This is a genomic window from Microbulbifer maximicatervae (SeqCode) (assembly GCF_052467505.1).
Genome location: NZ_CP174313.1, coordinates 1,132,664 through 1,363,349, shown reverse-complemented (window position 1 = coordinate 1,363,349; position 230,686 = coordinate 1,132,664). Strand labels below are relative to the sequence as shown.

Sequence of the window (230,686 nt, the reverse complement as noted above, 5' to 3'; positions counted from 1 at the left end):
GCAGGGGGTTGCCCAGGCTTACCAGTAACCATGGATTGCTTACTTTGCGCTTGCCCATAATTCAAATGTAGCTGTAGGAAGTGAGTGGAGCAGGAAATGCAAGGGTCGTAATTCCTTATCGCCCGTTCACATAGCCCCTGTAATTTATCCTCAGGAAAGTGCATAAAGCTCGGCAACATTAAGCGGAGGTCATCTTCGATGGTCTTCTGGTTTTGGGAGGTGGGAGCGACAATTTTTGCTGTCGTAATCTTGCCTTTCTCATCAATATCGTAGCGATGATATAGAAGCCCACGGGGTGCTTCGGTGGCTGCACAGCCGCTTGCGGTTCTCGGCTCGGTCTTTAAATGAGGCTCGGCTGGGGGTTGGTATCTATCAATAATATGCAGGGCTTCTTCAAAGGCATGTAGTACCTCCAGGCTCCTAACGAGGATGCTTTGGAAGGGATTTAAACAGGGGGCGGTAAAGTTGATCTCCTCCGCTAATTGCAATGCTCGAGGCGACAGCTTGTCGCGATTAAGGTTGTAGCGTGCGATGGGGCCCACCAGATAGGCACCCCGCTCCCGTAAAGTACAGTGCAGCGCGGTGCTGTGAGCGACGTGCTCTTCTTCAAAGTGGTTCTCATAGTCTTGGGCGCTAATATTGAGTCCCGCACTGGAGGTGATCCTGCCCTCGTTCATTGGGTATTCTGACGGGTGGGTTAGAGCGACAAATTCGTAGTGATTATCCCTTCGCCATTCGTAGCTGGGGAAAGGCAAAGCTGCGGACCAGCGCACCAGTTGCTCGGTGAGATCCCGGGCCATTTCCAGCTGCGTTACCAAGGCTGTGAGTTCACGAGCCTCCGGAGCCTTGTAGAAACCCCCTACCCTCACATTAATCGGGTGTACTTCCCTGCCACCAATAAGGCGAACGAGGGCATTGCCCGCCTTTTTAATCTCCAGCGCGTTCTTAACAATCTCTGGATGATCCTTAGCCATTGCGACTGCATTGGGGTAGCCGAGGAAATCTGGTGCATGGAGCATGCTGATATGCAGCATATGGCTCTCGATCCATTCACCGCAGTAAAGCAATCGACGAAGCATACGCAAAGCGCCGCCGGGCTTTAGGTTCAGGGCATTCTCCATGGCATGCACAGCACTCATCTGGTAGGCCACCGGGCAGATCCCACATATGCGTGCGGTGATATCTGGGGATTCCAAGTAATCGCGCCCTCTGAGAAGGGCTTCGAAGAACCTGGGGGGCTCAAAAATCTTGAGCTGTACATTTTGTACGCCGCTATCGTCGTAGTCGATTTGGAGGGCTCCCTCCCCTTCGACCCGAGCGAGATAATCTACCTTAATCGTTTTGCTGCGATCCGCCATAAAGCTCACCTGGGGGCAGATTTATCACCAATGTTTGGGGGGATTAACGCTCCCATCTTCTTGCCTATCTTCACTTTGTACTTTAAAAGAAGACGCTAGTGGATTGAAATTCCTAAGGTTTTCAACAATTAAAGTATTTTCTACATTTAGTTTTTCATCCCACCAGTGGCAAAGTGATTCGGTGTTGGGATTTTCCTTGGGACCGTAGCAAGCGTAGCAACCGCGGTTGTAACTGGGGCAAATAGCGCCACATCCCGCGTGTGTAACAGGCCCCATACAGGGGGTGCCATGGGCAACCCAGATGCAAACATTGCCGCGCAATTTACAGTCAATACACACCGAGTGATTGGCAACCTGGGGTGCTCGCCGGTGCAGGAATGCACTGATTACTTCGAGCAGTTGATGCTTGTTGATCGGACACCCCTGCAACTCAAAGTCCACTGCTACCCTCCCTGATATTGGTGTGGATTCCTTGAGAGTGGCGATATATTCCGGGTGGGCATAGACCACATCGGTGAACTCCTGCACATCGGCAAAGTTGCGAAGTGCCTGAATCCCACCAGCTGTTGCACAGGCGCCAATACTGATTAGAAAGCGGGACTGACGTCTGACCTCTAGGATTCTCTCTTCATCTGCTGGCGTGGTAATGGAGCCTTCAACGAGAGAAATATCAAAAGGACCCTCTTTCACCTCACTGGAAGCCTCCAGGAAATAGGCGATATCTACCTGGGCTGCCAAAGAGAGAAGCTCATCCTCGCAATCCAATAGGCTCAATTGGCAACCATCACAGGAGGTGAACTTCCAGACGGCAAGCTTGGGGGTAGGATTACTACTCGCTATAGGCTGTTGATTTGAAACCATGAGCGAATATCCCGGTAGCAAAAGACAGGGCCATCTTTACAAACAAAGTTAGGTCCCCACTGGCAGTGGCCGCAGGTTCCAATGGCACACTTCATGTTGCGCTCCATGGATAGATAGATATTGGATTCAGTCACACCTTTATGGAGAAGAACCTGTATGCAAAAGCGCATCATGATCTCGGGTCCACACACAAACACTAAAGCATCATTGCACTCCAAATGAGTGACACGCAAAGGGTCGGTAATCACACCAATATGCCCGTTCCAGTCTGTGCTGGCGTGGTCCACAGATGTCACCAGTTCAAATGAGCTGCGCCAGTGACCAAGCTCTGGCTGGTAAAGCATTTCTTCGGGGCGACGCGCCCCATAGAAAACTTGTAGGCTCCTGGCCGGCAAGTGCCCGTTAAGAAAGCTGTAGATCAGGGGCCGCAAAGGCGCTAGCCCGAGTCCGCCGGTGATGATCACTAGGGGGCGATTTTCCGCCAAGTGAGTTGGCCACCCCTGCCCGAATGGTCCCCGGATGCCCAGTTGCGCTCCAACTTCCAGTTTGCAAAGCGCTTGGGTAGCAAGTCCCTGACCTTTAATCGTATGGGTAAGTGGGTCAGCGGATGGCGTACTGGGGCCACTTAAGGAGATAGCAGCCTCCCCGGCACCAAAGGCATAAAGCATATTGAATTGCCCGGGCTGAATGGCTGATGAGCCCCCAGCCTCTCGAATCAGGGTTAGAGTGACAGTGCCAGGAAACTCTTCACGCCGATGGGTAACACGCCATAGTTCAGGGATCACAGCGAGGGATTCCCTGTGACGGATGTGGCCCGTAAAGGTCCAACAACTGTATTCGTGCTGCCTGCAGTCGTTCTGTAGCAACTTTGGTAAACCGTTTCATCAATTCGAAACCGAGTCTCGGTTCTTTTTCGCACTTATCTCGGAGGCACTGCCCGCCGAGTTTAAGGCTGCGAACTGAGGTCAGGGCCCGGGCATCGAAGGCACTCAAGTAGGGAGGATACAGCCAGGACCAGCCGAATATATCTCCACCATGCAGTGTCATCAGGCAAAGGGGCCCATAGTTGGGGACAAAGGTTTCTACGGCGACACGTCCAGATCGAATTAAGAAGAAATGGCTAGCCGGAGTGTTTTCCCTGGCAAGGTATTCGCCTTCTTTATAGTGACTATTGCTTGTACACCCGGAGAGGAATGCCAGGTCCTTGTCTGCCAGCCCGGTAAAGAAAGGGTGCTCCTTGAGTAAGGTGGTGACAACTTTCATTTTTGTTCCTGGGCGCGAATATTCTGTATCTCTTCCGTGATATCGATGCCTACTGGACACCAGGTAATACAACGTCCACAGCCGACACAGCCAGAGCTGTCAAATTGGTCATACCAAGTGGCCAGTTTGTGAGTCATCCACTGCCGATAGCGGCTGCGGGTATCCGCTCTTACCGGGCCGCCAGACAAATAGCTCAACTCAGCCGTAAAGCAGGAATCCCAACGCTCCCAGCGCTGTGCTTCATTTCCGGTTAAATCTGTTGTGTCCTCAACGGTTGAGCAGAAGCACGTGGGGCAAGCCATAGTGCAATTGGCGCAGGAGAGGCAGCGCTCCGCGACTTTATCCCAGTTTGGGTTGTCATAATTGCGATAAAGCAGTGTCTTCAGGTCAGAGCTGTCAAAGCTGCGGCGACCGTTACTCACTTGATTTTCGGCTTGCTGAACGGCAGCTTGCCCCTCTTGTTTCTCCGCTTCTGATGCGTCAACAGTGGGTAATTGCTTTAACACTCTGTCGCCTTGAGGGCTTCCGCTGCGTATGAGGAAGAAGTGGGCATCGGAGGTCAGAACTTCGGTGATTACCAGATCACTGGGCAGTCGCACCTGTGGACCTGTGTTCATTGAGGTACAGAAGCAGGTATTTGCTGCTGTTGTGCACTCTACAGCGATAGTGAACAGCTGCGCTCGACGTGCCTTATAGCTGCTGTTGGCGTAATCCCCCTGTGCGAGGACACGGTCCTGGATAGCAATGGCGTGTAGCTCGCAACTGCGAACACCGAGAAACGCTAACTTAACCGGAGGCTCTTCAATTTCCAGAATCTGAACATCCTCTCCAGAGCGGTTAGCGCTCCAGAGCTGGCGTTGGGGCAGCTGAAGAAATTGCTTCCAGGAGTGGGGTCCAACGGCGTAGCCAAAATAAGCCTTGTCATTGCGGTGCTCCACCCGGTATTGCCCCGCCTCTTGCTGATCCGCCCATCCTTGGGGCAGATCTGTGGGAGTTTCAATCTCACCATAGGTAATAGCCCCGTTATGTAGTATCGGGCCAAAGAGCTGGTATCCTTCACTGCGAATTGCCTGAATCAAACAATCCAGGTCATTCGCTGCCAGTTTAAGTATTTCCACGAATAGCCGAGAGCCGGCTCCGAAAGAGCAGTAGTTGGTGACCTACTGATTTTTAGGTCTGTACCGGCGAATTGCACTAAGACAAAAGTGCCAAAATGCTAGGAATAAAGTTTAGAGAAAAGCTATAGCCCTGACTACTTATTGAGGTGGGGTACATCCTTTAGGCAAAGTATTTCATAACCTTCTGATACTTATATACAACATACCATCTAAGCAAGATGATTGGCGCAGTACTTGCCATCACAAGGGCTACACCTGCCCCGAGTTTGTTTAAGTTGATGGCGAGTAAAGAAAATTCAAAAATATCGATAAGCACAATAACTGGAATAAAAAAGATCCAAAGTTGTTCGAATCCTATTCTTTTGGCAAACGCTAATCCAAACAGTACGACGTAGAAAAGGGAGGAAACAATCAAGCTGATTACCAGCCACCAAAAGGGGATGCCTGTGGTGCCATCGGTCAAAACCGTATATTGGGAATACAGCTCCAGTGGTAGAAGGATAAAAAAGACAATTTTCCAGCCTACACTAGGGCTATAGACGGGGGGGCGATTGTCGAGTTCGCTCTCAGGTGCTTGATAAGGATTTTGCACGCTCTGCCCTTTAATTGGCCTTTGAAATTTAAAACTGTCGGCCACTTCAATCCTATGGATTAGTGCACTTATAAGCAATTCTTGTCGGCTATTACTGCAGCCAGAATGTAGAAGTAGTTTGCCGTTTATCGCTTGGCCATTGGCATTCGATTGACATCATGACTTCACCTTGTTTGAACTGCAAGAAAGCAGGTTATATTGTCACACGTATGCGATGAGCTGCCTCACATTATCGACAAACACTTGAGTCAAGTATTGACTTTGAAGCTGCAGACAATATCCTCGCTGTTCAAATTTTGATAGTCACAGAGCCTAGCTAGTAAGTAATGATCATCTCAATTTAGCTCAGGGAATGGCGAGAGGTAACTTTCGGGTTGGCAATTAGTGCCTATCCGGAATAGTGGTAAATAATAAGGACGTTTCGAGATGCAGGATATGTATCAGACACCAGATAGCCCCCTTACAGACTCTATTCCACACTACAAACCCAGTGCTGGTTGGAAGGTACTCCTTTTTATTCTTGCCCCGCTGGAAGTCTATTCCCAATATCTTGGTTTCACCGCCGATGAGTGGGACCTCCCTATTTGGTGGATGATTTTTAGCCTGCTAGTTTATATTGTATTTTTTGTTGCTTTGTTTGGATTGGCTTTCTCGAAAAGGATTGCCTTCTCAAATGCTTGGCGTATCTATTTGCCCATTTTAATCTGCACTGATGTATTTGAATTTTTCTCCGTCATCCATGAGTTCAATATGTCGGTACTGGAAATCCAAATCATTACTATGATTTGGATTTCAGTGATATTTTTTACTTGGTACGCGGTGTATCGATACCAAAAGGTGATGCGATATTTTAAATAATATCTACGCTAGCCTTAACCACTTTCAGTAGGTGTTTTATTGGAAGGTATTGCCAACATTACCTGTGCCAGTTTGCGTGGTTAATGCGATTTCACCACTGCCAACCTGAGAGATTGTTTGAATATTAGAAACGCCATTTTGTGTCGCAAGAATGCTGCTACTAATACCGCTATGTTGATTAATCTGGGAAGAATTAGAATCGCCAAACTGATTTAGTATCAATGAGCTGGTGAGCAAAGACCCGTCCTGCCCCTGATCTATTTGTGCAGTATTGGCTGAGCCATCCTGGATTACTAGAGTGGTACAGGAAATAAGTTCAATAGCGGCAATATTTTCGTTCCCTTGATCAAGATTTACCGTATTAGAAGAGCCGGTTTGCATTACCTCACCGCTGCTTGAGGTAATATTCTCCTGATCTACATTTGCAATGTTATTGTCACCAATCTGGGTGACTATCCCAGTAGCAGCTGAAACATCAGTTTCCTGTTCAATTCTTCCAGTATTCGAATCACCTATCTGCGTTATTATTGCAGTGCTCGTCGTCGTGACTTCATCCTGCTCGATATCTAAAAAGTTGGAAGAGCCAGTCTGGCTGGCCATGGCAAAGGTAAAGGTTACATCTCTATCCTGATCTATATTGGCGAAGTTGGAGTCACCAACTTGGGTGAACACGGCGCTAGTGCTATCCACCCTTATACGCTGATCTAAAACCAATGTGTTAGACATTCCTTGTTGAGATGCAACAAGTGTGGTGGAAGTAACATCTTCCTGTTGCCGGACTTGGATGTCGTTTAAGTCTCCAGCCTGAGTGCCCGTGAAGGCGCTGAATTGAGCATCGTCCTGCAACAAGGTCGCTGTATTATCACTCCCATTCTGGGACAGGGAGGACGTAGTAAGCTGCGTTGCATTCTGTTGCACTGCTGAGGCCTGATTCAAATTTCCCGTCTGCACCAATTCAATAGTGCTTTCAGAAGTGCCCGTAGTTTGGGTTGCATCCGAGTCATTGAAATCGCCGATTTGGGTCTGAACAATCAAGTTGTTATGCACAGTACCATCGGACTGATCAGAAGTTGCACTATTGCCAGTACCTTCCTGGAATACCAGGGTGACATTATTATCAGCTAGAGCAGATACGCTGGCGGCAAATAGCGCGACAGCAGTCACAGAATTTGTCACTTTCATAGAGGTAATCCCTTATTGGTTAAATCTTATGGGGCGACTGCTTATAAGCCTCGACTGCAAGCCTGGATGAGCATCAAGGGAGTTGCCATAGGAAAAAATGGCTGAATAACTAAGAAGAAAGCTTGGGATTGTTGTTTGTTCACCGGGCTAACTTGCTGTATAACCATACAGCTCCAGAGTAACCTCTGCCTCATTGTTTGCATATCACGTCATAAGGATCTGGTATGCGGTATCGACGATAGATAGATCGAAAACTAGCGCTTGTGCCATGACCCAACCGATAGAATTGCCAACTGGCTACTACCTGGACAACTTTAAAGCGTTAATTGAATTTGTTAGCCAACGTTATTCCTGGCTTATCACCACATCTGAGCAAAATTTTTTTAAAACCTTCCAAGAGTTGGATATTTATAGCCAGCGGCTCTATGTGCGTTTGCTGTCCCGTAAAGGAGTACCTTCCTCTAGAGGATCGCTTTTCCGCCTGGAGAAGCTTAGCTATGGAGAGATAGAAAGTATTGAAAGTGCTGCAGCTGTTTTGCATCGCGCTGGACTGCTTTGTTTTAATCCGGTGTTAACGGCACAAGAATATCTACCACTATTTACCAAAGTTGAATTGCTTGCGGCAGGACCCTCGGGTATATCCAAGTCTCTTAGCCGGCCTTCCCTCGAGCAACTATTGCTTGAAGACTCCAGTTCGAGTGACTGGTTTGTGAAGTTGCTTTCTCAACACAGGGTACTAGCCGTCCAGGGTGCCGAACATTTCCAGACTTTCAAACTGTGCTACTTTGGTAACTTGAACCAGGACCTTACCGACTATGTATTGCGGGATCTTGGGCTTTATCGGTATGAATCCTATCCACTGGATAAGCAAAATCTCCCCTTTCAAAGCCGCTCGCAAATTGATCAGTATCTGCTTTACTACCAATGCTTGGAGCTGTTAGAAGAGCCATTACTGGAAGATGCGGAAGCCATATTGGCCTTATCTGCTCAACTGCCAGAAGGTATCGATGGTGACTCAACCCTGGCTCGTCGGCTGGACAGAATACGTCTTAAGTTGGCACGGCAGCTTGAGCGGCTCAATGCTCTTGAGCAGGCCGATGCACTATATCAACTTTGTGAAACCCCTCCCGCCCGTGAGCGCCGCGCACGCATTGCCGTAAAGCAAGGGTACGACACTCTAGCATTGGAAATATGCGAGGAAATAATAGCCTTCCCTATGGACCAGGCAGAAAGAGAGTTTGCTCTTAGCTTTGGTTACCGCACAGCCAAACGAAGTGGAGGCCTCAACAATTGGCAGGCACCTCATAAAATCCAAGCCCCCACTGAAGTGATAAATTTGGCGCAGGGGGAAAGCTGTGTTGAGCTACTGGTGGCAGAGCATCTTGAAGGTTCTAGCGGTGGTGAGTGTTTTTATGTAGAGAACACCCTATTCACCGGTGTGTTGGGCCTCTATATTTGGGACATACTGTTTGCACCTGTGCCTGGTGCTTTTTTCAATCCCTTCCAGGTAGCCCCAGCTGATTTTCGCACCGCGGATTTTTACTATTCCCGTCAAGCGCTATTCACCCAGCGATTGGCTGAAATAGAGCATGAGTCCTTGAAGTCCCGTGTCCTCGCTACCTTTGCTGATAAACAAGGTATTGCCAACCCTTTGGTTGCTTGGGAGGCTTTGTCTACAGAGCTACTTGAGAAGGCGCTGGATAGAATCCCCCCAACTCATTGGCGTTCAATTTTTACTCGCATGCTCAGTGATATCACACAGAATAGAAATGGGCTGCCAGACCTCATTTGCTTTACTCCCTGCGGTCACTATGAACTCGTGGAAGTTAAAGGTCCTGGGGATCGCTTACAAAAAAACCAACAACGCTGGCTGGCGTTTTTTGCTGAAGAGGCGATCCCTCATCGGGTAATTCATGTGGAATGGCACTAGCTTTGGATAGTTTTGAGTCGGCTGAGACTTTGAATCTTTCTGTGGGAGAGCTAGTCGCTTTTTCCTGCCGCAGCGGAGATTTGATTCGGGAGCCAACTTCAGGGCCCTCTGCCCAGGAAGGGATTCGGGCTCATCAGAAGCTACAAAATCAGCGGCCCAAAGGCGCTGAGGCAGAATACAAGCTCAAGACCCAAATAGACTGGATGGAACAGCAGGTTACTTTGAGCGGCCGGGTTGACATTTTTCACCCGAAAAGTGATTTGCATAAACCGGCTCAGCTGGATGAAATTAAGACCACTTATTTACCCCCATCGAAGTTGCCCGAAGCCACCAAGGAATTGCATTGGGCCCAGCTAAAAATTTACGGCTATTGCCACTTGGTAAATGAAGACGCTACAGGTGGTACAGATACAGTTGCCCTGCAAGTTGTCTGGTATAACCTCAAGGAACGCAAAGCCTATCCAGAATGCATAGAGTACCGCTTTAGTGAGTTAGAGGCCTTTACTCTTGAGGCTCTCACAAAATATTTGTGTTGGCGCAGGGCTTGGCAGGAACATCGGCAACGGCTTATTGATACGGCGAAACAGCTCGCTTTCCCTTTTCCACAATACCGCCCCGGCCAGCGCCAACTGGCAGTGGAAGCCTACCGGTGTTTCCGGGACGGTGGCGAGCTGGTGGCCGAAGCTCCAACGGGAACCGGTAAGACAATCAGCACCCTATTCCCAGCCATAAAGGCAATTGGCGAGGAAAAACTGGATCAGCTGGTTTACCTGACCGCAAAGAATTCCGGTCGGCAAATGGTGCGGGAAACCATTGAGGCACTTCAGGAGAGTGGTTTGCAGTTATCTTTACTTGAAATTCAAGCAAGGGAAAAAACCTGTGCCTGTAACCTGGGGCTTTGTACTCGTGATGATGACGGCATCTGTCCGAGAACAAGAGGGTTTTATGATCGACTTCCAGTTGCAATGGATGCCCTGCTCGGCCGGCCCCAGTTAACTCCCAAAGAAATTGCTGATGTGGCGGATCAGCAGCAAATCTGCCCCTTTGAACTCTCCCTTCAAATATTGCCTTGGGTAGACTTGGTGGTATGTGATTTCAATTATGTATTTGACCCTTTGGTACGCCTGACCAGTTTTCAGAACCAGCGCAATCGCCGCGCACTGTTAATCGATGAAGCTCACAATTTAATCGACCGCGCCCAGGAAATGTACAGTGCAAAGTTATCCCGCCGTGATAGTCGCCGCGCAGCTAATGCTTGCAAAGGGCACTCTCCGACACTGCGGAGAAGTATCCAGTCTCTGGTTCGGGCAATTGAAAATTGGATCAAGCGATTGCGAGAAGTTGGTGTAGCTCAAAGCCGCAGTACTTTTGAAGGGGGTGAAGTTTGGGTCACTGCAGCAACAGGTGAAGCAGAGCATCCAGAATCGGTTTCTCGATCCGTGCAAAAAGTGCTCTCCACAGTCAGCCAACTTATAGAAAGCTCTCAGTCGCCCCCGGAAGAAATAGCGGAGTGGTTAAGGTCTGTCTATCGTTACGCAGTTATTGAGCAGGAGCTTTGCGGTCAGCATAAAGTCGTCACACGGGTGATTGACCGGGATGCTCCCTGGCAGGAGCAGGAAATTAAGCTACTTTGTTTAAATGCTGCACAGTTTTTACAGCGATCCTATCAGCAAAACCAAGCCGCTTTACTCTTCTCTGCGACTTTGCGCCCAGCCAGCTATATATTTAGTCAACTGGGTGTAGAGCATGAGTCGCCCTACTTAAGACTGCCCTCGCCTTTTCAGCCGCAGCAACAGGGTGTCTTCCTGTGTCCATATATAGATACGCGCTACCAAGCCCGCGACCGCTCAATAGAGAACCTCGTCGACATTATTTCCCGTACCTTTTACAGCCGCGCAGGAAATTACCTGGTATTTTTTCCCTCTTATCGTTACCTGGAGCAAGTTGCTGAGAGTTTTAAGGCGAGATTCCCGGAAGTGTCCTTGTTACAACAGCTGCCGGGACAGGGAGAGACAGAGCGCGCTGAGTTTTTGTCTGGATTCAACGAAGGTAACAAGAGCCTTGGGTTTGCCATTATGGGGGGTATCTTTGGTGAAGGCATCGACTACGTTGGGGAGAGGTTGGTTGGCACTATTATCGTGGGTACCGGGCTCCCGCAAGTTAATGTTGAGCGGGAGCTACAGCGCGATGCTGCAGAAACCACTGGCATCCATGGATTTGACATTGCCTACCGCTATCCAGGGATGACTCGCGTACTGCAAACCGCCGGTCGGGTTATACGTTCCGAATCTGATAAAGGTGTGATCATTCTGGTAGATAGCCGCTTTTCAGAACCTTTTTATTGGCAGCTTTTCCCCGAGCACTGGCAACCGGTGATTTGTCGCAATACCGATCAGTTAACGGGCAAGTTGGAACAGTTCTGGAGCTTGAGCTAATCCAGGTTTTTAGGATTTGTACTCCCTCAGCCCAAATTTTCCCAGCACCCAAGCGATAAGTGTGCCGCTCAATATCCCCGCCGTATTAGCCGCGAAATCCAACCACTCACCCGTTCGATTCACGTAAGGTTGAAGTAACTCTATGCCACCGCTCCACAGCACAAAAAATAATCCTATTAGCCACCAGTAACTAGGCCTGCGTAGGGCGACGGGGAACATCAGTGCACTATAGGCAATTAAGTGATTGGTTTTGTCGGTGCCGGGTATATTGGGTACTTCGGGAAGCGGAAACAGGGATAGGCTTGTAATAGTGCACAAAAATACCACTGTTAGCAGAATCCAATAGTTGTAGACGAGCCTTAAGGGAAGTTGAATTATCATTAGTTCCTACAAATTAAGGTTACATTGTTAGCCTAGTGGCACTGCATCTGCATCCAAACATCTGAGAACTTCAACTGCGCAAGGTCTTCACTGTGTATAGAGAAATACAATCTTCCTGCATCTCCCCACATAAAGCCACCAAGACTATTGAGTTCCAATAGCAACTGCCAATCTTCAGCTTTGCCTTTACCCATAACCCTTGCCGCATCTTCAGTAATACCATCGTACTGTACTGGATTGGGGTAACCAGAAATTTGGAGTAATTTTGATCCTGTAAGGTTTTCCTTCAGGGTGCAATATGCATCAAGCAAGTAATCATCTTCTTCAAATATCTTTAACTCCTCATAAGGATACTCGCCTAAATCTGGAAGGGAAAAAGAGCGCTTGAACGATATTTTACTTTCAGGATAAATCGAAGGTAGTCTCTTTGGCTTTAACAGTCCCCCAAAGCGCTTTTTATGGATACAGGGGGCTTGGTGATTCGAGAGTGCTACATCAGCTGGGATATAGATTATCCGTATAAAATCTTTCTTACCTCGCACATCCGCCCAAACTCCATCACAGTAAAAAAAGAGCAAGTAGCCAGCCGATGGCAGGATAGGTGAATTGACTTCTGCGCAATTGAGCTGAAGGAGAAACTCCAAAGGTAAACCTCGATAGAATGGCCACTCAAAGTCAGCAGGGACATCAGGGTGCCCCCCAATCTTAGATGAGCCCTGCTCAATAATATCAGAAGACAATTCAGCGGTAGTACATTCAACACACAGCGACTCTATTTCATTCAAAAAAGCTTCAAGACCGACCGCTTTAAGTTCTTTCAATAACAACGCTATATACATCCTTCAATATTCGCTCTGGCACGCTTTTCATATCTCTTATAGAAGAAATCAGTGTGATAAAGCCTCTCTTGAGACAAAAATTCCTTTAATAGTTCCCTACGTTTCTTTTTGTAAATCAATATCGGTACCAGCCGATATTCTTTACGGACTTGTTTTTCATAAGCTTCGAAAGCGCTTGTGCTGGCTCCCAGGATCGTTAGGTCAATGTCGATTATTAGCTTTTCATCAATACTAACTGGCATGTAATTGTGGCAGGTTGCCATAATCAATTGGTACACCCTATCCACCCCTGCGGGACAATACCCGGAATCGATCAGGAACTTTTTTGCCCATAGAGCACTGTTTTCTTCATTCTTAGAGGAAAATGGCTTGTAAATCGCATCGTGAAACCAGATAGCGAGCTCGACCTCATGGGGGTGCTCGGCAAGCTCTGCAACTTTATCAAAGTGCCTCAGCATCGCATCAATGTGATGCCCCGTATGATAATACCTGTGATTCTCTGCATACGAAGAAACTAGCTTTTCGAAGCACTGAAGGGATTCAGGAAGATTGAGTGCCCCCATTAGGTTGAGCCATCTATTTTGGTTCATTGGCTAACCCTCGGAGCGTCATCTTTCCGTAAACCCGTAGCTTGTAAAATGTTTTTCCCTGCCAATACCAAATAAAGCCATGCCTTTCTCCATCGATTTCCCAATAATACGATATGAATATGCCAGCCTTTTTCCCGTCGGGCACTATAACCACTGTAAAGGAGAGTATAGGCTTCTGGGTCACCGACTATTGATTCGGCAATGCTTCTTGCATGCTCAATGCCAAGTGAAACCATCTCACTAACCTCCTCCTTACTTGGTTCTCCCTGGGATTTTGGAAAAACCAAGAGGTGGTAATTCGGTATTAAGTCTCTGCGAACCCTGATCAACCGGCAATTGTTCCCAGAGGCTAAAGTAATATTCGCGTTGTCGTCCGATGAATTGCCAAATACCCGCTGCTTCATGAATCCTCAGATACTTATTTACTCTTTTGTACCAGAGTACAAAATGAGAAGCTGGTAAAGATGCTATTTGCGCCTATTCCGCATAGTAAGTATCGGGAGACCACTCTGACAAGCCGCTGGCCACTTCATTTGGGAGACAAGCTAGCTTTGGTAGGCAAACTTTAAAGGCAGTTAGCCAACGTTGCGGTTAACTCCTGAGTTTTGAGGAAAGCTCGTTTAATCGAATCCCGGTGCCTTTCATCAGCAAATTCCTGGTACTCCGCATTGATTTCATGAAACTCCTCAACCCCCAAATAGTGGCTTAAGGTTTGGATATGTGGCCCCAGGTGATTCATTTGCTCACGGATTCCTCCTTGTCCAAATCCGAATTCCCCGGCAGAGGTGATTAGCACCAGCTTTTTGCCAGACATAATAGGCTCTAAGGGGAAGTCACCACGGTCTAAATCAAAGGTGAACGTCTTGTTGATACGAACAACTTGATCGAACCAGGCCTTAAGTGCAGCAGGCATGCCGTAGTTATACATCGAAGAGGACATAACAATGATATCCGCCTGGGATAGCTCATCAATCAAGGTGTCAGAAAGCGCGACCAAGGACTGCTGCTCCTTGGTGCGATCCGCTTCAGGCGTAAAAACCGAGGCAATCCAATCTTGATTAATAAAGCCTGGTGGGTTTAAACCGACATCTCTATGGATAACTTTATCTTTAGGCCTCTTTACTAGCCAGCTGCTTATAAAACTTGCGGCAACTGCTTTGGAGATTGAGGTATGCCTGGGGATATTCGTACTGTCTTGTGGTGCTGCTAAGCCGCTCCACTTCTGGGCACTAGCGTCAATATGTAATAGTGTTTTCATAGTCTGGAACCTTTACTCAACCGCCTGAAGGTTCATCTATGGTGATGCTGGGGAGTATCCTTGACAAACGAGTTATTTCTTCTTATAGATGAGGAAAACTCATCTATAAGAGATTCTGATCGGTGTACCCAATCCTGCCCTCCCTCAACGCCCTCAAAGTATTCGATGCCGCCGCCAGACTGGGCAGTTTCAAGAGAGCTGCGGAAGAACTCTTTATAACGCCGACAGCCGTATCACATCAGATAAAGGGTTTGGAGGAATCCCTGGGTACAACATTATTCGAGCGCAAAACCCGTGCCGTGCAGTTGACCATTGAAGGGCAGATGCTCGCTCAAACTACCTCTCAAATTTTTCAGCAGCTCACTGAAACGGTGAGTGAAATAACGTGTTCAAAGAAAACACTGACCGTTAGTACGACTTCAAGCTTTGCTGCTATGTGGCTTGTGCCCCATCTGGAGAATTTTTATCAGAAATTTCCAGATATCATTGTTTCAGTAGTGACCGGGGAAGAAGTGAGTGATATCGAGCGAGATAGACGCATCGACGTCGCTATTCGGTACGGGAAATATGATGAAAGTACAAAAAATGCTCTCCACTTGGTCACCGAAACAATCGGTGTCTACGCTGCACCAAGCTACCTGACTCAGATTAGGGATATTTCTGAAGCTCAACTTCTGGAAACAAAATGGGTCAACTCATCACTTCCACCGCTGAACTGGCAAACTCTCCTCAAAAGAAAACTTGATGGCATTCGCGTGCGGCAGTTTGACCAGGAGCATCATGTAATCCAGGCCGCCTTGGCTGGCCAGGGTATTGCGCTAGTAAGTTCGCTTCTTGTTCAAAATCCTTTGCGCAATCAATGGCTGGTTCCTTTTAGAGGAGGCTCCAAGCTTTCAGGGATTGAGGGATTTACCTATTCCGCATTAATACCTGGCCGCCATTCAAGAAATGGAAATGTGTTGGCTTTCGTAACCTGGCTGAAGGAAGCACTTCGCGATTCTCCCTATAGTTAGGTACATCCGACTGGCACTGAACTCGTCTTCGGACTTGCCGAGAGTAGGTATGTACCTAATCTAAGTCCATACCAAGAGCACAACATATTGTGTCCATCTATTAACCAATGCGCCATATATAGTGACCTGGATCAATTGGTGTTCCTGTCTCTTCGATATGCTCTCCCCACAAATTGTGAGGAAGTCCGATGACCAGTACCGCTATACCCGACAGCGAAGCCGCACCAGCTTCAGAACAGATTTCGCAGGTAAGTTCAGATCAACTGTTGGTGCGTAAGCGAGATGGCAGGACACTGGCTTTTGATGCTCGCAGAATCACCTTGGCTCTTCTCAGTGCTGGCCAGGCAACGGAATCTTTTGATCAACAGGAAGCGGAACAACTTACCGAATCTGTCCTTAAAGTGATCAAGCACCGCTTTGATAGTGGCGAGCCCATTGATATTGAAGAGATTCAGAATATTGCTGAACAGGTATTGATCAATAACGATTACATTGATACTGCCCGCGCCTATATCGCTTATCGGGGGCGGCATGCGCAAATGCGCACTGATCGGCAAACACTGGTGGATGTCGGTGCTTCTATTGAAGAGTATTTAGAGCAAGCGGATTGGCGAGTTGCAGCCAATGCGAACCAGGGATATTCCCTAGGGGGGTTGATCCTGAACAGTGCAGGTAAAATGATTGCCAACTATTGGTTAAATCATGTTTATTCCCCTGAGATCGGCGCAGCACATCGGGATGGCGATTTACACATCCACGACCTGGATATGTTGGCTGGATATTGTGCAGGTTGGTCGCTGCGCACCCTATTACATGAAGGGTTGAATGGTGTTCCGGGAAAAGTCGAATCGGCACCGCCGGCCCACTTGACCAGCGCGGTCGGACAGATTGTTAACTTTCTTGGAACACTTCAAAACGAATGGGCCGGCGCGCAAGCATTTAGCTCTTTCGATACCTATCTTGCACCTTTTGTGCGCAAGGACCAGCTTGACTACGCGACCGTACGCCAGTGCATTCAGGAGCTGATCTTTAACCTGAATGTGCCATCCCGCTGGGGTACCCAGACTCCCTTTACTAATCTCACTTTCGATTGGGTTTGCCCCCAGGATTTGCGCGAGCAGGTGCCTGTGATTGCCGGTCAGGAAATGCCCTTCACCTATGGCGACCTGCAAGAAGAAATGGATCTAATCAACCGCGCCTATATCGAAGTCATGAGCGAGGGGGATGCACGCGGTAGGGTATTCACCTTCCCTATTCCCACATACAACATCAGTGAGGATTTCCCTTGGGAGAGCGAAAATGCTGAGCGGCTGTTTGCCATGACCGCTCGCTACGGTCTGCCCTATTTCCAAAACTTTATAAATTCAGACCTGAGCCCAAACATGGTCCGTTCCATGTGCTGTCGCTTACAGCTTGATCTACGCGAACTGTTAAAGCGCGGCAACGGCCTCTTTGGCTCCGCCGAACAGACAGGTTCACTCGGCGTAGTAACTATCAACTGTGCCCGCCTTGGATATCTCTATAAAGGAAACTGGCAGCTTCTGCTCTCCCAGCTGGACAAACTGCTGATACTTGCCCGCGATTCCCTTGAAGTGAAACGGAAAGTCATCCAACGGCATATGGATGCAGGTCTGTTTCCCTACACTCGCCGCTACCTGGGGACTCTGCGCAACCACTTCTCCACGATCGGGGTGAACGGCATCAATGAAATGCTGAGAAACTTTAGTGGCGACAACGAAAGTGTGGTTACGGAAGATGGGAAAGAACTGGCCGAGCAATTACTCGACCATATCCGTATGCGCATGACTGAATTCCAGGAACAAACCGGGCATCTCTACAATCTGGAGGCAACTCCGGCAGAGGGCACTACTTATCGGTTTGCCCGCGAAGATCGCAAACGTTACCCGGATATTATGCAGGCAGGTAGTAGTGAAGCGCCCTACTACACCAATTCATCCCAGCTACCAGTGGGCTTTACCGATGATCCCTTCGAGGCCCTGGCCCGACAGGAATCCCTCCAATCCCGTTACACCGGTGGCACTGTGCTTCATCTTTATTTGGGCGAACAGTTGCCTGATGCCGATAGTTGCCGCCGCTTGCTGCGGTGTGCTCTGGAAAACTACCGCCTGCCCTATATCACCGTGACCCCGAGCTTTTCAATTTGCCCGGTCCATGGATATCTGAGTGGCGAACACGAATTCTGCCCTCGCTGCGACGAAGCTCTCCTGGCCCGAGAGCAATCCTGTTGTAGCGACTAAACCATACTTTCAAGGAGAAAGACCATGAGCCAACAAGACACTTTATTGAGAGAAGAAGATCGCACCCGCTGCGAGGTATGGAGCCGGGTAATGGGGTACCACCGCCCAGTTTCATTTTGGAATCCGGGAAAACAATCCGAGCACCGGGAGCGCCAATTCTTTGTGGCGGACAACAGCAGGAATGCACTAAAAACTTATGAGTAATAAGTTACGTGTCGGTGGATTCACGTCGTTTACGGCAATCGACTTCCCCGGCGAGTTGGCAGCGGTGGTTTTTTGCCAGGGATGCCCCTGGCGCTGCCGCTACTGCCATAACGGTGATCTACTACCTGCGCGAGCACCCAGTGCCTATGACTGGGATCAGATCCTCACATTTTTAGACAGTCGCCGGGGCTTGCTGGACGCCGTTGTGTTTTCTGGTGGAGAACCCACCGCCCAGAGTGCGCTGGAGCCGGCGATTGCCCAAGTCAGGGATTTGGGATTCAAGGTCGGGCTGCATACTGCGGGAATCTACCCCCGCAGGCTCGAACGCCTGATCCAAAGTCTTGATTGGGTGGGGTTGGATATCAAAGCAATGCCGGAAAACTACCCTTCCATTACGGGTGTTGATGGCAGTGGTGCGGCTCCTTGGCAATGTGCGGAGCTTCTCGCTCAGTCCAAGATACCTCTGCAAGTGCGCCTTACCAGGCATCCGAGCCTCACAACTGATGCTGAACTGAATCAAATACAGGAGAAACTTTGTGGTATTGGCATTGAAAAGTTGGAGATCCAGCGCTGCAATAGTGAGCAAGCGATTGATCAGACGTTGAGGTTCTTAACGTGAATGATAAAACCTAGTTTAGCTGTGCTAATGCGTCAGGAATCGGGGTTTCGCCCCCAATGAATTCAAAAACCGCACCGACCGTTTTGGGTTCATCCAGCGCAGTGGTAATTACCTCTGCAACATCGGCTCGGCTGATCTCTATGTCTGGCCCAGCAAATAAATCGCTTATGCTGATTAACCCCGTTCCCAAGGTGTCAGTTAGGGCACCAGGTCTCAATATCGTGTAATCAAGGCCACTTTCTTTTACATATTCATCCGCTATATGTTTGGCTTTTAGATAGGGTTGGAGCTTTTCAGGCCCCTGCTCTGGTCGCCCGGCAAAAATGGAACTCAATAGAATAAAGCGCGAGATACCCGCGCTTTTCGTTGCATCACAAAGATGGATAGCACCATCCCGATCGACAGACTCCAATGCTTTCCCCTTGGAGCCCGCAACAAATATGACTGCATCTTGCCCCTTTACCGCATTGTTCAGGGACTCCTTCTTTGTCAGATCTCCAAGAATGGGGCGCGCACCTGTACTAAGCAAATTATCTTGTTGGGACTCTTTGCGGACCATAGCGGTTACCTCGTGCCCTTTGTCGACAAGTTTACCCACAAGGATTTGACCGATTGCACCGTTAGCACCCGCCACAAGTACTTTCATTGCTGTGCCCACGTCTATATTGCGCTACTTAGAAGTACCGTATCAGTTTTTGATTGACAAACTCTTTAATACCTAGCTCTCCCAGCTCCCGGCCATAGCCGGATTTCTTCACTCCTCCCATAGGCATACTGGCGTAGCTTGAAGCGGCATGGTTCACGAAGGCAGTACCACATTCCAACTGTTCCGCGACACGGCGCCCCCTTTCATGATCCTGGGTATAGACAGAACCACCCAGGCCAAAGGGGCTGTCATTAGCCAGCTTAACTGCTGCCTCCTCATCGGGAACCACCCAAACACAAGCGATGGGGCCGAATAACTCCTCTACTGCTGCCGGGGAACCAGCAGGTATTTCAGTTAATATACCCGGCTCAATAAATGCGCCATTGCGCTTACCTCCCACTAGCAATTGAGCGCCAGCCTTAACGGACTTGCTGACTTGATCCTCCAGTTGCTCAGCAGCCTTTTCAGTACATAGCGGACCGTAATCTGTGCTTTCTACAAGAGGGTCACCGGGTTTCAGCGCTTGGAACAGCTTGGTAGCGCGGTCTAGGAATTCTTCAGCAATGGGCTCCGTTAGAATGATTCTCTTCGCAGCCAAACATATCTGCCCGCAATTGCCCAGCTTTCCCTCCGCAAATCGCTGTATCGTTAAATCCATATCCGCATCTTCGAGCACGATAAATGGATCAACGCCACCCAGCTCCATAACAGTTTTCTTTACATTGCGGCCAGCTTGCTCTGCGACCATTGCCCCGGCGGAATTGCTACCAGTAAAGGAGATTCCTTTGACCCTATCGTCATCAATAATGGGGGCAGCCCCACCGGAAGTGATCGGTAGATTGGTATAGACCCCTTCCGGTACCCCTGCGTCAAACAACAGCTGTGCGAAGGCTTCGGCACACTGGGGAACATTAGAGGCATGTTTAGTAAGTACAACATTGCCGGCGATCAAGTTGGCGGCGGTAAAGCGAGCCGGTTGGTAAAAGGGAAAGTTCCATGGTTGGATGCCGTAGACCACTCCTAAGGGCTGGAAGACTAAAGTGCCCTCCCCTTCGCGGGTGGAAAGCTGCTGTGGAGCTAGGATTTTCTCGCCCTCTTCGGCGTAGTAGTCAAAAATTTCAGCACAAAGTGCCAATTCACCTTGACCATCACTGAGCTTCTTACCCATCTCTAACGCCATCAGGCGGGCAAGTTCTTCGGAACGCTCCTCAAATAGGTTGCTTGCACGTTTTAGTATCTCTGCTCGATCACTAAAACTTCGGTTTCTCCAGCTTACAAAGGCTTTGTCTGCGCGACCGATCGCCTTGTCGAGATCCTCTTGTGACATTTCGTGATAAGTCTTCAGAGTTTTACCGTTCAAGGGGTTGACGGAAATCAGTGGACGTTTTGACTTTGTCATGAATAGACTTCCAACGGTTGCTTTAGGAACCGCTAAAGAACTATTTGGAATAGTAACAGTGCGGCATCTGCGAGTGTTTGCAAAAGTGTAGTTGCTGAGGTTTGGCATACCACTGCTTGATGGATCAGCTAAAGTCTCATCATTCTTTCTTATAGACAGCTGATAGGCAGTAATCTTTGGTGAATAGCACTTAAAGCTAATGGAACACCATTGAGAGATTTAGGTATTTTACGAATACCACCGTGGCATAAAGATCAACTGCGGAGCTTTTAGAACATACCGACTGCATAAAATCGAATCAGCTCAAACAAGCTGCATGATATTCATCGTTAAGTCACTAGCCCTTCTGAAACAAGCTTTAATTCACAAACTATAATCGCAGGGCTTAGTAGCTCTTACTTCCTTATCAGTGCTTGATTGCAGGTCTATGAACGTTTTCTGCTTATTAACGCCTTTGTAACGGGACCGTAAGAGCGACAGCAGCCGCTTCAAGGATCACAGTGTGGCCAAATAATCGGTTAATCTGCTATGGATAACAACGCCCTGTATAAAAAGAAACAGCTACTACCTGAAGAAGCAGTTAATTTAATCCCAGACGATAGCGTTATTTCTATCGGCATGCGCACCGCTAGCCCACCAGCCCTACTTTCAGCACTAGAGAAGCATATTCGAAATGGATTTATTACACATTTAAAAGTCTATTATATGCGTTGTGGGAAGGTCGCGACGGAAACTATTTTTCAAGAAGATCTAATGGACCGGGTAAGGCCTTACTCTTCAATGCTAACTAAAGACGAAGTTAAATTAGCAAATGCTGGTTTTTCAAAAGGGGAAAAATATATTAACTATGTCCCTATATCTTTTAGTCGATACCCTCAAATAATCAGAGAGCAAGTTAAAATAGATGCTTTCCTGGTAACTGTGGCGCCGATGGATAAGCATGGTTATTTCAATTTTGGTACTAATGGTGATTATGCTATTGAGTTGTCGCGCCACGCAAATCGATTAATTGTGGAAGTGAATGAAAATATGCCACGTACAGCGGGGGCCACCTTGTTGCACATTAGTGAAGTGGATGCCATTGTTGAAAACACTATGGAATTAGCGGAGGAATCTCCAAAAGAGATTACCGATTTAGATAGAAAAATTGGTGACTACATTGTTCCGTTAATACCTGATGGCGCAACTATCCAAATGGGTATTGGTGCTATTCCGAATGCAGTTTGTGAACAACTAACTAAAAAGAAAGATCTGGGCATTCATACCGAGGTGATAACACCAGGTATGATTAAGCTTATTAAGTCTGGAGCAGTAACTAATGCCCGAAAAACAATTAACCCTCATGTGAGCGTATTCACTTTTGCAGCTGGGAACAAAGAACTATTTGACTTTATAGATGGCAATCCATCTATGTTCTGCCTGCCAGTGTCATATGTGAATGAACCCCAAATAATAGCCCAGATCGATAATATGATTTCAGTTAACTCATTTATTGAGATTGATTTCAGTGGACAGGTTAATGCGGAATTCATTGGACATCAATTCTCGGGTGTTGGCGGGCAACTGGATTTCGTGAGGGGAGTTTACTACTCAAAAAATGGGAAGACTATTCTGGCCAGTAGCTCAACGGCACAGCGTGGTAAAACCTCCAGGATAGTTCCACGTTTGAAATCTATAACCACAGACTCTCGGTTAGACATCGATTACGTGGTAACCGAGTACGGATCTTGCAGACTGATGGGGAAATCAACCACAGAGCGGACCCTTGCCTTGATTGAAATCGCACACCCTAAATTCCGTAAGAGCTTATTGGAGCAGGCCAAAGAGCAAAACTTTATTTGAGCGATAAAATGATCAATTTAAAGCTTTTCCCCGCATTGTTATTCACCCCAGGAAACCAACCGGAACGCTTTGCTAAGGCGTCTGAAGTTGGGGCAAATGGAATAATTGTTGATCTTGAAGATAGCGTACCAGTGGAGGACAAAGGTAGAGCCAGGGATATCGCGATCGATTTTTATTCAAGGCCAAGCTCGAATGGTGTTATAAGTGCAATTCGGATAAATAGTTTGTCAACGATCAATGGAATAAAAGATTTGGCCGAAATTATTGATAAAAAGCCACTTATAGATGTGGTGCTTTATCCGAAAACAGAATCTCAACATGATATCAACCTTATCAGTGAGCTCTTGAGCGAAGCCTATAAGGATATTTCGATTATAGCTTTAATTGAAACCGCTCAAGGAACATCCAATTTATATGATATCGTTAACTGTAGTTCTGAAAAGTTGCAAGGTTTGATGTTTGGGGCCGCTGATTATGCAGCCGATCTGAATTGTGAATGCACCCCACAAGCACTCATTTGGGCGCGTATGAAAATGGTCGAAGCTGCCGCGCTCAAACAGATAGCTTGCTATGACTCTCCCTATTTTGACTTTAAGGATGAAAGTGGACTAGTCAATGAGCTTAATGAGGTTCGATCGCTCGGATTTAGCGGTAAAGCTGCTATTCACCCTAAACAGATCAAAACTATCAAGATATCTTTTAGACCCACACTAGACCAGTATAAGGAAGCAAAGGAAATCGTTCGTATCTACAATGAATCCTCAGGTAAAGCCTGTCAATATGAAGGCCGAATGATAGATATCCCGATCTACTCTAAGGCCCAGCAAATAATCTCAAACTTTAATAATCTTAGCTAAAAGCTACTCCAGCGAAAATCTACAAGTGCTCTGGGCATATCCAGGCGAACTTAGAGCCACTCAATCAAGGAGGCAATATTGATGGAATTTAACCCCTATAAACAGATTGACAACAATCGATATCGCGAAGATTTTGGCTTCTACTTCGAGGACTTTGTAGAAGGTATCATTATCGAGCACCGTCCAGGTAGGACATTGACGCGAACAGACAATACCTGGATGACCCTGTTAACTATGAATACGGCGCAAATCCATTTTGATGCCCATTACGCAGAGAGCACTGAATGGAACCTTCCATTAGTAGATAGTACTCTGACATTGGCTATTGTCACGGGTATGACTGTAAATACTATTAGCAAGAAAGTTGTTGCCAATCTTGAGTGGGACAAAGTTAAACTGCTCAAACCTGTTTTTGAAGGTGACACGGTTTATGCAGAAAGTGAGGTCATTTCTAAGCGTGAGTCCAAGTCTAGACCAACACAGGGTATTGTTAGCGTAGAAACCCGTGGTATTAATCAGCGAGGAGATACTTTTATGAGCTTTCAGCGAACAGTACTGGTTTATAAGAAAGGCCACGCTCCTAATTATGAGATCAAAAAATAACCTAACAGAAGGGCTATCTCATTGGTATATATGCACTTCTTTAAGATGATGTCCGATTAGACTCACTTCAATGAAAATGAAGGTATTGATGTTGTAAAAGTAAGATTACAAAAAGTTGCAATATAAAATAACGGTTGTGCTAGATAGTTTTTACCTCCGTATATTTTTCGATTCTTGCCTCCGCAGCAAGAAGTGGATTCAACTTTGCAATGATGGTTTTTAAGTGATCTGTATTCCAATGCTTCATTTCAGCTTCAGAAGACTCCCAAACTTCTAGTGTAGTGAAAACATTGCCTTCATCCAGTGAGGGTAAAATTTTATAGGATAAACAGCCAGACTCTTGTTCTGACTTACACGCCAGCTCGATTAAAAGTGCTGATGCCTGAGAAGTATATTGTGGGCGGACTGTGACTTTTGCCATAACGATTGAATTAGTCATATGATCTCAGTACATAACGATTTTTATTGTGAAATTAAGGAGCCTCTGAATAACTCTGCGGTCTTGAAGGCTGCAGATGTTAGGCGCAGCTCGCCGTGAATGGCCGTAGCCCTTTGCAAGAGCTGCAACGCAGCAGCTGTGGCCTTCAAGGCCCGCCCTTCGGGGCTTGCAGAGCGATGCACACTCCGCGTTGCGACTTCTTGAAAGGTCTAGACATTCCTGCTAAGCCGTGCCTTGATTGTGAGCCAGAGGTAGAGGTATCACGGAGTTATTCAGAGGCTCCTTAAGACGTGCGCTTTACTACCAACAGTACGCCAATAACCATCATGGCGAGACCGATAAGGCGCTTGGTATCCAAACTGGTTTGCTGCGCACCCAGTAACCCAAAATGGTCGATAACGCTAATGGCGAGCAGTTGCCCCAGAAGAACGAAAGATACTGCATTACCCACGCCATACCTTGGCGACACCCAAGTCACACTCAATATATAGAAAGCTACTAGAATCCCACCCAAGTAAAAGTACCAGGCAATATCTTTGCTAAAAACAGCACTGGGTAACCCCTCCGTTTTCAAGAGATAGGCCGCGGAGATTACAAGTCCAACGAGAAATAGCAGTGTAGTTGCCAGGGCTGAACTACCAAGCTTAATACCGAGACCACTATTTAGCGTTGCCATTACCGGTATACCAATGCCTGCAATAAGCATTAGAGACGGGTAGATAACTGCATTTTGCACTACGGGACACCTCTACTTAGAATCACGAGCCGACCCCAGAGGGGCCGGCCAGGCCATGTATTAGCTGGCAAGCTGTTTGGCGATAGCAACACCAACACCGTGCGCACTTGCCGGGTTTTGGCCACTAATCACTCGCCCATCTTCAATAACAAACTCCTGCCAAGGTTGTACTTTGTTGTAGCGGGCAGCGCCCCTCGCCAAAGATTCTTCCAGTAAAAATGGGATGTCATTAATGGTGCCGAAGTCAATTTCCTCCTCACGAGTGAAGCCGGTGACAGACTTGCTAGCCAAAAGCTTTTCGCCATTGCTCAGGGTGATAGGCAGGAAACCAGCGGGGCCGTGGCACACTGCGGCCAATGTGCCACCCTCTTCGTAGATCTCGGCACTTAGCTTTGCGAAGTCATCGTTAGTTGCCAGGTCAGAAAGCAGACCAAATCCGCCGGGGTAGAATACTGCATCATAGTCTGCAGTATTCAGCTGGCTCATAGGGATGGTGTTATTGATACGGTTTTGGAAATCTGAATCATTGAGCACTTTCTGGTTGATGTCGTCACCCTCGATGTCTGTGCCATAGAGTGGTGCTTTTCCCCCTTTGATTGAGGCGATGTCATAGTCGAGTCCACTCTCCATAAATACGTGAATCGCGTGAGTCAACTCAGGTGAGTAGGTGCCATTTGCCTGGTCAGTTTCACCAAGAGTGGCGTGGTTGGTCACTGGAATAAGTACTTTCTTCATGTTTCTTTCCTCTGTTGGTCAGCATTCAGTGGGGAGGGATTGTAGATTGTCCCTCTTCTGCTGATAATGCGTAAAATCTGTTAAATACCTTTGCAGAATGGCAATAATCGAGATTGAGAAACATGGAAAATTTTGACGGCATAGTCGAGTTTGTAGCGGTGGCAGAAAGCCAAGGTTTCTCAGCGGCTGCCAAGCAACTTGGCTGCAGTACTAGCCATGTGAGTAGGCAGGTCTCCCGCCTGGAGGAGCGCTTGGGCTCATCCCTTTTGGCCCGCTCAACACGTCAGGTAAGTCTGACCCAGGCCGGGACCGCCTATTACCAGCGCTGTAAAGAGTTAGTGATTGGCCTTCAACAGGCGAATGAGCAGGTTAGCCAGCAACAGTTTCAGCTCAATGGAACACTAAGAGTTAGCGGTGCTGGTATCTTTGCTGAGCAATATGTTGCCCCTGCCCTGATGGAGTTTGGCTTGAAACACCCGGGGTTGAAAATCGACATGGACTTCAATAGCAGGATGGTCAATTTTGTCGAGGATGGGATTGATTTTGCCATACGCTATGGTCGCCTTGAGGATTCCGGCTTAGTTGCTCGTAAACTGGCCGACCGCCAAATGATGGCCGTCGCAAGCCCGAGTTACCTGAAAGAGAATGGTATTCCCAATCACCCCGATCAACTAAAAACGCAGAGTTGCTTGGTGGCTAACAATGATGAATGGGTTTTTGACCTGAATGGAGAACCTGTAAGCGTAAAGGTTAGTGGGCGCTGGAGAACAAATAATGCCCATGCGATCGTGAAAGCTTGCGAGCAAGGCCTGGGTATTGCTTATATGCCCAAAAGCAGTTTCAGTGGTTCAATTCAAGAGGGCTTACTGGAGCCTATCTTGGAATCTTTTTGTGGGAGCGGAGCCAGTAGCTGGATCGTGTATCAGAATCGTCGCTTTTTACCCATGCGAGCGCGAATGGCGATTGACTACTTGGTTGATTACTTTTCTGACTGGGTGGAATAGAAAGCGGTTGGATTCATTGACAGGAATAGAAGCACTCCCCATTTCTTGCAAGCCTTCAATCTGGAAGATTAATATCCACCCTCCTCCAATCGACTGGCATTGATTATGGTCCTGACCAGGGCATTTTATCGCAGTGGTCACACTGCAACCCAGCAACGACAACCCGTTTCGTTTGTGGATGTCAGGAAGCGATTCGGCTTTCGTTCGATTGCTGTTGGCCGATGGGTCACTCGCGAGGAGCGCGATCGGGCCGCAGGGCTTTTTTATGATGCTCTTGTTGATCTAATGACCATTCTTCAAGGACCGGAAGCGTTGGTATCCCTCCGAGGTACATTGTCTTTTCAATATGGAATCGGCGGGCGCCCGGGGATGGCTGCCTTTTATGACCCTACTGCCCGGAGCTTTTCTCTTGCCAAGAACGCAGGGCCTGGCTCTATTGCCCATGAATGGTTTCATGCATTTGATCATTACTTGGCCCAAAAAGCGTTCAGTGATACGTCCTGTACCATGTATGCCTCAGAGGCCTGGTTGCGGAATGCAACTCCAGTACCCCACCCGCTCAATGACTTACTTTTTGCGTGCTTTAAAACTGTGATGCTGGATGAGAGTGGTAATAACCCCAGTGACTTGGTGACTGCTTCCGTCAGTGCCGATAAAGCTAATGGTTCTGTCTACTACAGTGAGCCTGTAGAGATGAGTGCTCGGGCTTTCGAAGCATTTATTCAGGATGCCAGTATCAATAATAATTTTTTGGTTGCTGGCTCAAAGGCTAGTCAAGAGGCAAAGTTGGGACTGTATCCACAGGGGCAGCAACGCAAAAGAATTAACCAGGCTTTCACAGCCTATTTTTCCTATTTAGGACGAAACCTTCAGGCTTCCACGGGTGGAGACAATGACGTCAACCCTTAGAAATACCTTTCTTCTGGGCACAGCCCTTCTCGCTGGTGTAGTCGCTTGGGTATGGGCTGAGCTTTCAAAAAGCTATGAATTGATTGCAATAGCCAGCGATCCCGTGCTGTCAGCGGAGCGTGGATTCATTGATGCGGAAGATGATTTCATTCATAAACGGGCTAAGTTCGTGGATGTTTATTCTCCAGGGGTTGGCCATGTAACGCCCGGGATACTAGAAGAAGACTTGCAAGGTAAGTATGCTGAGTTCAGACCTCAGGAAACATTTTTCTTATGTGGAACCGGCTTCCATATTGAAGATTACGCTCTGGATAGCGAGCAGCACAAACACAATAAATTTTACGCTCAAGCATACAATGCCAAGTTACTACAGCTGATTACCCATTCAGCTTCAGAGTGATCATTGACCGGCTCCTGATCAATTCAACTAACCATATTTAGCCATTGCCCATTGTGGTAATTTGCTCTGCATCATTTTGCAAACAGCCAGTGTCTTCATGAGCCAAAAATTGCCCTCACAATTTAATATCCTAATCGTCGAAGATGATCGAGGCCTAAACGACCAACTTAGTGAGATGATCCAAGATGCAGGGTATCAGGTGAATACCTGCTTTGGTGGGCATACCGCGCTTTTGAAAGCTACAAAGCACCAACCACAGTTAATTCTGCTCGACTTAATGCTGCCAGAAATGGACGGGATTTCCCTACTCAAGATTTTACGCAAAACCAGTCAGGTTCCAGTGATTATCCTCACCGCGAAGGGGGCAGAAGAAGAAAGAATCACTGGCCTGCGCCACGGGGCAGATGATTATGTGGCTAAACCGTTTAATCAGACTGAACTCTTGTTGCGCATTGAGGCGTTATTGCGCCGCAGTCAGCCGGCGCAGACGGAGAACGTCGACCATGCCGAGATCGACAATCTACTGCTCGATTTGAATACCCAGCAAGTTTTTGCAGGCGACTCTCCAATTGAATTCACAGCGATTCAATTCAAATTGCTGTGGGAGCTAGCGATACACCGCGGTGAAGTATTGAGCAAGGCATATCTTTCCCAGCAGGTCCTCAACCGCACTTTGGGTGCCTACGATCGCAGTTTGGATATGCACTTGAGCCGGGTCAGACGCAAACTAACGAGTGTAGGCTGGCGTGGGGACCGCTTACAAACGGTGCATGGCAAGGGATACTGTTTGAAATGAACCGGAAACTTCTTTGGAAACTCTGCTTACTGACTACTGCCGGTATCGTTGCCCTCTTCTATCTGATCAACTCCCTAACTATCCGCACCGAGGAACAGATGAGCCTGCTAGAAACTTCTCACCGGGAGGAGTTAAAGCAGTGGGGCAAAGATGCGGAGATGTACTTTCTCACTGGCAACAAAGCTGAATTGGAGCAATGGTTGTATATGCTCCAGAAACGAGAGAATACCTGGGCCACTGTTACTCAGTATGAGGTAACCCACATTGCAGGAGAGAGAGGGAATGAGCATCGCTACATCGGATATAACTTAGGCCGCGATGTAGATTGGAAAGTCCACCTCTATTTTGCAGACAATCCGGTAATGGAGATCCCATTTGAAACAGAGAGAACCAGCTTGCTGATACTGCTTCCGGATAGGATGCGCCCTGGTAGCTACTGGCAAACTACCCGACTGGCACTGCAAATACTGTTACCCATGGGCATTCTAGCTTTCATTTCCCTGATGCTATACCGCCACATTATGAACCCCCTACGGAAGTTGGAGCAGGCAACAAGGGAATTCAGTCGAGGAAATTTTGATGTTCGTGTCCATCGCCAGTTAGGCAATCGCAACGATGAGATCTCTGAACTTGCCAAAACTTTCGATCAGATGGCCACCCGAATTGGCGAGCAAATCGTCAACCAGCGCCAGTTGATTGCTGACCTTTCCCACGAACTACGAACGCCCCTAACCCGCTTGGACATTGCCATCGAAGGTGCAGGTAACCGTTATTCAAGTGATCGAAATATCCAAAGGATTCAGCGGGAATCCTCTCATATCCGACATTTGGTTGAGGACACCCTCACTCTCGCCTGGCTAGATAATGAGCAACCCGCTATGGGCAACGAAGACCTGGACTTGGTAGACCTTATCGACGTTATTGTTGAGGATGCTCGTTTTGAATTCCCCAACCGCACTATCTGCACCCACTTGCCGGACTCGGCGGAAATAAGACAATCCAACCATCAAGCTGTTGGTCAGGCCCTGGAGAATATTCTACGCAATGCGATGCGTTATACCCCGAAGGGGCAAGCTGTTCATGTTCTTCTGGAGCAGACCGCAGAAAATAAAGTCATTATTGATATCGAAGACTCGGGACCCGGAGTTCCAGAGGATCTGTTGGGTAGTATCTTTAAGCCCTTTTTCAGGGCGGATCAATCACGCACCTCAAAATCAAAAAATTTTGGGCTTGGTTTAGCTTTAGCACGACGCCAACTGAAGAGTGTTGGTGCAACTGTGGAAGCCTCCAATCGTCCCGCAGGGGGCTTGTGCATGAGAGTGACTCTTCCCTCTCAATTTTCTGGATGCTTAGAGCCAGCTTAGGCTAAAGCGGACATCAAATGTAACAAATGCAACACCGCTGTACTTTGCGAGTCGCAATAGGAATAATTCGCATTTGCAAATAAGTAACTCTGTGAAGGACAGCCAAATGGCCTGCAACATTTCTCATAGCAAACACGCGTTACTCCCCTTGATGGTATCCAGCGTCCTGGCTTCTGGCATTAGTCAGGCACAGGAAGTAAAAGAGCGAGAGACTACCACTGAACCCCCTTTGGAAACCGTGGTCGTTGTCGGCGTCGCTACAGATACCGAGATTACACCTGAAGAACTCGACATCCAGCAGGCAAATGATCTCAGCGATATATTTCGCCAGATACCCTCCGTATCTGTTGGTGGGTCACTGGGTATTGCGCAAAAAGTCTATGTCCGCGGTATGGAAGACACACTTCTTAATGTGACTGTTGATGGTGCTCCACAAACAAGCACCCTCTTCCATCATATTGGTCGGGTATCAATAGAACCGGAGCTATTGCAGAAAGTTGAAGTGCAAGCTGGTGCTGGTGAAGCTACCAGTGGGGCCGGTGCCATTGGCGGTGCTATCCGCTTTAAGACCAAAGATGCGGATGATCTACTAGATGACGGTGAGCAGTTTGGCGCAATAGTGAAAGGCGCTTTCTTTAGTAATGATGGTGAGAAAGCCAGTGCTTCGGTATATGGAAAGATTACTGACAATTGGGGGCTGCTCGGGGCATTTGTGACCGTTGATCGCGATAATATGGAAGATGGCGACGGTGACATTATCCACGGCTCAGCTTCCGATCAAGATCTCGCCTTTATAAAGTTGAGTGGCGATTTGTCTGAAAATCAAAAACTGAGTATCAGCTTTGAACAGCGGGAAGAATCAGGCGAGTTCAGTAGACATCCCAACTGGCCCGCCCTGCAAGGCGAAACTCTTTACCCGATGGAAGCCGAACGCCAGACCTTTGTCATAAACCACCAATTTGCCCCCAGTGCACTGGTCAATTTAGAAACAACGGTTTATCACACCACATCAGAAGTTTGGCGGGAGCTATGGGACTACGTTGCTTCCGTGGAATCCATCGGTTTTGATTTACGTAATACCAGCAGTGTTGGTCAACATACCATCACCTATGGCATTGAGGCCCGTGAGGATGAAGTGGAGGGAGTGGAGGGAGGCCTCAACTCCTGGCTTGAAGAGGGACATGTTCGCGGAGCCTATATCCAGGATCATTGGCAGGCTACAGACGCGCTATTGCTGAGTTTTGGACTGCGTTACGATGAATACAAGCTGGAGCAAGTGACTCATGATGATGAGACAGATAGTAAGGGGTTCAGCCCCATTATTGGAATGAGTTATTCGCTTACCGATGCACTCACCTTTACTGCGGGTCATGCAACAGCGATGCGCGGCAAGGAAGTTGGAGATGGGTTTACTCTGTGGTCGGCAACTCTTGATCCTGACCTGGATGCTGAGACGGTCGACAATACCGAGCTGGGACTAGAATACAGCCTGGACGGCCTTCAACTAAGAGCCGCTGTCTACCGCAGCACTATCGATGACGTTATTTTTGATCAGGTCGGGCGTCCCGTTTATTATGAAAATATTGGTGAGTTGGAAACTGAAGGGTTTGAACTCAGCGCCTCATATGTTTGGGATCAGTTAACCATCAGCGCCGCATTCAGCCACAATGATTCGGAATTGAATGGAGAGACTGTAGAGGGGTATGAGCATAACGGTTTAGCAAATGCTCGCGGCGATACATGGAACCTGACCACCAGCTATGCTATTACACCGAAATTAGAGTTGGGCTGGAATTTTACTCTGGTACAAGACCTAAATGATATTGAAGTTTTACACCGCTCAGTAGAGGTCGACGACGATGTCGACAGTATCCAAGAGGTTGACAAGCCCGGCTACCAAGTACACGATCTTTACTTGCACTGGGAACCACTGGCAGATGACAGTCTGAATGTGAATTTAGCGGCTCAAAACCTGTTTAATGAACACTATCGGGATCACTCCAGCGTAGCAGATTATACAGATATTACCGGGTTTGGTAGCGTAGCCGGAATTTATGAGGCGGGCCGGGACATCCGTCTGTCAGTAGACTACCGCTTCTAATTTCCTTAATTTGTTTATTTACTATCAGGGCGCAATGCAGTTGCATTGCGCCCTTTGTTGCCTATGAAATCCAGATACCGTTTACTGTGGATCAAGCTCCACACCTACTTTTCCTGCTTTTTTCTACCCATTGCCATTTTGTATATCGCCACGGGTGTGCTCTATCTATTTGATATAGAGGGGGGCGTCGATGAACAATTAGAGTACACAGTCTCTCTACCCAAGGGCCTGCCCAGCAATGAGCAAGAGACTCTGGATACAATCTCTCCGATTGTTCAGCCCACGGAAGTATCATTGCCAGCAGATTTTTATTTGGAAGATGAGTGGATTGGCTGGTATGGCTATAAACGCCAAGTCTATTTGGAGCCTAGCCAGGATAAGCAATCAGCGATACTTCATGTAAAAGAACACGATCTATGGCATCAATTCCTGCTGATACATAAAGGTCATGCCGGTCCCCTCTTCTGGTTCTCATCCATTATGCTTGGTGCGAGCCTGCTATTTAGCTTGATTAGTGGATTAGTGGTTGCCTTTGCGGTACCAAAATTCAGGAAAACTTCTATACAATTTACTTCTCTCGGGCTTATTGCCCTGGTAGTTGCCTTTTTTATTGGCGGCTAAAATTTCACCGTTTGAGGGAGTGTTAGCTAGGGAGCCTCTGAGTAACTATGTAGTATCTCTATAGCTTTTAAACGTCCGCGACAAGCAACTTTAAGAGTGGGTTCACGGAATTACTCAGAGCCTCCTAGATCCAGTTTAAAAATTTTAAGCCAGTTGAAGAATCTTATCCTCCAACTGATGTTTAAATTGATAAAGATGGATGCCATCCAGAAAGCAGTGATTAACTTCAATATACATCGAGGTGACAAGGCGGCCCTCCTGGCGATGGTATTTACCCCAGAAAATAAACGGTATTCCTGGATCACAATCTTCTTTCTGTACAGGCTTTACCTGTAGACCAGAGAAGTCACCCCAGGGGTAGCAGCTGATATTCAAGATATCATGGCGGCTGATGAAATTTTCTACGGGTAGGTACTCAGATTGCGCCTGTGAAAGTTCCCTTGCCTTGTGGACGAACTCTGTCAGATTCGTTTCCATTCTTGCCATAACGAGTTTGAATAACTCATTATCCCCTAAATCAGAAAATAAAGGGTGCAGCATGTCGTGCTCAATGGGCTGGCCATTGACGATACGATGCCTGAAACCCGCTATTTCATTTCCCACCTGAGTGACAAGAAAAATAAGGCTGTAATAAAAAGGGAGTGTATTCTTTTTACAGAAAGATACCAGATTTGTCACATCGACCGGCTGGGTTAAGCCTATCCGAGTTGACCCTGCACTGCTCATAAAAAATTCAAAGTGGGCCTTTCTATTCCAGCGTTCGATATCTATAGGAGTCATGGACATATGAATATCGAGCCTTCAATGGATATTCATAGTTTAGGGTAGATTATAAGCAGCATCGGTGTTGCTAGTAGCTTTTATCTAGTTGGGACAACTGGAATATATTTAGAGGCATTAGCTACCATGCTGTAATCGCCATATCAAAATGCTCTTCCCTTCCGGCTAATACCATTTTTAGCCGCGCTAGCATATTCCTCTTTCGCCCCTGCTTGGGGCACTAAAATAAGCCCTAACAACAGACTTGTCACCTCATAAACAGCGATCATCTGTGCATAATTTGCAAAAGTGATGTTCCTGCTTATAAGTTTTAAGAAGGATACAGCTCCCTATAATAACTTCCAGCTGTTACAGCGAAATATCATCTAGATAACCAGGATTATTAACTATGACTACCAAGTACGAAAATGCCGTTTTGGATGATCAAGCATTGATCGAGGGACTTAAGGAACCTCTGAATAATTCCAAGCCAATATTGGTAATATTCACCTACCCATCAAGACTACGATGAATTATGCACCAAGTCACCTTTGCCGAAGCAGAATATAAGCTAAAGCGCCGTATAACTCGCCGAGAGAAGTTTCTTTCTCAAATGGAAGCCCTCATCCCATGGCAGCGACTAGAAGCTCAGATCACTCCTTGCTATCCACAAGGCAAACGTGGCCGACAGCCATATCCATTGAGTGTCATGCTCCGTATTCATTGCATGCAGCTATTTTATAATCTCAGTGATCCCGCTATGGAGGATGCACTGTATGAAATTGAATCCATGCGTAGTTTTGCTGGATTGACTTTGAGCGGCCCAATTCCCGATGAAACAACGATTCTTAACTTTCGCCACTTACTGGAGCTCAATCAGCTAGGTGCAGCTCTTTTTGATGAAATCAACAAGCATCTTGCTGAGAATGGCATGGTACTGCGTGAAGGTACGATTGTAGATGCCACTATTATCTCTGCGCCAACTTCAACCAAGAATAAAAAGAAAAAACGTGATCCAGAAATGCATCAAACAAAGAAAGGCAATCAGTGGCATTTTGGAATGAAAATGCATATCGGGGTTGATGATGTGCTCGGAGTAATACATAGCATAGATACAACAGCAGCGAATTCGCATGATGTCACAACTACAGAGCGAGTTCTCCACGGGGAGGAGAAAAGAATCTGGGGAGACTCTGGGTACATTGGTGCGGAGAAACGTGAAGAGTTGAAAGAGCGGGAGGCGGATTGGTATATAGCAATGAAGCCGAGCAAGCTAAAAACTCTTCCAGGGCGTGATGCACTTCGTAAAGCGGAAAAGATCAAGGCGCAGATAAGAGCGAAGGTCGAGCACCCCTTCCGCTACATCAAACGGGTATTTGGTTATGACAAGGTCCGCTATCGGGGACTGGTAAAAAATACTGAGAGGCTGTGCTTACTGGCAGGCTTTACCAACTTAATAATAGGGAGAAAATACTTGGCTGCCTAGGGGTGGTTCGCCTGAAATCCACCTATTGAGGGTTTCAGATGAAAAATTAGTGGACTATTACGCGCAAATTACGCGTTTGTGCGTAATAAAGTGAATTTTTCAAGCAGCTCAGCTTAATTCTGGAAAAATGCTTCGTTGATCAGAGGGTCCTTAAGTCTATTAACCCGGTATGGGGAGATCTAGCTGTACGAGTCGCAGGCGAGGTATGGGGAAAGCCGCTTCTGGATCAGAAAACCAAAGCACTAATCACTATCGCTATTGACCAAATGGCGCTCAATGTAAATGGTGAAGGTAACCCGTTTGGAGCCCATGTTGATATGGCACTCAAACAAGGGGCAACGTATGAAGAGATTGAGGAATTGATTGTTTTTGCCTCAATGTATACGGGCTTCAATAAAGGGGCTACCACCATGGGCGCACTGAATAAGCTTCGCCATGACTGGGGAGATATCTAATGGCTATCCCCGGACTTAAAAAAGCAGATCATATAGGATTCACCGTCCCCGATATTGATTTGGCCGTTGAGTTCTTTAGTACACACTTTGGTTTTGAGTTGGCTTATACGTTTGGGCCATTTGCTTCAGACGATGCTTGGATGACGGATCACCTTAATGTAAGTCCTCGTGCAGAGATCAAGAAAATTGCTGTTATGAATGCTAACAGCATAAATCTGGAAATATTCGAGTATGACGACAACATAGATCGAAATAAGGTGGCACCAAACAATGCTGATGTTGGGGGGCATCATTTAGCATTCTATGTTGAAGATATTGATGCTGCGGTTGAATATCTCAAGAAGCAGAATATTGAGGTACTCGGCGCTCCTACGGTAATGACTGAAGGGCCAACTGAAGGAGAGACCTGGGTATATTTCATGGCTCCTTGGGGCATGCAACTTGAACTTGTTTCATACCCTAATGGAAAAGCCTATGAGCATTTGACTAACGTACGCTTATTTGACCCTCGATGAATATTCTCGCCACTATTTTGGTTGTTATTGCAGGTATGGGGCTCTCCGTCGAGGCGGGACTGTTAGGGCCCCTAGGTATGCAGGTTGGTCACTTGTGGGCCACTTTAAGCATATTTGGTGTTGGGACAGCCCTACTTTGGCTCATCAGTCTATTTGTCCCCAGTGCAAAATATATAAGCTGGCGAGAGGTTCCAAAGTGGCAGCTTTCAGGTGGCTTGTTAGGGCCTGTTTACGTTGTTGTTCTAACTTTAGCCACTCCTATACTTGGAGTAGCTATGACCATGATCGGGATTCTTGTGGGGCAAACAGCCAAAAGCTTCCTAATTGACTCCCTGGGGTGGTTTGGGGTGCGTAAACAGCCCATTAATCTCCTAAGAATATGTGGGGCAACATTTTTATGCCTTGCATTATATTTTACCTACTTGGGAGCCAAATGATGATTGGGTTGATGTTACTCGCAGTACTATCCGGCGTAGCGTTGAGCACCCAGGCGGCAATTAATGGAAAATTTGGAGAAAATGTAGGAGTTGTCCAAAGCGCCCTTTTTACCTTTGGTATCGGTGCTGTAGTGATGGGCTTACTCGCGTTTTTCTTTGGAAAACACAGCGGCCCATCAATTCTTTCCGTACCTAAGTGGCAACTAACCGGTGCACTTTTTGGTATCTTCTACATGATAGTCGTAGTTGCTGTTGTTCCCAGAATTGGTGTGGCATCAACAACAATTGCAACGATTTTTTTGAGCAGATGAGCATGAGTTTGATTATTGATACCCAGGGATGGTTTACGAATCCGTCTATCCCGTTAAGTTCCTGGCGAATTGCCGCAATGGTTTGCGTAGTTCTAGCGTTGATCTGTAATTACCTTGCTAATCGGAGAGCTCCAGTTCGCAGTAATGAGGCACTGCAGCCCGCTATCCAAAGTTAGCTGAATATACAGGAGTAAAGCACTACTCAGAGGGGCCATAACATCACTCAACAGTTACCCACTATCGACCGCTAGCTAATGAATTACGATATATCAATATTAGAGTTAAAACTGTTCTTAATGACGGCCCAATTGGGTAACTACTCTGAGGTTTCCAGGCAGCAGGGAATGACACCGTCCTCTGTATCGCGAAAAATGGCCCAGCTAGAGGGGAAAGTGGGAACCAAACTACTGCACCGTCATACCAGGGCAATATCACTGACGGATGAAGGTACGGCCTTTGCAAAGTACTGTAGCGATATCGTTCGTCAGTATGAGTTAGTTTGCGGGCAAATTGAGCAAAGAGCCAACACACCACGGGGAGTTGTTAAAATCAGCGCTCCCGTTGCTTTTGGGCGGCTTCATATTGCTCCTTATATTCCAGATTTGTTAGAGCTTTATCCGCTACTTAGGATCGAAATGCAGCAGACAGATAGCTTTATTGACCCTGCTAAGGAGGGTGTTGACTTACTTATCAGAATTGGAGCGCTCCAAGATTCAGGCTTGAAAATGAATCGCTTTGGCAATCATAACTTTGTATTGGCAGCCAGCCCGGAATATCTGAGGGTAAATGGGGTTCCGGAAACCCCAGAGCAGTTAATTGCTCACAACTGTTTGGTATTTAAGGGAACCAATGGGCTACAGCGCTGGTTTATCGGTAAAGATGGTTTGACACCCTATGAAGTTAAGGGATCACTTTACAGCAATAATGCAGAAACGCTGGTTTCCAGTGCTATAGGGGGAGCTGGGGTTGTTATGTTTCCAACCTGGTTAATCAATGAAGAGATTCGGCTGGGCAAGCTGGTTCCTATTTTGACTGACTACCGCGCATCTTCATCGGCAGAAAACCAGACTATCAATGCACTCTATTTACCTACGGATAACCTGGCTCCCAAAGTACGTGTTGTTATTGATTTCCTTAAGGAGAAATACGGTAGTCCCTGCTATTGGGATACTAAATAGAAAAGCCTTCTTGCTATGACTCGGTGGGTATCGTGTACATTGTACTGCAAACAGGTTTTGGTTACAGGCCGGGGCTCTTGCCTCGGCCTGTAACTTCTGCTTGGTATTGATCAGCCGGCTAGTCTAAATAATCTACACTCATCAAATATCGTAAGAAAAGTTAAAATTTATAACTCACCATTAATGACGTGCGTCTAGAGCTATCAGTTTCCACGATTGGGCTATTACTAATCTCATCGCCATACCAGGTTTGATATACGCCCCCCATAAGAATAAGGTTTGGGCTAATGTTGTATCCAACTTGTACGCCTAACCGGGTAATAATATCTGCATCTGCTTCATACGCTACCCTATCTTGAGTTACTTCATCTAGGTCCACGCCATAGTAATAATCCAGCGCACTATCACTTTGCCAGCTAATAGTGAAATCGGGTTTTATTATCCACTTTTGATGCTTGTAAGGCAGGCTATATCCAGCCGATAGACTGTATCCGTCGTGGGTATTACTGATATCTTGTGAGATGCCAACTTTCCAAAGGCCTACAGGGCTTTTATAGTTCATTGATAAGTTGGCAAGAATCGCCAGGTCAAGCTCTTCCATATCGCTGAGCTTATCACTGTCCCCTCTGTCTCTATCGCCCGCCAGGTCACCGCCAATGCCAAACTTCACTCGAAGTTTTTCATCGTGGTACAGGTCAGCCCCCAACTCAAAACCCTGAAAGTAAAAGCGCTTGTAGCGGGCTGAGATCAATGGAAATATGTTGTTTTGGTCCTCACCATCAACGTAGATTGACTCAACGCTAAAGGTTCCAATACCTACAGAAAGTGCTGTCTCATCCTGCTTTGGCGGCTTCTGGGTAACTTCATCTGCAAAAGCCAGGCTGGATAATGCCGAACCCACCAGCGCGGTGCACATACTCAAAGTTAATGGCAGAGAACTCTTATGGTTTTGATCTCGCAAACTAGACATATTGAATCCCAATTTGAACTGGTTGAAGTTCCGTCATTTCTGGGGTGGATTCTATACCGGTAAAGGTAAACGTCAGGTAAATAAACTCATGCCCAGGCCAGGTTAACGGTTAAGTATTGTTCATTTTTGTTGTAAGAAAAGATCCATTGCTGCTGATCGGCCACTTGCTTCAGGATATGAAGGCCTAAACCAAATCCCTGCCCTTCTCCCCTGTCAAAATGCACCTGCTGCTCCGGCAGTATGGGATTCTGAACCCGGATTCCATTTGCATCAAAATCAATATCGATACTTCCCTCAAGGGTATGCTCAAAGGCATTTCTGAGCAGATTGGTTATGGCGATATCCAATAGTACTTGTACTTGCTTCAAATTGATCGAACTATCCGAATTGAGATGAACTTGTACATCTCGCTGACCCAAGAGGTATTTGAGCTGCTCAACTCGTGTTTGAATCATATTACTGAAATCAAATTCTGTTGATTCCAGATTTACCTTGCTTTGAGATAGCAGCAGAAGCGCTTGTGTTAACTGGGTCATCTGCTCATAAGAGCGCTCAATTTGCTCCAATTGAGTATCGATTGGCTTACCTTTATTCTGCCTTACCTTCACCACATGCAAGGCGCTACCAATGGTTGCCAGAGGAGTTCTCAGTTCATGGCTTGCATTCTGTAGAAATTGTTTTTCCTGCTCTTGTTGATTCCATACCTGCTGTAGCGACTCTTGCAGTACTCGTCCTACACGACCAAATTCATCCTTTCTTTGCTTTAAAGATTCCGGGATCGGTGTAAATTTGTGTCGGCTGCTCTGCGCAAATTGTTCCAGGTCTTTTAGTGGCGATATCACTTGTCTTGCAAGAATAAGAGGCACGCTTAATGCTAATGTCAGGCTTAGTAAGACACCGATAAGAACTTCTATTTCTACCTTTTTATATTTGCTGGGTATTGCCGCTTCTTCTATTTCCAGCACGTAGTAAGTTGTCTTAAGGGCGCTTTCAGCATAGGGCATAATTGCTAAATAGTAGCGATCATCAATTAAGTCTTTACTAAAGTGCACCCTTTTTTCTTCGCTAGCGGCTTCCTCTAACACGCGCTTTGCCGTATCTGGCAGTGAATTGTACTCATCATATGTTTGTAACTGGGCAAAAAAAGGGTCATCAATAACCCCTCCAGCCTCAATAATACGTTTTTCAGCTACTGATATCAGTGTCGCACCCAAGGCGTGCTTAACCATTTTGACTTTGGATTTCTCAACGACAACTGTACTGCACGCCACAATTGCGATAAGAATCCAAATATAATGAAAGAAAAATTTTCTGCGAATGGAGCGATCAAAGACTTTCATCACGCTTCCCCAGGATAACGCCCTTCCCTCTGATCGTGTGCAGTAGTGGAAAACTGAAGCCCTTATCAATTCCCTGCCGTAATCGATACAGGTGCACTTTGATTACGTCGGACTCGGGGGAAAGAAACTGCCATAAATGCTGTTCAATTTTTTCTTTAGTAACCAGCTTTGGACTCTGTTGCATCAAAAATACGAGCAATTCCCAACAGATTGGAGGCAGATTTATAGATTTTCCCTGCCTGGTGACTTCATGGGTCTCTAAATTTACTTCCAGGTCCTCAACTTTATACCGGGTTTGGGTAACGCGTCGTTTTATTGATAGAGACCGAATCCGCGCGACCAGCTCAAGCATTTCGAAGGGTTTAACCAGGTAGTCATCCCCTCCAGATTGGAAACCGGTGATTTTATCGTCCAATTGGTCCAGCGCGGTCAGCATCAATATTGGTGTCGAGCTTCCTGCATTGCGCAACTTAGAACTCACTTCGAAACCGCTTCTACCCGGCATCATGACATCAAGTACGATTACATCGAAGTCATGCTTTAAGGCCAGCTCAGTGGCCATTATTCCATTGTCAGCGAAGTCACATCGAATATTGTACTCTTCGAGGCTCTCAATAATATTGGACGCCAGTGCGTGATTGTCTTCAGCTAAGAGTACCAATATTGGCGTTTTGCAGTCAGGCCCCATTGATCTAGTCACTCAAAAGTTCTCGATAGACCTGGAATAATAAAAGCCGCTGGGTAAACGGAAAGTAAATAAGTGTAAGATTGCCCACTTACTGATCACCTATGGGAAGCTTGCCTGTGATGGCTACTGCCATATCTAAAAATGTCGGGGCCATCGCGCTTGACAAGAAATGACCCTATCAAATCTTCAGAGGCTCTTGCAAAAAGTTGCCCTCTGGCGACCCTTATTGGTACTACACCCTTCATTTGGATTGAGTTGATCCAGGTAGATCTTTCGTCGAGTTAAGAAAGCTGGGAGGAATTCGAAAATGCGTGATAGACCTAAAAAGCTCGGCTGTCACTACAAAGAGAGAGAGGTTGTACCAAGGGGGATACCTCCCCAGCACTTACTGGCTGGGGAAGTGGACGGTCTCGCCCCTTATTGGGGGCGAAGCCTAAAGTTTACAGGCAGACAATGTTTTCTGCTTGTGGGCCTTTAGCGCCCTGAGTCACGGTAAACTCTACCTTCTGGCCTTCGGCCAAGGTTTTAAAACCGCCACCGGAAATTGCGCTGAAGTGAGCAAAAACGTCGGGACCGGATTCCTGGGCGATGAAGCCAAAACCTTTCCCTTCGTCAAACCACTTAACGGTACCAGTAACTGTATTAGACATAATAGATATCCTTGATTGAACAATTGCGCTCCAATTGAATGGAGTTGTGCGGGCAAAAAGTATTATTTTAAACGAGACCGAACGAAGGATTATGACTAAAACTACGAGGTAAACTGCAATAAAAAATGGCTTTTAAACCGGCGGACGAATAGTAGCACTAGCCTGTCACCTATGTCCACTTTTGCCTAAATCTACTCCCGACATTGGTACTCAGACTGCCGTCCACTGCCGCATAAAGGCGCGATGAACTGGAGGCACTGAGGCGATACAGTGGGCCGATAGCCACAATGCCGATTTTGCCAGAGGATTGCTCGAGGAGATCAGCTTTCTCGCCAGCTCTGTTTTCTTAACCACAGACTCTCCGGCCTCATGCCGGGAGGTGGAGTAGCTATCGACCGCACTGTTAGCGATAGCAGATGCTGCGGCTATGGCGTCGGCCATACCCAGATTCATCCCCTTCCCTCCCACTGGAGAGTGGCAATGGGCTGCGTCACCAGCCAATAACACCCGGTGCTTTCGGTAAGTTTCTGCCTGTCGGATGGAGATTTTAAAGGCCGCTGTCCTTCGGATGTTGGAGATTTCTATCGGCAGCCTGAGGGTTGCCAGGGCATCATCGGTTGATGATGCGATGCGGGCGCGGCGCTGTTCGATAGGGAGCACCAAGGTGAACTCACCTTCCCCGCCGTACAAGTCCAGGGCAATCTCTTCCGGATCGAAGTTTCCTCTCAAATCCACATCCGCAATTGACCACTTATTGGGCAGATCAATACCAGGGTACTGTATTTTCAGCTGTTGTCGCACGGCGGACTGTATACCGTCTGCGGCAATCGCCCAGTCAAAAGAGGCGCTGGTATTGTCTGAGAAATTAACGGCCGCCTTGTCTGGGGTGGTTGTGATGTTTGTGACTGAGACCCCGTACTCAACTTCGACGCCCCTCTCGGCAAGAGTGTCCCTGAGGATTCCCTCGGTCCGGTTTTGCGGCAGCCCGAGAGGTACCCTATCGCGAAACTCATTTCCGCTGTTGTCGATATAAACCAGGGTTCTCTCATCGCGCAATATATGCATTTTCCTTAGAGGCATAGCCTCAGCAAGAAAGGGATCTGCAGCACCCAGCTCCCGAAGGGCATCAATGGTGGCCGGCATAATGCCAACAGCGCGGGAGAGTTCAGAGGGGCTGTCTTTGCGCTCAACAATACGGCACTTCAGCCCCAAGGAAGTGAGGGCGACTGCAGCAGTCAATCCGGTCGGACCGGCACCAATTACCAGGATGTCCATCGATACAACTTGTAGCCTGAAAGCTCAACCGGTCGACACAGAATGCCTCGATCGCTACAGGGAGCTTGCTGCTGCAAGCTTAGACAAATTTCTACTGCTGTAGAGGGGCGTAATGGCCACTAAATGCGTGCACAGCCCCTCTTCTCCGGTGTCGCTACTTAAGTACTTTTATCTCTGTCGGAGGAGTCGGGGATGTCACTGTAGCCCAGTGCCGTTGCGGGCTTATCCATTGAGGCACCCTGGCGATCTAGTACACCAATATCCAGTACTGGGGAAGCATCGATATGTTGAGCATCCATCATTTGGGCAACGCGCTGTAGTGAAGCAATTATCATGCTTTGCTCCCAGTCTTTTAGATCGCCAAACTGACGAGCAAACTGGTCCTGAAGCGGGATGGGGGCATCGCGCAAAGTCTCCGCGGCCTCCTCAGTAAGGTAAGCATGCACTTTGCGCTTATCCGCCTGGGAGCGCTGGCGATAAACCAAGCCTCTCTTCTCCAGGCGGTCAAGAATATTGGTCACGGTTGCCTGGCTCAGGCTGACCTCGTTGGCCAGTTCGCCGATCGTCACTTCACCCTTATTGCGAATAGCTTGTAGCAACAACACCTGCGGGGCGGTTAAGCCAGTGGTTTTAGCCAGGTGTTTGGAGTGCAGGTCCGTGGCTCTTATTACCCGCCGCAGGGCCACTAGCACTTGTTCGATACTGTTCAAAGTTACCTCTCAATCATGGAGTCAGGGTGATTGCCGGAATTATATCGCCGTACCCCTCAATCACTAAGCGCTTATAACCCGACTGCGAAACATCACCCCCACAAGAGCCTCAGGCTCCATCACAAAACTGTCCATTTTATGGTCAGGCGATCTTTCAGCCGGCATGTCCAATAGAAAATTTCATCGACCTCAAAATATTATTTTTACCTGCCTATAGGCTGTATATCCCACATATCTAGGCATTTCTAGGTCAAATATTGTGACTTGATTCGCCTCAAGCATCCTGGACTTTGAATTTAATTTGTGTACGATATTTAGCGTTCAAAGCATTTTTACTAGTAATCCGGCATCAAAATGCCTCTAAGAAGCTATATTTACGCCATTTGCTCAACACTTGCGCAGGTAAATATTTAGAGGTGAAAAAATATTTAGTCGGTTGGGAAGGTTTTTTGTCTAGCTCAGAAAATATTTTGTTGCGCAGTCCATTGATTGAAGATGGGATGGCCACTTACCGATTGATCAAACGTTGCCCTCCCCTGGATACAAACTCCAGCTACTGCAACCTCCTCCACTGCAGCCATTTCGCCAACACCTCAGTCGCCGCAGAGGTTGATGGAGAGCTGCTGGGCTTTATTTCCGGGTATATCATCCCCGACCGTACAGACACCCTCTTTGTCTGGCAGGTGGCCGTCGACGAGAAAGCCCGGGGGCTTGGACTGGCCTCCCGGATGATAAGTCACATCCTTGAGCGCCCTCACTGTGGTTCGGTCAGATTTATCGAGACCACGATTACAGAACACAACCTGCCGTCTTGGGCGCTCTTCCACAGTGTCGCCGATAAATTATCGGTCGATCTTCACTCCTCGCCCTGGATGGACTCTCAAGCCCACTTTGATGGGCTGCACGACTCCGAAACCCTTGTCCGCATCGGGCCTTTCGCCCTCGAAGAAACACCATAAAAGAGAAAATCATGAAGATCTTTGATGAGATTGAATCAGAAGTGCAAAGCTATGCCCGCTCCTTTCCGCGAGTCTTCAATCGCGCAAAAGGCGAGCTGATGTGGGATGAGGAGGGAAATCAGTATCTGGATTTCCTGGCGGGTGCCGGCACGCTCAACTACGGGCACAACAACCCGCTGTTCAAGCAGGCACTGCAAGATTACATCGAGGCCGATGGAATTACTCACGGCCTCGACATGCACACCAGGGCCAAGGGTGAATTCCTACAGGCACTGAATGAGAAAATTCTCAAGCCGCGGAATATGGAGTACGTGGTGCAGTTTACCGGTCCGACAGGGACGAATGCGGTAGAGGCTGCGATGAAAATTGCCCGCAATGTAACCGGGCAGCAGAACATCGTCACCTTTACCAACGGTTTCCATGGCGTAAGCCTTGGCTCGCTGGCCGCCACCGGCAACTCGCATCACAGGGATGCTGCCGGTGTCAGCCTCAATGGTACGCACCGCATGCCCTTTGACGACTACCTGGGCAAAAATATCGATACCACAGAATACCTCGATAAAGTCCTCTCAGATTCCAGCAGCGGTATTAATTCTCCCGCAGCAGTGATTGTTGAGACAGTTCAAGGGGAAGGCGGTATCAATGCGGCCAGTATCGAGTGGCTAAGAAACCTTCAGTCCGTCTGCAAAAAACACGGCTTACTTTTTATTGTCGATGATATCCAGGCTGGCTGCGGCCGCACGGGCAACTTTTTCAGCTTTGAAGAGGCCGGTATCGAACCCGATATCATTACGCTATCCAAATCCCTCAGCGGCTATGGGCTGCCATTTGCGCTGGTGCTAATGAAGCCAGAACTGGACCAGTGGAAGCCCGGTGAGCACAACGGCACTTTCCGTGGCAACAATCTGGCTTTTGTAACTGCGAAAGCCGCTATCGATCATTACTGGTCTGACGAAAACTTCTCACGGGAGATTAAACGCAAGGGCAAATACATTTCCGAGCGTTTGAATGAAATTGTCAGCCGATATGGTGAGGGTAACTTCACCACCAAAGGCCGGGGGATGTTTCAGGGTATCGACTGCATCAGCGGCGAACTTGCAGGAAAAATCACCAAACTGGCATTCAAGCAGGGGCTGATTATTGAAACCAGCGGAGCCGATGACCAGATCGTTAAGCTCCTTTGCCCACTGATTATCACCGATCAAAACCTTAAAAGAGGGATCGACATTATTGAATCCGCTATCCGGGAAGTTTGTGCCGGAGAGCGGGATATGCCTGAGGAAAGAGTCTTTTTTGAAGCCTGCTAGACTTTAAGGGCCTCTGAAAAGGTTCACGCAAAAGATCCAACTGTGCAGGCTGCAAACTAAGAATATTGCTGACCAGCCAGACTCGAACACACACGAAACAGCGAAATACCAATGATTGTCAGAAGTTTACAGGAAGCTAAAAAATCCGGCCGCCGGGTTGTTTCACCGGATAGCAACTGGGAGAGCACCCGACTCCTGCTTAAAGATGATGAAATGGGTTTTTCTTTCCATATCACCACTATTTATGCCGATGCTGACTTCCAAATGCACTATCAAAACCATTTGGAAGCGGTTTACTGCATTTCCGGCAGAGGTGAGGTAGAAACTCTTGAGAATGGCAAGAAGCACCTTATCGAACCTGGAACTATCTATATTCTCGATAAGCATGACCGGCACATTTTAAGAGCCTTCGAAGAAATGACTATGGCCTGTGTATTTAACCCCCCTTTGAATGGCAAGGAAGTACACAATGCTGAGGGAGCCTACGAACTTGAGGCTGACAAGATTGATGAATAATTAGTCAGTCATAGGGCAGTATCCATGAAGTACCTTCCAGATAGCTCAAGTGTTACCAGGGAAGATTGCTACCCCTCCCGAAAACCGGGCCTCCTGGGTGGTACCAGGGTGCGCAAAGATCCAATTGTGTATGGGGACTGCCAGTCCCTCTCCCCACTGGCACCATCGCAACTCAAGCGCTATGCAGAACAGGGCTTTGTTGTACTGGAGAATATGTTTTCCCAGGCGGAGATTAACCTTTTTACGCAAGAGCTGGCGGAGATTAAACAGCGCAGACACACTGACAAGTCGGAAGAAATTATCACCGAGCCTGAAAGTAACGAAGTGCGCTCAGTCTTTCGTATCCACAAAAGCAGCCAAATTTTTAACCGGCTTTCCAGGGATCAGCGGCTATCAAGTATTGCGAAATGTATTTTGGGTGATGAGGTTTATATCCATCAGTCTCGCGCGAACTACAAACCTGGTTTTCGCGGGAAAGATTTTTATTGGCACTCCGACTTTGAAACCTGGCATGTCGAGGACGGCATGCCCCGTATGCGGGCACTCAGCATCTCCATTACCTTAACAGAGAATCATCATTTTAATGGCCCATTGATGCTGATTCCCAAGTCCCACCACCATTACATTGCTTGCGATGGGGAAACACCAAAACGGAACTACCTCAGCTCACTGAAAAAGCAAGAACTTGGTATTCCCTCAGATAGCCATTTGAGGTCCCTGGTATCCAATGGCGGAATATCAGCTGTTACAGGCAAGCCCGGCAGCATTGTTGTGTTTGACTGTAACTTAATGCATGGCTCCAGCAGCAATATCAGCCCCGACCCGAGGTCTAATTTGTTTTTTGTTTTTAATGCCCTGAGCAACAAGGTGGAGGCTCCGTTTTGCGGCTTGCCTCCCAGGCCGGAATACATCTGTGCGAGGAAATCAATTTCTACTATCTGAAGCAAATCTCAATTCAAAGCACTCACCCAGTTTTTAAGAGAAAGAAGGACCAGTAAGAGACGATGCATACGATAGAAAAGATTGGCGGCACCTCTATGACGGACTACGAAGCGGTCCGGGATAATATTATCAAAGGTGACTCCAAGGGGATCTACAATCGTGTTTTTGTAGTCTCTGCCTACGGCGGTATTACTGACTTGCTTCTAGAGCACAAGAAAAGTGGTCAACCAGGTATCTATGCCCTCTTCTCCAGCAGCATTGAGGATGATAGCTGGCTGGTTAAGTTTGATGAGCTTCGGGCAGCACTGCGGCAAATCAACGAGCGTCTTTTCGGACATGGCGATCTTCTCGCGGAAGCGAACCTGTTTTTGGATGAAAGGCTGGAGAGCGCGAAAAAATGCCTGAGAGACCTGCAAAGCCTCTGTCAGCACGGCCACTTCTCCCTCGACGCCCACTTGGGCACGGTAAGGGAGATGTTAGCCAGCCTCGGCGAGGCCCACAGCGCATGGAACACTTCGAAACTGTTGCAGCGGGATGGTGTAAATGCCTGCTTTGTCGATCTGACTGGCTGGCGCACCAACAAGCACATTCCCCTGGATGAGCGTATCCGGGATGCCTTTGCCACCATCGACTTAAGCAAACAGCTGCCTATTGTTACCGGCTATGCCCACAGCGATAAGGGCCTGCTGATCTCGTTTGATCGGGGCTATAGCGAGATGACTTTCAGTCGTCTCGCCGTCCTCACCGGGGCAAAGGAGGCGGTGATTCACAAAGAGTTTCACCTGAGCAGTGCAGACCCCCGCCTGGTGGGAGAGGGAAATGCAGTACCCATTGGCCGCACCAACTACGATGTGGCCGACCAATTGGCCAACCTGGGGATGGAAGCGATTCACCCCAAAGCCGCCAAGGGGCTGCGCCAACAAAATATCCCTCTCAGGGTGAAAAATACCTTCGAGCCCGAACACGCCGGCACCCTGATTACTGGTGACTACATCAGCGACTCTCCACGAGTGGAAATTATTGCAGGCTGTAAAGGGGTTTACGCCCTGGAGTTGTTTGACCAGGATATGGCGGGCAGCATCCACGATTATGATCGCGAAGTGCTACTGGTGATCAAGCGCTTCAAAGCCCATATTATTTCCAAAAACACTAATGCCAATACCCTTACCCATTTCCTCTCCACCAACTTGAAAACAATCAAGCGGATTCAGGCTGCATTGGAAGAGCATTTTCCCGAAGCCGAACTGAACCAGCGCAAAGTCGCCATAGTTTCAGCCATCGGTAGCGATATGCAAATCCCCGGCGTGCTGGCCAAAGCGGTGCAGTCGATGTCCAAAAGCAATATCCGCGTGCTCGCCATGCACCAGTCCCTGCGTCATGTGGATATGCAGTTCATCGTTAACGAGCCAGACTATGACGCAGCCGTTCGGACACTACACGAGGCACTGGTAGAAATTTACAATCACGGGACGGCGATATGCCTCGCATCCTGAGCCTTTGTGCCCTGCTCTTTTTATTTACTTCCGCCACCTCTATTTCCCAGGAAGCGGAAGAAAAGAAAAAAGACAGTGCGCAAAGCGAGGTCGACACCCTTGAGAAGCCCTTATACACACCCTTCGTCGAGCGCTATATGCTCGACGAAATTAAGCAGCTGCGAATCGATCAGGCTAATGCCAAGCAGGAATTGATTCAGCAAATTGTCGATCGTGAACACAACTCTGTCGATCGAGCCGTAGCCTACGCAACCGATACGGTTACCTACTTTTTCTACTTGATAGCCGCCGCCACTTCAATTTTGGTTTTAGTTGGCTGGCGGTCATTCCAGGACATTAAAGAGCGGGTACACTCTCTGGCCGATGAGGAGATCTCAAAGCTGGTCCAGGAATACGAAAAGCGCTTGGAAGTTATAGAGAAGCAGCTTCAACAGAAAACACAACATATTGAAGAAAACCGCGAGGAAATCGAGCTAACCCAGGAAGTACAGTCCCTGTGGCTGCGCGCTCAACAGGAATCCTCAGTGGCCAATAAAATTGCCATTTACGACGAGATTTTGCGCCTCCGCCACGAGGATGTAGAAGCCCTTACCTATAAAGCTGATGCAGTGCTGGAGATCAATGAACCCCAGTGGGCCGCCAATCTTTGTCACCAGGCCCTGGGTATTGACCCAGATAACAGCCATGCCTTCTACCAACTGGCTTGCGCCCATACTGCCATGGGTCAATTTGATGAAGCGCTGCGTTATCTGGCGGAAGCCATTAAAAGGCGGGAAAGCTACCGCGATGAAATCCTGGTTGATAGTGCCTTACAGCCTCTAGCGGAAAGTGAAGTATTTGAGGAACTCGACCAGGTTATTGCCAATACTCCCTCACCGCAAAGCGGTGGCAAGGGGAGCTAGAAATATTCGGATAACCTCTGAAGACCAACCCATAAAATAATACGGGATAAAAATAATAGGATTGCCGATGATCTATTCATTTCTTGGTTTTTTACTTTTGTTCACTCTGGTCGGCCTCTCTTCTGCGATGTTCAGCCGTCAAACCAAAGCCGACTATTACCTTGCCAGCAGTGGTGTCTCCCCCTGGCTGGTGGGGTTGTCTGCCGTGGCAACGAACAATAGCGGCTATATGTTTATCGGGGTTATCGGCTATACCTACACCACTGGGTTGGCCTCCATCTGGTTGATGGTGGGGTGGATTGCCGGTGATTTTCTGGCTTCCCTCTATGTACACAAGCGATTGAGGACCGCTACCAGTTCAAGTGGTGAAGTCAGCTACGCAGGTGTTCTCAGTAACTGGTACGGACAGAAGTACTCAGCCCTGCAGCGCCTGATCGGCATCATTTCCCTGCTGTTTTTACTAACTTATGCCTCTGCCCAAATGGTTGCCGGCAGCAAAGCCCTGCACGTACTGCTGGATTGGCCTCTCTGGTCCGGTGCTGTAGTTGGAGCTGTGCTTGTATGCCTCTACTGTTTAGCTGGCGGCATCCGCGCGTCCATTTGGACTGATGCGGCCCAATCCATCGTTATGATGGGGGCTATGGCAGCACTTCTAGCCGTCGCCCTTGCCAACTTGGGTGGCATCACCAGTGCGGCGATACAAATGCAGGCTATTGAAGGTTTTACCCATTGGTTTCCCGAGGGGCTCGCCTTTGCGGGCTGGGGCGGGGTGATACTCTTTGTGATCAGTTGGGGGTTTGCTGGATTGTCTGTGATTGGACAACCCCACGTTATGGTTCGATTTATGACCCTGAAGGATTCCAGCAAGATGAACCGGGCAAGGGCCTGGTACTATCTGTGGTTCATCCTTTTCTATTGTATGGCCACCGGGGTCGGCCTGCTATCCAGAGTGTTTATTGCTGACACAGGGAGCTTTGATGCGGAGCTTGCTCTTCCCACCATGGCTATGGATTTGTTGCCCCCTGTTTTTGTTGGGCTGATCCTGGCTGGTATCTTTGCCGCAACCATGTCCACCGCAGACTCCCTGCTTCTCAGCTGCTCCGCAGCCATTACCCACGATATTCTTCCGCACAAGATTGAAAAAACCTGGTTTCTAAAGCTTGTCACAGTTGCGATAACCGGCGGCGCATTGCTGTTGGCGCTCGCCAACAGCCAAAGTGTGTTCAGCCTGGTTATTTTCGCTTGGTCGGGACTTGCCAGCGCATTTGGCCCTCTACTCCTGGTATTGTGTTTTGGGGGTAAGCCATCCCAGGCAACCGCTATCGCAGCAGTGATTATCGGCTTTACAGCAGCGATTACCTGGCGGCTACTGGGGTATCACGGCGTGATCTATGAGGGATTGCCGGGTATTGCAGCTGGGTTAGCAGTGCTATATCTGGCCAGCCTGAACCGCCAAACCTCCACTTTACGCGAGGCAAACAGTTAAATTCACTCAACGTAATTCTGGGGAGGTAGAGCCTCCCCACCTGCCAGACCTTCACCAGCTAGAGCCTCCTCCCCCAAAAGCGACAAATCCCATCTCCTGCCGCCCGAAGCCCCCGCCTTTCGGGCACCTGACTTGACCCCGAGACAGCCGGGTTGAGCAAAATTCATACAGTGCTTTTTATAGAGTTCAAATGAGATTTTTGGCCCAACCCAGCCCACTTTTAACCCTTGAAAATACGGATTAACTCTGTAGTCGCTGAAAAATAAATCCTCCTACGAATCCGCCAGCTTTGTTGCATTGAGTGCTAACAATTAGAGTTCAAATTAAAAATATGTTACATTTTGTGTCATATCGCTCGATCAACGACTATCGAGCCCGGGCTGGAATCTGACGATTAGGGACAAATGTCTTCGTCAGACCGGCCCTTTTTTATGATGACTGGACCTTCTCGATCGGCCCATTGCGCCCTTCAAGTCCATCGCCAACGAACAACCGACTGACCCTCTGTTAAAGCAGTATGGAGAGACAGATGTCACTGGACAAACAACGGAATTTTGTAGACGGCCGCTACCTGTCGAATGAGAGCGGCGAGTGCTTTGATGTATATAACCCGGCGACCAACGAAATCAGCTATCAGGTTGAGGTTGCCGACGAAAAGGTACTGGCAGAAACCATCGAGAGCGCCAAGCGCGGTTTTGCCCAGTGGTCAGCGATGATGCCGGTAGAACGCAACCGCATCCTGCAGAAAGCAGTAGCACTGTTGCGCGAGCGCAACGACGAACTGGCAGCTATCGAAGTGACTGATACCGGCAAGCCCTGGCAGGAAGCCAGTGTTGTCGACGTGGTGACTGGGGCCGACTCCATCGAATTCTTTGCCGGCCTGGCTGCAGGCATTGAAGGCAATCAGCAGCAAGTCGGTGAGGACTTCTACTACACCCGCCGCGAGCCCCTGGGCATCTGCGCCGGAATCGGTGCCTGGAACTACCCCTTACAAATCGCTTGCTGGAAAGCCGCCCCGGCCCTAGCCTGCGGTAACGCCATGATCTTCAAGCCTTCCGAAGAAACCCCCAAAGGTGCTTTGAAGTTGGCTGAAATCTTTATTGAAGCGGGCATGCCCCCGGGTGTTTTCAACGTAATCCAAGGTGATGGCGCCGTGGGTGCCTGGCTGACTAACCACCCGGATATCGCCAAGGTTTCCTTTACCGGCGAAGTGGGTACCGGCAAGAAAGTGATGGCCGCAGCGGCTTCCAACCTGAAAGAAGTTACCATGGAGCTGGGTGGCAAGTCCCCGCTGGTGATCTTTGATGATGCCGACCTGGAGCAAGCCGTTTCTGCTGCCATGCTGGGCAACTTCTACACCCAGGGCGAAATCTGCACCAACGGTACCCGGGTATTTGTACACCGCAGCATCCACGATCAGTTCCTCGCTCGTCTGAAAGAGCGTGTTGAGCAAAATATTATTGCCGGTGATCCGATGAATCCGGACACCAACTTCGGCGCCCTGATTTCTGCCAAGCACCAGCAACTGGTGATGGACTACATCAGCAAGGGTAAAGAGGAAGGCGCGACCCTGTTCTGCGGCGGTCACACCCTTTCACCAGAAAATTCACCTAACGGTTACTTCGTTGCTCCCACCGTATTCACCGACTGTCATGACGATATGACCATCTGCCGCGAAGAGATCTTCGGCCCGGTAATGTCGGTACTGGTCTTTGATGATGAAGACGAAGTGATCCGCCGCGCTAACGATACCCGATTGGGCTTGGCCGCCGGCGTATTTACCCGTGATATCACTCGCGCCCACCGTGTGATCCACCAGATGCAAGCGGGTATCTGCTGGATCAATGCCTACGGCGCTTCCCCGGCAGAAATGCCGGTGGGCGGATACAAGTTATCCGGAATCGGACGCGAAAATGGACTTGCGACCCTGAACCACTACACCCAGCTAAAAGCGGTGTATGTGGGCCTGGCACCACTGGAAAGCCCATTTTAAGCGGTACCCTGTATGAGTGAGTTTGACTACATCATTGTCGGCGCCGGCTCTGCCGGTTGCGTTTTGGCCAACCGCCTGTCTGACCAGGAAGATAAAAAAGTCCTCCTGGTAGAGACAGGAGGTAGCGATCGCAGCATCTTTATCCAGATGCCCACCGCGCTGTCCATCCCCATGAATACTGAGAAGTACGCCTGGCAGTTTACGACTGAACCGGAGCCCCACTTGGATAACCGCAGTATGCACTGCCCCAGGGGCAAGGTACTCGGTGGTTCCTCCTCGATTAACGGGATGGTTTACGTGCGCGGGCACGCTAAAGACTTTGATGAGTGGGCACAGCACGGCGCCGAAGGCTGGGATTACGCCCACTGCCTGCCCTACTTTAAACGCTCTGAGACCTGGGCTTTCGGCGGTGACGATTACCGTGGTGACGAAGGCCCACTGGGGGTCAATAACGGCAATGAAATGGCCAACCCCCTTTATGGAGCCTTTATCGAAGCTGGCAAAGAAGCTGGCTACGACTACACCGCAGATTACAATGGTGAGCAGCAAGAGGGCTTTGGCCCCATGCATATGACGGTAAAAGATGGCAAGCGTTGGTCTACCGCCAACGCTTACCTAAAACCGGCAATGCAGCGCCCCAATTTGACGGTATTGACCCACGCCACTGTGCATAAGGTGATTCTGGAAGGTAAACGGGCAGTCGGAATCAAACTTGAACGCAAGGGAAAGATCCTGGAATTCAAGGCGCGGCAGGAAGTCATCCTCAGCGCAGGTCCCATCGGCTCCCCTCACCTTCTTCAGCTCTCCGGAATCGGAGATCCCGACACACTGGCAGAAGCCGGTATCGAACTCCATCACGAACTCCCCGGCGTCGGCCAAAACTTGCAGGACCACCTGGAGTTCTATTTCCAGTTCCGCTGCAACCAACCGATTTCCCTGAATGGCAAGCTCGATCCGTGGAATAAATTCCTGATCGGCGCTCGTTGGATACTGAAGAAGGATGGTCTCGGAGCCACCAACCATTTCGAGTCCTGCGGTTTTATTCGCTCCAAAGAAAATGTGGAGTGGCCGGACCTGCAATATCACTTCCTGCCAGCAGCCATGCGCTATGACGGCCGCGAAGCTTTCGACGGCCACGGCTTCCAGGTGCATATCGGGCACAACAAGCCCAAGAGTCGCGGCAGGGTCAAAGTGGTGAGCAGTGATCCCAAGCAATCCCCTTCAATCCTGTTCAACTATTTGCAGGAGAAAGAGGACATCGAGGGTTTCCGTGCTTGTGTGCGACTGACTCGCGAGATTATCAATCAGCCAGCTTTCGACGAATACCGAGGCGATGAAATCCAGCCCGGCACCGGTATCCAGACTAATGAACAAATTGACGCTTTCGTACGGGAATCCGTCGAGAGTGCTTACCACCCATCCTGCTCCTGCAAGATGGGCACTGATGCAATGGCAGTGGTAGACCCGGAAACCCGTGTACACGGATTGCAGGGCTTGAGAGTTGTAGATTCCTCCATCTTTCCGACCATTCCCAACGGCAACCTGAATGCGCCCACCATTATGGTGGCGGAGCGGGCTGCTGACCTGATTTTAGGGCGCCCTGTATTGGCGCCCTCCGAGGCACCGGTAGCAACCAAGGCTACCAGCACTCAGCGACCTGGCCGCCCTGCGCGCTCAGTGAGCTGAATTTACGTCGGCGCTCTGGCAGAGATTTGACTGCCCCCTTCAAATGCGACGGGGATACTCAAATCTCGCACAGCAATGCCCTCTGGGGGCGCCGGCATACCAATAACTAGCTGGAGACTCAGCATGACAGCTTGGCTTTCTGCGGGATTATTGTTTACCTTCACGGCAATAATTTTCTCGCTGATTAAATGGGGAAATGTGAAGATGGTCGGGGTGACCCCGGTTAAAACCTTCACTTTTATAGCGATCCTTTTCACCTCCGGCCTCGATGTAGGCCTTATCATGTTCCCCCTCACCGAGTTCGGTGGCTACGCAGACCTAACCGCAAACCCAGAATACGGCTTCACCAACGCACTCGCGATTGAGTTTGGTTTTTGGGCCTTCCTGATCTGGGGCTTCTACTTCCTCACCTGTTTTTACTTCTGCATTATCGAACCCAAAGTTAAATTCTTTGAGATAGGCCTGGTAAAACTAATCAACAATGTAGTGATTATCGGAACCTGTGCCTTTACCGCCTACTTGCTGCTCAGCAACCTGCCCTGGTACCTGCCGCAAGTTGGCGATGGTGAAACTATTGTTGGCACCTTCTACCTGATCGTCTTTGCAGTGATCGCCGCTGCGGTCTACTCATCCACCAGCCTGCGCTATGTACGCTTCCTCAGTCTGGCGACTACCTGGATGTTTATTGGCCTGATCGCGGTAATGTGGGTAGGCGCCTTTACCGGCGAGAACGGCAGCGTTGGAGACTTTGCTTCCACCTTTGCATTGCTCGGCGGTTACTTCGGCAATATCCACCAGTTCGTGCTGCCGTTAAATGACTACCACGAGTTCTACCTATTCTGGTGGTTTGCCTGGAGCATTATGATTGGCCAGTTTACCTCCCGCTTTGTGGGCGGCCTGCGCACTTACCAAGTACTGGCGGCGATGCTGATATTCCCATCCATCCCCATCGCGCTCTGGTTCACCGTGCTCTACTACTACTCCAGCCAAGGCCTGGATACCAGTGGCTTCTACAACCTGGCCATGGTGATTGTGGGTGTTACCTTCGTGATCAACTCGCTGGATTCCCTGATTCGCCTGTACACCGACAATCTGGGTATGACTGTTGCGCGTCTGGGCAAGTGGAAATACTTCGTGCTGAACCTGGTTGCGATGAGCCTGCTCACCCTGTTGTTCAAGCTCAACTTCCTGCAAATCCAGTGGATCGGCGCTCTGGTAATTGGCATTTTCTTCTGCTGCCTGGGTTACATCCTGGTGAAACGCTTCAGGGCGGTAGCAGCTATCGACTCCTCGCCTAAAGAAAACAAGATCGACTTTAGCAAGATCGAACTGGCGAGCTAACTGTTGAAATCCCCCGCCTGGTTTGGCGGGGGCTACAAAATATAAATAAGTGGTAATTGAACAATGAAATCAACTTTGAAACTTTCTGCACTGACCTGCGCTTCCCTGCTGGTGCTTGCCCAACAATCCCAAGCGGAGCTGTCCTCTACTGTTAACCTGACTACTGACTACACCTTTAACGGTGTCAGCCAGACTCAAAACGACCCAGCGCTGCAAGCCAGTCTGGACTACGGTTTTGATAGCGGCTGGTATATCGGCACCTGGGCTTCCAACGTAGACTTCGGTGATGATGACGATACCAACCTGGAGTGGGATTTTTACGCAGGTAAGTTCATGCAGCTTACCGATAAAGTAAGCTTGGACACTGGACTCGCTTATTACACCTATCACGGCGATGATGATCTCTCTGATGACTACGCCTATCCGGAAGCTTATGCCAAGCTTGGCTACAGCTCTGCTCTAGGCGAATCAGAAGTCAATGGCTGGTATAGCTGGGATTACTTTGGCACGGGCGGTGGTCATTACATTATGATGCTGGCGCACACCTTTGAGTTTGCAGAAGGTCACAACGTTCGCTTCAGTGTTGACCGCTCTACCAGCGTCAATAAAGACAAATGGACCTGGGATGGTAAAAAATCTTACAACCACTACCGAGTGGAGTATATGACTTCCCTGGAAGGTTTTGATTTCAATGTTGCCGCCGAGAATACCAATCTCGACGTGGGCACTGCTGACGAGCGAATTGTCTTCTCTGTTGCCCGCACTTTTAGCCTTTAAACTATGAGTGCAGCCGGGGCCTAAAATAGCCCCGGCATATCTTACTAACCCGCGCTCAGGGTGTTTCTTCTTTGCCTCCCTGACTAATCTTTTTTGCAGATTTCATCACAACTTGCCCTGATTCAGTATTCCCACCCCAGGCACCTTCCTCAGCTACCCCCTCCAAAACAATTTCCTTTTCAAGGATAACTGGGTGCAAATTCAAGTCATGCCGTGCAACTTTAACCATTGAGATACACAGCAAGAGGGCAATTAGCAGCAAGGGGACTCCGGCGATAATGCTTGCCGCCTGCAACGCTTCCAGTCCGCCAATAAGCAACAAAGCAATAGGCATTACTGCCAGCGCGAAGGCCCAGAAAATTCGATTCCACCGAAGCGGCTCGCCATGGACCTCTTTCTGCACAACGGCGGCAAGAATATGAGATATGGAGTCAAAAGTAATGATCGTAAAAACCAGTGCGATCAGCGTATAGAGCAGCACAACTAACTGGCTCGCCGGCAACTTATCTAAAACGGCAAAGATCACGGTATTGGCTCCCTGCTGATTCAGTATTTGCACCAAGTCCAGCTCGCCCGAAAAATGCAAGTAAACGCCGTAGTTGCCTAGCACCATAAAAAACAAGAAGCAGCCAAAAGTTCCAAAAAATAGTGCCCCAAGAATCATCGCCTTGATAGTCCGCCCTCCGGAGATACGCGCAATAAATAAGCCAATACTCGGAGAAAAAACCAACCACCAAGCCCAATAGAAGACGGTCCAGTCCTGGGGGAAGCGAGTATTGGGGAACTGTTTAAAATGAGAGAAGGACTCAGTCCAAGTGGCCATTTGCAAGAAGTTATGCAGCGCTCTACCCAGGGAATCCAACCCACTATTGAGCATAAATAGTGTTGGTCCCGCGATAAACACGAAGAGCAGCAAGACAAGTGAGAGAAAAATTGTAAAGTTTGATAGGACACTAAGGCCGCGCTTTACGCCGACAAGAGCACAGTAACCAAACAATAGCGCACAAAATATCAGTGCCCCAACCTGAAATCCCACCCCAGTAGGAACCCCAAATAGCTTATGCAATCCCAAAGTAATCAGCGGCGCCGCAATACCAAGCCGTGTAGCCGCGCCCCCTAACATGCCAAATACCAGGGAAGTATCGATAAGCTTACCAATGGGCCCGCCCACGCTACGATCACCCAATACTGGCGCGAGCGCTTGGCTTAACTTTAGAACCTTGCGTTTACGCACATAGTAGTAATAGGCAATTGGCAGTGCGGGGATCAGATAGATAGACCAAGCCAGCGGTCCCCAGTGAAAGATACCGTAGGAAACTGCCCATCGCGCAGCTTCAGCTGAGCTTGCTTGAACCTGGAACGGCGGCTGTTGGTAATAGTAGATCCATTCAACCATCGACCAATACAAAATAGAGGCGCCAATACCGGAAGAAAACAACATGGCAGCCCAGGATAGAGTTGAGAATTCGGGGCCCTCTTTCCCCCCTCCCAACTTTATCCTGCCAATATCACTGAAGGCGATATACAGCACAAATAACATCGCACCTAGGCCTAGCAGGAGATAAAAGACCCCCAACTTCTCTGTCACCAGATCTTTAGCTGCCAATAACCATAAAGAACCCGCCTCGGGAAAGAGGATCAAGGGCACTGTCGCCACTAGAAGCAATGCAAAAGAGCCCCAAAAGGTGGGCTTGTCTATGAGGTCCTTTGTTCCCTTATTCAACAAGGGTTCCTTCTGAAAAGATGTTCCTACAAAACGGGAAGGAGTTGGGAGCTAAATCAATTACAGTCTGGCTATTTTTTGACCAGTCGGAACAAAGTTGCTGAAACTAAAGACGCCAATCTTTAAGGCAAGCACTGCACTGCCATTTACCAACCGCTGGCATGACGTGATTAGCATCCTTTTGAGTGCTGATTTAACAGGCCAAATGCAATTCAAGTGTGAACAGGATGTGCATACTCAAATACTATTTGAAACGGGGCTTTCCCAAAGGAATACCGAGAAGCGATATGTATAAGAAGGCTATCGCCGCCATTGCGGGCCTGGCGCTATTTGCATGCACCAAGGACCAGGATAGGAATATCGATGTTAATGATTTTGAAGCTGAACCAAAGATAGGGATTTACGACATTTCCCAAGAAGACTGTGAGCTGATGAAGCTCCGGCAGGTTCTTCGGAACAACTCCCCTATTGGCTGTGAAAGGCTGAAAAGAGTCGTCTTCAACTATACGCCTCTCTTGGATCCCCCTGCTCAGGATAATGTTGGCATCGAAGCTGATCTATACCGCAGAGGCGCTGTTGTTGTACTTGATATCGTTGCCGAGAACGTCCTGTCTCTATTTGGCGAGATCTACCGATCTCGCTTTCCAATACAGTCAGCCATTCCTGTCGAATATTTTACTCTGCAAGAGCGAATGGCAGATGATCGAAACAACACGCTGGCCTTTGATTCTCGGCCTATTACTGGCGGAAGCAGATGGTCTGAGCACGCTTATGGTGTCGCTATTGATATTAACCCCCTACAAAACCCCTACCTGTATATTGATAAACACACCCGGGCCAAAGTAATCCCTAAGGATGCAACAGAGGGATATTTAAACCGGGCAAAGTTTCGCCCGGGAAAGCCAACCCGCATGGGGATGTCTGAAGATGTAACCACTATCTTTGCCAGGCATGGCTTCGCTGTCTGGGGTGGAGACTGGAATGTCCCGATTGATTATATGCACTTCCAGGTTGGCTCCCGTCAGTTCATTAACCGCCTTGTAACTTTGCCAAAGGAGAGTGCAAAACAACTATTTAACCGATATACCCAGCAATTGAATCGCTGTTTTGAGGAGAGCAACTCGATAAAAAACGCTGCTCGCCTCAGAAAACATTGTGTCGATAAAGTGGTATCAGATTTTGATGGAGAGCAGGAGTGAAGGCTTCGGCCTCCTCCTGCTGCCCAACTATTAAAGTCGAGATGGATGGCTTCCAGGATCGCCCTCTATATGGGGTTTGTCATCGTGGGATACGCCGTGTTCCGATTGGGTTGGAACGTCCCAGTTGCCCTCTTCCGTCCAGGGATCATCCTCTGGGAACTCTTCAATATAGATTTCCTTCTCTTCGTAGCTCGGCTGGTAGCGCAAGTCATAGTGAGCAGCTTTCACAATCGATATGCACAGCAACAATGCGACAACCAAAAGCGGCACTCCACCAATCACGCTGGCAGTTTGCAGTGTGTCCAGGCCGCCCAAAAACAGGAGTGTTATCGGCATCAGCGAAAGCGTAAATGCCCAAAACAGGCGATTCCATCGCGCTGGCTCTTCATCGACCTCTTTTTGCACAACGGCAGCAAGAATGTATGAGATGGAATCGAATGTAGTCGCAGTAAAGATCAGGGCGAGCACCGTATATACCAGAATCACCAGTTTACTGCCGGGAAGTGTCTCGAGTGTGGCAAAAATTGCGGCAGTTGCTCCCTGCTCATTTAGCATCCCCACCACATCTAGCTCACCGGAAAACTGTAAGTAGACGCCGTAATTCCCCAGCACCATAAAGAACAGGAAACAGCCTAAGGTGCCATAAAAAATGGAGCCAACCACCATGGTCTTGATGGTTCTCCCCCGCGAGATGCGCGCAATAAACAAGCCGACACTGGGAGCAAAAACCAACCACCACGCCCAATAGAAGATGGTCCAGTCTTGGGGGAAATGGGTATCCGGGAACTGCTCAAACTCTGCAAATGGCTCAGTCCAGGCGGCCATATGGAAGATGTTATCCAAGACACGACCCAGGGCATCCAAGCCGGTGTTCAACATAAATAAGGTGGGGCCAACCAGGAAAACAAACAGAAGCAGCACAATAGACAACCACATGTTCAGGTTGGAAAGTGCGCGGATACCTTTCTTAAGCCCAACAAAAGCGCTATAGCCGAAGATTGCCGTGCATATCATCAGCACTACAACCTGGGTTCCCAGCCCGGTGGGCACGCCCAAGAGTTCATGAGCCCCCTGAGTAATCAGCGGCGCGGCTATCCCCAGGGTCGTAGCGCCACCGCCCAACATGCCAAAGATAAAAAGCACGTCGATCAACTTACCAATCCCACCTTGGGCACGCTGCTCCCCCAAAACGGGCATCAGTGCCTCGCTAATTTTCAGCACGCTGTGATTTCTAACGTAGTAGAAGTAGGCTATTGGCAGAGCGGGAATCAGGTAGATGGACCACGCCAGCGGGCCCCAGTGAAAAATACCGTAGGCAACAGCCCAGCGCGCAGCTTCGGGTGTGCCTCCTTCAACCTGGAAAGGTGGGGTTTGGTAATAGTAGATCCACTCGACCATAGACCAATAGAGAATCGATGCGCCGATGCCGGCACAAAACAGCATTGACGCCCAGGATATGGTGGAGAACTCAGGGTTTTCTTCAGGTGTTCCCAGCTTGATCTGGCCGATATCACTAAACACGATATAGACCATAAAAAGAATTGCCCCGACACCCAGTGCCAGATAGAAAACCCCCAGCTTGTCAGTGACGAAACCTTTAGCGGCTAAAACCCAGGCGGCACCAACTTCGGGGAACAGCACCAGTGGAATTGTCACTGCCAACAACAGCGCCAGCGAACCAAAAAACGTGGGTTTGTCGATGATTTCTCTGAAATGATTGGACAACACTTGCCTCCCAAATGCCTTATGAACCGCGGCAAATAAAAGCAAGGGGGACTTTATATAAGGAACTTTATTATGCGGTGTTAGTGAGTAGGACTTATATAAGGATAGGTAGATCAACTACAGCTAAATTTGCTCTTACTTATCTTTAATAGTACCAGCTAGTCAAAGTATTTCAATTTGACAGTTGTCGCATCTGTTTAGATGCGACAATCAATTGAACTGGGGCTATCAACTGACGACGACCCCAACCTGCCGGGTTCTGAACTACTACTTACCCAAAGATTTTTCCAGTTGAGCAAACTGTCCTTGTAGCATTGCCTTCTCCTGTAGAAGGATACGATTCTCGTCTGACAAGGTCTCTATCCGGTCTTTTGTAGCACCCAGTTCAGCATCCAGCCTTTCCAAAGATACTTGCTGAAGCTGAATCTCCTTAGCTTGCCCTACACCGCTGCTCTGGAGGCGGGTAACCTCATCCTGTAATCGTGTAATTTCAGAAGATTGGAGCTCAGCGCTTGCCGCCTGCTCTTCAGCCTGCCGCTTGTAGTTTGCCGCTTCGGCTTGAGCGGCGCCTATATTTTCACGCAACTCCCGCTTTTCCCGGTTGAGTTCAGTGATTAATGCCTGCCCCTGCTTATACAGAAGGCCCTGCTCAGAAAGCTTCTGTTCCGCCAGCCCGAGCTGCTCCGCCAGTGAAGCCACCTGCCCCTTAAGTTGCTCACTGGAAGATCGAAACTGATCTCGCTCATGCTGCCGGTCAGTAGCCGTTCGCTGCTGGAAGTGCTCAAAGTGCTCGCGCACATCGCGATTCTCCTGCTTCATCTCTTCAATTGAGGCCCTCTGCTCCTCAACTCGAACCGAGGCCTGCTCCAATTGAAACTCACTTTTTTCCAGCTCTGATTGTGCTTCACCCAGGGTAACTTTGAGGCGGCGCTTCTCACTTTCGGAAACTGAAAGCTTCTGCTCCAGCTCGCGAATCAAAGCGGCTTGTTTGCTACTGGTCTCTTGAGCTTCGTTTAGTCTCTCTGTTATCTCCAGCTCTTTCGCTTCAAATTCCTTCTGAACCTGCTCCACCCTTTGGTCCGCATCGCCCTGGATACGCTGATGAAGCCCTTTCAGCGCCTCCACCAAATCTTTAGGCAAGCCGCTGACATCAGTGCTGCTGGAACTCTCGCTTTTCCACCGCTTTAGAAGCGGCGCAATTGTACTTTTACTCCCAGTCCCCAGGTGAGCGCGCACTCTATCAACTGTCGGCTCCTCGCCCCGGGCCTTAATCGCCTTTGCTGCTTCAAAAATGTCCAGATAGGTGACCCCTGTGCGCGCCATTAATCTTTCCTCAGATTATTTTGTACCAAATTACGTATTACGTAATAATACATAATATCCAAAAATAAACCAACTCTTGAATTAACCCAGCTAACCTTCGATAATGATTATTATCGAAGGTTATAAAAGTAAGGGAATCCCCATTTAACGTACCCTCAGTACAAATAGTGGTTTCCGGGTGACGCAGAATTCATGAGAAAACAGCCTATGGCTTCAACCAAAATCCAAGCTCAATCCCCGCTCGGTAGTACATCTAGCGGGGCTGGAGCACTTCTGACTGAGGGTGACATTCAGAAGTACCTGCGAGCAGCGACTTCAGACAGCACTCGCAAAGCCTATCGGTCTGCCATTCGCCAGTTCGAGAAATGGGGAGGCCGACTCCCCACCGATAGCCATTCACTGGTTAGCTATTTATTGAGTCGGGCCGAGCAATTGAACCCACGCACCCTGGATTTGCACTTAACCGCTATAGGCCAGTGGCACCTTTATCAAGGCATTGCCAACCCAGTCGCTGAGCCGCTAGTACAGAAAACCATGCGCGGTATTCGCCGCACCCACGGAAAGCCCAAGCAAAAAGCCAAGGCGCTGAGCCTCGAACACATTGCCACCCTCACCCGACAGTTGCGCTCTCAGCCTGATTCCAAGAAGAGGACCCGTGACTTGGCATTGGTGCTGGTAGGATTCTTCGGTGCCTTCCGGCGCAGTGAGTTAGTGGCGATCCAGGTTGAAGACCTGATATGGGAGGAGGAAGGTTTGATCATTCGCCTGCCCAAATCAAAAACGGATCAAAGTGGTCAGGGAGTGATGCGCGCCCTTCCCTACGGCACCCCTGAAATCTGCCCCGCACGAGCACTTAAGTCCTGGCTAGACGTTAGTGGCATTAGAACTGGGCCAGTATTTCGGTCAGTGAATCGCTGGGATACGGTGCAAAGTCGACAGCTAAACCCCACAGCTATCAACGATCTACTGAAAAATCTCGGGGAAGCCTGCGGTTTTGACTTTGTTGCCGAACTAAGCAGCCACAGCTTTCGCCGAGGCCTGTCTACTTCCGCAGCGCGAGAAAAAGTTGGCTTTGAGCTGATCAAGAAGCAAGGTGGCTGGAAGAGTGACGCCACTGTCTGGGAGTATATTGAGGAGGGGCAACAGTTTACCGACAACGCCTCAGCTATCTTGATGAAGAAGATGTCGGAACTACTCTCTTAAGAAGCTGCCATTGGCCTACTGGCAAGCCCCGCCTTTCAGGCGGGCAGTATATGTGCGGAAGTAATCAGCTTGGCTACTGGGGGCTTGTTACTGCACAAACTTAACAAGTGTGTGATTTTCGCCTTCAAGTTCATTTTCTATGATGCTGGAAATTACCTCCCAATCTCCACCGGCAAGCCCCGCACCTATTAGAGGATACCCAATCCTCTTCCCCGGAAAATCTTTCTTAACTTTGGTGAATACACTGCGTATAGCCTCATAGTCCGCCATTACCCCCTTACCTCTCCAGTGAAACTGAGTGTAAGCATTGACGACCGTAAAGCTGGCCTCTAACTGTGATATGTAAGCACTTGAATAGGTGCCCAGTTTAAGTCGTGAGCCTTTTTCTGTACCCAAGTCTGCTGCGTAGGCTTCAGGGAAAAGCTTCTTGATAGTTAAGGCTATCCCCTTTCCCATTTGGCACTGGCAATTACACCCATGAACAATTACATCAAAATGGCCCTCAAGTGCCATTTTGATCAAATCACCTTCTACTACATTCATTCTCGAACTCCAGAAATCCAAAACGCCTTGGCAGTCTTCAACGCGTATACAGTGGAACGAAAGGCAAACGCTCTAGCGCAGTTTCAACTTTCTTGTTTGATTAACAACTCTCAACTAATTGACACTAGATCAATATAATATGCACCAAGCTGCTCTGCGCTAAGGCACACTGAAAAGCCTTACCCAATTTGTTGTTGCTAAAAATAACTATTGATAACTTAACATAGAAGTTATCGCTACGAAGAATTTAAGTATGAGTAAAGAGGAAATATGAGCGGACCAGCAAAATTTGGTGTCGTTGTATACGCAAATGATATCAATGAATTGTCAAAATTCTATATAAATATGTTCAGCTTGTCTGTACTTCATAAAACAAACGAACTGGTTAGTTTGGGCGGAGAGGGTTTCAATATTGTTGTGCATACTCCCCCTATTGAACTTCCCGAGGAAAATTTTAATACAGTCAAAGTATTTATAGCAGTACAAAGCCTTACAAAGGCACGGCACCAAGCAATAGAGTTAGGTGGCAAATCCCTTGACGGAGAGTGGTCAAATCCAATATTCAAAGCCTGCAATATAGCTGACCCTGAAGGCAATCATATTCAGCTTCGGGAGTTCACTAATAGTACGACTAATAAATAGATCCCCCTACCCGTTTGCGACGCCTATAGGCGTCGCCACCATCTTATCTCCCGTTTACAGCCGCAATAAAAGAGGCTCTTGTTTATTAGTATTGATTGGATCGGTAGCCTATTTATCACCCTTACAGCTAGATTTTTTCATCAGTTTACACTAGTAGATATCGGCGACTAGCCGATCAACTTAAGTACATATGGAGAGCCAAGTCAGTTCATTACCTGAATTGCTCTAAAGTAATTTAGTTTTTAGATCTAGTCGGATGTGTCTTAGGTAGTTTTTTGGCAATGTCACTTGCTTCAGGCGAGCAGGCAGGGTGCCCCCAACCACCAGCGCTAACACCACCCACAATGTCATTGACGATGTTATCGTCCTTGCTAGGACTCACCCCTCCAGGTATGTAGTCCATCTTGAGCATATGACGAACTTTCCACGCAATATTATGGTCCGCACATGAACTATCACCACTTACCCCAACTGCTCCAAGAAGCTTGCCGTCGTCTTTGTACAGCGCTAAACCACCACCAAAAACATTAACGCCTCCAATTTTCTTACCAATCATTGGGTCGTGTTCTGTACCAATATCATTGGGTAGCCCGCTATAAGCAACATTGGTATCAACTGGATTGCTATGCTGTAAACCATACAAACTTCCACCAGGCTGAACAGCTGTAAAAAGGTTTGCTGTCGATAAGGGTAGGCCTGGCAGACTGAAAGCATTTGCTGTATTTGCTTTTTGCGCTGAAATGACGCGGCTACCGGGCCATTGGTCGCCTCTATCTTCGCCGGAAAATACAACAGCTCTAACTATTCCATCTCTATCAACTACCGTTGCCCACATATTTAAGCTAAAACCGCCATTCTGTTCTTTTACGACATCTTTTAGCACCGCCTTAAGTTCGGAATATTTTGGTAACTCCATTGAATTAACCTGCATAATCTATATCTTCATTTCTTGCTGAGAGTGATGGGCCGTTGATAATACTAGGTTAGGGACCCTCTGATCAACGAAGCATTTTTCCAGAATTAAGCTGAGCTGCTTGAAAAATTCACTTTATTACGCACAAACGCGTAATTTGCGCGTAATAGTCCACTAATTTTTCATCTGAAACCCTCAATAGGTGGATTTCAGGCGAACCACCCCTAGGCAGCCAAGTATTTTCTCCCTATTATTAAGTTGGTAAAGCCTGCCAGTAAGCACAGCCTCTCAGTATTTTTTACCAGTCCCCGATAGCGGACCTTGTCATAACCAAATACCCGTTTGATGTAGCGGAAGGGGTGCTCGACCTTCGCTCTTATCTGCGCCTTGATCTTTTCCGCTTTACGAAGTGCATCACGCCCTGGAAGAGTTTTTAGCTTGCTCGGCTTCATTGCTATATACCAATCCGCCTCCCGCTCTTTCAACTCTTCACGTTTCTCCGCACCAATGTACCCAGAGTCTCCCCAGATTCTTTTCTCCTCCCCGTGGAGAACTCGCTCTGTAGTTGTGACATCATGCGAATTCGCTGCTGTTGTATCTATGCTATGTATTACTCCGAGCACATCATCAACCCCGATATGCATTTTCATTCCAAAATGCCACTGATTGCCTTTCTTTGTTTGATGCATTTCTGGATCACGTTTTTTCTTTTTATTCTTGGTTGAAGTTGGCGCAGAGATAATAGTGGCATCTACAATCGTACCTTCACGCAGTACCATGCCATTCTCAGCAAGATGCTTGTTGATTTCATCAAAAAGAGCTGCACCTAGCTGATTGAGCTCCAGTAAGTGGCGAAAGTTAAGAATCGTTGTTTCATCGGGAATTGGGCCGCTCAAAGTCAATCCAGCAAAACTACGCATGGATTCAATTTCATACAGTGCATCCTCCATAGCGGGATCACTGAGATTATAAAATAGCTGCATGCAATGAATACGGAGCATGACACTCAATGGATATGGCTGTCGGCCACGTTTGCCTTGTGGATAGCAAGGAGTGATCTGAGCTTCTAGTCGCTGCCATGGGATGAGGGCTTCCATTTGAGAAAGAAACTTCTCTCGGCGAGTTATACGGCGCTTTAGCTTATATTCTGCTTCGGCAAAGGTGACTTGGTGCATAATTCATCGTAGTCTTGATGGGTAGGTGAATATTACCAATATTGGCTTGGAATTATTCAGAGGTTCCTTAGATTAATATAGAATCAATTATGCCCTTGGGTTTTAGCTATATTTTTAACACTCCTAATAAATGTCTTTAATGGTTGGCTAGAGTAGGCATGAAAAATCGCACTAGGTCGCCTTTCGCAAAGGTATCGACGATACCGCCTTAATAGAATTACGATCTTTAGCTAATTTGCTGAATTGTTTAGTTGTGGTAATGACATCGCATCCCCGGCAGTATCATTAGGCCCAAGCACTTATTGCTTGATATGGGTCTCATTGAAGATTGATTCCCAGTCCTGATCAAAGGTCTCGGGTATTGACGAGGAAGTCCTCCGAAAGAACAACACCCCAACATGAGCTTCATGACCCTTCTTAGCGGTGCTGTCAGCAGTAACCTCCTCGATAAAACCTCGCATAGTGCCACTGCCATCGAGGGTCAAATTTGTAACGCTCTCATCGGACACATCAACAGCTACCACTTGAATTCTATTGCCACTCTTCATATAGGCAAAGATACCGATATCCTTAGCTATAGTGGTCTCATTCACCTTCTCTTCAACTGCAGTTAGTTGGTGTTTAACATCCGGCTTCTTCGTTACCTCAAGATAGCGACCACCACCACCCACCCCTGTTTGCTTGAGAACTTTAAAAGTTCGGCAAATCTGCTCCTTTTCTAAGGTAAAGGCGTCTGGACTGTGCTCATAAAAAATAAACGACTCACCTTCAATTGCACACCAGACTCCTTCCAAGGAATCTTTAGCTTCCGATTGGGCATTGGCGTGAGTGGCAACAAGAGTCAGAAGTACTGAGGACAACAGGAGTAATAGCTGATTGATTATTTTCATGGTGACCTCCAAGGTGGTAGTCAGTCAAATATAGGCGCAGCTTTACGGTTAGATAATCCCGGGGCAAGCCGAATCACGCCAATAGTAATGACCCCCAGCGGACCCTGGATGGATAAGTCGAAGCCTGATACCCGTAAGTTATATGGACTAACACCGTGTCGCAGATCTATTTGGGTAAAGTTCAACGGATCCTCTTTGAAATCACGGGATTAGAACTCAGGCTATTATCTAAGTGGTGGCAAGGAGGCCCAAAATGACGACGTTAAATCAAAAGCAAATTGAAGACTGCAAGTCTAGTGCGTCGGACTTCTCCGACCTCAAGGCGCTATTCCTCAACTGCACTCTAAAGCCTACGCCTGAACTCTCCCATACAGACGGTCTAATTCGCATATCCAGGGAAATCATGGAGCGCAACAAAGTCTCAGTTGAGGTTTTACGCCCTGTTGATCACGATATCGCTTTTGGTGTTTACCCGGATATGACTGAGCATGGCTGGAACACTGATGAGTGGCCACTGCTCTATCGCCGGGTTGAAGACGCAGATATCCTGGTTATTACCACGCCGATCTGGTTGGGAGAGAAATCCTCTATCTGCACCCAAACTATAGAAAGGCTCTATGCGAACTCAGCTGACCTGAACTCCAAAGGCCAGTACGCATACTATGGCCGGGTTGGAGGTTGCCTTATCACCGGCAACGAAGATGGCGCAAAGCACTGCGCCATGAATATTCTCTACTCTCTGCAACACCTTGGCTATGTTATCCCTCCCCAGGCAGATGCGGCATGGGTGGGAGAAGCTGGCCCCGGCCCCTCGTATCTTGACCCCGGTTCCGGTGGTCCACAAAACGACTTTACCAATCGCAACACCACCTTTATGACCTGGAACCTGATGCATATGGCGCGAATGATAAAAGATGCTGGGGGCATTCCCGCCCACGGCAACCAACGCTCTGCCTGGGATGCCGGCTGTAAGCCCGACTTTCCTAACCCTGATTATCGATAGAAACATCCTGCATTTTTAACTTTATTGAGCTAAGCAGCCTAAAGTTGTTGCTGTTTGGCCAAGTCTATCCGTATTTACAAAATCCTATTTACAAGATGTAGCACCAGGGATAAATTCCCGCCTTCTTTGCTCCCATTAACACCCACCTGCCCGGCATAGCACTCCTTTCTCCATAAAGGGGCTAGGCGTTGCCATATGAATTGGTGGTCCAGTAATTCCTGTGAGGTCCCTGTCCCGAATGAAACCAGAGTTCTTAGCGCATATCCTGGATAGCAAATTATTCATCACCATATGCCTGATCTCAGTAGTGATGTTATTACGTGGCCTGCTCACGCTAGTAATAGCACGAAGTAGTTGGCAAAAAGCGGATAAGCGCCGCCGTATCAATACCGTACATAACCTTGGCAACTTGTTATTGGTAGTTGGCCTGATAGCAATTTGGGTAAGCGAACTCCGGGACTTTGCCCTATCCATTGCCGCTTTCTCTGTGGCAATTGTATTGGCACTGAGAGAGGGGGTGCAGTGCCTCGTTGGTGGTCTGTATCAGGCAAACATGCGCTCGTTTACTGTGGGAGACTGGATTAAAGTCGGCAATCAATTTGGTGAAGTCACCGATAGTGACTGGCTAAGCACCACCCTTTTGGAAATCGATCCGCACGGTTTGGGTAATGGCTATACAGGAACAACTCTGTATATCCCTAACAATGCCTTCTTTACCCAACCGGTAAAGAACCTGAACTTTATGCGCCGGTATATCGAGCATACCTTTTCGATTACCCGGGAAAGCAAAGGAATGAATCCATTTGAAGCCAAAAAGTTTATCTCTGAGCGACTTAAAGAACACTGCGAGTCCTTCCGTGAAGTTGCCGAACGCTACTGCAACCTGATCGAGAATCGCATGGGCGTTGAGCTGTCAGGGCCTGATGCAAAAGTCTGTATCACAACGAATGAACTCGGCCACGATGTAACCACGGTAACCGTATTTTGCCCCCGAGAGGAAGCCACCAATATCGAACAGCTGGTGACTGAAGACTTCTATAACTTTTGGTTCGAGAAAACTAAGGACGTGGAGTCCAAAGCTTAACGCAGTTGTATTGAAGGGTATCGGCGATTGAAGCCGCTAGCAGTTCTGCATTGCTGGCGGCTATTGTATGAATTTGCCGTTAACTTTCCCCATCGACCCGGAAGTTGGCAACCTCCCAGGCGCGCTCACGGATAACCCGCGCATTATCCTCTAGGTTGGAGGTGCCTGTAGGGTCTCCATCTATTGTGATATCCGGGTTGGACCACTGCTGAATTCTGGGGCCACCTCGATCCGACGGGCAATTGTAGGCCATCACACTCCTCCAAGTTGAAGGGGTGGTATTGCAGTAGCCGTGGCCATATTCAAACGGCTCCATATTCGAATCACTGTAGATAATATGTCGGGCTCCCAGCAGGTGGCCAATTTCATGGGCAAAGCTGAAGTACCCCGTTGCACACCCTTCCCTTGCGAAAGCAAAGGCTGTTGATTCCGTTGCGTAGATCGTCTTAGCCAGTCCACATGATCCGCTGTACAAATCATTGCCGGTTAAAACAATCATTACATCTGCACTATACAAGTCTCTAAATTCGTATAGTTCTTTAGTTTCTGGATATGCGTCATTCGAAAAGTACTCGCGGTCCACATAGAAGCTACCGCTTTCTGCATAGCTGGTTCTATAAGCGTGAACAATTTCTACTGAGGTATTGACTTCACTATTGGCAAATGAAACATTGGTTTCCTCTTCCAATAAATCCATGTAGGCGGGTACATCACCGGCGTCTGCCTCAAAGGCATCGGTATAAGCAACTATAACGGTTATTTTTCCACCAGAGTCAGTAGTCGCAATTCCTGAGGTTGTGTTTAGCGCACCAACCTTGGAAGTAAAATCCATCTCTTCGAAGTAGTTACTATCATGGTCGACAAGTGAATTGTCTGGAACCTCAGCGATTGTAACCGCACCTTTTCCGGCAGGTCTCACTTTGTAGAGCCTACCTTCAGATTGTATTGAGCCAACAATTCTACCGTTGTTCTCGGCTAAGGTAATAAACCCTTTTCCATCCTCGGAAAATGCAGATAATGAAGCCCTATTTTTTGTTGATCGAATATTTTGCAAGGTAAACCGTTGCTTGCCGAGCTCACTGGAAACCTCAAGGGTACTACCGGGCTTCAAACTAAAAATCTTATTATTTAAACTTTTCTTAGCTTTATGTGAGATTAGATTTGATCTACTTTCACTCATGGAAGATTCAAAAACAACATGCACATTTTCTTCTGAATGAGCGCCAAATGTAGAAAATAGCAACACGAAAGGCGCAAGAACTTTAAAGCTTTTCACAGACATACTCCCTGTATCTGCTTCTCGGAAAATCAATTTAGAAAGATCCGCACTAAAGATGAAAATAAATCTGTTAATGCAGCCTTTCAAAGGCTGAATAGAAATATTTATTGAAATCCGCAGTGCGCGGCTACTCTATATGATTTTTAACTAAAAAAATATTCTTACGCCTACCAATAATTTAACTTCGCAAATTTTTGACAAGTTACTATCTGAAGAGCAGATAACTTTTTGGAAAATTAAATTCAAATGGGAGCTTAATCACAATCCTTTAAATGGAAACTGAAAATATTTTACTTAACCACTCAATAAATGCTCTAACCCTGGGAGATAAAAAGCGATTCTGGGTGAACACAACCGATACCGGCTCGCTGGGCGGGCGAAAATTGGGCAATATTTCAACTAAATTTCCAGCATCCAACTCTTTTTCTACATGAAACTTTGGAAACTGAGCTAATCCGAGCCCCCGCTTAACGCCATCCAAGTAACTCTCTGTCCCGGTTACCGTCAATTGCGCCGAAACTTGCAACGTCTCTACCCTATCGCCAAGACAAAAAGAGAGCGGCGTAGACTTCCCAGTCGTTATAGAGCGAAGCGCTACAACACGGTGACCATTCAGTTGCTCCAAAGAGCTTGGGTGGCCGTAGTGTTCCAGGTATTGCGGCGATGCGCATGTAAGCCGTTCCAGCATGGTTAAACGCCTGGCAATCAGCTCACTATCCGCCAAGTGTCCATAGCGAATAGCACAGTCGACCCCTTCTTGGACTAAGTCCACCCATCGATCCCCCTCACTCATTACCAAAGAAATGTCAGGATACTGGGCAAAAAATTGGGGGAGTTGCGGCATAACAAAATGACGGGCAATAGTTCCTTGTACATCTACCCGCACCTCACCGCTTGGCAATAAACCTGTAAATGCCCCTTCTGCCTCCTCTACGTCCGCAAGTATTGAAATACAGCGCTGATAATACAGTTCCCCATCCAGTGTTGCCCTGACCTTGCGAGTCGATCGCTGCAACAACCTGACTCCCAGCCGTTTCTCTAGCCGGTTGATCACCTGAGTCGATGTCGACCTCGGAATCCCAAGGTCAGTAGAAGCGGCTGTAAAACTGCCCCGCTCCACAATCCGCACGTACAAGCGCATCGCATCCAGCTTATCCATATCGCCCTATTGTTTGGTTATTTGGAATAATAGGTTCTATTTTAGCCGGATTATCTACATGAATAACACGAATAGTATGGGAATACAGCCAAATCAGGGAGCTGCAAGGGCAGCTCCAGTAATCACTACGGAGATCATTATGGAGAAAGTGGCACTGGTAACAGGAGCTTCCCGTGGCATAGGCGCGGCGATCGCCTCTCGCCTGGCAAAGGATGGCTTTACCATTCTGGTGAACTTTGAAAGTAATATTTCAGCTGCCGAAAAGTTGGTAAACCGCATTGAAACCGAGGGTGGCAAGGCGGTTACTGCCCAAGCCGATATCAGTGATCAACAGGCGGTTTCACGCCTATTCAACTCGGCAGAAGTCACCTTTGGTGGAATCAATACTGTCATCAATAATGCGGGCATTATGAAATTAGCCCCTCTGGCAGAATGTGAAGAAGCTGATTTCGATCGTCAGGTAGCTGTAAACCTTAAGGGCACCTTCAATGTCATGCGTGAAGCCACCGCAAGGCTTCAAGAAGGTGGCCGGATTGTCAACTTATCCTCGAGTGTCGTCGACTTGTGTATGCCGAATTACAGCGTATATGCGACGACCAAGGCAGCTGTTGAAGCTCTGACCCAGGTAGTCGCCAAGGAAATGCGCGGGAGAGATATCACCGTGAATGCCGTCGCCCCAGGGCCCACCGCTACCGAGCTATTCCTGTCGGGAAAGACCGATGAAATGGTGAGTACTCTTCCCAAAATGTCACCACTTGAACGGTTGGGCCGGCCCGAAGATATTGCAAATACCGTTGCCTTTTTAGTCAGTGAGCAAGGTGGCTGGATCAATGGACAGGTCATACGAGCTAATGGTGGACTTGTCTAACCTCACAACCAATCGCCCTTCTAATTAAAATTCCCCAGCTAAGCGTTATACGAGGTGGGATGATTTAGGACTAAAAGCCAATGACCGCTCAATCACCGGTACTATGGGGTAAATACATCAGGGACACCCTTATCGCTGCAACCGTTGCTAGTGCAGCAGCATTTACTTGCTATATGCTAGAACTTCCTCCCTGGGCCATGTTTGTTGGATGGGTTGCTTTCTTTACCCAGCCAAATTCTGCCTCAAGTGCAATCTCCAGCGGGATTTGTATTGCTCTGGGAATATTGATGGGAATGACAGCAGCTATAGTCAATACCCTTTTGCAGCCAGTGGTAGGCAGCATTGCCTTTGCAGTTACAGTTTTCTCTGTTGCATTTGTGGTGGTATCGCTAAGAGGACTGCCACTTGTAGGTAATATCATTGCCTGGTTTTTAGGGTTAATCACTTTCTTTGCAGCCCATTCAGGAAATGCTCTTTCTGGAGTGATTGGGCTGACAATAGTGACCGCTCTAGGCATCCTCGCTGGCTATTGCTGCTCCTACCTACAATCTCTTACTGGAGAAAGTAAAGCTAATTGATAGTCAGGGAGTCTCGGCATAATTCAACATTATCCCTGAGGGCCTTAAGAGGCCCCCTGATTAGAACTAACCCCAACATATGTTCAAAACTAGATAAATTGAGCGCTAAGTCATATCCTCTCTCAATTCACACCGCAGATATCCAATATCTTATTCATTAGATCATTATTTCTACTGCTTAACATACGCGATACAGTATAGTGGTTTTTATTTTTCAAAAGTAAATATTCGCACGAGCTTTTCGTTTGCTGTAGCTTCCCACAGTATCTTTTTGACTGATCAATAAATTCCGCAGTCTCATCATCACCCACTGCAACAATTGCTTTGGTGAAACATCTAATATCGCCAAAAATGGGACTCAAATTAGTAACGTCATCTTCTGATAAACGCAGAGATTCATTGAGGTAAGATTGCCTCATCTTTGTTAAGTCATAGAGCCCGCTTAACATAATGGCGCCGCTAATTGAGCTACGGATTTCAGGTGTCCACTCAAATTCTAAAATTTTAGCCACAAGGAATGCCCCAACAGAGTGACCACAGATCACAATATTACTGGGGTTGCCATTCCAGCGATCGATATTTTTATATATCCATAAGAATGCCTTTATATTTTGCTCAATAATTTCTTTAACACTGACGGCGGGCGCCAAATCATAGTTGACCAAAGCAACCGTACACCCGGCCTCTATAAAAGGCTTGGCAATGTACCGGTATTGCTTTTTATCTAGCGCCCGGAAATACCCGCCGTGGATGAACACAAAAACCGGTGCATTAGGAGATTTAGCAGGAAATATATCTAATTTCTCACCGGAACTATCTCCATAGCTGATATCCAGCGAGCTTCTTAGGGATTGCGTGGCAAGATGGCTTTGTAGCTCATTAATTAACAGATGGAGTCTACCAAATGGGTGCCGCTTACGTAGATTAAACTGATCGTCATATTCACTCATCTCCTGCGTCGGCTCCGCAATTACCGGCTTAAACTGCCTATTTTACACCAAAGGGGCTCCCTAGCGTCTGAGGAACCGCTAAACAAATTTGTGACTCCCCTGGCTTATGGAGCAATTCATGCTGAGGCGGGACTTATCTTTCAGGAAATCGCAGGTTTATGGAGCACTCCTCAATACACTAAGAATGGGCATTGAAAGCCCTTTCTGACTGATACCTTTACATGAGCTAGGCCAGCTTAATGAATGCGTAAATCTACTATTTGCAGTTCAAAGAATAAGTATATTTCGTACAAAATCTATTCAACAAAGAAGGAATCCCTGTAACAATCAAGATCTGAAGAGTATTTAACAACTAAATACCTGCCAACTACATTAACAAATCAGATATAGCGTACAAAAGTTGGAAGGCCATCTCGCTTTTGTTAACCCAAAGAAAGAAAATATAATTTAGTCAGGCTTTCTGATCTATATATAACGCCAATAGTTGCATTTTTAGTTTTATCCTACAAATTTTGAACTACAGATCCGCAGAGGACCAAAAGAATGTTAAAGCGTTTAACCGTGTTTATTCTAAGCCTCGTTATATTGTGCGGCGGACCCTTCGTATCATCTCAAGAAAACCCAAAACCTTTTGTTTTCACTGCTATTCCAGACCAGGACCCGGAGCGCTTACAAAAACGCTTTGGCAAAGTTGCAAAGTATTTGTCCGACGCGCTTGGGGTTGAAGTTAAATACATACCGGTCAAATCCTATAGCGATACGGTTGAAGCCTTTAAAAATAACAAAGTTCAATTGGCTTGGTTCGGCGGATTTACTGGAGTACAAGCCCGTATTGCGGAGCCTGGCGCCAAGGCCATTGCCCAGGGAGAAGGAGATCAAAATTTCACCTCCTATTTTATTGCGAATAAAAGTACTGGACTCACTCCTTCAAAAGAGTTCCCCCGTGGTATTGAAGGTATGACATTTACTTTTGGCTCAGAGCACTCCACTTCTGGACGTCTAATGCCGGAATACTTTATTCGAAAAGCGTTTGGTAAGCCCCCTGCCGAGGTGTTCAGCCGTGTGGGCTTTGGAGGTGACCACTCCAACACCCTGGATCTTGTGCAATCTGGGAAGTATCAGGTTGGCGCCCTAAATCACAAGGTGTGGGAAAATGAAAAGAAAGCCGGCAAAGTGGATGAAAGCAAAGTGCAAGTGATCTGGAAAACCCCAGGATACCCAGATTACAACTGGACAATTCGTGGGGATGTCGATGAAACCTGGGGCAATGGCTTCTTAGACAAGGTCCAGCAAGCGATTTTGAATATGCGGGACCCTAAACTACTTGCCGCATTTCCCCGCAAAGGGTTTATCAAAGCAGACAACTCAATGTACCAGCCAATCGTCGAGACCGCTCACGAAATTGGCTTGTTAAATAATGAGTAAGCGAATCAGGTTCAAATTGTCCCTACTAACCAGTTCATGGCCTAGCTAAGAAGCCTCCGGGGGTGTCAGATCCTGCAAACGGTCCCTAATAATAGCCGCCAATCTCCGTGCGCCGGGACCGATATCGTCCCGGTTAGGGAAGATCAGGTACATAGGGACCTCCCTTTTGCTTCCTCCTTGGAGGGGCAAGGGTTTTAAGCTTCCCTCAGTGAGCTCATTCAGAATTTTGTCTTCTGGCAGCCATGAAAAACCATAGCCTTTACAAGCAGCGCCAATCAAAGAAGACATGCTACTTAGAGTCCACCGCTTAGCCACTTCAACCGTGAGCGTTTTACTACCACTCTGGGGGTTCGTATCCCGAACCACCAGATGACGATGATTGCGGAGATCATTCATAGTTAGCGGGCGGTCCAGTTCATGCAGGGGGTGCTTGGGATGGGCCACCGGGATTAGACGTGCAGGAGATGGCAGTAATTCACCGTTGTAGCCCAGCGGTATTCTGGGGCTGATTGCAAAATCAACTCTCCCCTGATTCAAGGCTTCTAAAGTTCCACTAATCACCATCTCATGCACTTCAATACGAGTCTGAGGGCTCTCTTCGCCAAAAAGCGCTAGGCAGTCCAACAACAACCAAATTGGGAATAGCACCTCCACGGAAATCGCAATCTGTGACTCCCATCCAGCCGAGGCTCGGCTGGCGGCCTGCTCCAATGCAGAAGCATCCTCCAGTAATTGCTTTGCGTGACGGTAGAGCATCTCACCTGCGGGAGTCAGAATCGCCTTGCGCCCACTAATAGTGAAAACCGCTACAGCCAGTAGTGATTCCAACTTCTGCACCGAATAGCTTACCGACGACTGACTCTTGTGCAGAAGCTCGGCAGCCTTTGCATACCCTCCCCCTTCAACTACCGCTATCAAGCAACGCCACTGCTCAAGAGTGATCTTTGGGTTTGATAATTGTGTCAATTGTTGGCTCATGATCGAATATTTAGATAGAAATAAGCAAATAATTCTAATTTTTAATCAACTTAATGAATGTTTCAATAGCGTCATACAAAGTTAGTTACGAGGAAGCAGTCATGGCAAAGGTACTCAACATCAAGTCCAGCCTCTTTCAAGAGAACGGCCAGTCATCTCAACTTACGGACAATTTCATAGCGGGCTGGAAGGCTAAGAACCCGCAAGATGAAATCATCCATCGTGACTTGGTATCCGAGCCTGTACCTCATCTGAGCCTGGAGCACTTTCAAGCCCACAATACGCCAGCTGATAGCCGTTCAAACAAGCAAAGTGAAATTGCAGAACTTTCGGACAAGTTGATAGAGGAGATATCATCGGCAGATCTGCTGGTGCTAGGTATCCCGATGTATAACTTCAACGTCCCGTCTAATTTGCACACCTACTTCGACTTTATTGCACGTGCCGGGGTAACATTCCGATATACCGAAAACGGCCCTGAGGGCTTATTAAGGAACAAAAAAGCCGTCGTTTTTATTTCACGGGGTGGTGTTTATGGTGATGATCATCCCCAAAGTAATTACCTTCGACAGTTCTTGGGGTTTATTGGTATTACTGATGTGGAGTTTGTCTATGCTGAAGGCTTGGCAATGGGAGAAGAAGCAAAAGAGAAGTCGTTGGCAGCTGCAAAGAAGCGTATTGCAGAGCTTATGTAAAATAGAGAGCTAAAAAGTCTATATGTGAATACTTGAAGGGGGGAGGAAGCCTCCCCCCTCTAAATATAAAACTCAGATGATTATTACTTGACCTATTCTAGCTATGTAAATTCTCATTTAGATCTTCTGAAAGTTGATAGCAATGTGTTTGCAACCTCAATAGAAATCCAACGCTAGAGGAAATTTCGTCTTATTTTCCGGGGACACCTGGCCGCTATGTAGCAAGTCCTCACAAGCCATAGCTACTCTCGCCGACTTACTAAGCTAGCTTACCAGCTACTATCAAATTCATCTTCTCCAGAAATATCGGCTTCTCGCTCCAAGGTGCCAGTAATCACCTGGCTACCCTCCTCCATTTTGGAAAGCTCTAAATTATCCATAAAATCCCACATGGGGGATTTACTGACCAGCAAAGCTTTTTCACTGGGCACATGATAAGGCGGCCAGAACTGTCTGGGCTCATAAGTGATACACAGCAGGTGCTTATCGGATAAGTGAGTATATAAGTTAAAGCACCAGTTTAAAGCTCGAGTTCCGTCAACAATTTCATACCAATCCCGGCCCTTAATTTTGTACTCTTGGATCTCATCTGGGGTCCAAGCGCTAAAACGATCTTCGTGTCCCAATTCTTGTAAGTATTCTAGGTCATCTTTATGCTTTTTAAATATAAACTGCTTTAATTGGCTGCAATCAGAGAGTTCAAAGACACCAGATTTAGATGCTTCTTGTACCTGAATCACCTGAATTGAGAAATAGCCACCACCCACAATCCATGTATCATCCGGCCCCACATGGACACTACATGTCGTCCTGATAGGGTGAAACGTAAACCAAATATAGGGGCTCTCATCATCCCAGATTGGCTGTCCACCATAGAACCTAGGGTAACTTTCTTCTTTGTCAATAGGCGTGACATATGGGGCATACTTCCTGCCCCCATAGGTTTGCTGTAATAGCTTTCCGTTAAACGAAAGATGCCATAAACCAAGGTCAAACTGGTGTAATGGCATCGTATCAAAAGGCGACCAGTAAATCTCATCAAGTTGCTCGATAATTGGGGAGTTTAAGTCCAGCGAATCCACGTAAGCCACAATCAATCACCCCAGCCACTTTTAAATTCACTTCTAACATAGTTAACTGCGTCCGCAAAGGTGCGATTGCTATCACCGCCAGCGATCAATTTATCCTGGTAATAGCGACTGCACTTCTGCAAATCTGTATCAAACCTTGTCCAAGGAGCATCTGCTACTTTTTGTAGGCCTCTCACGGCACAACTACTATCCTTTATTTGGTGCACCTTACTAGCGATATCATCCACCATCTCATGTTCGTAACTAGTCTTTTTCGTCTGCGCGCCAATAGCTTCAACTTCCTGCATCAACAAGCCTAGATTTTCTCGTGGGTTAACAAAGTAGAAACAGTGTTGCTGCAGCTTTTTTCCACCCGCTTTCTGCTTAAATATTTTTAAGGCTCGATGGAGTATTTTTGCCCCCTCTTTAAACACGTACCAGTGGTATTTTATGGTTTGATCCCTCTCATCCCAGGACCTCTCCGCTTTATTTAAAATACGAGCCAGCTCTCCAGGCCCAGCATTAGGCCCTAAGAGCTTCTGGGATTTTGTTTCCCACCCTCCAAGCTCATCAACTACAAAGCTAGGTGCATAGTAAAGTGAGAAACTATTATTCAGCAGTTTATGGCTTACCTTTCCTGAAGTCTGAAAATATTCACCATACTCCTTTGCAGTAGACAGAGCATCATAAGCGGTTTCATCAAAGACGGCTCCAATTGCCCCCACTGCTGTAGGAATAGCTTCGTCCATAATCGGTGTCAAAGCCCATTCCGTTCTCTTATAATCTGATTGGTAAAAGCCCGCAGGTAGAGCTGCTGAGCCCGAGTTTCCATTGGCCCGCCTTATTTTTTTGATATAAACCCCTGCCCCCCTGTTCTCAGCCCCCCCTTGCTGAACCACCTCGTAAAGAACCTCTACAACACCCATTACTTCGCGGTGTACACCTGCTGTTTTTAGGTTGCTGTCAGCAGTAATTCCCCCTGCGGCCCCTCTAAGCTCGATCAGCTTACTTGCAGTTCTTTTGCCTTCAGCAGAGTCTATATCTACTAAATCAATAAACCTGGGGAGTAAGTTCGGGTCGATAAAAACAGCCCTACCATCTTGCATCCCTGTTGTTTTTGGATGAAAAAAAATAAAGTTCTTGTAGCCACTCATGAATACTCATCCCTGAAACTATCCAACATAATCTTACAAGGATATTACCATAGAAAAACTAGACATCGATGACCTCAGCCCCCCTCTTAAATGCATTCCTCTGTGACCTATCTCGCAAAAACGAGCCTTTTAAATCATCTTCAAGCCGCCACTTTTTATTTGAGACTTGTGTTTTAATTACGCCAATTGCTGACTCTTCTATATTCTCTGCGAAACAGAAACTATCATTCCAACCACCAATGAAACATCAACTAAAACCTGGCCTCATCAATTCAGCGCTAAGCCCAGTAATATCTTTTCAAAAACGCCATTTTCACTACCCATTTGTCAAATAGGATCTATTTGTAATAGCAAACAAAAAAACACCCGAGAAATACTATATCTTTTTCTCAAAGTCAACCACTGGATTACAATTTGACCTCCAAGGCCGCAGGTTATGCTAGATTAAAAGTATGAGGGGGATTGAAAATACATGTCGCGCCCAGGGATCTATATGGCTTTGCCACCAATTATAAACTTACAAGCACGACAAGTATTAATTCGTAGAATTTTAAACTAAGTCTATTGGGAGGAAGATACGAACTGTGAAAATGCCTACCGCCTCTTTACACTTTTTTGAAATAGAGTGTTACCCCAAACGCACCGCCATGATCTGTAAAATCTAAATAGCAATGTGACATAGCCTCCCTTTGAATTTGGGAAAGCAACTTATTTAAATCATAGTTATTCATCTGCATTCTTGGAGCCATAAAAGGCTCGCCTTTAAGAAGGTTAAGGATATTCCCTGAAAAAGGCACAGTACTACTCAAAAATGAAGTCAACCTTTTTAGTTTTGAAGTTTTGGCATATGAAAAATGGGCAACGCAAACCCCGCCCGATTCTAACTTATCAAGCAGAAGACTAAATAGTCTTTGCCCTTTTTTAACAGGGATATGTTGAAACACTATAAAGGAGTGGATGAAGTTGAATTTCCCTTGAACTAGAGAGAGCTTCTCATCAGCTTTCACAAATTCAATATTCTTTAAGCCTTGCTCATGACTATTTTTTTTAGCCTCCATAAGCATCGAATCAGATATGTCAACACCTGTAACATCTTCAGTAATATACGCTAAAGGGATCGCTACTCTTCCAACTCCACAGCCAAAATCAAGCGCCCTCTTGACGACAAAGCCATCATCTACATGTTGTTTCACTTTTGTCAGTATATTGTGAACATGGCTTTGTCCCGTTTTAAAGAAATCTTGCTTTGCTCTATCTGTTAAGTTTTCCTTCCTAAATTTTTCTTCGGTTAGAACACCGTAATAAGCATCTTCTTTGCCAAACTTTTCCCACTCTTTGTCAGAGTCAGCAATAAACATCGACATTCTCCCGCTACTACCTCACTCACTCCAAATCTAAGGCCATTTGAAATAAGCAATTCCATTTCACCACGAATACGAGACGATTGTATCAAGAAATGTCTTTCCAAAACGAATATTTATAGGGTACCGGTGTACCACTTCATCCTCGGGGAACTCAAAGCATATTGACGGCCTTGGCAAGTCAGCTCTATTCAGGTTAAGTATTTCTTACAGAGACCCCAATCCTGTTTAGCTGCAACTTGATTCCACAATATATGGTTGATAGATAAGTATAAGCAATCCACCAAGGCACTGCATTTTGCCAACTGAACTATCAGAAATAGTGAGCTTTTACTAAACGAATAGAGTTGCCTTCTCGATATAATTCAATGCGTTGAGCCCCTGCAACTCTATTTAGGGGCTATAAGTTTGAGACGGTTATCACATAAAAGGATATTTGTTTTTGAAATGTAGTAAAAAGGCTATTGTTAGCTATTCACCGCATCATCCATATACTTCACTGCCTCTCCTATAGAAATAGTGAACACGCCAGCATTGCCATTAATATACTCTCGTTTCCATGAATTGTAGCCGTCCTCATAATCAGGTATCTCACATTCCCCCATTAGTTCAGATATGCTTGCCCCTAGTGCCTCAATTGAAAACGGCATATGAGTAATTTCCTCAATGACCTCTCCACTATTAGGGTTATAAATTTTAATGCCTGAAATCTGAGCATGTACCACCATTGAATCGTCCTTAGACTCTTCAATTTTTAATATGATAACCCGCGAATCCTCCTCGCCCTCTCGATTATCATATTTCCACACTTGACCTTCTTTAACTTTTAAATCCATCCCGACTCTTCACTTTGAATTATCTGCTAATAACATTTATGCAATATCGGTGGCCCCATAGAAGTAATAATCTATGAACGTCCATATCAGGCTTCTATACTGCACTCTATCTAGCTTGGAAGTGAGGCTCAATCATGTATGGATAGCTACTCACCTTGCCTGGGATTAGCATTTTGACTCCAAACACTATTCGGCTTCTTGATTTAAATCATTGCTAGTGCTTCATTACTTCAGCGAATAATTTAAAACGATCACATGTTGGCTGAGCTGGAACTAAAGAGGTTCACTTTGTATCTTGAGACTGGCAGTAGCACCCTATTCAGGGATCTTGTGACTTATGGGGGGCCAGAAAGTAAAAAGCCAGGCCCATTAACCTGACCTGGCTTTATTTACTTTATAGTTAAAGCTCTGTTAAAACGCTTCGGCCGCTTCTGCTCTCTCATTTTTTTCTGACGAAATGTCTTGTTTAGCCAGCTCCACTTCCTGCTTATGCACTCTCTTGCCAAACAACCGCTGCACCACAACAAAGAACAGTGGGATAAAGAAGATTCCCAGTAGAGTTCCAACAATCATGCCGCCGAACACACCGGTACCGATTGCCCTTTGGGCACCTGAGCCAGCTCCGGTTGCTATGGCTAAGGGCAACACCCCCAAACCAAAAGCGAGAGATGTCATTAAGATCGGACGCAACCTGTCCCGTACAGCTCGCATCGTAGCATCCACCAACTCCATACCGTCTTCCAAATTCTGTTTGGCAAACTCCACAATCAGGATGGCGTTTTTACTGGTTAGCCCCACTGTAGTCAGCATCGCCACTTGGAAGTAAATGTCGCGCTCCATGCCCCTTAGGCTATTGGCCAGTACTGCACCCAGGATTCCCAAAGGAGCCATCAATAGTACTGCTGTCGGTACGGTCCAGCTTTCATAGAGAGCAGCCAAACACAAGAACACGATCAAAAGGGACAAGGTATACAGCAATGGGGTTTGTGCTCCAGCAGAGCGCTCTTGATATGAGAGACCGCTCCACTCTATGCCAATACCAGCGGGCAGCTGTGCTACTAGGCGCTCAACCTCTTCCATTGCCTCACCAGAACTGACTCCGGGGGCAGCCTGCCCGTTAACCTGCATGGAGGGAACGCCGTTATAGCGCTCCAAGCGGGGGGAGCCGTACTCCCAGCCAAAGCTGGCAAAGGAAGATAGCGGTACCATATCGCCTTGATCGTTACGCACTGACCACAATTGGAAGTCTTCCGGGACCATTCTAAAAGGAGCATCAGCCTGCATATACACGCGCTTTACTCGTCCGCGATCGATAAAGTCATCAATATAAGAGCCACCCCAAGCCGTACTCAAAGCGCTATTGATATCATCAATAGAAAGACCGAGCGCTGCTGCTTTCGCATTATCAATTTTCACACGAAATTGCGGAGTATCCTCCTGGCCATTGGGGCGAACATTCGCCAGAAGTTCACTTTGTCCGGCCATTCCCAGAAACTGGTTCCTGGCTGCAGTTAATGCCTCATGGCCCAAACTGCCGTTGTCCTGAAGGTAGAAGTTGAAACCACCAGAAGAACCCAACTCAGGGAGTGGCGGAGGTGCAAAAGCGAAAGCCATCGCATCTTTAATTTGCATCAGGGCGCCCATCGCGCGCATAGCGACCGAAACGGTGCTTTGCGTTTCCTCTTCCCGCTGGGACCAATCTTCCATATTGACGAAAACAATACCGGTATTCTGTCCGCTACCGGCAAAACTAAAGCCTTGCACGGAATATACAGACTTAACGGTGCCCTGTTCGTTATCCAGAAATTGGTCTTCCACTTTCTTTATGGAGCCCATAGTACGCTCCTGGGTTGCGCCCACCGGCGCCTGCACCATAGAAAAGAGCACGCCTTGGTCCTCATCCGGCAGGAAAGAGCTCGGTAGACGCAGAAACAGAAAGGCCATTGCGGCGGAGAGCACTGCAAACAACAACAGAAATCGGCCGCTGCGTTTAAGAATACCTTGCACCCCGGTCTGGTAACGCTGACTACCCTTTTCAAAGTTTCGGTTGAACCAACCAAAAAATCCTTTTTCTCCGTGACTCTCACCCTTAGAAATCGGTTTGAGCAAGGTTGCACACAGCGCTGGTGTCAAGATAATCGCCACCAACACTGACAGCGTCATAGCTGCAACAATGGTAGCGGAGAACTGACGATAGATCACACCGGTAGCACCATCCATAAATGCCATAGGTACAAACACTGCCGATAGCACCACGCCAATTCCGATCAGAGCCGCAGTAATCTGCCGCATCGACTTCTTGGTAGCCTCTTTCGGTGATAGCCCTTCCTCCTGCATCACGCGCTCGACATTCTCCACTACTACGATGGCGTCATCTACGAGGAGGCCGATAGCAAGCACCATGGCAAACATAGTGAGCATATTCACCGAAAAGCCCAGCGCAGCCAGTACGGCAAAAGTGCCCATCAACACTACTGGCACTGCAATCGTTGGGATTAAAGTGGCGCGGAAATTCTGGAGGAATAAGTACATCACCAGGAATACCAACACGATCGCCTCAATCAAGGTACTGATAACCCCCTTAATCGAGACCTCGACAAATGGCGTCGTATCAAATGGAACTACCGAAGTGAGGCCACGCGGGAAGTAAACTTCCAGCTCCTTCAGCTTGGACTTTACTGCATCCGCAGTTTCTAAAGCATTAGCCCCGGTCGCCAAGCTAATAGCGATACCTGAAGCGGGCTGACGGTTATAGCGGGAAATGAACTCATAGCTCTCAGCTCCCAGCTCAACACGGGCAATATCTCCAAGCCGAAGCAGAGAACCGTCCCCATTGGCTCGGACGATAATATCTCTGAACTGCTCAGGGGTTTGCAAGCGTCCCTGGGAAGTAATCGCTGCATTCAACTGCTGTCCCGGGATTGCTGGCGCAGCGCCAAGGCTCCCCACTGTAACCTGAGCATTTTGCGCTCGTACTGTGTCAGCGATATCACTAGGCGCGAGGCCATAAGTGTTGAGCTTATTGGGATCAAGCCAAATCCGCATGGCGTACTTGGAGCCAAACACTCGAACATTACCGACTCCCGGTACTCGACTTATCGGGTCAACGATGGCCGAGTTGATATAGTCTGCAATGTCATTGCGATTCATGCTGCCGTCTTCAGAAACAAAACCGGCAACCATCATGAAGCCGCCCCGAGACTTACTAACATTCACACCTTGCAGCTGAACTTCCTGGGGTAACAGCGGCATTGCCAGTTGTACTTTGTTTTGTACCTGGACCTGGGCCGTGTCTGGATCAGTTCCATTCTCGAAGGTCAGTGAAATGGAAACGCCGCCATTAGACTGACTGGTGGCAGACATATAAAGGAGGCCATCCAGCCCCTTCATATTACGCTCAAGAATTTGGGTCACCGAGTCCTCAACCACCTTGGCTGAAGCCCCTGGATAATTTGCTTCAATATTCACCGATGGAGGGGCAATATCCGGGTAGCGCTCTACTGCTAACTTGCCGATGGATAGTACACCTGCCAGCATCGTGATAATTGCCAGCACCCAGGCAAAGATGGGCCGATTGATAAAAAAACTTGCCATAACCCCTACCCTTAAGACCCCTGCTGTGCAGGCGCTTCGCCAGCCTGTTGATCACCTTCAGCCGCCGGCAGCTGCTCATTTTCGCGCTCGCTGGCCTGTACCGGGGCTCCCGGGCGAATTTTCTGAAGCCCGGCGACTACGACCCGGTCCCCGGCCTCGAGCCCATCTTCCACTAGCCAGCGATTGCCAATCGTACGACTAACCCGCACAGATCGCTGGGCAACCACATTTTCCTCATTAACAACCATGGCTGAGGTATTGCCTTTAGGGTCCCGCGCAATTCCTTGCTGAGGTACCAGAATTGCGTCTTTACGGGCACCACTACCGACAATTGCGCGTACATACATACCCGGCAACAGCATGGTATCCGGGTTTGGAACAACTACTCGCAACAACACACTGCCCGTTGAGGGGTTGACACTGGCTTCGGCAAACTCCAGCTTGCCCTGGTGTTCAAATTCGCTGCCATCTTCTAATAGGATTGTCACAGGTAGATGAGTGGCGTCGGCCAATGTGCCCGCTTGAAGCGCTCGGCGGAGGCTAACAAGCTCAGCTGCCGACTGGGTAACCTCAACATAGATCGGATCTAGTTGCTGCACAGTAGCCAAAGTTCCGGCTTGATTGGCCGTTACCAGAGCACCTTGAGTAACTGTAGATTTGCCAATTCGGCCTGTAATCGGAGAGGTGACCCTTGCATATTCCAACTGGATTTCCGCCCTGTGCAGCTCCGCCTGAGCTGCGGCTACATCGGCTCGGGCCTCCTGAAGATCGGCTTCCGCAGCATCATTTTCCTGCGTGCTAACAGCACCATTACCCACCAGGTTCGCAGTACGCTCGGCTTTGAGGCGAGCGATGTTCATAGCCGCCTTTGCGCCTTGCAAACTTGCCCTAGCACTATCGACGTCAGCACGATAAAGAGCGTCATCTAGCTGGTAAAGTGGCTGATTTGCACTAACTTGGCCACCTTCACGGAACAACTGGCGTTTTATGATGCCATTAACCTGCGGACGAACCTCAGCCACTTTAAAGGGGGAAGTCCGCCCCGGCAGCTCCCTGGTAAGAGTGACGGATTCCGGCTGAAGTGTGACTACGGTCACTTGGGGGGCCATTCCCGGTGGAGCCGAAGCTTCCTCGTTACACCCCGCCAACAATGCGGAAGCGACCAAAAGGCTGGTGAGAGCTCGGGCTTTTAACATGGTTACCTCTAAAAATGACTGCGCGGACAAAATATTGGCAGTTAGCGGAATTTTTAAGTGACAAGGAAATCTGAGCAAAGTAGCGTGGCATTTTAGGAGTACGTAGGAAACAGGATCAACTGTTCATAATCGTGCAATTTTCATCTAACATGCACTTTCATCCAGTATATTCAAGGGTTTGCACACAAAACCCCTTTGCACACTTGCGGTTAAACGCTGCAAAAATGAGCCAGAGTGAACTAATAATTGATTAAAGAAGCCGCTGTTCCTTATGACCAAACGCAGAGATGAGCAAATTTTGACCACCCGTGAGCGTATATTAAACGCCGCGCTCAATGTGTTTCATGAATATGGAGTGTGTCGCCCTTCCCTTTCCGAAGTCGCAAAGCTGGCTGGAGTTAGTTGCGGTGCTGTTGCCAACCACTTTCACAGCAAAACCGGTTTGCTGCTCGCTCTGACAGAGCGCATGGTACTACCCGGCGAACAACTTTGTAATAACGCCGGCGAGCAACTCAACGCCAATCCCCTCGGTACACTGCGAACCCGCTGGGTGTGGCTGTTTCAGGAAATTGCTTGTAACCCAGAGTGGCAGCAGGTACTTGAGATTATCTTCCATCCCTGTGAAGAAAAGGTTACCGAGAACAATGAAGCCCACTTGCGTATGAAGCAAGGGCGCACCCGCGGGCTTGAGCGAATGGCACAACTGATTGCCCTCGCAGTATCCGAGCGCCAACTGCCCGAAGATCTTGATACAGACCTCGCGATGCAGATGTTACACGGTGGCCTGTTCGGTGTGATTGAAACTTGGCTCTTATCCTCAAGAATTGAAGATATCGGCGAACTCGGTGAACGCTATATCGACTCTCTAATCGATATGATCCGCTTCTCCCCCACCATGCGCTTAAGTTCACGGTTGGTCCACACCCTGCACTAACGCACCTTATCCTTATCTACTTCGGTGGGGCATACTGCTTTGCAGTTTTCACCTCACCATAAGTACCTTTTCTCTTTTATGCTCATTGGAAGTCCCAAACTGGTTATTTTGGCCCTAAAATCATCGATTACCGCAATGTCAAACTTCTTTTTTCAGGCAAAACATTTAACTATTACTCATTAATCCAATTTTGTTGAATCAGAAGGCAAGTACTCTACCGGGAAACAGGCATGCTCTCCTTCCCCAATAGCCATAAAAAAGACCATGGCGCTATCCTTATCCAGCTTCAATAGGCTCTCAAACTCTTCATCATAAAAAGCGCCGGCTATAAACACGTCTTGTTTTAGGGAATGAGCGTAGAGAAATATATTCTCAGATAAATGACCCGCTTCAAGGTAAGCCATCCGATAGATACGAGAATGACGATACTTAGACCAGAAACGATTAAATTTGCAGACAAAGCAAATATTAACTGCGGCACCCTCGGCATAGGGTTGACCTACCAACAAACGACGTATCTTATCATGGCTAACAGCATCGCCGACTTTGGTTAATCCATGATCAATCGGATTATAGAGGTAAATACCGGGATCAATCCCCTGTACCGAGTGCACTATCAGGTATATATCTGTAGCTTGTAAGGCGCCGCCAGCAGGGCTGCTGCGAAAATATCCAAAATAATTTATTTTGTCTGAGTGGGCCTTATAAAACTTTTCAACAAACGGAGAAGTTCGAAATTTTACACAATGAAAGAGTATTTTTTCCAAAAGCTCACGTTTTAAAGTGGTACCCGGTACAAATTTTCGTGAAGAAAACCGGGTCCCAAACACAGACTCCAACTGATTGGTGGTAGGAAAGCTATTCAGTGGAATATCCACTTCTGGATAATTGTACTTGCCTTTAGCCTTTTCCGGCACCTGTTTACAGTAGTCAACATACTGCCCTACCCAAGATACCCTGGGATCTTCACTGTCCCCTTCTTTGTCCTCAGTTGAGGGCGGTAATGAAAGCTTGGTGCCATAATGGTAAAACCAAGATAGTACATCCCAACCCCATTGTTTCCGGGCTAGATCACCACTGATGAAGGCCCCATTACTTTGAAGGAAATCTGCTGCCTTTGTTTCTTCTGTCTGCACATCGGAGTAAAATTTATCCAGAATATTTATGAGGGTTTCTTTATCCAAAGCCCACTGATCGTGATGAACAACATCCCACAAGATGACTTCATTTTCACTGAAATAGAGAAAGAAATTATCTAATAAAGCAGAGCCTTTCATCATCGCTTAACCATCATATTTACTAGAAGTGGTAAGGGAACTAGAAAGGCAGAATCGCTGAATTCTAAATTAATCCTTATTAGACTTGAGTGAGATGTCCCTAAAATTCAAGGGCCATCTCACTTTTCATAAAAACTACCTTCTATTAACAGGTAGTGTAGACTGCGACAGCAACTCCCAGAGCATAGGGTGCTGTGTCTTCTATATATACTTTAAACATGACAAATCCCTCCATTCAAACTACTTTAAATTACTCCTCCACTTGAGTACTAGTATAAAATGCACACATTTCCTAGATTGAATTGATATATGAGAGCTAATAAAATACTCAATTGCGCCTAAACTGAGTACGCTGATATGAAATTAAAAATTTTCAGAAAGGTGCGGACACATCCCTGTGTCCGCGTGACTGAGTAGCAATGAGGTTAGAAACTATAAGTCAGCCCCATATAAGCTCGTCGGCCTGAATATGAGGAGCCCCAGACCCTGTTTTCCTCACCCCAATATCTATCCACCTTCTCTTCGGTAAGGTTGATTATTGAGGCGGTCAACGTCAGGTTATCCATCAAGCGATAAGATGCATTAACATCCAACTGATCGTATTCATCAGTGAAAGTGTTCATGCCATTGTGGAATCCGTCTGCATAGTCACTGCGATAATTGTAAGAAGCGCGAATGCTAAAGTCGATATTTTCATAGTAAAGGGATAGGTTGTACTGGTCCTTTGAAGTGCCGGCAATTTCTGTTTTGGTTTTGATACCTTCAGAGTCAATCTCAGCTAGCTCCGTATCTGTGAAGGTATAGTTTGCATAGACTCCAAAGCCATTATCAAAGGCATACTGAACAAACAGTTCTACACCTTGTGCGGTAGCATCAGTGCCATTGACCGGCATAGACATAGACACTGCCCGGGTAACACCATCGATATCCCTTGTCACCATAGAACTGCCGTTGATTACAAACGAAGCAATATCTTTTCTGAACAAGGTCAGTCCTGCAGCAGAGGCATCATCGAAATACCACTCCAGCCCCAAATCAAACTGATCAGCTTTATAAGGCTCCAATTCAGAGTTGCCTGCATACCCTTGACTGACTGTTGAGCCGGGCAAAGGAGCGTGGATCACTTCAGAACCACCGAGATTATCGTATTCCACTCTCGCTACGACTCTAGCGAGAGCTGCGCGCATAACCAGTTCATCGGAGATATCCCAAGCGATATTAGCACTAGGTAAAATATCAGTATTGCTGCTGTCACGAATATTGGGTTCGTCCTGTAACACCCCATCAATATAGTCGTAGGTGCTCGCATACTGCTTGGTCTGGACTGCTCGAATACCAAAGTTTCCGCGCAGGACTGCCGAGGCAAAATTCTGCTGTACATAAGCAGCCGTAATTTCCTCACCAACCCGGTAAACCTGATTTTTCTCGACGATTACCGTAGGGTCACCATAGGTTGCGTATAGAAACTCTTTTAACTTATCAAACTCCAGATAAGCGAAATTTGGCACATTCACACCGCCGATAATATTATCGAGAGGGCCGTTTGAAAGGATATCGATTGTGTCGGGCACACCATCGGGGTCAGTGTGGAATGAATCACTTGGCCACCAGGGGTAACAAGCTCCATCAACATCACCCCAGTTAATCGTTGGACAGGGAGGATTATCATCATCCCAGGATTGTTTGGTGATGCGGCGGTTTATCTCATGGTCCCGGTACTTAACCCCAACATCCAGGGAGGTAAGCCAGGCATAATCCATATCGATGGAAACGTCCAGCTGGTAGTAACTCTCCTCGTCCTCGCTGCTGGTCCAATGGGATGAGAACCAGTCATATAAAGGATAAGTGTTGGGATCTCCCAGATCTGCACTGGTATCAATTTCAGCAGTACCACTGCTGAGATCCCAGCTCCAATCGGTTGCAGTGCCATAACGGGAATTGACTGATGCAAACAATTTCTCAGAGGGGCCGCCCTCTGCACTGGTATTACCGACTACCAACCGAGCACTATATCCATCTCCCTCGTAACTGATATTGAAATCCAGCGTGTCCGAAACATATTCCGCTCGAGTGTAGTCACCAGCTACCTGTGGAGACTGTAACTCTGCCTGGCCCCGATCGAGCATACCAATGCCAAGAAGAGTATCACCATCTTCATCAAACTTGAGACTGCCCGGCGCTATTGCATCCCCGTAGTTCCACTCAGGAAATACGATACGATAATTCTCTGAGTTGCCGCCCAGCTCAAAGCGGAAATAATTGACACCAAATTCCAGCTGTTCTACCGGACGCCATTGGGCACTTAGCTGCATGCCATCCCGGGTCCGTTCCTCTTCCAATACACTACCGACAACGGCTCGCGGCGCATAGAAATCCCGGTATTCATTACCGTCGATATCCATCATCGGCCCCCTGGCCTCTACGCCAGCCTGGGGGGACTCATCTCCCTGCCAACCCCAGTTTTCTACCGAGGTGCTAATTACCCGGTTCTGACGATCCTGCTTTGAGTATCCAAACAATACGCCAAAGGTTTCCTGATCATTTTTCCATGAGTAAAAACCGGTGTACTGAGGTTCGTACTCCCCAGTAACATCAGCATAAGTACTCTCAATGGATAACATGCCCTCCCCGGAATCCAGGTCCAGTGGCTTGCGGGTGTGTAAAATTACAGTACCACCTATCCCACCTTCATCCAGTTTTGCTTCTGGACTTTTGTACACATCCGCTCGGGAGATCATCGCTGAAGGTAGCAATGCGTAGGAAAATGATCGGGATGGATCATCGCCGGGAGTGGCTATATAGTTTCCATTTAGCTGGGTAAAAGTGAGCTCAGGTGCAGTTCCTCGGATACTTACCTCGGCACCCTCGCCGCCGCTTCGAACGATGGATACTCCCGGAACCCTCTGCAAAGAGTCTGCAACATTCTTATCGGGGAATTTACCCATATCTTCAGCGGTGATTGAGTCTACCACCGCATTGGAAAAACGCTTTACATCGAGATTTTTCTCCATGCTCCGGCGAATACCCAATACCTCTACTTCCTCTAGCACCAGACTCTCTGTATCAGATTCACTGGTGCTCTGGGCATTTGCCATACCAACAACACTGCACAACACTAGAACACTTACAGACGTCCTCAATATATCTAGCTGGCGATTTGTATTTAAGGGTATCTCTCTCATTGCTCAAATTTCTCTTTTATTATTTTTTTCTAGCTTTCCGTTCACCCTAAAAGCCCGACATATCATTTGCCGGGCCACCGGAATATGCCCTACTCTTATCGATCCAATTCTGTCTCGATATTTTTATATGTGCGTATAGCGCTAAAGCAAAAAGCGTTTTTAGCTATCCAAGCCAAGTCGCTTGAGAACTTCAGGGGGCGCTCCAGGGAAACTCGCCATTGGTCGGTTACCCACATAACCGATATCCGCCATACCTTCCTCGGTGGTATAGAAAGCGGTGGACACGAGAACTCGAACTTTGGCAAAGAAACGAGCACCAGCCTGGAACTCTGGCTTTGCCGTGCGAGTCCACTTGATATCCTCACAGATGGCTACTTTTTGAGGCTCATTCAGATCGACAAAGGAACCTCCAAATCTGCGCTTGGACTCACCCTCCAGCCAAACAACTCCTCCCCGAATCGTGACAAGATCCGCTTTATTATTGGAATATGGGGCGCTGACATATTCGTTGATGTAGTGATGGGCACCTACTGAAGAGGCACTCGGAGAAGTTTCATCTGCGGGAATAATGACGTCGCAAAGTGCTGCCAATACCGCTAACTCACTCGTTTCAAGCTGCATCTCCCAAGGCACAACGGGATTAAGGAGATCCGGATCTGTCGGCGTGCCCCTGGCCAGGGTCTGCTTCGGGGCGTCCAGGTTCTTTACTACCGGTTCAGCCGCAGGCACCTCCTCTTTCACTACAACTTTTTGCGCTACTTTCTCAGAGCAGCCAATGACTGGAACTGCAGCAGCGGTGGTAGCAATCAAACGCAGGGCGTTGCGCCGACCCAGGTTGGTTTTTTCCTCGCTCATATCAGAAATTCCTCTTCTTGAACTGGTCCACGATGTAGTCGCAGGTGCGCCAGGCCAGCGCCATAATGGTCAGGGTTGGATTCTTATCAGCATTGGAGGCAAAGGGTGCGCCGTCAGTAAGGAAGAGATTCGGTACTTCCCAGGACTGGCAATAAGGATTAAGCACGGAATCTTTCGGATTTGAGCCCATGCGCGCCGTGCCGACTTCGTGAATAATCGCACCGCCGTTGATAATTGCCTTGGCACCGTCGGTTTGCACGGTAGAGGTGACCTTACCACCCATACCCTCAATGATTTCAGCAAAGGTTTTGTGCATGTGAGCGGCCTGGTTCAATTCCTGGTCACTCCATTTCCAATGGAACTTCAACACCGGGATGCCCCACTGATCTACCTGGTCCTTATCAATTTCACAGTAGCTGTCCTCGTTGGGAATCATTTCCCCGCGACCGTCAAACCACACAAAGGAGCCGTAGTAACGCCGGCAGGCTTCTTTCAAGTCTTTGCCATAAGCACCATTGGTAAAATCACCCATACCGCCGAAGGCACCTGCGCCCGGCATACTGCGACCACCGCCGAATTCAATGTGGTAGCCACGGGCGAAATCCAGGTCACCACGCAATTGTTCCTTGTACAACCACCAGGGCATATACATGTGCATCGCCGATGCGCCGTCCTCGTTGTGGGCAGGCATACTTTCCAAAGCGGGAATCTGCCCGCCGATACCAGCTCCCACTGTATCCATCAGGTATTTCCCTACGGCACCGCTGCCATTGGCGATACCATCGGGGAACAAAGTGCTTTTGGAATTAAGGAGAATGCGCGAAGTTTCAGCGGCACTGGCTGCAACAACCACAGCTCGGGCACTGGCAAATTTTTCCTGACGGGTATCTTTATCAATATAAATAACCCCGTTTGCCTTACCTTTTTTATCAACGGTAACTTCACGCACCATGGCATCAGTAATGATATCCAGGTTGCCCGTCGCTAATGCCGGTGGCAGTAGTACAGTCGTGGACTGGAAATTCGCCTTAATTGAGCAACCGCGCCCACAGGGCGTGGCCCAAAAACAGGCTGCGCGAGATTTCATTGATTCCCGGGTGACGTCCTGAGCCAATTTATTGTTTGGGAATAATTTCTGCGGAATATTTTCGTGATCCAGACGCTCACTGAGAATAGCCAGGTGAGAGGGAATTACAGGGATCCCCAGCCTATCGCACGCTTTTTTGGCCAGAAGTTCATAGGCACGGGGCTTCGGGGGTGGCAGCAGCACTCCTTCGGAGGAGTCAGGAGTGTTTTCTAACCCCTCGTTAGTACCATAGACACCAATGAGCATCTCGGTTTTATCGTAGTAGGGAGCGAGATCGCTGTAACTGATCGGCCAGTCAAAACCGAGTCCGTCCCTTGAGTAGGGTTTAAAATCATACTCACCCATTCGCAGGGAAATCCGTCCCCAGTGGTTCGTACGGCCACCCAGCATACGGGCACGCCACCAATCGAAACGGCGGCCTCTTTCCCTAGAGCCCTGAGTGTAAGGTTCACCAGGTACCTGCCAACCTCCATCAACCGTTGCATCATAGAAACCGAACGGCTTTTCCGGTGTGCTACCCCCACGCAAAGGCGCATCTTTTGGGAGATTAAACATCGGGGTTTCCTTGACTGGGTCATAGGATCTCCCCGCCTCCAGCAACAGAACCTTGAGCCCTGCAGTGGCTAGTACATAGGCAGCCATACCGCCGCCAGCACCAGATCCAACAATCAGTGCGTCATACTCTTTCTTCTCGAAGTCATCATTCGGCATCGCCTCTCTCCTACTTCATCAATTATTTTTGTTTTATTCGTTTAATTTTAATTAACTTATAAGATAAATTTGTAACCGGTTACATTTTTTGTCAAAATTTTTTATCTATCCGTTACATCTAATGTCTGACTTATGCTTTTTTTAACCAAGGAGATTAATTTTTATGAACATTTTTAACGAGCCTAGAAATCCCTAAATATTATGATCAAAAAACGCAAGTAACCGGTTACATTTTTAATCAAATAATTATTACTTACTCACTATATAGTTCACCCTGGCGCGACAAGCGCAGCAAAAGCTCTTTCGTTGCTTTGATCCCCCAGTCTTCATCGCCAGCGCCTTCATACTCAATGCCGATATACCCCTTGTAACCCGCCTTTTGAATTATCCGCAGCATCCGGGCAAAATCCGTATTGGTCTCATTTCCCTGCTTATCAAATGAAAAACTCTTTGCGCTGATTCCGCGGGCAAAGAGCATCAACTGCTCTACTCCCAAGTAGCGGTCGTAGTCACCAAAGTTTCCAAAGTCTGGCAAACTTCCACAGTTCGGCATATCCACTGACTGTAATAATTGGGATAGCCAAAGCCCGTTTGAGGAATAGCCACCGTGGTTCTCCACCACGATATTGATGTCGAAATCCAAGGCAAACTCTGAGAGAGCTCGCAGCCCATCTCTACAAGCAGAACTAACCTCCCTGCTACTACCCTGTCCGCCAGCATTCACCCTGATAGAGTGGCAACCCAAATATTTGGCCGCTTCAACCCACTGGAAATGATTTTCTACCGCTTGTTGTCTTTCGCCAGCATTTGGGTTGCCAAGATCACCTTCTGCATCAACCATAATCAAAAGGCTTTTAACCCCGTGATCTATTGCACGCACTTTCAACGCTGAAAGAAAATTCTGATCCCTGGCCTTATCAGCAAAAAACTGATTGACATACTCTACCGCGTCAATTGCAAATGCCTTTCTTGCCTTAATAGGGAAATCCAATACCTTGAGAGTGCCACTTCGCAATTGCCGATGCAGGGACCATTGGGCCAGGGAAATTTTCACAGGGCCACCCGGGGTATTGGTCATGATTCGCCCACTATTGCCAAACAAGGGTGCGGTAAAAGCAGCTGCAGCCAAGCCGGCACCAACCTGTAGCAAATTTCTACGCTTCATTCCCGCTCCCCAGCTTGGAGTAGATTGCCAGACAAGTTACCTGGGGAATCTTCTCTAGTGCCATCCTTATCGCTTTGATGCAATGAGCGGCGGAAACCACTAATCGCTCCTCCAAGGTCTTCTCCCAGACGGCGGATCTTGCCACTACCAAATAGTAGAACCGCTAACACAAGAACAATAAGTACCTGCCAAATACCCACGCCTGAAATACCCATGATTTACAGCTCCCGAATTCTGATATTGCGGTACCACACTTTGTCGCCGTGGTCTTGTAAAGCAATAAAGCCGCTCTCACTACGGGCAAAATCGGGGTAAGAGGAAAACTTACTGTTGGCAAGACGTGTATCCCAATCTTCAGACCAGAGTTCATAGCTGACAATCATGCTTCCATTCAGCCAATGTTCAACCCGACCATTCTCCACTCGAATACGCGTTTTATTGAATTCTCCTGCCGGCTTTACCTCATCCTCGCTGGGTGCATACAAGTCGAAGACTGATCCTGCGCTGTGGCTCAGTTTTTCCAGTTCGGGAAAAGCACTGTTATCAAGTACCTGGTATTCCATACCTGACATCCAGACTGGTGCATTGCCACCAGCTACCCGATAAATAATGCCGCTGTTGCCGCCTTCAGATATCTTCCATTCCAGTTCCAGCTCAAAATCAGAAAACTTCTCTGCAGTGACGATATCCCCCGCTCCACCAGCAGTGAGCACCAGGTTGCCATCAACGACCTGCCAGGCCTCTCCTACATGAGAGCCATTGGCACCGGTCCAACCCTGCAACGTTTTACCGTCGAATAAATGCCTCCAGTCCTTATCTGCTTGTATACCGGACTTTTCCGGCATCCGTTCACAACCCCCTAGTGTGACTAGTAGTGCTGCAGAGGCCAGTAAAGACGTGCAAAATTTTGTCTCAGTGAATTTTTCCATCGTTGTTATCTCCACATGAATTGGTGTTTATCTAATCAGTTCGCCGTGATGGTTTTACATCCGTACTTTATTAATCCTGATAGCGGGCAGTACTTCCCCTTGCCACTAAATCAAAGGGCAAAATAGTTCGGCTCGCTTTTAACGGTTTTCCATCAATAATGCGGCGCAAGGTTTCCATCGCATATCTGCCCAGCTTCTCTGCGGGCTGGTCAATTGTTGTCAAGGGTGGGTCCGTAAATTGCGAAAACTCAATATTATCGAAGCCCGCCACCGACACATCCGCAGGCACCTGCAAACCCATTTCCTTCGCTTGATGAACAGCACCAATAGCCATTTCATCATTCATACAAAAAATGGCGGTAGGCGCACTGGCTAAAGAAAGCAGTTTTTTTGCACCCTCCGCACCAGACGGCATAGTGAATTCTCCGTTTACAACCAGGTCAGAATTCAATTCGAGACCGTGCCGTTGCATCTCCTCCTCAAAACCGGCCAGGCGATCACGCACAATCGGACTATTAAGTGGGCCTGTCACTATGCCGATCCGGCGGTGACCCAGCTCGATCAAATGGCGAGCCATGGCTTGCGCCGCGCCGGAATTATCCAGTTCAACAACCGGATAGCGGTCGTCTTCAGCAATGCGCTCACACGCATTTACCATTGGAATCGAAGCTGCCAAAGCTGCATCTTTCTCTGCAAATGGATAGCGGCTATCCAGTTGAATAAGCCCATCTGCCTGATTCGTCAGCGCCATTCCCGCATAGAACTGCTCATGAGCTGGTTCGCCCTTGGTATCTCCCAGCAATACGGAGTAGCCCTGGTCTTGAGCTGCCTTTTCTATCCCTCGGATAACTTTGGAAAAAAATGGATTGGCGATATTTGGGACCAGAACCATCACCGCAAATGATTTACCGGAACTAAAGTTTCTCGCCAACATGTTGGGCCGATAGCCGGCCTCTTCCACCGCTTTCAGCACCCGCTCCCTGGTCCGCGGAGAAACCATTTGCGGGTCTTTCAGGGCTCTGGACACGGTCGCGACGGAAACACCGGAGCGACGTGCAACTTCGCGAATGTTTGACATACTTTTCCGTTACTTTGTTGTTAGTAGTCGACTATTTTCGCACAAATGGAAAACGCCTACTGGTTGCCTACTACAGTGACACCTTGCACTTTGCTCGCTGCCTGCCTGCGATCCCAAAACCAGATAAACGCAAAAATCGGCAGCAAGATAAGGGGAACCACGGCCAGTGACTGGAATGATTCGATAGAGGCAGTCGCCAACACAGTGTCCAGCTCATCGCCCGTTAACTTTTCAAAGGCTTCCAAACCACCGGCAGCCTCAATCTTGGCGTTGTCGAAAATTTCTCCAAGTTTCGGCAGTACGAACTGAATAGACATTCCCCCAGCAAACCCCAGCAGCCCCAAAAACAGTGCGCCGCCGCGTACAAAACGCTCGGATACCGTAGCGAGCATGGTGGGCCACATATAGCAAACACCGATAGCCCAAACAGTCGCCGCCAGGAATGCAGTAACTGGAGTTCTTGCCATTCCCAGGCTATAAAGCCCTATTGCAGCAAGTAGACTGCTTAACCAAAGTAGTCCTGCAGGCGACAGTAACTTCGCAAGATGGCCGGCGAAATGGCGCATTACAAACATCACCATGCTCACATATACCAATAATAAGATCCCTTTCATTCCCACTACTCTTGAGAGTGTCAGGTCTACCCATTGCATGGGAGCGAGTTCCGATGCAGCTGTCAGCCACATGCAAACCCAAAGAAGAATAAACATTGGCTGCTTAAAGACTTCTCTAAACATCTCTCCGTAACTGATCCCAGTGGAAACCCGCTCAGTAACTGGGAACTTAGTCGTGATTACTAGTCGTGCCAGTACTATGGCAGGTATGAGTAATACAACTAAGTTGAGTTGCCAAGGCAGCGCGTATTTAGATATTGCCAGGCCAAGCAACCCCCCAACGACCATTCCCGCTGGCCACCAAGCATGCAATATATTTAAGCGGTGTGTTTTATTCTCTGGGTCGACAGCAGCAACCATTGGATTGCTGGCGGCTTCGACGGCCCCCCAACCTAACCCAGTAAGAAGCAACCCAATTAATACCAAATTCTCTACACCAGCACTTGGGGGTATCATTGAAGCAAAAATTATTAATAGGCTACCTAATACATAGCCAATTGAAGACAGTAGTAACATTCTCTTAATGCCAACTAAGTCTACTAGGGCACTGCCAAATAGAAGTGTGAATGCGAATCCAGCAAAAGTAATACCAATAGCTTCACCAAGCATAGCTGTGGAGTTCGCTAAATCGATATGATTGTAAATATCTTCTTGTAAGTTAGTGGCTATAACTGCCCTAACAGCTAAACCAAGACCAATCATAAAAATTGAGAGATTTCCCACCAGGAAAATTTTCTTATCCAGTGGTTCAATTTGGGTACTCATCAATCCAATCTCCGCATAATTTATTATTATTCATTACTCACTGACATCGGCTTCCAATTATTCATACTCGGAAGCTAAGCTACTCGAGCCCTAAAATCCTACGATTTCGAGCGCGATCTGTTTCAGCACCGGCAAAATCATCAAAAGCTTTGTCAGCCACGGTTATCAGGTGCTCCCGAATAAATGGCGCACCCTCGCTGGCCCCCTGCTGTTGATCCTTAATGCAACACTCCCATTCCAATACCGCCCAGCGATCGTAACCGCACTGGGTCAGTCGGCTAAAAATCCCACGAAAATCTACCTGGCCATCCCCCAGGGAGCGAAAGCGACCGGGGCGGTCAATCCAGGGGGCGTAACCGCCGTATACTCCAGCCCTTCCACTCGGGTGAAACTCCGCATCTTTCACATGGAAAGCCTTGATTCGCTCGTGATAGATATCGATAAAGGCCAGGTAATCCATTTGCTGTAAGAGCAAATGGCTCGGGTCATACAAGATGTTGGCTCTGGGGTGATCTTCCACCTCGTAAAGAAACCGCTCGAAGGTCAAGCCATCATGCAGGTCTTCACCAGGGTGCAGCTCATAGCAGACATCGACCCCCGCGCTGTCAAACGCATCCAATATTGGACGCCACAAACGGGCCAGCTCGCGAAAACCTTCTTCAACCAACATCGCTGGGCGCTGGGGCCAAGGATAAAAAGTGTGCCAGAGTAAAGCGCCGGAGAAAGTTGCATGGGATTTGAGCTTCAGGTTGGCACTGGCCCGGGCTGCAAGAACTAATTGATTGCTCGCCCACTCTGCACGGGCTTGCAAGTTTCCGCGTACTGCCTCTGGAGAAAAAATATCCAGCATTTCCTTATAGGCTGGGTGAGCTGCGACCAACTGCCCCTGCAAATGCGTAGACAATTCAGAAATCTGTACCCCAGCCTCCTCACAGATCCCCAGCACATCATCACAGTAAGCTTGGCTTTTACTGGCCAGCTCAAGATCGAAAATCCGCTTGTCCCAAGTGGGAACCTGGATGCCTTTGTACCCCAGGTCTGATGCCCAACGAGCCATAGATTCAAGCGATGCTGGCTGTTCGCTCGATGGGAGAAACTGGGCGAGAAAAATTCCGGGCCCCTGAATTCTGGGTGCCTTCATTTATTGTTATCCTTTTTACTGCTGTACTTATTAATTCTGCAACCAACCCTTTCCAAGCGATTGGTTTGCACCTTTTGAGAAAACTCTTCAAAAGGTAACTGGCCGCAGGCCGACACCGGCACCTCCCTGTGCCGTACTAGCTGTCGGACGCCCACCCTGCCAGAGATACCTAAATTCTGTGAGGTTGGACCTAGCCACTCACTTCCAATAAGGCGCCAGGGAAACCCATGAGGATTTTGCGCGACTACTCTCCAGCACACCGCGCACAAATGCCATCGCGCGAACACCTGCATCAATGTTGCCAACGGCAGGACTATTCTTTGAAACTAACCCCTTCCGGCGGCCTCGGACTTGACCAGCAAAATCGCGATAGATATTGGCGAAGGCCTCTATATAGCCCTCCGGGTGTCCTTGAGGTGTCCGGCAGAAAGACCTGACGTCTCCATCCAGATACTCACAATCCGCACCGGCTTTCAAAATCGCCACAGGCTGCCCCCTGCGCTTTACTTGCAATTGGTTTGGGGCTTCCTGCTCCCAAAACAGCGAACCGTCTTCACAGTAAACGCTGATATTCAGGTTGTTCCCCTCTCCTCCACAGACTTGACTGGCTGTAAGTGTTCCTCGGGCGCCCTGATCTAATTTAAATAGCGCTGCACCGTCATCATCCAACGCTCTTTCATCAACTACCGCTTGCACGTCTGCGCAGACTTCAGAGATATGCTGGCCAGTAAAAAACTCCACCAGATGATGAGCATGGGTGCCTATATCCGCAAAGCAGCCACTTTCTCCCGAACGTGCAGGATCTGTTCGCCAACTCGCCTGCTTACTTCCCGTGGAATCACCGGCTAGTGCCAGCCACCCCTGCGGATAGGCAACGGTAACTCGTCGAATAGACCCCAACTCTCTCCTGCCCAGGATTGCTCTCGCTTGCATAACCAGAGGGTAAGCAGCATAAGTGTGGGTCAAACCATAAAGGTGCCCGCTTTGCTCCACTTCCTTTTTAAGCTCAAGTGTTTCTTCCAAAGTGGAGGCGGCTGGCTTGTCGGAGAGGACATGGAATCCCGCCCGCAACGCAGCAATAGAAACGGGTAAATGGAGATGGTTGGGAGTTACTACAGATACAAATTCAACTCGATCATCAGCGCTGCGACGGGATTCCTCTTGGAACATCTGTTGATAGCTTTGGTAAATCCTGTCCGGGTGTAGCCCCAGCTTTTCACCAGCTTTACGACTGCGTTCGGAATCGCTACTAAAGCAGCCGGCGACTAGCTCTATCTCACCGTCGAGAGCTGCAGCCATTCGATGGATTGCACCAATAAAAGCACCCTCTCCACCACCAACCATGCCCATTCTTATTTTTTTAACCAAACCCCATCCCCTCGGGCCACTCAAAGAACCAGCTGAATGAACAGCCTACTTATTTTTTTCCGTGTTTTGTAAGCGGACGCGCTGTTTCCAGACTGCGGTTTTCGTAGCACTCCACTGCCTGAAACAGAATGTAACCGGTTACATTTCAATTTAAGATACAGAAAAAAAATGTCTTTGCAAGCGAAATACGTAGTTAATATCGCCTTATTGGACTCATAGACTGATGTCTCGACGCTGAAATACTAAGCAAATCACCTGATTGGCAAGCCCATTTTCTGGACAAACTCAGCCCAAGGGTGCCACTTCAGCTCGTCGCTTTGCCATTTATTACAAATAGCTTGATGACCAACTGACCGCGACAGCAAGCTACCTATCGCTTCAGGTTGAGGATGCCGAGGCTTAGCTTTTGAGCGTACCCATTTCCCGGCCTCCTTTGCAGCCTCCACGGCGAGACCCCAGTGATTCGGCCAAACCGCCAAGAAATTGGCTATATCAAAGCTGCGGATGTGGTATGGACGCGGATAGTTTAACTGCACAAGAGCATCCCCATCCGGCCCTGGAGCGTCAGTTTTCCAACCTGCGTAAACACCCCAATGGCAGCCGGCTGCCCAATCCTCAAACCCGGTCATACAATTTGCCAATCTATCCAGGGTATCCCGGATTAACGCCCTCTCTATGGGCGGGGCCACCCTCATATCAACCACACCAGAGCGAAATCTGGGGTGCTCTGGATTTAAGGTGAGTATCCAAAGTCCCTCTCCACTTTCCAGCGGGTGATATGCCACTACCATGTCCATCAGGAAGGCTGAGATTGGAGGGGTATTAGCCCCCTTAGCCAGCAACATATGTAGGGGCCGAACAACTTGGCTATCCCGCACACCTTGAGCTGGCACTCCAAGACTTTCGAGTATTGCTGCATTGCCCGCCCCGCATGCTGAGAGAACCAACTGGGGTTTTATTTGGTGGGAACTACCACCGATATCGGCAGAGACCTCAGTCACGCCACCACTATCTTTGTCGAATTTTCGGATACTCCCTTTCACCAACTTCTCGCTAACAGGAGCACTAAAACGACGATAGGCTTCAGCGCCGTCAAACATAAGGTCATCAGCAAATCGAAAGCACTGATGCGATGGCAAGCTAGTTGTTACCAGTGGAGCTGGTATCGGCACCTCTTCCACTGGAATACCCGCCGCAATCCAGTTGGGCTCGACAGTATCTAAAAATTCTCGGGGAAGCGCGGCATAGAAATCTGTTATGTGGCCATCAACACCATCGCTCTCCAGTTGTGTGCGCCAAAACTGTGCGGCCTTTAAGTAAGCCTTTGCCGCACTTGGGTGTGCCGCATTCCAGCCTGAGGAGAAATAGCCATGAAAGTGTAACGACTCAGCATCGTCTAACCCCTGGTCTATTGCCAGCACAGAAAATTCTGTTGATAGCTCACGCAACAATGAAATCGCTTGAATTCCGCCCCCTAATACCAGGACGTCTACGTCTACCGTTTTAGCCATGGTCAGCCTCAAACAAATCCTATCTATCACCACTTAGCAAAGGCTGGCCTTCTGTCAACTTCTAGGACCTCAGCTCATTCACCTAGGTGACACTTTTTTGAAATTCAGATTAAACACAGAACTTGGTTAATCCGTTCCAGTTATATCCCCGTAAAGAGATTGTCGCTTAGCTATGAAGCTGGCGGCGTAAAAAACTGCGAACACAAGGAGCGAGGAAATGATGAGCTTATTGAGAGGTATAGGGATTGTACTGTTTGCACTCAGTACGCAGGCCGTTCTGGCAGATGATGAACTGGAAACGGTTCCCTATGTCGATGTGAATCAGTATCTCGGCAAGTGGTATGAGATTGCCCGGCTACCGCAAATTTTCCAGCCGGCTTGTACTGCGGTAACAGCGGACTACGGCCTCAATGATGATGGATCTATCAGCGTTTTCAATTTTTGTCGAATCTTACACCCAAAATATGGGTTCCCTATCAGTATTCAGGGCACTGGAGTCCCCATTGATGAGACGAACAGTAAACTCGCTATCACCTTCTTTGAGGGTAAAGCTGCCGGCGACTACTGGATACTAGAGCTAGATCCTGGCTATCAGTGGTCACTCGTTGGTGATCCAGACCGCTCCAGCCTCTACCTGTTAAGCCGCACTCCCCAGCTGGATGAAGCTATTACAGACTATCTACTAGACCTGGCAGTTACAAAGCATGGTTATAACATTGACCACATCATCATGACCCGCCAGCTTACTGAGTAAATAAGAAAGCGGGTGTCACACTTCTGGCACCCGCCACTTAACAAACCACATTAACTTTTTATTAATTCTTTATAATCAATAGGTTAGCTCATTATATTAATGTGTTTTCTTATATTTTGTGTGCTTTATGTTCGCCAGAGCATTCCCGTCAGCTAACAACCCATATCAGTTATAGTTACCACTCCATTTAATAGAGCACCCCATACTTGGCAGCTGCTTTTCCGGCCCTGCCCCAGTCTCTGCGATCAACTTCATTGCATTGACCAGCTCCCTGGTTCGGCCAGCCGGATTTCCCATTCCCGCATCATCGATGCGGCCTCGATATTGGAGCTCTCCATCCTTATTCAGCCCGAAGAAGTCCGGTGTACATACCGCCTGGTAAGCTCTCCCTACGGACTGATCTTCATCAACCAAATAGGGGAAAGTAAACCCATGGTCTCGGGCAAACTTCGCCATATAAGGAGGACTGTCAATTTGGTAATCGCGATAATCGTTTGACATAACGGCCAGAACATTAATGCCCAGCCCTTGTAGCTCTCGCACATCCTCAGCTAAACGATTTGCAATCGCCTGAACATAGGGGCAGTGATTGCAGATAAATGCAATCAACAACCCCTTGCCTCCCAGATGGTCCGACATTCGAAAGCTCTTGCCGTCAGGGTCTTTCAAGGTAAAGTCTGGGGCTTTCCATCCGAAATCACATACTGGTGTATCTAGTAACATTGCCCGATCCTCTCTTGGGTTCTAAGTTAGCTTTCGATCTCAAGTACGCTCTTGGCAAAGGGAGCGTAAATTTTTGCGACCTCTCGAGCCATCTCATCTGGATAAACAAAAAAATCACCCGTTGTTAGTGCCTTCATAATGCCATCGAATACGATGCTCGCTGGAGGGGCTCCCTCTCCCATGCCTGCGGAGTCGGCCATATCCGTCTTGATTGGACCAGCAATAACACTGATAACTTGAGTCCCCTGCTCGACCCAGGCCTCCCTCAAACCCTGAGTTACTGCATAGGCAGCCGCCTTTGAGCCGGAGTAACCAGTAAATGGGAGAAAATTTTTGATAGATGCCAGTGAGTTCATTTGGACAAAGACACCCCCACCATTAGATTTCAAAACAGGGCCAAACGCTTTGGCCAGGTTTATCAGTGGGTAAACATTGCCCTCCATTTGATACTTGAAGCTCTCCACAGCATCATCGTCCAAGGGTGTCGATAGCTTCACTACGCCCGCATTAGAGACAACCAGATTGACATCACCGGCAACCTTTACAGCGTTTTGAATGGTTTCTTCACGTGAAAGATCAAATTCAATGGGGACGACCCTTTCACCATACTTTTGAGCGAGCGGCCTCACCGAGGCTAGGTCGCGAACAGCGGTATACACTTTAACCGCGCCCACATCCAACAGCCCCTCTGTAATGGCCTTGCCAATACCTCGATTTGCCCCTGTGATTAATGCAGTGATATTGCTAGCTTGAAGAGTCATTTCGTATACCTCAGTTACTTAAGTCGAATAAATTCAAATTTCGATTCGCAACACAGTTGCGGGCTCCGCTACGAATTGTTGATGGCCACCCCATGTCTCCTCAGTGAGGGCTGGATGGCCAATCAAGCCCAGGCCAGAAATCAGGCCACTGTCTCTCCTTCGGGAGTCCACTCATTAACTGCAAAGGCACTATCTAGGGCGGTCTCGGCAATGTGATTTGTATAATTCGACATAACTTTTAAAGCGGTACCTAGAACCACTTCCAGTACGCTCTGCTGCGTGTAGCCAGCAGCAAGGAAAGCGCTAACTTGTTCCTCCGACGGCCAGCCACGGCTTTCATTCACTACCGCAGCAAATGTACGTAATGCCTCAAGCTTTTCATCTGCAATCGGTGTGTTACTACGCAATGCTTCGATAATTTCCGCTTCAACACCGGCCATTTGGGAAATGGATGTGTGTGCAGCCATACAGTAACGACACCCGTTCAGGCGGTTGTTTGTCATTAAGATGATTTGGCGCTCTGTCTCGGAAAGATTGGTTTTATCGAAAATTCCCGCCAAGGTCGTATAACCCTCAAGTAATGCGGGGGCCTCTGACATAGTTGCGAATAGATTGGGCACAAAGCCCATCGATTTCTTAGCGCCTGCAAGAAGAGGCTGAGCAGCAACAGGAGCGGATTCAATCGTGTGAGTCTTGAAAGTAGCCATCATATTTTTCCTAACTAGATAGTTTCACTTGTTTGTAGCGATCAGTCCAAACCTGGTTAAAAAATAAGGGGAGACACCCCTGTAAACTGTATGTACCGATTGCTACAAACAATGCTAATGAGTTTGTACCGATCGGTAAAGATTATTTATATAACTATTTGCTATGCATTAATGCCTACTGAGAATGAACAGAAAAAATATGAAGCCCTATCCAATGCAAAAATTGACAGGAAGGATCAATGGAGGTCAGGAGAGGGAAATCACAGTGCAGCCCTGGCAACCGAGAGGACGGCGCCAAGACCCTACGAAGAGCTTTCAACGCCAGAAGAAAGATCAGGTCAACGCAGCAAGTCTAATGCCTGTACCTTAATTCTGGAGAGGCTTTCCTTATTAAAAACTCCACGTGCCAACACTCGCAAGCCGACTAAAAGAGTCAGTAAACTATTGGCGCAGACTTCCGGGTCTACTCGATCAGATATCACACCTTTCTCTATCCCCAGGCGAACCTGCCTTGCAAAAAATGACTCAGTATCCCGCAAGCCCTTTTTTACAGCATCCCCAATATCGCTATCCAGGTTAGGCATATCAAGTGCGGTATTAACCAAAAAGCAGCCCTTCTTTTCCGGATCTGCAAGGCTTTGTTCAATTAGGGAGTCGAAAAGCTGACTGATAGCGCCGATAGGATCTTCCAACGACTCAAGCCGGGCCATTACGTCGCGCCGCTGCTCTCTCTCATACTTGAGTAAACTCAGGGTAAAAAGCTGCTTCTTACTGCCAAAGGCATTATAAAAGCTCCCTTTAGTCAGCCCAGTAGCTTTGAGCAGGTCGGCCAGAGAAGTCGCTTCAAAGCCTTTCTTCCAAAAGGCTTCCGTCGCTTTATCGACTGCGCTATCGACATCGAAACTTTTCTCCCAAGGCATAAGCACCTCACCTCAAACAAATCTACTGGCCATGTTACCACTGTTTGGACCAAGTGGTAAAAACACGATTCGCAGATACTGGCACTCGCCCGATATTCGCCTATTGCTCCGAAATCAAAACATCATTTTTGCGGTCACAGTGATTATTGGAGCAACACTTCTAGCCGAGGAGCGCTCACTCGAATTAATAAAGTGGTAACTGGTGCAACTTCATGACCTTAAAAGCCTTCAAAGTCATCAAAGTGGTTCTGACCTATTAGTCAAAGTGCTTATTTTTAACGCTTTTTTACAGTTGCAGTTACACAATAGTTATGATGACCATACATACTCAAGCCTTCAAAACGAGAAAAAATGCCTCAATTTCACACTCAATAGGAAAGCTATTTTGCTAAATACAGTGTTAAAGAAAAAGATCCATCTCTGATTAGAGGTATTTCATGCCCTTTGGAGCTTTCAGCCTTTATACTTGTCCTAAGCTATAGGTCGCCGAGCCATAAGGGCCGGACGCCTATGAAGTAGGACGTATAAAGAGACTCCCTATGCTTACCAATCGGATCGCCGCTTACTTTTCCGGCTTCTTGGTCATTGGCCTTCTTTCCACAAGTGTTCTGGCAGAGCCAGAGCGAATAGCCCCCGAAGAGGGTCAAGGTGGTACTGCACAAGAGATAGTCAGCAAACTTGAAATGCTGCACTACAACAAAATCAAAATCGGCGACGAAATGTCCGAGAACTTGTGGAACGAGTATATCGATGCACTCGACCCCACTAAAAGTTACTTCCTCGCCTCTGATATCGACGAATTCCGCGCGTGGGAAGCGGAGATGGATGACCAGCTTCGCGCTGGTGATGTCACCGCTGGGTTCAGTATCTATAACCGTTTCCGCCTGCGTATGGGCGATCGGCTAGATAACATCCTGTCCCAACTAGAGAAAGGCCTGCCCGCCTATGACTTTTCTCGGGAAGAGACCCTTGAGCTGGATCGGGAGGAAAGCCAGTGGCCCAACTCGATCAGCGCTGCAGATGAGCTTTGGCGTAAGCGCTTAAAGAGCAGCATCCTGAATCTGCGCCTTACCGGTAAAACCGATGAGGAAATCCAAGACCTTCTCGTACGCCGTTACAAAGGCCAAAAGAAGCGCCTCGAGCAGCAGAAGAGCGACGACGTTTTTGAGCTCTATATGAATTCGCTGACTCGTCTCTACGATCCGCACAGCAATTACCTGTCACCGCGCTCATTGGAAAACTTCAATATGAGCATGTCCCTCTCCTTGGAGGGTATCGGTGCTGTGCTGCAGGCAGACGAGGAATACACCAAAGTTGCTCGCCTGGTACACGGTGGTCCAGCCGATCGCACTGGCAAGATCAAGCCCAACGATAAAATCGTGGGTGTTGGCCAGGATAAAGAAGGCGAAATGGTCGATGTAGTGGGCTGGCGCCTGGATGATGTTGTCGACTTGATTCGCGGCAAGGCCGGTACCTATGTTCGCCTGGAGACCATCCCCACTGGTGGTGACGGCACTCACAAGACTATCTTAATCAAGCGCAGCAAAGTGAAGCTTGAAGATCAGGCGGCCAAGAAGGCAGTGTTTGAATTCTCTGACGGCAGCAAGAATTACAAGATCGGTGTGATTAACCTGCCGACCTTCTATATCGACTTCGATGCCTATCGCCGCCGCGACCCCAACTATAAGAGCACCACGCGAGACGTTGCCCGTCTGCTGAGTGAGCTTAAAGAGGAAAAGGTTGACGGTATTATTCTGGATCTTCGCAACAATGGCGGTGGTTCACTGCAAGAAGCCACCATGCTCACAGACTTGTTTATTGATCAGGGCCCTGTTGTGCAGATCCGTCATGCCAACGAGCAGATTTCCCGCCACAATCGCTCGCGCTCCCGCGCCATGTACCGCGGGCCGCTGATGGTATTGATTAATCGCTTATCCGCCTCTGCATCCGAGATTTTTGCCGGTGCAATCCAGGATTACAACCGCGGCCTGGTAGTGGGCAACCAATCCTTTGGTAAGGGTACTGTGCAAACTATGGCTCCCCTGAAGGAGGGCCAGTTGAAAATTACCCAGTCCAAGTTCTACCGGGTTTCCGGAGACAGCACACAGCACGCGGGTGTGAAGCCGGACATCGATATGCCACAGTTGATTGATGCCGAAAATGTCGGTGAAAGTGCTTACGATACTGCCCTGCCCTGGGACCGTATCCACGCTGTGCCTCATGCGAAGTATTTCAACTTGAAGATGCTGATCCCGAACTTGATCACCAAGCACAACAAGCGCACGGAAACAGATCCAGATTTTGTTTTCCTGCGCGATCAGTTCAAGTTCGACGCCGAGCGGGCTGACAAGAAGTATGTCTCTCTCAACGAATCAACTAGAGAGAGTGAGCGCAAGTCCGTTAATCAGCGATTGCTGGATATGGAAAACCGTCGCCGCAAAGCTAAAGGCCTTGAACCCTACGAGAACTTTGAGGCATACGAAGAAAGCGAATCTGAAGAGGTGGCTAACATTGGTGGTCCTGTAGAGATCAAGTTGGAAAAAGATCCAATTTTGAATGAAGCGGGCTATATAATGGCGGACTTTATCGGCCTCGCCGATAAGGCCAGCAAGGCCCCGCCCCAAGTTGCCAACTTCTAAATACTGATAGGCACTGGGCGCGGCGTGCGCCCGGTCCGCGAACTAACTCTTAGGTCGGGCTAGCCCGACCTTTTTTATTTTGGGGGAAGAGATGAAGGTTGTTTCCTTTAACGTCAATAGTATTCGCACTCGCCTGCACCAGATGCAGGCCCTGGTAGACAACCATCAGCCCGATATCATCGGCCTACAGGAAACCAAAGTCACCGACGAAGATTTTCCAGTAGATGCGATAAAAGACCTGGGCTATGAGCTAATTTATTTTGGCCAAAAAACACACTACGGCGTTGCCCTGCTCTCACGTCTACCTTTTATTGATCGCGAATACGGTTTCCCAACTGATGCCAGCGACGCCCAGCGCCGTATGGTTGCCGGCAAGTTTGATATCGGTGGTCCTGAGCCCCTCACGGTTATCAATGGCTATTTCCCGCAAGGTGAAAATCGCGAGCACCCGGTTAAATTCCCAGCAAAGCAAAAGTACTACGCCGACCTGGACACCTACCTGCAAACCACGTGTAAGCCGGAAGCGCCTGTATTGGTTATCGGCGATATGAATATTTCACCCAGCGACCAGGATATTGGTATTGGTGAACCCAATCGCAAGCGCTGGCTGCGCGATGGAAAATGCAGCTTCCTTCCAGAAGAGCGCGAGTGGCTTCAAAAAATTGAAGGCTGGGGGCTCACCGACACTTTCCGCGCACAAAACCCAGAAACAGACGATATATTCAGCTGGTTCGACTACCGCAGCCGTGGGTTCGATCGCGAGCCCAGACGCGGCCTGCGAATCGACTTGATCCTCGCCACCAACCCTCTTCTGGAAAAATGTGTCGGAACTGGCGTGGACTACGATATTCGGGCTATGGAACGCCCATCAGACCACGCCCCTGTATGGGCCGAGTTTAAGCTCTAAGCACAGGTTATAGCCCGCTGGTTCAGTGGGCTATTTTTAAGGCTATGAATATATGGTTTTCCATATATAATTGTTGAAAAGCCAAATGGAGCCCTCCAATGAAAAGGCGTGTTCTGTTTGTTTGCGCCGGGGACTCTGCCCGCTCACTGATGGCTGAGGCACTGTTGCGGCATTTTGGAGGCAATTCATACGAAGCCGTTGGCGCCGGAACCAATGTCCATACAGTGGACCCACGCGCTCTGCAAGCGCTGGAGCGACTGGGGGTTTCAACAGAGGGACTCATTCCCAAAGTTGTAGAAGATGTAGCTAACCAACCTTTTGACCTGGTCATCACACTTTGCGACAAAAGCCGGGAAGAATACGTACCCTCCCCAAAAGTTGACAAGATGATTGCCTGGAATTTTAAGGAACCGACAAAGCGACACTGCTTCTGCCCTTTTTACACCACAGCACGTGAATTGAGCACTCGCATCAAACTACTGGTCTTGGCCCAAGCCGAGGCGGATTTACGAAAAAGAGCGGCATGAACCCAGTACAGTTTTACAAATGCCTGGCCGATGATACGCGGCTACGCACATTGCTCCTTATTGCTCACGAGGAAGAGCTTTGCGTATGCGAGCTAACGGCAGCCCTCGAGTTGAGCCAGCCGAAAATTTCCCGGCACCTCGCCTTGCTGAGAAGTTCAGACCTGCTCCAAGACCGCCGCCAGGGGCAGTGGGTGTTTTACCGAATCAACCCGGACTTAAATGCCTGGGCAAAGTCTGTACTGTTCGACACCTTACAGGCGAACCAGTACTTTATTACCGAAGACCTCAACAACCTGATTCAAATGGGAGACCGGCCAGAGCGCACAAGTCTGTGCTGCTGATAACGCCTGCCGACCTAAGATTTAAACTATCCAGATATATATGATTTTTCATATGTGCCTGGCATAAACGGAGCAAAATTAACAATGACCATCAAAATTGGGATCAATGGATTTGGCCGAATTGGCCGGCTGGTACTGCGCGCCGCCTGGGATTGGCCTGAAGTTGAGTTTGTCCAGATTAACGATCCTGCCGGTGATGCAACCACACTCGCCCACCTGCTCAACTTTGACTCTGTACACGGACGCTGGCACAGAGAGGCGAAAGCCGTTGATGACACAATTCAGGTTGATGGCAAAACAATAACCTGTAGCCGCAATACCGCTATTGCAGATACCAATTGGAAAAACTGTGACCTGGTGGTAGAGGCCTCCGGTAAAATGAAAACTGCCGAACTTCTTCAACCCTACCTGGATCAAGGGGTAAAGAAGGTGTTGGTCTCTGCACCAGTTAAAGAGGCTGGAGTTCCGAACATTGTCCTTGGAGTGAATCAACATATTTACCAGCCGGACAAACACCAGATTATTACCGCCGCTTCCTGTACGACTAACTGCCTTGCTCCAGTAGTAAAAGTTATTCACGAAAACCTGGGTATTCGTCACGGTTCAATCACCACTATTCACGATATCACCAATACCCAGACTATCCTCGACGCACCCCATGGAGATCTGCGCAGAGCCCGCGCTTGTGGTGCCAGCCTGATTCCCACAACAACAGGTTCAGCTACAGCTATTGCCACCATCTTTCCAGAGTTGTCCGGCCGCCTAAACGGCCACGCAGTTCGTGTTCCCCTCGCCAACGCATCCATTACCGATTGTGTTTTCGAAGTGGAAACCCCCACTACCCCAGAGGCAGTAAACCAGTTATTTAAGGACGCTGCAGAGGGTGAACTAAAAGATATCCTCGGCTATGAGGAAAGGCCCCTCGTCTCCGTGGATTACAAAACCGACCCCAGATCGAGCATTATCGATGCTCTATCGACCATGGTCGTTAACGGCACCCAGGTAAAAGTTTACGCCTGGTATGACAATGAATGGGGTTACGCCAACCGCACGGCGGAATTGGCTAGAATGATTGGCACCATGGGCTAAGCAGCCAAAGTACAACGGGGCCGGAAGGAAAGAACACGCTGCACCTGAGGGGTACGCCTCTCCATGAGCTCACATTTTTTCCTCCTGCTTTTGGTAAGTAGCAGTACACAGAACAAGATCATGCAGTTTCTTCACAATTTATCGTCGCCAGTGCGCCAATACTTGCTGGTAACAGGCAATTACTGGGCATTTACTTTGACTGACGGCGCTCTGCGCATGCTGGTGCTGCTGCACTTTCACGAACTCGGCTACAGCCCTTTGCAAATAGCCTTGCTTTTCCTTTTCTACGAATTCTTTGGCGTAGTCACTAATCTTGTCGGCGGCTGGCTCGGTGCCCGGATTGGACTCAACCGGACCATGAATTTGGGGCTGGCCTTACAGATTGTTGCTCTTTCCATGCTGCTGGTACCCAGTCAGTATCTCTCGGTCCCCTTGGTTATGGCCGCCCAAGCCCTTTCCGGTATCGCCAAAGACTTGAATAAAATGAGTGCGAAGAGCTCAATCAAGTTACTGGTGCCCGATCAGGCCAGTGGCACCTTGTATCGATGGATCGCCCTTCTTACCGGTTCGAAAAACGCGCTAAAAGGCTTGGGCTTCTTTCTCGGCGGTGCCCTACTCGCCTCACTTGGCTTTCAAGGCGCGATTGCATCGATGGCCCTAGCTCTTGGAATAGTTTGGATATTGAGTCTCAAGTTTCTTAAGCGGGACTTAGGGAAAGCCAAAGCAAAAAGCCGATTCAGAGATATCTTTTCCAAGAGTCCCGCAGTCAACATATTGTCAGCCGCGCGCTTACTCTTGTTTGCTTCCCGGGATGTTTGGTTTGTTATTGCCCTACCGATTTTCCTGGCCAGCCAGTTCGGTTGGAGCCACTGGCAGGTAGGTGCCTTCCTGGCATCCTGGGTGATCGGTTACGGCATAGTGCAAACCCTGGCCCCAAAGGTCACGACGGCACGTTCAGCCCAGGCTCCGGATGGGCGAACCGCGCTCTTCTGGGCAATAGCGCTCACTGCAGTGCCCGCATTAATCGCAATCGCATTACACAAAGGGGTGGATCCACAGCCCGCCGTAATGGGTGGACTTTTGATGTTTGCTGTACTCTTCGCCGTAAATTCATCTTTACACAGCTACTTGATAGTTGCTTATGCTCGGGAAGATGGCGTCTCTATGGATGTGGGCTTCTACTATATGGCAAATGCAGCTGGGCGATTGCTAGGGACACTGCTCTCAGGGTGGGTATTCCAAACTCAGGGGTTGGTGGCTTGCCTACTTATTTCCAGCGCTTTTCTTCTGCTAACCGCACTGGTTTCACTGGGTTTGCCCAGACACAAAACCGGGGCTCAGGAGGTTGGCAGCTTAAGTAGGAGCTGATCCGATAGCAGCATGAGTGCTACTTGCCAGCGAAGGCTGGCAAGTAGGCTGAGGGACCATTTCGAATTGCGCGATTCGATATAGTTTGGACTCAGGTATGCACCCCATTTGAAATAGAATCAAAGCAAGGACCAAATACCTCATATAACACCCACCTCAAGTCCAAGTGCACAGCTCCACAGGAGCTGCAAAAACTCGAGGTTAAAATGTCTGGATTTGGCGCTCAATGCCTATTTGCCACTACTTTCTGCCAAAACCATCGCAGGAACTATGACTTCTTAGTCGCGGTCATTCTTAGCAAAGTCCGATCCTTTTTGATGTAGTGGTGATATAGAGCGGCCATTACATGCCCCAAGATTAAGATCCAGACCACCCACTCTCCCAGGATCTCTTTATGGATAAAATCGACTGGCTTCTCAAACTGTTCGAATGTCATCCCCATCCGATCCTGAACTATCGCCACAAAGGCTTGGGTGCTCTCAAACTTAGGAATTTCAAACAGGAAAAAGTAATCCGTATCCACGCCTGTTCCGATATACCCTGTTAGCGGAGCGACGATCATAATCAAGTAGAGAAGAACATGACCGGTATGAGCGGCAAAATGTTCCAGGGAGCTACCTGGTTCTAATGGCGGTGGCGGATTAGTGAGACGCCATACGATTCTTAGGATGACGATCACCCCAATGGTGACACCAATAGATAGATGTAACTGCAAGGCAGTCCAATTCGCCGGTGTTTCCTCTTGGGTAAACCACTGGCGGTAGTAGACTGAAATATAGGAACCCAAAAACAATAAGGCCGTTAACCAATGTAGCCACTTGGCTACTGAACCGTAACTGTCAGGTTGATTTCTCAGGTTCATTCCTATTTCTTTCCCACTTCCGAAAACTATATTCTATCGGCAATTCGCCTACTATTTCTCCGAGTAGAATCTACGTAAACCCAAAATAAAGAGTACAACACCAAACGCTTGGACAAAATGATAGATAATATTGTGATTAAGGTCCCAAATGATACTGACTGATAAACTTCCATCTAACTGGACAGCCATTGCAACAATACTAACTATCGAGCCAAGTGCCATAAACCAACTGCCACGCGGTGAGCTTTGTCTCCTTAAGGCTAATATAGAATACCCTATAAAAGCCACTGCACTGATTAAAAACTGATAAACAGCAAAGGCAAAAATTTTATCTTTAAGTGAAAACGAGAAAACAAAAACTATCAGAAAAATAAATAATACTGGAAAAATAGCCCGTTTGGAAAAACCTTCATTCACCAAATCTACGCTAACCGCAAGAACAAAAGAAGAAATTAGTAAACCAAGTAAAACAAGCACTCCATACCATAAACAAACTCGAAAATATGGAGGGATTTCAAACCCGTGATAGATAGCTGCCACTAATGAGGCTATGAACATGATAGTGAAAAAAATAAGCCAAATACTTCTTTTCCACTGCTTCCTCCTTACAAACACCAACAAATAAAGGGCGCCAATAAATGCGACCAGAGCCAGCCCGACATTAGTAATTGCAGTTAATAGGTCTATTTCGCCATGTACTAGAGTCATTCTATTTCGAATATAGTCGACACACTTTCATATACATTCTCTATCCAACCCAGATCGTAACCCTTTATAGCGATATATCAGACTTTATGAAGATCAATTGAACATAGGTGTGTCATCTACGAAAACTCAATAATATCAATTTCTCTAGTGCAACCTCAATAATAAGGTAGATGCAAAGTTTAAAAAGCACAGAGACAGACAAGAGCCAGCGCGCCATTATATCTCAAGGCGGCACTGACACTTATTGATCGTTTCAACTCTTATTAACTGGCTATAACTGATACAATCACCTTGCCTTTAGCGCGTCCCAAAGCGAGATATGAGAAAGCTTCTTTGCCTTGCTCTAAAGAATAGATCTTGTCTATCACCGGGGATAGTATCTTCTGTTGGTACAAATTTCCTAGCTCACTCAGATGCTCTCCACTAGCTTCCATAATAACCATTCTATAGAGCGCGGACTTTTCCTTCGCGGCCTTCATCAGCTTTCGCGACTTAAGCGCCAATAGCTTGCGGAGCAACCAACCTAGCCCAAGCTCTTCAGCTGTCTGCGGATCTAAAGCCCCTTTAACTGAGACAACACGCCCACCGATTTTCAGGACCTGAAATGCATCCAAAGCATACTGACCACCCAAAGTATCGAATACGACATCCATATCAGATAGTAATCGCCGGTAGTCATCTTTTTTATAATCAATAACAAGGTCGGCACCGAGTGCTTTCACCCACTCCACATTCGCGCTACTTGTTGTAGTCACCACATAGGCGCCTACAGACTTCGCCAATTGGATCGCCATAGAGCCAACACCACCTGAGCCTGCATGTATCAGCACTTTCTCTCCGGACTTCAAGCCCGCAACTTTGATCAAAGACTGATAGGAGGTCAGCCCAACAAGCGGAATACCCGCCGCTTCACTGTGTGACAAGTTTTCGGGCTTTGCAGCCAGGTGGGAAACACTAACGGTGAGATATTCTGCAATAGTGCCCACATGATCCTCCCCCACCCTGGAAAACACCAGGTCCCCTACACTGTATCCAGCAACATTATCCCCCACTGCTACAACTTCACCACTGACATCCCGGCCAATACCAACCGGAAATACTTCCTTTCGTACCGATTTAAGCTCCCCCCGCAACATCATATTATCAACTGGATTTACGCTAGCCGCATGCACCCGAAGCAAAACTTCACCAGCCTTGGGGGTGGGAACCTCAGCTGACTGAAACTCCAGGCTGCTATCAATATCCCCATAGCGAGTCATTTTCAAAGCTATCATTGGTCATCCTAACAATCGGTTCAACACAAACATTGAAAGCGATAGTGCCCATACTGCCATCATAAAAACAGGTGGTAATAGGTATAAGTCTTTTGTCATTTTGGCAATAATGGGGAATATTTTGAGACGATGACAGACAGTTAGAAGTTGATTATGGACAAAATCAGAGCATTGCGTTACTTCAAGCGGGTGGTAGAACTGAATAGCTTTACTGCAGTTGCTGAAGAATTTGAGGTTCCCGCCTCATCAATCTCCCGCCGCGTAAAAGATCTGGAGCAGTCCTTAGGAGTGGAGTTACTGCAACGCAGTACCCGCCAAGTCAAGGTTACTGAGCTCGGCAAGCTCTACTATTCGATGATAAGTAAAGCAATTCGCCAGCTTGAACAGGCTGATGAACTGGTTAGCCATACATTTGAAGCGCCCAAAGGTCTGATACGTATCAGCTGTCTTCCAACTTATGGAGAGCAGCATTTAACCCCCCTTCTTGAGAAGTTTGCCCAACGTTACCCCAACATCGTATTCGACTTAACCTATAACGATGACTTGTCCCAGTTAGGAAAAGATCCCATTGATATTGCGATTCGCGGAGGGTTTGCCCCGGATGAGCATGTTATTGCCAAACGCCTATCGGATAATGAGTTCACCCTTGTAGCTACACCGCAGTTTATCGACAAGTTGGAGCATAGCCTCCCCTTAAACAAGTCGGCGATTGAGTCAATTGCTACCTTGCAATACCGGGGGCCACGTGGCGTCATTGAGTGGTACATACTCAATGACGAGCACTGGGAGCCCCTGAAGTTGACCCCAAAAGTTATCAGCAATAACGGTAAAGCATTAACAGCAGCCGCCCTCAATCACCGCGGTATGTTCTGCGTACCTTCCTGGAGTATTTGTAACTATCTAGATACAGGGGAGCTTGTACAGGTACCTTGCGAGGGTAAAGTCTCAGTCAGCCCCGGTGGCGATCTGGGAGTATTTCTTCTTTATGAGCGCACTAAATACCAAACCCCCAAAATAAAGCTTTGCGTAGATTTTATCTATGAAAATTTGAATGGGCGATAGAAGAAAGCTAAAACCCCTTGCTTTACTATTTAAATCATATCGATCACTGATACTGATTTGATTAAGATCGCCATTAGAGAATCACTTTTCTCTCGTTACTATTCGAAGAGATTTATATTCGATTACAAACTTATATCCCGAGTCACCAACACACTGGACATATAACAACCTCACAGAAAAATAAAAATTGATCTATTTCAAGCTACCCGTAGATTTTCTTGGAAGCATAATGGGGGATATGCTAGGTTGAAAGATAGAAATTATGCCAAAAGTATATTTATCTATGAGTAACTAAAAGGGAGAGTGTTGTGGTCAACTCCAAGCGGACACTTCTTTAAGCACATTTCTCAAATTCGATAGGGGCTAGGTCTCCCAGTGTTGTATGTATTCTTCGTGAGTTGTAATAAGCAATATAGGCTCTTACATCTGCTACCGCATCCTCCCTTGTCGGATAAAGGTTTCCCGTTACCCACTCCCGCTTCAGGCTGCTGAAGAAACGTTCAGTCGGTGCGTTGTCCCAACAATTTCCCTTACGGCTCATTGAACACACCATCCCATGCTGACTCAATAACGTTTGGTAGGTATGGCTGGCATACTGACTGCCACGATCAGAGTGATGCAGGAGACCTTTTGGGGGCGTACGCAAATTGACAGCCATCATCAACGCACGAGTTACCAGGGCCGTTTCCATCTTCCGATCTAGATGCCAACCAATAATCCGGCGCGAATAGAGATCAATCACTACCGCCAAGTACAACCAGCCCTGCGAAGTCCAAATATATGTAATATCAGTCGTCCAAACTTGATTTTTAGCACTCGGTGAGAACTCCCTATTCAGAAGGTTCTCTGCGACCGGCAGGTGATGTTTACTGTCTGTCGTCAGTGTAAATCGCTTCTTGCGCTTTACTGCCAAGCCTAGCTTTTTCATGAGCTTGCGGACTCGATAGCGCCCAACTTCAAAGCCTTCTTTACGTAACAGCTTCATTAACCGACGACTTCCCAGGCTCTGTCTAGATTCTGCAAATAGGGCCTTCAAACGATGGCATAGTTGCCATGTTTGAGCATCTATTGAGCTATTACCACGGCAACACCAATCGTAATAACCAGACTTACTTACCTGCATTACCCGGCAGAGCACCCTAACAGGAAAGCTGCCTTGCTGTTTTTCAATAAAGCTGTACTTTATTTCATTTCTTTCGCAAAGAAGGCGCTGGCCTTTTTTAGGATTTCTTTCTCCATCCGCAACTGCTTATTTTCACATCGTAATCGCTCTAATTCTGCACGCTCACCTACATCCAACCTCACACCGTCTTCTTCCTGCTTCAGTTCCTTTATCCAGCGTCGCAGGTTATTGGCTGTTGTTCCTACAGCCTCTGCTGCTTTAGAAATTGAATACCCTTGCTCAGAGACTAGCGCTACGGCGTCTTTCTTAAATTCCGGCTTGAAATGCCGACGTGTACCTTTTGTTGTCATACTTCACCTCGCTTGGTAGTTTTACCATCTTAGCGAAGTGTCCGGAAGGATTAGACCACTACAGAGCTAGTACCAATAAACCAAGGCAAACCATTTATATCAAAACAGCCGGCGACATAAGGATTGAGCCATGCCAAGTTATGATGACTTTATCAGCTTATTAGAAAAAGATGTTGAATTAGCCTTTAAAACCTATGAGCTCGACTTTAATACAGAGGCCTTCGACAGTAAATCAGGAGCCTACGAAATTGAGTTTGATTTTGAGTTTGTAAAACCCAACAAAATCATGATGGTAAAAAGCGGAAATTCTGGCAAGAAAGCAACATATCTCACCTGGGCTCGACAAAAAGCTGTGCCTGTAACTCTGAATAGTAAAAGTCCCCCTTACTTCTTTACCTCTCACCTCAGTAATTGTCGAATGACCTTCAAGTTCCATGACGACCAGAGTAAAAGTGTAACGGTTATCCATGTTGCAGGTGATGTTTCCCAAGGGGGGACGGGAGCAAGCAAAGAGATGAGCTGGAGATGATGGTAAAAACTCCCGATGTAACCGGGGAGAGGCGACTTTCAATAGGTGGCCCCAAAGGAGGTAGAAAAGGAGCAAACTTCAAGAAAAAGCAAGCAAAACTTGGTACCGCATACTACGATACCTGTGCACGGGTATTCGGGGTTCGAGATGATAGTGGTCAGTGGACCTTTTATACACAAAATATTGGTCGAAAGGACGAGCTTTTAGGTTTTTTTGAAGTTCAGCAATTTAATTAATAATTTCGCCTACCCGAAAAATACTACTGGAAGGTAGGCGCCCTCCAATCTCTAACCTTCATTATCTTCACTAACCCTTATAAAGCCGAAGACCAACAGAGCGGGAAGCCCGTTTTTACCTCGGGTGTCTACTTAGCAATAACATCTAAAGCCGTTATCCGTGAATCCGGGTACTCCTAGCCATCTATATCACTTGAAAGACAGCAGATAACCGTAAAAATAATGCTTAGCATCCACTCTCGCATACCTACAGGCCCAGACATGAAAAAATGGCGGCAGATATCCAAAGCAGCAAATCAGGTATTTCAACGTCATGATGATGGTCAACCCAAAAAGGCTACCTTGAAGCCTGTATGCGACTAGAAACCCTTCTACCCCAGTGGTTCAACGCCGAAGAAGCTGTAGTTGCCTTGGCTATTAACTATCTATATACGATATATCCAACTACTCCAACGGAAGTACTACATTAACCAAGTTGCCAATCCTGCCTTCAAAGCTAAGAACATACTTGTATGCAGCTATATCTCAGCTATTAATAAAAGTGCATTCAGAAGCTGGTGGAGATGTAACTTTCACTACACCAAGCCACACTCGTGGGTGCTGTTGAAACAACAACACCGCCCTACTCCCCCAGTATAAGACTTGGTAATACTATCCAATCACGCGCTTTAAATAGCTTGATTTGAAAGAGGTATACAAATCCATGTGGTGGGTATTACCAGCCATCGTCAACTACAAATAAAGGACGCTTGATAGCTGGCATATATTGGATTTACTCAAAGTTATGGTTCAAAGCATCCTCAAATGATACAGACTTAATCACGCTTCTAGCCGTAAAACGATTCATCCTTGCGGTATACGTTGACTTACATCTCTGTGAAGTCCCCAGGTCCCTAGCCTTAATCTCATTGGCTATAGCCCAGTGCCATTGAGAATGATATTTAAAAGTTTTATCGGCCAGCTTTGTGCAAAGCTCCCAATCACCAAATCGCTTAACTCTAGTGTCCGGCTCCCCAAGAAAAACTGTACAACCAGTGGACAGAATCGAGCCCGATATGACCAAAACCTTTAGAATTCTCATACTCAACAAACCCAAATGATACTTCAAGGATGAGCTTTTCGATATCCTGAACCAGATCACAGGATCGTACTACATCGCCAGCCCTTATCCATCTCAATTACTACCAGATGCTCGTAGCTACCTATAAGCATTCTAGGAATTCATGAAAATATTAACATATTGTTGATATTTGTTCATTTGATTATACCTAATATGCCTGAGGTATTTACATACCCAATTTAAGTGTTACTTCGGTGGTTAATTTTAGATACCTACTGAGTCTAGTAAGCGGCCCTTATTAGCTATCCTATCACGCCACTGAATCGCATGTTGCTCAACACTTAAGTCAAAGTAGGTGACTCTAAGAGTGACCATTAAAATATCGGCATTTAGCTCGCTATTTATCGGTTACTTGGATAAGCGCAGAGAAGCAATATATAAACCCCTTTTATACTAATTCATTAATCTAGCTAATCTCTTATGAATCGGGCCGCCTTAATTCGCCAAGTTACCATAATTAGTCACAAACTATATAATCAGATTATTGTTTTCAACATAATTATCAGCAAGAAGTCAAAGGTCTATCAGATTCCAGCGAGCATTATTTTGGCAATCAATAATCTGTTGATCAATGGCGGCTATTCGACCCCGAATACGCTCCCAATTACTTTTCTTCATTTTCAGCTCATCAGTAATACTTGCACTGTAATCAATAGCTTGATTATCAGCTAAACTTGCCGTCCGAGAGTCATGGTGTTCTTGCCGTATAGTAATCCAAATATTAGGGTCCAGCTCCGATGTATATGTGATGGCCTGACGGAGCTTCGTGGGTACAAATTCTACTCTGACGTTTCCATTTCGATCCGTAAAGTTAAGTACTTTTTGTTTGTCCACATTGACAATATAGAAAAATTTACGATTTTGGTTTAAGACCCAGTTCGCAATACCCTCAAAGGGGATCATCGCAGTATTGAGACCATGACTGCCAATGATCGTATTGTAATTAGAGTAACGGCGTTCATGTAAAATACCCGCGCTTACTCCAATTAGGTGAAGTCTCTCCCAGCTGCGCCCCAATCCAGAATCTCGATCCCCAATTATTGCTCCCAAATCACCGCTAATTAGCCCCATAGCGGAGCGAGCCATATCTCCTGGCAATGGACCTATAACTCCTGCTTAGTTATGCAGTGATCTATGCACAATCCCTTGTGGAGGATTGAAAGGCTTAGAGCTCGCAAACCAATCAATATCGCCTGAAATATCATACCCCGCAGAACTAACTCTAAAGTACATTATGTCGTCCCTGTAATTGAGGAAATTCCGTTAGCAACTAGTTGTCAACTTATAAACTTGGAAAGCGAGGGAAACTATCTGCCTGAAATCAGATAAGCAAATAGTTAAACTGGGGGAAAACTAACAATCCCTCCCAAGCCCTGAATATAATATCAGCAATCCTGAGGACACAACCACCTGTGTACTGCGCCGTAAGAAATGACTCAAATTTTGTCCGGCGAAAACCAATATAAACACCGCCGACACATTATTGGGTACCTATTTAGTTTGACCCAATAACTGCAATAGAGACATTATACGCCGACGCTTTTTGTAGAAATTAAAGTTCGCCCACCGACTTTAGCAATGACATTCTCACTACTGATTTGGCATGCTGATCATTATCGGCCACAACAAGCATCGTGACCGAATTTCATAGGGTTTAAAATTTAGAGGAGTATCCAAAGTGCGGCTATTAGATTCAGTGACATCATTATAAAGTCAGTGATAAAAATAAAACGCATCACGCCTTTAACTTGCCACGGCCCTTCACCTTTTCGGTTTTGTAGGGCTACCGGAACATTGTAAATAAACTGTGTTCCGTGAGTGACAGCAAACACCAGCAGCAACGTAGCGCGTTGCACCTCCGTAGCAAATACTGAGGGGCTGATTAGCAGTAGTATATTGAGTAGCGCCAACGACAGGTTAAAACCACCCAGAAATTTTCCCGATTCTGCCAAGATATTAAATACGGGGGTATCCCTTTGTTCCCTGGGTACCAGTAACTTCGCAAATATATGGTTCCTCAAAGAGAAAACGTTAAATCCCATCAGAAACCAAATCGTGTTTAACACCAAAACAACTTCATAGATCATCAATATCTCCAAGACTTGTTGTATACCCGTCACTAAGGTCAGTACGTTTATTAAACAAGTTTGTACTTACTCCATTGCAGGAGCTGAATCCTCAGGAATTACTCATTACCGGCCAGAGATCCACTATCTCGCCTTTGCTATAGACCGCAATATCACCAAACTGCAGGAACACGGACTCACTCTGTGTGGGCCGGAGAAAGACCCAGTCGTCTTCATTCAGCAGTACCTTTTTTGAGCCATTCAGCATTTCTTGGTTGCTGGAGCGGCCATAGATGGGGTTGATCGATAGACCTTTTGGTGATTCTGGCTCCGCCTTCCAATAGCCGCCAGATATAAAGAAGCTATGCTCCCGATTTGGGTTCAACCAACTAAAGGGTCCGGTGAGCCCTTCTATGCCGGGTATCTGTGTCTGTGACAGTTTCTTCAATACAGGACTTGCGATATACGCCGCTGGTAAATGATCAGACAGAGTGGGAATATCAAAGCCCACCGGTTTAACCAGGCACGAGCCAGCGGCAATCTCGTTACAGGGAGCCCGGTCTGCTCGGGATTTGTACAGTTGGTAGGTTGGGCTACCGGCAGCGTTCAAAGTGGCCACCTTCGGGAATGCACTTCCCAGCTGGATCTTAGCTTGCTCCACCCTGCTTTGGTAAATATCCAACCCCCGAGTGATTGCCTTTTCAGGTCCACCGAGAACACCTGGCATTTTTGCGGCGTGGGCGTCGTAACCCATAAAACCGGAAAATTCCAAATAGGGTTCCCGCTGAATGATACCGAGCATCGCGGAGAGATCTTCCGCACTGGCAATGCCACCCCGGTGTAGGCCTACATCAATCTCGATATTAATTCGCAAGGATTGTTTGAGCGATCGCGCCAGATCGGCGTATTGATTAAGTCTGCGGGGGCTGTCAACCAGCCACTGTAACTGCCGCGTAGGATCAAAATGATCCGCCCTAGTGCTAAAATAAAAGGCCTTTGCCGCAGTAATCGGGAGAGGTTTACCCAGTAAAATATCACTCGCTGGATAAGATTTAACTAGTTGCTGTAAAAATGGCAGCTGGAATACCATGATGCGATTGGTATTTGTTCGCTGAGTAATAGCGTCCAGCAGGTTTAGCGAGGGCAAAGATTTAGCCACTACCCGGTAGTCATAGTAACCCCTGAGGTGGCCGGCTAATATATCGGCGTTCTTTTGCAGATTCTCCAGGTCTACGACTAAGGTGGGACCAGAAAAACCGGCATTATCCAGAGCTTTAGAAACACTGGAGAAGTATTCGCTGTGCCCTCCCTGCCCTTGCGCTTTAGGGCGAAGAACGGCGACACCTGCCACCGCTCCTAACGCGACCCCACCTAGTATTAGCTTTCGTCGCTTGATATCCATTGTGCTTTCCTCTTTGAGGGTTCACTGCTGAGCAGCGTTGCTCAGGTAAAAAGCGTTTTCAGATAGGGGTTTAAGAACTTACCACTGGGGTCTAGCTCTCGGCGAACCTCAAGAAAATCCTGCCACTGAGGGTAGAGCTCGGCAAAGTCCGAGCCTTGTAGCTTGTTTAACTTGCCCCAGTGCGGGCGGCCCCCATATTTGCGCATAATGGGCTCAATGGCCTGGAACAGCGGTAGGTGGTCCTCTTCAAAGTAGCGGTGTATGGCGATGGATACGGAATCTTGCTTATAAAACGGGCTCAGCCAGATATCGTCAGCTTTAACGAAACGCACCTCGATAGGGAAGAAAACATCCAGGTTATTTTCCTCAATCGTTCGACGTATTTCCGCGAAGGCTTTCAAACCGTCCTCGCGGGGCAAGTGATACTCCATTTCATTGAAACGTACGTTTCGCTCACTGGCGTAATTCCGCCAGGAGGACTCGACAACAACTTCCCTCTCGATATCTTCCATCGCATTTTGCAACGCAAACTGACGCAACTTCGGTGACCAACCCAGCCAGTCCCGCACAGATTTCAGGGTCATTACTGCTTCATTAGTATCTTCCCGCTCCGTAGAGAAGATTTCCTCTGTGGTCGGCTGGTGGGAATCAGCCATGCACATCCCAGAAAACGGGATATAGTAAAATTCAAAGTTCCGATTAGCCTCTGCCAGTGCTGGAGCCTGATCCAACACCTCTTCCAGGGGCGCTACCCAAGATTCACGACGCAAACGGTAGCTGGGCTGGTTCTGCATACGCACCTTGGTCACCATACCCAGGCTGCCAAGAGATACTTGCGCTGCCGCGAACACCTCGGGGTTTTGCTCACCATCACACCAGAGCGTATCCCCTCCTGCGGTCACCAGTTCCATACCCGTTGCATAGCTGGACATACAACCCAAGCCTGCACCGGTTCCATGGGTCGCGGTTGCCAGGCAACCACCTAAAGTCTGCTCATCGATATCTGGTTGGTTAATCAGTGCTTGACCGATATCCTCTAAGGGTTGGCCAATGTCTGCTACACGGGTGCCAGCGTAGATTGTCGCCTGGACCTTGTCGGAATCGTGGTCGGCGACGCCAGTAATACGGCCCAATGAAATAATTGTATCGTCAGTGGGTACCAGTGCAGTGAAGGAGTGACCCGCACCTACCGCCCTGACCGTACCTTGCGCTTCCGCAATTATCGTTTGCAGTGCAGGAATATCTTTGGGTGCCAGACGATGGACCGGCAGACACTCTTGTGAACCAGACCAGTTCCGCCACCGTACTCCCGCTTTTTTTGTCGGTGGGGCTGCAGCTTGCAATAAGGTGCGTGCAACTGATGAGATGGGCGCGGCCGCTAATGATGCGGAGCCGATCGCAATAGAATTAATAAACTGGCGACGATTGAACCCCATATCCTTTACTCCGCTGTAGCCATAAAGACAATCAACTGTTCAAACTGCTCGGGGGAGCACTCAAAACAAAGGCCTAGTGGCGGCATACCCTGGAACCCATTGATAGCATTTTCCACCAACACATCCATCCCCTTCTCCATACGGGGCTTCCAGTTGGCTAAATCTCCGGTAAGGGGTGCGGCGCTGGCGCCAGTGCTGTGACAGCTGCGGCAAGTGCGAGTATATATTTCAGCGATTTCCGGATCAGCGGGCGCAAGAGACAGCGCTCTTTGGGTCAACATTGCCCGGCTTTTTTCACTATCCTGTGGAGGCTCAGAACATCCTTGAATGACATTTAGCACCAAAAAAATAGACAAGAGCTTAAAGCTCCGGCACAAGACTTCCAGTTCCATATGCGTACACCTACTACATTATTGTTGTTTATTTCTTTTTGGCTATTGCCAAAGCTATCGTGTACATATCGCTGGCACTATTGTTAATCATGATGACTGCTAAAACAACTACTTGAGCTGCCTGTTCTCAATTATTTCTATCGTAATTTATTTGCGTACCACTTAGAGAACCAAAGCCTATGTACGTTTCGAAGTTAAAATCAGCATTTATTACAGAGATAAAATGGCTCTTGTTAACAATAGACAGGCTTTGCAAACATCAAAAAGAGCTATTTATATTTATGAATATATAGCCATAAATAGAAACCGCCGACCAAAGTGCCCAGCGGAATATTTAGTACACTCACTGTTGAAAATATTAAAGCTAATTCTGGGGCATACCTTTTATCCAAAAGGACAGCAATGCCAGCAAAGACCCCCAAAATATTCAAAGACGCAAACAGTATTATCATCAACCCCACAAGACTGAATATATTGAATGGCATACTCAAAATTGAATTCCCAAAAACTGCGTATAGGAATAACAATATTGCGCTGGATATCAATAACATCAAAATTGAGTAAGTAATTATCAACCAGCCGGAAACTTTTTCCTCGGTACTAACCATGCGGTGCTCCTGTGAAGGTAAAAGCCCAAGCGTCTTTAGTGATCCTCAGAACATCAGGGCATTGAGAAATGACTCTAAAGTTGCTCCGGTTTCAGTTGTCAGCTAGCTCAACGATCAACATGACTCAATGACATTTATGACACCGATGGCGACTTTGAGCTGCCTACCCTTCTACTTTAGGCGTTGAGTATCAACAGGAACAGGAATACCCTAATGCTTTTCGATCAGGTAGGTATTCAGTGGTTAATAGAGTGCTAGCTTCTCCAAAAGGACCAGAACTGTCAGAGTTGATCCAAGGCTACTGGCGTGTGAGTGATTGGAATTTAAGCCCTCAGGAGCGCCTGACATTCCTAAAGCAACATATAGATAAAGGGGTTACCACCGTAGATCATGCTGATATTTACGGAGATTACTCCTGCGAACAGATATTCGGCGAGGCCCTTAAGCTGGATAGATCTGTTCGCAATCACATCGAGATTGTCACCAAATGCAATATCAAATTGCTTTCTGAAAAATATCCAAACAGGAAAGTTAAGTACTATGACTCCAGCGCTGAACATATTCAGCACTCGGTTAATAACTCCTTAGCCCACCTCGGTGTAGAGCACATCGACATCCTGCTTCTTCATCGACCTGATGTTTTGATGGATGCAGATGAAATTGCCAGCACATTCGCCGAACTGCAGAAGTCCGGTAAGGTATTACATTTCGGCGTTTCCAACTTTACCTCCCAGCAATTTGATTTGTTGCAGTCCCGCCTGAGTTCACCACTGGTGACAAATCAGGTTGAGATTAATCCTATCAATTTTAGCGCTGCGGAGGATGGAACTCTGGATCAACTGCAACAATATAGAATTCGTCCTATGGCTTGGTCCTGCTTAGCTGGAGGGGAAATTTTTAGTGGATCAAGCACCCAAGCAACACGGTTACGAATCACCCTGGAAGATATCAAGGAGGAAATCGGGGCGACCAGTATTGACCAGGTAATCTATGCGTGGGTACGGCGCTTTCCCTCCAAGCCCCTAGCAATTATGGGGTCGGGAAAAATTGAGCGCGTTCAGTCGGCAATAGAAAGCCTGAAACTCAATTTGAGTAGAGAGCAGTGGTATAGAATATGGACCGCCTCTAAGGGGATTGAAGTTCCCTAGATCCAGCTTTCAGCCTAACAAATTATTGATTACTTGGCTTACGCAAAAAATAATTTATTAAGACTAACCTCTTGCTTAATAATTAGGTGGTGTAATTTTAATTCGGTTACACCACCCATCAACCAGATAAGTATATTTGCTCTACGGCCCCATCTGGCTTGACCACTGCATCAAGCGCCCCTGGGACATATTTTTATTTTTCTCATCCCCATTATTCATAAAAGATGCCAGTTCGGTTACCAGATTTGCCTTTCGCCACTCATAAAGAAAGCTTGCAAGCACATGGAAGGCAGCATCTGAACAGTTGGAAATGACTTGCAGCTGACCATTATTATTCCCCTCTAGGGAACTCAAACGCTCCATCCACTTTCCTGGGGCAAATGCATAATGGTATGAGACTCCGATATTATTGAGGTGGGGCCCGAAACCCTGGGTACCCAAAAGATCTTGCTGCAAAAAATCTCTGAAATTATCATGCTGTGTCTGGCTAACTTGCAGGCCATAATACTGAGCTGTTGGGTCTGCATTCATCCCTGTGTCATCACGCCAACGACCAGCAATAGGCCTCATACTATTGTGACGCCCGCCCACTGAGCCTTTAAATGCATCCCAAGAACTGTTGGGGTCCCAACCTACAATAGTATCGATAACACCATTGTGACCTGATATTAATGCCGTGTGGCCATTCCATGTTCTACCCAGAGAACTTTCCACTCCACCATTATTCCACCACTGCGCGTAAAACCTGGAAAAAAGAGAACCGTATGACCTCAAACTGGATACAAAACAAATACCTGCAAAGTATCCTCCACACGCCCTAGGATTAAAACCTCTTCCGCTCATCGCCCACATCCTCCATAACGACTATGAATTTTTTTGCCAAAATTGTTATTTAATATTTTGACAAATCAAGAACTCTTTCAATTCATCGCTAAAGCCACTGAATTATTATATTTATTACTCAGGACCTAATGAAAATTGACAGACCATCTATATAACTCGAGATTATTTGATACCAAATCTGGCACTACCGTGTCAACACGGGAAATATTTCAAGCTGAAGAGAAGGGATAACTGAGAGGCAAAGTAAAATAGGAGTTATGTATCCTCTAAAATTTATCAGAGAATCTCAAACAACCCAATGGGTCCATAATAAAACTCAAGATATGAAAGGATATAAAGTAGTTATTAGATATTATTTGCTTATCACCAAGTATAGTTGAATCATGAAAATTATTAGGAAATTACAAAACAACAACCATAAGAGAACTCACATACTAAAAACTCCCGCATAAAGGACTCCTTTTATAGGCATACCTGTATAAGGAAGACTCAAAAGGCTGAGGGGAAGCTACTCTAAAGATCCTCTCTCTCATCCACAATCGCCTTTAACTTTCCCTCTCCAACCTGCTCAATCGCATTACTCACGAGCTACTTGAGCTAAAGATTTCACTCCCCCCTACTTACTTGAGCAAACATTTAAATGGGGATAGTGATTGCAAATTTCAGCCATCTTTCGAAATGGATAACTTTACATATCTACAGTTCTAGGCAATTACCAATTGCTTATCGGACAAATTGATGACATTCCAATTAATTAACCAATAGACATCAAGAGAACAAAGATAAAAGAGGAAAATTCGACTGGTTTTGAAACTTCACTTTTGGCTCACCACAGCAATTGCGTAGACTGAGGCGAGCCCCAAGAAAGAATTTACTTATTAGCCACATCGATCGCAGGGTTACCAAGTGCACTGTTTAGAACAGAGGCCAGGCGAACTCCCCCCTGCTGCAAACGCTTTTCAAGGGAACCCTGACAGCGCAGAAAGTACTTTTCCCCAAGTTGTGTTTCGCTGGTATAGGCGAGACCATGGGCTAAGTGATGAGACTCCCGGGCCCAAACTTCGGCCGAGGTAGACTGCCAGATCTGCCTCTCAGCCGCACTAATTTTATCCGTTTGCTCCTGAGCATAATCTTGCCAGTCTAAAAACAAACGGGCGACCATATGGATGTCCCAGAGCGCGTGTAAATTCGTTTCGACCCCATAGAATTGGACTTCCACATCATTACCCCCTTTATCTGAAAATAATCCGGTATGTAATGGCTGATGAAGGTCGCCAACAAAGTGGGCGATAAACATCAGTGCTTCTGCACGCTCCGTCTTGGTGCGCGAGCGATCGGCCAATACTTCCTGATATCTTTGAATCGCCTTCAATATGCATCCTGCAGCTGGGCAATCCCGCTCCTCAACATAAGCAGACCAGTCTCGAGACAAGTTTATATAGTGAAGCGGCGCAGCCCAGTTATAAGTCTCATCAGACCTAATTCGATCAGCCCAAGTTGTGGATTCAGCTAGGTGCGGCTCACCGACTTCATCAAGGAGCAACTCTATTTCGGCGGCTACCTCCGGGTCCAGGTAATGCCATGCAATTTCTCCAACGACCCTGTGACCATCATCTCCCCAAGCGTGTGCTTGTGTCATAGCTGTGAGTCCAAATAATGCAACTGCTATACGGGCAATTATCAATCGTATGCTCATTGGGCATGTCCGCCAGAGTGAATTTGCTGCGTACTTTAACGCCAGTATGTGACAAGTTCACGGCTGTAATAATTTATTTATATGTGCACTACATAATCGCTTCAGCTCTTAGACAGTACCCAATAAAAATCACATAACAGTCTCCATTGGAACTTGGAACCTAAGTTGCAAGAGCAAAACTCGATAATTACTTGGGCCACTTGAGTTGGCAATTCTTTAGACCAGGAAAACGCTATGAAACCTTCTCTGTTCCCGCGCGTATTGTTATCCGCGGCGATTATCTCTGCAGCTAGTATGGCGCAGGTATCTTATGCACAAGAAACCGCAGCGGGTATCCGCGGATCTATTACCGGTAGCAATGGGCAAACAATTAGCGATGCCAAGGTAACGGTAGTTCACACCCCCTCAAACAGTCGTCGGGTTGTAGAGGTGAGCGATTCCGGCCAGTTCAACCTAAGTGGCTTACGTGTAGGTGGACCTTACACTGTAACTATAGAGTCAGGCGAAGGTAATCGGGTATTAGAAAATATCTACCTGTCTGTAGGCGATACCCTGCCGCTAACCTTAACTTTAGACAACTCCAACCTGGAAGAAGTGAGCGTAATTGGCCAAGCCATAACCAATTCTCGCTTGGCTGTCGGCCCATCTTCTCACTTTAATAGTGATGATCTGGCGAGCGCACCTTCTGTAAACCGCGATATTAAAGACCTCCTACGCCTCGACCCCCGCGTTTACATTGATGAAGCGAACGTAGACTCCATTCAATGCGGCGGATCAAACCCGCGCTTCAACAGCCTGACTGTTGATGGCGTTCGCATGAACGACAACTTCGGCTTGAACAGCAATGGCTATCCCACTGAGCGTATGCCTTTCTCATACGACGCCATAGACCAGGTAGCCGTAGAGCTTGCACCTTTTGATGTACAGTACGGTGGCTTTAGCGCATGTAATATCAACGCTGTTACCAAGTCCGGTACCAACGAGTGGCACGGCTCTTTCTTCTATGATTACACTGATGACGGCTTCCGTGGTGACTCTCTCGAAGGGGATGATATTCCCAATCCCAGCTTTGATGAGAAACGTTACAACGCCACCCTGGGCGGTGCCATTGTTGAAGACAAGCTGTTTTTCTTTGCTGCCTACGAAAAACTGGAAGGTGTAGCCAACTTCTACCGCGGCCCTGCCGGCAGCGGCGCGGCTACTGAGGTTCTGGGTGTATCCCAAGAGCAACTGGATGAGATTATCCGTATCTCCAACGAAGTATACGACTACAACCCCGGTAGCCTTCCGTCCAGCTTGCCAGAGGAAGACGAGAAATTCCTGGTTAAGTTCGATTGGAATATATCTGACTATCACCGAGCATCGTTCACCTACAACTATAACGATGGATTCTCTATCGCCGAATCTGATAGCGATGACGTCGAATTGGAGCTTTCCAACCACTACTACGAGCGCGGTGCGGAGCTGAATTCTTACGTTGCACAAATGTTCTCTGACTGGAGTGACATTTTTTCTACTGAAATAAAGGTTGGTTACTCTGAACTAGATAATCGCCAGCTGTCACTCGGCGGCACCGACTTCGGTGAAGTGCAAATTTATACTTCTAACGATCACAACGGGGATGGCATTCCCTCTGAAGCAACCGTTTATCTGGGTGCTGACGACTCCCGTCATGCGAACAAGCTCAGCTACGATAACCTAACCTTTAAACTTGCAGGCAAGCTTCTTCTGGGTGAGCACAACCTGACTGCCGGCTACGAGCACGAGAACTTCGATGTATACAACCTGTTTATTCAGGAAGCCGCCGGTGAGTATCGCTTCAGCAGTGTAGAAGACTTCGAAGCGGGCACCCCTAGCCGTATCACCTACGAAAATGCGACCGGCACCAATAATATTCTGGATGCTGCTGCAGAGTTCGCCTACGACATTGATACTTTATATATTCAAGACGAATACACTTTTGCAGACGTGGACCTGACCGTTGTAGCTGGCTTGCGCTATGACCGCTATAGCAGTGATGATAAGCCGGTGGAAAATTCTGATATTACTGCAGCCTACGGCTTCTCTAACCAGCACACCATGGACGGCCTGGACCTGTTGCAACCGCGCTTGGGTCTAAGCTGGAACGTCGATGACAGCTTAGAGGTTCACGGTGGTGTCGGACTCTACTCCGGTGGCAACCCCAACGTTTGGATTTCCAACAATTATTCCAATAATGGCGTATTACAGGTCGAGGCTCAGGATAGATCTGGCACCTCCCTGTTTGATATGGATTGGACTGGCAGCGGCAATCCTATCTACGATATCCCCCAGTCCCTCTACGATCAGGTTGCCAGCGGTGATGGTTACCCGGGCGGCGTAAACCTGATGGACCCGGATTTCGAAACCCCATCTGTCTGGAAGTATGCAATTGGTGCTAGCTATGAATTTGAATCTGGCTACTTACTGTCTGCCGATTACCTGTACAGTGACTACCAGGATGCCGCCATTGTTCAAGATATCTCGCTTGAACAGGCTGGCACCACCGTAGATGGTCGCGCAATTTATGACAGCTCCAATGACCGTAGCGGAGACTTTATGCTTACCAACGTGGATGGGGACTCTGGTTTCTCCAGCGTGCTCTCCCTTGGCCTGAGCAAATCTTTCGACTTTGGACTGAATGTGGCAGTTGGTTATGCTTTCACCGAAGCTGAAGACGTCAATCCGATGACCAGCTCTGTGGCCTACTCCAACTACACCACTATCGCGACTACTGACGCCGAGAACCCAGGTACGGCCACTTCCAACTATGTAGTACCGCACCGCTTTACTCTCAAGCTCGATTACGCCCAAGAGTTTTTTGCAGGTTACGAAACGCGCTTCACCCTGTTCGGTAGCGCTAACGAAGGCTTGCCCTATAGCTATACATTTAAGGGGAACAACCTGTCAGGTGTTGTTGGTCGAGATAACGCGCTTCTATACGTACCTACTGGAACAGATGACGCCAATGTAGTATTTGCGGATGGCTTTAGTGCCGAAGAGTTCTTTGCATGGGTTGAATCAGAAGATCTGGACAGCGGCACCATGGAACGCAACTCTCTGAATAGCGACTGGTGGACCAAGTTCGACTTGCGTATTGATCAGGAGCTGCCAGGTTGGCGCGCTGAAGATCGCGTAAATGCATACTTTGTTATCGAGAACCTGGGCAACCTGCTAAATGATGAGTGGGGCGTAATGTATCAGACCGACTTCCCACGCTATCAAGCCGCAGTAACAGCCAGTGTTGATGATCAGGGTCGCTACGTTTTTGAAGATTTTCATGAGACTTCGGGGCAAACCCGAGTTAATGAAGCATCACTTTGGAGCGCCCGTATGGGTATCCGTTACGAGTTCTAATCCCACCTTTCCCCGCAAGGCCGCAGTGTTTACTGCGGCCTTTTTTGTTTCGTCTTTCCAGAAACCGGTTCTCTACCTTCAATAGCTGCCGAGATAATTACTTTTCTGGAGCTAAACTTCTTCACCTCAAAAGCAGTAAGGCGTAAAGGTTGAGCGATTGGAATTAAAAAAGCCGCATTTACTTACAGCTTTTTACTCAGCATTAAGGCAAGCTCTGTAAGCTAAGCACTACCCAGCCAACGCGCCAAGGTTTCCCGAAGAAGATCCTTGCTCAGAGGCTTAGTCAGAAAATCATCCATACCTGCTGCCAGGCAACGGCCCTCAAATTGCTCTTCAGTAGTACTGGTTACAGCAACAATAGGCAGGCGATCATCCGGGCGGTGCTCAGACTCCCAGCGACGCAGTATCTCGATAATCTGCGCACTATGATCCGTATTTTGCTGGCAGTCCACTAACACCAAATCATAATGACCTTCAGACAAGCGAACTAAAGCATCATCCGCATCTACCGCTATATCTACCTGGTAACCCAGAGCCTGAAGCATTTCCTCAGTCACCCATTGATGAGGCCTAGACTCCTCGACCAAGAGCAATGAGTAGTGGCGCGGCTGATCCGCCCCACCGGTAACCACTCTTCGACAGCTTCTTTTCGCACCGCCAAACAGTAATCCCACTAACGCATCGTGCAGTTCTTTACGGGTCACCGGTCGACTCAGATACTGTGCCGATGGTAAGAGTTGCTGCAAATGAGTGAACTCACTTTTCTGGCCAAAGCCGCCCAGGCATACCAGGCGACTCTCTTTATCTTTTGCCCCTTGGGACTCTTCAAAGAAAGGCGTAATGGAGTCGAAAAGAGTCGAATCCCCCATTGCCGGTGCCATCATTACCAATTGGTTGCGCTCTACCGCTTGGCGCAGCAACTGCTGGACTTCGCACTCGCAACCTTCGCACCAGCGGATGGACTTTACATCCATCCCAAAAGAACGCAGCACCTGCACCAGACCTGAAATAAACAGGCCCTTCTGGTGAATTAACAGGACTTCAATATCCTGTAATTTCCTATCCGGTGTGAGGTAGGTTCGCTGATTTGGCTCTGTAGAATACTTGATCACCACCTGATAGCGGTTGCCATCCGGCGTTGAATGCAGCTGTAGATAACCGCCCATCGCTTCAGCTAAACCTTTAGCTATCGACAGCCCAAGGCCAGTAGTAACCTGGGTAGTATCCATACGGGAGAAGGCACCGAAAAGTTCGCTCTCGTCCGGCAATATCTCACCGCGCCCATCATCCATCAAAGTGATCGAGAGCTGCCCTTCTACTGTGGTGATCGGGTTATAAGATACCTCACCCCACAGCTCGCCTCTTTGGGCAATGCCAGTAGCGGAGTCCACCAGATTGCGAATCAGCTGGGCCGTTTTGCGATTATCCCCTGTCACCATCACCGGGAGATTGTCATCAATCTGGAAGTTAAATTCTAACTCCTGGCTGTGGGCAGCTCTCGCTGCAAACTTGAATGATTTTTCTACAGTCTTGACCAGGTTAAAGGGGCCCTGACGCAACCGAATATCTTTGCGAGCCACCCGGGTAAACAAGCCCACATTATCAACCAGTTTGAGTTGCTGGCTACTGGCAACCTTGGCCAGCTCTACCCATTCGCGCTGACGGTCACTCAATGGCTCAGCTTCCAGCAGCGCTAAGGCACCAAGGGAATCAGACAGCTGACTGCGGAATTCCTGTCCGATATTAACTATGAACTCATTGGTCAGTTCAACTGCAGCTTCAGAGTGTTTACGGGCTGCAGCCAGGCTACTCGCTCTCTGTTGCAGCTCCTGCATCGCAGACAGACGCTCCCAATAGTTCTCCGATTCGCGACGGCCCTGGTGGGCAGTCAGCCAAATAAAAGCGAGGGTGAGAGTCCCGTAGATGGTCCCCAGGATCATGCCCGAGAACAGTGCCATTAGCGCTGCTGGCAGTAGTGAGGTTGCGGTGAACCAAGTCAGGAAACGATGGTAGGGGGAAAATACGGTGGTGACACTGGAGCAAAAGATTACCGAATAGATCCACAGGAAGTGGGTCTCAGGCGCAAACCCCATTAAATAGACAAAGTAAAATAAGGTAATGCCCCACCAGGCTGAGCCGATAATCGAGAACAGGAAGTAACGATTGCGCCAACGATTTGGTCCCGAGCCATACAGGTGGTCGAAGCGAAAAACGTAGTATCCCCTGATCAGGGTTAGTACTACCAGGCCGATTCCCATTGTTAATAACAGGCGCGGAGCTTCTAGGCGCATGTCGCCAATAGAGGCTGCGATCAGAAATGCAAAAAGGGAGAGCACCATGCCGCGCCGGGTATATTTGGCGATACGCATATCAGTTGCGCGGCAAATACGTCTGTCTTTTTGAACCTTGAGTTCAGGGCGATCAAATATAGACATTGCGACCTTCCCTGAGAGACTGGGTATCCGGTGCCATTGAAGCTCCCTAGCCTATCCCGAGTACTTCAACCAAAACGGTCTTTATTAGAAATCCCAGCAATCCAAGCCCCAGAGCGAGGAACAGAATAAATGTTCCAAATCTACCAGCCTTGGAGTCTTTTGCCAGGTTCCAAACAATAAACACCATAAATAGAATTAGTGCACCGATTCCCAACCACAGGGAATACTCTTCAAACTGCTCAAATGTCATGCGTGCATTCGCTTAAAAAATTGGCGCGCATTGTACAGTGCTTGAGGGCAACTGGTAAGTCATTGGCAAAATCTAGTCGACCATCGTACCATTTAGTCAAACTATAAATTCAAGCACCTTGATAGTAGTCGCCATCCTCTGAAGCGTGAGTGCCGCAACGAAGCCTGCGAACCTCTTTATCCCGGTAGCGGCTGTCATGCCAGCATCTAGGAAGTGGCTCACCAGAGAGGAAGCATAAGTCAGTTTTATCGAAGACTTCTGGGTCCTGAATCTCTTCACCCCACAAATAACGGCCTACCACAGTCAGCTCGTAGGGATTCGAAAGTGTGACGATATCAGCCACTTCTACCAAATGCTTGGTGGATATGTCTTTAAAAAGCATAGTGGCACCTTTTTCCTCGTTACTAATCCAGTATAGGGCTAAAGATGACATTTCCGCCTAAAACCGCCCGACTTCTGTAGGGGGCCGCACGAATGGGAGCGTCGATGACAGAGTGCGCTAAAGAGGTGGTTACCGGGGAGAAGCAGGCTCGAGTTCTATATTCGAGCCTGTCAGTAGGGAGGTTACTAGCCTTCGATCGTCAATCGAGCGGAGACCATACCTTCATCCGCAAGGGCATCCAGATTAATCGTGCGAACAGCCATTTTCTCCTGCATTAGGCGATTCAACCAGGGTTGCAAATCCTGATAACGGACTTCTTCAATCCACAATCGGATGCGGTTTTCACCCTCAGGCTCAAAGCGCTTAATCACAATCTGGTTTTGTTTTGCCGCACCAGTAACGCGCTGCAGAAGAGTTCCTGAAGCACTACCAGCACCACCGCCTGCGGGCTTTATTCGCTCCAGCGTCGGGCGCTGGCCCTCCATCCAGTTAACCAGCTCACGATTTTCTTCCGCTCGCAAACGGGACTCATCAAAGAAGCCCTTTGCCGGGGAGTACAGGCCATAAACAATAAAAATTACGGCTCCGAATATACTCAGCAAACCCAAGGCTCTCTGGTCATTGGGCGGAAGTGCCTGCCATTTCTGACGCCACTGTTCGATCTGTTCTTTCATTATATTGCTACCACCAATCTCTTCTTACGCCTGGCTGCTTTATATAAACCGCTGGCTCTAACGTAAGCGAATACGGCCTGAAACGCCTTTTTTCAACTCGTTCGCACCTAACAGGTCCGCCTTGATCCCGCCGCCAGATAGCTTGCTGACAAATGCATCGAGATCAGACAGGTTTTCTGCCTGAAGCTGCAACACCATTTCTCCACGCTGGCCATCAAAACGAAGGGATTGCAATTTTAATGCGCCCCCTTTGTGAGCAATCCAGACTTTACTCAACTGCTGCATCTGGGTAGAGAAAGCACCACCCTGATTACCCGCGCCTTTCAGAAAACCTTCAAGCTGTCGGCGCATCTGGGCAGACGGTCGAGTATTCGGGAACAACTCCGTAAACATCGCCCGGGCCTGCTCTTCAGACTGGTTGCCCTTCCACTGATAAAAAGCACCGGCACCAACGAAAAACAGTAGCTGGATAACAAAACAAGCGGCAGCAACTTTAGCCGGGCGTATCCACCAAGCCGCAGCGCTCTTATTACTCGATAACTGATAATCTCCAGTTAGCAAGTTTGTTAGCAGCCCCAGCTTGAACCGTTCAATAAAGACTTCTTCCGCTGAGCGCTGGTTCAGCTGTAAGCCATCGCCAAACTGGGATTCCAACTCAGCAATCAGCAGCCCATCCTGCTCGCCAGCCCCCAGCAGTACTACCTGTTTGTTATCGATCGGCTCGCCGCTTTCAGAATCATCTTCGCCTTCGGATTCATCACCTTCATCAACTAATAGCGAACCAAGAAGAGGCTGTAAAAAATCGCGATTAACAGTTAGACCCTGCCCGGCATCTTTCCAGATATGCGCTTGGCCGCCATCCAGCCACAGGCGAATGTCACCTTCGATCAAGCTAAGTAATTCATACTCCGGCACTACAGCAGCCAGCGGCCACTGGAGCCGCTCCAACTGGGAGTGAAGCGCTTCTATTTTTTCAACATCAATGGCGTATACGCTGCAGAGATCACCGGTGCGGGGTCTGCAGGCAAAGTGTAAGTCCTCGACATCCTGGGCCAAATGCTCCTCAACCATATAGCCAATAGCACTAGCCTGGCGACGAGCTGCCTTAGGTATAGTTTCGAGGCCGCTCCATACCCAGTTACCAGGCACCATCAGTAGCGCTTTGGCTCCCTCAGGGAGGTTGAGCTGAGGGAATTCAGGCTGCTCTTCGACAACTTCAAATTCGGGATTAAATGCCTGAGCAAATTCTGAATCCAAGGCTACTTGTTGCCAATTAACCTCTTGCCACTGATGCAGGCGCAGAGTCAGGTCAGCAGTTTCGCTCAGCCGCAGCAGAACAAGAGACGACTGAGGAGGCGCTGTAGGGGCTTCAATCTCGTTAATGCTTTTCTTTTTAAACATACAATTTCTAACTATTCGCTCTCTTCAGTGCTTTCGTACTCGAGCAACTCCTGCATCATTTGACCAGAAAAGGCCCGGCGCTGGCGCTGGCGCACCCGAACCTTGCCATCTGTACTATTCCGAACCAGGGCGGACTCCCAATACTGCCTGTATTCGCCATCGCTTCCGAGTTGGACAGCAATTCGCGCCAGAAAGTGCTGGCTTTGAAAAGTAAAAGGCCCCGAGTTAGCGATTTCATAATCTGCATATTCACTCGAGTCACTGATATAACCGCCCGACTCGCGAAGTTGCACCAACTTGGAAACACTTGCGGAAGGCTCAATCGCCTCGATTAACTCCTCAGAAGCCGTGTTGATATTCACCAGGGTTCCTGTCTCCGGGAGGGCACAAAGGAAAGGCACAAGTTTCTCCCAGTCCTCTAATTCCATATCTACTACCGATGACAACTCAGTAATATCAGTGATCATCATGTCCGGTGTTCTGTGGGCAAGTTCCCTTCCCAGGTAGCCGTCATCCTCTGTCCCCGAGGTTCGCGGGGTATCGCCATCGTCCACCCAATCTGCAATTGACTTGGCCAGGTCAGACTTGCCGGTAACATTATTCACCAGGCGCTGGAAGATCTCGAATTGATCACTATCGCTGCTATCAGACAAATTATTCACGTTAAAACATGAATGTAAGTCTTTGATATTCATGCGAATTTTGCCATTATCAGGATTGAACTGCAGAACTGGGAATGCCCAGGCCTCCAAGGCATGGTCTGCGGTTTCCTCCTCTTCCTGGTCTTCCTCGAAATCCTCCAACAGCGCTACCCGTGTCCAGGCCTCAGCCGCTTCAACAAACTCTGCCAACTGTGTGTTGGCCAACAGTGCACCGCTGCGGGAAATCGCAATCTGATCGCGCAAGATAGCGTGGGATACCGCCGCGATGGCAATCACCATCACCAGCAGGACAACAATCAGAGCCACCCCTTTTTGACGAGCCAGCGAGCTTGGCATTTTTCTACCTTTCATAGCCTAAGGCTCTTCTTCGCCAGAGGTTCTGTCTTCCCCTGCCAGTATCTGGAAGACACGCCGGATCTCCCCGTACTGTCGGGTAACGATGACAAACTCAATAGCTTGCGGAAGCCGTATATCCGCTTCTGTTTGGGAACCGTCCGAACTGATCGGTGGCCACTGGGCAACCCAGGCATCAGTGTCTGGGTCCAGGTATTGAAGGCTTAAACTTTCGACTCCCATTAGCAGAGGCTCGGCGATGGGCGCAGAATCGGGAGACCGATCCAAGACCTGCCAGCGACTGCGCAGTAATAACCCACCTATATCGTCCTCGCCCTCCCGGCCAGTGCCGGTGGTCAGGGAGTCGATCTCAAGATCCTCGGCGTATCCGATGCTATAACTCAAACGCAATAGCTCGCCCCGAGGTTCCCCGGTGAGATTTGCCGCACCAAGGCGCGTAAATTCCAACTCGTCTTCATCACCACGTAACGCATGCTCATAACCGCTGTAGGCATTCTTAACAGCGCGGGCAGTTACCTGGCGAAAATCATTGTCAATACGGTACATCGCCATAGAAAAGCGACGTAGCTGCTCGGCCCTCTGGTCCACCATCTCTTCGGTGTCAAAAAAGAGTCCCAACAGTGAAAAGGAACCGACACTGATAATGGCGACAAGAACTAAAACTATGAGGACTTCAATGAGGGTAAAGCCCGACTGGCTGGGAAGGCGCAAAGACATATCAGTTACTCCTCAGCAGCCCAAGCATCCAGGGTCAGAGTTGGGTACTCAGCATCCAGGTGGCCTACTTCAATAATGATATGGCGCAAGCGCTCATTACTGGTGGCCTCCACTCGGGCACTAACCTCCCACTCCCTTTGCCCCAAGACCACCTGATCTGTTTGTTCCCCTAAAGGAGGCCAAGGAGTTTGCACGCGGACTTGGGAGAGCACTTGTTGGGCAACCCAGTTTGCCGAGAGACGATCCTCCATCACCCGCTGCTGGCCAACACTGCGCTGCATTGCCTTCAGAACACTGGCGGCAATAACCCCAAAAATAACCAGGGCTATCAAGACTTCTACCAATGTAAAACCGCGCTGGGCTCTCTTAAAATTCATCGGCCTGCCACTCTAGCTGCAATCCGTTCAGGCTGGTGTAAGAAATAGTCGCACCTCGAACGTCGTCGCCATTCTCAACAAGGTACATGGCAACTTCTACGGGAAGTACCTCTCCACTGGAGAGAGCAACAAATTGCGGAACGACTCGATCTTCATTGGTCTCTTCTGCAAATTCCGTGGATTCTGTCGACGGCAGCTCCGCCTCAGTTATCACTTCAAGGCGAACGATTTCCGGCAATTCATGGGTGGCAAAACGCGCAGCACGCCTCCCCGACGCAACCGAATCTATCGGCAACCAGGTCATTGTTTCTTGCTCAAAATGCACCACGCTATAAGTGCCCTGTTCAAAAACAACGCCGTAATGCATTTTGTCAATCAGGGCTCGATCCGCAACCAACTGCAAAAGGGCCGACAAGCGCTGGGCTTCTTTTTGCCACACGCGCCCGCCGGAATTCCCCATCGATAGAGTCGCCATGCCAGCCAGAGAGGCGATGATGACAATCACTACCAACAGTTCGATCAGCGTAAAGCCACGGCTTCGACCAATGCTATACATCAAGTGCAAATTTCAGGTGTTACAGGTCAGTAACGTAGATATCAGCAGCTTCGCCCTCACCGCCCGCTTTGCCATCGGCACCGAGGGTGAATAGGTCGTAGGCACCGGCACTGCCTGGGCTGATGTACTGATATTCATAGCCCCAGGGATCTTTTGGCGCTTTCTTCAGGTAGGGCTCAGTCCAGTTCTTCGCTTCGGGGAAGCCGGATGGGCGGGATACCAGTGCCATCAGGCCCTGATCAGAGCTGGGGTAGACAAAGTTATCCATGCGATAAAGGTCTAATGCAGTCTCGATAGCTTTAAGGTCAACCCTGGCCGCTTTCATTCGAGCTTCGCCGGTCTTGCCAAGAACATTAGGTACAACTAGTGCACCAAGCACCCCGAGAATTACGATCACCACCATAATTTCAATCAGGGTAAAGCCACCACTTTTACGTAGGGTTTTCATTTTTCTCTCCTAGTTCACTCTAACTCTGGGAACCCCAAGGGTCACGATACCCTTCGTGACCCCAATTATTTAAAAGTCACCAAATCAGTAAATTACACGATTCCCCAGACTAAAGCAGCAACATGCCCAGCAAAACTGCCGCTCCCAGCCCAACAAGAATCTTCGACGCCTCTAGCAGTGTAAAGCCGGCGCTGTTGCGCAAGGATTTCATACCAACCTCCTAAAGCAGCTACGCAATTTCTCTTTGACCTACACCTAATTTGAGCATTAAACGACCAATTCGTTCATGCTCAGAATTGGCATCATAATAGCCATAACGATGAACAACACGATGGCAGCCATTATCAGCAGCATCAGAGGTTCAAAGATACTTACAAAGGCAGTTACCGCACCCTGCAAATCCTGTTCTTGCGAATCCGCCGCACGCTGAAGCATTTCATCGAGAGTGCCCGAAGATTCACCACTTGCGATCATATAGATCATCATCGGTGGGAAATAGCCTACATCTTCCAGGGCTTTACGAAGGCTCCCGCCCTCGCGCACGCTCTTTTGAGCCGCATCGAGTCGGTCTTTAAGGAAGGTATTGGTCATTACTCCACCGGCGATACCCATGGCTTGAACCAGCGGCACACTGCTGCCCGTAAGAATCGCCAGGGTCCCTACATAGCGAGCACTCTGTGTCCCTCGCATCATCCAGCCAATAATTGGCAGCTCCAGCAAACGGTGGTGGAAACGATACCGAATTGCCGGGCGCCGCAGCATCATCACAGCGCCAAAAATGAGCGCCCCAAGTGCCGGCGGCACCAGCCAGCCCCAGGCAGAAATAAAATCGCTCATGGAGACCAGGATGCGGGTAGCCAGCGGCAAAACCTGCCCGGTGCCGGTAAATACCTCGATAACATCAGGTACCACGTACACCATCAAACCGGTTACAACCAATACACAGATAAATACCAAAACAACTGGGTAGATCAGAGCCAGCTGCACCTTCTGCCGAAATTGCTGCTGCCCTTCCGTATAGTCACCAAGGCGATCCAGCACCGCATCCAAATGACCAGAGTGCTCCCCTGCTTCAACCGTAGCGCGATAGAGTTTGGGGAATGCCCGTGGAAAACTGCTCAGGGCCAAGGCGAAACTGTGCCCTTCAAGGATTTTGCCCCGAACAGCCAATACCACGCGTTTGATTTTTTGGTTACGAGTCTGATTGGCAATGGCTCCAAGGGTTTCTTCCAGGGGAATACCCGCTCGAAGCAAAGTGGACATCTGCCGAGTTAGCAGGGCCAGGTTTTTAACACTCAGCCCAGGGCTACCAGATAGAAAGCTGGCACCGCCCTTCTCTTCTTTCTCGGTGGCTGCACTGACTTCCAGAGGCACCATACCTTTGGCGCGCAGCTGCTGCCGCGCAGCGCGCGCGCTATCCGCCTCGAGCGTACCGCGGCTCTTGCGGCCGGATGCTGCCAGCGCTGTATACTCAAAAGCTGCCACAATCAGGACTCCTGCGTAACTCGTAGTACTTCCTCAAGGGAGGTCCTACCCGCCAGTACTTTCTCTACGCCATCGTCACGGATGCTGGGGCCAAGCTTGCGGGCTTCTGCAACCAACTTGCTCTCTGAAGCGCGATCGTGGATCAATTGGCGCATCACTTCGTTGAGCGGCACCAATTCATAGATACCGATACGGCCGACATAGCCACTGTGATTACACTCTTCACAGCCATTAGGTCGATAGATGATGGCTTCCTCATCAGGCCCGACGCCCAAAACCTCACGCTCGCTGCTGTCGGCCACATGAGGTTGCTTGCATTCAGGACACAGAACTCGCACCAGGCGCTGGGCAAGAACACCAATCACGCTGGACGACAGCAGGAAAGGCTCAATTCCCATGTCCACCAGACGGGTTACCGAACCCAAAGCCGTATTAGTGTGCAGGGTTGAGAGCACCAAGTGTCCGGTCAAACTCGCCTGGATTGCAATCTGCATAGTCTCCAGATCTCGAATCTCACCGACCATCACTACATCCGGGTCCTGACGCAGGATCGCGCGAAGCCCCCGGGCGAAAGTCATATCAGCTTTGGTATTAACCTGAGTCTGTCCAACCCCTTCCAGGTTGTATTCCACCGGGTCCTCGACCGTCAGAATGTTCTTCTCACGGTTATTGATACTACCGAGGCCAGCATACAAGGTGGTGGTTTTACCGGAGCCCGTTGGTCCGGTCACCAGGATAATGCCGTGGGGATGTGCCAACAGGTCTGTCATCACGCGCAAGTCGCGATCTGCCATCCCCAGCTTACTCAGGTCCATTTTGCCCGCTTGCTTATCCAGCAGACGCATTACCACCCGCTCTCCCGCCGATGACGGCATGGTAGAGACACGTACATCTACCTCTCGGCCAGCCATCAAAAGGGAGATCCGGCCATCTTGAGGCACACGTTTCTCGGCGATATCCAGCTTTGCCATTACTTTAATACGGGATACCAGCAATGGAGCCAGAGCGCGCCGGGGTTGCAGTACTTCACGAAGTACGCCATCGACCCGGAAGCGCACGACGAGGCGCTTCTCAAAGGTTTCAATATGAATATCCGAGGCGCCCTGCTTGAGCGACTCGGCAAAAATTGCGTTGATCAATTTGACGATAGGCGCATCGTCTTCCTGTTCCAACAAGTCCTCAGTCTCAGGCAGCGAATCGGCAACCGCTGCAAGATCCAGGTCTTCACCCAGGCCTTCGACTTCGGAGAGGTTGCCACCCTCCCTGTTTTCATACAGGCGCTGCAAAGCACCCTGGAAAACATCTTCCTCTACAGCCTCCAAAGATACAGCCGCACCACTGATGCGCTGTACTTCGGCAACCGCTGATGGACTCAGCGGCGCCACATATTGGCAGAGGGGTTTGCCTTCCTGCTCGGTTAACAGAACCTTGTGACGCTTTGCGAAAGCGTAAGGAAGGCGGCGAATTGTTGGAGTCCCTGTTCCTGTTTCAGCCGTCATTTAGCTTCTTCTACCTCCAACACCTCAACCTCAACATCCACATCTTCTTCGACTGATTCAATGGCAGCACCATCTATAGAACCATCTACTGGCGCAGGGCTCTCGTTGTAGGTGCCTGTTGGCGGCATCAGGTCAGGTAGTACATCACCGCGGTGCCAATCCCAGATCAGGCTGGTGCGGTCTTTCAGGAATATTTGCTTCTGCTGCATATCCATGTAGCGCTTGCGCGTCTCCTCATAGCCAGCAACTTGACTACTGAGGATTCTGGGACGCAAGAACACCATCAGATTAGTTTTGCTAACACTCTTCTCAGTGTTTCTGAACAAGCGACCAATGCCGGGAATATCACCGAGGAGAGGCACTTTGGACACGGTTTCATTAACCTGATCTTCCATCAAACCACCCAGTACCAGGATCGCGCCATCATCGATCAATACTTTTGTGCGGATCTCACGCTTGCTGGTAACGATGTCAGAAGCCCCTTCCGCTGCAGCCGTAGCAGAAGACAAAACGTTTTCAACCTTTTGCTCGATCTCGAGAGTTACCGAGTTGTTGTTATTCACACGGGGAATCACTTTAAGAGTGGTACCCACATCCTCACGCTGGATGGTGGTAAACGGATCATCATTGCTACCAGACAGCAGCTGTTCACCGGTAATAAAAGGTACGTTCTGGCCCACCAAAATCTCAGCTTCTTCATTATCCAAAGCCATAATCGTTGGTGTAGAGAGGATATTGGTATTGCTCTCTGACGCTACGGCATTAATCGCAGCACGGATATCACCGCCACTGAGGTAGCCCAGGTGCAATGCGCCAGCTCCCACCAAATCAGTCACAGGAAGTGAAAATGGATTGGGCTCCCCATCGGAATCCGTACCTAACTGGTTATTCCAGCCGGCAACAGCATTACTGCCGGAACCAGCAATCCAACTAATACCCAGTTCGCTACCTGTACCTTCAACTACCTCTACAATAATTGCCTCAATCAAAACCTGCGCTCTGCGCACGTCCAACCTGGCAATAACACCCTTCATAGTTTCAAGGAGGGCGGGAGGAGCAGTTAACACCAATGCGTTGAGCGACTCGTTAACTTGAATGCTGACTTCAATATTCGCCGCTTGCTGGTCTTTCTCTGTGTTCTGGATACTACCGCTCATACCCTCGAGGATAGGCTTCAGATCTGCTGCATTGGCATACTGGATATAAACAACTGCGGTGTTACCTTCGCCATCCAGCGGTGCATCGAGACGACCTATTACCGTCTTAATCTGCTGGCGGGTAACAGGGTCTCCGGTCAGGAGAATACTATTGGAGCGTTCATCAACAGAAATACGCAGCGGTTGCACTTCCTTACCCGCTTTGCCTCCACTCGATTGAAGTAGATCGGTAAGAACTTGCTTTACTTCCTTCGCAGAAGCAAACATCAACGGCACCACTTCAATATCAATAGCGCCGGCGCGGTCAAGTTGCTTCACCAGGCGAATAATCTGGTCAATATTCGCAGCGCGGTCAGCAATAATCAGAGTGTTGGTATCAGCATAGGCAGCCAAGTGCCCAGTTTGCGGAATCAGCGGGCGCAACATAGCAATCAGCTGTGAAGCGGAAATGTTCTCAACCCTTATAGTGCGAACAACCAGGGATTCCGCGGGAGCTCGAGTGGCCTCATCTGCGACAGGTATCGCCTGCTGCTTGGCCAGCGCATCGGGAACCACTTTCCAGGTTCCGCCCTGTTCCACCAAACTAAAGCCATTGACTTGAAGCACCGACATAAATACATCAAAGGCTTCATTGTGAGTCATTGGGTCACCGGCAACTACGGTGACCTTACCCTTAACATTCGGGTGGACAATAATATTTTTGCCAGTGAAATCAGCAGCCCAATTGATCAGATCACGAATGTCTGCATTGTCGAGAGAAAGGGTAACCCGCTCCGGGCCCTGAGCCAGCGTTGCAGTACAAACAAAAAAACTCAATCCGACCGCAAGCAGCCGTCGATAAAACATCTTCATCATTATTTATCTGGCTCTAGTAAATGTTCAAAAAATCAAAACAATCTAGGTAGATAGTTTTTATTTAGGCTCACGCTGAGCACGACGCTCGCGGGCCAATTCACGCAGCTGCTCCATTCTCTCCCGAATGTTCTGCTGGTTCTCATCTCTTTGAGCAGTTCTTCTGGAGGAGCTGGAACTTGACGTTCTCTGTCTGGAACTGCTGACGCCTCTCAATGGTACGTTTGGCCTTCCGTCCACTTCTGGGTATGTCAGTTTTTCCATCCTGCCATTACGACGAAGAACCACATGGTCAACCTCAACAGAATAAAGTTCGGCGCCACCTGGAAGCCGATCACCGACATACAAACGCTTGGAGGGTTTACCTTTCTCCGACACCAGAGCACTGGCTTTGGTTTTATTGGAGCTGTCAAAAACACCGGATAAAACAATATTCAGCTGAGTCAGAGGAATATTTTCGAGGTCGACTTCAGGGACTTCTGTAGTCTTTTTAGGTTCAGCACGTCCAAAGAACGGCGTGCTGGGAAGACTGGCAGCGCTGGGGGGAGGAGCACCTCTCGGGCTTTTGCGCTCCGCGAGCAGGGATTCCTGAGGATCGCTTGGGACCAATAGGGAGCCATAGGCAAACAAATTGCCAGACAACCACAACAGGCCAATAGCTGACGCCGCCATAGTGCCACGGGAGAGACCTTTGCTCGACTCGCCCTGGGCAAACTTATTGCCAATTGAGCCAACGGCTCGCGCTAGAGGGGACATGAACATACCCACATACAAGTTCAACTTTCTGAGGTTATTGGTTTTTGACGCCTATTTTCTTGCCTCAGCCCGGGAAAGGCAACGCTCTTTCAAGTTAAACGCCACAAACCCTCATTTCGTCCCTTAAATTGCACACTAGTTCCGCAGGTTGTCACCAAAAAACGAAAAAAGGCGGCATGACGCCGCCTTTTTCAATGCCCGCTAGTATAGCAATCGGACATTACAGCTTTGTTTCAAGCTCTGGTACAGCTTCAAACAGGTCAGCTACCAGACCGTAGTCAGCAACGGAGAAGATCGGTGCTTCTTCATCTTTATTGATGGCTACGATAACTTTGGAGTCTTTCATACCTGCCAAATGCTGGATTGCGCCAGAGATACCAACGGCAATATACAGGTCAGGAGCAACGATCTTACCGGTTTGGCCAACCTGCATATCGTTAGGTACGAAGCCTGCATCCACAGCAGCACGGGAGGCACCAACTGCAGCGCCCAGTTTGTCGGCCAGCTTGTACAGCATTTCGAAGTTTTCGCCATTCTGCATGCCGCGGCCACCAGAAATGACTACGCTCGCAGCGGTCAGCTCAGGACGATCGGATACAGCCAGCTCTTCGCCGACAAAAGAGGAAACACCAGCGTCATCCGCGATATCTACAGACTCAACCGCTGCACTTCCACCTTCAGCTGCCACGGCGTCAAAGGCAGTGGTACGTACAGAGATTACCTTGATGGCATCGGAGCTCTGTACAGTGGCAATGACGTTACCCGCATAAATCGGGCGTTTGAAAGTATCTGCACTTTCAACAGCGACGATGTCGGAAATCGGCTGAACATCCAGCAGCGCAGCAGCGCGTGGCAGCATGTTCTTACCGGTAGTAGTGGCTGGAGCCAGGATATGACCGTAGTCTTTACCCAGGTCCGCTACCAACTTGGCAACGTTCTCAGCCAACTGGTGCTCGTAAGCAGCATTATCTGCCAGCAGTACCTTGGAAACGCCTTCAGCTTTAGCAGCAGCCTCCGCTACAGGGCCGCAGCCAGATCCAGCAACCAATACAGCAACATCACCACCAATAGCCTTGGCAGCAGCGATGGTGTTGAGCGTAGCGCCCTTCAGTTCGGCGTTGTCGTGTTCAGCAATAACCAGAATGCTCATCAGATTACCTTCGCCTCGTTTTTCAGTTTCTCTACCAGTTCAGCAACGTCAGCAACCTTAATGCCTGCTTGACGCTCAGCCGGCGGCTCAACTTTCAGGGTTTTGGTGCGGGGAGTAATATCAACGCCCAGCTCATCCGGGGTCGTGGTATCGAGAGGCTTACGCTTTGCCTTCATGATGTTAGGCAGGGAGGCGTAACGCGGCTCATTCAGGCGCAGGTCAGTAGTAACAATGGCAGGCAGTTTCAGTTCAACAGTCTGCAGGCCGCCGTCAATTTCACGAGTTACCTTAACAGCGTCGCCTTCTACGGCAACTTCAGAGGCGAAGGTACCCTGCCCCATGCCAGTCAAAGCACCCAGCATCTGGCCGGTCTGGTTGTTATCGCCATCGATGGACTGCTTGCCCAGAATTACCATTTGAGGCTCTTCTTTCTCAACAATCGCTTTCAGGCATTTGGCTACTGCCAGAGGCTGCAGCTCAGCATCGGTCTCAACCAGGATACCGCGGTCGGCACCCAGGGCCAGTGCAGTGCGGATTTGCTCTTGGCATTGCTTGGAGCCCATGGAAACGGCGACTATCTCGCTGACAACGCCTTTTTCCTTCAAGCGCACCGCCTCTTCTACTGCGATTTCGCAGAAGGGGTTGATAGACATTTTGACGTTGGCTGTATCAACGTCAGAGCCGTCCGCCTTGGGGCGAACCTTGACGTTGTAGTCAACAACGCGTTTCACAGCTACAAGAACTTTCATGGAAATCCCGTCTCAAATATGCTTTTTAACAGCCGCGACTGATAATTCACGTCGCGAACGGATACGGTGTTCTGGTCAAACAAGTGTTTGAACGGCGTGTATGGTGGCGGTTCTATAGCGCAAAATCAATAGTCAAATGGAAGTCCCTCCTGCCATTCACAAAATCTATTTCCGGGAATAAGAACCACCTATCCACCCCCAGTAAGCCGTTGAAATACAGCGCATTTGCCATAGCAAATGAATAGTCATGCAATTGGTAGGGTTGATTAAACGCCTATATAATCCGCCAGCAATATAAATGATAAGGCCGGATTGGCCGCAAAAAAGTTGAATACAACTGCTGAGGAGAGTGCCGTGGAACGCGAATCAATGGAATACGATGTAGTGATCGTGGGTGCCGGCCCCGCTGGATTGGCCGCGGCCTGTCGTATTCGTCAGCTCAATGAAGACGTCTCTGTATGTGTCGTGGAGAAAGGCTCAGAAGTAGGAGCTCACATCCTATCCGGTGCTGTATTTGAGCCCACCGCCCTTAATGAACTCTTCCCCGACTGGAAAGAACGTGGAGCCCCCCTCAATACTGAGGTAAAAGGCGACGACATCTACGTCCTGCGCAGCGAAGAGAACTCTATAAAAGTCCCCAACATGTTTGTGCCCAGCACCATGCACAACGAGGGCAACTACATTATCAGTCTCGGCAACCTGTGCCGTTGGCTGGCAGAACAAGCCGAAAGCCTGGGAGTGGAAATCTTCCCTGGCTTCGCCGCAGCCGAAATTTTGTACACCGAAGATGGCTCTGTGAAAGGTATCGCTACTGGCGATATGGGCATCGGCATGAACGGAGAGCAGAAAGACTCTTACATGCCGGGCATGGAGCTGCATGCCAAATACACTCTCTTCGCTGAAGGTTGTCGCGGTCACCTGGGCAAGCAGCTGATCGAACGCTTTAAGCTAGACGAAGATGCCGACCCACAACACTACGGCATCGGTATTAAAGAGATTTGGAAAGTCCCTGCAGACAAACACCAGCAAGGCCTGGTTGTTCACACTGCTGGCTGGCCGCTGGAACAAAGCTCCACCCACGGTGGCGGCTTCCTTTACCACCTCGAAGACAACCAGGTTGTTGTCGGCTTGATTACTGACCTCGCCTATAGCAACCCCCATGTGAGTCCATTTGACGAGTTCCAGCGCTATAAACACCATCCGGTAATCAAGCAGTACCTGGAAGGTGGCGAGCGCGTTGCCTACGGTGCCCGCGCCATAGTAAAAGGTGGCCTTCAATCCCAGCCGAAAATGACTTTCCCTGGCGGCCTGCTGATCGGTGATAACGCCGGCACCCTGAACTTTGCCAAGATCAAGGGCAATCACACCGCGATGAAATCCGGCATGATCGCGGCTGAGTCTGTAGTTGAAGCCCTCGCCGCTGAGCGCAATAGCGAAGAGCTGACCGACTACACCACCAAGTATCGCGATAGCTGGGCCTGGAAAGAGCTGCACATGCAGCGCAACTTCGGCCCTGCCCAGCACAAATGGGGCAACATTCTGGGATCTGCCTATGCATTTGTGGATATCAATATCTTTAAAGGCAAGCTTCCCTGGACCCTGCGCGACACCAAGGCTGATCACGCCCAGCTCAAGCCTGCTGCTGACTGCGCAAAGATTGACTATCCGAAGCCCGACGGCGTACTCAGTTTTGACAAGCTATCTTCCGTGTTTATTTCCAATACTAACCACGAAGAAGACCAGCCTTGCCACCTGACCCTGAAGGACCCAGAAGTTCCGCTGAGTCACAACCTGCCGATTTACGATGAACCCGCGCAGCGCTACTGCCCTGCCGGTGTTTATGAGGTTATTGAAGACACCAACGGTAAGCGCTTCCAGATCAACGCTCAAAACTGCGTACACTGTAAGACCTGTGACATTAAGGACCCAACCCAAAATATTGTCTGGGTAACCCCTGAAGGTGCCGGCGGCCCCAATTATCCAAATATGTAATTGGGTCTACTCATAAAAAAATGGCGCCGATGGCGCCATTTTTTTATGTGAGAAAGTTAATCTCGCAATATCCCTAAAGAGAGTAAAGTAGGTACCGTATAACCCCAGGCAGTATTTGAACAACCACTCACCCAAACGGCCACTCTTTTGTCAGCAACTAGTGCAGTCATAGCAACACTTAACTTTTGATCTGCATCAACCGCATCAGCCTGTATTACTATTCTATCAGACCTTTCGCAACCATCTGGATTGAGAAAGTCATCTGAATACGCCTCAAAAGCGATCTGATCATCACCCACTAAACGGACCGACTCTAACTTTCTTGTCCCACCATCACCAATGGCCCAAGCATTTGAAACAGCACTCAACAACAAAAAGAAGCCTATAGCTACCCGCTTAGCTCTATCAATATTTTTAAAATCCATGAATAAACCCTCTCCCTAAAACCTATAGTGTATTTAAAAAAACGCCAAGCAGTAGAAGTGTACCGCCTGATACTCAGGATTAGCAAAGAGCGGCTATATACTATGAAGTGAATCAACTGCTCTTCATTGAGATGCCCCTGATAGCGACATTATATCCATATCAAAAGCCATGCGAAGATAGCAATTTACGATGGGCCACCTCATCGCTTTAACATGTCACATAGAAACCTAGACGTTAGACAGCAGCAAATCTGCTCAAGAATACTAAAATGGGTAGACACACCAATGCGCGCCTACCCTCACTGAGACCTTCGACTAACTTTAGAACTTATACTGCGCACTCAATGCGAAAGTCTGCCCAACCTCCTCCTCAAAAACGGTGACACCCTGCCTCTCAATTTCAATGGCTTCACCCAAAAGGTTCTGCACTTTAGCCTTCACCGTCACCTCGTCAGTTGGATACCAGAAGTAAGTCAAATCCAGAGAGTGGAATGGCTGCTCAAATGAATCGGGATGAGGATCTCGCCCCGCTTTGTAAAGGCGCTCACCAAATACGTTGTAAACCAAGCTGGCAGAATGGTTCCCGTCCGGACTGTCAAAACCGAGCAGCATATTGACAACATAATCAGATGCACCAGTCATCTCGCGGACATCATTCGTCGGTGCATCGGCCTCATTACCGGCAACAATTTCCGAGTCTTGCAGAGTAATATTACCCTGCAAAAAGAAGCTCTCCAGTGGGTCAGAGATAAAACCAAGGCTTTTCATACCTTCTATTTCTATACCGGTAATCTCACCAGACTCAGCATTAATAATCTCCCGAGCAATATTGTCATCACTCGAGGCAGCTTCAAAGAATTCAATAGGGTTAATAATATCCTTATAGAAAGCCGAAATGGTCAGACTATCGCCACTATCAAAAAACCACTCCGCACGAATATCGTAGTTATCGATCTCTGACGGCCGAACACTTGAATTTCCCCTGATCTGATCATCCGTGTACGGATCAATATAAATAGCATCGGTGATTTCGCGTAAATCGGGCCTCACTGCAGTCTTGGATGCACCAAATCTCAACTGGAAGGTTTCCGCCCAGAATGACCCCATATAGGTCAAGGATAGCGAGGGATAAATATCGTCATCCGTATATACCGCTTCAGCCAACTCTTCAGGGTCATTCGTAATCTGCGGCTCACTTTGCGAGAAACTATAGGGGTTCCACTCTAAAGCAGCTTGACTATAGTCCTCCCATCGGGCCCCAGCTGAAATACGCCAGGTTTCCTCAAGGGTCCAATCGAATTTACCGTAGATCGCATCTGTCGAAGTAGCGGCCAAATAACTTTGCTTGTTACTGCCAGACTTGGCAAAAACAAAGTTATTTTCATCGTTAGTGATATTGGTATCGCTAAACACATCACTCAAAGGGTCATCAAGTATTGAGGGGTCAGCCACACTGAAGATATCCAATCCAAATTCAGTTTGCTTATAGGAGCGCCCCTTCTCAATTCGAGCAAACCCACCACTCAACTCCAACGAAGACGAGGAAAACTCAACGGGCAATGTTGCGGACCAACCGTAGTTTCGGACCTCATCCTCCAGCTCGGTAAATCGAAAACTCGCACTCCGCGAAGCAATATCCACCGTTGAGTTAATAACCTCTCCGGTTTCAGGGTCAGTTTCGGTGTTAGCAATCACCTCAACCTGATTGGGGATATCTGTCATCGCCGTTGAATCGGAGTAGAACCAGTCAACCACCAAATCCTCAGGCACCCAACTTAGGGAGCTGACGGACAGCAGGCCTTTTGTTTCTGGACCAAGAGAGTGACTTCCCTTTATTTGATGAAGCACCAGCTCCCGCTCTTCATACTTCAGGTCATAATTTCTCGATCCAGCGCCATCAGACAATAGACGATCTGAGTCAAAGTAATCCCTGATTGAAGTCTCATCGTCCGTATTCCTCAAATACAAACTGATACTCTCAACCGAATGCTCGTCCGCAAAACGTATACCTAGGTTTAAATTTCCACTGATATCTACGGAGTAAGTAGACTCGGTTCGACGGTCAACCTGCTCCTGTGGGTTACCGTAGTCACGAATAGTGCGCTCACTCTCCCTCCACTTACTCTTGTAGGAGGCTCCAGCCAGGAAACCGAACTCCCAATCGTCCCCGTAGTAGAAGCGATTCCCTACACTAGCCTTGTAGTCTTGGTCAGGATCGCTAGATTCCTCTTTAATAGAAATATCACGATTCAAGCTTAGGGCGAGTTCCCTATTTAGCGCTTGAGCCGCCTTTTCCGCTTCCTGGTTACTTGAATACTCATTCCCCTCAGTAATCAAGGTATCACGGATATCCGCAACTGAAATATTACCCTTGAAGCGTTGCAGTGCCGCAGATATCTCACCCGGCATCGCCCTGGTACCATCATCAGCACCCCAAATATCATCATCTCCACCGCTGTAGCTGAGCACATTACCATTGACTTCACTATTGGTGCCCGTACCAACTTCAATAGCGTAAGTCAGATCATCAGGTATCCCTTTGGTGCGGATATCGACATTACCACCTCCAAACGAGGCAGACTTATCAACTGAGTAGCTCTTCTGTACCGCTAGCGATTCCACGATAGAGGTCGGGAATAGATCTAATGGGATGACATTTCTGGTCAGATCCGGGGATGGCACCGTCGAACCATTGAGAGTTGTACTTGAATATCGCTCACCCAAGCCCCTTACGTAAACGAACTTGTCACTTACCAGGGATAATCCGGATACTCGTCGCAGCGCTGCGGCTACGGTAGAGTCCCCCACCCTGCTGATCATCTCAGCCCCGAGGATATCCGTAACTACCTCCTCCTCCAGGCGCTCGCTGATTAGGACTTCAGCAGAGTCCTTCAGCCGCCCCTGGACTACAACCTCTTCAATCCCAGGAGTGGCACTATCAACCAGTTCAGCATCCTGTGCATACACTCCAGCTGCAAATGTGGAGCCCGCAGCTACCGCCAAAACAAGCGGCGCCCTTTGAAATCTTTCGCACTTAACCATCTCTCAGGCCTCTTTTCATTCCTAAGAATCACGGTCTTAAATCAAATAAGGCGCCGACTCCATCAGCGAAGGCGGCGCCTTAATTGATTGGGATTAGCATCCCCAACCGCTACCTCGATCTATTACTCAAACCAGAGAGGTTGAGCGCGATCACCCTGGTGAAGACCGTAAGTCCAACCCTGAGTCCAATCGGTACCATCCTGCTCAAGCGCACCCAAATAGGCACGACCCAGTTCGGCAGAAACCGTAGGTGCAACGCCATCGATCACTTGAGCAGATGCATCAACTGTGAACATTGCAGGGGAACCGCCGAGCAAAACAAAGTCAGTATCGGCATTAGAGGTTGGATTAACTTCACCGGAGATAGTGGCAAATTGGTTACCGCTATCCACAGCCCAAGTCTCAACATTGAAGCTGTCTTCATCGGTTTTAGTGCGATCTTCACAGGCGAAAATGTTGGAAGTCAGAGCCACCTCAGTCCCAGCAGATGCTTCGCCGCGAGTTTGAGAGCTCTCAATACGCAGGCAGTAGTTATCGCCGGCCACGCCAGTCTCATCAGCAAAGAAGGAGGCCACAACTATAGAATTAGTGATCATTGGATAAATACCCTCACGCAGGCGCCAGCCTGCACCGGGGTCATGAGTACCCTCTTCTTGAGCGGAAACAATACAGGTCAGCCCGTCAATTACTGGTCGACTGTTGAGACCCTGGCTGATCAAGGTGGAATAATCAGCTCCATCACTATATGAACCGATGCCATCGGCCTCTATACAGTGATTGCCGTCAGTCTCACTTTGAATCACTAAAGCATTGGTAATACTTCCACGATAACCTTCATCAATATCAATGGAGTCATCGCGAACGTAGAGTGCAACATAATTTTCGACATCTACAGCGCCACCGAAGAACTCGATACCGTCATCGTAAGTTGAGTATGTTTGAAGGTTACGGATCGTTGTGCCATTACCTACAGCATCAAAAGCAATTCCGTTCAACTCATCACCACTAGCAACTTCTGCGCCAGTGTGTTTGACAACAACGTACAAAAGCTCTCCCGAGTTATCGGCATTGTTGTCACCGCCGTAGTAGGAGGTATTGTCATCAGTGGATCCTTCAGCAGCTACGTGACACTCGCCATCAAGAGTCAGATCACCACCGCCAATAGAACCTGTATATTGGCATTTGTTCGTTACACCAAAGCCATTAATAACCATTCCACCCCACTGTGAAACATCCTCCGGACCTACAGTGCCAAGAACATCAGTTTCTGACGTAAAAGTGATGGGAGATGTTTCTGTACCGCGAGCAAAGACTTGCGATCCACGGTTTACAACCATAAATGCTGAATTATCTTTAAAAGCGATAGTGGCGCCCGCCTCAATTTCCAGTTTTACGCCGTCACCACCCTCAGAAATACCGGCTGCTGCCAGGTCAGAATCGCTGGAGTAACTTTCTCCAACAAACAAACTGCCGCTAAAGACATGAGCTCCATTGCTATCCAGCGCAGTGAGATATAAATCTTCAGTTAATGGGTTTGCAGCAGAAACAAAATCAGTTGTGTAATAGCAGTTACCACCGCTAAATTCACCTTGTACACTTGAACTTTCTATAGTGGCACATGGATTTTCATCAGTGGAACCTCCGCCAGGATTTGTCACTGAATTATCTACCGAGTTGTCCACCGAGTTATCTACTGTTTCCGGCTCGATACTCACACCGCCACCGTCACAACCCGCTAATAGCGCAGCAATCGCAGCTGCCAGTAAGAGCTTATTTTGTACTCGCTTCATGTTTCCCCCTATAGGAATTTCAATCCAAAACTTTAATTGCTTCAACTCCGCCATTTTTAAAAAAAATAAATGGCAGCAGCCAAGCAAATAAAAACTATATTTTTTTGTTTCGCCGTAGCGATTTGGACGGAGGGAAGTTTAGAAATGCACTGTTGCGGATTTGTTACTTATTTAGATATTTCCGTAAATTATCGAATTAATATTTTATTTCTTTCAGAACAAATACACTTATATTTCCATAAGATTTCAAACACTATCTTTTTAATAGAAATGAAATACACCAACACCACAAATAAATAGTATAGATATGTATATTCCCGGGCTATTTTCCGGACTCAAGCAAGCACCGGCACAATCAAGTATAAATTCCACAGTGGTAATCAAAATACAGAAGCGATAGTGGCATCCACTAAATAGTTTGATGCTATAGAGTAAAGCAAATACTTTCTAAACTCGAACAGTGAAGAGCAAGGCTATGAATTAAAGCCCCAGCTACAAATCAGCGCTGAGGCGCGAGGAATCCGCCAGCAGGGACCGGGAGCTATCTAATTGCAAGAACCCAGCAGAAAATCTTTTCCGTCACTTTGCACAAAAAGCTTATCGGAATCGCGACCCCCTTCAAGCGCCCAGTCTGCCAACTGGTAAAAAACATCACGGGAAACGCGAGCCTGTAACCCCCCTCGAATCTCCAGGTAGGGGACTGGCTGCGGCGGAGCACCAAAGTCTCTCAGTTGCCACTGCCCCTCTTCCGACAGCTCAACAACGTCGCCCACATTTGTGGTGAAAAGTAGTTGTTGATGAGTACTCCCGGGGTTGCGGGCCACCTGAGTGATCACAAATGGAACATCCTCCACTGTGATTCGCAGCTTCTCGACAGGGGTGACAAGGAAGTATTCATCCCCCTCACGCTTCAAAATGCTGGCAAACAGTTTCACAAGAGGGTGACGACGAATCTCTGTTCCCTCGTGGATCCAACGGCCATCAGACTTGATGACCATATCCATGTCCCCACAAAGCTCTGGGTTCCACCTTTCTACAGGTGGATGCCCATGAAATTCAGCCTGTAATTTTTGCAGCTGCTGGAACAGGGGCTCAGCCAAGGGCGGACCCCGCAGAATCGCTGTGATGGCTTGTCTGGCTTCCCTCTGGCGTTTTGCGAGAGGACATATCACCGATATGCACACCCACATCCATAATAAACTCCATCAAACCTTCCCTGTCCTCTATTACATTGGCAAAAGACTTGGAGTGATAAAGCTCTACCGCCCCTTGCACAAGCGCCCAGTATGTTGAGTAATAGAAGTATGCAGGAACGTTCTTCAGCATGCCCTGCTCCATACGGCGCTCAAAGACCCGATTGAGAGAGGTAGCATTGGAATTACGAATATTGTGGAGCTCCGCAATCATTTCTGGAGCCAGGTTCAACGCGATAATCTTCTCCTCCAGGCGCTGGAAGAGTCTATCTTTGCCAGGATCGGCCATACGAGATTCAAAATAGGCGCGGGCTGGAGCGGTGATATCACCTTGCTCGGCCAAGGCTACAGCGGTCTTGAGACGTTCAGCGAGGGATTTTTCATAATCCATCAGCAAACGCATGTAGATTTCTGTCTTGGAAATAAAGTGCTTGTAAATCGTGCCCTTACCGATATCCACACGCTCGGCAATCTGTTCGACCGTGACTTTCTCTTCACCGTGCTCCAACAGAAGCTCCAGAGCCGCATCCAGGATACGCTGCTCCCGCGCGCGGAACCGCTGAACCTTCTCTTTTGCCTTATCCATACTTCCGACCTTCTTTGCCCTTAAAAATGGGGACTGAAATTGACTATTCATTCATGAATGATAGGCAATTCAAGTCGGTTGGAAAAGTAAATCGGGGAATTAGACTGCCTAATATTAAAAATATTAGGCCATTTTGCTCAAAATTTACTCAAAATGAGCCAATTTTAAGCTGAGAGCAGACCTTTTATTTTAGCATGTGGTGACGCTTGGCGAGCCCAAGCATTGCACATAACACATAAAATTCGACGATTGAGTGATTGCTGGGTAGTCCTTTACCCCAATACTTCCGAATGAAATCAAGAACTACACCAGAACACAAGAAGCCACTATTAAACGGACTTCAGCTTTAGCTCCAACAGAGGCGCGACTACATCGTTGTCCTGCGTGCGTATCCAGAGCATTTCCTCCTCTGAGTAGAGCTCTGCAACAATCGCATTAGCTAATTCACAATCATGAGAAATCAAATGCTGCGCCAACCACTCTGCAGCAAAAGTACGTTTTTTGCCGAGCGTACCCTGTGAACGCTTGTACAGGTTTTTTACTGCCTTGCGCGCATACTCTACTGAGGCGATTCCCGGAGTCGCTTCAACCATCTTGCGATGCAACTTTTTGCTTTTCTGTTCGATGATATAAGGAAGCACTTGGCCAGAAACATAGTCGTGGGCGACCGATCCTTTACAAGGACAGCTATACGACTTCCTGTTTTCATAGATTTTTTTCAGAGCATTGAGGTGATTATTGGTCTTGTATGCGGATCGGGCCGCCAAACCAGCGTAACCAATGGACAATGCTGTTCCAGCAACAACCAAACCAATACCCGTCGCAGAAGTCGCAGCCGCTGCACCGGTAGCCAGGCCGGTTAGTGTGGCACCTGTAGCCGTCTGTGCACCCCACACCCCATAATAAGCAGCAGAGCCAACTCCTCCAGCCACAGCCTTTGCGGTACGGTGCCGACTGACAACCTTGCCGAAATTCAGTGGTGGACGTATATCAATATTGTCGTGTGGCACCTGTGGTATCTCCTACTTCTTTTATTCAATCTTTGTTGGATAGCTGCAAACGAATTAGTCCAACTGTCCCAACAACTATTGGCGCTTTATACCACAGAAATAAGTAAGAATTCGACATGTCGCAATAGTCAATAGCACAGAGTTTCAACTTGACTGAGAAAATCAGTAGCCAGTGTATGGAAAAGAGCTGGATAGCTATACGAGGTGGCACCTGTGACCAAAATGGGCCTAACGTTCAAAATATGAATGGGGTTAAAGGGATTTGCTGTTATTATCCTTTTGATTAAGAGCGCAAAGCTCCCCATCTGCAAACTCTGTTAAGTGGAATAGGTAACGGGCAAAATCCCTTATGTTGGAAAAATTAGGTAAGTTATTGGATGTTGAAGAGCTGGATCGAAATCTCTTCCGCAGTCGTCATCACGTTGAAAATTATCGCAAAGTGCTTTTTGGCGGGCAAGTTCTGGGCCAAGCACTGATGGCAGCAACTCGTACCGTTGAGCATCGCCTACCCCACTCCCTTCACGCCTACTTCCTCCGCCCTGGCTCTAGTGAGCTGCCGGTGATCTACGAAGTAGACCCAATCCGCGATGGCGGTAGCTTTACCACTCGTCGCGTAGTCGCCAAGCAGCGCGGGCGCGCGATCTTCAATATGTCCGCCTCCTTCCAAATTCGGGAACCCGGATTTGACCACCAGGCCGACCTGCCTTGTGTCGAGATTCCCTCTCCTGAGAGCCTGAAAAACACCCAGGAGCTGGCCCTGGAAGCTGGATTGGTTAGCCCGCAGTACGATCAGCGGCGCTATATGATCGATTTTCGTCCGGTAGACCCGCAAAGCTACTTTGGCGCTGAAACCCGCGAAGCCAAATGCATGTTCTGGCTGCGGGCAGAGGGCGAGATGTCGGACGACCCGATGGAGCACCGAGCAGCACTTTGCTATGCATCCGATATGGGACTCCTGGGTACCTCCCTACAGCCGCACGACATATCCTTATTCGATCCCCAATTGATGCCCGCGAGCGTTGACCACGCGATGTGGTTCCACCGCGATTTCCGCCTGGATCAATGGCTTCTCTATGTAACGGATAGCCCTTCGGCAACCGGTGCCAGAGGCTTTACCCGCGGCCAGATTTTCACCCGCGACGGAACGCTGGTAGCGTCTACCTGCCAAGAGGGACTGATTCGACAAATAAAAAATTAAATCAGTGGTTTACAGCCGAAAAATTGCTGCTATAGTGCCGCCCCTTCGCAAATGATGCGAAACAAAAAACGGTGAGTAGCGCAGCCTGGTAGCGCACTTCGTTCGGGACGAAGGGGTCGGAGGTTCGAATCCTCTCTCACCGACCAGATTTTCAAAGCCCGCTTTTAGCGGGCTTTTTTGTGCCTGAACTCTTTAGCTTGAGCTGACGATAAGCCGTTCAGATTACCCCTCACTTTCCCCCAGTGCATCGCACCAGGAACAGTACAAGCAACTCCTGCATGTTTACCTTGCCGGGCTTAATGCGGAAGCGCATTAAAAAGTTAAAAGCGATGGGGACAAATAAAGAATTAGCTTCAGAAGTACCGAAGAGGCACGAGGCTTTGAGCATGGCTGGCTTAGCTATTTACACCGATAAGCAAGTAAGAGATAACACCCTCAAGGCAGCTGTGTAATTGCCCATGTAAGCCTTTAAAGTAAAAGCGCTACCAGGAATGAAATCATAAACACGAAAAAGCCCGCATAAGCGGGCTTTTTCTTTTTATATGGTCGGTGAGAGAGGATTCGAACCTCCGACCCCTTCGTCCCGAACGAAGTGCGCTACCAGGCTGCGCTACTCACCGAGGCCGCGAATACTACTCATCCATTTTTCAAAGATCAAGTAATTTTTGGCGCGAATGTCATCATTGATCATTTTGCCGACACAACCGATCTTTGAGTTGTCCTCAAAGGCAGTCTAATCCGCATTATAGCTGGACCTCCCCGGCTCCAAGCGCCTCTTTCTACACTGGAGATTCAAGCTTTACGGTTGCTAGTAATTGCCCCAATCTCCGACATATCCATTTAGTCTGCCAACTAACAACCAATCCCTTACTCGTCCTGGGGTCGAACACTTTCCACCGATTTAGCCACTCTCTGAAACCCTCTTCACGTATACGGCAAACTGTGGTCGCCAAAGAAATACCGATATTATTTCTATCCACTTTCTTGTATTTACGTATCTTCAACGACTATCAAGTACTTTTAGTTTTGAGTGCACACGTATAAAAAATGCAAAGCTCTCCACAGAGGATGCAAGAGTTTGGAGCAGAAAAAACCAAGAAGGGCATACAGTGCGAGGCAATAGCAAATTACATTGAAAAGCTGCTAGATATCGTTTTTTGATATTTTGAGTAAGTAGATCTTTACATAAAAGCGAACTGACAAGCTCGTTAAGCTGCTTTTCCAAGACATCGATATAAACAGTTACCTTTAAATTCCAGTTCGCTATTTACGGATATTTCTACAAGTGCCGCTATTTTTCACCGGGCACCCGAGGGGATTTTCCCCGAGCCCTAACACCAATACAAGGGAGCAGCACCCTGCACGCCACAAGAATATTAACCACTCATTTAAGTAGAAAATCCCGAGTAAGACTTTATTTTTTAAAAAATATTCCTTTTGGGAAAATTACAGAATTTTAAGAAAAATGGTGACTACAATTGCGCCCCCATTACCTTTTTGTTTCCCGCTCCATTTTTTTTCAAACTTTCCCTGTGCTTCTGAAAAGCTTCTCTATACTCAGATCAGCCGGCTGAGTGTCCGTCGCAAGATGCAACAACTCGAAAGCTCATTACCGATTTATTATCAGCAGGCTGATCCTAAAAACGGGGCTCTATCAAGCTCCAAAATTCTCACCCGTAAACCATGAAATAACCTGGGCGATAGCCCCCTATCGTCATTGGTCTACTCGAGGAGTACGTTCATGTACCAACCATATGCATATGCTCAAGGGATCTTTGGACAACCACAAAACTATGCCGTACCTCCGATTAATCCGGTCGTCGGACTCACTCCCCCCCAGCCATACCTACCGCTTCAACAGTTAGCACCACAAGGATTGCTGGGAGAGTTTATTAGCCGTGCAGCCCCGGTAGTTGGTGGCATTGTCGGTGGACCACAAGGTCAATTGATCAATGCGCTCGGCGGATTGGGCCAAGTACTGCCCTTCCAGGCCGCACCACAGCTTCCACAACAGTTAGCGCCCCACATTCCTCAGCAGCTTGCTCCACAAATTCCACCTCAGTTCGCTCATCAGTTTGCCCCCCAAAACTATCTCAGCGAATTGATAAACCGCGCGGCCCCTGTTTTGGCCAATTACATCAATAACCCTCAGGCACAGCTGATCAATGCAGCCGCCCAACTAGGACAGCTCTTACCCTATCAAGCCGCTCCGCAACTGCCACCGCAAGGTCTCCTCGGTGAGTTGATTAGTCGTGCCGCACCTGCTCTTGGCAACTACATTGGCGTGCCTCAACAAGGTCAACTCCTTAACAACTTGGCGCGCCTCAACCACCTGCTGCCCTACCAGGCCGCACCGCAATTCACGCCACACCTCGTTCCTCAGACCTACATCGGCCAACCGGTAAATCAACTGGCACCTGTGGCTCCGGAGCAGTATGGGTCGGTTCCCCCGCAAGCTTTTGCACCACTGAGTCAACCGGTGCCATTCCAGGCTTTCCCGCAGCCGCCACAGCAACCTTTTCAGAACTTGAGTGGCATCGGACAACCACTGCCCTATCAGGCAATGCCACAACCCAACTCAGCCTTTCAGCAACAAGCTTATCTGCACTAAAAATGATGCAAAAAGGGGCTTCACGCCCCTTTTCCTGGGGGTGGGTTCGCCCCTGCCCTACTTTGGATAGCACAGTCACAATGAGAAGAAAATGAAGAAGTTTGAGCAATATGTAGCCGTACCCAATCGTAAGGTATCAGCTAGCACTCTGGAGCTAGAGGAGCTGGTGAAGGAAGCTTCAAATTGCCCCGATGTGAAGGACGTTACTTTGTGCAAAAGCAACGTCACCCTTGTGGCTACACCCGATGCCGTCGACGACCTAAGAAAGAAATTGGGAGGCAAAGTAATTATTGATCCGGATCAACCTGTCCACCCTCTCAATTGAGACTGAAACCCACTCGATTCACCACTTTCAGACGTTTCACACGCGTACTAAATCAGTACCGCACTGAAAGCGAAGGAACATGAACATGACTGAATCCCGACAAGAAAAGGCCGCAGGAGAACCTTCGGTCGAGGTTGCAGAGAAAGTCGAGTTACTTATTTCACCCCGCCGCAGCCTGATGGCTAAATCCATGGGCGTGCAGCCATTGAGCTCGGGCTCAATGCACCATGTGATTTCCACTATTGCCAGGCAGGCAGGTTGTGAGGTGCTTCGTGAAATACGCCCCGGCAGAAAACTAAAAACGCTGTCTTCCGCCGATGAGGCCACCAATATTTACAAAGTCCGTATGGATGTGGATGCTGCTGCGGCACTTTACCAGACCACACCACCAAACGTCGCCGTTGAACTGGACTCACTTCTCTCTTACGGGCAAGCGAGCTATTCACCGACCTTTTCCGCAGTTTTTGCACAGCAACCCGGACTATTGCGCGAATACCACGTCCAGGCACAGCAGGTGCACTTCCGCGTTATCGGTGCAAAAGGTGAGCCCATACGCGACGCGCAAATAATTGTTGAAAGTGCGGGCTTTCCTCAAGAAGGGGTCACCAACAATAAAGGGGAAGTCGCGCTCAGTATTTTTGCGCAAAGCGGCGGCGCTCAAGTGAAATCACTTCTGATCCGCCCCGCCAAAGATTTCTGGAACAAATATATTCGCAGCCCCTCCCTATCACTCACCGGTGTAAACCTGGTGAAACTCCAACCCCTAAGCGAAGCCATACCCAACTTCCCCAATGATGCTTCCTATGGCTGGGGGCAAAAGTACATGGGCCTGGACCAGCTACCCGATGAATACACAGGCAAAGGTATCAAAATCGCAATCATCGATTCCGGTGCGGATAATAAGCACCCGATACTGAGCCATTTAAAGAATGGTATCGATGTCACCAATAATTACGATGCCAATAGCTGGGCAGAAGATATCGTCGGCCATGGAACCCACTGTGCAGGAATTATTACAGGCCAACCCTCTGGCTCCGAGGCAATACGCGGTTTTGCTCCTGAAGCCGAAATCTATGTATTCAAAGTTTTCCCCGGCGGGCAATTTAGCAGCTTGATTGATGCCCTCTCGCATTGTATAGAACTCGGCGTTGACGTAGTGAATATGAGCCTGGGCAGCTCTGATTCGTCAGAAGCTGTTGAGCAACAGATCGAGGAAGCGGTCCAACATGGTATCGCCTGTATAGTTGCCGCAGGCAACAATGGCGGGGCAGTCCAGTATCCAGCCAGTTCTCCAAATGCTATGGCTGTCGGCGCTCTGGGAATGCTCAATGAATTCCCCAAAGATTCCTGGGAAGCGCAAACAGTAATACCCTCAACAGCATCAGCCGACGGTCTATTTGTTCCTAGATTTAGCGCTTTCGGCCAGGAAATTTCTGTTGCCGCACCTGGTGTGGGTATCGTTTCGTCTGTGCCTGACAAAGGCTTCGATGTTCAATCAGGTACATCAATGGCCGCGCCGCATATTACCGGTTTGGCAGCACTACTACTTGCCCACCATCCATTATTTAAAGGTGTGCTCCGGCAGAAAGATGTATCCAGGGTGACCGCCTTATTCCAACTAATCCGATCCTTGGCCGCACCAATGCCCCTCGGGGCAGAGAGAGTTGGCGCAGGTGTTCCCAAGCTTTTCGGTATCAACTCCGCTTTTGAGTCCGCCAAAGAGCAAGCAAGGGCCGCGGGTACTCATGCCGCTACCGCGCAAGGTCCCTCCTCGGCCACTCCATACTCTGGATTTACCATGAGTCCTTTACAGGGCTACCCCCCTCAAGCTACACCCAGTTGGCAGGGGCAGTTTGTGCCGGGAGGCTACTACCCTTCCGAAATAGCCGCGGTTAACCCCCAGCAACCAATGGTGAGCAGTTTTCCAGATGGATTTGCCCTGAGCGCCTACGGTATGCAGTTCGTTGATCCCCGTGCAATCAGATATTGGTAGCTCTGTCGCCATCGTTAGTTAGACTGCAAAAGACCTTTCAAGACCGCAGCTATGCTGCGGTCTTATCCTTCGTAGCATTCAATTCCCACTTAGGCAGCATGCCTGCCCGCTAATCCAGCCCTCTCAAAAGATGCTTGTGACGGCCCATCCACATCTATCTTCTTGTTTACTCATACGGGAGATGCTTACTTGTATGCGTCACCATAGGATAACGACTTTGTAAGTGTATTCTTTTTAAGTGGTACATATCTGAAAACCAATCAAATGAAACCTGCCACCTCATAACTGGCTAGCTTGTGACCAGTTTGCTTGAAGGTGACACAAGGGCACCTGTAGGCTTAGATACTGTCGAAACGACTAATTGTTGGATTTCCCGCTGAAGAAATGATGCTTAAACGATTACTAACACTGCCGCTATTACTCGCCACTCTATCCCCTGCTGTTCAGGCTTATGAGATTCTTTACAGTGCAGAGATCTCGCCCAACTCCAAGCTGGCTGAGGTGGAAATGGCGCTCAGCGGTGATGATATGCCAAGTAAGCTCGTTCTAAACTTGCGCTCTGGCCGCTATCAGGACCTGGAAAGTGACACCCCACTAAAGATCGAGGGCGACAAAGCAACCTGGCAACCCGAAGGGAAGAACCCCGTCCTCAAGTACCGCTTTGTCATAGATAACCAGCGTAGCAACGGTGGCTACGACTCACGGATCACCAAAGACTGGGCAATTCTCCGCAGCGATAAATTGATTGCACCGGTATCGGCAACCAGCCGTGGCCGCTCTACCGCCCGCCTTAAGCTGGAACTTCCTGACCAATGGTATGCGGCCCTACCCTACCCTGAGATCGAAGATAACCTATACGAGTTATCTGACCCCAAGCGTAAGTTTGTAAGACCCAAGGGCTGGATGATTGTAGGGAAAATTGGCAGTCGGCAGGATATGATTGCCGGCACCGAAACCCGTGTTGCAGGCCCTAAAAATGAGAATATTCGGCGGCAAGACATCCTGGCCTTCCTAAATTGGAACCTGCCAGAGCTCAAGAAGATCTTCCCCCTCTTCCCTGATCATCTATTGATCGTAACCGCTGACGACCCCATGTGGCGCGGCGGACTATCGGGGACACGCTCTCTATATATGCATGCTGATCGACCATTGATCAGCGGCAACCGCACCAGCAGCATGATCCACGAGTTAGTTCATGTGGGCACGGGAATTCACGGCGACGATGAGAGCGATTGGATTGTAGAGGGACTGGCTGAGTTTTACTCCCTGGAGATTTTAAGGCGAACTGGTGGCATCAGTGAAACCCGCTATCAGGAGGCAATGGATAAACTGATTAAATGGGGTAAGAAGGCTCCTTCACTATTAGTCGAACGCTCATCCGGCCCCATTACCGCCCGTGCGGCCGGGGTAATGCAGCAACTGGATAAAGAGATTCGCGAGGCCAGCAATGGCAAGGCAAGTATTGATGACGTCGCACAAGAACTGGCTCGAACACGCGGTGAAGTGACTCTGGAAAGGTTTAGATCCCTGTCTGAGAAAGCAGCCGGTAAGCCCGTGGATACATTAGCCACAGAAAACCTGACAGACCGGGCGAAAGGCTCCAACAAATAGCAGACAAAAAAAAGCCCTGACGACGGGGGGGGAGAGCGTCAGGGCCAAGACCATTAGGAGTGAAACTTGGAGGATTTCATCCTTGCTTCCGGGTGACAGCCATGTGAGCCACCCTACCAGCATTACTAAACACGTTGGGGGAGATGTGTTAGCCAGATAAAGACAGTATCGAACACAGGTCACAGATTGCCAGCACACCTGAAGATTAATTTAGAACAAATGGAAATAGGTTCTTGAGCACCAGCGCTAAAAGTTATTACAGCCCTCCCCCATCATCAGAAGGTAACTTTTCCTACTTTTTTTCACTTGTTTGCAACATTGATGAAAACAATGCTTGACTAATCCTCTAGAGTCCCTAAAATGGCGCCCACTTACACAGCGAAACGCACGTAAGTATAAGAAAACGCTAGGATTTTTCAGATTTATCAGATAGAATTCGCAGCGTTCTTTTCCGCCAAAGGCGGATAAAAAAGGCTAGGTGGCAGAGTGGTCATGCAGCGGACTGCAACTCCGTGTACGCCGGTTCGATTCCGACCCTAGCCTCCATTTTCCTCTTCATTGCAGTATCCTGTTGAATGCAATGAAAGTGAGAATGAAGGGCAGCTTTTAAACATCGCCCTTTCTCGCAAAGGATCTGCCCGGGTGGTGGAATTGGTAGACACAGGAGACTTAAAATCTCCCGGCTTCACGGCCGTGCCGGTTCAAGTCCGGCCCCGGGCACCAATCAGATCTTTGAAATCAATAAGTTACATACCTTTTGGTGCAAATTTGGTGCGCCAACCTCTACTCTCCTCAAGCGATAAAAATCTAGTTAGCGTTTTTGCTAAGCGAAGAAAATAGAACCCCCACTTCCCATCACTGATAGTTTCTAAACCTGGCGATAAATACAGCTAAAGCATTAGTTATTAGATTCTCACCAAGACGGGCTAACTACTCTTTATGGTCATCAGCAGGCGGGGGAAGCACCCGATTCTGAAGGAAGTTGCAGATTTAACAAATGCCCACAAGCACTGCGTTACGAACAAGCCTAAAAAAAAATGCTGACGATCTCTAGGCTGGCAGCTTCAGATTGATGAAGGCAGAATTGGGTTGGAGTAGCACTTCACATCAATAGAGTACGAAGGAAGCTTCATTCATAAAGCAACTGAGTTTGGAGTTAAGCATTACAGCAACCCAAACCCTACAGCGCTTGGAGTCAGCATCTCCCCCTAGTGGACACTTATCAACCTCCCACCAGCTGGCATGCAGCGGTCTACTAAACCCAGACACCAATATAGGTGGTGAAGTTGCCAATAAAAACATAGATACTCGATGAGCTGGCAACGTCGACCTTCTATCAATTTCAATACGTTCAGAAGAGGGAATGGCGCTAAATCCAAAGTAAATTATTATAATGAAAAATCGTATTTAATTACTTGGAAACGCGGGCGAGTTCTCCGTTTTGATAATACCGGAGCCAAGACCAATTCAATTCTAGATTTTTCTTAATTGTTTCGCCCTTTATGGCAAGTAACCCAAAGTACAGAGGCAATCCAATTTATGTTCAGGCCCTTGGCTCTACTAGTGTTCGCATCAGTCCCGATACTATTATGGATATCTTTTCCAGCTATCCGACTCCTCCTCCCTCAACTTAACGGCGTTAATTGTAATGGCCCTGTTTGCGTTGAAGATAAGAAAAGGCTCGCAGAAGCAACCGTTCTATACCGATCAGCGAATGATTCACTGAACAGAAACAGCCTTCTAGTAAATAGCCAACCTACTTTTGTTTATTGTTCAACTGTCGAGTGTTACCGTTCATTTGGCGGCGGGCAAGAAAGGGCCATATCTTTTCCTTACTCAGGCACTGTAATTGCGCCGAGTTCCTGGCAGGTCTATATTACTCAACATGAAATGGTGCACTGGTTTCAATTTAAAGAGATAGGCCCACTGAATACAATGCTTAAGCCTGAATGGTTTAGAGAGGGAATGGCGTACCTATATAGCGACGCTCCCGATTCAGATATCCCTGACCACTATTACCCAATGATTCAGCAGTATAAAGAATGGCACTCAGATATGGAGTGGAATGAAGTTATCTGCGCAGCGAGAGAGCTTTAAGGAGCCTCTAAATAATTCTGTAATATCTCTGCGAGCCTTCAGAGACAGAATTCTGGACACCCGCAAAAGTCGTTGCTTTAAGTGCCAGAATTATTGACACGGTAGGGACTACAGGATACATATACTGTATAAATATACACATCACCAAAGATCAATGCCCTTACCTCGTAGCGCACAAGTCTCGTTAGACACTACTCCCTATTACCATTGCGTCTCCCGCTGCGTACGAAGAGCGTTTCTGTGTGGTAGAGATATGAAGTCTGGTAATGACTATGAGCATCGCCGCGAGTGGATTGAATCCAGAATGCATAATCTAGCTTCAATCTTTGCCCTTGATATCGCTGCCTATGCCGTTATGAGTAACCACTACCATATCGTACTTTATATCGACAAAGAGAAAGCGCTGAATTGGCCGGATACCGAGGTCATTCTCCGTTGGCAGAAGCTATTCAAAGCTTCCAATTTGGCCCGTCGCTACCTTCAAGGGGACACTCTCGATCACTGTGAGATCAGAAAACTAAAGGAAATCGTCGCTCTATGGCGAGATCGCTTGATGGATCTTAGCTGGTTTATGCGCTGTTTAAACGAGTCTATCGCCCGTCAGGCCAATGCTGAAGATAATTGTACAGGCCGCTTTTGGGAAGGTCGTTTCAAGTCCCAGGCTTTATTAGATGAAAGAGCTCTTGCTGCCTGTATGGCCTATGTCGACCTCAACCCTATCCGTGCCAATATGGCAAAAACGCCAGAAGACTCTAACCATACCTCGATCCAACAACGCATTCGTGCAGCAATCTTAGGTGAGCAGCCCAAAGACTTACTACCGTTTGTTGGCAATGAGCGCCTGAATATACCTAAAGGGCTTCCCTTTCAGTTGGATCACTATTTAGAACTAGTGGACTGGAGTGGTCGACATCTAGCCCCCAGAAAACGAGGTTTTATTGCTGAAAGCACGCCACCCATCCTCAAACGACTAGGCATCTCACCAAAACACTGGCTATACCTCAACAGAAACTTTGAAAGTCGCTTTAAAGGATTGGTGGGATCAGTGGAGACAGTACAACAAGCCTGTATACAGCTCAATAAACGCTGGGTGCACGGTATAGGCGACTGTCGGCGCCTCCTTTCTGCAGCATCCTGCTAGTTACCACCCAACCTATCGATACCTCTCCTCCCGGCTTGTATCCAAACCATGATTTTCCAACCCCAAGTATATTTCCTCAGTCTTCCACTGCACCTTAACACTAAATCAGAAAGAAAAAGTCGCTAGAGCTGGTACTAAAAACACGGCTCGCACTTCTCTCCAATCTTTGGGTGTCCAGAATAGCTTTCCCAATCTTTCCCACCGCAGAAAGACCACCCCTTGTTTAAGTATCAATAGGAAATGAGCATGTTGATTTTAAAGCGCCGCACTGGAGAAAACTTAAGGATTGGAACGAATGTCTCGGTCACAGTATTGGAAGTTAAGGGGAATCAAGTAAAGATAGGAATTAACGCCCCTAAATCCCTGCCTGTTCACCGTGAAGAGATTTATCGGCGTATCAAGAAGAAATAGGAAATGACCACCTGAGTATGCCTAAAGGGTTGCCCTTTCAGTTGAATCACCACTTTGAGCTAGTGGACCGGAGTGTAGAGAGTTAGACCCCGGAACCGGGGCCGTATTACCAAAACACACCCCCCACCCTTAAACGTCTGGGTATTTCATCCAAACAGAGATTATATCTCAATCGGAATTTTGAGAGTCAATTTAAAGGCTTGGTGGGGTCAGTGGAGGTAGTACAACAAGTCTGTACCCGGCTTAATAAATGCCGGGTACACGGCATCGGCGATTGCCGGCGTTTCCTTTCTGCCACGCCCTGCTGATTCTGCCCCTCCTTCCTAGCTACCTGCATTCCTCTTGGTTTTTACCGAAAACCCCAACTTTCGAATCCAAAACCTAATGCTTAGCTTCTAATTGTTCAATAAGTTCAAAAAGTAAAACTCCCTTATCACTGCTTTTATCAAACATGCTTGTTTTTGATTGAAGCTTTTCGAGAAGAGTCTCTCCAGATTCATTTCTAATGCTGGCATCAACTCCATTCTTAACAAATACTGCAACGGTTTCAAAATGGTTATAACCAGCAGCGAGCATTGCAGCAGTATTGCCACTGCTGGTGGTGCCATTAACATTCGCACCAGCCCCTATCAACAACTCAACGGAATCTAACTCATTCGGAGAACCAATTGCCAAATACAAAAGGCTATCTTCATTGATAGAGGATATTAAGTTTGGGTCACCTCCACTAGCGAGCGCAGCTTTCAAAAGCTGGATTTTTCCTCGTACAACAAGCCAGTGCAGGATAGATCCACCATCATCGAAAACAACATTAGGGTCTGCCCCTAGCTTCAGTAAATAATTAAACCCTTCCTCATTACTTATCGCCCAAAATAAGGGGGTCGCATTATGCTTTCCTTTGGAATTAACATCTACCCCACCTTCAACCAGCGAATCAATACGGCCAACATTTCCTTTGGCGGCTGCGCCGGCTAATTCTCTCACGAGCGGGTCTCTATATATCTCATCCAATCCCATATAAATGAGAAGGTTCTTCTTTTGATTTTTTATAAATTCTTTCTCAGAAGATTCCATTGATTTAAAATCTATATTCTCAGCTGTACAGGATAAACTCATCACCATAAAAAGCAAAAGGAGAAAACTTGCCACTCTCTTCATACCTAATAACACCCCATCACTCGACAAACATCACCCATACCGTGAAAACCGGAACCCGTGCCTAACGAAACTTGTTCACCCGGCACGCTAGATGGAGTAAAGGAGTTCAATGGCTGAACAATATCAAACGTACTCCTAAAGTGAACGATATTCGCATTACTTCGTGGAATTCCTCCCACGGTATTATTATGAAGGCCGGCAGCATTGAATATAGTAGCACTTCCACCTGTTGCAATGGCCGCAGCAGAAGCAATGCCACCGCCTAAGGAGTGCCCAGCAAAATGTGTGACGCCCTTATCGATCGCGTACTTAATTCCAGCGGCATACTGATCACTATGCCTTCCATAAGCTTGATTAACATTATCCCCCATGTCATTAGAAAATCCATTAATAGAAGATGGATCTGTTCCGGCATAAGCAATAACTTTTGAGTCACCATCAACAAATAACGCTGCCCTTAAACCACTTGGGTCAGTTTTGATATCCTCAATGGTGTAAGAACCAACAGAATCTCCAACCTGCCCTTTATAGGCAGCATCAGCCATTCTAGCATCTCGAACCTCTGTAGCCGTCGGCTCCCTCCCCATTAGAGAATTATTGACAACAATAGAGAATGCAGCTGTACCAGCTCCATTTGCGAATTTTCCTCCAGTTGCTTTTGAAATTGTCCCTGAAAGGGTTATCCGCACTGCAGCTTTGCCAACGTTACTCCAGCTAAAGCCTTTAGAGAAACCACCAATTTTTGCTCCCACAGCTGAGCCAACACCTGCCGATACAAATCCATGGCCAAACTTTCCACCCTGCAAAACAGAGGTCATGCCCCCAATTGCCCCCATTTGCAGCCCATACAGTGCGATCTCTTTAAAGCCTGCTCCCGCTCCTGGAGCCAGAACCCCTGCTGCGTATGTCATTGCTGCTGCAGAAACACCTGCAATCAGCGCATCACCAAAGTCTGCACCGGCATGCAATGCCTGCCCAAAGGCAACAACCCCAACAACAACCGCAGTAATGGCAATGTCAGCAGTAATAGCATAGGCAGCGATCGCAGCCAAGGTTACTAGAAAGTATCCACTTGGATCGCTCGCGTTCAGCGGATTATTCCGCACATAGCTATACCGATTGTACATCTGGGTGTCACCGGGGCTTTGCACATGCGGGTCAGCCTGTAAAAACCTCCCAAGCATCGGATCATAAATCCGCCCATTCATATGGATCAGGCCCACCTGATCCAGCATTTCGTGGCCGGTATAACCGCGGGTGGTAATGCGGTTATCAAAGTCAGTTAGAGCTGTACTTGCCAATAGGCTCCAGTCCACGGCGTTGCGGCGTTGTCCCCAGGCATCGAAGCTGTAAACAGCCTCGCCATCATTGGCAATCTCACCTTTGCTGTCAGTAATCACATCCAGTGAGCCTAGATGATCCTTGTGCAGGTACTGGGTGCTGCGATTACGGTATTGGCCCTCATTATCCCCATCGTTGACTGTCAGACTGATCAGGGCTCCGCCGGGGAGGTAACGCTTGATCTCGGTAGTACCGTCTTTGGTTATCTTCTCGACATTGCCGATGCTGCGGGTCTCGGTAACCTGGCCGCTCTTGTCGGTGTCGATGCGCAGATAGCGCATGCGGTCCGGGCCGTATTTAAACTCGGTTTTATGACCCCCCTTTTGGATTTCGTAGGGCTTGTCGAAGGTGGTGTATTTCAGCCTTCTACCGCTGGAGTCCTCGGTCATATTGCCATTGGCATCGTATTGATAGCGCACACCATCGGAGGTTTCACAGACGGCGTGGGGGCCGAAGCCTTGATCACACTGACTTCCGTAACGGTATTCACCCACATCGGATTTGAAGGTGATATTGCCCAGGTCATCGTAGCGCAGAGTCTGCGCTTCACGGCCTGCCACCTGGGCACTGGTGAGACGGTTTAGTTCGTCATAGAGGAAGTCTTCGCGCAGGTTTTTCCCCCCACTTTGTTCCACGCGGTTTTCGAGATTGCCGACGTCATCCCAGTCGTAACTGAGATACTGGAGGTCGCCAACACCCAGCACACTGGCTGTCTGACCCCGCAGAAGGCCAGTTGCGGGATGGTAGTCTTTGATGGTGGTAATGCCATTGCCACTCAGGTGCTCGGTCACATTGCCACGGGCATCCATTTTGACGACCGTATAAAACTGCTCGGCGGTAGCGAGGTTGCGCAGCTCGGCGTCTACAACCTGGGCGAGATAGCCGTATTGGTTGTAATGGTGGCGGATGGCACTGCTTTCCCAGCTACCGTCGCCACCGGCATCAAAAATCTGGAACGGCCGCGAGAACTGGTCGTAGTTGGTTTTTTCATAGTGGTCGTCGCCCCCTTCCAGAGAGAAGCTGGTAATGGTTTCACTGGGACGGCCATAGTGATCATAGCTATAGAGTTTGGCGTAGCTGTCTGAGCTATTGCTGGGATCGAATGCCTCCACTCGGATCAGTGCTGCCGGAGGTACGCCATTTTCTCCAGTGCTCTGGTCGTTGTTGTAAAACCACTTCGTGGTTTTTACGGCTTTATTGGTGTCAAAATCTCGACGCTCGGTCAGGCGGCCGAGAATGTCATAGGTATTCTCGACACGCTGACCCTTAGCATCGGTTTGCTGTTTCAGTTCTCCGTAGCCGTTATAGACATACTCCCAGTCCCCTTTGTCTGGGTCGGACATGGTGTCTTTGCGGCCGAGCAGGTCGTAGGTCATGCGGGTGATCAGGTTGCGGCTGCCGTTGCCTTTATTGATCACTTGCAGCAGCTGGCCCTCGGCGTCGTGGGTAAATTCGAGGGTGTTATTGGCGTTGTCCTGAGCCCGTACTTTTTCCCCAACCACATTGCTGGTTTCAACCTTGCGCTGCCCCTTGGGGTTGATGGCGGTGGTGGTGGTGCCTTGGTATTCCAGAGTGAGATCCCAGCGAGTACCTCTGCTGTTACTGATCCCCGGCAGGTCGGTTCCTATCACGCGACCAAGACGATCATAGTCGTGGGTTGTCCAGTAAGCAGTAGCGCCTGCTTTGTAGGGTTCTGACTGGTGTTTTACCCGCCCCACATTGTCGTATTCAATATCGACATAATTCCAACCGCCATCGAAAGCGCGGGTGGCTTTGCGCACTTCCCGGGCGATGAGGTCGTAACAGGTTAGGGTTTCACCGCCACCACCGCTGTAATCGCGTTGCTGGGTGCTGGCACCACTGGGGCACTGGGCACCGGCTGGGGCCAGAAGGCTGCTGCTCTGTGCACCTGTACTGCTGTAGCTGTGCACCTGGCGATTAAAGACATCGTAGGTGATCTGACTGACCACGCCGACGATATCCTCAACCTCAGTGGGGTGACCGGCACTATTGCGTTGCAGCACCCGACTGAGTGTCTGGTTATAGCCGTTTACCTCTTCATCTACAAAACGCCCATTAGAGTTATATACCCAGCGCTGAGTGCGTGGTTCTTCGTTAGCGGTGGATTGCTCGGCAAGGGTTTTATTACCAAAGTCATCGTATTCGTAACGGGTGGTCAGTTGCAGAGAGTCGCCGGGCTCCAGGATTTCCTGCTTGAGAAGCCCTGCCTCATTACCGCTGTCGTAGTAGGTGAAGGCACTTTTACGCACGGCCTCTTGGTGCTGACCCCCTTCGCTACGGCTGTGGGTGACAGTGGTATTGAGCAAACGTCCCAGTTGGAGATAGCTATTAAAGTTGTGTTCTGGATTCTGGAAACTGACCGCTCCACTGCCATAGACATTGACGGTCTCGGTGCTAAAGCGATCCCCCTCAGGCGTTTCGGTGACCGCGTGAACACGAATGACGTTGCCATCATTATCTTTCTCGGTGGAAGTGGTAACGGTTTTCAGCTGCACGCCTTGAGCTTGGCCATCGTTAACAAAGTCGTAGGACTTTTCAACACTGGTGGCGAGAACCGGCATGAGTGGCCCCAGTTTGATTGTGCCGTTGAGGGCTGTTGACGGGAAGCTGGATTGCCAACCTTGTAGTATCCAGGTGTTGTCGGATTCACCCAACAAGTAACCCTGGGGTGTGCGGGTTTCTGTGCGCAGAGGGTAACCGCGGAAGGGGAAATCCTGGCGGTAGTGGGTGGTGGTTTTGATACCGCTCTGCGCGTCGATGGTGCGCAGACTTTCAAAACCCAGGAGTCCGCGACCACCGGCCTGCAGGCGCGCGCCACCGTACATATAGCTGATGGTGCTGGTGGCCGCCGAATCTACCTGCCCTGCAGTGTCGGCATTAGTTGCGGGGGCACTGCTATCGACTTGAGTGACCAAAAACTGGGTGCCGAGCATTTCCAGTACCGGACTGGTTTTGCCGAGGGTGTGCTGACCCTGCCAGTCGCTATTGAGCGCGCGGTAAAAATCGCTAGTGGTGCTGACCCCGTACTGGGTACACCAGTCCTCAATGGCATCGGTATTTCCACTTCCACAGTGGGACTCGAGCACAGCTCCAATATCCAGGCGCGCATAGTGGCCAGAGGTAACGCTTGAGCCGAAGGTGATATGGGTTTGCGCTCCCAGGCCATTGGTGATTTTCTCAATCACGTTAGGGGCCACTTTGCGGTCTGGTGAGTGATAAATACGCAGATAATCGTCAGCGAACTCCATCCAGTCGGTAGAACCATCGCCGTTCATATCCAGGAACATATCCAGGCCACCTTTGCGCGCAATGCGGAAGTTCTCTTCTGCGCTATAAATCTGCTGGTCGCTCTGCCAGCGGCGCAGGCGCAGCTCTTCCCGATCTCCCTGCTCTCTTCGCCAAACCAGGTCGAGATCCCCATCTCCCTCATAGTCCAACCAGCTCGGTTGGGCATCTTTGGGGAAGCTGCCCAAGCTGACTGGAGTGGCGAAGCCGGCCCCGGTGTTGAGCCGGTAGGAATAAGGGCTGTTGCCCGTGGTATCTTCTTGAACCAGATCCACTAACCCATCGCTATTGATATCGACGGCCCGCAGCTTACGGTGCAGGTAAGGATGACGCTGTAGAGACGTTGCACCCGTTTCATCACTACCACCCTTAAAGCCCCAGGTTTGCTCTGTGCCATCCGGAGAATCCATTACCTGTTGGCCGAGAACCAACTGGTTGCCTTGCACTTTGACAACATGGGCGCGAGTCCACTGGGACTCCATATCACCCTTATCCCACCGCATCAGAGTCTGCATCAAAATCAAATCGACCTGACCATCCCCATCAAAATCCCCGATCACATCCGGGTTCAGATAAGTTTCTAGCGTCTTGTCGTCCCAGGACGGTGGGTTAAAGGGGGGTGGCGCGGGCATTTGCCAGGATTGCAAGGCACCAAAGTGATAGAAGTTGGCGGAGTCTGTGGATGCTCCAGAGGGCTCTAACAGCTTGTAGCCAGACGAGGTCACAGCATCTGCCAAACCGTCACCATTGATGTCCACAAAACGGGTGTTTTTGTCCAGGGAAAGCTCTATGGGTGATGTCGAAAGACTCCAGGCTCCGTTGCTATAAACCGACTGGTGCAGCTTCCAGATACCTCCATCTGCCCCTGATCGACGGAAAAGTGCTACATCGGCACGACCATCGGCATTGTAGTCAAATACCTCCCAGCGATAAGGGCTGAGCGAACTGCCACCGTAATGGCCCGCCTGCTGTTCGGGACCATAACCCTGTTCTGTGGCCAACACATATTTGAGGTATTGATCGCGGATTTTAAGTTTGCCATTCACCTGGTCCCAGTCCACTTCAAGCCAGACAATATCCATACGTCCATCGCCGTTGATGTCCGCAGGTCTTGGTGAAACAGTGCGATCTTCCTGATCGTTCAGCTTTACTGTGCTGGCAGAATCGGTAGTGAAGAAGATGGCTGGCAGGCGCCATTCAAACACGGTGTCGGGATGGCACACACTGCCCACACACTCGCGTATGCGCTCAATTCGGCTCAGCACATCCTCTTCGTAATCGGTTCTGAGGTAGTCCAGCTCATAGCGTCGCAGTAGCGCGCTTTGCACCCCATGCGTAGTTATGGCTTGCAAGCGCTGATTATTGGTTATTTTTGCACCGGCAACATGGCTACTGATGACATCTTCGCGCGCTTCATAGTCGAATGTTACTGAGGCGGCGGGGCTGCTGCTGTCACCATAGGCGTAGCGGATTTCGCGGATACGGTGACCTCCGCTTTGATCGTAGAAATACTCTACGGGATTGCCGGCACTGTCTTCCGTGCGGCTCACCACCCAGCTCAGAGTGCCAAAACCTGCGAGGGACTGCTGGGCATTATTTCCGTTGGTGTTTTGCCCGTAATAGTTGATAGAACCGTCTTTACGTTCAAGAGTAAAGTAGCTCGGTTTACCGGCGCTGCCACCGTGGGCAGTAACCAGAGTAAAGCTATCGATCTCGGTGCGATACTGACTACCTGGGGCGCCATAGCTGCCCCCATTGACCAGTAACAGACGCTGGCCATCCAGGCAGAAACGATCCTCGCTTCCCCAGGTAATCGGCCGGTTTTGGCCATCCTGCCCCAGAGTCTGGCGACAGCGGGTGACGCTGGAGAGACCACTTAAATTCCAACCCTGCCCGAGCAGGCCATTGCCCCCCTGGCTCGAGTAGTTGAGAGCCAGTTGTGGCGCGACACCGGCGGTGCCCACAGGCAGGCTCAAAGGTATTGAATAAGTAGCAGCCCCAGCTTCATTGACCCGGAACTGCCCTGGCAATGTACCCGTCTCTGCCGAGATAGCCATCGCCGTAGAATCCGGTAGTATCGATGCGGCAGGCTCTGGAGGCGTTTCCACAACGCCGTTGTAACAACCATTTGCGCACGGGCTGGTACGGCTGTTGAATGCCACTATATTCGTGACACCATCGTTATCAGGGTCATCGTCAGCGCCGTAGGAAGTGTCGCCGAGAAAGAGAATTTCCCACCAGTCTGGAAGGCCATCGCCATCGCAATCGCGGGTGTAAGCATCGCCGTCGTCACAGCTTGTAACCGCCCAGCTGTAGTCTTGTTCATACAAATATTTGAAGCTGCGGCGGAGCAAGGCATTAGTGGCGTAAACGTATTCCTCAGACTGCGCAAACAAGGTGGCAGCATGGGCGAGCGACAGACCCTCTGCGGTATCAATCAACTCGTCTCGGCTGTAGCTGCGTCCACCCCAGGTCAGATTCGGCTGCCCTTGCTCAGGGAACAACCTCTGATACAGGGTATCGACAAAAGCCTCTGCCCGCGTCCGGGAATCGGAGTGCTTAAAGACCTCGGAGAAATTAGCCTGACCACTGGTGGATACTAAAAAGGCTTCAGCAATATCCTTGTGGGTAGTATTGCCGCCGACCAACTGGTAAGTCCAGAAGGTCAGAATCTTTCCGCTAAAGGGCAATTCGGGTTGTAGCAGGCTGCGATAGAGGCGCGCCACACTGAGATATTCCGGTTCTCTAGATGGATCTGGAGCCCAATTACCGATCTCTTCCCAGAGAGCTGGATCGCCAACACTTTCCCAGATCAATTTACCGGGACCTTCATTATCTCGGGTCAGGGCATATATCTGATTATTCTCGGCTGTAGAAAAATACAGGGTGTTTTCCCCTGCCAAAACCGGTTCTTTAATGATGCCGCCACTGGTGGGGTAGGTCCACTTAACCCGCTCCCAGGGTTTGGTTGCAGATGCATTGACGGCATAGAGTATGCCTTTCTCTTCGTCTCCAGTCCCACTGCCCTCTTCATTGGCCTCGGCTTCACTGATGATGGTGCCAAAATAGAGTACGCGGTTTTCGTCCTGCACCGCTCGAGAGACCACTTTTCCTCGGGTAGGTAGGCGCCACTTTTCCAGAGCATAAGGCGTGATAGCATAGAAGTTTTCGTCCAATGCGCCCACGTAGATAGTGCCATCGGTGCTATCTATGCTCGGGGTGGCACGGATAAAACCATCGGCTGTAAAGGGCCAGCCCAGCTCTTTGACACTGGTGCCATCCTGTTGTTTTAGGGCGTGCAACTGCTTGCCGACAGCAACATAAACAACGCCGTTGGGACCGATGGCTGGTGAGGAGCTGGATTCACCAATAAGTTCGGTGTCACGGTTCCCATAGGCTGTCATGCCAGCAATGGCCCCATTAGGGTTGGTGACCCTTGCTCGCACTCCGAGTTTAAACAGCTGGTCATAAAGTGCACCGCCCGGCGCAATACTGACACGCAGGCTGGTAGTGGAAACATGCTCAAGCGCCTCAGCGCCCGCGGCAAAGGTTTGCTGTACCTTTGGATCGGCTACTCCAGTTAATGTCAGGGACAGGTCAGGATCCAGCCCCAAGCCGGATAGTGCAAGACAGCCCTCACCACAGGATAGGCTTGCCGCCGTCAGTACAGGGGTCAATACAGAAACCAGAACCTGATTACTCGGTTCGCTGCAGACTTGAGGATTTTCTTTGTCACATGCCAGTACCTGGTAGGCATATTCATTAGAGCTTTTATTTTCTATAAGAGCGCTGGTCTCAGACCCTTGCTGGATAAGGTTCCAGGCGGTCTGAGATTCTGCACCACCGGGCTTTTCCTGAAGATGGTATATAACTTCTTGGTTGCTTGTGGGATTCCAGGCAAGGGTATAACTGCCAGTGAACTGCGGATTAGAACTTCCAGACTCTGGGTGTGGACGTGCGGATAATGCCCGGGGAGCCTCCAGGGTATCTACAGTAATGGCAATCTCGTCACTGGGTGCACCGCACCCAAGGGGATTGCAGGCTCTAACCTGATAGCGATAGTGTCCCGATGATTGGTTCGAGAAGAAAAAGCCATCATCTTTAATGTTTTCTTTAAATAAGCTAAAAGGTGAACCGTCTTTGCTTTGCCAGATCTGATACTCAGTAGTGCTCGCCACTGGGACCCAGCGCAAGGTGTAGTTACCGGTGCGGTTAATTCCGGGTTGCGTCTCTCCGCCAATGGTTAAGCCATTCGGCGCAGGAGGTATTGTGGCTGCGGTCACGCTAAGAGGCTGGGGAAGAGAAATTCTCGAGCGCCCTTCGTTATCGGTTACCTTAACAGATAAAGTAAAGTCACCGGAAACCCCCTCTCCCGGTGTCCAGACCAACTGATACTGCTTTTTTTCGCCTTTTTCGTTTGTATCAAGAGGCAAGATCACCACTGGGCCTAAAGAGGAAATCACCAACCACTTGGAATTGACAGGTTTCGTGACTGTACCTATCCCGGCACCACTCAGCAAAAACTTCACCGAGGCCACGCTGCCATCAGGATCTTCTGCTTCTGCCTTTAAGGTAACTGTATTGTATTGCGCAATAGTTTTCGGTGGATTGACCAAGCTACCTATTGGAGACTTGTTCGAATCTACATCAATAGTGACCCTCTGATTATAAAGAGAATTACTTGCACCAAGGTTATCCGTTGCAACAGCCCAAACCTCAAATTCACCTTCACTCGGAGTCCAATTCAGGCGAAAACAATTCTGGCACTGGCTGGTATCTTTTGTAGCATTTCCAATGGATTGCTCCGTAGTACTACCGATAGGCTGATAAAAAAATTCGACCTCTCCAATAGAACCATCATTATCGTCCGCAGTAACATAAAAAGTTTTCACCTGGCCATACTCGACATGGCCACCGTTGTCGCCACTTTGCCAGTTAATACTGGGGGGTTGGTTGGAAGTTACCTTGGCAACCCTCTCCGGGGATAGAGGGCTGCACTCCAGGCTGTTACAGGCCTGGAGCTGATAGGAATAGCTACCTACAGGTTTATTGGAGAACGTATAGGATTCTGGTAGTAGTGTGCCCGTCCACTGCTTTAGTGGGGAGGTGCTGGAATTTTCAAAAAGGCTAATCTTGTTAGCATTATCAGGGTTTTCCCAGCGCAAAGTGTAGCTTCCACCTTCAATCACCTGACTGGGTGTAATAGCAAAAGAACTGGGGGCGCTTATAGGATTGGATACTGTAGCACTTGCACTGTCCAGGCTTTCTGACTCGGTGCGCGAAAGACCAAAGCACCTACCATTGTGTTTTATAGGACCACTTGCCTGTGTAATATTCCCAATTGTTTTGGACTTGGTTTCGGCATTGCCGGAAGAAGGAGCGGCTAACATTATCTCGGCATCACCACTACATGGGTATTCCTCACTGAGAATTGTTTTGTAGCCGATAAGAGAAAACGTCCATCTGCCTTTTTCTGTAACTTGTAGCGAATAGACGCCTCCGCCCAGATGGGTTCCCAGCTGGCTAAGAGTACCTTTGGACCTATAAACTCCATCAGCCAATAATGAAACCCGCACCTCTGACCAAGAGCGAGGGCAGTTTGCATGATTTCGCCCACAACTCGTTGTGTACGTGCCTGCTCTAATACTCAGGGAGCCATCTTTACTGTTTGTTGGCGACACCGTTATTGTATTTGCGTGTGAGTAGGCTCCCATACATAACAGCAACAAGATACTGAAGGTTTTGAGTATGCCAATCAGAGGACTAGAAAAGCTGGTCATTATGTTCATTTTTTGTATTTGTTGCACTGATGCCAAAATACCTTCTATCGGACACTCGCCATTAGAAGGTATTTTTATGGAATAATATTTAAAAAAACTGGTTAGAGTTTCCTTGCTCGCGGCACATTTTATGGCTGTAGATCCCGTTGCCACAGTAAAACGGGTTGTTGCAGCTGCTCTGGTAGCGCTTCGGAATCAGGTGCAGGAAAGGCTATCGTCGGCCCATCAGGGATTGGGTACAAAGTTTCGGGAGAGGTATTTGGTACAAACCCATTCTTGAGCGCAAAAACTTTGTGGTTTGTACTGTGGATATAAAGCACTGAACCATCCTCGCTCAGGGTCGGTGCGGTACTCACCGTTTCGCCCCCGGGCAGTTGGTAACGCCATTGTTCACTGCCATCTGCGATATTCAAGGCGTAAATTGTGCCACTATAGCTCACGGCATAGATCATGCTGTGATCGGGACTCAGTATGGGGCTGGCAATCACACCACTCTCTGTGTGTACCTGCCAAAGAATGGATTTATCCGCTTTTACGGCAAAAACTCGCCCGCCTTCAGCCTTATTGACACCTACATAGGCAATGCCATTTGAAACCGCAGCCTGGCTCATCACCACGCCAATATCGTCCAGTGTCCAGGTCAATTCACCATCGGCAGAAAAGTGATAGTAGTTTCCGTCAAAGTTGCCCTGATAAACACTGTTATCTTCCAGTGCGGTGAGTGAAGCTCCGATAGATTCGGGTTGTAGCTGAACCTGCTGAAGGGATATATGGCTGATCATGCTCTTTGCTGGTGGGCCGCTTTCCCAGAGATTGCTTGGTTGTCCCGAAGCTAGAGTAACTTGTATTTGTGCAGTTTTGCTTCCAGAGGGGCCATTGGCGAACAAGGTGTAGGTGGTAGTAGTTGTGGGGGCTACTCGCACGACTCCCTTGGCCTGCAGCCCTTCAATCCGGGTTCCATTGCTATTATTGATAAGGGTTACAGTTGTCGCTCCAAGCACTGACCAGCTAAGCCCGGCACTATCTCCCGGTTGGAACAACTTTTCGGGGAGTGCTGAGAAAGCGCGGATCTCAAGCTCTGCCCCTCCCTCCGGTGCAGACAATGGCGACTCCGAAACGAGTGCCATTTCTGCGGCATCAAGCTCTTCAGAAGATAATCCCAAACATACAGCTAGAGCGAGAAACCAGACAGGTAATATTCGTAACGAAGGGCATTGTGAAGAGAGCTTCTTACACTCTGACCAAAAAGCTATGAGCAATGGGTCCATGCGAAGTATTTTGTCCATAAATAAAAAGAGGATCCGTTCACAAACTTTTAGTTATCAATAATTTGTTTTTCGACACTGCCAAAGTGGCGCTTTACTCATCTTAACTTAATGAGTGGAAATTTCAAAATACTTCACATAGATTCTTGCCGAGCTTAAAGCTTTTAAAATTTCAAAACACTTCACAGCCTGGAAAAAATTATGCAGTAGGGTGGAGTAACTGTTGATCACAACAGTTGGTGTCGACTTAAGATTTAACACCCTTCGCCAGCGCTGCGACATGGACATTGAGTTGTTGCTTGAAGTCTTTATTGCTCATTGATTTTCTCATGAGCGCTCCGATATAGCGCATGGGGCATGAGCAGTTGCACAATATAGACTACACCCTCGGCTTGACTGAACATATATTGAAAACTCATAACTGTCAGTCAAGCCTGAACTACTACATCTATTATTATTTATTTCTCTAAGGGACCCTCTGATCAACGAAGCATTTTTCCAGAATTAAGCTGAGCAGCTTGAAAAATTCACCTTATTACGCACAAACGCGTAATAGCCCACTAATTTTTCACCCGAAACCCTTAATAGGCGAATTTCAGGCGAACCACCCCTAGGCAGCCAAGTATTTTCTCCCTATTAATAAGTTAGTAAAGCCTGCCAGTAAGCATAGCCTCTCAGTATTTTTTACCAGTCCCCGATAGCGGACCTTGTCATAACCAAATACCTGTTTGATGTAGCGGAAGGGGTGCTCGACCTTCGCTCTTATCTGCGCCTTGATCTTTTCCGCTTTACGGAATACATCACGCCCTGGAAGAGTTTTTAGCTTGCTCGGCTTCATTAATATGTACCAATCCGCCTCCCGCTCTTCCAACTCTTCACGCTTCTCCGCACCAATGCACCCAGAGCCTCCCCAGATTCTTTTCTCCTCCCTGTGGAGGACTCGCTCTGTGGTTGTGACATCATGCGAATTCGCTGCTGTTGTACCTATTCTATGTATCACCCCGGGCACATCATCAACCTCGATATGCATTTTGTTGTGCTCAACTCTAAAATCCCACTGACTGCCTTTCTTTATTTGATGCACTCCTGAATTACGTTCTTTCTTTTCATTCTTAGTTGAAGTTGGTTGCAGAGATAATAGTGGCATCTACAATGGTGCCTTCACTCAGTACCATGCCATTCTCAGCAAGATGTTTGTTGATTTCATCAAAAAGAGCTGTACCTAGCTGATTGAACTCCAGTAAGTGGCGAAAGTTAAGAATCGTTGTTTCATCGGGAATTGGGTCGCTCAAAGTCAATCCAGCAAAACTACGCATGGATTCAATTTCATACAGTGCATCCTCCATAGCGGGATCACTGAGATTGTAAAATAGCTGCATGCAATGAATACAGAGCATGACACTCAATGGATATGGCTGTCGGCCACGCTTGCCTCGTGGATAGCAAGGGGTGATCTGAGCTTCTAGTCGCTGCCATGGGATGAGGGCTTCCATTTGAGAAAGTAACTTCTCTCGGCGAGCTATGCGGCGCTTTAGCTTATATTCTGCTTCGGCAAAGGTGACTTGGTGCATGATTCATCGTAGTCTTTATGGGTAGATGAATATTACCAAATTGGCTCAGAATTAATCAGAGGCTCCCTAGAAAGGGCCATATCTTTCCCTTGCTTAGGCACTGTAATTGCACCAAAACCCTGGCAAGTCTATATTACTCAGCATAAAGTAGTTCACTGGTTTCAATTTAAAGAGATCGGCCCACTGAATACAATGCTTAAGCCTGAATGGTTTAGAGAGGGAATGGCGTACCTATATAGCGGCGCTCCCGATTCAGATATCCCTGACCACTATTACCCAATGATTCAGCAGTATAAAGAATGGCACTCAGATATGGAGTGGAATGAAGTTATCAGCGCAGCGAGAGAGCTTTAGGGAGCCTCTAAATAAATCCGTAATATCTCTGCGAGCCTTCAAGGCTCATCCATGGGGCTTTCAGAGCGATTCACACCCTGCGTTGTGACTTTTTGAAAGCTCTGGACACTCTTGCCAAGCCGCACCTTGATTGTGAACCAGAGGCATCACGGAATTATTTAGAGCCCCCTAGACCTAGCCCAGATTGTTTGACACCAAATTTATAAGAATATATTCCAATGAAGATAAAGACATCACCTATAAATGCATTAATTTCTGCACTTTTCACTATTACGCTTTCCAGTTTCAGCCATGCAAAGGACGCTGAGCAGGTTGAATTTCTGAACCCAACAGGATCAGCCTCAAAGCTACCGTTTTCAGAGGCTGTAAAAGTTGGCAACCAGCTATTTCTTTCTGGCCAAATAGGGCTTTCACCGGAGACTAAGCGGTTAGCCCAAGGGGGATTCGCTGCGGAGACCAAACAGACTCTAGACAACATAAAGCAAACTCTGGAGCGCTACGACTACGAAATGAAAGATGTTGTTAAATGCACGGTCATTTTAACAGATATCAAGAATTTCCCTGAATTCAACAACATCTACCAGAAAGCTTTTGCCTCCCCCTACCCTGCAAGGACTACCTTTGCAGTGGAGTCCCTAGCGCTGGACGCCCAAATTGAAATTGAGTGCATCGCTGCCAAGTAGTCAATATTAACACTGGGAGTGCCAGACTAATCCCCCCCCTAATTGACTCATCAGGACTTTTACTGCGGTCTAAATTCTCTAGGTATACGCTTGCACTTAAACTCAACGCACAGGGTCGCCTAAGCGACCCTGTGATACCTAGACAATAAAACAACCCTACTTACTTATCTAAAAGTTGAAATCATCCAGCTTCCACCAGCAGTGCCCATCGCCAGGTATATCAAAGCCAGCTGATGTAATTCGGCCTTAAAGCGGTTGTATCCGTTAAATACAAAGGAGCCAAAATTGGGGTCAAAAAGCCTCCAGGTATTACCATTCTGTACTTGAATTGCAATTGCATGGCCGCTGTTGGGGCCCAGGAATCCTATCAATGCAAAGCCTTGATTAAGGCGGGCCATCCCCTGCCGTATCCATCGCAAAAATGTGGAAAAAGGCTCAAATGGATTCAACTGATGCCCACGGGCGATACAGTGCTCGGTATACCCATCTGTCCGACAAATCGTCCTTAACCCTGACGATATACCCATCACATTTCCCTGGATCTGCTGCTGCGCGGAAATTGCCCTTTGCATTGTATAGATAGGCTGCCCAAAGGTGGTGGTCGACCCGCCAACAGCCCTTAAAAACATACCTGGAGTTGCTCTGTTGAGGGCGTTTCCAATTCCCGTATTATGGTAACGCTGTTGCAGTCCTGCCTGGAGGTGCATATTTATATGACCGCCGGGTTGCAAGCCGAGCCTCACCCACATGTAGGATAATGCGTAACAAACTCCGCGCCTTACGTCATTGTGGACACCGGGTTGGATGTAATTTGCTTGATCCAATAGAAATTCTGTTTCTGTTAGATTCGGATTGAACATGGAGGTCTCCCTATTCTTTATAGATAGTGGACTTTTGCCTATCCGCGGTATCGCGGCCCATGTTCTATTTTTCTCACCTACAGTTTTATCTCTATCAATTTTCTTGTGGCTTTTTTAGCTCTAAGTCATTTTAAAAAGTAAACCGGAATTTGATTACACTTTATTTCAATTGGCTTTTCAGGACGCTAAGGTCAAAATTTGATAGAAATTTCCAGTTTAAATTGCGTTTGGATATGTGCAGAAAGTAAATTTATTTTTAATCATATACGAGTGCAAGTATTGCGCTGGTAATAACAAACTCATCAGAACAGTGAGCTATCAAATGCCAGCGCTAATATATCTGTTGAGAAGGCTGCGGAATCTAAATTCAACCTTCCTATATGATATTAACTGGGAAGTTGAGTAAGGAAGAAATCTCTCAGGTTCTCACCCATTACTTTACGGATCTCTTCTTCAGTAAACCCTTGCCGAAGCATTTCTGCGGTAAGCACGCCCAGTTCACTTACGTCAAATGCAACCTTTACACTGCCGTCATAGTCCGACCCCAATGCGACATGATCCACACCCAGTGTATCAATGGCATAACGAATGGATTTAACAATGCTCTTGGGGCTTGTATCACAGACAGCACCAGGCCAGAAACCGATTCCAACCAAGCCTCCTTTGCCCGCTATCTCCTTCATTAGCTCGTCACTGATATTCCGGCGTGAGTTACATGCCCCTTGAAGCCCGGTATGGGAAACAATCACTGGGCGCTCGGCAATATCCAAAACTTCGCGGACGACCTGCTCGGAGGAGTGGGCGACGTCAATCACAATAGAGCGCCTTTCCATCTCCTGCACTGCTTTCCGGCCAAATGCGCTCAAACCCTGCCCGCTTTCTCCATGCAGGGAGCCACCCAGCTCATTGTCGAAAAAGTGTTGCAACCCCATCACTCGGAAGCCAGCATCGTATAGGCGACCGATGTTTTCGATCTTCCCTTCCAAAGGATGGGCACCTTCAGTGCCAAGGAGTGCGGCCAAAACCTCTCCACCCTGCTTCCTTGCTGCAAGCACCTCTTGTAAATCTGCCGCACTTTTGACGATACGTATTTGGTCAGGCGCAGATTGCTGTAGCGCATTAACACGCTCTGCATGATAGAGCGCCCGCTCATACAGGCTGCCCCACGCCTTTACTGGCCACGCCTGAGCAATGGCCAATAAGGTTATGTTATCGCCAGCTTTGCTGGAGTTCTTCTGATAGTTCTGCCCCCGGGGAGACTTGGTAACTGATGTGAAGACCTGGATACCCAGGTTACCTTCTCGCGCCCGGGGGAGATCCAGATGACCATAGTCGGCTCGCTTCCTCAAATCCCTGGCCCACAGGAAACTATCTGCGTGGAGATCACCTACCAATAGACTTTGGTGTAGCGCTTTAGCCTCAGATGACAGCGCTGCAATTTTGCCCGGCTCTACTTTGTTCATCGACTTTTCAATAGCCGGAAGCAAAAGCCATTTCCAGCTGGCGAACAATATCACCACCATTGTTGTCAGAAGAATGAACCACTTGCTCATCTATTGTCTCCGTTAGTAGAAATCCATGGGGAAGTTTGCACAGAGGCAACAACCTTCTTCGATCCATCAGGATCGCAGAATGAAGCAATTCGAGCGGTTGCTCAATAAGCAAGCAAGAGAAATAAAACTGTGGTGGTCGTGGAATAAGCGCTGGGACACCAACCTCGTACTTATCAGAAGAGAGAAAAATGAAGGACAAGCAGTGATTAAGCTTTTACAACTGAACTTACTCGTATTATTCGCTCTATTCATGGGTGGTTGCGCCGCTTTATCGCCCAACTTTCAGCAGCCCGAGGTTGAGATTATTGGGCTGGAGCCGCTTCCTCCTGCCGTCGGCAGCGATCTGCGCTTCAGAATCCATTTGCGCATTTTCAACCCTAACAACCAAGAGCTACCCCTCTCCGGGATCTACTACAAGCTCAGTCTTGCCGGCCACAAAGTGATGACAGGAACCTCAAACAACTTATTGCCCATTGCCCCCTATGGCCAGGATGACATCTCGGTAGACGCAACTGCGAGCTGGATGGGGTCTCTATTCGCCGCCGCTGAATTAGCGAATAGAGGGCAGCAATCGGTACCCTATGAACTTCAGGCAAAAATTGGCCTGAGCAGGTCCATTGTGCCTTCCATTACAGTGCAGCGAAGTGGCGAAGTTCGACTAAATCAGAATCTGGGCCTCTACCACTAGTCCAAGCCTACTCACTTTGGATATAGCGTTTTAATCTCCCCAGTCGCCGACCTTGTCGGCACCGGGGATCTGATACTCGAGATAGTCTTCAACAGTGAATGGCATCTCACTGATGACTGCGCGCACGCGCTCACCAATAGCCTGTGTCTCGGGGCGAGCGTTGGCCAGCCCGGTATAGGGTATACCTTTGCCGCTTACTACGTCTGGGTATTTTTGTTTGAACAAGCGGTGGCGAGCCACCATATGATTGAACTGGCCCTGGGTGTAAATTAACGGCACCAATTGCGGGGACTCCTCCCGGGGGTCCATATATAAATCGTAATAGGCTTCCGGCATCCCCGACCCTGCCACCTCCCCCGCTCCCAGCCAATGCCTCTTATATCGCCCCTTTACTGTTGCCCCCAATTCCTTACCCGTATAGATAAATACATAATCCCGGCGGCCATGAGTATCGCCGTTTAGGAACAGAGCGGTCTGGTCGAGGCCATCAACGACGCGATCCGTGGGAATAGCATCAGTTGCTCCACCCAAGCGAGCGAAAGTCGTATACAGGTCAGTGATATGAATAATATCTCCTGCCGTTTGTCCCGCTTCGATAGTTCCTGGCCACCAGGCAAAAGCGGGTACGCGAACGCCGCCCTCAGTAAAATCCCCTTTGCCACCCCGATACAACATGGGCAGCATTCCCCACCCCGCCGGCGGACTGTGAACCATAGGGCCGTTATCCGCCATTGCAACGAACAAGGTATTTTCAGCGAGCCCTAAGCTTTTCAATTCTTGCATCAGCACCCCGACAAAGTTATCCATCGCCGGGAAAGCATCGGCAACCATCAGCCCGGCTACCGAGCGCTTGGGGTTATACATCGCCATGAAATTAAGGAGATTGGGCCAGTAGGCAACGAAAAACGGTTTCTTCTGCTCTGCACTGCGACGAATAAAGGCCAGCGTTCTCTGTTCTGCTTCTGGGTCAAACTTGGCGAAGCACTCGTTGGATGTTCCGCACCACTCTCGCCCGGGTTGTCCCTTTTTCCCTTCAATATTCATTACCCAGCCAGCGGGAATCAGACCAGGGCTGTCCAACTGATAGGGATCAGGTGGATAGATTTCGGGGAACATGCCCAGCACCGCATTTGCTACATTTGCCTGGGGGTTAAACAGAGAGGTAATCTGGTTCATCGGTGTGAACAACGCCTCATCGAACCCCTGATTGTGTAAATAACTCTCCTCGATATCTCCAAGGTGACCCTTGCCGAAAAAGCCTGTCGTATAACCCGCCTGCGAAAGTACCTCGGCAATAGTGACCTCTTCTGCGCGCAGACCGGAAAACTCATGGGGCATACCCACTTCACCCATGCCATAGCGCACCGGTAGCCGTCCGGTGAGCGCAGCGGCTCGGGTCGGTGTGCATGAGGGCTCAGAGTACATGCGGGTAAAGTTGATACCTTCTGCAGCCATCTGGTTTAGGTTTGGCGTTGAGTAGCCAAAGTTCTTTTGTAACGCAGGAAAGCCAACAGCCCCAAATGCAGTGTCATCCCACAGCAGGAATACTATATTCGGTGGCTGTCCATATTTCTGCCGCAACTGCTGTAAGCGTTGCTCAAGCTCCGCATCCTCTTGATCCCAACGATCGCCGTTTTGCATCTTGAGAATATAAAACTCGGCATCGTGTACAACTTGCCCCTCAACATTGAGAGTGATGCAAAGCAGCCAGATCATAATCAGGTGGCTTTGGACGGACATGAGCTTCCTATAGATCGCAGAAAAGTATCTAACAATTTAGAGGAGCGCAGGGATTTGGAAGAGGAAGAACGAGTTGGAGCGGTGTAAAGAGCGCCTCGTTTTCCAACAAATGCCAGAATCGAGGCGCCAATTTCGTGAGAGAAGTATTTCCCCTCTATCTACTTATCCTGGCTGTCGGCCATAAGGGCCGGCCATGCAGCGCGCAAATACATCACCATTGTCCACAAGGTGAGGCCGGCAGCGATATAGAGCAGCAGATATCCAATAGTTTCCATCACCGGAAACTCTCTAACATCGAAGGCAAGCAGTACAAGAATTGCTGCCATCTGTGCGGTGGTTTTGATTTTGCCTACGTAGGAAACGGCAACACTGCCGCGCTGCCCCAGCTCAGCCATCCACTCCCTTAACCCAGAGACCGCGATCTCCCGACAGATGATCACCGCCGCAGCAATCGCAAACAGCGGATTGTCATGCAGTCCCACCAGCAAGACCAATGCCGTAGCCACCATTAGCTTATCGGCAACCGGGTCCAGAAAGGCACCGAGGGCAGTACTCTGATTTAATTTTCTGGCGAGATAGCCATCAAGCCAATCGGTAATTGCGGCAACTGCAAAAATTGCAGCAGAAGCAATGTAACTCCACTTGTACGGCAAATAGAAAACCAAAACAAAAAATGGGATCAAAGCAACACGTAACAGTGTCAGTTGATTGGCGATTGTCATACTTTTCTCTATTCTTGCGGAGGGCGTACGTTATCAAGCCATCGCGCAAAATGAAACGCTTTGGAAAAAACTGGCCATTTAATCGCCAGCTCAATCCTGTTCTACTCGTGGTGTAGTGCCGAGTATATATCCTGAGCCAATTTCCGGCTGATACCATCCACGCTGGCAATCTCCGTTACTGTTGCGCGCTTTAGCTCCTGCAAACCTCCGAAATGTCGCAGTAGCGCCCTGCGGCGAGTGGGCCCTACTCCAGCGATACCTTCCAATGGAGACTCCCTGCGTTTTTTATCCCGTTTTGCCCGGTGGCCAGCGATAGCAAAGCGGTGCGCTTCGTCTCGCACTTGTTGAATTAAGTGCAGCGCTGATGAGTCGGCGGAGAGTACAAGCTCTTTGTTACTGGAAACCACATGTAATGTTTCAAAGCCCGCTTTTCGTGTAGTTCCTTTGGCAACACCAATAATTTGCACTCCGACAATGCCCAGCTCATTCAGAGCTTCAACCGCTTGTGTAACCTGGCCCTTGCCCCCGTCGATCAACAGGATATTGGGGAATTTGCCCTCGCCACCGGAAAGGCGCGTATAGCGCCGCTTTAGCGCCTGCCCCATTGCCGCATAATCATCGCCCGCCTGGATACCCTCAATATTGAATCGGCGATAATCCGACTTCACCGGGCCTCCGGTATCAAATACAACACAGGACGCAACCGTGGCCTCACCGGAAGAATGGCTGATGTCAAAGCACTCAAGCCTCTCCGGGAGCTGCTCCAGTTCTAATGCTTCCTGTAGCTTCTCGAAACGGTTGTAGAGTTTTTGCTGGGCTGCAGTTCGACTAGTCAAATTCTGTTGTGCTGCCTGTTGCGCCATCTCAACCCAAGTGGCCCGCTTGCCACGCAACTTATGGGTGATACCAACATCGCGACCACATTGCTCGCTAAGAGCCTGTTGAAGTGGTTCGAGATCCTGTAAGGCCTCTGACACTAAAATCTCACGGGGGATCTCTCGGGGACTGCCCAGGTAAAATTGCGGGACAAATGCGGAAAGTAGCTCTGGCGGTGTGAGTCCCAGGCGCTCACTGGGAAAATAACTGCGACTCCCCAGAATTCGCCCCTGCCTGACAAACAGAACGTGTACGCAACAGCTACCGCCCTCACTGGCTATCCCCAGCACATCCACATCGCCACTTGCACCTTCAGCTACCTGATCCGCTTGTAGACGACGCAGCGCGGAAATTTGGTCCCGCAGTCTCGCGGCTTTTTCAAATTCCAGCGCCCGGGATGCCTCATCCATTTGATCGGCCAACTCCTGGATAATGCTGTCACTTTTACCCGTGAGAAACATCTCTGCGTGGCGAACATCCTGGCGATAGTCCTCGGGAGAAATAAAATCGACACAGGGAGCGGTGCAGCGCTCTATCTGATATTGAAGGCAGGGCCTTGAACGGTTGCGAAAAACACTGTCTTCACAAGAGCGGATTCGAAAAGTTTTTTGCAGAAAGTTCAGGCTGTCGCGAACCGACGATGCATTTGGAAAAGGTCCGAAGTATCGGCCTTTCTTGCGCTTGGCACCACGGTGGAATGCAATACGGGGGAAAGTGTCATTGCTGGAAAGAAAGATATAAGGGTACCCTTTATCATCCTTCAGCATCACATTGTATGGGGGCCGCTGGGACTTGATCAGGCTTTGTTCAAGCACCAGGGCTTCGGTTTCACTGCGCGTAACGGTGACTTCGATGTTTCCAATACGCTGCACCAGCGCCATGGTTTTTGTCGTTAGTCCGGAGCTGCGAAAGTAGCTCGACAACCGATTGCGAAGGTTCTTGGCTTTCCCTACGTAGAGGATTTTATTTTCGGCGTCGAACATCTGGTAGACGCCGGGTTTGCGAGTTACTGTCGCGAGGAAACGCTTGCTATCGAACATCTGGCAACCGGCCTCAATATTTTAAGAAATCAGCCACTTTTCAATTAAAGTGCAGCATCTGGGTCGAGAATTTGGTGTTTAACAGCGAGGATCGTCAACTCTACATCACTATTAATATCCAACTTCTCAAAAATCCTGTAGCGGTAACTATTCACCGTTTTGGGGCTTACCGAGAGAGACTTTGCAATATCCGCAACCTTGGCGCCATTGACGATCATGTCTGCAGTCTGCAATTCCCTTTTAGATAATTTTTCAAACGGAGATTGCTGATCATCCTGGCCACTGACACTGCGCATCGCCATTTTGGTTGCCATGGAATTACTGATAAAAACACCACCTGAAATAACCGTCCGTATCGCTCGAACCATTTCTTCAAGGTCCGCGCCTTTAGTCACGTAACCCATTGCCCCAGCCTGCATCAAGCGGCCCGGGAATAAATCATCATCGAGTGCACTAACGGCAACAACCTTTGCCTCCGGGCACCGCTGCAGCAGCTTTCTAGTCGCTTCAAGGCCGCCCATTCCTGGCATTTTTACATCCATCAGAATGACATCAACATTAGACCGGCGAACGAATTCCAGGGCCTCCTCGCCACAGTTTGCCTCTCCGGCGACTTCTATATCCTCAACATCACCCAGCATGCGCGAAATGCCCATTCGCACAAGATCGTGATCATCCACCACTAAGACTTTGATCAAGCTATCCCCAACTACGGATAAGTGCAGTGGCTACGCCGCGTATACATCCCCAACGCACGAGCTCTATAAACTGCGTTCTTCTTTTTAGCTCACGGTGAAACTACCCCGTGTAGGTCCCCCCGGAACCCAACCGCAACATACCAGACAAAAACGCTACTGCAAAGCAGAAGCACCGTTTCAAATGCTGCTGAACAGACATTTGACCACAGGATCTTGCTGCCTTTATAACATTTAATTATAGCGTAAAAACGTACCAGTTAATTTTTCTGCGATCAAGATGAGCACTTCCGCAAAATTTGCGATAGAAGATTCATTTTATCGCAGAAAATATTTATGAAAGAAATCGGAATATGAGAAAATGTTAGAGGTTGAATTCGTTATAACAAAATAATCGTCAACAACTAGGGACCCTCTGATCAACGAAGCATTTTTCCAGAATTAAGCTGAGCTGCTTGAAAAATTCACTTTATTACGCACAAACGCGTAATTTGCGCGTAATAGTCCACTAATTTTTCATCTGAAACCCTCAATAGGTGGATTTCAGGCGAACCACCCCTAGGCAGCCAAGTATTTTCTCCCTATTATTAAGTTGGTAAAGCCTGCCAGTAAGCACAGCCTCTCAGTATTTTTTACCAGTCCCCGATAGCGGACCTTGTCATAACCAAATACCCGTTTGATGTAGCGGAAGGGGTGCTCGACCTTCGCTCTTATCTGCGCCTTGATCTTTTCCGCTTTACGAAGTGCATCACGCCCTGGAAGAGTTTTTAGCTTGCTCGGCTTCATTGCTATATACCAATCCGCCTCCCGCTCTTTCAACTCTTCACGTTTCTCCGCACCAATGTACCCAGAGTCTCCCCAGATTCTTTTCTCCTCCCCGTGGAGAACTCGCTCTGTAGTTGTGACATCATGCGAATTCGCTGCTGTTGTATCTATGCTATGTATTACTCCGAGCACATCATCAACCCCGATATGCATTTTCATTCCAAAATGCCACTGATTGCCTTTCTTTGTTTGATGCATTTCTGGATCACGTTTTTTCTTTTTATTCTTGGTTGAAGTTGGCGCAGAGATAATAGTGGCATCTACAATCGTACCTTCACGCAGTACCATGCCATTCTCAGCAAGATGCTTGTTGATTTCATCAAAAAGAGCTGCACCTAGCTGATTGAGCTCCAGTAAGTGGCGAAAGTTAAGAATCGTTGTTTCATCGGGAATTGGGCCGCTCAAAGTCAATCCAGCAAAACTACGCATGGATTCAATTTCATACAGTGCATCCTCCATAGCGGGATCACTGAGATTATAAAATAGCTGCATGCAATGAATACGGAGCATGACACTCAATGGATATGGCTGTCGGCCACGTTTGCCTTGTGGATAGCAAGGAGTGATCTGAGCTTCTAGTCGCTGCCATGGGATGAGGGCTTCCATTTGAGAAAGAAACTTCTCTCGGCGAGTTATACGGCGCTTTAGCTTATATTCTGCTTCGGCAAAGGTGACTTGGTGCATAATTCATCGTAGTCTTGATGGGTAGGTGAATATTACCAATATTGGCTTGGAATTATTCAGAGGTTCCCTAGAACAATTCTCTACTGAAATTCAGGCTGAAAACTGTCAACCCCACCCAATAACTTGCACTTTTCTATTGGGTACTTGCTAACTGCAATTCAGTGAAGAATAAAAGAAGGGATTGTCCGCACCCTCATGCAAACAATCTTGAATGGATTAAGGGTAATAGCGCGGCTCAGGCTCCAGGGTAACACCAAACTTAGCCTGCACATCAGAAGCGATAGCGCGAGCCAATCGTGTCACCTCATCACCCCGGCCCCGGCCGGGATTAACCAAAACCAATGCCTGCTGGTGGTGAACACCGACCGCTTCTTGCCGCCTGCCCCGCCAACCAGCGCGATCAATTAGCCAGCCTGCCGCCAGCTTCCAACCTTCACCGCTGGCATAAGCTACTAAATCGGGATGTTCCGATTTTAGGTTTTGGTAAATGTCCGCATTCACCACAGGGTTTTTAAAGAAGCTGCCAGCGTTGGGAATTTGATCGGGGAGCGGCAATTTACTGTTGCGAATATCGATAACCGCAGCGGAAATTTGCGCGGGTGTTAAGGAGTTACAATCCCAACCTTGCTGGTCAATAAATTGCTGTAGAGCCGGGTAAGCTACCTTGGGCTGCCAATCTTGCGCAAGGCGAAGGTTAACCTGGGTAATAATAAATTGATCGCGCAACTGCCCTTTAAACACACTGTCCCGGTAATCAAACTCACAGTCCGACGCGGAAAAGTTATGTAGTGCACCTGTAGAAACTTCCATGGCCTGCAAACTGCAAAAACAGTCGCGCAACTCTACGCCATAGGCGCCGATATTTTGGATTGGGGCTGCACCCACTTTACCTGGAATCAGCGCGAGGTTTTCCAAGCCTCCCATGCCCTGCTCAACAGTAGTCATAACCAGCTGGTGCCACCCCTCCCCGGCCGCAGCCTCAATCGTACCGCCACGACCATTGGGAGTAATTGTTAGCCCTCGCAGCCCAACCTGAATGGCAAGCCCGGGAAAGTCTCCCGTTAATACGATATTACTGCCCCCACCCAACGGCAGAATCGGCAAACGCTTCTGCTGCGCAAAGCTCAAAGCCTCACGCAATTCATCCAGGGTTTCCACACGCGCAAAATAAGCGGTGTTTGCTGAAATCGCGAGAGTATTGTGGGGCTGTAAATCGATATTGGCTTCAATCATTAGGTTCTACATCAGGCCAAGGCTTCTCGCATACGCAGAAGATCCTGTTCAGTATCTACGCCACCGGGCACTTCTGCGCAGGCATCCGCTACGTGAATCTCTTGGTCGTGGTAAAGAAAACGCAGCTGCTCCAGAGCCTCGAACTTTTCTAGCGGGGCCATAGGCCAGGAGACAAACTGGCGCAATAGCGCAACACGGTAAGCATAGATACCAATATGGCGACGAGGTTCCAAGCCCCTTGGCAGTTCACTGCTATCCATCGCAAAGGCATCTCTGGGCCATGGGATTGGCGCTCGTGAAAAATACCTGGCCAGCCCGGACTCTGTTGTCACTACCTTGACGATATTCGGGTTGCGAAAATCCTCCACTGAGGTGATGGGCTCCGCCAGGGTTGCAACGCCGGCTCGCTTGCTAGCCGCCAGGTTTTCAGCTACTTGATTTATCACCTCGGCGGGTATCAAGGGTTCATCGCCCTGCACATTGACCAAAATGCGGTCCTCGGCAAGGCCCAGGTTCTGAGCCACCTCCTGCAGTCGGTCAGTTCCCGAGGCATGCTCGGCAGATGTCATACACACCTCGGCGCCGAAGCCGTGGGCCACCTCCGCTACACGCATATCATCGGTGGCGATAACCACCCTCTGAGCATCGCTCTCACGGGCACGCAAATAAACATGCTCCACCATCGGCTTGCCGCCGATATCAGCCAAGGGCTTGCCTGGCAGGCGGCTCGAGCCATAGCGTGCGGGAATAATGACGTCGAAAGAAGAGTTACTTTTCATTTTCACTAAATTGTTGCAAGTGCTTGTGTACTTTTTGATAAAAAAGGTCTGGCAGCTTGGCCCGCACCTCGAGCGCCCACCAATGACTCTCCCAGAAATCACGACATTTCACCGCATCTTTCATGGTCATGATCACGGGGGTTTCCCCATCGAAATGCAGTTCCTGGGGGCTGAATTGATGATGATCGTCAAAAGGTTGCTCTGTCACCTCGAACCCTAGCGCTTGCAGTGACCGGAAAAACCGCTTGGGATTACCGATCGCCGCCACCCCGTGGCAAGGCCCCACCTCAGGCCCTGACGGCAGGCGCAATGTGGAGGTTTGATCGAGGTTAAACTGGTGCCAACAGGAAGGCTCGAGCGTCATTTCAAACTCTAAAAGCCCACCGCACTGACCCCTGACTTTGGCTTCTGGCTCTCCATTACTAACCAGCATGTCGACGCTTTGCAGGCGTGTCACCGGTTCCCTCAGAGGTCCTCTGGGCAGCATATGGCCATTGCCCAAACCGCGATGACCATCAACTACACAAATTTCATAGCTGCGCCACAAACTATAGTGCTGCAGCCCATCGTCAGACAAAATAACATCGCACTGGTGATAGTCGATCAGGGCCTGCGCCGCCTCGGTGCGATTGGGAGAAACCATCACCGGCACGCCAGTGATTAAGTGCAGCATCAGCGGCTCATCCCCGGACTCCAGGGGGTGGGATTGGGCAGTCACCTGGTAGGGATATTTTTCTGCTCGACCACCATAGCCACGGCTGATAATCCCCGGATTGCGACCCCGCTCCTTTAGCCAGCGAGCCAGCTCCGCCACCAATGGCGTTTTACCCGCACCGCCAACGGTTATATTACCAATGACGATGACAGGAACTGATAAGGGCTCCGGTGGAGTGCGCGAACTCATTACCCGGCGCCGCTTGCTCACCCCCCCATAGAGTAATTCCAGCGGGGTGAGCAGGGAGAGCGAGCGACCTTCACCCTTTTCGGGGTACCAGCGCTTGTTAAACCAGTCTTCCAGTGACATCCAGGTGCCCTACCCCATTGTTTGCTGCTGTAACAGAGATGCGTATCGACCACCCTGGGCGAGCAGCTCTGCGTGATTCCCGCTCTCTACAATTCGACCTTTCTCCATCACCAGGATGCGATCGGCATTCTCGATCGTACTCAGGCGATGGGCGATAACAAACGTAGTGCGGTTTTTCATGACTTCAGCCAGAGCCGCCTGAATATGGCGCTCCGATTCATTGTCCAGTGCTGAGGTGGCCTCATCCAAGATCAGTATGGGCGCATCCTTAAGCAGGGCACGGGCAATAGACAAACGCTGGCGCTGGCCGCCGGAGAGCATCTGCGCATTATCCCCCAGAACCGTATTCGCCCCCTCAGGTAGCTCTTCAATAAATTGAGCTGCATGTGCCTGCTCCATAGCACGCAGAACATTTTCCTTGGGTGCATGTTCCAATTCACCGTAGGCAATATTGCGATATACAGTGTCGTTAAACAGCACGATATTTTGGGAAACCATACTGATATGGCGGCGCAACTCTTTAAGTGGCACCTTGGAAATATCACCCCCATCGACCAGGATACGTCCACCTGTCGGCTCGTAAAATCTAGCCAGCAGACTTACCAGCGTGCTCTTGCCGGAGCCAGATGCACCCACCAGGGCCACCGTTTCTCCCGGATTTACCGCGAAACTGATGTCGGAGAGTACTTTGGGTGCTGCCGGGTCATAGCTAAACTCAAGCCCTTCAAAAGCTACTGTGCCATTCACAGGCTTAGGTAGCTGAGCTTCACCATCCTGGGGCTCTCTGGGAGCATCCATTACTTCAAAGATACTCTCCGCTGCCGCAATACCCTTTTGGATATCGGCAAAAATTTCGGAAAGGCTGCGCACCGGCTTGGCCAGGGATGCAGCCGCACCAATATAGGCGGCAAAAACCCCAGCAGTCATGGACTCAACCATACCCGGTGCCAGAGCCAGCCAGACAATAGTTGCGGTAGACAAACCAACCAGTATCTGAATCACAGAAACACTGGCATTGTTTGCTACTACGAGCTTCATAAACTGCCGACGGTTATTGTCACTGGCAGAGAGGAAGCGGGATTTCTCGTAATCCTGCCCCCCATACATCCGCACCACTTGATAGCCATTGATCGCCTCCTGAGTGACATGGGTAACGTCGCCCATGGAATTCTGGATGCGATGGCTTAATTTGCGGAAACGCTTACCCACGATACGCACAATAAAGGCGATCAAGGGGGCAAAAAGGAAGAAGGTTAAAGTCAGCTTCCAGTTCACCAGTAACAGGTAGGTCAAGAGACCGATTACCGTAAACGACTCGCGGAAGAGTACCTTCACCGCCTTGGTGATGGAGTTGGTTACCTGCTCAACATTGTATGAAACCTTTGAGATCAGGTAAGCGCCGGTATAGCGGTCAAAATAGGAGCTGGGAAGCTGGCCAATTCTCTCAAATAGCTGTGTTCGCAACTCGTGGATCACTGCACGGCCCACATAGGCCAAACCATAGCTGCCGACAAAATTGCCAATAGCCCTAAGGACAATAATCAGCAACATTGCAAGCGGTACAAGCCAACGAGCAGTCTCCTGGGGCATTACTCCGTCGGGGTAATAGGATGCTACAAACTTTGAGAGAAACCCGCGACTCTCTTGGATACCAGCTCCCACTGCATCGAGCAACAGCTCGGTCACAGCAATCAGGCTGACGCCCATGATCGAAAACAGGAAGAAGCCCAGTACCGCAACCCCGAAAATCGCCATGTGCGGGCGGGCATAAGTGAGCAATCGACGGTAAGTTTCCGCCCCATTTTGCGGTTTGCTGGGGGGCGCTTTTACTTTCTTCATACAGACCAATGAATGGACTCGCCCCACCTGGGGCGAGTGGGCACAGAAACCGAAGGTAAGTCAGCTCCCTACAGGGTTCCGCGCTAGTTTTCTTCCGGCTGCCGTGTAGTAATGCTTAGGTTGACAAAGCCTAGCTGTCCAGCGGCATCCATTGCCCGAACCACGGCTTGGTGATGAGCGGTGGCGTCGGCGGTTATCACAAGCGGGCGATTGTACTCGCCTGCGGAAACTTCCGACAGCGCAGATTTGAGGGTGTTGATCTTCTTATTGATCAAAGCTTGTCCATCTACTGAATAAGAACCATCAGCACTGATCAAAATCTCTACAGATTTTGGTTGATCAACAGACTGAGGACCTGCTGCTTCAGGCAGGTTCAGCTTAAGATGGCTTTCCTTGGTGAAGGTTGTAGACACCATAAAGAAAATCAACAGCAGGAATACCACATCGATAAGTGGTGTCAGGTTAACCCCTTCCTGCTCTGTGGCTTGGCGGCGGAATTGCATCGCTTGCTACCCCGCTCAGGCCGCATCTTCGATTTTACGATCGCTGTGCAGAGCATCCACAAGCTTGACAGCTTCCTGCTCCATTGCCACAACAATCGTGTCAACGCGACGCTGGAAGTATCTGTGCGCCATTAACGCTGGGATAGCGACAGTCAGGCCAGCGGCAGTAGTGATCAATGCCTGGCTAATACCACCGGCCAGTACGCCTGCATTACCGGTACCTTCCACCATAATCGCGGTAAAGACCTGGATCATACCGATCACAGTACCCAGCAAACCAATCAGCGGTGCTACGGCAGCAATGGTGCCCAGAGCACCCAGGAATCGCTCCAGTTCATGCACAACCTGGCTGGCAGTTTCCTCGATGCTATCTTTCATTACTTCGCGACCGTGGCGGGAATTGGACAGGCCCGCAGCAAAAATTTTTCCCAGTGGGCTGGAGTCGCGCAGCTCCTTCAATTTTTCCGCATTGACCTGGTTATTTTTAAGCCAGCCCCATACCTCACCTAATAAAGTACGTGGTGCAATATGCTGCGAGTGCAAAGTCCAGAAACGCTCGACACAAATAGCAATAACCGCTACAGAGCAAAACAGGATTGGCCACATCAGCAGGCCGCCGGATTTTATTATCTCAAACACTTTCTTAGCCCCAGAAAACCAGAGGGAATTTTTGGAAAATTATTACTGCGTCCTCGACGCAGAGCAGCACTTTATCACAGCTGGTGCCGGCGGCTAAGTCCTCCCACGCATCCTTATTCCCTGTTGTGACTCGCATACCAAAACCGTGGTGCCAAACGAGCCTGTAAAATTTGCGGCTCTTGTTCTCCGGCTCGCCAGAAAAATTCTACCGCCCCGCTCTCCGCAGTACTGAAAATGCTGGCACCGAAGTTTTGGTAGCGCTTCACAACATCGGTGTGTGGGTGGCCAAAGTGGTGGCGGAAACCGGCACTAAATACAACCCGTTTAGGTCTGGCCCATTCGAGTAAAGCGACCGATGAGGAAGAGCGGGAACCATGATGGGGCGCAATCAGTACGTCAACAGCAGAAAATTGTGGATACATTTTAGACAGTTGATATTCAACCTTACGACTGATATCCCCAGTAAGCAGTAAACGCACCCCCTGCCACTCAGCCAAAATTACACAGCTGTGATCGTTTTCCTCACCATCCAGTAATTCCTCTCCCTGTGCTGTTGAGGAAGGCCACAACCATCGAAATGATATATCTCCCAGTTGCTCTTCCGTTCCTGCCCGACATTGCTCAGTAATCGTGGCTGGCGATAATGGTAAATTGCTAGCTAAAGTCCCCGGAGCATACAGCTTTTTTGCCTCAATGTTTCTAAGTAAACCCTCCACGCCGCCGGCATGATCCCTATCTCCATGACTGACGATTAGTACATCGAGTTCACTACCTCCGCTACTCATCAAGTAGGGAGCCACTATCGAACCTCCCGCGCTCCAGCCCGAGGGGATTGAAGGCCCTGCATCGTAAACAATACGGCTTTTTCCGGTGCTGATAACTACTGACAACCCCTGACCAACATCCAGCACTGATAATTTCAAACGCTCATCTGCCGGTGCCAATGTAGAAAGCCAGGGCTGAGCAACTGGAAGAAAAAATAACCAGCCCAACTTACGCCCTGGCAACCCTTTAGGCAGCAAAAGTAGCACCGCGCCAAGCCCGGCAATGACTATCGCCAATGCAGTGGAGGCAATCGCAAAACCACGAAACCCCGGTATCGAATGATCGACAATATTGAGTGCAGTCATCAGCAGATCCAATTGCCAACCTGCGAACTGCAGCAGCCAAACACCCAGCTGAGTATCAATAAATACAGCACCTAACATAAGTGATGGCAAAATAGACAGGCCCATCCAGGGAATCGCTACAAGATTGACCAATACACCTGAAAGGCTAAAGCCTGAAAAATATATTATCGATGGGATAAACAGGCCAATTGCAATCAGCCACTGGCTTCGTAACAGCTGCCATAACGATAATTGGGAAAACCGGTGCTGCCATGAGGTTACAGCACCAGAGGCCTCAGCCTTCGGCCTCCATTGCGGCTCTCGACTTAAGCTAATTCGCCCACTAAACCCCAAAAGCAGACTCCCGACGGCCACGAAGGACAACCAAAAACCAGCACTGTAAAAAGCCAGTGGCTGCAGGGTAAGCACTATTGCCAGTGCCAATGAGAAAGCAAAACCCGCTCCCAGTCTGCGCCGCCAGTGCCACCCCAGCAACAGCACCCAGGTCATTACAAGCGCACGTTGCGCGGATAGAGGAACGCCGGCGATCAAGGTATATACAAGGCTCGCCACCAAGGCGAGTCCTATCGCAATACCAAAACGGCTGGTGCCCGTAAAAAGCCCAATCCCTTTTGCCAGTACGGTGCCCATCAACAAAATACAACCGGCTACCATGCCCACATGTAAGCCGGATATGGCAATAAGGTGGCCCGTACCTGTCCTTTTAAGCAGGTCGGTATCACCTTCGCTCAACTGACTGCGATCCCCAAGCAATAGCGCAGCTATCAGGTCCGGTCGTTGGATCGGTAACTGACTAATTAGGGAGCGCAATTCATCCCTTAACCCGATAATGCCATTCCCCTGCCCCAGCCACTGAGGAGGATAATCGCGGGGGCGAACATACCCTGTTGCCGTAATTCCCTCTCGCAAAAGCCAGCCTTCATAGTCGAATGTATGTGGATTAACGCTCCCCCTGGGAGTTCTCAATCGCACAGGCAATATCCATTGAGAGCCACCCCGCAGGCGAGCCAGAGCCTCATCGTCAACTCGATACCAGGTTAGGTTGAGAAGGCTTCCGATAGGTAGCTCTGGCGGTGCTAACTGGCCACCCTCTTCACCTAAAGAACTGGAAACAATATCCACAACTCGAGCGCGAAAACGCACCGTTTGTGATTCTGAACTAGCGCCAAACCCTCCCCCCTCAGTTAATTCAGGCAGCGAGACCAGGTTCAACTGAAGTACGAAGTCCGCACCATGTGCACCGAGGGGGAGCCGGCGATCCAGCGATGCTTCATGAGAGTGGAGTGCCCAGGTCGCACCAATAAAGGAGAGAAAGATCAGAGCAAGGGGGCGCCAGCGGCGTATTACCACCCAGGCAAACAAGGCTAGAGAGAGATACAGTGCCCACAGAGTGCTTTCAGCGGGTAATCGGGCAAGACATCCCACTGCGATAATAGATAGCGAATAGACCCAAAGATATATGCTGGGCCCCATGTAGACGACAATGCCTCTCGCCTTAGCCAGCAGGCGAGAAAGCCGCTGAATTCGCTCGCGAAAACTCCATAATTCCAACCCCAGCGCCATCCCTTACACCATCTTTTTGTTCAACTATTGACCACCTTCACTCAAATCAACGATGATTGCGAACCGCCGCTTCAGGCGCCTAAAACCTTAATATGGCTAGCTAACCTGCCATTCATAGCACTGGCCAGTCACATATTTTTAAGAAAAATGCCATTTTTAACATGTTTGTAATATTCAAAACGCAGAATCCGCACCAAATCGAAAGGCAGCCAACTAGGACGACACGGAAGGCACCTTTCAACCCAAAACCATAAACTGTGCGAGACGATTATGAATAAGACCGCTCTCTCTCTGGCCATCGTTGCCATGGTACCTGCTCTGGCCAACGCCCAAGATGAAGGCGATGTACTCGACTTTTACGGCAAAGCCAACGTCACCTTCCAGGCTGCTGACGAAGGTGACGATTCCGTCACTGACGTTCAGAGCAACGCTTCCCGCCTGGGCGTTAAGGGTGAAATAGCCCTGACTGAAGGCGTTAAAGGTATCTACCGTATGGAATACGAAGTAGATATGGACGGTGACGCTGACGATACTTTCTCCCAGCGCAACATCTACGCAGGTCTGGAAGGCGGCTTTGGCCAGGTCATCGCTGGTAAGTTCGATACTCCCCTGAAAGTTGCCCAGAAGAAAGTTGACCTGTTCAACGACCTCGAAGGCGATATCAAGAGCCTGATCACCAGCAGCGATAACCGCGAAGAAGACGCACTTCAGTACACTACTCCTTCTTTCGGTGGCTTCAAAGCTTCTGCGGCTTTCATCAGCAACAAAGAAGAAGTTATTGACGAAACTACCGGCGAAGAACGCAACAACGGCGTTTCCATGTCTGTCGCCTATGACAACAACGGTGTTTACCTGGCCTACGCTATGGACCAGGACGTTGAAGGTCAGGACGTTGACGTTCATCGTTTTGTAGCTCAGTACAACATCGGCCCTGTACAAGTAGGCGCCCTGTTCGAAGAGCAAGATGCTGACGGCGGCGAAACTGTCGACGGCTGGATGAGCTCTGTAGCTTACAAACTGGACCAGTGGACTCTGAAAGCCCAGTACGGCCAGTCTGATATCAAAGAAGAAGGCGGCGAGACTTTCAGCCTGGGCGCAGACTATAAATTCAACAGCGCAGCCAAAATTTTCGGCTTCTACACCGACGAAACTGCTGACGAAGACTACGATCGCAGCTACGCCGGTATTGGTGTTGAATACAAGTTCTAATCATTCCTTAAATGTGGCGGTCCAAATTGGAAAGTGCGACTCTGCCGCTTGGGGAAGATTGAGCAATGAAAAAGGCGGCCTTTGGCCGTCTTTTTCACTCTGGAATTTCCTAAGGAGCCTTCTAAATAACCAATAGATCCATAAAGCGATTAACTGACAACTGCTTTAACCCTTGAAGATCATTAATAGCTGCAAAAATTTTGTTAGCCCGCCCTTGAGGGAATCGCGTAGCTAAATTACTACGGAACTTATCTTCCAATAACGGAATCCCCTCCCGTCGGCGACGGCGGTGTCCCATCGGATATTCAACTTCAATCTTTTCTGATGCGTCACCACTTTTAAAAAATACTTGTACCGCACTGGCTATAGAACGCTTATCTGGGTCTAAATAATCTTTTGAGTAACCTTTATCTTCTATCACTTCAATCTTGTCCCGCAAGATATCGATCTCTTTGTGATCGCGATGAAAATCATCTTCATAAAAACCTGGCTGTAAGTCACCAAAAATAAGCGCCACTGCAACAATATATTGCAAACAATGATCCCGATCTGCCGGATTATTTAATGGACCTGATTTAGTGATGATCCGAAGGGCTGATTCATGTGTGGTCACCACTACTTTAGTAATATTATCGATACGCTCTGCAACCTGTGGATGTAAAATAATTGCCGCCTCACAAGCTGTTTGACCGTGAAACTCAGCCGGATAAGAAATTTTGAATAAGATATTCTCCATGACATAGGAGCCAAAACTTCTGGGGAACTGAAAATTGCGCTCTGATGGTGGTTTCAGTTGCTGCTCAGCATTTGTCTTGCTAAACAGGACATCATAAAAACCCCATTGCTTTGCCGTAAGTACTCCGGGCACTCCCATTTCTCCACTTATCGCCAAATCAGCCAAGCGAACCCCGCGGGAACTGGCATCACCTGCAGCCCAGGACTTGCGTGATCCAGTATTCGGGGAATGCCTATAGGTCCGCAATGCTCCACCATCCGCCCACGCCTGAGACACCGCCGCCATTACTTCCTCCCGCCCAGCACCTTTAAGCCAGGCAGTCACAGCGGCAGAAGCAACCCGCACCAGTAGTACATGATCGAGCCCAACCCGATTAAAGCTATTAGACAATGCCAAGACACCTTGAATCTCGTAGGCTTTGACCATTGCTTCGAGTACCGCGCCCATTTTTATTGGGCTTCCCCCTTTAACTAATCGCCCTTGCGACAGGTGGTCACAAACGGCCAATATTGCCCCAAGATTGTCAGAGGGATGCCCCCATTCAGCCGCCAACCAAGTGTCGTTGTAATCGAGCCATCGAATTGTACAGCCGATGTCCCATGACGCTTTTATCGGGTCCAAGCGAAACCGGGTGCCAGGTACCCGGGCCCCATTCGGCACCCAGGTTCCCTCCACCCAGGGTCCTAACAACTTTGTACATTCAGGGAAACTCAACGCCAGAAAGGCACACCCCAAGGAGTCCATCAGGCTAAATCGAGCTGTTTCCCAGGCATCACTGGAACCCACTTTGAAATGAAGCACATAATCTGCAATATCCTGTATCACCTGATCGTAATCGGGGCGGATATTCTGAGCGGAGTCAGCAATCATGATTGAATAGCCCGTGAAAGTGTCGGAGGGCAAAACAGATGGAGTAAGGTTAGCTGCTCCCTAAACTTCAAATAGATAAACAAACGACCGAAGAATTCTATATTGTTAGGAATCTCTGAAAGCAGGAATCAACCCACTTGCAACGAACTAGCGACCCAATGAAAAAACTTCGATTCCTCAAAGAAACGGTATTATTCCGACAAGGGGATTCTGGTCCCCAGATTTATTTTATTCATGCCGGCTACGTCCTTATCCAAAAAGTGGACTACTGTGGCAACCTAGCCATTGTCGATCTCTATGGGCCCGGATCATGGTTTGGACCAGGTCTAACTGGGAAAAACCTGGACCTTCAAGCAACCGCCAAATCCGGCAGTGAACTGGAAGTTACTTCCGCTCAACATCTAAGCGCCATGATGGAGCGCCATTCACAGACCCACGATGGGCTGTTGCAACAACTAGCCACAAGGGAGTCTCAACTTCAGCAGCGTCTTTTCCTCCACATCACCGCCCCCTTACCGGTCCGGTTGGCCAACTTGTTAGCTCAGCTATTTAATTACCGGGGGCAAGCCTGTGGCCATGGACATCAACTCGACATCAAGTTGACCCAATCCGAATTGGCCGCCATGGCCGGTGGAAGCAGGCAAACGGTCAGCCAGCTCCTTAAACAATGGAAGTCTGATGGAGTTATCGACTATACGCGCCAATATATCTGCCTTCTCGATCAAACCGCGTTAAACAGCCTGGCAGAAAACCAAATATATGCGCCAGTGTCAGCCAGCTGACAGTTTTACCCTTCCCGCCTTCATATACTTTCCAGCAGCTGAAACCCGGGGATAGCTCTCCCACATCAACAGCAATGGAAAAGAATTATGCGCAGCGCCTACTTATTTACCTCTTTAGTTCTGACACTCGTATTGGGTATTTCTGCAAAGGCCGATGAAAACCTCAATTTAACCTATAAAAGTATGGTTGATAGCCAGGGGAATATTACTTTGCCGGATAATTACCGTCGGGAATGGGTCTTCCTGGGCTCCTATCAGGTAAAGTCCTCGAGTGGCGATGGATGGGATACTCATAATGTCTATACCCAACCCCAGGCAGTCGAAGGGTATCGCAAAAATGGGAAGTTTCCCGATGGGACAGTTTTGGTAAAGGATGTTAATAGCACCCAATCGGAGCTCTTAACCACAGGGTTGGCTTATTACTCCTCAGACCTTCAATTCACTTTTATGATGGTAAAGGACGATAAAAACCGCTTCCCAGAAAACCCGGCTTGGGCCGAAGGCTGGGGATGGGCTCTATTTAAGCCAGGAATAGCTAAAAGTGAAACCAAAACCTGGAAAGGCAGCGGGCTTAACAACTGTTTTGGATGCCACCTACCAGCCAAGAATAATGACTGGGTATACACACAAGGTTATCAACAGGTCCTACAGAACTAAAAAGTAAACAGCAAAAATCAGAGGTTAGAGGTCTATTATTCGGCTAGAGTAACAGCATAGATTCCCTCCATAACAGCTTATCACCCCCACCCCAGCGCTAATTGATTTATATCAATTAGCGCGATCTTGAATACCGTTAACATGCGGCCGCGTCCGACTATTCCACTATGAGTTTTTCCGTGTTTAAACCTGAGTTACTGTCCCCCGCAGGGACTTTAAAAAATATGCGATATGCGTTCGCCTATGGTGCCGATGCCGTTTATGCCGGCCAGCCCCGCTACAGCTTGCGTGTGCGCAATAATGAATTTAAAAATATTGAAACCCTGCGCCTAGGCATAGAAGAAGCACACCAGCAGGGAAAACAGTTCTATATCGCCTCTAATATCGCCGCTCACAACGACAAAGTTCGCAGTTACCTGCGGGACCTGGAAGAAATTGTCGAAATGGGGCCTGACGCCCTGATTATGTCCGACCCAGGTCTGATAATGATGGTAAGGGAGCGCTGGCCTGATCTGCCAGTCCACCTATCCGTACAGGCCAATGCGGTAAACTACGCGACCGTAAAGTTCTGGCATCGCCAGGGGTTATCTCGGGTGATACTTTCCCGGGAACTGTCCCTGGATGAGATTGAAGAAATTCGCCAGAAAGTGCCCGAGATGGAGTTGGAAGTCTTTGTCCACGGTGCGCTCTGTATCGCCTATTCCGGGCGCTGCTTGCTATCCGGTTATATGACCCATAGAGATGCCAACCAGGGCGCCTGCACCAACTCCTGCCGCTGGCAATACCAAGCTCATGAAGCCAAAGAGAATGAAGTTGGCGAGTTGATTCATGTGCAAACCCAGGAACCCACCAAGCAACCCACCTCCGCCAGTGAAAGTACTTCCCAGGCCTTTTTACTACAGGAAGAAGGTCGCCCTGGAGAATATATGCCGGCCTACGAAGATGAGCACGGTACCTACATCATGAACTCCAAAGATCTGCGGGCCGTACAGCATGTCAAGCGCCTCACGGAAATGGGCGTTCACTCTTTAAAAATCGAAGGTCGCACTAAATCCCACTACTATGTGGCTCGTACTGCTCAGATCTATCGTCGCGCTATAGACGATGCTGCGGCAGGAAAAGACTTTGACATGAAGATGATGGACGAATTGGAGACCCTCTCGAACAGGGGCTACACGGAAGGTTTCTACCGTCGCCATCCACCAGCAGAATACCAGCAATATGAAAAGGGATTGATATCAACTCCGGGCCAACAGTTCGTAGGCGAGCTTATTGACGGCAGTCCTGAGTATTTGACGATTGATGTAAAAAATCGCTTTGAACGCGGTGATCAATTGGAGTTAATGACTCCCAGCGGTAGCTTGTTCTTCCCCTTGGAGCAAATGGAGAATACGGAAGGCAAAGCGATCGATGTAGCTCCGGGATCCGGGCATATCGTGCAAATACCCCGACCAGAGGGGGTTGATGACGATCAACTTCAACAGGCGCTATTGGTCAAAGCTCTGGGATAACCCTCGGCCTGTAATTTGCACTATGGCTTATCAAGCTCTTCGTTTTGCAAATATATTTTATTAAAGGTGTAGTGGTTTAGACAATCTACCGGATTCACTAAGCCACGACACCTTTATTCCCACTACATCTCCACAATTTTACTTGTGAACCTATCCTCAAAATGCATTGGGTAATCGTTAAACCTCTCCAGTTACTGCCCACCTCATAATATTCAAACCATCCTGTATTTCCCCACCATTCACCGCAAGCAACTGGTTCTTGTACCAATTTTCCTGCATTTTCAGCCTCACCTAAAACCCTTTTAAAGCCCTGAGTTTTGATCACAAAAATATGCTCGACAGTACTAATTACAAGATAAAAATCCGCCCTACCTCGGAGTTCCAACAGGAATACACCCGTTTTAAATAGTTATGATTTTCCACCTCTAACTCGCCCCCGCATCAAGGTTTCACAGTAGAAAAGCGTGCAACGATTTCTTAACCAAGGAAACGCCGCAATATGGATATTATTAAACCTAAGAAACGCCCCCTGATTAAGCACCCTTTAATGCTAGGTGGTGCTGCTCTTGCTTTTGTGGCATTTACCAGCACCCTCCTGTTACTTCCTGACAGCGCCTATAAGGTTGAGCGGGAACAGCTGATGTTGGGTACCGTCCAACGGGGAGACCTGCAAGTTGTGGTAGATGGCTACGGTAGGCTGCGTTCAGACAAGCAGACTTTAATTACCGCCCTAACCGCAGCGAATGTTGAAAAAATCATGTTGCGTCCCGGTGCAGAAGTACAAAGTGATAGCATCATTATGCAGCTGAGCAACCCAGAATTAATGCGCGACCTGGATGCGGCCGAAACCTCCCTGGAACAAGAGGAAGCTAATCTGCGCCGGCTTGTTCTGAACAACCAGCGCGATGTTCTCGCGGAGGAAGCCATACTCGCGGAGCTAAACTCCAATTACCAAGTGATCAAGTTGCGTCGCGAAGCTGAGGACGAGCTGGTAAAAAGCGGGGTGGTTTCCCAGCTCACCTACCAAACCACCGTCTTACGCCAGGAACAGATGAAAAAACGTGTGGACCTGCAAAAACAGCGTATCAACCACCTGCGCAAAGTCGCCGTCGAATCAGAGTTAATCCAGCGCGAGCAAATCAACCAAGCCCAGACCCAATTGCAAAGTATCCAGCAACGTACAGACCGACTGACAGTACGTGCCGGCCTAAACGGCATACTGCAACGACTACCGGTAGAGCTGGGGCAAGGTGTCGATCCCGGGCAGGAGCTGGCGCTGATCGGCAGCGAGACTGATCTTCTCGCTTTGGTTCAAGTACCACAATCCAAAGCAGAGCAGCTGGAGGTCGGCCAGCCCGCTGAAATTGATACCCGCAGGGAAAAAGTCGAAGGTATGGTAACCCGTATTACTCCTGAGGTTCGGGACGGCAATATTGAAGTGGAAATTGCTTTCAGCGCAGGCACTCCAGAGACTGCCAGGCCACAGCTCAACGTCGATGCCCGGATCTTCACTGCCACGATGGAAGATACGCTGTTCGTCGAGAGACCTATCAATGTGCAGAGGCACAGTGAGGCCAATCTCTTCCTGATTAACGAAAACGGGGAAGAAGCGGCACTCCAGCCCATCAGCTTCGGCGAGGAGTCAGGTCGATATATCCAGGTCACCCAAGGCCTCAATGAAGCGGACCGCATCATCCTCTCGGATATGGCCAATTTCAATGAAGCTGAGCATATCCAGATTGTTGACTAAAGCGAGAACAGGGAGTTCGCTATGTCCAAGCCAATCCTCCATATGGCCGGGATCACTAAGGTGTTCAGCACCGAAGAAATGGAAACTCACGCCCTGCGGGGCGTTGACCTGAGTATTTACCAGGGGGAATTTGTATCTATCTGCGGCCCCTCGGGTTGCGGTAAATCCACACTTCTCTCGATTCTCGGCCTGCTGGACCTCCCCACCAGCGGCAGCTATCAGATTGAAGGCATTGAAGTCGCTCAATTGTCGCTGAGTGAGGCGGCGACTATTCGCAACGAGAAAGTAGGCTTTATCTTCCAGTCCTTTAACCTGATTGACGAACTCTCTGTCTACGACAATATCGCCCTGCCCCTGCGATACCGACGCAATCCAATTCTCAAGTCTAAAGCCGACAAAAAAGTGAAACATTGCCTGGAGAAGGTAGGGATGAGTCACAGGGCCTCTCACAAACCTAACCAGTTGTCCGGTGGCCAACAGCAGCGAATCGCCATAGCCCGCGCGCTAGTTGGCAATCCATCCCTGCTGCTGGTGGACGAACCCACCGGCAATTTGGATTCCCACAATGGCGATGCGGTAATGGAAATGCTGCGGCAGCTCAACAATGAAGGGACCACCCTGTGCATGGTGACCCATGACCCTCGCTATGCAGACATGGCCAGCCGCCAATTGCATCTGCTGGATGGAAAAATATCAACGCCGCAGCCCATACTAGAGCCCCATGAGATGGCCCTATGATCACCACAAAGGACCTGTCCATAGCCCTCCAGTCCCTCAATCGGGCCCGGAGCTACGCCACCACTATTATTCTGACCCTGGGTATCACTCTCGGCGCCCTGGTAACACTATTTAATCTCAACTACCAACTGTTAGCCGCACCCCTACCCTACCCGGACGAAGATCGGCTGTATGTCGTGAATGGTAATCTCTACCAGAACAAGCAGCTGCGGCTGGAAAACAACAGCCAATACCCTGCCCTGGTTGAAATCTATAAGAACGACAGTTTCTTCGAGTCCAGCGCCCTGGTGTACTTCTGGGAAGATGTGGTTCGCAATTTATCCGGATCACCACGGGTTAATGTTTCCTATGTCTCTCCGGAATATCTCCAGCTCGCTGGAGCACCCCTGGCCCTGGGCAGACAATTCAATGCCGATGAAGGGCTCGACAGCCGAGTCCCTGTAGCGGTTATCAGCTATCAAACCTGGGAGCAGATGTTCCGGCGCAACCCAAATGTCTTGGAGCAAAGCCTGCAATTTGGGGAGGTGGACTTTCGCATTGTCGGCGTCACTGCCAAAGACTTCATTGAACCCGAAATCTATAAGCAGGGCCGGCAAACGGCGGTCTGGCTGCCCTGGGACTTTAACGATACACAAGTAGAGCGCAGAAATAATTGGAGAGGCTTCCTGCCTTTCCGCATGCTCACAGGGAAGTTGAAGCCGGGCATTGACCCCACCAGCGCAGGGCATGAATTGAGCACATTAATGGATGCCCAGTATCAAGCCGCCCTAGCGGGAAGATCCTCTTCGGTAGAGAGGTCCGTTGAATACCGACTCACCCCCTTCGCCAATAAAATACTTGGCGACAGCGCCACACGAACCCTAATGGTTATGGGCGGTACACTGGTGCTCCTGTTAATTGCCTGTGCCAATGTTACCAACCTGATTCTTTCTCGCGCAGCCAAACAACAACGCAATATGGCGATACAGGTCGCGTTGGGCGCACACAAAAAACATATCTTTTTGGCCCTGCTATGTGAAATCGGCCTACTAATGTTAGGGGCTGCATTACTTTCTCTACTTTTAGCCCTGGGATCGACAGAGGTACTAAAGGTGATGGTTGCGGAACAAATTCCTCGCATTCAAGAGCTCACCTTAAACTGGCAGACATTGGTTTTCGCACTGTTGTGTGCCTTACTTCTCGCCCTGTTCTTCTCAGCCATAGTCAGTCGACAGGTTAATTACCGCGCACTGAATCAAATGTTGCAGAGCAGCGGCAAAGGCTCCGGTGTACAAATTTCACCACTGATCCGCAAAGTCCTCATCAGCAGCCAAGTGGCGATGACCAGTTTGCTTATCGTCGCCAGCTTGCAGATTTTCCTTCAAGCTAACCGCCTGATTAACCAGCCCTTTGGCTTCCCCTTGGACAGCGTTCAAGTGATGACTCTGAATATCGGCAATCTTAGGAGCGCCCCCGCTGCCGAACGGGAGAGTTACCTGAAGGCCATCAGGCAGAGATTGCTGGAGCACCCTAAAGTACAAAATGCCAGCCTGAGCCTAAACACTCCTATCTCTATCAGCCGGCCACTCTGGACCACCTCCCTGAGTCATGATGCCAGCCGACAAAACCCGGTGATGGCCAAGACCACAGTCGTCGACGAAAACTACCTTGCCATTTTGCGTATGCCACTGGTAGCTGGCCGCCATATCAATGCGGCTGAGTTTTCCGATAACAATCGCATGATGCTCGTCAACGAAACCCTGGCCCAGCAACTGGAGCCGGATGGAGAAATATTAGGCAAGCGCTACTACTGGCGAGGTGACTTGCCCTACCAAGTGGTCGGTGTAGTGCGCAATGCAAGCCTGCCCGGCAAAAAGGAACCCGCCCGCTTATTTGTGCGCGGTATCAACGTGAGCTATCCCCTACTGGTACTCAGGCATAAACCTCACCAACCCCTCAGCACCACAGAAATAAATCGGGAATTTGCCCAGGTAAACAGGCAGTACAAAGTTTCTGAGCTATTCTCACTGGAGCAAGCGCGAGACCTGCTTCTAAGCAATGACCGGGTGTCAGTTTGGGTAACCACCGCCCTCACATTACTGGCACTCAGCCTCGCTGCCATCGGTATCTTTGGAGTGCTCAGTTACAGTGTACAACTGCGGCGTACTGAGCTTGGCGTGCGCATGGCAATCGGCGCCCGCCCAGCGACGATTTTCTATCACACCCTGATCGATAGCCTGATTCCCGTCGTTATCGGTATCGCTGTAGCGACTTTGGTAGTAGCCCCACTGGCACTTTGGCTTGAGCAAAGCGAGTTCAGTATTGAAACCAGCCTCTGGGGCTGGCTGCTACCACCACTGCTTATTATCGCCCTAACCGCCTCGGTGACCCTGCTTTCTGTATGGAGGATAATCAACAAGCCCGCGATTTACGCATTGCAAGGAACAGGATAATTACTTTCCACCTGTAGCCGCTGCTTGAGGTTGCGCACTCATCGTGCAATCTTTACAGCAAATACAACAATAAGAAATGGAACAGCCAATGCAGCCTCAGCAGTGGTTATCAAACGGAAAGATTTTTGATTATCAAAACCACCAACTCTTCTATGTCGATAGCAACCCAAGCTGCCGACATAAACCGGTTCTGCTTTTGATTCACGGTTTTCCAACCAGTAGTTATGACTGGCAAAAGGTATGGGCCCAACTGACAGCGCACTATCGCTGTATTGCTATGGATATGCTGGGATTCGGTTACTCAGACAAACCCAAGCAGCATAACTACAGTATCCACGAGCAAGCTGATTTACATGAAGCTCTTCTGCAACATTTAAACATCAACAAGGTCCACCTGCTGGCCCATGACTATGGGGATACCGTTGCCCAAGAGTTACTCGCCAGAGCCAATAGCGGTGGTACCACGAGTTATGCCTCAGCATGCCTGCTAAACGGAGGTCTATTTCCAGAAACTCATCAAGCGCGTTTCGTACAAAAACTGCTGCTCTCTCCCGCAGGCTTCCTGATCAATAAACTGATGAATTACCGGCAGTTTTGCCGCAGCTTCAGTGCCATTTTCGGACCAGACACACAACCCTCTGACAGAGAATTGCGAGACTTGTGGCAAATTCTTCAATATAAGAATGGCAACCGGCTCCTCTATAAACTAATCAGCTATATGCGCGACAGGCGCCAACATCGTCAGCGTTGGGTCGACGCCCTAAAGCGATATCCCGGCCCCCTGCTACTAATCAATGGCTCACTGGACCCAGTTTCAGGAAAGCATATGGTGGATCGATTTCGTCAGCTGATAGATCGGCCAGCGGATATTGTTGAACTGGGAACAATTGGGCATTATCCCCAGTGGGAGGCTCCTGAAAATGTTGGGAATGAATATCTAAAATTCCTAAAAATACACCAGAACAACCCTTTCTTACTTTCTACACTATCGGAGTAAAGTAAACTACTAGGGTAATGAGAGCTAATCATAGTAGCAATGCCGACTCACTAGCCACTAGTAGTAATAACTAAGACTGGAATCTTCCTGTTTTAATTTAGTAAATCACCCAATTACAGAGCACAAAAGTAGATAGAATGATCGAAAGGATAAACTACCAAGACCTTCCCCAAGCTGCAGGCCCTTATGTACACGCAACAAAGCACAACAACACCCTATACATATCTGGCCTTACAGCGTATGAAACCGAAGTACAATCTTCTAGCTTGATTGCTCAGACTACTGAAATACTTTCCCAGCTTTCAATAATCCTTGATTGCGAGGGACTGGTAAAAAATAATTTAGTCAAACTAACAATCTTTGTTCGCGATATTGGCAGTCTAACATCCATTCGAGAGCTACTTTTTCAATTTTACGAAGAAAGTTTACCCGCTTGTTCATTGGTGGAAGTTTCAAAACTAATACACCCAGATTTACTAGTAGAAATAGAAGCTATAGCAGCCCTTTAGCGATGAAACTTACAAAATTTCACAACATTTATCTTACACTTCACGCACGAAAAGCGAGACCCAACATTTGAATATGAGACACTTAACGACAAAAGCCATTACTATTCTATATTGCATTTCGGCCCAATATTCTATTGCCAGTAATGAAGTAACAATACATAAAATACCAAAGGAGAAGGTTGCACAGGAAAATAAACTGCTCACTGATTTATTCACCCAAGACCAAAGCGCGCGCATTGCCCCCCACCGTGACATTGACTGGGAATCACTAAATCATGAAGACAAAACCCGGCGGATAAAAGTCTTAAAAATGCTTGAGAATGGGCATATTAGAACGTCAAAGGACTACTATCATGCAGCACTTATCTTCCAGCATGGTAATAAATCAGAAGATATAAGACTGGCCCATGCTCTTGCCACTATTGCAGCAACCCTGGCAGAGGATAAGAATAAAGCTAATTGGCTAAAAGCGGCCACTTGGGATCGCTTAATGATGAATCTTGGTCGGCCACAGTGGTACGGCACTCAGTTTGTTAAAGATGACTCTGGAAACTGGAGCCTTTATAACATTGATTCTGATATAGTCTCTGATCAGCAGCGAATAGATTGGTCCGTTCGTACACTAGAAGAATCAAAGGCCATGGAAAAGTCGCTAAATAGTAAAAAGAAAAGTAAGCATTAATAAAGCTTTACAGAGCCAGCCAGCGGGTATCTGGCTAGTCAGTTCACCACCAATCTCTGGCCAATGCTATCAACCATAGGGGGAGACAACAGTATGATACGAGCAGTTAAAGCTTCTGACTCTGCTGGGATTGCTAAAATCTACAATTACTATGTGGAGAATACCTGTATCACTTTTGAGGTAGAGCCAGTTTCTGCAGAAATTATCGCCGACCGAGTCGAAGAATGCTCAAAAAACAATCTTCCCTGGTTAGTTGCTGAGAATGAGGGCCGTTTAATTGGCTATTGCTATTCCAGTAAATGGAAAGGACGCTGTGCTTACCAGTATTCGGTGGAGGCTACCGTGTACTTGGACACGAACTATTCCTCTAAAGGCTGGGGCTCGAAGCTCTATAATGAATTGTTTAAACAGTTAAGTGAACTCAATGTCCACGCGGTAATCTGCGGTATAGCTCTACCAAATGCAGGCAGCGTAGCACTTCATGAGAAGTTTGGAATGGAAAAAGTTGCTCATTTCAAAGAGGTCGGCCGAAAATTTAACCGGTGGATAGATGTTGGTTATTGGCAGTGCTTACTCCCCTTAAGAAAAGAGAAAGCATGAAATAAGCACATCATGAGGGAGTACATTTTAAGCAACTTTTATGTACCCACATTAACCCCACTAGGGATTTTTAACCTAAATGTTACCAAATCCTCTCTAATCTAAGATCATAACTGCGCGTTTTTGTGCAGCAAGGGCTATTAAATTGAGTAGCCGAGACTTTATTGAGGGCACTGATTCCCCTCCCAATTTATACCAAAATAAAAGTGGACAACTTACTATAGAGAAAGTTGCAGCAATTGCTGGATTGCTTTTAATTTAGCTCATATTCCATCAAAAGTTACTGACCTATATGATCATTACACTTTTCACCCCGGAACCCTACCTCATTTAATGTAAGATAAAAGCTAAAATCCAGAAAAGACACGGCAGCTAAAAACAAACTTTCGACCACCATCAAACAATTAAATATATTCGCATAACGGATCCAGGTTAGGGTAAGATCACCAATAGAGCCAAAAATATAGGTAATTATAATTAAGGAAATGATATGATTTTTTCAACTACAGAAACAGTACCAGGAAGAGAAATATCGGAGGTGCTGGATATCGTTACGGGCAACGTTGTTCAATCAAAACATATCGGCCGTGACTTAATGGCAGGTATAAAGAGTATTGTCGGTGGAGAGATACGAGGCTATACGGAAATGTTGACCGAAGCGAGAAACAAAGCTTTTCAAAGATTGAGTGACAGTGCCCGGCAAAAAGGCGCTGATGCCGTGGTAGGAATTCGTTTTACTACAAGTGCAATTATGGATGGCTCCTCAGAAATTCTTGTTTTTGGTACAGCTGTAAAACTAAAAAAATAGGTTGGAACGCCCCTAAAGTTCTACCGCAAACTGCCCCAGTTTTCTCCGCACCGCAGGAATAGAACTGGCGGCAGCGATTAACGCCCGAAATTCAAATCTTGCTTTCAGGGATTGTCCAGTAATCATTTTCCGGCCACGCTCAGTTACTTCAATAACCTTTTTATCTTCTTGATGGCGCAATTCAGAGTAGCCTAGGAGATGCCCCTCAGTGATTCGTTTTGCCAATTCGGCTGCATCAGCTATCCCAAGGTTCATACCACGACCTCCAACCGGAGAGTGGCAGTGAGCAGCATCCCCAGCTAGATGTATCCTGCCCTTTGAGTAAGTTTCCGCTTGCCGAATTGAGATTTTAAAGGTTCCCTCCCGCCTAACCCTCTTAACATCCACCTCCATCGGAAATGCTTTAATTGCATTATCACAGCTAGCTACCAGACGGTGTCGGCCTTCTCCCAAAGGCACCGCAACAGCGACCACGCCAGATTCCATTTTGACCAAGGTAAACTTTCTTTTAGGAGGCCAATCCCCTGTATCAACATCCGCGATTGACCACACTTCTTCCAAATCAAATCCAGGATAACTGATACCTGCAGCTTCACGAACAGTACTGCGAATACCATCCGCTCCTACGACCATGTCAAATCGCTCCTCTTCACCATTATCAAAAAAAGCCACTACCCCACTCTTTTCCTCTGTAAGGGTTTTGAGTTCTTTCCTGTATTCAACTTCGACTCCCATACCAGATAAAACCTGAGCCATGAGAGCTTCAGTTCTGTCTTGAGGAAGTCCAAGAATGGCAGGGAAATAGGTCCGATTGGAATGGAGGGGAAACTCTAGAGCTAAATGCGTATTTAGGTAAATGCATGCGCTCTGAACAGCGATCCCCTCGGCAATCAACTTTTCAGAAACGCCAGAGTGTGAAAGCAACTCAAGGCTGCGAGAAGTAACTCCCACCGCTCGACTAAGGGTTGAAGCGCTATCCCGGCGGTCCACAATTCTTGGCAATAGCCCTCGCCGAGCAAGCTCGACCGCTGTTGTAAGGCCCGTGGGCCCAGCCCCAACAATCAGTACTTTCACAGGCTACCTCAAATAACCCCACCTAACAGTAAGATAGTACATATGAAAGAGTAAGGATGACTGGCTGGTCTGAGGCTCTTTATAAAAAACCTCGGTCGCCACCAGTGATCTCTTCACAGCAATACCAGTCACCGCTTGGCGAGGACGTACTTAAACTTGCGAAGTCGAAACCTCTAATATCTGGCAACGATAGACAAAAGACTCGTCTTGCCGATAAGTACCCACTGTTATATCGATATTTTTTATGTTTCAGCTCTTGGGTATAATTTCTAAATGATTACACCACTTTACGATGATGTACATGGACTCGCACTTGAGATAGTCAATAAATCCGCCTCTGGGGATAAAGCTGGGTGCCAAGACTCCCTCAACTCGCTAGAGAGACTATGCGCAAAATATGCCGGAGGCGAGCTAGACCATCCCCTACAGTGGGAGGCTCTGGGTGATTTTTCAGAAAGCTGTGAGGATGCAATACAGGCATACACCCAGGGACTTAACTGCTCCATAAAATTAGATCTCCCTTTGTATTCAGCTTCAATTGCCCTGGAAATGGCTGAATGTTTTTTGAGACTAAACAATCAAGATAAAGCCTTGAAATTTGCCCATAAAGCACGTATCTATTCTGTCAGTACAGAGGATTATGAACTACAAGAATCCATTAACAATTTCCTTAGAAATCTTATACAGGTTTAGTTTACCCTTAAAGACCATCCAAGCTGAGTTATCATAGTTAACTAAAACAATGATTCTAAGATCACTGATTACTTCTATATTAGTCAGCCTAAGTTACACTCTGGCTGCACATTACATTTACGATAACTCTTTTGGTGAAGGTGAAATTCTGAAGATCCAGGCCTCCATATTGATGTTTCAAGCTTTAGTCGTTTTCATACCTACATTCACTGCCTGCTTACTAATCACACTCTGGCTAAGCAAGATCAATAGAAAGACAAAATAAGACATTCTGTATGCCCCCAACTTCAAGCATCATGGCTACCGCTTCAAAAATCAGCCTTTGCCTTATAGCAAGTTCAATAGCAACTCTTATTTCCATTATGGAGTACTGGCGAGGGCTTAATGGTAACGAACTTCTTTTAGCCAGAAGTGTCTCCGCTGTAACAACTGCCGGGAAAAACGGCCCCAAGTATATAGAACCGACGCTAGCTGCCGGAAATGATGGCATTACTGAAGTTCAAGTCATCTTAATGGCTCTAGGCTTATCGGCACTTTTGGCCTTAAGTTCGCTGATAGTGGTGACGATTTACAGGGTCAGGCACGGCCATCACAAACTCTATCTGCCTTTAGCTTTCTGTTCTACAGTTCTATGCTTGGGCATTATTTATGTTGGGTTTAAGTCCGGTATTCAGTATAGTCTTTGAAGTAGGACAAGCTTAGGCTAGTACTGAGGCATAACAAAGGAATATCAAAGTGAAAAGAATTGCCACCGCACTGCTATTTTTATTTGCGGCGATTGCCTGCTACGCTTTCGGAGTCCCTGTGGGAGGAGTAATCTTCCTTGCTCTTGGCATTATCTTTGAAGGAATCTTCTGGATTAAGCTATTTAAACGTAAAAAGAAGCCAACATAGGTGTAGTAATACAACGTTACTTCGGCTAGATTCAATTGAACTAGTGATTATCGAATAAACTACACGCCTCAACCTGGCACCATAGAACAGGAAGGTCGCTTACTCCCTAAGCCACCTAATTGCCATCCCATCATTCTATAAATTTATTTTCCAGCCATCAGTAATCCCCACCTCACTATTGGTACACACTTGCATCAGGAATAGATACCGAGCACGGAAACTATGGAGGAAACTTGAGACATATTTAAAGACGGACTAAATTGTGCGCCGTTAAATGGATTCTATAAGGAAATACCCATGTCCCTTCACCGCTCACCACGCTGGATTGCGGTCATTCTTCTTTGTCTTATTGCTATGGCTTGCTCACAAGAAAAGTCAGAGAAGAAACTCGCTGACACCCCCAAGCTTGCGGAAGGCGGGAGCGTTGAAGAGGGTAACAACCAGGCACAAGCTCTCAGCCCCACTGAGAAAGTGCATAAAAAAGAAGCGGCCTCTTCTAGTGAAGCAATCTCGAAAGCTGATGAAGCCCAGCGCACTTCTGAAAGAAATTCTACTGATCTGACAGAGAATGATGCTACCCCTTCACAAGTCACAGTCAATGCCAGCACTCAAATCTCCGGGGATCACTTCCTAAAGGTCCTCCACATTGGGGAGCGGACATTTAAAGATGCAAGGGCCATCGCAGTTATCTTTTCTGAACCTTTGCTGGGCAATGCCCATTTTGGCTCCTACTTGAATCTATCCCGTGACGATGGCGAGCGTGTAGATGGTGGTTGGGTTCTCTCCGATAACCAGAAAATTCTCTATTTTCCTCATATTGAACCAGATACTCGCTATAAACTCACCGTGCTCCCGGGTCTGCCCGGCGAAAACGGCTTGGAGTTACAGGAAGAGAAACAGGAGAGGATTCGCACCCGACGGATTGAGCCCAGTATCAGCTTTGCCAGCAATGGAAGTATTTTTCCCACGACGGTAACTCCCGGCCTACCTGTTACTGCAGTCAGTGTTGAGGCTGCACAGATTCACTTCCATAGAGTGAAACCTGAGCATTATTCCGAGTTCTTCAGGCTGATCAAAAGCCAGTCACTAAAATACTACTATCGCTTAAAGTCCCTCAATCAAGTGGCCGATTTTGTCTATAGTGCCCAGTTCGATCTCACCAAGGAGAAATACGTCCAGCGAGATTTCGACCTCTCTATCGGGCATATAAAGCCCCTGCAACAACCAGGAATCTATGTCGCAGTTATGCAGCCGGCAGGCGTGTATGACACTAACCTCTATGATGTCACCCACTTCTCCATCTCCAACTTAGGCCTTCATGCGAGGTACTATCCAAACAGTGTTGACCTCTATGTTTCATCTCTGGATGAAGGGCAGGCTCTTAAGGGCATTGAGGTTGAGCTGCTCAACAACAAAGGGGAGCTAATCCAGCAATACACAACCGACCAAGACGGCCAGGTGCGCTTTGCTCTGACGCAGGAACAGGAAGACTCACAGCGCTTCTTCATCGCAAGAGATCCTGATACCGGTCACTTCTCCATACTCGACCTGCGTGAACCTGCATTGGACCTTTCGGATTTTCAGTTGGGCCAGCGCCCTTCGAGACCGATGGAGTTTTTCATGTATGGCCCGCGAGATCTGTATCGCCCCAATGAATCGATCCAGGTGAGCGGGCTGCTGCGCAATTATGATGGTCGCTATATCAAAGACCTGCCGATCAAGGCAGAACTCATAAAGCCGGACAATACCAGCGCGCGCGCATTCACATGGCACGCCAGCGCGCCCGGATACTACGAAAAGCTTATTCCACTTCCACAAAATGCACCTACCGGTGACTGGCGCCTGGATGTTGAGCTAGCCGATGGGCGCAAAGTGAAATATCCATTTAAGGTAGAAGAATTCTTGCCAGAGCGAATGAAGCTGGTTTTGCAAGACGGTGAAGAGCGCAGTCTGGTAGAGGGCCATAAAGAATCTTTCGAACTTCAAGTAGAAGGTAGTTATCTCTATGGTGCGCCAGCGGCAAAGAACCGCCTGGAAACTCTGGTGCAAATTAGCCACTATCGCGAGCCCTTCCCCCAGTGGAAAGGGTTCGTATTTGGGAACACTAATGAATCTTTGCCCACGCGACAGTTTCATGCCCCAACGATTGAGCTCAATGAGGAAGGGTTGAGCAATCTGACCTTGCGCTCCCGTTGGAAACGAGCAAAGAGCCCGCTGAAAATCAACTTGGTTTCCAGCCTGTTCGAATCCGGCGGCCGCCCGGTAACTCGCCAACATCCAGTCCTGGTATGGCCCACACACCCGGTGGTAGGTATTCGCCCAAATTTTGGAGAGGAAAACCCATCGGCCAACAGCAGGCCTGAATTTGAAATAGTGGTTGCCGACGCACAGGGCGAGCCTGTTATCGGACGGGATCTCAAAGCGGTGTTAATTTCCGAAGACCGCCAGTACTTTTGGGAGTACTCTTCAAATCGGGGCTGGCACTATGAATACTCAAGTGCTGAATTTGAAACTTTCAGTCGCCAGCTCCAATTCACCGAAGAGCAACCACTGAAGCTCACAGTCCCAGTGGAACATGGCCACTACCGCTTAGAAGTCACTGATACCAATACGGGGGCAACCAGCAGCTTACGCTTCCACGCCGGCCGGGACTGGTATTACTGGTGGCGTAAGGACCAAGTAGCCAAAGGCCAGGCTGCGCGTCCAGATACCGTGGCCCTGTCACTGGATAAACCAAGGTACTCTTCTGGAGATCTGGCGCAACTCACCATAGTACCGCCCGCTGACGGAGAGGCGTTGGTGTTGGTGGAGAGCGACCAACTATTGTGGTCCAAACGACTACCTGTAGAAAAGTCGGGCACCAATATCGAAATCCCAATCTCTCCTGAGTGGGATCGCCACGACACCTATATTTCTGTTACTGCTCTGCGCCCTGCGGACAAGAATGAGCGTATCGCCCCCAATCGCGCTTTTGGTCTCGCCCACCTGCCCCTGGATCGCGATCCTCGGCGCCTGCCCATTTCACTCGAAGCGCCCACGAATGCCCTGCCCGGCTCGGAAATTGAAGTTACCATTTCTGCCGACGAAAATTCTATCGAACAAAACGGAAGCAAAGCCTGGGCCACCCTGGCCGCCGTCGATGTCGGTGTACTCAATATCACCCGCTTCAAAACCCCGGATCCCTTCGAGGCCTTTTTTGGCCAGCGCCGTTACGGTGTGGATGTAAGGGATATTTATCATCGCATTATTGAATCCAACAGTGGCAAACTGGTGGAGCAACGTTTTGGCGGCGATGCGGAACTGGCCCGAGGCGGCGACGAGCCCAACTCCGACGTTCAAATAGTATCTTTATTCTCAGGACCCGTTGAATTTGATACTCAGGGCCAAGCAAAGGTCGCGCTACAATTACCGGAGTTTAACGGACAGCTACGCCTGATGGCGGTTTCTTTCAGCAAAGACCGATTCGGTAGCACCGACGGAGAAGTAACAGTCGCCTCACCGGTTGTCACCCAAGCCGCCTTGCCTCGCTTTATGGCCCCTGGTGATAGCAGCACACTGGCCCTTGACCTCAATAACTTAAGTGGCCGCTCCCAAAAACTCACTGTAAATATGCAATCAGTGGGCGCGGTAGATTTGGAAATGGGTGAGCGGTTGCTGGAACTGGCGGATGGTGAACGCAAAACTTTGCGCTTCCCAATCACCGCCAAAGATGCCACCGGAGATGCAGAGTTCAAACTGGTCGTGCAGGGTGCCGCCGATAAAGATGGAAATGATATCGATATCGAACAGCAGTGGCGCCTGGGCGTGCGCCCCGCTTGGCCGGCAACCACACGCAACCAGCGCAGACTCCTGTCCCAGGGCGAGAGCTTCAGTGTCGATAGCAGCTTCCTGGATTCCCTAATGCCTGGAACCGTTCAAACCCTGGTATCCCTGGACAGCCGACCGCAACTCCAGTTACAGGATCACCTATCTAACCTGCTGCAATACCCCTACGGCTGCCTGGAACAAACCTCCAGCCGGACCTTCCCGCTAGTCATGGCAACGCCGCAACGACAGCAAAAACTGGGCCTTGAACCTCTGGATGAGAATGATCGGGCCGAACGTATCGACGCAGGTATTGAACGCATTTTCAGCATGCAAAAAGGGAACGGCAGCTTTGGCCTATGGAGTTCCGAGTCTTCCGAAAGCCAGTGGCTAACCGCCTATGTAGTCGATCTTATATTGCGGGCCCGGGACCAGGGAATCGTATTTGACGATAACCGCCTGGAATCCGCACTCAAGCGCCTGCAGGATTACGCCCGTGAGCGCGGTGCTTTCTATCAGCAACGCTATAGCTATAGTCCCGATTTCTATGCTTATGCCGCAAGAGCTTACGCAGCCTATGTGCTCTCACGAGTACAGAAAGTGTCTCTCGGGCAACTGCGTACCCTTTATGAAAGCGGCTCGAGCCTGACCCAATCTCCCTTACCAAACCTGCATATGGCAATCGCTTTGCATACCATGGGCGATGCCACCCTGGCCCAGGAGGCCCTGCAAAAAGCGCTTAAAATCGAGCGCAAACGCCGCAGCTACTATGGCGATTATGGGTCAGACCTACGGGATACGGCCCAAATGATCTCCCTGCTCCTAGAGCACAATTTCGCAGGTGATAAAACGGAATCCCTGGTGTTCGAGCTGGCCGATCTTCTCCACGGTCGCCAATATCTCAGCACCCAGGAGCGCAATAGTGTGTTTATGGCTGGAGCACAGTTGCAACTCAATAGCAGCGCAAACTGGTCTGCGACTTTGGCCAGTATTGATGGCTTGCGCGAGCTCAATAGCGATAACCCGCACAGCGCATTATTCCGCGGGCGCGAAGCCGCCAGCGCACTTGAGGTAACTGCACAGATAGAAAAGCTCTATGCAGCAATCACTATCAATGGTTACAGCAAGAAGTCACCTGAGGCGGAGATGGATAAAGGTGTCAGAATTAAACGCAGCTACCACAATTTGGATGGCACGGAAGTCATTCCCAATCAAGTTCGTGAGGGCGAGCTTTACCTGGTGCGTTTGCAAATTGATGCGGACCAACGCCTGCCCGACCTACTTGCAGTGGACCTATTGCCCGCAGGTTTTGAGCTGGAGAATCAAAACCTGGCCGGCAGTGTCAAAGTGGATGAACTCGAGTTCGATGGCAAAAGTATTGCCCAGTGGCAGGACACCCAGGACAATATCCAACACACTGAATATCGCGATGACCGCTTTGTGGCGGCACTGGATCAGCTGAGATACAAAACTACCAATCTCTTCTATATCGCCCGCGCAGTAACCCCCGGCAACTATCAGGTGCCCCCACCCTACGTAGAGGATATGTACAAACCGGAACGCTTCGCTATCGGTGAAAATCCCCTAACGCAAATGCGGGTAATCGGTAAACAGTGAAGCTGTTGGCCACTATCCGGAGAGCCTGGCAAAGCAGCAGTCGCAGAGTTCGCGCACTGCTGCTTGCGCCCGCCGCCCTCACAGCGGTACTGCTACTGCTCGACTTTGCTTTCCCTCCACCTCTTCCCGAAACTCAAGATTTTGCACGGGTCGTTGCAGATCGTTACGGCAAACCACTACGCTTCTTTGCCGACAGTCGCGGAGTTTGGAGATATCCAATATCTCGGGAAAATGTATCACCGCGCTTTATCGAAGCTCTTCTCACCTACGAAGACCGACACTTTTATCGGCACCCCGGAGTAAATCCGCTAGCTCTATTGCGAGCTTCAGTCCAATACCTTCGCAATGGACGAGTCGTTTCCGGCGGCTCCACTCTCACCATGCAGGTAGCGCGACTACTGGACCCACACCGCAAAACTCTGCCGGGCAAAACCAAGCAGATATTGCGTGCATTGCAATTGGAGTGGCACTTCAGCAAGAATGAAATTCTCGATCTGTACCTGAACCTCGCACCTTACGGCGGCAATATTGAAGGCGTGGAAGCAGCCAGCCGTCTATACCTGCGTAAATCAGCCTCTGACCTTACCCATGCGGAAGCTGCACTGCTAGCTGTACTGCCTCAGGCTCCGAGCCGCCTGCGACCAGATCGGCATCCTCTAAAGGCACAAAAAGCCCGGGACAAAGTTCTGGATAGGCTGCAGTCATTTTCCGTCTGGAGCGCAGAGGATGTTGAGCGCGCTCAACTTGAGCAGGTCTATGCGGAACGCTTGGAATTCCCGCAAAACGCCCCGCACCTAGCCCGCAGACTGGTGAATACCATCAGCGATCAGGAAGTTATTCGCACCACAATCGACGGCAACATCCAGCGCGGACTGGAAGATTTCCTGCGCGATCATATGGATAGCTATCCAGCCAAGACATCTGCAGCTGTTGTAGTTTTGGAGAATTCCGATTTATCCGTGCGCGCCTACGTAGGAGCTTCTCATTTTGGTAACAGACGCCGCTATGGCTATGTCGATATGGCCGGGGCTGTACGCTCACCGGGCTCTACGCTCAAGCCCTTTTTGTACGGACTTGCCATTGATGAGGACCTGATCCACAGCGCCTCCCTGCTCAGCGATGCGCCCCGTATATACGGCGATTACCGCCCTGAGAATTTCCATCGAGGCTTCGCCGGCCCTGTCACCGCCACCGCCGCCCTTCAGAAATCTCTCAATGTTCCTGCAGTTCAGCTACTGGAACATTACGGCCCCGGTCGATTGGCCGCAGCCCTGGAAAATGCCGGACTAGCACTAGAGTTTCCCAGTGGCGGTAGACCCAGTTTGGCCATGATTTTGGGGGGAGTAGGTGCTCGTCTTGACCAGCTGGCAGGCATTTATGCCGCACTGGCACGGGGAGGCCAGACTGCAGCTCCCCGCTATTTACCCGAGGAGCCCGTACGTGAAAGGCATCTGATGTCTCCTGAGGCAGCTTGGATTACATTTGAAATGCTCGCTTCCAATCGCGGAGGTTCCCGCCGTTGGCGCAATCTGGTGCGGCAAAACAAGGCAGATATCGCCTGGAAGACAGGCACCAGCTACGGCTACCGGGATGCCTGGGCGATTGGC

197 protein-coding genes, 4 tRNA genes and 2 pseudogenes (3 of these 203 running past the window's edge) are annotated in these 230,686 nt (G+C 48.6%); 90 read left to right on the top strand and 113 right to left on the bottom strand.

The window, feature by feature from the left end:
- Positions 1 to 58 carry the 5' end (the start) of a hydrogenase maturation protease gene (locus tag ACJJIN_RS06165; protein ID WP_444897321.1) on the bottom strand. It extends 464 nt beyond the left edge of the window, so 58 of the gene's 522 nt are visible here — the first part of the coding sequence; it begins with the start codon at positions 56 to 58; its stop codon lies off the left edge, out of view.
- Positions 1 to 1,358, bottom strand: partial view of a Ni/Fe hydrogenase subunit alpha gene (locus ACJJIN_RS06160; RefSeq protein ID WP_444897320.1) — the 5' portion only. The gene continues 7 nt to the left of window position 1, outside the view; the window shows 1,358 of its 1,365 coding nt (coding positions 1-1,358); its start codon is at positions 1,356 to 1,358; the stop codon falls past the left edge of the window. The genes ACJJIN_RS06165 and ACJJIN_RS06160 overlap by 65 nt, the downstream gene beginning before the upstream one ends.
- A 24-nt stretch (positions 1,359 to 1,382) precedes the next feature.
- A complete protein-coding gene (locus tag ACJJIN_RS06155) occupies positions 1,383 to 2,219 on the bottom strand; it encodes an NADH-quinone oxidoreductase subunit B family protein (protein WP_444897319.1) in 837 nt (278 codons plus the stop codon).
- Positions 2,195 to 3,004 carry an FAD/NAD(P)-binding protein gene (locus ACJJIN_RS06150; RefSeq protein WP_444897318.1) on the bottom strand — a complete coding sequence of 270 codons (810 nt, stop codon included), beginning with the start codon at positions 3,002 to 3,004 and terminating at the stop codon, positions 2,195 to 2,197. Before ACJJIN_RS06150 ends, ACJJIN_RS06155 begins: the two co-directional genes overlap by 25 nt.
- Positions 2,994 to 3,482 carry a cyclic nucleotide-binding domain-containing protein gene (locus tag ACJJIN_RS06145; protein WP_444893901.1) on the bottom strand — a complete coding sequence of 163 codons (489 nt, stop codon included), beginning with the start codon at positions 3,480 to 3,482 and terminating at the stop codon, positions 2,994 to 2,996. Before ACJJIN_RS06145 ends, ACJJIN_RS06150 begins: the two co-directional genes overlap by 11 nt.
- A complete protein-coding gene (locus tag ACJJIN_RS06140; RefSeq protein ID WP_444897317.1) occupies positions 3,479 to 4,600 on the bottom strand; it encodes a 4Fe-4S dicluster domain-containing protein in 1,122 nt (373 codons plus the stop codon). Before ACJJIN_RS06140 ends, ACJJIN_RS06145 begins: the two co-directional genes overlap by 4 nt.
- A 160-nt stretch (positions 4,601 to 4,760) precedes the next feature.
- Positions 4,761 to 5,237, bottom strand: a complete 477-nt coding sequence (locus tag ACJJIN_RS06135; protein WP_444897316.1) for a hypothetical protein — start codon at positions 5,235 to 5,237, stop codon at positions 4,761 to 4,763.
- A gap of 381 nt (positions 5,238 to 5,618) precedes the next feature.
- On the opposite strand from ACJJIN_RS06135, the gene ACJJIN_RS06130 reads away from it, so the two are divergent.
- On the top strand, positions 5,619 to 6,050 hold the full coding sequence (locus tag ACJJIN_RS06130) for a hypothetical protein (RefSeq protein ID WP_444897315.1): 432 nt from the start codon (positions 5,619 to 5,621) through the stop codon (positions 6,048 to 6,050).
- 36 nt (positions 6,051 to 6,086) lie between these two features.
- On the opposite strand, the gene ACJJIN_RS06125 is transcribed toward ACJJIN_RS06130, so the two are convergent.
- The gene (locus ACJJIN_RS06125) at positions 6,087 to 7,232 is read right to left on the bottom strand and encodes a hypothetical protein (RefSeq protein ID WP_444897314.1); all 1,146 of its coding nucleotides are present in this window, start codon (positions 7,230 to 7,232) and stop codon (positions 6,087 to 6,089) included.
- A gap of 268 nt (positions 7,233 to 7,500) precedes the next feature.
- On the opposite strand from ACJJIN_RS06125, the gene ACJJIN_RS06120 reads away from it, so the two are divergent.
- Both ACJJIN_RS06120 and ACJJIN_RS06115 read left to right on the top strand, forming a co-directional pair.
- Positions 7,501 to 9,162 carry a VRR-NUC domain-containing protein gene (locus ACJJIN_RS06120; protein ID WP_444897313.1) on the top strand — a complete coding sequence of 554 codons (1,662 nt, stop codon included), beginning with the start codon at positions 7,501 to 7,503 and terminating at the stop codon, positions 9,160 to 9,162.
- Positions 9,153 to 11,597, top strand: a complete 2,445-nt coding sequence (locus ACJJIN_RS06115; RefSeq protein WP_444897312.1) for an ATP-dependent DNA helicase — start codon at positions 9,153 to 9,155, stop codon at positions 11,595 to 11,597. The genes ACJJIN_RS06120 and ACJJIN_RS06115 overlap by 10 nt, the downstream gene beginning before the upstream one ends.
- Positions 11,598 to 11,606: 9 nt before the next feature.
- Here the strand turns inward: ACJJIN_RS06115 and ACJJIN_RS06110 are convergent, their stop codons facing one another.
- The 4 genes from ACJJIN_RS06110 to ACJJIN_RS06095 all read right to left on the bottom strand — a co-directional run bounded on the left by ACJJIN_RS06110 (position 11,607) and on the right by ACJJIN_RS06095 (position 14,665).
- A complete protein-coding gene (locus ACJJIN_RS06110) occupies positions 11,607 to 11,978 on the bottom strand; it encodes a VanZ family protein (RefSeq protein WP_444897311.1) in 372 nt (123 codons plus the stop codon).
- A gap of 32 nt (positions 11,979 to 12,010) precedes the next feature.
- Positions 12,011 to 12,799, bottom strand: a complete 789-nt coding sequence (locus ACJJIN_RS06105; RefSeq protein ID WP_444897310.1) for a YwqG family protein — start codon at positions 12,797 to 12,799, stop codon at positions 12,011 to 12,013.
- Positions 12,800 to 12,807: 8 nt separating this feature from the next.
- Positions 12,808 to 13,380, bottom strand: a complete 573-nt coding sequence (locus ACJJIN_RS06100) for an HD domain-containing protein (RefSeq protein ID WP_444897309.1) — start codon at positions 13,378 to 13,380, stop codon at positions 12,808 to 12,810.
- Positions 13,381 to 13,972: 592 nt separating this feature from the next.
- Complete coding sequence (locus ACJJIN_RS06095; protein ID WP_444897308.1) at positions 13,973 to 14,665, bottom strand: FMN-dependent NADH-azoreductase; 693 nt, start codon at positions 14,663 to 14,665, stop codon at positions 13,973 to 13,975.
- A gap of 122 nt (positions 14,666 to 14,787) precedes the next feature.
- Here ACJJIN_RS06095 and ACJJIN_RS06090 point away from each other — a divergent pair, with 122 nt between their 5' ends.
- The 3 genes and pseudogenes from ACJJIN_RS06090 to ACJJIN_RS06080 all read left to right on the top strand — a co-directional run bounded on the left by ACJJIN_RS06090 (position 14,788) and on the right by ACJJIN_RS06080 (position 18,759).
- A complete protein-coding gene (locus tag ACJJIN_RS06090) occupies positions 14,788 to 15,678 on the top strand; it encodes a LysR substrate-binding domain-containing protein (RefSeq protein ID WP_444897307.1) in 891 nt (296 codons plus the stop codon).
- Positions 15,679 to 15,866: 188 nt separating this feature from the next.
- A pseudogene (locus ACJJIN_RS06085) lies at positions 15,867 to 18,140 on the top strand (ribonucleoside triphosphate reductase).
- Positions 18,133 to 18,759, top strand: coding sequence for an anaerobic ribonucleoside-triphosphate reductase activating protein (locus ACJJIN_RS06080; RefSeq protein ID WP_444897306.1), 627 nt, complete (start codon positions 18,133 to 18,135; stop codon positions 18,757 to 18,759). Before ACJJIN_RS06085 ends, ACJJIN_RS06080 begins: the two are co-directional and overlap by 8 nt.
- A gap of 10 nt (positions 18,760 to 18,769) precedes the next feature.
- On the opposite strand, the gene ACJJIN_RS06075 is transcribed toward ACJJIN_RS06080, so the two are convergent.
- Both ACJJIN_RS06075 and ACJJIN_RS06070 read right to left on the bottom strand, forming a co-directional pair.
- On the bottom strand, positions 18,770 to 19,405 hold the full coding sequence (locus ACJJIN_RS06075) for an SDR family oxidoreductase (protein ID WP_413665800.1): 636 nt from the start codon (positions 19,403 to 19,405) through the stop codon (positions 18,770 to 18,772).
- 28 nt (positions 19,406 to 19,433) lie between these two features.
- Positions 19,434 to 20,804, bottom strand: coding sequence for an NAD-dependent succinate-semialdehyde dehydrogenase (locus ACJJIN_RS06070; protein WP_413665799.1), 1,371 nt, complete (start codon positions 20,802 to 20,804; stop codon positions 19,434 to 19,436).
- Between the two features lie 528 nt (positions 20,805 to 21,332).
- On the opposite strand from ACJJIN_RS06070, the gene ACJJIN_RS06065 reads away from it, so the two are divergent.
- From ACJJIN_RS06065 to ACJJIN_RS06055, 3 genes are all read left to right on the top strand, one after another.
- The gene (locus ACJJIN_RS06065; protein ID WP_444897305.1) at positions 21,333 to 22,646 is read left to right on the top strand and encodes an acetyl-CoA hydrolase/transferase family protein; all 1,314 of its coding nucleotides are present in this window, start codon (positions 21,333 to 21,335) and stop codon (positions 22,644 to 22,646) included.
- A complete protein-coding gene (locus ACJJIN_RS06060) occupies positions 22,643 to 23,503 on the top strand; it encodes an HpcH/HpaI aldolase/citrate lyase family protein (protein WP_444897304.1) in 861 nt (286 codons plus the stop codon). The genes ACJJIN_RS06065 and ACJJIN_RS06060 overlap by 4 nt, the downstream gene beginning before the upstream one ends.
- 81 nt (positions 23,504 to 23,584) lie before the next feature.
- The gene (locus ACJJIN_RS06055; RefSeq protein WP_444897303.1) at positions 23,585 to 24,106 is read left to right on the top strand and encodes a MaoC/PaaZ C-terminal domain-containing protein; all 522 of its coding nucleotides are present in this window, start codon (positions 23,585 to 23,587) and stop codon (positions 24,104 to 24,106) included.
- A gap of 139 nt (positions 24,107 to 24,245) precedes the next feature.
- Here ACJJIN_RS06055 and ACJJIN_RS06050 read toward each other — a convergent pair whose 3' ends face one another.
- The 3 genes from ACJJIN_RS06050 to ACJJIN_RS06040 all read right to left on the bottom strand — a co-directional run bounded on the left by ACJJIN_RS06050 (position 24,246) and on the right by ACJJIN_RS06040 (position 26,016).
- A complete protein-coding gene (locus tag ACJJIN_RS06050; protein ID WP_444897302.1) occupies positions 24,246 to 24,545 on the bottom strand; it encodes a putative quinol monooxygenase in 300 nt (99 codons plus the stop codon).
- Positions 24,546 to 24,828: 283 nt separating this feature from the next.
- Positions 24,829 to 25,281: a DMT family transporter gene (locus ACJJIN_RS06045; protein WP_444897301.1), complete on the bottom strand. Its 453-nt coding sequence runs from the start codon at positions 25,279 to 25,281 to the stop codon at positions 24,829 to 24,831.
- Between the two features lie 60 nt (positions 25,282 to 25,341).
- Complete coding sequence (locus tag ACJJIN_RS06040) at positions 25,342 to 26,016, bottom strand: type 1 glutamine amidotransferase domain-containing protein (protein ID WP_444897300.1); 675 nt, start codon at positions 26,014 to 26,016, stop codon at positions 25,342 to 25,344.
- A gap of 122 nt (positions 26,017 to 26,138) precedes the next feature.
- Here ACJJIN_RS06040 and ACJJIN_RS06035 point away from each other — a divergent pair, with 122 nt between their 5' ends.
- From ACJJIN_RS06035 to ACJJIN_RS06005, 7 genes are all read left to right on the top strand, one after another.
- Complete coding sequence (locus ACJJIN_RS06035; RefSeq protein WP_444897299.1) at positions 26,139 to 27,020, top strand: LysR family transcriptional regulator; 882 nt, start codon at positions 26,139 to 26,141, stop codon at positions 27,018 to 27,020.
- A gap of 105 nt (positions 27,021 to 27,125) precedes the next feature.
- Positions 27,126 to 27,929 carry a CLCA_X family protein gene (locus ACJJIN_RS06030; RefSeq protein ID WP_444897298.1) on the top strand — a complete coding sequence of 268 codons (804 nt, stop codon included), beginning with the start codon at positions 27,126 to 27,128 and terminating at the stop codon, positions 27,927 to 27,929.
- Positions 27,913 to 28,329, top strand: coding sequence for a hypothetical protein (locus ACJJIN_RS06025; RefSeq protein WP_444897297.1), 417 nt, complete (start codon positions 27,913 to 27,915; stop codon positions 28,327 to 28,329). Before ACJJIN_RS06030 ends, ACJJIN_RS06025 begins: the two co-directional genes overlap by 17 nt.
- 97 nt (positions 28,330 to 28,426) lie before the next feature.
- Positions 28,427 to 29,125 (top strand): response regulator transcription factor, encoded by a 699-nt coding sequence (locus tag ACJJIN_RS06020; protein WP_444897296.1) that lies wholly within the window; start codon positions 28,427 to 28,429, stop codon positions 29,123 to 29,125.
- Positions 29,122 to 30,489 carry a sensor histidine kinase gene (locus ACJJIN_RS06015; protein ID WP_444897295.1) on the top strand — a complete coding sequence of 456 codons (1,368 nt, stop codon included), beginning with the start codon at positions 29,122 to 29,124 and terminating at the stop codon, positions 30,487 to 30,489. The genes ACJJIN_RS06020 and ACJJIN_RS06015 overlap by 4 nt, the downstream gene beginning before the upstream one ends.
- 106 nt (positions 30,490 to 30,595) lie before the next feature.
- Positions 30,596 to 32,590, top strand: a complete 1,995-nt coding sequence (locus ACJJIN_RS06010) for a TonB-dependent receptor (protein WP_444897294.1) — start codon at positions 30,596 to 30,598, stop codon at positions 32,588 to 32,590.
- 63 nt (positions 32,591 to 32,653) lie between these two features.
- Positions 32,654 to 33,211 carry a PepSY-associated transmembrane domain-containing protein gene (locus ACJJIN_RS06005; protein WP_444897293.1) on the top strand — a complete coding sequence of 186 codons (558 nt, stop codon included), beginning with the start codon at positions 32,654 to 32,656 and terminating at the stop codon, positions 33,209 to 33,211.
- A 144-nt stretch (positions 33,212 to 33,355) separates the two neighbouring features.
- Here the strand turns inward: ACJJIN_RS06005 and ACJJIN_RS06000 are convergent, their stop codons facing one another.
- On the bottom strand, positions 33,356 to 33,997 hold the full coding sequence (locus ACJJIN_RS06000) for a CatA-like O-acetyltransferase (protein WP_444897292.1): 642 nt from the start codon (positions 33,995 to 33,997) through the stop codon (positions 33,356 to 33,358).
- Between the two features lie 508 nt (positions 33,998 to 34,505).
- Here ACJJIN_RS06000 and ACJJIN_RS05995 point away from each other — a divergent pair.
- From ACJJIN_RS05995 to ACJJIN_RS05965, 7 genes are all read left to right on the top strand, one after another.
- The gene (locus ACJJIN_RS05995; RefSeq protein WP_444895065.1) at positions 34,506 to 35,456 is read left to right on the top strand and encodes an IS5 family transposase; all 951 of its coding nucleotides are present in this window, start codon (positions 34,506 to 34,508) and stop codon (positions 35,454 to 35,456) included.
- A gap of 116 nt (positions 35,457 to 35,572) precedes the next feature.
- A complete protein-coding gene (locus tag ACJJIN_RS05990; RefSeq protein WP_444898231.1) occupies positions 35,573 to 35,911 on the top strand; it encodes a carboxymuconolactone decarboxylase family protein in 339 nt (112 codons plus the stop codon).
- Positions 35,911 to 36,426 carry a VOC family protein gene (locus tag ACJJIN_RS05985; protein WP_444897291.1) on the top strand — a complete coding sequence of 172 codons (516 nt, stop codon included), beginning with the start codon at positions 35,911 to 35,913 and terminating at the stop codon, positions 36,424 to 36,426. The genes ACJJIN_RS05990 and ACJJIN_RS05985 overlap by 1 nt, the downstream gene beginning before the upstream one ends.
- Positions 36,423 to 36,863 (top strand): DMT family transporter, encoded by a 441-nt coding sequence (locus tag ACJJIN_RS05980; protein WP_444897290.1) that lies wholly within the window; start codon positions 36,423 to 36,425, stop codon positions 36,861 to 36,863. The genes ACJJIN_RS05985 and ACJJIN_RS05980 overlap by 4 nt, the downstream gene beginning before the upstream one ends.
- Positions 36,860 to 37,174: a DMT family transporter gene (locus ACJJIN_RS05975; RefSeq protein WP_444897289.1), complete on the top strand. Its 315-nt coding sequence runs from the start codon at positions 36,860 to 36,862 to the stop codon at positions 37,172 to 37,174. The genes ACJJIN_RS05980 and ACJJIN_RS05975 overlap by 4 nt, the downstream gene beginning before the upstream one ends.
- On the top strand, positions 37,171 to 37,350 hold the full coding sequence (locus tag ACJJIN_RS05970) for a DMT family transporter (RefSeq protein ID WP_444897288.1): 180 nt from the start codon (positions 37,171 to 37,173) through the stop codon (positions 37,348 to 37,350). Before ACJJIN_RS05975 ends, ACJJIN_RS05970 begins: the two co-directional genes overlap by 4 nt.
- A 78-nt stretch (positions 37,351 to 37,428) precedes the next feature.
- Positions 37,429 to 38,352, top strand: a complete 924-nt coding sequence (locus tag ACJJIN_RS05965) for a LysR family transcriptional regulator (protein WP_444897287.1) — start codon at positions 37,429 to 37,431, stop codon at positions 38,350 to 38,352.
- A 160-nt stretch (positions 38,353 to 38,512) separates the two neighbouring features.
- On the opposite strand, the gene ACJJIN_RS05960 is transcribed toward ACJJIN_RS05965, so the two are convergent.
- From ACJJIN_RS05960 to ACJJIN_RS05935, 6 genes are all read right to left on the bottom strand, one after another.
- On the bottom strand, positions 38,513 to 39,322 hold the full coding sequence (locus ACJJIN_RS05960; RefSeq protein WP_444897286.1) for a MipA/OmpV family protein: 810 nt from the start codon (positions 39,320 to 39,322) through the stop codon (positions 38,513 to 38,515).
- 86 nt (positions 39,323 to 39,408) lie between these two features.
- Positions 39,409 to 40,662 (bottom strand): sensor histidine kinase, encoded by a 1,254-nt coding sequence (locus ACJJIN_RS05955; RefSeq protein WP_444897285.1) that lies wholly within the window; start codon positions 40,660 to 40,662, stop codon positions 39,409 to 39,411.
- Positions 40,649 to 41,362, bottom strand: a complete 714-nt coding sequence (locus ACJJIN_RS05950; RefSeq protein WP_444897284.1) for a response regulator transcription factor — start codon at positions 41,360 to 41,362, stop codon at positions 40,649 to 40,651. Before ACJJIN_RS05950 ends, ACJJIN_RS05955 begins: the two co-directional genes overlap by 14 nt.
- Before the next feature lie 428 nt (positions 41,363 to 41,790).
- A complete protein-coding gene (locus tag ACJJIN_RS05945; protein WP_108733254.1) occupies positions 41,791 to 42,000 on the bottom strand; it encodes a cold-shock protein in 210 nt (69 codons plus the stop codon).
- Between the two features lie 210 nt (positions 42,001 to 42,210).
- Positions 42,211 to 43,275, bottom strand: a complete 1,065-nt coding sequence (locus ACJJIN_RS05940) for an FAD-dependent oxidoreductase (protein ID WP_444897283.1) — start codon at positions 43,273 to 43,275, stop codon at positions 42,211 to 42,213.
- Positions 43,276 to 43,433: 158 nt separating this feature from the next.
- Positions 43,434 to 43,985 carry a MarR family winged helix-turn-helix transcriptional regulator gene (locus ACJJIN_RS05935; protein ID WP_282932789.1) on the bottom strand — a complete coding sequence of 184 codons (552 nt, stop codon included), beginning with the start codon at positions 43,983 to 43,985 and terminating at the stop codon, positions 43,434 to 43,436.
- Positions 43,986 to 44,434: 449 nt separating this feature from the next.
- Between ACJJIN_RS05935 and ectA the strand changes: the two genes are divergently transcribed.
- The 11 genes from ectA (at position 44,435) to ACJJIN_RS05880 (ending at position 57,387) form a co-directional block, all read left to right on the top strand.
- Positions 44,435 to 44,944, top strand: coding sequence for a diaminobutyrate acetyltransferase (ectA, locus tag ACJJIN_RS05930; RefSeq protein ID WP_444893869.1), 510 nt, complete (start codon positions 44,435 to 44,437; stop codon positions 44,942 to 44,944).
- Between the two features lie 11 nt (positions 44,945 to 44,955).
- A complete protein-coding gene (gene ectB / locus ACJJIN_RS05925) occupies positions 44,956 to 46,251 on the top strand; it encodes a diaminobutyrate--2-oxoglutarate transaminase (protein WP_444897282.1) in 1,296 nt (431 codons plus the stop codon).
- Positions 46,252 to 46,362: 111 nt separating this feature from the next.
- Positions 46,363 to 46,767: an ectoine synthase gene (locus ACJJIN_RS05920; RefSeq protein ID WP_444897281.1), complete on the top strand. Its 405-nt coding sequence runs from the start codon at positions 46,363 to 46,365 to the stop codon at positions 46,765 to 46,767.
- Between the two features lie 24 nt (positions 46,768 to 46,791).
- Positions 46,792 to 47,709, top strand: coding sequence for an ectoine hydroxylase (gene thpD, locus ACJJIN_RS05915; RefSeq protein ID WP_444897280.1), 918 nt, complete (start codon positions 46,792 to 46,794; stop codon positions 47,707 to 47,709).
- Positions 47,710 to 47,771: 62 nt separating this feature from the next.
- Positions 47,772 to 49,202, top strand: coding sequence for an aspartate kinase (locus tag ACJJIN_RS05910; protein WP_444897279.1), 1,431 nt, complete (start codon positions 47,772 to 47,774; stop codon positions 49,200 to 49,202).
- Positions 49,187 to 50,104, top strand: coding sequence for a TPR end-of-group domain-containing protein (locus ACJJIN_RS05905; RefSeq protein WP_444897278.1), 918 nt, complete (start codon positions 49,187 to 49,189; stop codon positions 50,102 to 50,104). The genes ACJJIN_RS05910 and ACJJIN_RS05905 overlap by 16 nt, the downstream gene beginning before the upstream one ends.
- 67 nt (positions 50,105 to 50,171) lie before the next feature.
- A complete protein-coding gene (locus ACJJIN_RS05900; protein ID WP_444897277.1) occupies positions 50,172 to 51,590 on the top strand; it encodes a sodium/proline symporter in 1,419 nt (472 codons plus the stop codon).
- Between the two features lie 529 nt (positions 51,591 to 52,119).
- Positions 52,120 to 53,583, top strand: a complete 1,464-nt coding sequence (gene betB / locus ACJJIN_RS05895; protein WP_444897276.1) for a betaine-aldehyde dehydrogenase — start codon at positions 52,120 to 52,122, stop codon at positions 53,581 to 53,583.
- A 12-nt stretch (positions 53,584 to 53,595) separates the two neighbouring features.
- Positions 53,596 to 55,269, top strand: coding sequence for a choline dehydrogenase (betA, locus tag ACJJIN_RS05890; RefSeq protein WP_444897275.1), 1,674 nt, complete (start codon positions 53,596 to 53,598; stop codon positions 55,267 to 55,269).
- A gap of 123 nt (positions 55,270 to 55,392) precedes the next feature.
- On the top strand, positions 55,393 to 56,610 hold the full coding sequence (locus ACJJIN_RS05885) for a BCCT family transporter (RefSeq protein WP_444897274.1): 1,218 nt from the start codon (positions 55,393 to 55,395) through the stop codon (positions 56,608 to 56,610).
- A 63-nt stretch (positions 56,611 to 56,673) separates the two neighbouring features.
- Positions 56,674 to 57,387: a TorF family putative porin gene (locus ACJJIN_RS05880; protein WP_444897273.1), complete on the top strand. Its 714-nt coding sequence runs from the start codon at positions 56,674 to 56,676 to the stop codon at positions 57,385 to 57,387.
- Positions 57,388 to 57,442: 55 nt separating this feature from the next.
- Here ACJJIN_RS05880 and ACJJIN_RS05875 read toward each other — a convergent pair whose 3' ends face one another.
- Positions 57,443 to 59,110: a BCCT family transporter gene (locus ACJJIN_RS05875; RefSeq protein ID WP_444897272.1), complete on the bottom strand. Its 1,668-nt coding sequence runs from the start codon at positions 59,108 to 59,110 to the stop codon at positions 57,443 to 57,445.
- A 287-nt stretch (positions 59,111 to 59,397) separates the two neighbouring features.
- Between ACJJIN_RS05875 and ACJJIN_RS05870 the strand changes: the two genes are divergently transcribed.
- The gene (locus ACJJIN_RS05870) at positions 59,398 to 60,309 is read left to right on the top strand and encodes a M15 family metallopeptidase (RefSeq protein ID WP_444897271.1); all 912 of its coding nucleotides are present in this window, start codon (positions 59,398 to 59,400) and stop codon (positions 60,307 to 60,309) included.
- Positions 60,310 to 60,339: 30 nt separating this feature from the next.
- On the opposite strand, the gene ACJJIN_RS05865 is transcribed toward ACJJIN_RS05870, so the two are convergent.
- On the bottom strand, positions 60,340 to 62,037 hold the full coding sequence (locus tag ACJJIN_RS05865) for a BCCT family transporter (RefSeq protein ID WP_444897270.1): 1,698 nt from the start codon (positions 62,035 to 62,037) through the stop codon (positions 60,340 to 60,342).
- A gap of 264 nt (positions 62,038 to 62,301) precedes the next feature.
- On the bottom strand, positions 62,302 to 63,357 hold the full coding sequence (locus ACJJIN_RS05860; RefSeq protein ID WP_444897269.1) for a DNA-binding protein: 1,056 nt from the start codon (positions 63,355 to 63,357) through the stop codon (positions 62,302 to 62,304).
- 192 nt (positions 63,358 to 63,549) lie between these two features.
- On the opposite strand from ACJJIN_RS05860, the gene ACJJIN_RS05855 reads away from it, so the two are divergent.
- Positions 63,550 to 64,560, top strand: a complete 1,011-nt coding sequence (locus tag ACJJIN_RS05855) for a tyrosine-type recombinase/integrase (protein ID WP_444897268.1) — start codon at positions 63,550 to 63,552, stop codon at positions 64,558 to 64,560.
- Between the two features lie 87 nt (positions 64,561 to 64,647).
- Here ACJJIN_RS05855 and ACJJIN_RS05850 read toward each other — a convergent pair whose 3' ends face one another.
- Complete coding sequence (locus ACJJIN_RS05850; protein WP_444897267.1) at positions 64,648 to 65,103, bottom strand: macro domain-containing protein; 456 nt, start codon at positions 65,101 to 65,103, stop codon at positions 64,648 to 64,650.
- Positions 65,104 to 65,373: 270 nt separating this feature from the next.
- On the opposite strand from ACJJIN_RS05850, the gene ACJJIN_RS05845 reads away from it, so the two are divergent.
- Positions 65,374 to 65,745, top strand: coding sequence for a VOC family protein (locus tag ACJJIN_RS05845; protein WP_444897266.1), 372 nt, complete (start codon positions 65,374 to 65,376; stop codon positions 65,743 to 65,745).
- Positions 65,746 to 65,980: 235 nt separating this feature from the next.
- On the opposite strand, the gene ACJJIN_RS05840 is transcribed toward ACJJIN_RS05845, so the two are convergent.
- From ACJJIN_RS05840 to ACJJIN_RS05830, 3 genes are all read right to left on the bottom strand, one after another.
- On the bottom strand, positions 65,981 to 66,676 hold the full coding sequence (locus tag ACJJIN_RS05840; protein ID WP_444897265.1) for a GlcG/HbpS family heme-binding protein: 696 nt from the start codon (positions 66,674 to 66,676) through the stop codon (positions 65,981 to 65,983).
- A gap of 206 nt (positions 66,677 to 66,882) precedes the next feature.
- Positions 66,883 to 67,833, bottom strand: coding sequence for an IS5 family transposase (locus ACJJIN_RS05835; protein ID WP_444895065.1), 951 nt, complete (start codon positions 67,831 to 67,833; stop codon positions 66,883 to 66,885).
- Between the two features lie 299 nt (positions 67,834 to 68,132).
- Positions 68,133 to 68,723: a hypothetical protein gene (locus ACJJIN_RS05830; protein WP_444897264.1), complete on the bottom strand. Its 591-nt coding sequence runs from the start codon at positions 68,721 to 68,723 to the stop codon at positions 68,133 to 68,135.
- Positions 68,724 to 68,976: 253 nt separating this feature from the next.
- On the opposite strand from ACJJIN_RS05830, the gene ACJJIN_RS05825 reads away from it, so the two are divergent.
- Positions 68,977 to 69,726, top strand: a complete 750-nt coding sequence (locus ACJJIN_RS05825) for a flavodoxin family protein (RefSeq protein WP_444897263.1) — start codon at positions 68,977 to 68,979, stop codon at positions 69,724 to 69,726.
- A 238-nt stretch (positions 69,727 to 69,964) separates the two neighbouring features.
- Positions 69,965 to 70,810 (top strand): mechanosensitive ion channel family protein, encoded by an 846-nt coding sequence (locus ACJJIN_RS05820; RefSeq protein ID WP_444897262.1) that lies wholly within the window; start codon positions 69,965 to 69,967, stop codon positions 70,808 to 70,810.
- A 79-nt stretch (positions 70,811 to 70,889) separates the two neighbouring features.
- Here the strand turns inward: ACJJIN_RS05820 and ACJJIN_RS05815 are convergent, their stop codons facing one another.
- A complete protein-coding gene (locus ACJJIN_RS05815) occupies positions 70,890 to 72,086 on the bottom strand; it encodes a M12 family metallo-peptidase (RefSeq protein ID WP_444897261.1) in 1,197 nt (398 codons plus the stop codon).
- A gap of 271 nt (positions 72,087 to 72,357) precedes the next feature.
- The gene (locus ACJJIN_RS05810; RefSeq protein ID WP_444897260.1) at positions 72,358 to 73,248 is read right to left on the bottom strand and encodes a LysR family transcriptional regulator; all 891 of its coding nucleotides are present in this window, start codon (positions 73,246 to 73,248) and stop codon (positions 72,358 to 72,360) included.
- Between the two features lie 58 nt (positions 73,249 to 73,306).
- Here ACJJIN_RS05810 and ACJJIN_RS05805 point away from each other — a divergent pair, with 58 nt between their 5' ends.
- A complete protein-coding gene (locus ACJJIN_RS05805; protein WP_444897259.1) occupies positions 73,307 to 74,116 on the top strand; it encodes an SDR family oxidoreductase in 810 nt (269 codons plus the stop codon).
- 80 nt (positions 74,117 to 74,196) lie between these two features.
- Positions 74,197 to 74,694 (top strand): DUF1097 domain-containing protein, encoded by a 498-nt coding sequence (locus tag ACJJIN_RS05800; RefSeq protein ID WP_444897258.1) that lies wholly within the window; start codon positions 74,197 to 74,199, stop codon positions 74,692 to 74,694.
- 122 nt (positions 74,695 to 74,816) lie between these two features.
- On the opposite strand, the gene ACJJIN_RS05795 is transcribed toward ACJJIN_RS05800, so the two are convergent.
- Complete coding sequence (locus ACJJIN_RS05795; RefSeq protein WP_444897257.1) at positions 74,817 to 75,644, bottom strand: alpha/beta hydrolase; 828 nt, start codon at positions 75,642 to 75,644, stop codon at positions 74,817 to 74,819.
- Positions 75,645 to 76,187: 543 nt separating this feature from the next.
- Here ACJJIN_RS05795 and ACJJIN_RS05790 point away from each other — a divergent pair.
- Positions 76,188 to 77,069, top strand: a complete 882-nt coding sequence (locus ACJJIN_RS05790; protein WP_444897256.1) for a putative selenate ABC transporter substrate-binding protein — start codon at positions 76,188 to 76,190, stop codon at positions 77,067 to 77,069.
- A 45-nt stretch (positions 77,070 to 77,114) separates the two neighbouring features.
- Here the strand turns inward: ACJJIN_RS05790 and ACJJIN_RS05785 are convergent, their stop codons facing one another.
- Complete coding sequence (locus ACJJIN_RS05785) at positions 77,115 to 78,047, bottom strand: LysR family transcriptional regulator (RefSeq protein WP_444897255.1); 933 nt, start codon at positions 78,045 to 78,047, stop codon at positions 77,115 to 77,117.
- Between the two features lie 101 nt (positions 78,048 to 78,148).
- Between ACJJIN_RS05785 and ACJJIN_RS05780 the strand changes: the two genes are divergently transcribed.
- Positions 78,149 to 78,742, top strand: a complete 594-nt coding sequence (locus ACJJIN_RS05780) for an FMN-dependent NADH-azoreductase (protein ID WP_444897254.1) — start codon at positions 78,149 to 78,151, stop codon at positions 78,740 to 78,742.
- 269 nt (positions 78,743 to 79,011) lie between these two features.
- On the opposite strand, the gene ACJJIN_RS05775 is transcribed toward ACJJIN_RS05780, so the two are convergent.
- From ACJJIN_RS05775 to ACJJIN_RS05750, 6 genes are all read right to left on the bottom strand, one after another.
- Entirely contained in the window at positions 79,012 to 79,833 is an 822-nt protein-coding gene (locus tag ACJJIN_RS05775; RefSeq protein ID WP_444897253.1) for a hypothetical protein, read from the bottom strand.
- Between the two features lie 2 nt (positions 79,834 to 79,835).
- Positions 79,836 to 80,966 carry a hypothetical protein gene (locus ACJJIN_RS05770; protein WP_444897252.1) on the bottom strand — a complete coding sequence of 377 codons (1,131 nt, stop codon included), beginning with the start codon at positions 80,964 to 80,966 and terminating at the stop codon, positions 79,836 to 79,838.
- A 605-nt stretch (positions 80,967 to 81,571) separates the two neighbouring features.
- Entirely contained in the window at positions 81,572 to 82,324 is a 753-nt protein-coding gene (locus ACJJIN_RS05765) for a class I SAM-dependent methyltransferase (protein WP_444897251.1), read from the bottom strand.
- Between the two features lie 470 nt (positions 82,325 to 82,794).
- Complete coding sequence (locus ACJJIN_RS05760; RefSeq protein WP_444897250.1) at positions 82,795 to 83,163, bottom strand: hypothetical protein; 369 nt, start codon at positions 83,161 to 83,163, stop codon at positions 82,795 to 82,797.
- A gap of 411 nt (positions 83,164 to 83,574) precedes the next feature.
- Positions 83,575 to 86,757: an efflux RND transporter permease subunit gene (locus tag ACJJIN_RS05755; protein WP_444897249.1), complete on the bottom strand. Its 3,183-nt coding sequence runs from the start codon at positions 86,755 to 86,757 to the stop codon at positions 83,575 to 83,577.
- A gap of 11 nt (positions 86,758 to 86,768) precedes the next feature.
- Positions 86,769 to 87,953: an efflux RND transporter periplasmic adaptor subunit gene (locus ACJJIN_RS05750; protein WP_444897248.1), complete on the bottom strand. Its 1,185-nt coding sequence runs from the start codon at positions 87,951 to 87,953 to the stop codon at positions 86,769 to 86,771.
- Between the two features lie 271 nt (positions 87,954 to 88,224).
- Between ACJJIN_RS05750 and ACJJIN_RS05745 the strand changes: the two genes are divergently transcribed.
- Positions 88,225 to 88,887: a TetR family transcriptional regulator gene (locus tag ACJJIN_RS05745; protein ID WP_444897247.1), complete on the top strand. Its 663-nt coding sequence runs from the start codon at positions 88,225 to 88,227 to the stop codon at positions 88,885 to 88,887.
- A gap of 179 nt (positions 88,888 to 89,066) precedes the next feature.
- On the opposite strand, the gene ACJJIN_RS05740 is transcribed toward ACJJIN_RS05745, so the two are convergent.
- The 12 genes from ACJJIN_RS05740 to ACJJIN_RS05685 form a co-directional block, all read right to left on the bottom strand.
- Entirely contained in the window at positions 89,067 to 90,167 is a 1,101-nt protein-coding gene (locus tag ACJJIN_RS05740; protein ID WP_444897246.1) for a SagB/ThcOx family dehydrogenase, read from the bottom strand.
- A gap of 422 nt (positions 90,168 to 90,589) precedes the next feature.
- Positions 90,590 to 93,259 carry a TonB-dependent receptor gene (locus tag ACJJIN_RS05735; RefSeq protein WP_444897245.1) on the bottom strand — a complete coding sequence of 890 codons (2,670 nt, stop codon included), beginning with the start codon at positions 93,257 to 93,259 and terminating at the stop codon, positions 90,590 to 90,592.
- A gap of 246 nt (positions 93,260 to 93,505) precedes the next feature.
- Entirely contained in the window at positions 93,506 to 94,201 is a 696-nt protein-coding gene (locus ACJJIN_RS05730; RefSeq protein ID WP_444897244.1) for a gluconate 2-dehydrogenase subunit 3 family protein, read from the bottom strand.
- A gap of 1 nt (position 94,202) precedes the next feature.
- Positions 94,203 to 95,999: a GMC oxidoreductase gene (locus ACJJIN_RS05725; protein WP_444897243.1), complete on the bottom strand. Its 1,797-nt coding sequence runs from the start codon at positions 95,997 to 95,999 to the stop codon at positions 94,203 to 94,205.
- Between the two features lie 253 nt (positions 96,000 to 96,252).
- Positions 96,253 to 97,164 carry a sugar phosphate isomerase/epimerase family protein gene (locus ACJJIN_RS05720; protein ID WP_444897242.1) on the bottom strand — a complete coding sequence of 304 codons (912 nt, stop codon included), beginning with the start codon at positions 97,162 to 97,164 and terminating at the stop codon, positions 96,253 to 96,255.
- Positions 97,161 to 97,379, bottom strand: coding sequence for a twin-arginine translocase TatA/TatE family subunit (locus tag ACJJIN_RS05715; RefSeq protein WP_108733294.1), 219 nt, complete (start codon positions 97,377 to 97,379; stop codon positions 97,161 to 97,163). The genes ACJJIN_RS05720 and ACJJIN_RS05715 overlap by 4 nt, the downstream gene beginning before the upstream one ends.
- Before the next feature lie 3 nt (positions 97,380 to 97,382).
- Complete coding sequence (locus ACJJIN_RS05710) at positions 97,383 to 98,093, bottom strand: 3-keto-disaccharide hydrolase (protein ID WP_444897241.1); 711 nt, start codon at positions 98,091 to 98,093, stop codon at positions 97,383 to 97,385.
- A 70-nt stretch (positions 98,094 to 98,163) separates the two neighbouring features.
- Positions 98,164 to 99,171 carry a LacI family DNA-binding transcriptional regulator gene (locus tag ACJJIN_RS05705; protein WP_444897240.1) on the bottom strand — a complete coding sequence of 336 codons (1,008 nt, stop codon included), beginning with the start codon at positions 99,169 to 99,171 and terminating at the stop codon, positions 98,164 to 98,166.
- 56 nt (positions 99,172 to 99,227) lie between these two features.
- A complete protein-coding gene (locus ACJJIN_RS05700) occupies positions 99,228 to 100,550 on the bottom strand; it encodes an MFS transporter (protein ID WP_444897239.1) in 1,323 nt (440 codons plus the stop codon).
- A gap of 79 nt (positions 100,551 to 100,629) precedes the next feature.
- A complete protein-coding gene (locus ACJJIN_RS05695; protein ID WP_444897238.1) occupies positions 100,630 to 101,691 on the bottom strand; it encodes a sugar phosphate isomerase/epimerase family protein in 1,062 nt (353 codons plus the stop codon).
- A gap of 198 nt (positions 101,692 to 101,889) precedes the next feature.
- Positions 101,890 to 103,059, bottom strand: coding sequence for a Gfo/Idh/MocA family protein (locus ACJJIN_RS05690; protein WP_444897237.1), 1,170 nt, complete (start codon positions 103,057 to 103,059; stop codon positions 101,890 to 101,892).
- Positions 103,060 to 103,310: 251 nt separating this feature from the next.
- Positions 103,311 to 104,570: an FAD-dependent oxidoreductase gene (locus tag ACJJIN_RS05685; protein WP_444897236.1), complete on the bottom strand. Its 1,260-nt coding sequence runs from the start codon at positions 104,568 to 104,570 to the stop codon at positions 103,311 to 103,313.
- 217 nt (positions 104,571 to 104,787) lie between these two features.
- On the opposite strand from ACJJIN_RS05685, the gene ACJJIN_RS05680 reads away from it, so the two are divergent.
- Positions 104,788 to 105,324, top strand: a complete 537-nt coding sequence (locus tag ACJJIN_RS05680) for a lipocalin family protein (RefSeq protein ID WP_444897235.1) — start codon at positions 104,788 to 104,790, stop codon at positions 105,322 to 105,324.
- Positions 105,325 to 105,489: 165 nt separating this feature from the next.
- Here ACJJIN_RS05680 and ACJJIN_RS05675 read toward each other — a convergent pair whose 3' ends face one another.
- The 4 genes from ACJJIN_RS05675 to ACJJIN_RS05660 all read right to left on the bottom strand — a co-directional run bounded on the left by ACJJIN_RS05675 (position 105,490) and on the right by ACJJIN_RS05660 (position 108,435).
- Positions 105,490 to 106,047 carry a thioredoxin family protein gene (locus ACJJIN_RS05675; RefSeq protein WP_413665727.1) on the bottom strand — a complete coding sequence of 186 codons (558 nt, stop codon included), beginning with the start codon at positions 106,045 to 106,047 and terminating at the stop codon, positions 105,490 to 105,492.
- 26 nt (positions 106,048 to 106,073) lie between these two features.
- A complete protein-coding gene (locus ACJJIN_RS05670) occupies positions 106,074 to 106,808 on the bottom strand; it encodes an SDR family oxidoreductase (protein ID WP_444897234.1) in 735 nt (244 codons plus the stop codon).
- Positions 106,809 to 106,948: 140 nt separating this feature from the next.
- Complete coding sequence (locus ACJJIN_RS05665; protein WP_444897233.1) at positions 106,949 to 107,518, bottom strand: carboxymuconolactone decarboxylase family protein; 570 nt, start codon at positions 107,516 to 107,518, stop codon at positions 106,949 to 106,951.
- Positions 107,519 to 107,853: 335 nt separating this feature from the next.
- On the bottom strand, positions 107,854 to 108,435 hold the full coding sequence (locus tag ACJJIN_RS05660) for a TetR/AcrR family transcriptional regulator (RefSeq protein ID WP_413665724.1): 582 nt from the start codon (positions 108,433 to 108,435) through the stop codon (positions 107,854 to 107,856).
- 539 nt (positions 108,436 to 108,974) lie between these two features.
- Between ACJJIN_RS05660 and ACJJIN_RS05655 the strand changes: the two genes are divergently transcribed.
- From ACJJIN_RS05655 to arsJ, 6 genes are all read left to right on the top strand, one after another.
- Positions 108,975 to 111,074: a carboxy terminal-processing peptidase gene (locus ACJJIN_RS05655; protein WP_444897232.1), complete on the top strand. Its 2,100-nt coding sequence runs from the start codon at positions 108,975 to 108,977 to the stop codon at positions 111,072 to 111,074.
- A 91-nt stretch (positions 111,075 to 111,165) separates the two neighbouring features.
- The gene (xthA, locus tag ACJJIN_RS05650) at positions 111,166 to 111,981 is read left to right on the top strand and encodes an exodeoxyribonuclease III (RefSeq protein WP_444897231.1); all 816 of its coding nucleotides are present in this window, start codon (positions 111,166 to 111,168) and stop codon (positions 111,979 to 111,981) included.
- A gap of 98 nt (positions 111,982 to 112,079) precedes the next feature.
- Entirely contained in the window at positions 112,080 to 112,508 is a 429-nt protein-coding gene (locus ACJJIN_RS05645; protein WP_444897230.1) for an arsenate reductase/protein-tyrosine-phosphatase family protein, read from the top strand.
- A complete protein-coding gene (locus ACJJIN_RS05640) occupies positions 112,505 to 112,849 on the top strand; it encodes a metalloregulator ArsR/SmtB family transcription factor (protein ID WP_444897229.1) in 345 nt (114 codons plus the stop codon). Before ACJJIN_RS05645 ends, ACJJIN_RS05640 begins: the two co-directional genes overlap by 4 nt.
- A gap of 84 nt (positions 112,850 to 112,933) precedes the next feature.
- A complete protein-coding gene (locus tag ACJJIN_RS05635; protein ID WP_444897228.1) occupies positions 112,934 to 113,938 on the top strand; it encodes an ArsJ-associated glyceraldehyde-3-phosphate dehydrogenase in 1,005 nt (334 codons plus the stop codon).
- A 120-nt stretch (positions 113,939 to 114,058) separates the two neighbouring features.
- Positions 114,059 to 115,306 (top strand): organoarsenical effux MFS transporter ArsJ, encoded by a 1,248-nt coding sequence (arsJ, locus tag ACJJIN_RS05630; protein ID WP_444897227.1) that lies wholly within the window; start codon positions 114,059 to 114,061, stop codon positions 115,304 to 115,306.
- 268 nt (positions 115,307 to 115,574) lie between these two features.
- On the opposite strand, the gene ACJJIN_RS05625 is transcribed toward arsJ, so the two are convergent.
- From ACJJIN_RS05625 to ACJJIN_RS05615, 3 genes are all read right to left on the bottom strand, one after another.
- Positions 115,575 to 116,168 carry a cytochrome b gene (locus ACJJIN_RS05625; RefSeq protein WP_444897226.1) on the bottom strand — a complete coding sequence of 198 codons (594 nt, stop codon included), beginning with the start codon at positions 116,166 to 116,168 and terminating at the stop codon, positions 115,575 to 115,577.
- Between the two features lie 51 nt (positions 116,169 to 116,219).
- Positions 116,220 to 116,876 (bottom strand): DUF6962 family protein, encoded by a 657-nt coding sequence (locus ACJJIN_RS05620; protein WP_444897225.1) that lies wholly within the window; start codon positions 116,874 to 116,876, stop codon positions 116,220 to 116,222.
- 263 nt (positions 116,877 to 117,139) lie between these two features.
- Positions 117,140 to 118,150 carry an NADP-dependent oxidoreductase gene (locus ACJJIN_RS05615; RefSeq protein ID WP_444897224.1) on the bottom strand — a complete coding sequence of 337 codons (1,011 nt, stop codon included), beginning with the start codon at positions 118,148 to 118,150 and terminating at the stop codon, positions 117,140 to 117,142.
- Positions 118,151 to 118,303: 153 nt separating this feature from the next.
- Here ACJJIN_RS05615 and ACJJIN_RS05610 point away from each other — a divergent pair, with 153 nt between their 5' ends.
- Positions 118,304 to 119,212: a LysR family transcriptional regulator gene (locus ACJJIN_RS05610; RefSeq protein ID WP_444897223.1), complete on the top strand. Its 909-nt coding sequence runs from the start codon at positions 118,304 to 118,306 to the stop codon at positions 119,210 to 119,212.
- Positions 119,213 to 119,546: 334 nt separating this feature from the next.
- On the opposite strand, the gene ACJJIN_RS05605 is transcribed toward ACJJIN_RS05610, so the two are convergent.
- Positions 119,547 to 120,685, bottom strand: a protein-coding gene (locus ACJJIN_RS05605; RefSeq protein ID WP_444897222.1) for an IS3 family transposase whose coding sequence is annotated in 2 segments (ribosomal slippage) — positions 119,547 to 120,436 and positions 120,436 to 120,685 — 1,140 coding nt in all. Because the reading frame shifts where the segments join, the coding sequence is not laid out codon by codon here.
- Between the two features lie 130 nt (positions 120,686 to 120,815).
- Here ACJJIN_RS05605 and ACJJIN_RS05600 point away from each other — a divergent pair.
- Together ACJJIN_RS05600 and ACJJIN_RS05595 are read left to right on the top strand one after the other, a co-directional pair.
- Positions 120,816 to 121,214 carry a hypothetical protein gene (locus ACJJIN_RS05600; RefSeq protein ID WP_444897221.1) on the top strand — a complete coding sequence of 133 codons (399 nt, stop codon included), beginning with the start codon at positions 120,816 to 120,818 and terminating at the stop codon, positions 121,212 to 121,214.
- Positions 121,211 to 121,450: a hypothetical protein gene (locus ACJJIN_RS05595; RefSeq protein WP_444897220.1), complete on the top strand. Its 240-nt coding sequence runs from the start codon at positions 121,211 to 121,213 to the stop codon at positions 121,448 to 121,450. Before ACJJIN_RS05600 ends, ACJJIN_RS05595 begins: the two co-directional genes overlap by 4 nt.
- A gap of 1,633 nt (positions 121,451 to 123,083) precedes the next feature.
- Here ACJJIN_RS05595 and ACJJIN_RS05590 read toward each other — a convergent pair.
- From ACJJIN_RS05590 to ACJJIN_RS05565, 6 genes are all read right to left on the bottom strand, one after another.
- Positions 123,084 to 123,656 (bottom strand): hypothetical protein, encoded by a 573-nt coding sequence (locus ACJJIN_RS05590; RefSeq protein ID WP_444897219.1) that lies wholly within the window; start codon positions 123,654 to 123,656, stop codon positions 123,084 to 123,086.
- A 575-nt stretch (positions 123,657 to 124,231) separates the two neighbouring features.
- Positions 124,232 to 124,657 carry a hypothetical protein gene (locus tag ACJJIN_RS05585; protein ID WP_413665710.1) on the bottom strand — a complete coding sequence of 142 codons (426 nt, stop codon included), beginning with the start codon at positions 124,655 to 124,657 and terminating at the stop codon, positions 124,232 to 124,234.
- Between the two features lie 91 nt (positions 124,658 to 124,748).
- Positions 124,749 to 126,038, bottom strand: a complete 1,290-nt coding sequence (locus tag ACJJIN_RS05580) for a DSD1 family PLP-dependent enzyme (RefSeq protein ID WP_444897218.1) — start codon at positions 126,036 to 126,038, stop codon at positions 124,749 to 124,751.
- A gap of 41 nt (positions 126,039 to 126,079) precedes the next feature.
- Positions 126,080 to 127,474 (bottom strand): FAD-linked oxidoreductase, L-gulonolactone oxidase family, encoded by a 1,395-nt coding sequence (locus ACJJIN_RS05575; protein WP_444897217.1) that lies wholly within the window; start codon positions 127,472 to 127,474, stop codon positions 126,080 to 126,082.
- A 5-nt stretch (positions 127,475 to 127,479) separates the two neighbouring features.
- The gene (locus ACJJIN_RS05570) at positions 127,480 to 127,866 is read right to left on the bottom strand and encodes a c-type cytochrome (protein ID WP_444897216.1); all 387 of its coding nucleotides are present in this window, start codon (positions 127,864 to 127,866) and stop codon (positions 127,480 to 127,482) included.
- 269 nt (positions 127,867 to 128,135) lie between these two features.
- Positions 128,136 to 128,474 carry a hypothetical protein gene (locus tag ACJJIN_RS05565; RefSeq protein ID WP_444897215.1) on the bottom strand — a complete coding sequence of 113 codons (339 nt, stop codon included), beginning with the start codon at positions 128,472 to 128,474 and terminating at the stop codon, positions 128,136 to 128,138.
- A 239-nt stretch (positions 128,475 to 128,713) separates the two neighbouring features.
- Here ACJJIN_RS05565 and ACJJIN_RS05560 point away from each other — a divergent pair, with 239 nt between their 5' ends.
- The gene (locus ACJJIN_RS05560; protein WP_444897214.1) at positions 128,714 to 129,622 is read left to right on the top strand and encodes an aldo/keto reductase; all 909 of its coding nucleotides are present in this window, start codon (positions 128,714 to 128,716) and stop codon (positions 129,620 to 129,622) included.
- Positions 129,623 to 129,763: 141 nt separating this feature from the next.
- Here ACJJIN_RS05560 and ACJJIN_RS05555 read toward each other — a convergent pair whose 3' ends face one another.
- Together ACJJIN_RS05555 and ACJJIN_RS05550 are read right to left on the bottom strand one after the other, a co-directional pair.
- Positions 129,764 to 130,336, bottom strand: a complete 573-nt coding sequence (locus tag ACJJIN_RS05555; RefSeq protein WP_444897213.1) for a hypothetical protein — start codon at positions 130,334 to 130,336, stop codon at positions 129,764 to 129,766.
- A gap of 1,000 nt (positions 130,337 to 131,336) precedes the next feature.
- Positions 131,337 to 132,104 (bottom strand): S1/P1 nuclease, encoded by a 768-nt coding sequence (locus tag ACJJIN_RS05550; protein ID WP_444897212.1) that lies wholly within the window; start codon positions 132,102 to 132,104, stop codon positions 131,337 to 131,339.
- Positions 132,105 to 132,395: 291 nt separating this feature from the next.
- Here ACJJIN_RS05550 and ACJJIN_RS05545 point away from each other — a divergent pair, with 291 nt between their 5' ends.
- Positions 132,396 to 135,536 carry a TonB-dependent receptor gene (locus ACJJIN_RS05545; protein ID WP_444897211.1) on the top strand — a complete coding sequence of 1,047 codons (3,141 nt, stop codon included), beginning with the start codon at positions 132,396 to 132,398 and terminating at the stop codon, positions 135,534 to 135,536.
- A gap of 221 nt (positions 135,537 to 135,757) precedes the next feature.
- On the opposite strand, the gene ACJJIN_RS05540 is transcribed toward ACJJIN_RS05545, so the two are convergent.
- From ACJJIN_RS05540 to ACJJIN_RS05465, 16 genes are all read right to left on the bottom strand, one after another.
- Positions 135,758 to 137,971, bottom strand: coding sequence for a hybrid sensor histidine kinase/response regulator (locus ACJJIN_RS05540; protein ID WP_444897210.1), 2,214 nt, complete (start codon positions 137,969 to 137,971; stop codon positions 135,758 to 135,760).
- A gap of 46 nt (positions 137,972 to 138,017) precedes the next feature.
- Entirely contained in the window at positions 138,018 to 138,221 is a 204-nt protein-coding gene (locus tag ACJJIN_RS05535; protein ID WP_282932717.1) for a DUF2788 domain-containing protein, read from the bottom strand.
- Positions 138,222 to 138,330: 109 nt separating this feature from the next.
- Positions 138,331 to 138,603 (bottom strand): acetyltransferase, encoded by a 273-nt coding sequence (locus tag ACJJIN_RS05530; RefSeq protein WP_282932716.1) that lies wholly within the window; start codon positions 138,601 to 138,603, stop codon positions 138,331 to 138,333.
- Between the two features lie 185 nt (positions 138,604 to 138,788).
- The gene (locus ACJJIN_RS05525; RefSeq protein WP_444897209.1) at positions 138,789 to 139,277 is read right to left on the bottom strand and encodes a type II secretion system protein M; all 489 of its coding nucleotides are present in this window, start codon (positions 139,275 to 139,277) and stop codon (positions 138,789 to 138,791) included.
- Positions 139,278 to 139,334: 57 nt separating this feature from the next.
- Entirely contained in the window at positions 139,335 to 140,678 is a 1,344-nt protein-coding gene (gene gspL, locus ACJJIN_RS05520; RefSeq protein WP_444897208.1) for a type II secretion system protein GspL, read from the bottom strand.
- A gap of 11 nt (positions 140,679 to 140,689) precedes the next feature.
- A complete protein-coding gene (gene gspK / locus ACJJIN_RS05515; protein ID WP_444897207.1) occupies positions 140,690 to 141,691 on the bottom strand; it encodes a type II secretion system minor pseudopilin GspK in 1,002 nt (333 codons plus the stop codon).
- Between the two features lie 3 nt (positions 141,692 to 141,694).
- On the bottom strand, positions 141,695 to 142,411 hold the full coding sequence (locus ACJJIN_RS05510; protein WP_444897206.1) for a type II secretion system protein GspJ: 717 nt from the start codon (positions 142,409 to 142,411) through the stop codon (positions 141,695 to 141,697).
- A gap of 5 nt (positions 142,412 to 142,416) precedes the next feature.
- Positions 142,417 to 142,788 carry a type II secretion system minor pseudopilin GspI gene (gspI, locus tag ACJJIN_RS05505; RefSeq protein WP_444897205.1) on the bottom strand — a complete coding sequence of 124 codons (372 nt, stop codon included), beginning with the start codon at positions 142,786 to 142,788 and terminating at the stop codon, positions 142,417 to 142,419.
- Positions 142,778 to 143,344: a type II secretion system minor pseudopilin GspH gene (gspH, locus tag ACJJIN_RS05500; RefSeq protein ID WP_413665863.1), complete on the bottom strand. Its 567-nt coding sequence runs from the start codon at positions 143,342 to 143,344 to the stop codon at positions 142,778 to 142,780. The genes gspI and gspH overlap by 11 nt, the downstream gene beginning before the upstream one ends.
- 19 nt (positions 143,345 to 143,363) lie before the next feature.
- Complete coding sequence (gspG, locus tag ACJJIN_RS05495; protein ID WP_282932708.1) at positions 143,364 to 143,792, bottom strand: type II secretion system major pseudopilin GspG; 429 nt, start codon at positions 143,790 to 143,792, stop codon at positions 143,364 to 143,366.
- Between the two features lie 267 nt (positions 143,793 to 144,059).
- On the bottom strand, positions 144,060 to 145,277 hold the full coding sequence (gene gspF, locus ACJJIN_RS05490; protein ID WP_413665695.1) for a type II secretion system inner membrane protein GspF: 1,218 nt from the start codon (positions 145,275 to 145,277) through the stop codon (positions 144,060 to 144,062).
- A 2-nt stretch (positions 145,278 to 145,279) separates the two neighbouring features.
- On the bottom strand, positions 145,280 to 146,776 hold the full coding sequence (gene gspE, locus ACJJIN_RS05485; RefSeq protein WP_444897204.1) for a type II secretion system ATPase GspE: 1,497 nt from the start codon (positions 146,774 to 146,776) through the stop codon (positions 145,280 to 145,282).
- Positions 146,773 to 148,788 carry a type II secretion system secretin GspD gene (gspD, locus tag ACJJIN_RS05480; RefSeq protein ID WP_444897203.1) on the bottom strand — a complete coding sequence of 672 codons (2,016 nt, stop codon included), beginning with the start codon at positions 148,786 to 148,788 and terminating at the stop codon, positions 146,773 to 146,775. Before gspD ends, gspE begins: the two co-directional genes overlap by 4 nt.
- 57 nt (positions 148,789 to 148,845) lie before the next feature.
- Positions 148,846 to 149,541 carry a type II secretion system protein N gene (locus ACJJIN_RS05475; RefSeq protein ID WP_444897202.1) on the bottom strand — a complete coding sequence of 232 codons (696 nt, stop codon included), beginning with the start codon at positions 149,539 to 149,541 and terminating at the stop codon, positions 148,846 to 148,848.
- Between the two features lie 220 nt (positions 149,542 to 149,761).
- Entirely contained in the window at positions 149,762 to 150,691 is a 930-nt protein-coding gene (locus ACJJIN_RS05470) for an electron transfer flavoprotein subunit alpha/FixB family protein (RefSeq protein WP_413665691.1), read from the bottom strand.
- Positions 150,691 to 151,440, bottom strand: a complete 750-nt coding sequence (locus ACJJIN_RS05465) for an electron transfer flavoprotein subunit beta/FixA family protein (protein ID WP_282932702.1) — start codon at positions 151,438 to 151,440, stop codon at positions 150,691 to 150,693. The genes ACJJIN_RS05470 and ACJJIN_RS05465 overlap by 1 nt, the downstream gene beginning before the upstream one ends.
- Before the next feature lie 354 nt (positions 151,441 to 151,794).
- Here ACJJIN_RS05465 and ACJJIN_RS05460 point away from each other — a divergent pair, with 354 nt between their 5' ends.
- A complete protein-coding gene (locus ACJJIN_RS05460) occupies positions 151,795 to 153,432 on the top strand; it encodes an electron transfer flavoprotein-ubiquinone oxidoreductase (RefSeq protein ID WP_444897201.1) in 1,638 nt (545 codons plus the stop codon).
- 56 nt (positions 153,433 to 153,488) lie between these two features.
- Here ACJJIN_RS05460 and ACJJIN_RS05455 read toward each other — a convergent pair whose 3' ends face one another.
- The 6 genes from ACJJIN_RS05455 to ACJJIN_RS05430 all read right to left on the bottom strand — a co-directional run bounded on the left by ACJJIN_RS05455 (position 153,489) and on the right by ACJJIN_RS05430 (position 161,478).
- Positions 153,489 to 153,857, bottom strand: coding sequence for a hypothetical protein (locus tag ACJJIN_RS05455; RefSeq protein ID WP_444897200.1), 369 nt, complete (start codon positions 153,855 to 153,857; stop codon positions 153,489 to 153,491).
- 321 nt (positions 153,858 to 154,178) lie between these two features.
- Positions 154,179 to 156,899 (bottom strand): TonB-dependent receptor domain-containing protein, encoded by a 2,721-nt coding sequence (locus ACJJIN_RS05450; protein WP_444897199.1) that lies wholly within the window; start codon positions 156,897 to 156,899, stop codon positions 154,179 to 154,181.
- Positions 156,900 to 157,021: 122 nt separating this feature from the next.
- The gene (locus tag ACJJIN_RS05445; RefSeq protein WP_444897198.1) at positions 157,022 to 158,689 is read right to left on the bottom strand and encodes a beta-helix domain-containing protein; all 1,668 of its coding nucleotides are present in this window, start codon (positions 158,687 to 158,689) and stop codon (positions 157,022 to 157,024) included.
- Between the two features lie 545 nt (positions 158,690 to 159,234).
- Entirely contained in the window at positions 159,235 to 159,789 is a 555-nt protein-coding gene (locus tag ACJJIN_RS05440) for a DUF1285 domain-containing protein (protein ID WP_444897197.1), read from the bottom strand.
- On the bottom strand, positions 159,782 to 160,468 hold the full coding sequence (locus ACJJIN_RS05435; RefSeq protein WP_282932697.1) for a TetR/AcrR family transcriptional regulator: 687 nt from the start codon (positions 160,466 to 160,468) through the stop codon (positions 159,782 to 159,784). Before ACJJIN_RS05435 ends, ACJJIN_RS05440 begins: the two co-directional genes overlap by 8 nt.
- A gap of 329 nt (positions 160,469 to 160,797) precedes the next feature.
- Positions 160,798 to 161,478, bottom strand: a complete 681-nt coding sequence (locus tag ACJJIN_RS05430; RefSeq protein ID WP_444897196.1) for a hypothetical protein — start codon at positions 161,476 to 161,478, stop codon at positions 160,798 to 160,800.
- A 349-nt stretch (positions 161,479 to 161,827) separates the two neighbouring features.
- On the opposite strand from ACJJIN_RS05430, the gene ACJJIN_RS05425 reads away from it, so the two are divergent.
- The 3 genes from ACJJIN_RS05425 to ACJJIN_RS05415 all read left to right on the top strand — a co-directional run bounded on the left by ACJJIN_RS05425 (position 161,828) and on the right by ACJJIN_RS05415 (position 163,128).
- Positions 161,828 to 162,676, top strand: a complete 849-nt coding sequence (locus ACJJIN_RS05425; RefSeq protein WP_282932695.1) for an acyl-CoA thioesterase — start codon at positions 161,828 to 161,830, stop codon at positions 162,674 to 162,676.
- 69 nt (positions 162,677 to 162,745) lie between these two features.
- A tRNA-Pro gene (locus ACJJIN_RS05420) sits at positions 162,746 to 162,822 on the top strand.
- 132 nt (positions 162,823 to 162,954) lie between these two features.
- Positions 162,955 to 163,128, top strand: a complete 174-nt coding sequence (locus ACJJIN_RS05415) for a hypothetical protein (protein ID WP_444897195.1) — start codon at positions 162,955 to 162,957, stop codon at positions 163,126 to 163,128.
- Positions 163,129 to 163,219: 91 nt separating this feature from the next.
- Here the strand turns inward: ACJJIN_RS05415 and ACJJIN_RS05410 are convergent.
- Positions 163,220 to 163,296, bottom strand: a tRNA-Pro gene (locus tag ACJJIN_RS05410).
- 85 nt (positions 163,297 to 163,381) lie between these two features.
- Here ACJJIN_RS05410 and ACJJIN_RS23405 point away from each other — a divergent pair.
- The 10 genes and pseudogenes from ACJJIN_RS23405 to csrA form a co-directional block, all read left to right on the top strand.
- Positions 163,382 to 163,720: pseudogene (locus tag ACJJIN_RS23405) on the top strand (hypothetical protein); the annotation flags it as partial.
- A 697-nt stretch (positions 163,721 to 164,417) separates the two neighbouring features.
- Positions 164,418 to 165,287 carry a hypothetical protein gene (locus tag ACJJIN_RS05405; RefSeq protein WP_444897194.1) on the top strand — a complete coding sequence of 290 codons (870 nt, stop codon included), beginning with the start codon at positions 164,418 to 164,420 and terminating at the stop codon, positions 165,285 to 165,287.
- A 91-nt stretch (positions 165,288 to 165,378) separates the two neighbouring features.
- Positions 165,379 to 165,612, top strand: a complete 234-nt coding sequence (locus ACJJIN_RS05400; RefSeq protein WP_444897193.1) for a hypothetical protein — start codon at positions 165,379 to 165,381, stop codon at positions 165,610 to 165,612.
- Positions 165,613 to 165,697: 85 nt separating this feature from the next.
- Positions 165,698 to 167,605 carry a S8 family serine peptidase gene (locus tag ACJJIN_RS05395; RefSeq protein ID WP_444897192.1) on the top strand — a complete coding sequence of 636 codons (1,908 nt, stop codon included), beginning with the start codon at positions 165,698 to 165,700 and terminating at the stop codon, positions 167,603 to 167,605.
- A gap of 384 nt (positions 167,606 to 167,989) precedes the next feature.
- Complete coding sequence (locus ACJJIN_RS05390; RefSeq protein WP_444897191.1) at positions 167,990 to 169,216, top strand: hypothetical protein; 1,227 nt, start codon at positions 167,990 to 167,992, stop codon at positions 169,214 to 169,216.
- Between the two features lie 472 nt (positions 169,217 to 169,688).
- Positions 169,689 to 169,762 (top strand) — tRNA-Cys (locus ACJJIN_RS05385).
- 90 nt (positions 169,763 to 169,852) lie between these two features.
- Positions 169,853 to 169,939: transfer RNA gene (locus ACJJIN_RS05380), tRNA-Leu, on the top strand.
- Between the two features lie 1,242 nt (positions 169,940 to 171,181).
- Complete coding sequence (locus ACJJIN_RS05375; protein ID WP_444897190.1) at positions 171,182 to 171,313, top strand: hypothetical protein; 132 nt, start codon at positions 171,182 to 171,184, stop codon at positions 171,311 to 171,313.
- Positions 171,314 to 171,566: 253 nt separating this feature from the next.
- On the top strand, positions 171,567 to 172,454 hold the full coding sequence (locus ACJJIN_RS05370; RefSeq protein ID WP_444897189.1) for a transposase: 888 nt from the start codon (positions 171,567 to 171,569) through the stop codon (positions 172,452 to 172,454).
- A gap of 246 nt (positions 172,455 to 172,700) precedes the next feature.
- Entirely contained in the window at positions 172,701 to 172,865 is a 165-nt protein-coding gene (gene csrA / locus ACJJIN_RS05365) for a carbon storage regulator CsrA (RefSeq protein WP_444897188.1), read from the top strand.
- Between the two features lie 381 nt (positions 172,866 to 173,246).
- On the opposite strand, the gene ACJJIN_RS05360 is transcribed toward csrA, so the two are convergent.
- The 4 genes from ACJJIN_RS05360 to ACJJIN_RS05345 form a co-directional block, all read right to left on the bottom strand.
- Positions 173,247 to 174,023 (bottom strand): ankyrin repeat domain-containing protein, encoded by a 777-nt coding sequence (locus ACJJIN_RS05360; RefSeq protein WP_444897187.1) that lies wholly within the window; start codon positions 174,021 to 174,023, stop codon positions 173,247 to 173,249.
- 2 nt (positions 174,024 to 174,025) lie between these two features.
- Positions 174,026 to 184,231: a Tle-like phospholipase domain-containing protein gene (locus tag ACJJIN_RS05355; protein WP_444897186.1), complete on the bottom strand. Its 10,206-nt coding sequence runs from the start codon at positions 184,229 to 184,231 to the stop codon at positions 174,026 to 174,028.
- A 347-nt stretch (positions 184,232 to 184,578) separates the two neighbouring features.
- Positions 184,579 to 185,613 carry a BamB-related PQQ repeat family beta-propellar protein gene (locus tag ACJJIN_RS05350; RefSeq protein WP_444897185.1) on the bottom strand — a complete coding sequence of 345 codons (1,035 nt, stop codon included), beginning with the start codon at positions 185,611 to 185,613 and terminating at the stop codon, positions 184,579 to 184,581.
- Positions 185,614 to 186,325: 712 nt separating this feature from the next.
- A protein-coding gene (locus tag ACJJIN_RS05345) for an IS5 family transposase (protein ID WP_444897184.1) occupies positions 186,326 to 187,286 on the bottom strand; the annotation gives its coding sequence in 2 pieces (ribosomal slippage) (positions 186,326 to 186,841 and positions 186,843 to 187,286; 960 coding nt in all).
- A 222-nt stretch (positions 187,287 to 187,508) separates the two neighbouring features.
- Here ACJJIN_RS05345 and ACJJIN_RS05340 point away from each other — a divergent pair.
- Positions 187,509 to 187,640, top strand: a complete 132-nt coding sequence (locus ACJJIN_RS05340; RefSeq protein ID WP_444893794.1) for a hypothetical protein — start codon at positions 187,509 to 187,511, stop codon at positions 187,638 to 187,640.
- Between the two features lie 218 nt (positions 187,641 to 187,858).
- Positions 187,859 to 188,323 carry a RidA family protein gene (locus ACJJIN_RS05335; RefSeq protein ID WP_444897183.1) on the top strand — a complete coding sequence of 155 codons (465 nt, stop codon included), beginning with the start codon at positions 187,859 to 187,861 and terminating at the stop codon, positions 188,321 to 188,323.
- Between the two features lie 164 nt (positions 188,324 to 188,487).
- Here ACJJIN_RS05335 and ACJJIN_RS05330 read toward each other — a convergent pair whose 3' ends face one another.
- Together ACJJIN_RS05330 and ACJJIN_RS05325 are read right to left on the bottom strand one after the other, a co-directional pair.
- On the bottom strand, positions 188,488 to 189,183 hold the full coding sequence (locus ACJJIN_RS05330) for a YopT-type cysteine protease domain-containing protein (RefSeq protein WP_444897182.1): 696 nt from the start codon (positions 189,181 to 189,183) through the stop codon (positions 188,488 to 188,490).
- Positions 189,184 to 189,569: 386 nt separating this feature from the next.
- Entirely contained in the window at positions 189,570 to 190,736 is a 1,167-nt protein-coding gene (locus ACJJIN_RS05325; protein WP_444897181.1) for a dipeptidase, read from the bottom strand.
- Between the two features lie 79 nt (positions 190,737 to 190,815).
- Here ACJJIN_RS05325 and ACJJIN_RS05320 point away from each other — a divergent pair, with 79 nt between their 5' ends.
- Positions 190,816 to 191,424, top strand: a complete 609-nt coding sequence (locus ACJJIN_RS05320; RefSeq protein WP_413665677.1) for an LEA/WHy family protein — start codon at positions 190,816 to 190,818, stop codon at positions 191,422 to 191,424.
- A 30-nt stretch (positions 191,425 to 191,454) separates the two neighbouring features.
- On the opposite strand, the gene ACJJIN_RS05315 is transcribed toward ACJJIN_RS05320, so the two are convergent.
- The 12 genes from ACJJIN_RS05315 to ACJJIN_RS05260 all read right to left on the bottom strand — a co-directional run bounded on the left by ACJJIN_RS05315 (position 191,455) and on the right by ACJJIN_RS05260 (position 206,716).
- Positions 191,455 to 193,164 carry a sulfatase-like hydrolase/transferase gene (locus tag ACJJIN_RS05315; RefSeq protein ID WP_444897180.1) on the bottom strand — a complete coding sequence of 570 codons (1,710 nt, stop codon included), beginning with the start codon at positions 193,162 to 193,164 and terminating at the stop codon, positions 191,455 to 191,457.
- A 158-nt stretch (positions 193,165 to 193,322) separates the two neighbouring features.
- Positions 193,323 to 193,886: a CDP-diacylglycerol--glycerol-3-phosphate 3-phosphatidyltransferase gene (gene pgsA, locus ACJJIN_RS05310; RefSeq protein ID WP_444897179.1), complete on the bottom strand. Its 564-nt coding sequence runs from the start codon at positions 193,884 to 193,886 to the stop codon at positions 193,323 to 193,325.
- A 101-nt stretch (positions 193,887 to 193,987) separates the two neighbouring features.
- Entirely contained in the window at positions 193,988 to 195,802 is a 1,815-nt protein-coding gene (uvrC, locus tag ACJJIN_RS05305; protein WP_444897178.1) for an excinuclease ABC subunit UvrC, read from the bottom strand.
- Between the two features lie 44 nt (positions 195,803 to 195,846).
- Positions 195,847 to 196,500, bottom strand: coding sequence for a response regulator (locus tag ACJJIN_RS05300; RefSeq protein WP_413665673.1), 654 nt, complete (start codon positions 196,498 to 196,500; stop codon positions 195,847 to 195,849).
- A gap of 555 nt (positions 196,501 to 197,055) precedes the next feature.
- Entirely contained in the window at positions 197,056 to 198,006 is a 951-nt protein-coding gene (locus tag ACJJIN_RS05295; protein ID WP_444895065.1) for an IS5 family transposase, read from the bottom strand.
- A gap of 216 nt (positions 198,007 to 198,222) precedes the next feature.
- Positions 198,223 to 199,239 (bottom strand): UDP-N-acetylmuramate dehydrogenase, encoded by a 1,017-nt coding sequence (gene murB / locus ACJJIN_RS05290; protein ID WP_444897177.1) that lies wholly within the window; start codon positions 199,237 to 199,239, stop codon positions 198,223 to 198,225.
- Positions 199,240 to 199,250: 11 nt separating this feature from the next.
- Positions 199,251 to 200,018, bottom strand: coding sequence for a 3-deoxy-manno-octulosonate cytidylyltransferase (gene kdsB, locus ACJJIN_RS05285; protein ID WP_444897176.1), 768 nt, complete (start codon positions 200,016 to 200,018; stop codon positions 199,251 to 199,253).
- Positions 200,008 to 201,042, bottom strand: a complete 1,035-nt coding sequence (lpxK, locus tag ACJJIN_RS05280; protein ID WP_444897175.1) for a tetraacyldisaccharide 4'-kinase — start codon at positions 201,040 to 201,042, stop codon at positions 200,008 to 200,010. Before lpxK ends, kdsB begins: the two co-directional genes overlap by 11 nt.
- A 9-nt stretch (positions 201,043 to 201,051) precedes the next feature.
- A complete protein-coding gene (gene msbA, locus ACJJIN_RS05275) occupies positions 201,052 to 202,881 on the bottom strand; it encodes a lipid A export permease/ATP-binding protein MsbA (protein ID WP_444897174.1) in 1,830 nt (609 codons plus the stop codon).
- Positions 202,882 to 202,964: 83 nt separating this feature from the next.
- On the bottom strand, positions 202,965 to 203,384 hold the full coding sequence (locus tag ACJJIN_RS05270) for an ExbD/TolR family protein (RefSeq protein WP_444897173.1): 420 nt from the start codon (positions 203,382 to 203,384) through the stop codon (positions 202,965 to 202,967).
- Between the two features lie 15 nt (positions 203,385 to 203,399).
- Positions 203,400 to 204,023, bottom strand: coding sequence for a MotA/TolQ/ExbB proton channel family protein (locus tag ACJJIN_RS05265; protein ID WP_413665667.1), 624 nt, complete (start codon positions 204,021 to 204,023; stop codon positions 203,400 to 203,402).
- A gap of 113 nt (positions 204,024 to 204,136) precedes the next feature.
- Positions 204,137 to 206,716, bottom strand: coding sequence for a DNA internalization-related competence protein ComEC/Rec2 (locus ACJJIN_RS05260; protein WP_444897172.1), 2,580 nt, complete (start codon positions 206,714 to 206,716; stop codon positions 204,137 to 204,139).
- Between the two features lie 270 nt (positions 206,717 to 206,986).
- On the opposite strand from ACJJIN_RS05260, the gene ACJJIN_RS05255 reads away from it, so the two are divergent.
- Entirely contained in the window at positions 206,987 to 207,925 is a 939-nt protein-coding gene (locus ACJJIN_RS05255; protein WP_282932674.1) for a porin, read from the top strand.
- A gap of 121 nt (positions 207,926 to 208,046) precedes the next feature.
- Here ACJJIN_RS05255 and ACJJIN_RS05250 read toward each other — a convergent pair whose 3' ends face one another.
- Positions 208,047 to 209,531, bottom strand: coding sequence for a bifunctional 2-methylcitrate dehydratase/aconitate hydratase (locus tag ACJJIN_RS05250; RefSeq protein ID WP_444897171.1), 1,485 nt, complete (start codon positions 209,529 to 209,531; stop codon positions 208,047 to 208,049).
- A 158-nt stretch (positions 209,532 to 209,689) separates the two neighbouring features.
- Here ACJJIN_RS05250 and ACJJIN_RS05245 point away from each other — a divergent pair, with 158 nt between their 5' ends.
- The 3 genes from ACJJIN_RS05245 to trhP all read left to right on the top strand — a co-directional run bounded on the left by ACJJIN_RS05245 (position 209,690) and on the right by trhP (position 212,481).
- A complete protein-coding gene (locus tag ACJJIN_RS05245) occupies positions 209,690 to 210,313 on the top strand; it encodes a Crp/Fnr family transcriptional regulator (protein ID WP_444897170.1) in 624 nt (207 codons plus the stop codon).
- Between the two features lie 87 nt (positions 210,314 to 210,400).
- Positions 210,401 to 210,970 (top strand): cytochrome P460 family protein, encoded by a 570-nt coding sequence (locus tag ACJJIN_RS05240; protein ID WP_444897169.1) that lies wholly within the window; start codon positions 210,401 to 210,403, stop codon positions 210,968 to 210,970.
- 167 nt (positions 210,971 to 211,137) lie between these two features.
- Positions 211,138 to 212,481, top strand: coding sequence for a prephenate-dependent tRNA uridine(34) hydroxylase TrhP (gene trhP / locus ACJJIN_RS05235; RefSeq protein WP_444897168.1), 1,344 nt, complete (start codon positions 211,138 to 211,140; stop codon positions 212,479 to 212,481).
- 97 nt (positions 212,482 to 212,578) lie between these two features.
- On the opposite strand, the gene ACJJIN_RS05230 is transcribed toward trhP, so the two are convergent.
- Positions 212,579 to 212,806: a hypothetical protein gene (locus ACJJIN_RS05230; protein ID WP_444897167.1), complete on the bottom strand. Its 228-nt coding sequence runs from the start codon at positions 212,804 to 212,806 to the stop codon at positions 212,579 to 212,581.
- 174 nt (positions 212,807 to 212,980) lie between these two features.
- On the opposite strand from ACJJIN_RS05230, the gene ACJJIN_RS05225 reads away from it, so the two are divergent.
- The 8 genes from ACJJIN_RS05225 (at position 212,981) to ACJJIN_RS05190 (ending at position 220,997) form a co-directional block, all read left to right on the top strand.
- Positions 212,981 to 214,231 (top strand): efflux RND transporter periplasmic adaptor subunit, encoded by a 1,251-nt coding sequence (locus ACJJIN_RS05225; protein WP_444897166.1) that lies wholly within the window; start codon positions 212,981 to 212,983, stop codon positions 214,229 to 214,231.
- Between the two features lie 21 nt (positions 214,232 to 214,252).
- Positions 214,253 to 214,969, top strand: coding sequence for an ABC transporter ATP-binding protein (locus ACJJIN_RS05220; protein WP_444897165.1), 717 nt, complete (start codon positions 214,253 to 214,255; stop codon positions 214,967 to 214,969).
- The gene (locus ACJJIN_RS05215) at positions 214,966 to 217,401 is read left to right on the top strand and encodes an ABC transporter permease (RefSeq protein WP_444897164.1); all 2,436 of its coding nucleotides are present in this window, start codon (positions 214,966 to 214,968) and stop codon (positions 217,399 to 217,401) included. Before ACJJIN_RS05220 ends, ACJJIN_RS05215 begins: the two co-directional genes overlap by 4 nt.
- An 88-nt stretch (positions 217,402 to 217,489) precedes the next feature.
- Positions 217,490 to 218,398: an alpha/beta fold hydrolase gene (locus ACJJIN_RS05210; protein WP_444897163.1), complete on the top strand. Its 909-nt coding sequence runs from the start codon at positions 217,490 to 217,492 to the stop codon at positions 218,396 to 218,398.
- A gap of 137 nt (positions 218,399 to 218,535) precedes the next feature.
- Entirely contained in the window at positions 218,536 to 218,907 is a 372-nt protein-coding gene (locus tag ACJJIN_RS05205; RefSeq protein ID WP_444897162.1) for a RidA family protein, read from the top strand.
- Between the two features lie 73 nt (positions 218,908 to 218,980).
- A complete protein-coding gene (locus tag ACJJIN_RS05200; RefSeq protein WP_444897161.1) occupies positions 218,981 to 219,589 on the top strand; it encodes a hypothetical protein in 609 nt (202 codons plus the stop codon).
- 93 nt (positions 219,590 to 219,682) lie between these two features.
- On the top strand, positions 219,683 to 220,189 hold the full coding sequence (locus tag ACJJIN_RS05195; RefSeq protein ID WP_444897160.1) for an arsinothricin resistance N-acetyltransferase ArsN1 family B: 507 nt from the start codon (positions 219,683 to 219,685) through the stop codon (positions 220,187 to 220,189).
- Between the two features lie 490 nt (positions 220,190 to 220,679).
- A complete protein-coding gene (locus ACJJIN_RS05190) occupies positions 220,680 to 220,997 on the top strand; it encodes a heavy metal-binding domain-containing protein (protein WP_413665654.1) in 318 nt (105 codons plus the stop codon).
- A gap of 12 nt (positions 220,998 to 221,009) precedes the next feature.
- On the opposite strand, the gene ACJJIN_RS05185 is transcribed toward ACJJIN_RS05190, so the two are convergent.
- The gene (locus tag ACJJIN_RS05185; protein ID WP_444897159.1) at positions 221,010 to 222,071 is read right to left on the bottom strand and encodes an FAD-dependent oxidoreductase; all 1,062 of its coding nucleotides are present in this window, start codon (positions 222,069 to 222,071) and stop codon (positions 221,010 to 221,012) included.
- 273 nt (positions 222,072 to 222,344) lie between these two features.
- Here ACJJIN_RS05185 and ACJJIN_RS05180 point away from each other — a divergent pair, with 273 nt between their 5' ends.
- The 5 genes from ACJJIN_RS05180 to pbpC form a co-directional block, all read left to right on the top strand.
- Entirely contained in the window at positions 222,345 to 222,764 is a 420-nt protein-coding gene (locus ACJJIN_RS05180) for a hypothetical protein (protein WP_413665652.1), read from the top strand.
- 275 nt (positions 222,765 to 223,039) lie between these two features.
- Positions 223,040 to 223,450: a hypothetical protein gene (locus ACJJIN_RS05175; RefSeq protein ID WP_413665651.1), complete on the top strand. Its 411-nt coding sequence runs from the start codon at positions 223,040 to 223,042 to the stop codon at positions 223,448 to 223,450.
- A 49-nt stretch (positions 223,451 to 223,499) separates the two neighbouring features.
- Positions 223,500 to 223,658, top strand: a complete 159-nt coding sequence (locus ACJJIN_RS05170; protein ID WP_282932647.1) for a hypothetical protein — start codon at positions 223,500 to 223,502, stop codon at positions 223,656 to 223,658.
- A gap of 297 nt (positions 223,659 to 223,955) precedes the next feature.
- On the top strand, positions 223,956 to 229,079 hold the full coding sequence (locus ACJJIN_RS05165; RefSeq protein WP_444897158.1) for an alpha-2-macroglobulin family protein: 5,124 nt from the start codon (positions 223,956 to 223,958) through the stop codon (positions 229,077 to 229,079).
- Positions 229,076 to 230,686, top strand: the 5' portion of a protein-coding gene (gene pbpC / locus ACJJIN_RS05160; RefSeq protein ID WP_444897157.1) for a penicillin-binding protein 1C. 756 nt of this gene lie beyond the right edge of the window; 1,611 of the gene's 2,367 nt are visible here — the first part of the coding sequence; it begins with the start codon at positions 229,076 to 229,078; the stop codon falls past the right edge of the window. The genes ACJJIN_RS05165 and pbpC overlap by 4 nt, the downstream gene beginning before the upstream one ends.

Bases quoted from the DNA above. Each gene is read 5' to 3' on its own strand.
- ACJJIN_RS06155 (WP_444897319.1), bottom strand. From the start codon at position 2,219: ATGGTTTCAAATCAACAGCCTATAGCGAGTAGTAATCCTACCCCCAAG.
- ACJJIN_RS06145 (WP_444893901.1), bottom strand. From the start codon at position 3,482: ATGAAAGTTGTCACCACCTTACTCAAGGAGCACCCTTTCTTTACCGGG.
- ACJJIN_RS06130 (WP_444897315.1), top strand. From the start codon at position 5,619: ATGCAGGATATGTATCAGACACCAGATAGCCCCCTTACAGACTCTATT.
- ACJJIN_RS06125 (WP_444897314.1), bottom strand. From the start codon at position 7,232: ATGAAAGTGACAAATTCTGTGACTGCTGTCGCGCTATTTGCCGCCAGC.
- ACJJIN_RS06120 (WP_444897313.1), top strand. From the start codon at position 7,501: ATGACCCAACCGATAGAATTGCCAACTGGCTACTACCTGGACAACTTT.
- ACJJIN_RS06115 (WP_444897312.1), top strand. From the start codon at position 9,153: ATGGCACTAGCTTTGGATAGTTTTGAGTCGGCTGAGACTTTGAATCTT.
- ACJJIN_RS06110 (WP_444897311.1), bottom strand. From the start codon at position 11,978: ATGATAATTCAACTTCCCTTAAGGCTCGTCTACAACTATTGGATTCTG.
- ACJJIN_RS06100 (WP_444897309.1), bottom strand. From the start codon at position 13,380: ATGGGGGCACTCAATCTTCCTGAATCCCTTCAGTGCTTCGAAAAGCTA.
- ACJJIN_RS06095 (WP_444897308.1), bottom strand. From the start codon at position 14,665: ATGAAAACACTATTACATATTGACGCTAGTGCCCAGAAGTGGAGCGGC.
- ACJJIN_RS06080 (WP_444897306.1), top strand. From the start codon at position 18,133: ATGAGTAATAAGTTACGTGTCGGTGGATTCACGTCGTTTACGGCAATC.
- ACJJIN_RS06075 (WP_413665800.1), bottom strand. From the start codon at position 19,405: ATGAAAGTACTTGTGGCGGGTGCTAACGGTGCAATCGGTCAAATCCTT.
- ACJJIN_RS06070 (WP_413665799.1), bottom strand. From the start codon at position 20,804: ATGACAAAGTCAAAACGTCCACTGATTTCCGTCAACCCCTTGAACGGT.
- ACJJIN_RS06065 (WP_444897305.1), top strand. From the start codon at position 21,333: ATGGATAACAACGCCCTGTATAAAAAGAAACAGCTACTACCTGAAGAA.
- ACJJIN_RS06055 (WP_444897303.1), top strand. From the start codon at position 23,585: ATGGAATTTAACCCCTATAAACAGATTGACAACAATCGATATCGCGAA.
- ACJJIN_RS06050 (WP_444897302.1), bottom strand. From the start codon at position 24,545: ATGACTAATTCAATCGTTATGGCAAAAGTCACAGTCCGCCCACAATAT.
- ACJJIN_RS06040 (WP_444897300.1), bottom strand. From the start codon at position 26,016: ATGAAGAAAGTACTTATTCCAGTGACCAACCACGCCACTCTTGGTGAA.
- ACJJIN_RS06035 (WP_444897299.1), top strand. From the start codon at position 26,139: ATGGAAAATTTTGACGGCATAGTCGAGTTTGTAGCGGTGGCAGAAAGC.
- ACJJIN_RS06030 (WP_444897298.1), top strand. From the start codon at position 27,126: ATGGTCCTGACCAGGGCATTTTATCGCAGTGGTCACACTGCAACCCAG.
- ACJJIN_RS06025 (WP_444897297.1), top strand. From the start codon at position 27,913: ATGACGTCAACCCTTAGAAATACCTTTCTTCTGGGCACAGCCCTTCTC.
- ACJJIN_RS06020 (WP_444897296.1), top strand. From the start codon at position 28,427: ATGAGCCAAAAATTGCCCTCACAATTTAATATCCTAATCGTCGAAGAT.
- ACJJIN_RS06015 (WP_444897295.1), top strand. From the start codon at position 29,122: ATGAACCGGAAACTTCTTTGGAAACTCTGCTTACTGACTACTGCCGGT.
- ACJJIN_RS06010 (WP_444897294.1), top strand. From the start codon at position 30,596: ATGGCCTGCAACATTTCTCATAGCAAACACGCGTTACTCCCCTTGATG.
- ACJJIN_RS06005 (WP_444897293.1), top strand. From the start codon at position 32,654: ATGAAATCCAGATACCGTTTACTGTGGATCAAGCTCCACACCTACTTT.
- ACJJIN_RS06000 (WP_444897292.1), bottom strand. From the start codon at position 33,997: ATGTCCATGACTCCTATAGATATCGAACGCTGGAATAGAAAGGCCCAC.
- ACJJIN_RS05995 (WP_444895065.1), top strand. From the start codon at position 34,506: ATGCACCAAGTCACCTTTGCCGAAGCAGAATATAAGCTAAAGCGCCGT.
- ACJJIN_RS05985 (WP_444897291.1), top strand. From the start codon at position 35,911: ATGGCTATCCCCGGACTTAAAAAAGCAGATCATATAGGATTCACCGTC.
- ACJJIN_RS05980 (WP_444897290.1), top strand. From the start codon at position 36,423: ATGAATATTCTCGCCACTATTTTGGTTGTTATTGCAGGTATGGGGCTC.
- ACJJIN_RS05975 (WP_444897289.1), top strand. From the start codon at position 36,860: ATGATGATTGGGTTGATGTTACTCGCAGTACTATCCGGCGTAGCGTTG.
- ACJJIN_RS05970 (WP_444897288.1), top strand. From the start codon at position 37,171: ATGAGCATGAGTTTGATTATTGATACCCAGGGATGGTTTACGAATCCG.
- ACJJIN_RS05965 (WP_444897287.1), top strand. From the start codon at position 37,429: ATGAATTACGATATATCAATATTAGAGTTAAAACTGTTCTTAATGACG.
- ACJJIN_RS05960 (WP_444897286.1), bottom strand. From the start codon at position 39,322: ATGTCTAGTTTGCGAGATCAAAACCATAAGAGTTCTCTGCCATTAACT.
- ACJJIN_RS05955 (WP_444897285.1), bottom strand. From the start codon at position 40,662: ATGAAAGTCTTTGATCGCTCCATTCGCAGAAAATTTTTCTTTCATTAT.
- ACJJIN_RS05945 (WP_108733254.1), bottom strand. From the start codon at position 42,000: ATGTCTAATACAGTTACTGGTACCGTTAAGTGGTTTGACGAAGGGAAA.
- ACJJIN_RS05940 (WP_444897283.1), bottom strand. From the start codon at position 43,275: ATGGACATCCTGGTAATTGGTGCCGGTCCGACCGGATTGACTGCTGCA.
- ectB (WP_444897282.1), top strand. From the start codon at position 44,956: ATGAAGATCTTTGATGAGATTGAATCAGAAGTGCAAAGCTATGCCCGC.
- ACJJIN_RS05920 (WP_444897281.1), top strand. From the start codon at position 46,363: ATGATTGTCAGAAGTTTACAGGAAGCTAAAAAATCCGGCCGCCGGGTT.
- thpD (WP_444897280.1), top strand. From the start codon at position 46,792: ATGAAGTACCTTCCAGATAGCTCAAGTGTTACCAGGGAAGATTGCTAC.
- ACJJIN_RS05910 (WP_444897279.1), top strand. From the start codon at position 47,772: ATGCATACGATAGAAAAGATTGGCGGCACCTCTATGACGGACTACGAA.
- ACJJIN_RS05905 (WP_444897278.1), top strand. From the start codon at position 49,187: ATGCCTCGCATCCTGAGCCTTTGTGCCCTGCTCTTTTTATTTACTTCC.
- ACJJIN_RS05900 (WP_444897277.1), top strand. From the start codon at position 50,172: ATGATCTATTCATTTCTTGGTTTTTTACTTTTGTTCACTCTGGTCGGC.
- betB (WP_444897276.1), top strand. From the start codon at position 52,120: ATGTCACTGGACAAACAACGGAATTTTGTAGACGGCCGCTACCTGTCG.
- betA (WP_444897275.1), top strand. From the start codon at position 53,596: ATGAGTGAGTTTGACTACATCATTGTCGGCGCCGGCTCTGCCGGTTGC.
- ACJJIN_RS05885 (WP_444897274.1), top strand. From the start codon at position 55,393: ATGACAGCTTGGCTTTCTGCGGGATTATTGTTTACCTTCACGGCAATA.
- ACJJIN_RS05880 (WP_444897273.1), top strand. From the start codon at position 56,674: ATGAAATCAACTTTGAAACTTTCTGCACTGACCTGCGCTTCCCTGCTG.
- ACJJIN_RS05870 (WP_444897271.1), top strand. From the start codon at position 59,398: ATGTATAAGAAGGCTATCGCCGCCATTGCGGGCCTGGCGCTATTTGCA.
- ACJJIN_RS05860 (WP_444897269.1), bottom strand. From the start codon at position 63,357: ATGGCGCGCACAGGGGTCACCTATCTGGACATTTTTGAAGCAGCAAAG.
- ACJJIN_RS05855 (WP_444897268.1), top strand. From the start codon at position 63,550: ATGAGAAAACAGCCTATGGCTTCAACCAAAATCCAAGCTCAATCCCCG.
- ACJJIN_RS05850 (WP_444897267.1), bottom strand. From the start codon at position 65,103: ATGAATGTAGTAGAAGGTGATTTGATCAAAATGGCACTTGAGGGCCAT.
- ACJJIN_RS05845 (WP_444897266.1), top strand. From the start codon at position 65,374: ATGAGCGGACCAGCAAAATTTGGTGTCGTTGTATACGCAAATGATATC.
- ACJJIN_RS05840 (WP_444897265.1), bottom strand. From the start codon at position 66,676: ATGCAGGTTAATTCAATGGAGTTACCAAAATATTCCGAACTTAAGGCG.
- ACJJIN_RS05835 (WP_444895065.1), bottom strand. From the start codon at position 67,833: ATGCACCAAGTCACCTTTGCCGAAGCAGAATATAAGCTAAAGCGCCGT.
- ACJJIN_RS05830 (WP_444897264.1), bottom strand. From the start codon at position 68,723: ATGAAAATAATCAATCAGCTATTACTCCTGTTGTCCTCAGTACTTCTG.
- ACJJIN_RS05825 (WP_444897263.1), top strand. From the start codon at position 68,977: ATGACGACGTTAAATCAAAAGCAAATTGAAGACTGCAAGTCTAGTGCG.
- ACJJIN_RS05820 (WP_444897262.1), top strand. From the start codon at position 69,965: ATGAAACCAGAGTTCTTAGCGCATATCCTGGATAGCAAATTATTCATC.
- ACJJIN_RS05810 (WP_444897260.1), bottom strand. From the start codon at position 73,248: ATGGATAAGCTGGATGCGATGCGCTTGTACGTGCGGATTGTGGAGCGG.
- ACJJIN_RS05805 (WP_444897259.1), top strand. From the start codon at position 73,307: ATGAATAACACGAATAGTATGGGAATACAGCCAAATCAGGGAGCTGCA.
- ACJJIN_RS05800 (WP_444897258.1), top strand. From the start codon at position 74,197: ATGACCGCTCAATCACCGGTACTATGGGGTAAATACATCAGGGACACC.
- ACJJIN_RS05795 (WP_444897257.1), bottom strand. From the start codon at position 75,644: ATGAGTGAATATGACGATCAGTTTAATCTACGTAAGCGGCACCCATTT.
- ACJJIN_RS05790 (WP_444897256.1), top strand. From the start codon at position 76,188: ATGTTAAAGCGTTTAACCGTGTTTATTCTAAGCCTCGTTATATTGTGC.
- ACJJIN_RS05785 (WP_444897255.1), bottom strand. From the start codon at position 78,047: ATGAGCCAACAATTGACACAATTATCAAACCCAAAGATCACTCTTGAG.
- ACJJIN_RS05780 (WP_444897254.1), top strand. From the start codon at position 78,149: ATGGCAAAGGTACTCAACATCAAGTCCAGCCTCTTTCAAGAGAACGGC.
- ACJJIN_RS05770 (WP_444897252.1), bottom strand. From the start codon at position 80,966: ATGAGTGGCTACAAGAACTTTATTTTTTTTCATCCAAAAACAACAGGG.
- ACJJIN_RS05765 (WP_444897251.1), bottom strand. From the start codon at position 82,324: ATGTTTATTGCTGACTCTGACAAAGAGTGGGAAAAGTTTGGCAAAGAA.
- ACJJIN_RS05760 (WP_444897250.1), bottom strand. From the start codon at position 83,163: ATGGATTTAAAAGTTAAAGAAGGTCAAGTGTGGAAATATGATAATCGA.
- ACJJIN_RS05755 (WP_444897249.1), bottom strand. From the start codon at position 86,757: ATGGCAAGTTTTTTTATCAATCGGCCCATCTTTGCCTGGGTGCTGGCA.
- ACJJIN_RS05750 (WP_444897248.1), bottom strand. From the start codon at position 87,953: ATGTTAAAAGCCCGAGCTCTCACCAGCCTTTTGGTCGCTTCCGCATTG.
- ACJJIN_RS05745 (WP_444897247.1), top strand. From the start codon at position 88,225: ATGACCAAACGCAGAGATGAGCAAATTTTGACCACCCGTGAGCGTATA.
- ACJJIN_RS05740 (WP_444897246.1), bottom strand. From the start codon at position 90,167: ATGATGAAAGGCTCTGCTTTATTAGATAATTTCTTTCTCTATTTCAGT.
- ACJJIN_RS05735 (WP_444897245.1), bottom strand. From the start codon at position 93,259: ATGGCAAATGCCCAGAGCACCAGTGAATCTGATACAGAGAGTCTGGTG.
- ACJJIN_RS05730 (WP_444897244.1), bottom strand. From the start codon at position 94,201: ATGAGCGAGGAAAAAACCAACCTGGGTCGGCGCAACGCCCTGCGTTTG.
- ACJJIN_RS05725 (WP_444897243.1), bottom strand. From the start codon at position 95,999: ATGCCGAATGATGACTTCGAGAAGAAAGAGTATGACGCACTGATTGTT.
- ACJJIN_RS05720 (WP_444897242.1), bottom strand. From the start codon at position 97,164: ATGAAGCGTAGAAATTTGCTACAGGTTGGTGCCGGCTTGGCTGCAGCT.
- ACJJIN_RS05715 (WP_108733294.1), bottom strand. From the start codon at position 97,379: ATGGGTATTTCAGGCGTGGGTATTTGGCAGGTACTTATTGTTCTTGTG.
- ACJJIN_RS05710 (WP_444897241.1), bottom strand. From the start codon at position 98,093: ATGGAAAAATTCACTGAGACAAAATTTTGCACGTCTTTACTGGCCTCT.
- ACJJIN_RS05705 (WP_444897240.1), bottom strand. From the start codon at position 99,171: ATGTCAAACATTCGCGAAGTTGCACGTCGCTCCGGTGTTTCCGTCGCG.
- ACJJIN_RS05700 (WP_444897239.1), bottom strand. From the start codon at position 100,550: ATGAGTACCCAAATTGAACCACTGGATAAGAAAATTTTCCTGGTGGGA.
- ACJJIN_RS05695 (WP_444897238.1), bottom strand. From the start codon at position 101,691: ATGAAGGCACCCAGAATTCAGGGGCCCGGAATTTTTCTCGCCCAGTTT.
- ACJJIN_RS05685 (WP_444897236.1), bottom strand. From the start codon at position 104,570: ATGGCTAAAACGGTAGACGTAGACGTCCTGGTATTAGGGGGCGGAATT.
- ACJJIN_RS05680 (WP_444897235.1), top strand. From the start codon at position 104,788: ATGATGAGCTTATTGAGAGGTATAGGGATTGTACTGTTTGCACTCAGT.
- ACJJIN_RS05675 (WP_413665727.1), bottom strand. From the start codon at position 106,047: ATGTTACTAGATACACCAGTATGTGATTTCGGATGGAAAGCCCCAGAC.
- ACJJIN_RS05670 (WP_444897234.1), bottom strand. From the start codon at position 106,808: ATGACTCTTCAAGCTAGCAATATCACTGCATTAATCACAGGGGCAAAT.
- ACJJIN_RS05665 (WP_444897233.1), bottom strand. From the start codon at position 107,518: ATGATGGCTACTTTCAAGACTCACACGATTGAATCCGCTCCTGTTGCT.
- ACJJIN_RS05660 (WP_413665724.1), bottom strand. From the start codon at position 108,435: ATGCCTTGGGAGAAAAGTTTCGATGTCGATAGCGCAGTCGATAAAGCG.
- ACJJIN_RS05655 (WP_444897232.1), top strand. From the start codon at position 108,975: ATGCTTACCAATCGGATCGCCGCTTACTTTTCCGGCTTCTTGGTCATT.
- xthA (WP_444897231.1), top strand. From the start codon at position 111,166: ATGAAGGTTGTTTCCTTTAACGTCAATAGTATTCGCACTCGCCTGCAC.
- ACJJIN_RS05645 (WP_444897230.1), top strand. From the start codon at position 112,080: ATGAAAAGGCGTGTTCTGTTTGTTTGCGCCGGGGACTCTGCCCGCTCA.
- ACJJIN_RS05640 (WP_444897229.1), top strand. From the start codon at position 112,505: ATGAACCCAGTACAGTTTTACAAATGCCTGGCCGATGATACGCGGCTA.
- ACJJIN_RS05635 (WP_444897228.1), top strand. From the start codon at position 112,934: ATGACCATCAAAATTGGGATCAATGGATTTGGCCGAATTGGCCGGCTG.
- arsJ (WP_444897227.1), top strand. From the start codon at position 114,059: ATGCAGTTTCTTCACAATTTATCGTCGCCAGTGCGCCAATACTTGCTG.
- ACJJIN_RS05625 (WP_444897226.1), bottom strand. From the start codon at position 116,168: ATGAACCTGAGAAATCAACCTGACAGTTACGGTTCAGTAGCCAAGTGG.
- ACJJIN_RS05620 (WP_444897225.1), bottom strand. From the start codon at position 116,876: ATGACTCTAGTACATGGCGAAATAGACCTATTAACTGCAATTACTAAT.
- ACJJIN_RS05615 (WP_444897224.1), bottom strand. From the start codon at position 118,150: ATGATAGCTTTGAAAATGACTCGCTATGGGGATATTGATAGCAGCCTG.
- ACJJIN_RS05610 (WP_444897223.1), top strand. From the start codon at position 118,304: ATGGACAAAATCAGAGCATTGCGTTACTTCAAGCGGGTGGTAGAACTG.
- ACJJIN_RS05600 (WP_444897221.1), top strand. From the start codon at position 120,816: ATGCCAAGTTATGATGACTTTATCAGCTTATTAGAAAAAGATGTTGAA.
- ACJJIN_RS05595 (WP_444897220.1), top strand. From the start codon at position 121,211: ATGATGGTAAAAACTCCCGATGTAACCGGGGAGAGGCGACTTTCAATA.
- ACJJIN_RS05590 (WP_444897219.1), bottom strand. From the start codon at position 123,656: ATGGCTCGCTCCGCTATGGGGCTAATTAGCGGTGATTTGGGAGCAATA.
- ACJJIN_RS05585 (WP_413665710.1), bottom strand. From the start codon at position 124,657: ATGATCTATGAAGTTGTTTTGGTGTTAAACACGATTTGGTTTCTGATG.
- ACJJIN_RS05580 (WP_444897218.1), bottom strand. From the start codon at position 126,038: ATGGATATCAAGCGACGAAAGCTAATACTAGGTGGGGTCGCGTTAGGA.
- ACJJIN_RS05575 (WP_444897217.1), bottom strand. From the start codon at position 127,474: ATGGGGTTCAATCGTCGCCAGTTTATTAATTCTATTGCGATCGGCTCC.
- ACJJIN_RS05570 (WP_444897216.1), bottom strand. From the start codon at position 127,866: ATGGAACTGGAAGTCTTGTGCCGGAGCTTTAAGCTCTTGTCTATTTTT.
- ACJJIN_RS05565 (WP_444897215.1), bottom strand. From the start codon at position 128,474: ATGGTTAGTACCGAGGAAAAAGTTTCCGGCTGGTTGATAATTACTTAC.
- ACJJIN_RS05550 (WP_444897212.1), bottom strand. From the start codon at position 132,104: ATGACACAAGCACACGCTTGGGGAGATGATGGTCACAGGGTCGTTGGA.
- ACJJIN_RS05545 (WP_444897211.1), top strand. From the start codon at position 132,396: ATGAAACCTTCTCTGTTCCCGCGCGTATTGTTATCCGCGGCGATTATC.
- ACJJIN_RS05540 (WP_444897210.1), bottom strand. From the start codon at position 137,971: ATGTCTATATTTGATCGCCCTGAACTCAAGGTTCAAAAAGACAGACGT.
- ACJJIN_RS05535 (WP_282932717.1), bottom strand. From the start codon at position 138,221: ATGACATTTGAGCAGTTTGAAGAGTATTCCCTGTGGTTGGGAATCGGT.
- ACJJIN_RS05530 (WP_282932716.1), bottom strand. From the start codon at position 138,603: ATGCTTTTTAAAGACATATCCACCAAGCATTTGGTAGAAGTGGCTGAT.
- ACJJIN_RS05525 (WP_444897209.1), bottom strand. From the start codon at position 139,277: ATGAAAGAACAGATCGAACAGTGGCGTCAGAAATGGCAGGCACTTCCG.
- gspL (WP_444897208.1), bottom strand. From the start codon at position 140,678: ATGTTTAAAAAGAAAAGCATTAACGAGATTGAAGCCCCTACAGCGCCT.
- gspK (WP_444897207.1), bottom strand. From the start codon at position 141,691: ATGAAAGGTAGAAAAATGCCAAGCTCGCTGGCTCGTCAAAAAGGGGTG.
- ACJJIN_RS05510 (WP_444897206.1), bottom strand. From the start codon at position 142,411: ATGTCTTTGCGCCTTCCCAGCCAGTCGGGCTTTACCCTCATTGAAGTC.
- gspI (WP_444897205.1), bottom strand. From the start codon at position 142,788: ATGAATTTTAAGAGAGCCCAGCGCGGTTTTACATTGGTAGAAGTCTTG.
- gspH (WP_413665863.1), bottom strand. From the start codon at position 143,344: ATGTATAGCATTGGTCGAAGCCGTGGCTTTACGCTGATCGAACTGTTG.
- gspG (WP_282932708.1), bottom strand. From the start codon at position 143,792: ATGAAAACCCTACGTAAAAGTGGTGGCTTTACCCTGATTGAAATTATG.
- gspE (WP_444897204.1), bottom strand. From the start codon at position 146,776: ATGACGGCTGAAACAGGAACAGGGACTCCAACAATTCGCCGCCTTCCT.
- gspD (WP_444897203.1), bottom strand. From the start codon at position 148,788: ATGATGAAGATGTTTTATCGACGGCTGCTTGCGGTCGGATTGAGTTTT.
- ACJJIN_RS05475 (WP_444897202.1), bottom strand. From the start codon at position 149,541: ATGTCCCCTCTAGCGCGAGCCGTTGGCTCAATTGGCAATAAGTTTGCC.
- ACJJIN_RS05470 (WP_413665691.1), bottom strand. From the start codon at position 150,691: ATGAGCATTCTGGTTATTGCTGAACACGACAACGCCGAACTGAAGGGC.
- ACJJIN_RS05465 (WP_282932702.1), bottom strand. From the start codon at position 151,440: ATGAAAGTTCTTGTAGCTGTGAAACGCGTTGTTGACTACAACGTCAAG.
- ACJJIN_RS05455 (WP_444897200.1), bottom strand. From the start codon at position 153,857: ATGGATTTTAAAAATATTGATAGAGCTAAGCGGGTAGCTATAGGCTTC.
- ACJJIN_RS05450 (WP_444897199.1), bottom strand. From the start codon at position 156,899: ATGGTTAAGTGCGAAAGATTTCAAAGGGCGCCGCTTGTTTTGGCGGTA.
- ACJJIN_RS05445 (WP_444897198.1), bottom strand. From the start codon at position 158,689: ATGAAGCGAGTACAAAATAAGCTCTTACTGGCAGCTGCGATTGCTGCG.
- ACJJIN_RS05435 (WP_282932697.1), bottom strand. From the start codon at position 160,468: ATGGATAAGGCAAAAGAGAAGGTTCAGCGGTTCCGCGCGCGGGAGCAG.
- ACJJIN_RS05425 (WP_282932695.1), top strand. From the start codon at position 161,828: ATGTTGGAAAAATTAGGTAAGTTATTGGATGTTGAAGAGCTGGATCGA.
- ACJJIN_RS05415 (WP_444897195.1), top strand. From the start codon at position 162,955: ATGTTTACCTTGCCGGGCTTAATGCGGAAGCGCATTAAAAAGTTAAAA.
- ACJJIN_RS05405 (WP_444897194.1), top strand. From the start codon at position 164,418: ATGTACCAACCATATGCATATGCTCAAGGGATCTTTGGACAACCACAA.
- ACJJIN_RS05400 (WP_444897193.1), top strand. From the start codon at position 165,379: ATGAAGAAGTTTGAGCAATATGTAGCCGTACCCAATCGTAAGGTATCA.
- ACJJIN_RS05395 (WP_444897192.1), top strand. From the start codon at position 165,698: ATGACTGAATCCCGACAAGAAAAGGCCGCAGGAGAACCTTCGGTCGAG.
- ACJJIN_RS05390 (WP_444897191.1), top strand. From the start codon at position 167,990: ATGATGCTTAAACGATTACTAACACTGCCGCTATTACTCGCCACTCTA.
- ACJJIN_RS05375 (WP_444897190.1), top strand. From the start codon at position 171,182: ATGGCGTACCTATATAGCGACGCTCCCGATTCAGATATCCCTGACCAC.
- ACJJIN_RS05370 (WP_444897189.1), top strand. From the start codon at position 171,567: ATGAAGTCTGGTAATGACTATGAGCATCGCCGCGAGTGGATTGAATCC.
- csrA (WP_444897188.1), top strand. From the start codon at position 172,701: ATGTTGATTTTAAAGCGCCGCACTGGAGAAAACTTAAGGATTGGAACG.
- ACJJIN_RS05360 (WP_444897187.1), bottom strand. From the start codon at position 174,023: ATGAAGAGAGTGGCAAGTTTTCTCCTTTTGCTTTTTATGGTGATGAGT.
- ACJJIN_RS05340 (WP_444893794.1), top strand. From the start codon at position 187,509: ATGGCGTACCTATATAGCGGCGCTCCCGATTCAGATATCCCTGACCAC.
- ACJJIN_RS05335 (WP_444897183.1), top strand. From the start codon at position 187,859: ATGAAGATAAAGACATCACCTATAAATGCATTAATTTCTGCACTTTTC.
- ACJJIN_RS05330 (WP_444897182.1), bottom strand. From the start codon at position 189,183: ATGTTCAATCCGAATCTAACAGAAACAGAATTTCTATTGGATCAAGCA.
- ACJJIN_RS05325 (WP_444897181.1), bottom strand. From the start codon at position 190,736: ATGAGCAAGTGGTTCATTCTTCTGACAACAATGGTGGTGATATTGTTC.
- ACJJIN_RS05320 (WP_413665677.1), top strand. From the start codon at position 190,816: ATGAAGCAATTCGAGCGGTTGCTCAATAAGCAAGCAAGAGAAATAAAA.
- ACJJIN_RS05315 (WP_444897180.1), bottom strand. From the start codon at position 193,164: ATGTCCGTCCAAAGCCACCTGATTATGATCTGGCTGCTTTGCATCACT.
- pgsA (WP_444897179.1), bottom strand. From the start codon at position 193,886: ATGACAATCGCCAATCAACTGACACTGTTACGTGTTGCTTTGATCCCA.
- uvrC (WP_444897178.1), bottom strand. From the start codon at position 195,802: ATGTTCGATAGCAAGCGTTTCCTCGCGACAGTAACTCGCAAACCCGGC.
- ACJJIN_RS05295 (WP_444895065.1), bottom strand. From the start codon at position 198,006: ATGCACCAAGTCACCTTTGCCGAAGCAGAATATAAGCTAAAGCGCCGT.
- murB (WP_444897177.1), bottom strand. From the start codon at position 199,239: ATGATTGAAGCCAATATCGATTTACAGCCCCACAATACTCTCGCGATT.
- kdsB (WP_444897176.1), bottom strand. From the start codon at position 200,018: ATGAAAAGTAACTCTTCTTTCGACGTCATTATTCCCGCACGCTATGGC.
- lpxK (WP_444897175.1), bottom strand. From the start codon at position 201,042: ATGTCACTGGAAGACTGGTTTAACAAGCGCTGGTACCCCGAAAAGGGT.
- msbA (WP_444897174.1), bottom strand. From the start codon at position 202,881: ATGAAGAAAGTAAAAGCGCCCCCCAGCAAACCGCAAAATGGGGCGGAA.
- ACJJIN_RS05270 (WP_444897173.1), bottom strand. From the start codon at position 203,384: ATGCAATTCCGCCGCCAAGCCACAGAGCAGGAAGGGGTTAACCTGACA.
- ACJJIN_RS05260 (WP_444897172.1), bottom strand. From the start codon at position 206,716: ATGGCGCTGGGGTTGGAATTATGGAGTTTTCGCGAGCGAATTCAGCGG.
- ACJJIN_RS05255 (WP_282932674.1), top strand. From the start codon at position 206,987: ATGAATAAGACCGCTCTCTCTCTGGCCATCGTTGCCATGGTACCTGCT.
- ACJJIN_RS05250 (WP_444897171.1), bottom strand. From the start codon at position 209,531: ATGATTGCTGACTCCGCTCAGAATATCCGCCCCGATTACGATCAGGTG.
- ACJJIN_RS05245 (WP_444897170.1), top strand. From the start codon at position 209,690: ATGAAAAAACTTCGATTCCTCAAAGAAACGGTATTATTCCGACAAGGG.
- ACJJIN_RS05240 (WP_444897169.1), top strand. From the start codon at position 210,401: ATGCGCAGCGCCTACTTATTTACCTCTTTAGTTCTGACACTCGTATTG.
- trhP (WP_444897168.1), top strand. From the start codon at position 211,138: ATGAGTTTTTCCGTGTTTAAACCTGAGTTACTGTCCCCCGCAGGGACT.
- ACJJIN_RS05225 (WP_444897166.1), top strand. From the start codon at position 212,981: ATGGATATTATTAAACCTAAGAAACGCCCCCTGATTAAGCACCCTTTA.
- ACJJIN_RS05220 (WP_444897165.1), top strand. From the start codon at position 214,253: ATGTCCAAGCCAATCCTCCATATGGCCGGGATCACTAAGGTGTTCAGC.
- ACJJIN_RS05215 (WP_444897164.1), top strand. From the start codon at position 214,966: ATGATCACCACAAAGGACCTGTCCATAGCCCTCCAGTCCCTCAATCGG.
- ACJJIN_RS05210 (WP_444897163.1), top strand. From the start codon at position 217,490: ATGCAGCCTCAGCAGTGGTTATCAAACGGAAAGATTTTTGATTATCAA.
- ACJJIN_RS05205 (WP_444897162.1), top strand. From the start codon at position 218,536: ATGATCGAAAGGATAAACTACCAAGACCTTCCCCAAGCTGCAGGCCCT.
- ACJJIN_RS05200 (WP_444897161.1), top strand. From the start codon at position 218,981: ATGAGACACTTAACGACAAAAGCCATTACTATTCTATATTGCATTTCG.
- ACJJIN_RS05195 (WP_444897160.1), top strand. From the start codon at position 219,683: ATGATACGAGCAGTTAAAGCTTCTGACTCTGCTGGGATTGCTAAAATC.
- ACJJIN_RS05190 (WP_413665654.1), top strand. From the start codon at position 220,680: ATGATTTTTTCAACTACAGAAACAGTACCAGGAAGAGAAATATCGGAG.
- ACJJIN_RS05180 (WP_413665652.1), top strand. From the start codon at position 222,345: ATGATTACACCACTTTACGATGATGTACATGGACTCGCACTTGAGATA.
- ACJJIN_RS05175 (WP_413665651.1), top strand. From the start codon at position 223,040: ATGCCCCCAACTTCAAGCATCATGGCTACCGCTTCAAAAATCAGCCTT.
- ACJJIN_RS05165 (WP_444897158.1), top strand. From the start codon at position 223,956: ATGTCCCTTCACCGCTCACCACGCTGGATTGCGGTCATTCTTCTTTGT.